We start from the raw sequence: 230686 nt of genomic DNA on the forward strand, positions 1-230686 counted from the left end.
TGCGGTTAATTTTGGACAAACCGATGACGGTATCTTTCGGGATATACGCCACGGTGGCTTTCCCGTCGATGGTCACGAAGTGATGCTCGCAGGTGCTGGTCAGGGTGATATCGCGCACGGTGACCATTTCATCCACCTTCATTTTGTTTTCAATGACGGTGATTTTCGGGAAATTGGCGTAGTCCAGGCCGGAGAAAATCTCATCGACATACATTTTGGCGATGCGATGCGGGGTTTCCATCAGGCTGTCGTCACTCAAATCGAGATTAAGCAGCTGCATGATTTCCGTCATATGGGCGGCAATCTGGCTTTTACGGGTTTCATTATCCAGTTCACGTAACGGCGGACGCAGCGGCGTTTCCAGACCGCGCGCAACAAGCGCCTCATGAACCAGGGCGGCTTCTTTTGAGAGTGATGACATGCTGTTTTCTCCTGCAGGTGTGGCTGACCTCTGCCCTTCATGGGGCAAAGTGTCCGCTTATTGTGCGGCAGCACGTGCTTAGAATCCAGTAGTGCCGGGCATAATTATTGAAATCGAAAATACCGTTCATTGCCTGAGCGGGCGGAACAATACCGTTGCGGCCATAATGCGGGATGGCTAGACTCAGGTGAAGTGAAAGTTGTTCATAAGTCTTGAAAATAGATAAGGATCCTCTGGATGGAATTACTGGAAGAACACCGATGTTTCGAAGGCTGGCAGCAGCGCTGGCGCCACCCGTCCACCGTGCTTAACTGCCCAATGACGTTCAGTATTTTTCTCCCACCTCCGGCAAGCGCCTCCCCGCCGCCGGTAGTTTACTGGCTTTCCGGGCTAACCTGTAACGACGAAAACTTCACGACCAAAGCAGGCGCGCAGCGCGTGGCGGCCGAGCTTGGCATTGTGCTGGTGATGCCGGACACCAGCCCGCGCGGTGAAGAAGTCCCTAACGACCCGGGCTACGACCTGGGCCAGGGGGCGGGCTTTTACCTCAATGCGACGCAGCAGCCGTGGGCCACGCACTTCCGCATGTACGATTACCTGCGTGACGAACTGCCGCAGCTGATTGCAGAGAATTTTAGCGTCAGCGAAAAAGCGTCGATATTTGGTCATTCCATGGGCGGACACGGCGCACTGATCATGGCGCTGAAAAATCCTGGCCGCTTCCGCTCGGTATCGGCTTTTGCACCGATTGTTAATCCAACCCGCGTGCCGTGGGGGCAAAAAGCCTTTAAAGCCTATCTCGGTGAAGATGAATCTTTGTGGCAAGAGTGGGACAGCTGCTGCCTGCTGGGTAAAGCGCTGCCGTCGGCACAGCTGCCCATGCTTATCGATCAGGGGGATGACGATCAGTTCCTGGCCGACCAGCTAAGGCCGGAAGAGTTTGAAAAAGTCGCGCAGGAAAAAGGCTGGCCGCTGACGCTGCGCATTCAGCCGGGCTGCGACCACAGCTACTATTTCATCGCGACGTTTGTTGAGGATCATTTGCGTTTTCACGCGGAGCATTTGCAAGACTAGGCAATGCCCCTCACCCCGGCCCTCTCCCCAGAGGGGCGAGGGGGTAAACAACAGGGCAGAACAGTACGCAATCTATTCCCTCCCCCTGAAAGGGAGAGGGAATTAACAAGACTCCACTTCGGCTGTTTTCCCCCTCTCCTTTCCCCCTCTCCTTTCCCCCTCTCCCTCTGGGAGAGGGTCGGGGTGAGGGTTTAAAGTGAACGTTATCTAAAACTTAGAAACTATAATCCAGTGCCATAAAGTAGCGGCGACCGTCTTCGTTATAGCTGTAGATATCACGATTCAGATCTTTGTCGCCCAGGTTCAGAACCCCTGCCCGCACCTTTACGTTCTTCGTCGCTTTCCAGGCCCCGCCGGTGTTCCACACGATGTAGCCGCCCGGTGTTTTATCCGTAGCGGATACCGCACGCTGCTTGCCGGTGTAGTTCGCCGACACATAGAACGACCAGTCCTCCAGCGGCGCCCAGTCAACGGTGCCGTTCGCGGTGTGGAACGACTGCTGCTGCAGCGGTTTATTGCCGCCGTTGCTCAGGTCTCGTCCGTCGTTATAGGTGTAGTTCAGCGACAGTTTCCACTGGTCGTTAAACGGTATTTTCAGCTCTGTTTCTACGCCGCGAATACGCGCTTTGTTCACGTTGTAATAGCGGAAGATCGGGTTACCGCTCTTATCAAAGCCCACAAAGTTTGAGTAAGACGGCGCCACGCTGCGGTTCGCAGTGCGCTGGATATCAATCATATCCTCAACGTTGTTCTGGAAAGCGGTCACGCTGCCGCTCACGCCGTCCAGAATGCCTTCGTCCCCGGCGTAATACAGCCCCAGCTCAAAGCTTTCGCTGGTTTCCGGCTTCAGGTCAGGGCTGCCGACAATCTGGCAGGCGCCACGGCAGGATTTGCTGGTCCAGTCCGGGCTAAGTTGCAGCAGAGATGGCGCTTTGAAGGCCGTGGCCCAGCCGCCTTTGACGGTGACAGTATCGGTCGCGTTATAGACGAGATAAGCACGCGGGCTCCAGTGGTCGCCGTAAGTTTCATGGTCATCCATACGGATGCCGGTGGTCAGCGCCAGCGGCTCGAAGATACGCCATTCGTCTTCAATAAACAGCGCGTACTGGCTGGCCGAGGTTTTTGAGCTATTACCGCCGGTAATATTTACCGGGTCGCTCAGCTTGTCGTGCCGCCACTCCCCGCCGAAGGTCAGGAACTGGTTGATGTCGCTGAGCGGCAGCACCAGCTTGCCGTCGAGGCTGTTGTTGCGGGAGGTAATAGCCGCACTGTTGCCCGGATTCAGGTTATCAATTTTGTCGCCGTAAAAACGCAGTTCGGTATTGCCGAAGCCCCAGCGCCCGTTGTGGCCGAGGGAGTAATCCTGACGTTCGATGCGGTTCTTATCCAGCGAGTCAGATTCCCTGTCCTGGCGGTCAAAGCCGTAGCCCACGGTGACATCCTGGTTATCAGCCGGTGTCCAGGCAAACTCGGTGCTGGCGTTGCGGGAAGTGAAGCCTTCAATCTGCGGCGTCAGGCCGCTGGCGTTAGTCGTTGACGCCTGCTGGCCGTCCTTCTGGCGCTTACCCAGGCTGCCGTAAACTTTTACACCCAGCACGTCGTCAATCAGCGGGCCGCTGGTGAAGAAGTTGCCGTTATAGGTATCGCCGCGATCGCGGTGTTCCTGCACGGTGGAATCTACGGTGAAGGTACCGTGCCAGGCTTTGCCGACTTTGCGGGTGATGATGTTCACCACGCCGCCAAGGGCGTCGGAACCATACAGGGAGGACATCGGGCCGCGCACCACTTCGATGCGCTCAATGGCATCCGCTGGGATCCAGTTCAGATCAAAGTCGTTATGGCGGAAGACCGCATTGCGGGAGTTAACGCGTTTGCCGTCTACCAGAATCAGGGTGTAGCTGCTGTCCAGGCCGCGCAGGCTGACGCCCCGGCGGTTATCCCCTTCGTTGGTCAGCTGGACGCCAGGCACGTTCTGCAGCACATCCTTCAGATTGTTAACCGGTTTTTTTTGCAGTTCGTCCCGGGTGATCACGCTGATACTGGCGGGCGCATCTTTGAGATTTTGTTCGGTGGCAGACGCGGTGACAACGAGGGTTTCTTCGCGATCGTCGGCGATGACGGGAAAAGCCAGACCGAGTACAGACGCACAAAGTCCTCCCCGGACAATGGGATTCAACCTTAACATTTCTTTCTCTCCATGAGGTGAATTACAAACGAAACAACCGTTTAGCGCTCACATTGCACTATGCGCCAGCGGCTACATTGGCCACCGGCTGCATACTGTGTTCCTTAGTATTCCTGAAATGCGTTGTTATACGGTGGGCGTTTCCACCAGGCCGTCGATAAGCACCTGGGCAACACCCTGTGAGCAGCGTTCGATGCGCCCCTTCACGCCGTAAACCTGGGCCAGGCTGCGCGGAGTAATCACTTCCTCCGGTTCGCCGCTGGCAACCAGTTTGCCATCGCGCAGCATGAGAACATGCTCGCTATGGCGTAAAGCAATATTGATATCGTGCACCACCACAACGGTGACGATATTACGCTCGCGGGTTTCGCGGGCGACCAGATCCATAACGTGGAACTGGTAATTCAAATCCAGCGCGCTCAGCGGTTCATCAAGCAGCAGCAGGGACGGACGACGAATCAAAGACTGCGCCAGGCCCACCAGCTGTTTTTGCCCGCCGGAAAGCTGGTCGAGATAGCTCAGCGCCAGGTGCGAGATCCCCAACTGTTTCAGCAGTTCCATGACCTGCGCTTCGCTTTCGGCGCTGTGGCGGCCACCGGACGCGCGCTGCGCCACGATAATGGACTCCAGCACGTGGAGATGGACGCCCTGCGGCAGAGACTGCGGCAGATAAACCACTTTTTCGGCGCGTTTGGCAAACGGCAAAGCCATCAGGTCTTCACCGTCAAGATACAGCTGCCCTTCCGCGCGATTCAGCCCCGCCAGCGAACGCAGCAAAGTGGATTTCCCGCAGCCGTTCGGCCCCAGCAGCACGGTGATTTTGCCGCGCGGCAGCGTTGGCACGCTGAGGTCTTCTATGATTTTACGCTTCGGGTAGCCGGCGTTGAATGCATCAATCTTTAAGCCCTGCATCACACGTTCCCCTTATGGCGCAGAATAATACTCAGGAAGAACGGCACGCCCACCAACGAGGTGACAATCCCTACCGGAATAATGACGCCAGGGATGATGTTTTTAGAGGCAACCGATGCCAGCGACAGCACCAGAGCGCCGACCAGCACGCTGCCCGGCAGGTAGAAGCGGTGATCCTCGCCAAACAGCATACGGGCGATGTGCGGTGCCACCAGGCCGATAAAACCGATGGGGCCGACAAACGCCACGGACAGCGCGGATAAAATACTGATGCGCAGTAAAGTACCTAAACGCAGGCGCTTTACGTCGATGCCAAAACTGACGGCGCGATCTTCGCCTAAGCGCAGCGCGGTCAGCTTCCAGGAACTCAGCATGGAAATCGGCATGATGATGGCGAAGGCCAGCAGCAGCACGCCGAGCTTGTCCCAGGAGGCACGAGCCAGGCTGCCCATCGTCCAGAACACCAGCCCCTGAAGCGTGTCTTCGCTGGCGATGAACTGCAGCATCGACACCAGGGCGTTAAAGGTGAACACCAGCGCGATACCAAACAGCACCACGCCGGAACTCGCCACGCGGGTCCAGCGGGTAATGGCGTCCAGCATCAGCGCGGCAAACAGCGCAAAGACGAAAGCGTTAGCGGAAATAAACCACTGATCGGGCACCCCAGGAATACCGATGCCGAGGATAATCGCCAGCGCGGCACCAAAGGCCGCGGCGGAGGAAACGCCGAGGGTAAACGGGCTGGCCAGCGGGTTATTGAGGATGGTTTGCATCTCCGCCCCCGCCAGGCCCAGCGCCATGCCGACCAACAGCGCCATCAGCGCATAAGGCAGACGAATGTCCCACACGATCACCCGCGTACCGGCGTTAGCGCTGGCCGGGTCAATCAGGGTCTGCCACAGCGTATCCAGCGGCAGCCCGGAAGGGCCAAGGGTAAAGTCCAGCAGCAGCGAGGCGAAGATCGCAATTACCAACGCCCCCATCAGCAAATAGCGGTGACGTAGCACCTGCTGGTATCGCCCCATAATGGTGGCAGGCTGCGCCTCGTTTGGCATTGGATCGGTGGTGGCACTCATTAAGTCTTACCTTTGTTACTTCTTAAGATCGGTCCAGTACGTTCCCGTTGGCTCGACCGCCAGGAACTGTTTATAAAGTTGCTGCATTGTCTGTTCCGGGTTCACCTCAGCAAACTGCTGCGGATGGAACCAGGTCGCCATCGCCTGAATCGCGAGGATGTTGTACGGCGAATTGTAGAAATTATGCCATACGCCATAGGCGCGCCCTTCTTTGACCGCCGTTAACTGGTCAATGCCTTTACGCTCCAGCACGCTCTTCAGGCTGGCCTGTGCTTCGGCTTGAGTAGCCTGAGCGCCAAGCACTACACCCGGAGAGGTTGAGCCAGGGGCTTTACCGCCGCTGGCAATATAAACCTGCGGGTCAGCGGCAAGCACTTTTTCCAGGTTTACGGTACCCAGCGCGCCCGGCAGCAAGTTTTTGGCAATGTTCATGCCGCCCGCCAGGTCGATGAAGTCGCCCATGTTACCTTTGCCCGCAGAGCCGCAGCATTCTTCCATGGCCGCCGCACGCAGTTCGATAAACACGGATGGCTTGTCTTTCTCCGCCATCTTGCCGGTGACGTCAGTAATTTTTTTCAGGTTTGCTTCATAAAAGGCGATGTAATCATCGGCCTGTTTCTCGCGATGCAACACTTTGCCCAGCACGCGCATGCTCGGCAAGGTATTTTTCAGCGGCGAGGTACGAAAATCGACGAAGACCACCGGGACGCCCGCTTTTTCAAGCTGAGAGACCAGCTCGCTGTGGCGGCCAGGGCCGTGACCAGACAGGCCAAAAATCGCCACGTCCGGGTGTAAAGTCAGCACTTTTTCCGGGCTGACGCTGTCGGCGGTGGTACTGCCAATCAGCGGAATGTCATCAATTTTCGGGAATTTCGCTTTATATTCCGCGTAAGTCTGCGTATCTAACTTACGGAAATCGCCCTGCCAGCCGACGATACGGTCAATCGGCTTTTGCCCTTCCAGCAGCGCCAGGGCATAAAACAGACGCCCTTCCCCCAGCAAAATACGGTCAACTTTCTGCGGGATGGTCACTTCACGCCCAACAATATCTGTCACCGTCGCGGCCAGTGCAGCAGGTAAACCGGCGGCGGTTAATGCCAGAGCCAGACAAATATTCTTGAATTTAATCATACGCTTCACGTTAACACTCCTTCGTTCCTTAAAGAATGTCGTTAACGATAAAGCAAATGATAATGGTTATCAATTTAATTGTTCTCTACTATAACCTGGAGGAATTATTGCTGGCGAGAGCGAAATAAAAAAGGGCGTGATGATCACGCCCTCTAAAGAGTAACTTATTGTTGCTAAGGCTTATTTCTCGCGAAATTTCGGGAATTCCATTTCGCTGTAACGCACAAAGCGGCTGCCCTTCGTTATCTTGTAGCCAAACCAGATAGCCAGGAACAGCGGGATACCGATATAGGTCGCCGCTACGCCGCCCCAGTCGATGGTGTCCGACAGGAACGCTTCGTAGTTCTGGCCCAGCGTGATAATCAGGCAAAGCACGAACGCGAAAATCGGCCCAATCGGGAAGAAGCCCGAGCGGTACGGCAGGTCGTTAATGTCGTTGCCCTGCAGCACGTAGCCGCGACGGAAGCGGTAGTGGCTGATGGCAATCCCGAGCCAGGCGATAAAGCCGGTCATCCCCGAAGTGTTCAGCAGCCAGAGGTAAACGGTCTGGTTGCCAAACATAGAGGTCAGGAAGCACAGCGCGGCAATAACGGTGGTCGCATACAGCGCGTTACGCGGCACGCCGCCTTTGGACAGCTTCGAGAAAATACGCGGCGCTTTGCCGTCGCAGGCCAGGGTGTAAAGCATGCGCGTGGAAGCGTACATCCCTGAGTTACCCGCCGACAGCACCGCCGTCAGAATAACGGCGTTCATCACCGCCGCCGCAGACAGCAGGCCCGCGTGCTGGAACACCAGGGTGAACGGGCTGACACTGATGTCTTTCACATCATTGCGCAGCAGGCTTGGATCGGTATAAGGAATGATCAGGCTGACAATCAGAATTGCAAACACATAGAACAGCAGGATACGCCAGAACACCTGACGCACCGCGCGAGGAATGTTTTTCTCCGGGTCAGCGGATTCTCCGGCGGCAATCCCGATAAGCTCGGTGCCCTGGAAAGAGAAGCCGACGATCATCGCCACGCCGATCATTGCGGCAAAGCCCCCGGCAAACGGCGCATCGCCGGTTGTCCAGTTGCTCCAGCCTACCGGCTGCGCCCCTTTGAAAATACCCACGATCATCATCACACCCACAATGATGAAGATGATGACGGTGGTCACTTTTATCAGCGAGAACCAGTATTCCGCTTCGCCAAAGCCTTTAACGGAGATCCAGTTCAGCAGGAACATAATGCCTAGGAACAGCGCGCTCCAGATCCAGCCAGGGGTGTCCGGGAACCAGTAATTCATCACCAGCTGTGCGGCAACGAGGTCAACGGCGATGGTCACCGCCCAGTTGTACCAGTAGTTCCAGCCGAGCGCGAAGCCGAAGCCGTCTTCAACGTATTTCTGGCCATAGGTCGCGAAAGAACCGGACACCGGCATAAATGCCGCCAGCTCGCCGAGGCTGGTCATCAGGAAGTACACCATCAGGCCAATCAGCATATAAGAGAGCAGCGCCCCGCCCGGTCCTGCCTGTGAAATTGTTGCCCCAGAGGCAACGAAAAGCCCCGTGCCGATGGATCCGCCGATGGCGATCATCGTCAGGTGGCGCGCCTTTAATTCGCGGCGTAAGCCAGGCGCTTCTGTCGTTTTATCTTGTGAAACCATAGGAAATTGTTGCCTATCCAAAAAATGAGGCAAGATTGTAACAAAACGTCTTTGTTCAGATAGCAGAAATCCCGGGTTATAAGAGAGCTTCATGATCGCCCGGCGATTATTAGCAAGTCACTTATCAGGCCGATAAGTTGAGGGGAATTAAAAAACCGCCGGGGCGCTTAGCTAACCGGCGGTCAAAGATCAACCGAGTCCGCGCACGGACGAAATAAATTGCTGCAGTTCCTGAGTCCGGGGGTTGGCGAAGAACGACTTGCTTTCCCCCTGCTCCCACACTTTCCCCTGGTGCATAAACACCACGCGGTCGCCGACTTCCCGGGCAAAGTTCATTTCGTGGGTGACCAGAATCAGCGTCATGCCCTCTGCCGCCAGCTGCTCCAGCACTTTCAGCACTTCCCCCACCAGCTCGGGGTCAAGCGCCGAGGTGATTTCATCGCACAGCAGGACTTTTGGGTTCATCGCCAACGCACGAGCAATGGCCACTCGCTGCTGCTGCCCACCGGACAGGTTAGCCGGGTAATAATCCACCCGCTCGCCCAGGCCGACTTTGTTGAGCATCTCCAGCCCCAGCTCGCGGCATTCAGCGGCGCTTTTATTCAGCACCCGGCGCGGCGCCAGCATCACGTTTTCCAGCGCGGTCATGTGCGGGAACAGATTAAAGTTCTGAAACACCATCCCGACGGAACGGCTGATTTCACGCGCCTGAGATTCCCTGTCTGTAATGGTCATCCCGCCCAGCTTGATGCTGCCGTCCTGGTAGCCTTCCAGCCCGTTCATGCAGCGCAGAAGCGTACTTTTGCCGGAACCGCTGCGGCCGATAATCGACACCACTTCCCCCATGTCGATATCAAGGCTAACGCCCTTCAACACGTGATTGTCGCCGTAATATTTCTGTACATCATTAATGGTGATGAGCGGCATTAAATTTTTTCTCCAGGTAGCGGCTGTAGCGCGACAGCGGATAGCAAAGTAAGAAATAGCCGAGCGCCACCAGGGCAAAGACTTTAAACGGCTCAAACGTGACGTTGTTCAGCATGGTGCCGGCTTTGGTTAGCTCGACAAAACCAATGATCGAGGCCAGGGCCGTGCCTTTAATGACCTGCACCGAAAACCCAACCGTGGGTGCCACGGCGATACGCATAGCCTGCGGGGCAATGACACGGCACAGCGTCTGCCCGAAGCTCAAACCGAGGCAGCGGCAGGCTTCCCACTGGCCTTTAGGCAACGCACGAATGCTGCCGTACCAGATATCCAGCAGAAACGCGCTGGTAAACAGCGTCAGGGCAAGCGTGGCCGCCGTCCAGGGGCTGACGTCAATGCCAAACAGCGCAATCCCGAAGAAAGCGAGGAACAATTGCATCAGCAGCGGCGTGCCCTGAAACAGCGCGACGTAGGCGCTGATGAAGCGTTTGGGCCACGTCCAGCGGCTCATACGCAGCAGTAATAATGGCAGCGTCACCAGAGTGCCGCAGAAAAAAGCAATCAGCGACAGCAGCACCGTCCAGCGGGCCGCCAGCAGCAGGTTGCGCACGATATCCCAGTCGGTAAACGTCATCATCCGACATCACTCCCCAACCATTTCCGCCCTGCCGCCAGCAGCAGTTGACGCATAATTAACGACAGCACCAGGTACATTAAGGTCGTCACCAGATAGACCTCAAAGCTGAGGAAGGTACGCGACTGAATGAGGCTGGCCGCAAAGGTCAGATCTTCACAGGACACCTGGGACACCACGGAAGAGCCCAGCATCACGATGATGCACTGGCTGACCAGCGACGGATAAATACGCTTCAACGACGGCGGCAGCACCACGCGCAAAAAAGTCTGGCTGCGGCTTAACCCCAGCACGCGAGCCGCTTCCCACTGCCCTTTCGGCGTCACCTGAATGCCTGCGCGAATAATCTCGGTGCTGTAAGCCCCCAAATTAATCAGCATCGCGATAAGCGCCGCTTCCCCGGCGTTGAGCTTTAACCCCAGCGCCGGAAGCCCAAAGACAATAAAGAACAGCTGCACAACGAACGGCGTGTTGCGGATCAGCTCCACGTAGCCGCCCCACGCCAGGCTTAACAGCCCCGGCTTTCCGCTGCGAATGGCCGCCCCGGTAATGCCGATGGCTACGCCACCGACCGTCGCCATAAAAGTGAGCCCCAGCGTCACCCACAGGCCGGACAATAACTCCGGCCAGTAAGGCAGCAGACCGGCAAAATCAAGTTGCGTGGTCATGCCCGGCCCCTCAAGCGCCGAGGTTGGCAGGCAGCGGTGCCTGCATCCATTTCTGCGACAGGGTGTTCAGGGTATTGTCCTTCAGCGCGTCACCAATCAGCTCGTCCACTTTTGCTTTCAGCGCAGGTTCGTTCTTTTTCAGCCCGATGTAGCAAGGGGAGTCCTTGAGCATAAATTTGCTGACCGGCGCTTTGGTTGGGCTCTGGCGGGCAATCGCCGCCACAACCAGGTTGCCGGTGGCGATGTACTGCACCTGGCCTGAAAGATAAGCGGAAATGGTGGTGTTATTGTCTTCGTAGCGCTTCACGTCGGCGTCTTTCGGCGCGAGGTCGGTTAATACCATGTCTTCTACTGCGCCACGGGTCACGCCAATGGTTTTCCCGCTGAGCGCTTTAGCATCGGTCACCGCGCCATCTTTCGGCCCGAACACGCCGAGGAAGAACGGGGCGTAAGCGCGGCTAAAATCGATGACTTTCTCGCGTTCAGCGTTCTTGCCGAGGCTGGAAATGACCAGGTCAACTTTGTCCGTCTGCAGATACGGTACGCGGTTCGCGCTGGTGACCGGCACCAGCTGCAGCTTGACCTTCAGGCCTTTCGCCAGGTAGGCCGCCATATCAATGTCGTAGCCTTGAGGTTTTAGATCGGCATTCACCGAACCAAACGGCGGGAAATCCTGCGGTACAGCCACGCGCAGCACGCCGCGTTTTTCAATATCCTGCAGTTGATCGGCCATTACCGCCCCGGCCTGAGCCAGCAGTACCGTTGCGCCAACTAAAGAGAACAACCATTTTTTCATCGTCATGTGCAGCCTCGTCGCCTGATTGAAACAAAAGATTCTTTGAATTCAATTCTGCAACTAATGTGCCAATGCAGCTGAATCGCGAATATCGCTGCAACATTGCGGTGAAAAAGAGGTTAGCGGGCAGGAGGTTGCCTCGCGGCCACACCCCAATCAGGTGCAGCTGCAAGATTTTGGTGCATTATGCTTCGCAGTAGCGCAGAAAACGCAGCAGCGCGTTAGAGATATGCTTTTGTCGATGGTGGATCCGGTACAGCGTCCGCACCAGACGAGGGAGAGGAATGGCCACTTCAACCAATGAACCACTTTCCAGCTGCTCGGCAATCACCCGGCGAGACAGGCAGCTGATACCCAGCCCGTGACGCACCGCATGTTTGATCGCCTCGGAATTGCCCAGTTCCATGCCCAACTGAAACTCTGGCAGATGTGAAAGCAGTAAATAGTCGACGATTTCGCGGGTGCCTGAGCCGCGCTCGCGCAGGATCCACGGCTGTTTTGCCAGACTTTCCAGCGTTACCGGCTGGTGCACCAGCGGGTTGCCCGGCGAAGCAAAGACCACCAGCTCGTCGTCGAGCCACGGCTCGGTCACCAGCTCTGCCATATGACAAGGCCCTTCAATCAGGCCAATATCCACGCGGAAATCCGCCACCGCGTTGATCACGTCCTGACTGTTGCCGACGCTAAGCTCCAGCGGCAACTTCGGAAAGTCGCGGCGATAGCGGGCAATCATCTCCGGCAGAATATAGTTGCCAATGGTGCTGCTGGCATACACGCGGATCGCGCCGTTATCTTCCCGGAACAGCTGTTCTATTTCACCGGCCTGCTCCAGCAGCCCAACAACTCGCGGGTAGAGCAGCCTGCCGTGTTCATTTACCACGAGGCGCTTCCCCACGCGGTCAAAGAGCTGAACCCCAAGCTGCCCTTCGAGGTCGGCAAGCGCGGCGCTGACCGCCGACTGAGAGAGGGACAGCATCTGGGAAGCTTGCGTGGTCGAACCGCTTTTAAGCACTTCAGCAAAGACTTCCAGCTGCCGCAGCGTGATATGCATAAGAGTGATTTCCTGTGGTGGCAGCCCGTCGCTTACCACTTATAAAGATTAATTATAAATATATAATCAATTTTATTTTTATGCCAGCCAGGCGTAGCCTTTTCGCTAAGACAGAGGAGAAGGTTATGACAGCACTCACCGTACAAGCTCACCGCCACACGCTGTGGCACTTTTTACCGGGACTGGCGCTTTCCGCCGCCATTACCGGCCTGGCGTTATGGCTTGGCAATATACCGGCTGTAGCCGGTGTCGGCCTTAGCGCCCTGACGCTCGCCATCCTTTGCGGCATGATAATCGGCAACACCGTGTATCCCAAAATCTGGCAGCAATGCGACGGCGGCGTGCTGTTCGCCAAGCAGCACCTTCTGCGCCTCGGCATTATTCTGTATGGCTTCCGCCTGACGTTTTCGCAGATTGCCGACGTTGGCGTGAGCGGTCTGGTGATTGACGTGCTGACGCTGTGCAGCACCTTCGCCCTCGCCTGCTGGCTCGGCCAAAAAGTGTTTGGCCTGGATAAGCAAACGAGTTGGCTGATTGGCGCGGGCAGCAGTATTTGCGGCGCAGCGGCGGTGCTTGCCACCGAACCAGTGGTGAAAGCCGAAGCCAGTAAAGTCACCGTGGCCGTCGCCACTGTGGTTATCTTCGGGACGTTGGCTATCTTTATCTACCCGATGATTTACCCGTTCGTCAGCCACTGGTTTACGCCTGAAACTTTCGGGATCTACACCGGGTCAACAATGCATGAAGTTGCCCAGGTCGTTGCCGCAGGCCACGCCATTAGCCCGGAAACGGAAAATGCGGCGGTTATTGCCAAAATGCTGCGCGTGATGATGCTGGCCCCGTTCCTGATTTTCCTGGCTGCCCGCGTTAAATCTCTGGCACCGGCTGGCTCGGCGCAGACAGGTAAAATCACCATCCCGTGGTTTGCAATACTGTTTATCGTGGTGGCGATCTTCAACTCCTTCCACTTCCTGCCGCAGGCGCTGGTGAATGTGCTGGTCACGCTGGATACCTTCCTGCTGGCCGTAGCGATGGCCGCTCTGGGCCTGACAACCCACGTCAGTGCCCTGAAAAAAGCCGGAGTTCGGCCGCTGCTGATGGCACTGGTGCTGTTCATCTGGCTGATTGTCGGTGGCGCGGCCATTAACCTGGCGGTGCACCACCTGTTAGCATAATTCAATACGGAAAAAAGCCTCCTGACCCGCTATCATGACGGATTACCGATAGCGGGTTTTGCCCGTCAAGAAACAGGAGAAGACAGATGAAGTTTATTGGAGCGCACGTTAGCGCCTCGGGCGGCCTGGAAAACGCCGCCATCCGCGCCCACGAACTGGAAGCCACCGCTTTTGCCCTGTTCACCAAGAATCAACGCCAGTGGCGCGCCGCGCCGCTAACCAGCGAAGTCATCGACAACTTTAAGAACGCCTGCGAAAAATATCATTACGGCCCGGGCCAAATACTTCCGCATGACAGCTACCTGATAAACCTCGGCCACCCGGTTGAAGATGCGCTGGAAAAATCCCGCGAGGCGTTTATCGACGAAATGGTGCGCTGCCAGCAGCTGGGGCTGACGCTGCTGAATTTCCATCCGGGCAGCCACCTGAAACAGATTCCGGAAGAGGAATGCCTGAAGCGCATTGCGGAGTCGATTAACATCGCGCTGGAGAAGTCTGAAGGCGTGACCGCCGTAATTGAAAACACCGCAGGCCAGGGCAGCAACCTTGGTTTCCGCTTCGAGCATCTCGCGGCGATTATTGACGGCGTGGAAGATAAATCCCGCGTTGGCGTCTGCATCGATACCTGCCACGCCTTTGCCGCCGGGTACGATCTGCGCACCGAAGCTGACTGCGAAAAAACCTTTAGCGAGTTCGAAAGTATCGTCGGGTTCAAATACCTGCGCGGGATGCACCTCAACGATGCAAAAAGTGAGTTTGGCAGCCGCGTTGACCGCCACAACAGCCTCGGCCTTGGGAATATTGGCCACACACCGTTCAGTTGGATCATGCGTGACGCCCGTTTCGACGGCATTCCGTTAATTCTGGAAACCACCAACCCGGATATCTGGGCCGAAGAAATTGCCTGGCTTAAGGCACAGCAGCACGAGGAAGCTACAGCTTAGAAAGAAAAACGCCCCGCATAAGCGAGGCGTTTTTTAGCTGGGCTGAAGATTAAGCGACTTTCGCCGCCAGCTCCGTTTCAGGACGCTTGAGGAAGGCGTAGGACAGGCCCGCCACCAGCGTACCTGCGACAATCGCCAGCAGGTAACCCAGTACCGGGGTAATCGCGCCAGGGATCAGCAGCACAAACAGGCCGCCGTGCGGGGCCATCAGCTTCGCGCCAACCGCCATGGACAGCGCCCCCGTTAACGCCCCGCCGATGATGCAGCAAGGCAGGACGCGCATCGGGTCACGAGCAGCAAACGGAATCGCCCCTTCGGTAATGAAACACAGCCCGAGCACCAGCGCCGCTTTGCCCCCTTCCTGCTGCGCCTTATCAAACTTACGGCGAGCCACCAGCGTAGCCAGACCCAGCGCCAACGGTGGCACCATGCCCGCGGCCATGATAGCCGCCATGGGTGCATAAGTCTGGGTACTGAGCAAGCCGACGCCAAAAGCGTAAGCCGCTTTGTTCACCGGGCCGCCCATATCGGTACACATCATGCCGCCCAGAATAGCGCCCAGCAGAACCGCGTTCGCGGTGCCCATGGTTTGCAGCCAGTGGGTCAGGCCCGCCAGGATTTTAGCCACCGGGGTGCCGATCAGGTAGATCATTGCCAGGCCAACAACCAGGCTTGAGAACAGCGGAATGATCAGGATCGGCTTTAGCGCTTCCATGCTTGGCGGCAGCTTCAGCTTCGAGCTGATCAGTTTCGCGATGTAGCCCGCCAGGAAACCGGCGATGATACCGCCAATGAACCCGGAGCCAGTACTCACGGCCAGCATGCCGCCGATAAGACCCGGCGTCAGGCCCGGGCGGTCAGCAATCGAGAAGGCAATGTACCCCGCCAGAACCGGCACCATCAGCGCAAACGCTGAGCCACCGCCAATTTGCATCAGCGCCGCGGCAAGCGTGCCAGGTTCCTTAAATGCAGTGATACCAAAGGCAAAGGAGAGCGCAATACACAGGCCGCCCGCCACCACCATCGGCAGCATGTAAGAGACGCCCGTCAGCAGGTGGCGATACGCCCCGGCGCTTTCTTTTTTACCGGATTCCTGAGCCGCGCTGGCTTTACCTGCGGCTTCGTAAGGTTTGGCCTCGACCAGCGCTTTATCCAGCTCCTGAGCCGTTTTCTTCAGCGCCAGGCCTGTAGAGGTGCGATACATCGGCTTCCCGGCAAATTTAGCCAGATCCACTTCAATATCCGCCGCCACAATCACCAGATCTGCCTCGGCCACTTCTTCAGGGGTAATCGCGTTCCCTGCGCCAACGGAACCACGGGTTTCAACCTTCACCCACCAGCCGCGTTTTTTCGCTTCGGTTTCGATGGCTTCCGCCGCCATAAAGGTGTGCGCCACGCCGGTCGGGCAGGCAGTGACGGCAACGATACACTTCGGCCCTTTTGCTGCAGCGGGAGCTGTTGCTAATGGGGCTGTGTAAGTATGTGCCTTACCTTTCGCTTCGCTCAGGAACAGTTCCGGGTGCTGCACCGCGCGATCGATATCGCCCAGGAACACCTTTTTGCCGTTCAGCGAGGTATCAGCAGGAATAGCGTTGCCAACGACAATCGCCAGTTCGGCATCGTTTGGGTTATCAATAATGTCGAGGTGCGCTTTTGGCGCTGCGGCACCGAGAAGCGTCTTCGCGAGATACGCGCGCGCCTGCCCAAGTCCCGGCTCAATAATTAACAGCGTTTTCATTGCCTGTCTCCTGCTGTCAGTGGAAAGGTTTCAGGTCGACACGAGCCATCATCGCGGCCAGCTGTGTACGATCGGTAATGCCAACGTTGCTCTGGCTGACGGCCAGGGCGGCAACGGCGGTAGCAAGGCGCAGCGTGTGTTCGCTGGACTCGCGCATCAGCAGGCCATAAATCAGGCCGCCGACCATGGAATCCCCTGCGCCAACGGTACTAACAACTTCACACGTTGGTGGTTTGGCAATCCATTCTCCGGAAGCGTTAACCCACAGCGCGCCTTCCGCGCCGAGAGAAATCACCACATGCGCAATCCCCTGCTCGCGGAGCGCATGCGCCGCCTCAATCACATCCTTCAGTTCAGGCAGCTTGCGACCGGCCCAAATTTCCAGCTCGCGACGGTTCGGTTTGACCAGCCACGGTGCTGCTTTCAAACCGGCAACCAGCGCTTCGCGGCTGCTGTCGAAAATGATGCACGGACACTGGCTGCGCAGGCGGGTCATCCAGTCGGTGAACGCTTCCGGGGAAACGCCCGCCGGCAGGCTACCGCTGACGCAAACCATGTCGAACTGGCCCAGCCAGCTCAGGGAGTCCGCCACAAAGCGTTCCCAGTCCGCGCCTGTCACTTCAAACCCGGAAAAGTTCAGGTCGGTGACTTCGCCGTCTTTTTCGGTCAGCTTAACGTTGATGCGGGTGCGGCCCTGTACGACCTGGAAGCGGTTGGCGATTCCCAACTCGCTGAACAGCTGCTGGAAGCCGTCCTGGTTGTCTTTACCGAGGAATCCGCCCACGGTCACGTCGATGCCGAGATCTTTCAGCACCTTAGCTACGTTGATGCCCTTACCGGCCGCATGCAGACCGGTGGTGCGCACCAGGTTCACTTCTCCACGTTCTATTTCCGGGCAAAAGCCCACCAGGTCATAGGCCGGGTTCAGGGTGATCGTTGCTACACGTCTGGTCATTACGCGCCCTCCCCCAGTCCTTCAGAGATGGCTTCGCCAATCGCTTTCAGCGCCTGTTCAGCATCTTCACCCTGCGCGGTAAAGCGCAGGCGGTGGCCTTTTTTCACTCCCAGAGCAACAACTTTCATCAGGCTACGTCCATTTGCCGGTTTCCCGGTTCCATCAAGGTTTGTCACGGTAATTTCGCTATTGAATTGTTTTATGGTGTTGACCAGCGCCGTACCCGGACGGGCGTGCAGGCCGTGTTCATTACGCACGGTAAATTCGGCGCTCAGCGCTTCTTCTGCCGGGGCATCATCGCTGGTCAGCAGCGTCAGCAATGTCGGCGCATCTGCGGTTAAAAGCTTGTCGGCACGGTTGCCAATCAGCATGTCGCTCAGGCGGTTCAGCACCTGCAAGGGCTGCTCGTCGGCCACGGCCACGGTCATCAGGAGAGAAACCGGATTTCCGTTCGCCTCAAAACTTGCCGCTGGACGGCTAACAGCAACGGCGCTCGCCAGGTTACCTGCCGCGCTGTCGTTCAGCCAGATACCCTGACCGAGATACAGCGGATTACCGGCAATCACGTTACTGACGAAAGCAGCATCAACCGCACCCGCCTGCTTCAGGCGGCCCGCGTTCAGCGCCTGCAGCGTCATCAGATCGCTGGCCTCGACGTTCAACGCCAGCAGGCTGTTGTCCAGCAGCAGCGCGGTGCTTTGCTTCTCGCCCATCAGCAACGCACGGAGCTCTTCCGCACTGGTTGCGGATTTCAGCTGTGCCGCAACTTCGTCGTCACTCAGCACATGCGTCAACTGACGCAACAGGCCGAGGTGCTCGTCGGAACTAGCGGCAATACCAATCGCCACGTAAGCGATCTGGCCCTCGCCCCACTCCACGCCCTGCGGGAACTGGAAAACCTGAACGCCGGTTTTCAGCACCAGCTCACGCGTGTCGGTGGTGCCGTGCGGGATAGCAATCCCGTTACCTAAATAAGTGGTGGTTTGCTGCTCACGCGCCAGCATACCGTTGACGTAGCCTTCGCCGACGTTGCCTGCCTGCACAAGGGCGGCGGCAACCTGGCGGATAGCGTCTTCTTTGCTCCCGGCAGCTTCGCCCGGGTGAATATCCTGCACAGATAACTGGAACATAGTTCGCCTCTCTCGCTGAATTGAAACGATTCAGCTTGCTTGAGAAAAAATGCGCCATCTCGAGCTGCGGGATGCAAAAAGATGACGCTGAAACGTTTCAAGGAGTGTTGCGCTAATGCTGCATTTCACGCAACATTTCTCGCATTTCTGTTTGCGAAATTTAGAGCTTCAGCACATTTTCAGTTTAGCAGGCGGGAAGTTCAGCGCACTGACAACCATTTGCAGACAGGTATCAGCAAACTTCAGCTTTGGCAGCGCAGCAGCTAACGGGGTTTTACTGAACGGCGGAAATTGATGGCTGGAACATAAAAAGAAAACACGTCGATAAATGTTGTATCGACGTGGAGGGGATCAGGCGAGCTGGCGGGTTGGCCGGAAGACGATTTCGTTTACGTCCATGTCATCGGGCTGTTCAAGGGCGAAGGTGATAGCACGGGCAAAGGAATCGGCCGGAATAGCCGTCGCCTGATAAAACCCCTGCATACCGCGAGCAACATCTTCTTCGGTGATGCTGTTCGGTAATTCCGAATCCACAGCCCCTGGAGAAAGAATTGTCGTGCGGATATTCCAGGGTTTTACCTCCTGTCTGAGACCTTCCGTCAACGCACGCACGGCGAATTTCGTCGCGGAGTAGACCGTGCCATTCGGCATGATTTTATGTCCGGCCACCGACGCAACATTAACAAAGTGCCCGGACATTTGGCGCTGCATATGCGGCAAGGCGGCGGCAATACCATAGAGCACCCCCTTGATATTCACGTCGATAGTGCGATCCCAATCCTCAACCTTCAGCCTTTCAAGCGCCGATATTGGCATTAACCCCGCGTTATTGACCATTACGTCAATACGCCCGAAGGCCTGAACAGCGCTATCGACAAGCTGCTTCACGTCGCTGAGGACGGTCACGTCGGTCTCAACGGCGAGAGCCTGCCGCCCTCCACGGGTTAACTCATCAGACAGCTGCTGTAAGCGCTCAAGTCGACGAGCCCCCAGCACGACATGTGCCCCTCGCTCACTCAGCAGGCGGGCAGCAGCCAGACCAAGGCCGCTGCTGGCCCCGGTTATCACAATGACTTTATCTTTAATATTGTTCATCACACGCTCCAGACAAGGGTTTCAACGCAGATGTTAAGCAAAGTAATATCAACCCACTAGCAGGCTATAAATTGAAGTAATAGAAAGTACAGATTGATAATTGGAATAAATTCACGAGAGGAAAAATGATGCCAGCCAGCGATCTTCGAGCCATCGAAATCTTCATCAATGCGATAGAACTGGGCAGCATTCGTCGGGCGGCTGCCATGCAGGGCATCAGTCCACAGGCGGCGAGTCAGGCTCTTTCCGCTCTGGAGCAGCGTTTAGGCGTGCGTCTGCTTCATCGCACTACGCGACGACTGGCATTGACGACGGAAGGGCAGCAATTTCTGGAAGAGGCTAAACCCGCGCTGGCGTCCCTGGCGCGAGCAGGAGATCGTATCCGTAATGTCAAAGATGCTATTGCAGGCCCCTTGCGCATCATTGCCCCAAAATACGCCTTTTTGCCGCTACTCTGGCCTCTGATTGATGAGTTTTGTACTCGCTATCCGGAGATCGAACCTGACGTCAAACTTGATGACCGTATCGGAAGCTGGGTGGAGGAACGAACCGACGTTGGTTTTCGTATCGGTCACCCACCGGAGGAAGGACTTTTTGTACGTCGGCTCTTTGCTATGCAGCTAATTATTTGTGCCTCGCCGGATTACCTTACGGCCCGGGGTGCCCCGGCATCCATAGCCCAACTGTCTGAACACAGATGCAGCACATTTCGTCATCCTGGCTCAGGCCGCGTGCTCCCCTGGCTACTCAAGGTCGACGGTGAAGTCACGTCCGTTAATGTGCGCCCGGCGTTATCAACCAATGATGCCCACCTGGAAACGCAGGCGGTGTTGTCAGGCCACGTCATTGGCTTGCTTTCCGGCTTATCCGCTGCGCCCCTGATTCGCGCTGGCAAGCTGATCCCGTTGCTAACCCGACATATGACGGACCACATGAGCGTGCACATCTACTACGGCAGCCGTCCGGCACAGCCCGCTCGAGTCCGATCTTTTATCGATTTGACCGTCGAGCGTTTGCTCGATTCACCCGACTACGTGCTGGATTCTCATGAGCTGGCAGCGGCTGAAGCTAAGGGGCGAAACGCCTGAACCGTAAACGGGATAATTTGTGCGAGTTCCCGCGCAGGACTTAAGGGTAAATCTGTCTATTTAGGGGCAACGAGAGTACACTCCGCGCATTCTTTTTCCTGCCGTCCAAAAGTATGCAAAACGCTCCCGTTACCGCCGCCCGTAAGCCTCTGGACTTCACCTCAACCGCGTTTTTGATTGTGGCTTTTTTGACCGGCATCGCCGGCGCGCTACAAACCCCAACGCTAAGCCTGTTTTTAACCGATGAAGTCCACGTTCGCCCTGCATTGGTCGGTTTTTTCTTCACAGGAAGCGCGGTGATTGGCATTCTGGTGAGCCAGTTTTTAGCCGGACGTTCCGACCGCAAAGGCGACCGGAAAACGCTGATTTTTGCCTGCTGCCTGCTCGGCGCACTGGGCTGCATCCTGTTCGCCTGGAACCGTAACTACTTTATTTTGCTATTCGTCGGGGTGTTTCTAAGCAGTTTCGGCTCCACCGCCAACCCGCAGATGTTTGCGCTTGCCCGCGAGCATGCCGACAGTACCGGGCGAGAAGCGGTGATGTTCAGCTCTATTCTGCGCGCGCAGGTGTCTCTTGCCTGGGTGATTGGGCCGCCAATTGCCTACGCGCTGGCGATGGGATTCGGCTTCAAAGTGATGTACCTGAGCGCGGCGTTTGCCTTTGTGATTTGCGCCGCGATGGTGTGGCTCTTTTTGCCGTCTATGCGCAAAGAACCGGTGGCAAAAGCAGAAGCCCGGCTCGAGTCTCCGCGCCGCAACCGCCGCGACGCCCTGCTCCTGTTCGCCGCTTGTACCATGATGTGGGGCTGTAACAGCCTCTATATCATCAATATGCCGCTTTACATCATCAATGAGTTACACCTTCCGGAGAAGCTCGCTGGGGTAATGATGGGCACTGCGGCCGGGCTGGAAATCCCGACCATGCTGATTGCGGGCTACTACGCCAAACGCTTCGGTAAACGCTTCCTGATGCGCTTTGCCGTCGCTGCCGGGTTGCTGTTCTATGTCGGGATGGTGACGCTGACCAATGAATATATGCTGCTGGGGCTGCAGCTTTTAAACGCCATCTTTATCGGGATTCTGGCCGGGATAGGCATGATCTATTTTCAGGATCTTATGCCTGGCCAGGCGGGTGCCGCCACCACGCTGTATACCAACACCACGCGCGTGGGTTGGATCATTGCCGGTTCACTCGCCGGCGTAGTGGCCGAGATCTGGAACTATCACAGCGTCTTTTTCATCGCACTGGGGATGATAGCCGTCAGTATTTACTGCATGGCCCGCATCAAAGATATTTAAGGCGCCGTCGCGGCTTCAAGGTGGATCAGATAAGCCATTGCCTGATGGCGGGAGGTGCCGCACATCTCTCTTTCGGGCTGGAGGCCGCCGCAAACTTTAGGCCGCAAAGGCGAGCCAAACAGCTTGCAGCGCAGGTGTTCGTCCAGTTGAACGCAGGGCGTGTTAGCGGGCTTGCCCTTCGGCATACCGGGGATAGGCGTTGATATAGAAGGCGCGGTACAGCAAGCGCCGCAGTCAGGACGACAATCCATTTACGTTTCCACCAGCATCAAAAGGTGCGTGACAATACCAGACCCAATGTCTGCGTCAATCTAACAATTCATTTAACATCATTCCTTCTTTCAGGATACACTTGCGCCACAACGACTACGGATCGGTAACGTTTTGTCACGGCGCAATCAATTCCACCTAACAGCCTGCTGGCTGGCGCTGCTTGCCGTTGCCATGCTGTTTATTGCACCGGTTATTTCCAAATCGCTGATGCACCATTCAGCCTGCGAACACAGCAGCATGATGATGACAATGGACATGTCTGACATGGACCATCACATGCCCATGCCTGAACCCTGCCCTCAGGCGTCAATGCCGCACAACATGCTGATGTCTGGCCCGGGTATGTCGCCGGGCGAAGAAATCGCCTGCGGCTATTGCCAGCTGCTGATCCACCTGCCTTTTATTGAATTCTGCCTCACCGTTTTACTGCTGTTATTGTTGCTTTGCGTGCGCCGGACGCCGGTGATCGCGCTCTGCTGCGCCGTGGTTTCTCGCCCGTGGTCACCTCACCCGGCCCGCGCCCCACCCTCTGCTGCCTGCTACTTCGCTTAAAACACCAATAATTAACCGCGTAATGCTGAAGGCAGCGCTGAAGCGTTGTCTCGGGCTGTTCTTTTTATAAAGAACGGCAACGTTACGCCTGAAGGACAGTAAGGCAATGATGAAAACGCATTTAAAGCCGCTGGTATCTTTGATACTGCTGGCTATCACTTCTCCCGCAGTCGTCGCGGCGGGTTCACATGACACGATGAATATGCCGGACGATGCCGTGATGATCGTCACCTCTCCGGTGTCATCACCGCTGGAAGTTGTGACGTCCCCTAAAACGCCGCGTCAGCCTGTGCCAGCCAGCGACGGATCTGATTATCTGAAAACCATCCCCGGTTTCTCGCAAATCCGCAACGGCGGCACCAATGGCGACCCGGTATTTCGCGGCATGTTCGGTTCTCGCCTGCGTATCCTGACCAATAATGGTGAAATGCCTGGGGCCTGCCCGGCCAGAATGGATGCGCCAAGTTCGTACATTTCACCGGAGAGCTTTGATCTGCTGACGCTGATTAAAGGCCCGGAAAGCGTGCTTTGGGGGCCGGGTAACTCTGCAGGAACGGTGCGCTTCGACAGGGAACCGCCGCGCTTTGATAAAGCAGGCATCCAGGGCACCGCCAGCTTGCTTACTGCCTCTAATCAGCGCTGGGACAGCAACGCAGACGTCAGTCTGGGGAGCGAAGACGGCTATTTACGCCTGATCGGCAATAAGTCCCATTCCGGCGATTACGAAGACGGCAACGGCAACCGGGTGGCCTCGAAGTGGGATAAATGGAACGCCGACGTTGCGCTGGGCTGGACGCCCAACAAAGATACATTGCTGGAGCTAACGGCGGGTAAAGGCAACGGCGAAGCCCGATATGCGGGCCGCAGTATGGACGGCTCCCAGTTCCGGCGCGACAGCCTGGGGGCGCGCTTCGAAATGTCGAACATCGGCGAGGTGTTCAACAAGTTCGAAAGCAGCGTCTACTACAACTACGCCAACCACATTATGGATAACTATTCCCTGCGGTCGCCAGGGACGATGTCCAGCGGCATGTCCGGCGGGCATATGGCCTCCTCTATGGGCATGGATATGGATAGCTCGATGGACATGGGCTCAGCCATGAACATGAATATGCCGATGGCGATGCAACTCGATCGTCGTACGGTTGGCGGGCGCATGATGGGCACGTGGCTGTGGTCTGACTACGAACTGCGCAGCGGCATCGACGGGCAGCAAAGCACCCATCGCAGCAAACAGGACGCAGGCTGGAAGCAGGATGCCCGTTTCCAGGACGCAGGTCTCTTTAGCGAACTGACCTGGAACGCCACCGATAGCAACAAAGTTATCGGCGGCGCGCGCCTCGATCGGACTCGCGTCAATAATGATACGGACGTTGGCGCCAGCGTGCGCAGCAAAACGCTACCGGCAGGTTTTGTGCGCTACGAACAAACGCTGAGTGGCGTTCCCGTCATGCTGTACGCTGGCGTGGGCTACACTGAGCGCTTCCCGGATTATTGGGAACTGTTTTCCCCCACCTACGGGCCGGACGGCACTAAAAATGTCTTCGATAAGCTGAAAACAGAAAAAACGACGCAGTTGGATATTGGTGCCCAGTACAGCGGTGAACGCCTGAATAGTTGGGTTTCCGCGTACCTTGGCCGGGTGAATGATTTTATTCTCTTCCGCTATGACCCCAATAACGCCCGCGTCAGTCAGGCAGATAACGTTGAGGCCACCATTATGGGGGGCGAAATGGGCATGAGCTATGCGCTGACCGAAGCATGGAAGGCGGACGCAAGCCTGGCGTATGCCTGGGGGCAAAACACCAGCGACCATCAGCCGCTGCCGCAAATAGCCCCGCTGGAAACCCGCTTCGGCCTGACGTGGGAGCGAGGGGACTGGAGCAGCACCGGCCTGCTGCGGCTGGTCAGCGGCCAGAATCGCGTGGCGCTGAATGAAGGTAACGTGGTCGGGAAAGATTTCGACAAAAGCAGCGGCTTTGCGATTTTTTCCGCCAACGCCGCTTACCGTCTAAGCAAAGCCATCAAGCTCAGCGCAGGCGTCGATAACCTGTTGAACAAAACCTACAGCGAACACCTGAACCTGGCGGGCAACAGCAGCTTTGGCTATTCGTCCAATACCCCGGTCAATGAACCAGGCCGGACGGTCTGGGGCAAAGTGAACGTCACGTTTTAATTACCTGGCCCCGGTTGTCGGGGCCATTACGCTTAATCATTCCCCAGCCAGGAGGCTGATATGCTTGCAAAACTTCGTACCCCAGAAGGTAAAAAGTTCCTTATCGCGGTTACCATCGTCTTTACTATTGTCGTGTCGCTTATTTCAAAGGTGACCTTTGAAGGCGTGGAAGAGCAGTACAACTGGCCAATGGAACAGTGGACGCTGGATATGTTTATCATGCAGGGCGCGTGGGTCACTATCTACACGATCATGTTCACTATTCTGTGTTCGCTGCCGTTTGCTTTCTATTTCTTAGCACCTAAGGATGGCCGCGGCTAGGGCGTTTTCCGCGTCTGGCGTGTCGGCAAAGCAGGATGTTGCCGACACGCTTGCCTTAAACCCCTTACTTTTGTGCTTCTTTATCAAATCCGCTTGCCTGAAACGCGCCTCACGAGTACTTTGACGCAATATTTTCGCATCTCAATTTTTGACAGGAAACACCGATGGCAAGAGCTAACGAAATCAAAAAAGGCATGGTTCTCAATTACAACGGCAAACTGCTGATTGTTAAAGATATTGATATCCAGGCTCCCAGCGCACGCGGCGCAGCAACCCTGTATAAGATGCGTTTCTCCGATGTTCGCACCGGGCAAAAAGTGGAAGAGCGCTTCAAAGGCGATGATATCGTTGACACCATCACCCTGACACGTCGCTTCGTTGACTTCTCCTACATCGACGGCAACGAATACGTATTCATGGATAAAGAAGATTACACGCCGTACATCTTCACCAAAGACCAGATCGAAGAAGAGCTGCAGTTCATTCCAGAAGGCGGTATGCCGGATATGCAGGTGCTGACCTGGGACGGCCAACTGCTGGCGCTGGAGCTGCCGCAAACCGTGGATCTGGAAATCATCGAAACGGCTCCGGGCATCAAAGGCGCTTCCGCCAGCTCCCGTACCAAGCCAGCAACGCTGTCCACCGGCCTGGTGATTCAGGTGCCGGAATACATGGTTGCCGGGGAAAAAATCCGCATTCATATTGCAGAAAAACGCTCTATGGGCCGCGCCGACTGATGATAAATGACGCTCCTTCGGGAGCGTTTTTTTTAATCTCACGATCGAAGTTATTATACCAATTTCATCCACCCGCTCTATTATCAGACCTGCATCACACAAAAGTGATTAACTAAACAGACCAATTTTATTTCCTGTCATACAGCTTTACACTGCATAGATTCCCACCTCCCTACACAGGATGCGACTCTATGGATACCCTTGCCACTGCTTCACTTCCGGATACCGTTCAACGGCCAAACTACGACCGCCGCGCGCTTAAAACGCGTATCGTGCATTTTGGGTTTGGTGCTTTCCACCGTGCACATCAGGCCTTGCTCACCGACCGAGTACTCAACAAGCTGGGCGGCGACTGGGGGATCTGTGAGATCAGCCTGTTTAACGGCGATAAGCTGATGCAAGATCTTCGGCAACAGGATCATCTTTTCACGGTGCTGGAGAAAGGGGCGGCGGGAAACCAGGCGCGGGTTATCGGCGCCGTGAAAGAATGCCTGAATGCGAAGCTGGATGGCATGGAAGCCATCATAGAGAAGTTTTGTGAGCCACAGGTCGCCATTGTTTCCCTGACCGTGACCGAAAAAGGCTACTGCATCGATCCCGCCAGCGGAAAGCTGGATACCACCAATGAGCGGATTATTCACGATCTGGCGTCGCCCCAGGCTCCGCATTCCGTACCAGGAATACTTGTAGAGGCACTAAGCCGCCGCCGCGAGCGTGGATTAACCCCGTTTACGGTCTTATCCTGCGATAACATTCCTGATAACGGGCACCTGGTTCGCCAGGCCGTGCTGGGTATGGCCGCGAGTCGAAGCGCCGGGCTGGCAGAATGGATTGCCAAAGAAGTCACCTTCCCCAGCACCATGGTTGACCGCATTGTTCCGGCAGCCACTGAGGAATCGCTGCAGGAAATTGCGGAAATACTGGGCGTACAAGACCCCTGTGCCATTGCCGCCGAGCCGTTTATTCAGTGGGTCGTCGAAGATAATTTTGTAGCCGGTCGCCCGGAGTGGGAAGCCGTCGGGGTGGAAATGGTTGCCGATGTGGTGCCCTACGAGCAGATGAAGCTGCGGATGCTCAACGGCAGCCACTCATTTCTGGCTTATCTAGGCTATCTCGCCGGTTACCCGCATATTAATGATTGCATGGCCGACGAGCACTTTACCCGTGCGGCAAAGCACCTGATGCTGCAGGAGCAGGCGGTGACGCTGAATATTCGGGGCGTCGACTTGAATCAGTACGCCGCCAGCCTGCTCGAGCGGTTTGCAAATCCGGCCCTGAAGCATCGCACCTGGCAAATTGCCATGGATGGCAGTCAGAAGCTTCCCCAGCGCTGGCTGGAAAGCGTTCGCTGGCATCTGGCAAACGGCAGCCACTGGCCATGCCTGGCGCTCGGGATCGCCGGCTGGATGCGCTACGTCAGCGGCCTCGACGAACAGGGCCATGCGATTGACGTTCGCGATCCGCTTCAGGGCAAAATTCAGATGTTGGTGAGCGACAGCGGCGAAAACGAACGCGTCAGCGCCCTCCTCAGCCTGAACGAAATTTTTGGTGATGACCTGCCCAAAAACGAAAAATTTGTCGAAAACGTTCAGCAAGCCTGGCAGCAACTCATTCGCCTGGGCGCGCGCGGCGCGGTCGAAAACTTGCGCTTAAGTTAACAATCAATGCGCTTAACGTGGTCTTACGGTGCGGTAAGCCGCGTTAAGGCTTCTCTTTTCTCCGGGTTGTCGTCAGGATAGTCAGCGTAAATGATGAATAATCACTGATAGATTGACGTGGTTTACAGGCAGTAAACCCCCGGAGTCACCGTGACAAAAACGAATTTAATTACCGGCTTTCTGGGCAGCGGTAAAACCACCACCATTTTGCATTTACTGGCCAACAAGCCCGCCGATGAAAAATGGGCGGTGCTGGTCAATGAATTTGGTGAAGTGGGCATTGATGGTGCCCTGCTGGCAGACAGCGGCGCGCTGTTGAAAGAGATCCCTGGCGGCTGTATGTGCTGCGTTAACGGCCTGCCGATGCAGGTCGGCCTTAATACCCTGCTGCGCCAGGGCAAGCCAGACCGCCTGCTAATTGAACCCACCGGCCTTGGCCACCCGAAACAAATCCTGGATATGCTCACCGCTGACGTATATCAGCCGTGGATTGACCTGCGGGCCACGCTTTGCCTGCTCGACCCACGCCAGCTTCTGGATGAAAAAGCCCTGAATAATGACAACTTCCGCGACCAGCTAGCCGCGGCGGACGTCGTTGTGGCGAATAAACAAGATCGCGCCACGTCGGAAAGCCAGGCCGCTTTAGATAGCTGGTATCAAAATAATGGCGACGGCCGCGAGCTGGTTCACGCGGAAAAAGGGGGCGTCAGTATTGCGCTGCTCGATAAACCAAGACTGAACCAACGTGAACTGCCGTCCAGCCCTGAGCACCAGCATGCCCAATCGGTCCCTCATGGCCTTGCCGCGCTGAGCCTGCCGGGGCATCAGCGCTGGCGTCGGAGCGTGAACAGCGGGCAGGGTTATTACGCCTGTGGTTGGATTTTCGATGAAGAAACCGTTTTCGACACCATTGGCCTGCTGGAGTGGGCACGTCTTGCCCCGGTTGAGCGGGTCAAAGGCGTGCTGCGTATTCCCGAAGGCCTGGTGCGTATCAACCGCCAGGGCAACGACCTGCATATTGAAACGCAATCCGCACCACCGCTGGATAGCCGCATCGAATTGATTCACCTGGCTCAGCCTGACTGGAATGCCCTGCAATCCAGCCTGTTGAGCTTACGTTTAAGTTAGCGCGTCTACCTTTGCGCCCCCGTAATGAGATTTAGAAGCTGTATCATGATTAATCGCCTTCCGCTTATCCTGCTCCTGAACGTCCTGGGCATCGCCCTGTTCTTCAGCTGGTACCTGCCAGAGAACCATGGATTTTGGTTCAACATCGACGCCTCGCTGTTCCATTTCTTTAATAATGAACTGGTCAAGAGCCATACCTTTTTAACGCTGATTGCCATCACCAATAACCGGGCCTTCGACGGCATTTCGCTGCTAGCAATGGGCGCGCTGTTTTCCTGGTTCTGGCTGCATGAAGATGGCGCGGGCCGCCGCCGCCTGGTCCTGATGGGCGTGGTGATGCTGCTCTGCGCCGTGGTCATCAACCAGCTCGGCCACCTTATCCCGGTGGTGCACGCCAGCCCAACTCTGTACTTTAAAGACATTTATCGCGTCAGCGAGCTGCTGCACTTCCCGACGAAAGACGCCTCAAGCGACAGCTTCCCCGGCGATCACGGCCTGATGCTGCTCATCTTCACCGGTTTTATGCTGCGTTATTTCGGCCCACGAGCGTTTCTTATTGCCGTCGCGATCTTCTTTGTCTTCTCTTCACCAAGAATAATGATAGGCGCGCACTGGTTTACCGATGTCTACGTCGGGTCACTCTCTATTGCTCTGGTTGGCCTGCCCTGGGTGCTATTAACCCCAATCAGCGACCGGTTAATTTCTATACTGAACCGTACTGTTCCGGGAAAATATAAAGCGTCCCGCTGACGGTTAATAAGTGATGAAGATAGTCAACGAGCAGAGGCTATCAGGGCCTTTGCTTATTTTTTCAGCATCATGACAGTAAGATGAATATTTACTCATACAAAATCCGCTTCAATTTGAATGACCTGACGATAAAACCAGCAGAATCGCCGATCATTTGTTCGAAATAACCTTTCGCGACGAATCATCACAATTTCTTATAAAAATAAGAATAAAAACGCTCGCATAGCCTGGTTTTATCGGGTAGTCTCGGGAAAGTTTGCTCTGCGGCTGATCTATTTGTGCTGTGAATAAAAGTGTGCGATGTTCCACATTTTTGTGCATGAATAATTGTCTCGTGGCTTTTAGGTAATTAGTCTCGTCACGTTGGTATTTTTGTATAACGAATTATTCGTTAAGGACATCAAGGGAAAACAAACAAAATGGTCAAATCTCAGCCTATTTTGAGATACATCTTGCGGGCGATACCCGCGATTGCGGTGGCAGTTATGCTCTCCGCCTGTAGTTCGACTAACACAGCAAATATGCATTCTGAGACGCATGCAGTCGGTGAAAAAGATGGTTTTTTACTGCAAGCCTCTCAGGATGAATTCGAAGAGATGGTTCGTAATGTTGACGTGAAGTCACGCATTATGGAGCAATACGCGAGCTGGAAAGGTGTACGCTACCGTCTTGGCGGCAGCAGCAGAGCTGGCATTGATTGTTCTGCCTTCGTGCAGCGCACGTTCCAGGAACAGTTTGGTTTAACCCTGCCTCGTTCAACGTCTGAGCAGCAGGAGTCCGGTAAATCTGTTTCGCGTAACAAGTTACGCACCGGCGATTTAGTGCTGTTCCGTGCAGGTTCAACTGGCCGTCATGTAGGCATCTACATTGGGAATAACCAATTTGTACATGCTTCCACCAGCAGCGGCGTTGTGATTTCCAGCATGGACGAGCCTTACTGGAAGAAGCGTTACAACGAAGCGCGTCGGGTGCTAAGCCGCAGCTAACGCCGCAGTAAGATATGTTTTGTTGAGAGTTATTCCCTTGGCTACTCAGCAAAAGCACCAACGTTAAGAACGCTGCCAATGCAGCGTTTTTTTATGCCTGTAATTCAGACGTTTACTCTTTTCGCTAAAAATTGAAAAATGAAATAGTTACCTTGTGAAACAAGTTAAACAATTTCCTGGTTATGGGTTATAGTCAGAAAAAAGCACAAAACAAACGATGATTCGCTTGCCCCTGCGGGACTCATAATTCCATGTCTTATAGAAATATTTTTTCGCGCTACTTTAGCACCCCAAAGCAGATAGTCGCGTTTAGCCTGCTGATGGGATTATGTGCCGCATTATTTATCGGCGGGCTAACCAGCCTGGCACTCCATTCCAAGCGGGAGTCCGCTTATAATCTCCTCTCTCGCGACATCAGCAACTATCTCGATACCTTCTTTAAAGATCTTCACGCCACCGCCGAGGGTATCCAGCCTTTAACCATGAACGAGTGTGAAAGGGTCAGCGGTGAACTGACTTCTCGTGCGGCTTTTAATCCCAATGTACGAGCCTTTTTGCTGGTGCGTAACGGCATCGCCTACTGCTCTTCCGCCACCGGCAACATGGAAATGTCGATGGATGCGCTGGAGCCCGAACTGAACATCAATAAAACCGTCGACCTGGCGATCATGAACGGCACACCAATGATGCCGGGCAAGCCGGTGATTGCCGCCTGGTTTCTTAACCCACTGGCCTCGGGGCGCGGCGTTTTTACTACGCTAAACGTCAATCTTACGCCCTACCTGGTGTTCACCTCCCGCCAGCAGGACATCAGCTCCATGGCGCTGGTGGTAGGCAACAAGGCGCTCACGTCCTATTCACCCGACGTGATAAATACCGATGAGCTTCCCCCCTCGCCCACCAGAATTTCTGTGCTTAACGGCTACCCGATTAAACTCTACATTTATGGTACGCCGTGGCCGCTGGAGGACATTCAACTGGCCATTCTGGCCGGGTTATTATCCGGCCTGTTGAGCGCCGCGCTGTGTGGTTACTTTCTGTCGGTCAAAGTACGGGCGGGGAAAGAAATTCTTACCGGCATCAAGCGGGGGCAATTTTTTGTTGTTTATCAGCCCGTGGTCGACTCACAGGCTCTGCAGATGCGTGGCATAGAGGTGCTGATGCGCTGGGAGCACCCAACGGCGGGTATGATCCCCCCGGACGCGTTTATCGGCTTTGCCGAAGCTCAGCAGTTGATTGTGCCACTCACGCGCCATTTGTTTGAATTGATTGCCCGGGACGCACCTGCGCTGCAAAAAGTTCTGCCCGCCGGAGCCAAGCTGGGCGTGAATCTCGCCCCAAGCCATCTTCACTCCCCGACGTTTAAGCAGGATATTCAGGCCTTCGCCGCTTCACTGCCGCCGCACCATTTCCAGTTAGTGTTTGAGATAACCGAGCGCGACATGCTGAAAGAAAAAGAAGCCATGGGCATTTTCGCCTGGCTGCACGAGCAGGGGTTTGAAATTGCGGTGGATGACTTCGGCACCGGCCACAGCGCGCTGATTTACCTCGAGCGTTTTACGCTGGATTATCTGAAGATTGACCGCGGCTTCGTCAACTCTATCGGGATGGAAACGGTGACTGCGCCGGTGCTGGACGCCGTGCTGACGCTGGCTCAGCGCCTGAACATGAACACGGTAGCGGAAGGGGTAGAAACGCCGGAGCAGGCGAAATGGCTTATTGAGCGCGGCTGTAACTTCCTGCAAGGCTATTACTTCAGCCGCCCCCTGACCCTAAGCCAGCTTGTCAGTTGGAACCCTTCCCACACGCTTTATGACGAATTGAAAGACTGACAGGCATTGCGCAATCTTCATCGGCTAACTTATGATTAACCATCATGGGCTTACCGGGCGCGGCCGCGTGACGCCTGCGCTTTCCCACCCACCGGGCAAGGAATGAAGATGACAAAAGCTGTACGTGCACTGATGCTGCTTTGCCTGAGCACCTTTTCCCTTACGCCACGCGCCGCAGAGATAAACGAAAGCTACTCTTTTGCCGTCCTGGGCGAACCTAAATACGCTGTCAACTTCACGCAGTTTGATTACGTCAATCCCGCAGCCCCCAAGGGCGGTAATATCACGCTCTCGGCGATTGGCACTTTTGATAACTTCAACCGTTTTGCCATGAGGGGTAACCCGGGCGTTCGCACCGACACGCTGTACGACCCGCTGTTCACCACTTCTGATGACGAACCCGGCAGCTATTATCCTTTGATTGCCGAGATGGCCCGCTACCCGTCCAACTTTGCGTGGGCTGAAGTGTCCATTAACCCGCGAGCCCGCTTTCAGGATGGCAGCCCAATTACCGCCCAAGACGTCGCATTTACCTTCAATAAATTCATGACGGAAGGCGTGCCGCAGTTCCGCCTGATTTACAAAGGGGCGACGGTACGCGCCATTGCGCCGCTCACCGTGCGTATTGAGCTTGCCACGCCGAGCAAAGACCGGATGCTGGGCCTGTTTTCGCTCCCGGTGTTCCCGGAGAAATTCTGGAAGGATCACAAGCTGAGCGACCCGCTCTCCTCCCCACCGCTTTCCAGCGGGCCGTATAAAATCACCGACTGGAAAATGGGGCAATACATCACCTATTCGCGAGTGCGGGATTACTGGGCGGCAAATCTACCCGTTAACCGTGGGCGCTGGAACTTTAATACCATCCGCTACGACTATTATCTTGATGACGACGTGGCTTTTGAGGCGTTCAAGGCCGGGGCGTTTGATTATCGTACTGAAGTCTCAGCCAAAAACTGGGCCACGCGCTACATCGGGAAAAACTTCAGCAACCATTACATCGTCAAGGATGAGCAGAAAAACGAATCCGCCCAGGATACCCGCTGGCTGGCGTTTAACATCCAGCGCCCCATTTTCAGCGACCGCCGGGTAAGGGAAGCCATCGGCCTGGCCTTTGATTTTGAGTGGATGAACAAGGCGCTGTTTTATGGCGCTTACAGCCGGGCCAACAGCTATTTTCAGAATACGGAATACGCCGCTCGCGGTTACCCGGATGCCGACGAACTGATGCTGCTGGCGCCGATGAAAAAGGATCTCCCACCGGAGGTCTTTACCTCAATCTATAATCCGCCTAAATCTGACGGACGCGGGTTTGACCGGGAAAACCTGCTCAAGGCGCTCAGCCTGCTGAAAGAAGCGGGCTGGGAGTTAAAAGACCAGAAGCTGGTAAACGTAGCCACTGGCCAGCCGTTTGTGTTCGAACTGCTGACCGGCACGACCGGCAACACGCAATGGATCCTCCCCTTCCAGCGCAATTTGCAGCGCCTGGGCATTACCATGAATATTCGTCAGGTCGATAACTCGCAGCTTTCAAGTCGCCTGCGCAGCCGTGATTACGACATGATGCCCCGACTTTACAGCGCGATGCCTTACCCAAGCCCGGATTTACAAATCATCTGGGCATCGGAGTACATCAATTCGAGCTATAACGCACCCGGCGTGCAAAGCCCGGTTATCGACAAGCTTATTGAGATGATTATCGCCAGCCAGGGTGATAAGAAAAAACTGCTGCCGCTGGGCCGCGCCCTCGACCGCGTGCTGACCTGGAACAACTACATGCTGCCGATGTGGTATACGTCAGCCGACCGCCAGGCTTGGTGGAATAAGTTCTCCCGCCCGGCCATCCGTCCAATCTATAACAACGGCTTTGATAACTGGTGGTATGACGTAAACAAAGCGGCGAAGCTGCCTGCCGACCGACGCCAGGGGGACTAACGTGGGCGCTTATATTCTGCGGCGTTTGCTGCTAGTCATTCCCACCCTGTGGGCGATAATCACCATCAACTTTTTCATCGTGCAAATCGCACCAGGCGGCCCGGTTGATCAGGCTATTGCGGCCATACAGATGGGCCACAGCAGCGGTATGCCGGGCATGAGTAACGACGCCATGGGCGGCGGCCATGCGCGCACCGGCGTGGGGGATGTCACCAGCAGCCAGTACCGGGGCGGCCGCGGCCTGGATCCGGAAGTGATAGCAGAGATTGTGCATCGCTACGGGTTCGATAAACCGCTGCACGAGCGCTATTTCACTATGCTCGGCGACTATTTACGCTTCGACTTCGGCAACAGTCTGTTCCGTAGCTCCTCGGTGATTAAGCTGATAAAAGACAGCCTGCCCGTTTCCATTTCCATCGGGCTGTGGAGCACGCTGATTATCTATCTGGTGTCGATTCCGTTGGGGATCCGTAAAGCAGTCAGCAATGGCAGCAGTTTTGATATCTGGAGCAGCATTTTCATTATTATCGGCTACGCCATTCCGGCGTTTTTGTTTGCCATCCTGCTGATTGTGCTGTTTGCCGGGGGCACTTATCTCGACTGGTTCCCACTGCGAGGGCTAACGTCGGCCAATTTTGAGACCCTGCCCTGGTACAGCAAAATCACCGATTACCTGTGGCACATCACGCTGCCCGTGCTGGCGACGGTCATCGGCGGCTTTGCCACATTAACCATGCTGACGAAGAATTCCTTTCTCGATGAAATTCGCAAGCAATACGTGGTGACGGCGCGAGCCAAAGGGCTGGATGAGAAAAAAATTCTGTATCGCCACGTCTTTCGTAACGCGATGCTGCTGGTGATTGCCGGGTTCCCGGCGACGTTTATCAGCATGTTCTTCACAGGCTCGCTGCTGATTGAGGTGATGTTCTCGCTTAACGGGCTGGGTCTGTTGGGCTACGAAGCCACGATTTCCCGCGACTACCCGGTGATTTTCGGCACCCTTTATATTTTTAGTCTGATTGGCCTGCTGACCAACATCATCAGCGATGTTACCTACACGCTGGTCGACCCCCGTATCGATTTTGAGGGACGCGGATGAGCCGATTAAGTCCGGTAAACCAGGCGCGCTGGGCACGCTTTCGTCAGAACCGTCGCGGCTACTGGTCGCTGTGGATCTTTGCGCTGATTTTTGTCCTGAGTATGGGGTCTGAGCTGGTCGCCAACGAGCGCCCGCTGGTGGTGAGCTACGAAGGCAAGCTCTGGTTCCCGGCGCTGAAAAACTACAGCGAAAGTGATTTTGGCGGCCCGCTCTCAACCCCTGCGGACTACCAGGATCCCTGGTTAACAGAACGCCTGAATGAAAAAGGCTGGATCCTCTGGGCGCCGATCCGCTTTAGCAGCAACACCATCAACTACGCCAGCAATGTCCCTTTTCCTTCACCACCCAGCGCACAAAACTGGCTTGGTACCGACGCCAACGGCAGCGATGTGCTGGCGAGGATCCTCTACGGCACGCGCATTTCCGTGCTCTTCGGCCTGTTGCTGACCTTTTTCTCCAGCATCATTGGCGTGCTGGCCGGGGCGGTACAGGGCTATTACGGCGGGCGCATTGACCTGTGGGGACAGCGGTTGATTGAAGTCTGGTCCGGCATGCCGACGCTGTTTTTGATCATCATGCTCTCCAGCGTGGTACAGCCCAATTTTTGGTGGCTGCTGGGTATTACCGTTTTGTTTGGCTGGATGGGGCTGGTGGGCGTTGTGCGGGCAGAATTTTTGCGCACCCGCAACTTCGACTATATTCGGGCGGCGCAAGCCATGGGCGTCAGCGACTGGTCAATCATGACCCGGCATATGCTGCCCAACGCCATGGTGGCTACCCTGACCTTCCTGCCGTTCATTCTGTGTGCGTCGATAACAACCTTAACCTCACTGGATTTCCTCGGCTTTGGTCTGCCGCTGGGATCGCCGTCGCTGGGTGAACTCGTGTTACAGGGCAAAAACAACCTTCAGGCACCGTGGTTGGGCATCTCTGCGTTCTTGTCTCTGGCCATTTTGCTCTCCCTGTTAATTTTTATTGGCGAAGCGGTTCGTGACGCCTTCGACCCGGCTAAGGCGCGCTGACCATGACCACTCCGCTACTCGCTATCAACAATCTTTCTATCGCTTTTCAGCAGGGTAGAACCCTGCGGCAGGTGGTGGACTCGGTTTCGCTCCAGGTGGAAGCGGGTGAAACGCTCGCGCTGGTCGGCGAGTCCGGCTCAGGCAAGAGCGTGACGGCGCTTTCCGTGCTGCGCCTGCTGCCGTCCCCGCCGGTGGTTTATCCCTCCGGGGAAATTTTGTTTCACGGTAATGACCTGCTAAACGCGCCGGAAAAGACACTGCGTGGCGTGCGCGGCAACAAAATTGCGATGATATTTCAGGAACCAATGGTGTCGCTCAACCCCTTGCACACCCTCGAAAAACAGCTGTACGAAGTGCTCTCTCTGCATCGGGGAATGCGGCCCGAACCTGCCCGCGCGGAGATACTCACCTGCCTCGATCGCGTGGGCATTCGCAACCCTGCAACCCGGCTCCAGGACTACCCTCACCTGCTGTCCGGCGGCGAACGCCAGCGCGTAATGATTGCTATGGCGCTACTGACCCGCCCTGAATTGCTGATTGCCGATGAGCCGACAACGGCGCTGGATGTTTCGGTTCAGGCGCAGATCCTGCAATTACTGCAAGAGCTGAAGCAGGAACTGAATATGGGCCTGCTGTTTATCACCCACAATCTGAGTATCGTGAAAAAGCTGGCGGACAACGTGGCGGTGATGCGTCACGGCAAATGCGTGGAGCAACAATCCACCACCGATCTGTTCAGTCATCCACAGCATCCCTATACCCAGCAGCTGTTGAATGCTGAGCCATCAGGCGACCCCGTGCCGCTGGCAGCAGACGTTACCCCCCTGCTCAAAGTTGAGGATCTGCAGGTGGCGTTTCCGATTCGCCGGGGGCTGCTGAAAAGAACGGTGGGTCACCACTACGGGCTGAAAAATCTCAGTTTTGAACTGCGCCCTGGAGAGAGCCTGGGGCTGGTTGGAGAATCGGGATCGGGAAAAAGCACCACCGGGCTGGCGCTGCTGCGGTTAATTCATTCCACGGGCGCTATCTGGTTTGACGATCAGCCTCTCCACCAGCTCAACCGCAAGCAGCTGCTGCCGCTGCGCCATCGGGTGCAGGTCGTATTCCAGGACCCCAATTCCGCCCTGAATCCACGTCTGGATGTGCTGCAGATTGTAGAGGAAGGCCTGCGGGTGCATCATCCGGCGCTAAACGCCGCAGAACGTAAGGCCAAAGTGATTCAGGCGCTGGAAGAGGTCGGGCTGCAGGCGGATATGCTCCACCGCTACCCGGCTGAGTTTTCCGGTGGCCAGCGCCAGCGCATCGCTATCGCCAGAGCGTTGATTTTGCAGCCGCAGCTTATCGTGCTGGATGAACCCACCTCTTCGCTCGATCGCTCAGTGCAGGCTCAGATTCTGGCGCTGTTAAAATCACTGCAGGAAAAACACCGCCTGGCTTATATCTTCATCAGCCATGATTTACAGGTAGTGAAAGCACTTTGCCATCAGATGGTGGTACTGCGTCAGGGAGAAGTGGTCGAACAGGGAGACTGCAGGCAGATTTTTAGCGCCCCACAAAGCGACTACACGCGTCAGCTGCTGGCGCTCGCCTGAAATTCAGAAAGGGTTATGGCTGGAAAATGACTCGGCGATAGCGACACCCACGTTTTTCAGGCGACAGGTTGCCGCCAGCTCGTCCTGCAGGTTAACAAACAGGCACGGCTCGCCTTCACACTCCACGACGGAGCTGTCCACTTCAATGTCGCTCAATGCCTGGCTAAGCGTATCCATGATTGGCCACGCTTTTTCCCCGTCCGGGCTAAGCAGTTTCAGGCCAATCAGGCAATCATCATCCTGTTGCGCATTTTGCGGAATCGGTTCAACTCTGGAGCCTGCAAAACCCGTCAACCAGCGATAGCTCTGCGGCAAACGATGCACGATGGACAGTTGTATGGTGTTCAATTTCATTTCCCCGGAAGTTCCAATCGGCAATTTATCTCAAACTCTTTACACAAAGGTTAACACAATGTTGATAAATTGCGTTTAAACGAGCATTAAAACGGCTCACATCTCATGTAGAGATTTCAAAACTAACGCTTTATTTTTGTGCTATGGCACGCGTTTCGGCGCTATATGTATCGCTTTCTGAGATCTAACTCAACCTTTTTAACTACAAAGTTGTGACTTTTTACAGTTGAGCCTTTTACATATACGAAACATATATCCTATATCAACAGAGATTATACGGGAATTTTCGGGGAGAGCACGGGCGTTTCTGATCAGAAACGCCCGTGGATTTTCAGGCTTTTGTGTGGCGGGCTTTGCTGGCGTAGAAGTAGAACAGCACGGAGGCTGTCGCACAAATGGCAATAGACCAGATCATCGGCCACGCGGTATTAAAGGTGGCCACCGAGAGCAGCGCCCCGGTTAACGCGCCAATGCCAAAGCGGAATGTCCCGGCCAATGAGGATGCAGTACCCGCCATATGCGGGAATTCATCCAGAATGACCGCCATTGCATTAGATGACACCAGCGACACACAGCTGATAAACACCGCCACGCCAAGCACCATCGCCCAGAAGCCAAAGTCCAGCTGGCTGCTGAGCACCAGCCATACCGCCATCGCAAACTGAATGTACAGCCCGGCACGGAACATGTTAATGGCCCCAACCCGGCGCACAAAGCGGCTGTTGATCATGGTCATGAAGAACAGGAACACAACGTTCAGTGCAAAGTAGTAACCGAAGTGCTGCGGCGAAACATGGTTTAATTCGATGTAAACGAACGGCCCGGCGCTGAGGAACGAGAACATTCCGGCAAAGCTAAAGCCGCTGGCCAGCATATAGCTCAGCACCCGCTTATGGCGGAACAGCGTAGCAAAGTTGCCCGCCGTGGTGCGCAGGTTAAACTTCTGCCGCATTTCAGGGGCGAGCGTTTCGTGAATAAAGAAGAAAATCATCGCCGATGCGAGCAGCGCGGCGGCGGCCAGAATCCAGAAGATCGTGTGCCAGCTATACCACACCAGTACTGCACCCCCGATCATTGGCGCCACCAGCGGCGCAATGGTCGTTATCAACATCACGAAAGACATCATTCGGGAGAACTCTTCTTTCGGGTAGATATCGCGCATCAGGGCGTTGATCACCACGCTCGCCGCCGCGGCCGCGAGACCGTGCAAAAAGCGCATCCAAATTAGCTGATCGATGGTCTGGGAAAGCGCACAGGCAATTGCCGCCAGCGCAAACACCAGAGTGCCACCAAGCACCACCGGCTTACGTCCCAGGCTATCGGCCATCGGCCCATAGAAGATCTGCCCGATGGCAAAACCCAAAATATAGGTACTGAGGGTCATTTGTGCGCTGCCTGCCGGGACATTAAAGCCCTGGGCTATCATCGGCAACGCCGGTAGGTACATATCGATGGACAGCGGCATCAGCATCGCCAGCAGGCCAAGGATAACGATAATACCGACAGAAGAGTTCTGTTTACGGCTCAAAAGTGACTCCGGTGATTAGGGCATGCCGACGCTGGCAATTTCCTGTTCGGTTAACGGGCGATACTCCCCTGGCGCCAGTTCAGGATCCAGGGCGATGTCGCCAATACGCTCACGGTGCAGTTCAACCACATGATTGCCTACGGCAGCAAACATGCGCTTTACCTGGTGGTAACGGCCTTCGCTGATGGTCAGACGCACTTCCGTCGGCGTGATGACTTCCAGCACGGCAGGTTTGGTGAGATCTTTCTCATTATGCAGCTGAACGCCTTTGGCGAAGTGTTCCGCCGTGCCTTCTTCAACCGGTGATTCCAGCGTCACCAGATAGGTTTTCTCGCAATGATGGCGCGGAGAGGTAATGCGGTGTGACCACTGGCCGTCGTCCGTCATCAATACCAGCCCGGTGGTGTCGATATCCAGACGGCCCGCGGCGTGCAGCTTGTGTGCTACTGGCTCATCGAGGAAGTAAAGCACCGTTGGGTGATCGGGATCGTCGGTGGAACAGACGTACCCCTGCGGCTTGTTCAGCATGAAGTAACGCGGGCCGTGCTGCTGAGTCAGTGGGTTATCATCAAACGCTACCTGATGTTCCGGCAGCAGTTTAAAAGAGGCGTCACGCACAACTTCCCCGTCAATGGTGACGCGGTTAGCACGGATTTCACGGCCAGAAATAGCGCGGCTGATGCCGAGCTGCTGAGAGATAAATTTATCGAGTCGCATTAGTGTATTGCCTGTTTCATGAAGGTGCCGACAAGCGAGCGTGCGGCAGGGGCTGAAGCCCACATTCAGGTGGAAATTGGTTTGCCTGATAATTAGTTTGCCAGTATAGCGACATCAAAAACTCTCTCAAGGTAAAACCGTGCTTTATGGCATAATCGTTGCAGTCACTTGATAACAAGGTTGAAAAACCGCCCGGCCATGTCCTTTACTCTTCGTCCTTACCAGCAAGAAGCGGTGGATGCCACCCTCAGCTACTTCCGCAAGCACCCTGAACCTGCCGTCATCGTGTTGCCCACCGGCGCGGGCAAAAGCCTGGTGATTGCCGAGCTGGCAAGAGTGGCTCGCGGGCGCGTGCTGGTGCTGGCCCATGTGAAAGAGCTTGTGGCGCAAAACCACGCGAAGTATGTCTCTCTCGGGCTGGAGGCGGATATTTTCGCCGCTGGCCTGCAGCGTAAGGAAAGTCAGGGCAAAGTAGTGTTCGGCAGCGTTCAATCCGTTGCCCGCAACCTCGAGCATTTCCACGGTGAGTTTTCCCTGCTGATTGTCGATGAGTGCCACCGAATCGGCGACAGCGACGAAAGTCAGTATCAGCAAATTCTGGCGCACCTGCGCGGCAACAATCCTAACCTGCGGCTATTGGGGCTGACCGCCACCCCCTTCCGCCTCGGCAAAGGCTGGATTTATCAGTTTCATTACCACGGCATGGTTCGCGGTGATGAAAAAGCGCTGTTTCGCGACTGCATTTACGAGCTGCCGCTGCGCTATATGATTAAGCATGGTTACCTGACGCCGCCTGAACGGCTGGATATGCCGGTGGTGCAGTACGATTTTAGCCGCCTGCAGGCGCAGTCCAATGGGCTGTTCAGCGAGGCGGATCTAAACCGCGAGCTGAAACAACAAAAACGCATCACACCGCATATCATCAGCCAGATCGTTGAATTTGCCGCAGACCGGCGCGGCGTGATGATCTTTGCCGCTACGGTAGAGCACGCGAAAGAGATAACCGCCCTCCTGCCCGCCAGCGACGCGGCACTGATTACCGCCGACACGCCAGGCCCGGCGCGCGACACGCTCATCGACGCATTTAAAAATCAGCAGTTCCGCTTTTTGGTGAACGTGGCGGTATTGACCACCGGCTTTGACGCACCGCACGTTGATCTGATAGCCATTCTGCGTCCTACCGAGTCCGTAAGCCTTTACCAACAAATTGTTGGTCGCGGCCTGCGCCTCTCTCCGGGGAAAAAAGACTGTTTGATTCTCGACTATGCCGGAAACCCACATGACTTATTCACACCGGAAGTGGGCCACGCTAAAGGGAAGAGCGACAACGTGCCGGTGCAGGTCTTTTGCCCTTCCTGCGGGTTTGCCAATACCTTTTGGGGGAAAACCACCGCAGACGGCAAGGTGATTGAACACTTTGGCCGCCGCTGCCAGGGCTGGTTTGAAGACGATGACGGCCTGCGCGAGCAGTGCGATTACCGCTTCCGTTTTAAAAACTGCCCAAACTGCAATGCTGAAAATGATATCGCCGCCCGGCGCTGCCATCAGTGTGACCACATCCTGGTCGACCCGGACGATATGCTTAAAGCGGCGCTGAAGCTGAAAGATGCCCTGGTACTGCGCTGTAGCGGCATGACGCTTCAGGCCGGCGGAGATGCTAAGGGCGATTGGCTTAAAATCACCTATTACGACGAAGATGGCGCAGACGTTAGCGAGCGCTTCCGCCTCCAGACGCCAGCCCAGCGCATGGCGTTCGAACAGCTGTTTATCCGCCCGCACTCACGCGCGCCCGGCGTGCCATTACGCTGGATCACTGTCGCAGATGTTGTGGCTCAGCAGCCGCTGCTACGCCATCCAGATTTTGTGGTAGCCCGTAAAAATGGCCAGTTCTGGAACGTACGTGAAAAGGTTTTTGACTACCAGGGGCGCTTCCGGCGGGCCAACGAATTACGCGGCTAACCGGTACTTTTCATTGCCGGCAGAGCCGGATACGGCTATAATGCCGCCCGCTTTTGCATCCGCAAAGCAGAAAACTTTACCTGCTGCTGGGTCGCCTGTAGCAGGCTTATTTAAAGAGAAACAGTCAATGTTTACTATCAATGCAGTAGAACGTAAAGAGCATGGCAAGGGTGCGAGCCGCCGCCTGCGTGCAGCAAACAAATTCCCAGCTATCGTTTATGGTGGCGCGGAAGCTCCTGTATCCATCGAACTGGATCACGACTCCGTAATGAACCAGCAGGCTAAACCTGGTTTCTACGAAGAAGTTCTGACCCTGTCTATCGACGGTAAAGAAGTAAAAGTGAAAGTTCAGGCTGTGCAGCGTCACCCGTTCAAGCCAAAACTGACTCACATCGACTTCGTTCGCGCTTAATCGCGAGTTAAGTTCGAAAAAAACCCCGCTTCGGCGGGGTTTTTTGTTATATAAGCATTCGACGCCACGCCTGGCCAAAAGAGACAAATTCCATGGTTGAAAAAATCCCTGCGGGTACATCGCTAATGCCCGCCGTAGAGAAGGATATCCAGGCTATCAGGACGATACAAAGCTACCACGCCCACATCTATTTCGAGACGCCGGAGCAAAGGCTGATTGCGGAAGGGATCCGGGCAGAAATTGCGCTGCGTTTTTCAGTGCTGCTGGGGCGCTGGCACGATGTGCCCGTTGGCCCTCACGCGCTGCCGATGTACCAGGTCGCTTTTATGCCGGAAGAGTTTGCGCGATTTGCGCCGTGGCTGATGCTGAACCGCTGCGGGTTAACCGTGCTGCTGCATCCCAACACCGGGCAGCCCAGGGCCGATCATACCGATCATGCCGTCTGGATGGGGCAAAAGCTGGAGATTCGGCATTTACAGCGACTGCCTGAAAGCGAGGGCCCGGAGCCGGAGTACATCCCGAATACTGCCCCTACGATTGCGCCGTAAAGTTAGCGTTTTGATACGGCCCGGCTGAAAACGCGGGCCGTGTTGGCAGATTATTTACCTGAGGTACGGCGCTGAAGCTGATCGCGCAGATTCGGCGGCGTCCCTTTAATGGTTAAAGTATCGGTTGTCGGGTCCCAGAAAATACGCTCCCCCAGCAGCATGGCATCGAAGTTAATCGTCAGCCCGCCGCCGCTACCGGCGTATTTGGTCAACTGCCGCAGCGTCCCGCGATCCGCCGGGAAGCTCTCTTCCAGCTCATAGCCCTTCTCAGCGGTAAACTGCTGGAAGTTCTTGTCGTCAACCGCCCACGGCAGTTCATCGGCCAGCGAAGAGAGTTCGATCTCTTCTCCCGCCTGAAGTTGCTCGTTGCAGTAAGCGTAAACCTGCTGGCGCGCGGCCTGGCGTTCGTTTTTGTCCAGCTGAGCTTCGTTCGTGAAGTCGTCCAGCGCCTGCAGCAGACCTTTGTTCTGCGCTTTGGCGTTCAGCCCTTCGCTGGCGCCCAGGAAGTCCATAAAGAAATCAGCCACTTTGCGCCCCACTCTGCCCTTCAGGAAGGTCAGGTAGCGGGTAGATTCCGGATTGGTTTCCCATTCGGTCAAATCAATACGCGCCACGATATCCGCATGGTTGATGTCGAGATAGTGGGTCGCGCTGATATCCAGCTCTTCGTTAACGCGCATGCTGCTCAGATTGTTCAACACCGCCACCAGCAGATATTCTACCGCCAGGTAACGATAATGGCAGAACAGCACGATACCGCCGTCGGCAAACGGGTATTTTGCCAGTTCATCGCGAAGACGACCGGTTGCCGCGCGGGTGAAGGCAAGAAAATCTTCATCGCCATTACGCTGCAGGCGCAGCGCTTCAGCCAGTTCGCTCTCTTCGCTGAAAAGGCCGTAAGCTTTATTTTTAGCGCTATATACGCGATGCAGCTCCGCCATCATCTCTTCGACGGCACCGTCAGTTGCCAGCAGCGAGTCGCGCAGCACGACGTCCAGCGTCTGCTCATCGCGCTTAATCAATTGATGCAGGGCAATCTGGTTGATATCCAGACTCATGTTAAACTCTCCTTTAAGACCGGGCGGTATTCAACCACTGCCGCTACCGGGACGCAAGTCGTGATAAAAAAGCGGAAAAATCGTCCCTGCTACGGTAAGATAATGCCCTTTCCCGAATACGAATGATTTTTAATTTATGCCACAAACATCCCGCTACAGTGACGAACAAGTTGAAGCGATGCTGACCGAACTGGCAGCCGTGCTGGAAAAACACCACGCGCCTACCGATCTTTCCCTGATGGTATTGGGAAATATGGTCACCAATCTGATAAACACCGACGTGGCGTCCGCTCAGCGTCGTCCTTTGGCTCGCTCCTTTGCTGAGGCGCTTCAAGCTTCGGTGAGCGAAGATAAAGCCCACTAAGGAACTATCGTAACAAGTTATGGTGACTAACCGTCAGCGCTACCGCGAAAAAGTTTCCCAGATGGTCAGTTGGGGACACTGGTTCGCCCTGTTTAATATCCTGCTGGCCATGCTGCTGGGTAGCCGCTATCTGTTTATCGCCGACTGGCCAACGACGCTAACGGGGCGAATTTATTCCTACGTGAGCGTCGTCGGGCACTTCAGTTTTTTGGTTTTTGCCGCCTATTTACTGCTTATCTTTCCGCTGACGTTTATTGTCATGTCGCAGCGCCTGCTGCGCTTTATCAGTGCGGCCTTAGCGACAGCGGGCATGACGTTACTGCTGATAGACAGCGAAGTTTTCACGCGCTTCCACCTCCACCTGAATCCCACCGTCTGGGAGCTGGTGATTAACCCCGATCAGGGGGAAATGGCCCGCGACTGGCAGCTAATGTTTATTAGCGTGCCGGTGATTCTGCTTATTGAGATGCTGTTTGCGACGTGGAGCTGGCAAAAACTGCGCAGCCTCGGGCGTCGTCGGCAATATGCGCGCCCTTTAGTGATACTGTTCTTTATCTCTTTCTTTAGTAGCCACCTGATGTATATCTGGGCGGATGCTAACTTCTATCGCCCTATTACTATGCAGCGGGCGAATTTGCCGCTCTCATACCCAATGACTGCGCGTCGCTTCCTTGAAAAACACGGCCTGCTGGATGCACAGGAATACCAGCGCAGGCTTGTTGAGCAAGGTAGCCCGGAGGCACTCTCGGTCCAGTATCCGCTGAGTAATTTGCAATTCCGCGATATGGGGATCGGCAACAATGTGCTGTTGATTACCGTTGACGGGCTGAATGCTGGCACCGTGAGCAAAGATATGCCGGCGCTGAAGGCATTTGCCCACGATAATATCCGCTTTACACAGCACATGAGCTCCGGGAATAACACCGACAGCGGCATCTTCGGTCTGTTCTACGGTATTTCCCCGGCTTATATGGACGGCGTGCTGTCAAACCGCACCCCTGCCGCACTGATTACGGGTTTAAATCAGCAGGGCTACCAGCTTGGCCTGTTTGCATCCGACGGCTTTAACTCGGCGATGTACCGCCAGGCCCTGCTGTCTGATTTCTCGCTGCGCCCGGCCAAAAACCAGACCGACAGCCAGACGGCGTCACAGTGGATTAGCTGGCTTAACCAGTATGCTTCCGAGGACAATCGCTGGTTCTCCTGGGTCGCCTTTAACGGCACCAGTATTGACGACAACGGTAACCAACAGGGCTTCGAGCAACGCTATTCCCGCGCAGCCGGTAACGTTGATGAACAAATCAAACGCGTCCTTGATGCGCTGGAAGCGGCAGGTAAACTGCAAAACACCGTGGTGATTATCACCGCAGGGCACGGTATTCCGCTCGGCAATCAGCGAGACTCTTTTGCCTGGTCGCGCGCGCGGATTCAGGTTCCGCTCGTGATTCACTGGCCAGGTACACCGGCGCAGACCATCACCAAACTCACCGATCATCAGGATGTGATGACCACCCTGATGCAGCGCCTGCTGCACGTTAAAACGGCGGCCAATGAGTATTCCCAGGGTGAAGATTTATTCGCCGCAACGCGTCGTAATAATTGGGTGATTGGTGCAGACAATCAAACCCTGGCCGTGACAACGCCTGAGATGACGCTGGTGCTCAATAACAACGGCAACTATCGGATGTACGATCTGCAGGGTAAACGGATCAATGAGACCAAGCCGCAGCTTGATTTGCTGCTGCAGGTGCTGACCGACGAGAAGCGCTTTATCGCCAACTAATTGTTTATTTATAAGACAGTTAGCCGCGTATTCCCTTGCAATCAACGTGGAAGAATGTACTATTATTCTCCTGCGTCGGCACGTAGCGCAGCCTGGTAGCGCACCGTCATGGGGTGTCGGGGGTCGGAGGTTCAAATCCTCTCGTGCCGACCAAATAAACATTGAAAACCAGCCTCTTACGGCTGGTTTTTTTACATCTGAAAACCCTGTATCCAACAGGCAAAGAAAAGTACCTGCCCTTCCGCATAGCGCGGATTTTTGACATATTAGCAAGCCAGGGAACAGTCCTGCAGAACACAATAGGCTAATCTGAAATGGAACATATTGTTAAATATATTGTTAGTAATGAGTATTGCGAATCAGGACAGGATGAAGAGGTTCACGATGTCGTTTATAGCATCGACAAGAACTTTTTATTAGGCGCTGCAGTCTCCGCCACATCATTACTCATCAATAGTCGAAAAAAATTTAACTTCCATTTCTTTACAGATTTTTTGAGCAGCGAACATCTCGAAAAATTTAACGCGCTGGCACAAAAATTCCAGACTAACGTTTACCTCTACCTGATCGACAAAACCTCTTTTGAAGATTTTCCAGTGCGAGCTAAATGGACTATTGCAACCTACTACCGCTTTATCGCATTCAACTATTTATCCGCCACAAGGAAAACGGTTCTCTATCTGGATGCAGATGTGATGTGCAAGGCCAGCCCTGATGAGCTGCTTGATATCAAGTTAGGAGAGAAATATGCCGCCGTGGTGCCCGATCTGGATTCAGTACAGCAAACATGTGAGAGGCGCCTTGGGCTGCCGGGCATGGAAGGTAACTACTTTAATGCCGGGATGATTTACCTGAATCTCGAACAGTGGCGGCGAAATCACTTTACCGAAAAAGCGCTGGCGATGATTGGCGATAAAACTACAGAATACAGCTTCCTGGACCAGGATGTACTGAATATTCTTTTCCATAAAAACAGCCTGTTGTTACCAGGAAAATATAATCAGATTTATGACGCGGCACACCATTTTGGGCTCAAAACGTCACACCAGCCTGACAAGGCCATCACCGATGAAACGGTCTTTATTCACTACACCAGCGGCTCAAAACCCTGGCTACAGTGGATGCGCTACCCGGCATCCCTCTATTTTGATATTGCCTTCGAGCAATCGCCATGGAAAGGGCTGCCGCTGCAGGATGCACACACGGTAACTCTTCTTAAACTGCGTTCTAAACACGAATATCGTCAGAAGAAGTATCTCGCCAGCCTTATCACGCAGATAAGGTATGTTGTGAAAAAACTAGGTCTGAAGAAATAAAACCTGTGATGCCCTGAGCATCTATCAGGGCATTATTTCGGCTTACAGCAGGAAAAGCGTAGCCAGTCCAAGGAAGATGAAGAATCCGCCGGTATCGGTTATCGCCGTGATCATCACGCTTGAGCCGACGGCAGGATCTTTGCCCAGTTTGGTCATCGTCATCGGAATCACTACGCCCATCAACGCCGCGACCAAAAGATTCAGGATCATCGCCAGCGTCATCACGCCGCCCATCGCCGCATCGTTATACAGCAGCCATGTGACTGCCCCCATCACACCGCCCCAGACCAGCCCGTTGATCAACGCCACGCCCAGCTCACGCAGCATCAGGAAGGAGATGTTACCCGCCTGAATATGCTGGAGCGCCAGCGCACGCACAATCATGGTGATCGTCTGGTTACCAGTGTTACCGCCGATGCCCGCCACGATCGGCATCAGCGATGCCAGCGCCACCAATTGCGAAATAGTATGTTCAAATAATCCAATCACGCGTGAGGCCACAAACGCCGTGCAAAGGTTAATGGCAAGCCATGCCCAGCGGGTGCGCACAGCTTTGCTGACGGGTGCGAATACGTCCTCTTCGGTGCTCAGGCCGCCCATGCGGCGCAGATCGTTGTCGGTTTCCTCGTACACCACGTCAACGATCTCATCCACCGTTAAGCGCCCCATCAGCTTGCCGGTGCTGTCAATCACTGCGGCACTGATCAAGTCATCACGTTCAAAGGTACGCGCGGCCTGTTCGTCATGATCTTCCGGTGCGAAACAGGTGGGATTGTCGTCCATCACCTTCAGCACCGGCGTTTGCGGCGAATGCAGTAGTATCGCGGTAAGATCCAGCTCGCCTAAAAGCGTTTTATCCCGGCTGGTGACAAACAGCTTATCGGTATTCTGCGGCACCTTGCCGCGAATACGAAGGTAGCGCTGCACAACGGCAAGGGTGACATCAGGGCGCACAGTGATCACTTCAAAATCCATGATCGCACCAACGCTGTGCTTGTCATAATGCAGGATCTGGCGAACTTGCGTGCGCTCATTCTGCGGCAGCGTGGCCAGCAAACGCCCGACCAGATCGCGAGGGAGGTATTGTGCCAGATAGATCTGATCGTCAATATCCAGCGGGCGCAGCGCATTAAGCAGCGCTTTATCGCTCATATCTTCAATCAGGTCATCCCAGACCGTTTCTGAAGCTTCAACCAGCACGCTACCGCGCCGGTCTTCGGTCACGAGGCTCCATAGCGCTAAACGTTCTTCCGTTGGCAAGGCTTCCAGGACATCGGCGAGATCCGGCGCGGGCAGTCGCCCAACCAGCGTCACTATCTCGGCGATGTCCTGCTCGGCGCTTTGTGTTTCAGCGAAAGGCTCTTTGGCCAGAATACCGCTGGCAACGGCTTTGTTGGTCAACAGAATTTGCAGGATGCGGGCCCGGTCCTGGTCACGCTCTTTGGTACTGTACTTCTGAATGGCGGTCATAAATAACTCCCCGGAAACGACGAGTTAGTTTATAGCCTGACGAGATGAAGAAAACAAAAAACCAGCCTTAATTAGCTGGTTTTTTTACTTTGTTTAGGTGGCGCTGACTTAATGACTCGTTCTTGCCACGGCATCACGCGAAGCTTGTGCCCTCTCGTCGCCGATCAACTCTCTGAGCTGGCCCTGACGCATTTCCAGAAGCCGGTCTGCATGGATGAAGTAGTGATCGTCATGGCTGATGGCAAAGACCGTTTTCCCCATTTGCTGCATTAACGGCAGCAAGACCTGGTAGAACTCACGGCGGAAATGGGGATCCTGATCGGCGGCCCATTCGTCCAGCAGGATAATATCGCGCTCTTCCGCTATCGCCAGCAGCAACGCAACACGCTTACGCTGGCCCTTTGATAGCTTCAGGTTGAGAATGGTGCCGTTGTCCAGCTCCAGCTTACTGCTCATTTTCAGGCGCTCAAGCCAGCTATTGATAAGATCTGGATTAGCCGGTTTACCCTGTGGCCCTAACAGACGATCGAACAGCCAGATATCGGTGAATACTGCTGAAAACAGTTTACGATAGTCATCCTGCGCCTGCGTCTCAACACGTTGGCCATCAAGATAAATCGCCCCACTGACAGGCTGATAGAGCCCCGTCAGCAGCATGGCCAGCGTGGATTTCCCGCTGCCGTTACCGCCAATCAGAAACAGCAGCTCCCCTCGCTTGATAGTGAGATTCAGCGGGCCAACGCTGAAGCTATTATCCCCGTACTGAAACACCACATCACGCATTTCAAGCTGCTGCCAGTTTCCAGCCGTTGTCGAACGGGGGAAATGAGCATCGTACGGCGCAAGCTGGAACTTATTTAGCTTATTGAACGCAACCTGGGCGCTCAGCAGCGTGGGCAACGCCCCGACAGCAGAAAGGAGCGGCGTGCGCAGGAATAGCAACGTTAAAGAAAAAGTGGCCGCCACGTTGGTATCGGACCAGCCCAGGCTGTTAGCCATGTAGAACACCAGGCCAATCGCGCCCAACATCATGATGTTTGACCAGTTAACGGCACTAAGGTGGTAAGTATCTGCCCGGATAATATTGTTTCGATAATCGGCGGCGTGGGGCGTATAGGTGTCTTCATAAATTCGCTCAGCACGCTCGCGGTTCAGGGCCAGCTCCTTACGCCCCTCGATGACGGTTTGATAATCATGATAGAGCTTGTCTTCGATTTCACGAAGCTGGGCCATATGCTTGTATACCCGCGCCACCAGCAAGTATCCCCCCACAATGGTGATAACCAGCCACACGGTAGTTACACCCAGCATTTTAGGGGACAGCCAGGCGAGGTAAGCCGCAGAGCCAATAGCCAGAATAATCCCCTGCACCAGCTCAGGCAGTCGAACAAAGGCAATCGTAATATTACGCACGTCGCTGGTTAACCCCGCCAGCAGTGCCGCGCTGCCCAGTTGCTCTACGCGTTCAACATCGGTATCCATCAGGCGCTTGATAAACTCGCTGCGCAGGCGAAAAACAAAATGGTGACCAAGGGTGGTTAACGCCAGCTGCGAGCCGAGCGTCACTGCCATCAACAACAAAAGCAAGCCCAGAAACTCCGGCAAGACAGCCAGGGTAAGATCGGGGGTTTCAATCAGACGCTGGTTAATGAACGCGATCAGGCCAATGCCCAGCGCCGCACTTGCCAGGCTTAACGCCATGACCATTAAAAAAGGCCAGCGATACTGGCGATAAACCACACGAAGTAGCTCCATTGTTTCCTACCTGCAAAATAAAACAGCGAGCAGTTTAAACGGCTCGCCGCCCACATCAAGAATAATTCTTATTTTTATTCGTCTTACGAAGCGCGGCGGAAGGTCAGGTTGTAGCGGAATTGATCGGTGAGAGGATGAAAACCGGGTTTGAGGGGCAGAATACCGTGATAAAAAAGCCTTGAGAAGCCTCCCCATACCACAACGTCACCATGCTCCAGCATGACACGCTGCAAAGGATCTCCGCGCTGCAGGCCGCCAAATTGAAAAATGGCAGGTAAGCCCAGCGAGACAGAAACAATGGGCTGGCGCAGATTAGGCTCGTCTTTATCCTGGTGGAGAGAGAGTTTTGTGCCTGCGGCATAGCGGTTGATCAGGCAGGCATCGGGTTCAAAATCAGGGTACCCGGCGGCCATTGAGGCTCGATGGCAAATGGACTGAAATACCTCAGGAATTGGCGGCCACGGCTGCCCGGTCAGCGAGTCCTGAGGCGAATACAAATAGCCATGCTGATTGGTGCTCCAGCCTAACGCGCCGCAGTTTGTCATTGCCACCGACATCGTGTACCCGCCGGGCGTCACCATATGGCGGAAAGGCGCCTGCTGAGAGACCTGCAGAACGCCGGCCATCAGCGCGGCGGCCTCTTCCCGCGCAAAGCGCCGCAGGATAGTCGCCCCCTCGGCAAGTGGCTCTTCCCACGGTGCATCATCAGCAAACAAATCCAGCATTATTCTTTCTGCCTTCTCGTTTCGTTTTCCAGTAGCTGACGCTTGCGCTCTACGCCCCAGCGATAGCCGGACAGCCCTCCGTCGCTGCGGATAACGCGGTGGCATGGAATGGCAACCGCAAGCGTGTTGGCCGCACAGGCACCTGCCACGGCACGTACAGCTGCGGGTTTACCTATACGTTCAGCCAGCTCGCTATAGCTAACGGTAGATCCAGGCGGAACGGCTCGTAGCGCCTGCCATACCTGCTGCTGAAATGCCGTCCCTCGAATATCCAGCGGCAACGAAAATTCAGCTGTGGGCGATTCGATAAAGCTAATGACCTGCGCCACGCGTGAAGCGAATCCCTCATCACCGGGCGTAAGTTGTGAAGAAGGAAATTCAGTTTCCAGCTCCACAATAAGCGTTTCAGCGTTCTCACCCAGTAAAATTGCGCAAATACCGCGCTCGCTTTCCGCCACCAGAAATTCGCCTAATTGGCAGGTACCGACCACAAATTGCACGTTAGCACGAGCCCCGCCCTTACGGTACTGGCTTGCCGTCATGCCCAACGCAGCATCCGCCTGGTGGTAATACGCGCTGCCAGACTGGAAACCCGCATCAAAAATAGCGTTGGTGACCCCCTTCCCTTGAGCAAGCCCTTGACGCAAACGGCGAGCGCGATGGGCTTTTTGCCATGCGTTTGGCGTCAGGCCCGTCACACTTTTAAAAAGCCGATGGAAGTGAAAGCTGCTCATGGCGACCCGCCCGGCAAGCTCATCAAGGGTCAACGGAATCTCACTGGATTCAATAATCCGGCAAGCCTCTTCAATGCGCGCCACACGCTGGAGCTCAGGAGCAAGCTTGTCAGGCTGGCAGCGTTTACAGGAACGAAAGCCCGCCTCAAGCGCCGCTTCAGGTGTGGCATAGAACGCTGTATTTTCACGCAGCGGACGGCGAGCGCTGCAGGAGGGCCGGCAGAAAATGCCGGTTGTTTTGACGGCAAACACAAATTGCCCGTCAGCCTGTGCATCGCGCTGTTCCACGGCCTGCCAGCGCTGTTGTTCTGTGATATACCCGTTTGTCTGTTTCATCATCGCGACCTCGTGCTTAACTTAACGATACCATCATGGCAGCACAGGCCGGATGAAAAACTCGTGTTCTTGCTTTTTAATTTTTTTCGTCAAGCAGGAAGGTTTTGAACTGCGGCGACATCCAGCTCCGGAACCCGTCCCCTTCTTTGCTGATAAGGTAAACGGCCAGGCCTTCTTTCTCCGCAACCTGTTTGGCTTTTTCTTCCCCCAGGACCATCAGCCCTGTGTCCCAACCATCCGCTTCCATCGCCGTTGGCGCAATGACGGTGGCGGAGACTAATTTGTGCTCTATTGGCCGCCCGGTTTGAGGGTTAATAATGTGGGAAATACGCTTGCCGTCCAGCTCGTAATAGTTGCGGTAACTGCCCGAAGTACTGATCCCGTGGCCGTTGATATCAACCATCGCCTGCACGGCATTTTCCCGATCGGTGGGTTTCTGAATAGCCACCCGCCAGGCTTTCCCTGCCGGATTAGTACCGCGAGTGGTCACTGCTCCACCCACAGAAACCAGGTAACGACTAATCCCATTTTGCTCCATCAGGCGGGCAAGATGATCGGCGGCGTAACCTTCCCCGATAGTCGACAGATCAACATACAATCCGGGCAGATCCTTTTGTAGCCACTGCTTACCGGCAGCATTCACCACCTTCAGGTGCTGTAATCCGGTTAAGGCTTTGGCCGCATCAATTTGTGTCTGGTTCGGCGTGTGCAGAGGCTGTTTATCTGGCCCGAAGCCCCACAGATTGACCAAAGGCCCAACCGTAATGTCCATCGCCCCGTCGGTTTTCGCGCCAATGCGCAGCGACATCGTGACGATATCGCTCATCGCCTCGCTCACCGGATACGGCTCAGTGCTGGTGGATTGATTAAAAAGGGAAAGCGCAGAGTCTTTTTTCCAGGTCGACATCAGCCGATCGTCGGCATCAAGCTGATCCTGAATTTTTTTCTGCAGCGCAGCTTTCTGCGCATCATCGACATCCGCCAGGCTCACGCGCCAGTAAGTCCCCATGGTTTTACCTTCGAGCACCAGGGCCTTTGTAGCATCAGGCTGAGCGTTATCACAACCTGACAGAGCGAAAAGAGCTAGGGCAAGCCAGCCGCGGCGAATAATGCGTAAATCCATGGTGTCATTCTCCAGTTTCGGGCTTGTAAGGGTACAGCAAAAGCTATCTGGAGCGGGAGTAAGCGGCGAGTCATTGAGGTTTGAGACATAAAAAAGGCGCCTTGCGGCGCCTTTATCGGTGCTGACAAAGTGGGAAAAAGCGTGGTTTTTCCCACTTTGTGGTTATCAGCCGAAAATCAATGAATTGATTTTCCCGTTTTCTTAGCGAGCACTCTGGTATTTCTTCTATCAAAAAAGAGCGTGAGGCATAAAAAAGGCGCCTTGCGGCGCCTTTATCAGCTTGAGCGGAATTAGAACTGGTAAACCAGGCCTACACCCACAACGTCATCGGTACCGATGCCAGCAGCCTGAGTGAAGTCATTTTTGTCCAGCAGGTTGATTTTGTAGTCAACATAGGTGGACATGTTTTTGTTGAAGTAGTAAGTCGCGCCAACATCAACATATTTCAGCAGGTCCTGGTTGCCGTAACCATTGCCCAGGTCTTTGCCTTTAGACTGCAGGTAAGCCACGGACGGACGCAGACCGAAGTCAAACTGGTACTGAGCAACAATTTCGAAGTTCTGTGCTTTGTTAGCAAAGCCCAGGTCGCCAGCGCGAGTTGCATTGTAGGTCTGGGTGTACTGCGTTGCCAGATAGATGTTGTTCGCGTCGTATTTCAGGCCGCCGGTGTAGGTGGTTGCATCGTCACCGTGACCCAGCTGACTCGCTGCGTTCTGGTCTGTAGTACGTTTAGAGCTGGAAATTGCAGAACCAACGCTGAAGCCTTCACCCAGTGCATAGGTCAGGGAGCCGCCGAAGCCGTCACCGTTCTGTTTCAGCACGTCACGACCATTGTTGGTAGAACCTTCGCCGCTCTGGCTACCGTTTTTACCCTGGTATTGCAGAGCAAAGTTCAGGCCATCAACCAGACCGAAGAAGTCAGTGTTACGGTAGGTGGCAACGCCGTTAGCACGCTGCTGCAGGAAGTTGTCAGAACCGTAAGTATCGCCACCGAATTCTGGCAGAACGTCGGTCCAGGAAGTGACATCGTAAACTACGCCGTAGTTACGACCGTAGTCGAAAGAGCCTGCCTGGCCAAATTTCAGACCAGCGAATGCCAGACGAGTCCATGCCTGCTTGTCAGCAGACTCAGTGTTGTTCGCCTGAACGTTGTATTCCCACTGGCCGTAACCGGTCAGTTGGTCGTTGATCTGAGTTTCGCCTTTGAAGCCGAAGCGAACGTAAGTTTGGTCGCCGTCAGCGCTTTTGTCGTTGGAGAAATAGTGCAGACCATCAACTTTACCGTACAGGTCTAATTTATTGCCGTCTTTGTTGTAAATTTCGGCTGCGTTTGCAGCGCCTGCTACCAGCAGAGCTGGTACCAGAAGGGACAGTGCTTTAACTTTCATCTTATTAACCCTCTGTTATATGCCTTATTTTATTTACCACTGCTTACTGATTAACCCTCTAATCAGTCGGCAAATTCATTGTCCAAAACAAATACAGAATAATCCAATAAGAATATGATACGAAAACTATATAGATGTTTCATTTATCAATATAGATGTATCAAAATGTAAATAAGAGGGAACTTTTTTTAGCACGAATAGCTAAAAATATAAGCATCAATAATCAAAAAATAATAGTAATCCAATAAAATCAATTAGTTAAACAACAAATAAAAAAGTAGCACTGAATGATAATTTTTTTCTTAACTTAGGCGATAGAATCATTATCGCTATCATCATTAACTTTATTTATTACCGTCATTCGAATCTGAATGTCCGTTTACCCCTATTAGTACCGGATGCTTGCATCCGGTTTTTTTTTTACCCTTCTTTACACAACTTTAATATCCTTGTGCTACCCACGCAATTTGTAACGCTTGTTAATTAATCAACCTGCTTTTTTTCTCCATATTTCATAGGAAACACGGATTTTTCTTAAAAAAATATATCCCTCCTGACTGACACATCACTCATCAATATTTGTACAAACATCCTTCAACTGTACAAATTGCCTGCAAGACTTAACGCAAATTATTATTTAAGGATTTTTCCTAAGAATCAGTCACCTGAAAAAAAACCGAGAACCCCTTATACTGCGTCAGACTGCTGACGACACCGTCATATAAAGGTATTCTTATCCGCTGCAAGCGCTAAAATGCTAAGGCGAAACGGCTCACTAAAACAGTTGGGCTCTCTATCATCCAGGATTGGCGAGGCTTCGCCGGGTTGCATACATACAATGAGCCAGTCTGAAAATATGTCTCTAAATAAGTTCTCACTGTTCCCCGGCAACATCACTCGCTTCTTTCTGCTGCTGATCATTGTCCTGCTTGTCTCGATGGGCGTGCTGGTGCAAAGCGCCGTCAATGCCTGGCTAAAAGATAAGAGCTACCAGATTGTCGACATCACCCACGCTCTGCATAAGCGGGTAGAAACCTATCGCTATGCCACGTGGCAAATCTACGACAATATTGCTACTGCGCCTGCTTCCTCTGGGGAAAACCTACAGGAAACCCGCCTGCGTCAGGACGTCTACTACCTCGACAAACCACGCAGCAAAACCGAAGCGCTGATCTTTGGCTCCCATGACAGCTCTACGCTGGAAATGACGCAGCGAATATCCAGCTATCTGGACACGCTATGGGGGGCTGAAAGCAGCCCGTGGTCGATGTACTACCTCAACGGCCAGGACAACAGCATGATTCTGGTCTCGACGCTGCCGCTCAAAGATCTTTCCTCCGGGTTTAAAGACTCCGGCGTCGGCACCATCGTGGATTCACGCCGAGCGGAGATGCTGCAGCAGGCCAATGCTCTCGACGAACGGGAAAGCTTCTCGCCTCTGCGCAAACTTAACTGGCAAAACGGCCATTATTTCACGCTGAGAACCACGTTTAACCAGCCAGGACATCTGGCTACCGTGGTCGCATTTGATCTGCCGATTAACGACCTCATCCCGCCCACCATGTCGCTGGACAGCTTCCAGTTGGATCCTGACGAGCGCCAGCGGGCAACAGCGGCGACGACAGCAGATAAGGACGATCCTGACAGCGTCAGCATTAACTTTAATAGCGCACGCATTGAAATCACGGCGCCGGTAGCGACAACGCAGCTACAGCTGGTGTGGCAAGTCCCATTTGGCACGCTGATGATGGACACGCTGCAAAACATTCTGCTGCCGCTACTGCTGAATATTGCGCTGCTCGGGCTGGCCGTTTTTGGTTTTGCGACCTTCCGTCAGCAGCCACAGCGGCAGGCCGAAAGCAATCCAGGGAATGGCGAGCTGCAAATACTGCGTGCGCTAAATGAAGAGATTGTCGCGATCCTTCCGCTTGGACTGCTGGTGCATGACCTCGACGCGAACCGTACTGTGATCAGCAATAAAATTGCCGATCACCTGCTTCCTCACCTGAATTTGCAAAATATCATTTCAATGGCGGATCAACACCAGGGCGTAATTCAGGCCACGGTCAATAACGAGCTGTATGAGATTCGCCAGTTCCGCAGCCAGATAGCACCGCGCACACAGATTTTTGTTATCCGGGACCAGGATCGTGAAATTCTGGTGAACAAGAAGCTCAAACAGGCCCAGCGCCTGTATGAGAAAAATCAGCAGGGCCGGGCCGCCTTTATGCAGCATATTGGAGAAGCCCTTCAGCTTCCAGTTAAGCAACTGGCGGAACATGCCGCAGAAATCAACGACAGCAAGCATCTGCAGCTGGCCAACGATGCCCAGACCATTGTCCGCCTGGTCGATGAGATCCAACTGCTTAATATGCTGGAAGCCGACAGCTGGAAAACCAGCGCCAGCGAGTTTTCTATTCAGTCGCTGGTTGATGAAGTCGCGCTGTCGATGCTGCCGATTATCAAGCGTAAAGGGCTACAGCTGCTCATCAACAACAATCTGCCGGCAGATGAAAAACGCCATGGCGACAAAGATGTGCTGCGTAAAATCCTCGAGCTGCTGCTGCACTATTCCGTAACCACAACGCAGATTGGCAAAATTACGCTTGAGATTAGCGAAGAAGAAGCCGGGCCGGATCGCCTGCTGTTCCGCGTGCTGGATACCGGCAACGGGATCGGCAACGGAGAAGTGGATAATCTGCACTTCCCGTTCCTCAACGAAACCAGCGAAGACCGCTACGGCAAGGCCAATGGTCTCGCGTTTTATCTCTGCGATCGTCTTGCGCGCAAGCTGGGTGGTCATCTGAACATCAAAACCCGCCCGGACATCGGCACGCGCTATAATTTACACATCAGAATGAACGCCGAGCCGCAGGCAGATTCGCAGGACGAGAAGCTGCTGGATGACGTTGTGGCGATGCTGGATATCACCTCCAATGAGGTGCGGACAATTGTCACCCGCATGCTGGAAAACTGGGGCGCTAACTGCATTTCCCCGGACGAAAGGCTCGCGAGTCAAGACTTTGATATCTTCCTCACTGATAATCCGTCTAATCTTACTGCTTCGGGCTTGCTTTTAAGCGATGATGAAAACGGGATGCGGAAGATTGCACCTGGCCAGTTCCGGGTAAACTTTAATATCAGCAATGCAATGCAGGACGCCGTTCTGCAGCTGATTGAAAACCAACTGGCGGAAGAAGACACACCGGATTCGCCTCTGGGCGGCGACGAAAACGCTCAGCTGCACGCCAGCGGTTATTACGCGCTGTTTGTCGACACGGTACCGGAAGATGTCACCAGACTGTATACTGAATCTGCAGCGGGCGACTTTGCCGCTCTGGCTCAGACTGCGCACCGCCTGAAGGGCGTGTTTGCGATGCTGAATCTGGTGCCCGGCAAACAGTTATGTGAAACGTTGGAGCATCACATTCGTGAAAGCGATGCTCCAAACATACAAAAATATATCAGCGACATTGATGCTTACGTCAAAAGTCTGCTGTAGCAAGGTAGCCTATTACATGAACAACATGAACGTAATTATTGCTGACGACCATCCGATTGTTCTGTTCGGCATTCGCAAATCTCTTGAGCAGATCGAATGGGTGAATGTTGTCGGTGAATTCGAAGACTCCACGGCACTTATCAATAATTTACCAAAACTTGAAGCCAACGTTCTGATTACCGATCTGTCCATGCCTGGCGACAAATACGGTGATGGCATCACGCTGATTAAATACATCAAGCGTCACTTCCCGGACCTGTCGATCATCGTGCTGACCATGAACAACAACCCGGCTATCCTGAGTGCCGTGTTGGATCTGGACATTGAAGGAATTGTACTGAAACAGGGTGCGCCGACCGATCTGCCAAAAGCCCTCGCCGCGCTGCAGAAAGGCAAAAAATTCACCCCTGAGAGCGTGTCCCGCCTGCTGGAAAAAATCAGCGCTGGCGGTTATGGCGACAAACGCCTCTCACCGAAAGAGAGCGAAGTGCTTCGCCTGTTCGCAGAAGGCTTCCTGGTGACCGAGATCGCCCGCAAGCTGAACCGCAGCATCAAAACCATCAGCAGCCAGAAAAAGTCTGCAATGATGAAGCTGGGTGTGGAAAACGATATTGCTCTGCTGAACTATCTCTCGTCCGTGAGCCTGACGCCGGCGGACAAAGAATAATTTCTGCCTCAACCAAATAAAAAGCCCCGCATTTTCATGCGGGGCTTTTTTATGCGCTTATTTTACGAGACATCGCGAGTGCTTCGCACCCGGGCAGCATAAACCGCCAGCGTCTGTTTAATCACATCCAGCGTTACCGGTTTGGATAAACAACTGTCCATACCGGACTCCAGGCAGCGCTGCTTCTCTTCCGCCAGCGCGTTTGCCGTCACGCCAATCACCGGCAGCGTCAGCCCTAACTGGCGAATACGCTGTGTCAGGCGATAGCCGTCCATGTTCGGCATGTTGACGTCACTGAGTACGATATCAATATGATTTTTGCTGAGCACATTCAGCGCATCGATCCCGTCATTGGCCGTTTTGCATTGATACCCGAGCGAGCCGAGCTGATCGGCCAGCAAGCGACGGTTGATCGGATGGTCATCCACCACCAGAATCATCATGTCATCATTTTGCTCGCTTATCTCACTCGCTGCCGTCAGGGCCGGTGAACTGCCCGGCACATCCACGGTGATGCTGTAAATCCGCCCCAGCAGCGGCAGCAGTTCGTGCGGCGCCGCGACGCTGTGTACCCAACAGCCAGGTTCAAACTCAACGGGAATCCCAATATGGCGGCGGCAGAAGACAATCGCCGCCCTGCCGCCCCACGGCGCCGCCAGATTATCATCGGTAATCAGAATATCGTCGCTGCCCGGCGTTTCACCCGACCAGGATTGCGCCTGTAGCCCGTTTTTGACCAGCAAGGATTCCAGATAACTGCTGAGATAATCATTGCGAATAGCCAGCCAGCAGCGCTTGTCCGCCAGCCCTTCAACATTATTCTTCGGCGCAAACTGCGCTTTATACAATGGGATGCGAACCGTAAACTGGCTGCCCATTCCCGACTCGGTATCCACCGAGATATCACCGTCCATCATGCTGATAAGCTTTTCGCAAATCGCCAACCCCAGCCCGGTTCCCTGGAAATTGCGCTGCACGCCGGTTCCGACCTGGAAGAACGGGTCAAAAAGGCGGGTCACTTCTTTGGTCGGGATCCCTACCCCGGTATCACGCACCCGGAAGCTCAGGTAATCTCCGTTGATCGAAACATGCAGGATAATACAGCCAATATCGGTGAACTTAATCGCATTACTGAGCAGGTTGGAGATGACCTGCTGCAAGCGCATGGGGTCGCCCTGCAACGTTAAAGGTACATCGTCGTCGATAAAGCAGTACAGCCCCAGCTGCTTGCGAACCACCAGCGGCAAATAGTTGGCGGTAATGTGACTCATCACCTCGCGCGGAGAAAACTCACGCGGCTCAATCTTCAACTGCTCTGACTCGATTTTCGAGAAGTCGAGAATGTCGCTGATGATTTTCAGCAGCAGGCTCGACGAGTTGTTCATCGCCGTGACCAGTCTGTCCACGCCCTTCGGCAGCTCTTTGGTCTGCAGGAGATCGAGGTTACCGATAATGCCGTACAGCGGCGTACGCAGCTCGTGGCTGACGGTGGCGAGGAACATGGATTTCGACTGGCTCGCCTGCTCAGAGGCCTGGGCCATCTCCTGCAGGGACTCCTCCATCTTCACGCGGGCGCTGACGTCAACCAGCACGCAAATTGCCACATTCTCATTGCGGTAGCGCGAATGCACAAAGCTGATCTGCAGATTGGTGTGGTTGCTGGTCATCACATCGACAAAATTGACCTGCTGGCCGCAGATTATCTGCGTCAGCCGCTGCCTGTCCTCGTGCGTCAACATATTGAGGTAATTGTGCGCCAGTTCGTTACTCAGAATATTCGTGCCGTCCTGGGTGCGCAAAATACAGATACCAACAGGTGCAGACGCGACGATTTTCCGGTTGAACTGCTCGTGCTCTTCCAGTCGCTGGGCGTCGCTTTCGGCCGGAATAAAGATCCTGCGTTCATACATTCGCGCCAGGGTAAACAACACAATACCCACCAGTACGTTGAGTAAAACCGCATTAAGGATCAGCATTCTGATGCTTTCCAGCACCAGATCGACAGGCACAGAGTAAATTACGCTCAGCGAAGACGGCGGCAGATTTTTCTTCAATACCAGCGCCTTAAAACCTGACGTATAGCCAAACCAGGCGCGATCCTGAATCCAGCGACTTTCCGGCTCAATACGTGATTCCGGGCCGGTCAGCGAAATCAGCGGATGACCGTTTTCATCCAGAATCGTGACGCCAATAGGCAGCGTGCCCGGCGTCAGGAAGTTCTCCATCCGCACAGTTTGCTCAATCCCCAACAGCGCCTGGAGACGGTTCGCCAGATAGACCGGCGTCAGCGTATAGAAGTAACCAATACCAGGGCGCGGCCCCTGCCCAATCCAGTAAATGCTGTTAGCCCGTTCATCCTGCGGCGCGGTACGGTACTTCATGATGCGCTCATGCAGCGTTTTCAGCGCATTTTCCCGCTCCAGCGGCATATCACGCAGCCCAAAATCTGCCATGCAAAGATTATCGCCGCCAATCAGGAACACCCGGTTGAGATCGTACGCAGCGGAGAAGTTATCGCGCCAGTAGCGCAGGAACCAGGACAGCGACTGCAGCGAACTGCGCCAGGTCGCGCTCACCGCCGAACAGTCAGAGTCCGGGAACAGGGGCATAAACGTGGGGGCATCGGTTTTATCCGCGCTTTGATCGAGCGGAGGGAGCACGCCGTTGGGCGCCGTGAGGCGGTTTTCAGCAATGTACTTCAGCTCTTTCACCACGTCCGACGTGCGCTGTATGTAGCGCTGGGCCTGGTCAAAGCTGATGTTAAATTCCTGACGAATCTCCGACTCTTTATCGTGCAGCGCGTTGACGATGTAAAATACGGAAAACAGCGCGATAAGCAGCCAGAGCAGAAGCGCCAACGCCCTGAACAGGTAGCGCGAAATTTTAAGGGTGCTGCGAAAAGAGACGAAGTATTTCAAATTGGGCCTGAAAGTACGCGAGCGAGTGAACAGAGATGCGCTTAAGGTAGCCGCAAAACCTTTGTCCCGCAACGGCAAACAAAAAAGGCCGCTTGCGCGGCCTTTTTTACAGACTATTCCGGATTATTCGTCCGCTTCGTCGGCAACATCATCATCGGTATCCGCTTCCGGCGCGATATCATCGTCCCCTTCTGCAACGCTACCGTCGATGCTGTCCAGCTCTTCGTCATCCACAGGCTCGGCGACGCGCTGCAGGCCCACAACGCTTTCGTCTTCCGCAGTACGGATGAGAATAACGCCCTGGGTGTTACGCCCAACCACGCTGACTTCAGACACACGAGTACGCACCAGCGTACCGGCATCGGTGATCATCATGATCTGGTCGGTGTCTTCCACCTGCACCGCCCCAACGACGCTGCCGTTACGTTCGGTGACTTTGATGGAGATAACGCCCTGCGTTGCACGAGACTTAGTTGGATACTCGGCCGCCGCGGTACGTTTACCATAACCATTCTGCGTAACGGTCAGAATCGCGCCGTCACCGCGAGGAATGATCAGCGACACCACTTTGTCGTCACCGGCAAGTTTGATCCCGCGAACGCCCGTTGCGGTACGGCCCATGGTACGAACGGCGTCTTCTTTGAAGCGCACCACTTTACCTGCAGCCGAGAACAGCATCGCTTCGTCGCTGCCGTTGGTTAAATCAACGCCAATCAGCTCGTCACCTTCGTTAAGGTTAACGGCGATGATGCCCGCAGAACGCGGACGACTGAAGTCGGTCAGCGCTGTTTTCTTCACGGTGCCGCTTGCGGTCGCCATGAACACGTTGATGCCTTCTGCGTACTCGCGCACCGGCAGAATTGCGGTGATGCGCTCGTCCTGCTCCAGCGGCAGCAGGTTCACAATTGGGCGGCCACGCGCGCCACGGCTCGCTTCCGGCAGCTGATACACCTTCATCCAGTACAGGCGACCACGGCTGGAGAACAGCAGGATCGTGTCGTGGGTGTTGGCCACCAGCAGGCGGTCAATAAAGTCTTCTTCTTTAATACGGGCGGCCGACTTGCCTTTGCCACCGCGACGCTGCGCTTCATAATCGGTCAGCGGCTGATACTTCACATAGCCCTGGTGAGACAGGGTGACCACCACATCTTCCTGGTTGATCAGATCTTCAATGTTGATATCTGCGGTGTTAGCGGTGATCTCGGTGCGGCGGTTATCGCCGAACTGATCGCGCATCGCTTCCAGCTCTTCGCGAATCACTTCCATCAGGCGCTCTGCGCTGCCCAGGATGTGCAGCAGTTCGGCGATCTGCTCCAGCAGCTCTTTATACTCGTCGAGCAGTTTTTCGTGCTCAAGGCCGGTCAGTTTCTGCAGACGCAGATCCAAAATCGCCTGAGCCTGCTGCTCGGTGAGGAAGTATTTGCCGTCACGGATGCCAAACTCTGGCTCCAGCCACTCAGGACGAGCAGCATCGTCGCCCGCGCGCTCAAGCATTGCAGAAACGTTGCCCAGGTCCCAGGAACGGGCCACCAGGCTCGCTTTTGCTTCGGCAGCATTTGGCGAGTTACGAATAAGCTCGATGATCGGGTCGATATTCGCCAGAGCGATCGCCAGACCTTCGAGGATGTGTGCGCGGTCGCGCGCTTTGCGCAGCTCAAAGATGGTACGACGAGTCACCACTTCGCGGCGGTGGCGCACGAATGCAGACAGGATCTCTTTCAGGGTCATGATCTTCGGCTGACCATGGTGCAATGCCACCATGTTAATACCGAAGGAAACCTGCAGCTGAGTCTGGGAATACAGGTTATTGAGCACCACTTCGCCCACGGCGTCGCGTTTAATCTCAATAACAATACGCATACCGTCTTTATCAGACTCATCGCGCAGGGCGCTGATGCCTTCCACGCGTTTGTCTTTGACCAGCTCGGCGATTTTCTCGATCAGGCGAGCTTTGTTCACCTGATACGGAATTTCGTGAACGATAATGGTCTCGCGGCCGGTTTTCGCGTCCGCTTCGACTTCAGCACGGGCGCGAATATAAATTTTACCGCGGCCGGTACGATACGCTTCTTCAATACCGCGGCGGCCGTTAATGATAGCGGCAGTCGGGAAATCCGGGCCAGGGATGTGTTCCATCAGCCCTTCAACGCTGATGTTCTCGTCTTCAATATAGGCGAGGCAGCCGTTGATCACTTCGGTAATGTTGTGCGGCGGAATGTTCGTCGCCATCCCGACTGCGATACCGGATGCACCGTTTACCAGCAGGTTAGGAATTTTGGTTGGCATGACGTCTGGAATTTTTTCGGTGCCGTCGTAGTTATCGACGAAATCAACCGTCTCTTTTTCCAGGTCTGCCATCAGCTCGTGGGCGATTTTCGACATACGGATTTCCGTATAACGCATCGCCGCGGCGGAGTCGCCGTCTACGGAACCGAAGTTACCCTGGCCGTCGACCAGCATGTAACGCAGGGAAAATGGCTGTGCCATACGGACGATGGTGTCATAAACCGCGGTATCACCATGAGGGTGATATTTACCGATAACGTCACCAACAACACGGGCGGATTTTTTGTATGCTTTGTTCCAGTCATTGCCCAATACGTTCATCGCGTAAAGCACGCGACGGTGTACCGGCTTAAGTCCATCGCGGACATCTGGCAGTGCGCGGCCGACAATAACCGACATCGCATAATCCAGATACGAGCTCTTTAGCTCTTCCTCAATGTTGACCGGCGTAATTTCTCTGGCAAGGTCGCTCATGTAACCGCTATCCCTCTACTGTTTTCCCGGATTCAAAGGTCGCAAATTATAACACATCCGGCCCTGTGTGGGGAAACCTCAACGCAATTGTCGGCGCTTTATTCACGCCGTTAGCCTGATATACTGCCTGCCTTAACATCTGCAAGGAGTCACCGCTGTAATGAATGCTGAAAACCAACCGGTTACGCAGAACGTCGACCACGAGGAAATCGCCAAATTTGAAGCTGTCGCTTCCCGCTGGTGGGATCTGGAAGGCGAGTTTAAGCCGCTGCACCGTATCAATCCTCTGCGTTTGGGTTATATCAATCAGCGCGCCGGTGGTCTGTTCGGCAAAACCGTGCTCGACGTTGGCTGCGGCGGCGGCATTCTGGCGGAGAGCATGGCGCGTGAAGGCGCCAACGTCACCGGCCTGGATATGGGCTTTGAACCGCTGCAGGTGGCTCGCCTTCACGCGCTGGAAAGCGGCGTTAAGGTGGACTATGTCCAGGAGACCGTAGAAGAACACGCGAGCAAACATGCCGGGAAGTACGACGTCGTAACCTGTATGGAAATGCTGGAGCACGTGCCTGACCCACAGTCTGTGGTTCACGCCTGCGCGCGCTTAGTTAAACCCGGCGGCCACGTCTTCTTCTCCACCATCAACCGCAACGGCAAAGCCTGGCTGATGGCCGTCGTCGGCGCAGAGTATGTGATGCGCATGGTGCCGAAAGGCACGCACGATGTTAAAAAGTTTATCAAGCCCGCCGAACTCTTACGCTGGGTGGATGAAACCCCGCTGCGCGAGCGCCATATGACCGGATTACATTTCAACCCCATCACCAACGTATTCAAGCTTGGCCCTGGGGTAGATGTTAATTATATGCTGCATACTGAAGCATAAATCGGCATATCGTATAAGGATTGATTATCGATAATTGCGCCAGAGTCGTTGCGCAATTATCGATGAAGTTTAAGAAATCAGCACCCGATCAAAATTTTCATTTTTTTTGCATCCCATTGACAATTCCCTCAAGCCTTACGTGACGTGGACTTACGAAAAAAGCGCCCTGGGGAACCTCATTTTATTGATGAAATCAATACTTGTACTGAACGGATTCCTTACTAGAATACTCACCATCTAGTGACCAATTTGTCACCCACCCCCTATATATAGTATTTATCCACAGAGTTAGTCACAGGCTAGCGGATGTGTATAAATCAGGGGAAAACTCATCTCACGGACAGGTAAAACTCACATGAATCAGAGTCTGCTGGTTACAAAACGCGATGGCAGCCAAGAGCGCATCAATCTGGATAAAATTCATCGGGTACTCGACTGGGCCGCTGAGGGTCTGAACAACGTCTCCGTTTCCCAGGTTGAGCTGCGTTCCCATATCCAGTTTTACGACGGCATCAAGACTTCTGACATTCATGAAACCATCATCAAGGCTGCAGCCGATCTGATCTCCCGTGACGCACCGGATTATCAGTACCTCGCCGCTCGCCTGGCAATTTTCCACCTGCGTAAAAAAGCTTACGGCCAGTTTGAGCCACCGAAGCTTTACGATCAGGTTGTGAAAATGGTTGAGATGGGTAAATACGATCGTCACCTGCTGGAAGACTACACGGAAGAAGAGTTCGAGCAGATGAACGATTTCATCGATCACTGGCGTGACATGAACTTCTCTTACGCGGCGGTGAAGCAGCTCGAAGGTAAATACCTCGTGCAGAACCGCGTCTCCGGTGAAATCTACGAAAGCGCGCAGTTCCTCTATATTCTGGTCGCCGCCTGCCTGTTCTCCGGCTACCCGCGTGAAACCCGTCTCAGCTACGTGAAACGTTTCTACGACGCGGTGTCCACCTTCAAGATTTCCCTGCCTACGCCAATCATGTCCGGCGTGCGCACCCCGACCCGTCAGTTTAGCTCCTGCGTACTGATCGAGTGCGGCGACAGCCTGGATTCTATCAACGCCACCTCCAGCGCGATCGTGAAATACGTTTCCCAGCGCGCTGGCATCGGTATCAACGCCGGCCGCATTCGTGCACTGGGCAGCCCGATTCGCGGTGGTGAAGCGTTCCACACCGGCTGTATCCCGTTCTACAAACACTTCCAGACCGCGGTGAAGTCCTGCTCCCAGGGCGGCGTGCGCGGCGGGGCGGCAACGCTGTTCTACCCGATGTGGCATCTGGAAGTAGAAAGCCTGCTGGTGCTGAAAAACAACCGTGGTGTGGAAGGCAACCGCGTGCGCCACATGGACTACGGCGTACAGATCAACAAGCTGATGTACACCCGCCTGCTGAAGGGCGAAGAGATCACCCTGTTCAGCCCGTCTGACGTGCCGGGACTGTACGACGCTTTCTTCGCCGACCAGGACGAGTTCGAACGCCTGTACACCAAATACGAAAAAGACGACAGCATCCGTAAACAGCGCGTGAAAGCGGTGGAACTGTTCTCCCTGATGATGCAGGAACGCGCCTCCACCGGCCGTATCTACATCCAGAACGTTGACCACTGCAACACCCACAGCCCGTTCGACCCGGCGATTGCCCCGGTGCGCCAGTCCAACCTGTGTCTGGAAATCGCCCTGCCGACCAAACCGTTGGACGACGTCAACGATGAAAACGGCGAAATCGCCCTGTGTACGCTGTCCGCGTTCAACCTTGGCGTGATTAACGGCCTGGACGATCTGGAAGAGATGGCCGTGCTGGCTGTTCGCGCGCTCGACGCCCTGCTCGACTACCAGGATTACCCAATTCTGGCGGCAAAACGCGGCGCCATGGGTCGTCGTACCCTGGGTATCGGCGTGATTAACTTTGCCTATTATCTGGCGAAGCACGGCGTACGTTACTCCGACGGCAGCGCAAACAACCTGACGCACAAGACTTTCGAAGCCATTCAGTACTACCTGCTGAAAGCGTCAAACGAGCTGGCGAAAGAGCAAGGTGCCTGCCCGTGGTTCAATGAAACCACCTATGCAAAAGGCATCCTGCCAATCGACACCTATAAGAAAGATCTGGATGCCATCAGCAACGAGCCGCTGCATCTGGACTGGGAAGGCCTGCGTGAGTCCATCAAAACTCACGGCCTGCGCAACTCCACGCTTTCTGCCCTGATGCCGTCCGAGACCTCTTCGCAGATCTCCAACGCCACCAACGGCATCGAGCCGCCGCGCGGCCACATCAGCATTAAAGCGTCGAAAGACGGGATCCTGCGCCAGGTTGTGCCGGATTATGAAGCGCTGAAAAACAACTACGAACTGCTGTGGGAAATGCCGAGCAACGACGGCTATCTGCAGCTGGTTGGCCTGATGCAGAAGTTTATCGACCAGTCGATCTCTGCCAACACCAACTACGACCCAACGCGCTTCCCGTCAGGCAAAGTGCCAATGCAGCAGCTGCTGAAGGATCTGCTCACCGCCTATAAATTCGGCGTGAAGACCCTGTACTATCAAAACACCCGTGACGGCGCGGAAGACACTCAGGATGACCTGGCGCCTTCCATCCAGGACGATGGCTGCGAAAGCGGCGCATGTAAAATCTGATTGTCGTTTTTCCCTCACCTCTGCTTATCCCGGCCCCGTGCCAGTCCCCTCTCCCTTAGGGAGAGGGTCAGGGTGAGGGAAAACAAAATAACGGAATACAAATAATGGCTTACACTACTTTTTCACAGACGAAAAACGATCAGCTCGCCGAGCCTATGTTCTTTGGCCAGTCGGTCAACGTCGCGCGCTACGACCAGCAGAAATACGACATCTTCGAAAAGCTGATTGAAAAGCAGCTCTCCTTCTTCTGGCGCCCGGAAGAAGTAGACGTCTCCCGCGACCGTATCGACTTCCAGGCGCTGCCGGAGCATGAGAAGCACATCTTCATCAGCAACCTGAAGTACCAGACGCTGCTGGATTCCATCCAGGGCCGCAGCCCGAACGTCGCTTTACTGCCGCTGATCTCCATTCCTGAGCTGGAGACCTGGGTTGAAACCTGGGCGTTTAGCGAGACCATTCACTCTCGTTCTTACACCCATATCATCCGCAACATCGTGAACGATCCGGCGATCGTCTTCGACGATATCGTCACCAATCAGGAAATCCTCAAGCGCGCCAAAGACATCTCTGGCTACTACGACGACCTGATTGAGATGACCAGCTACTGGCACCTGCTGGGCGAAGGCACGCACAACGTGAACGGCAAAACCGTCACCGTGAACCTGCGTGCGCTGAAGCGTCAGTTGTACCTCTGCCTGATGAGCGTTAACGCCCTGGAAGCGATTCGCTTCTACGTGAGCTTCGCCTGTTCCTTCGCTTTTGCCGAGCGTGAGCTGATGGAAGGTAACGCCAAAATCATCAAGCTGATCGCCCGCGACGAAGCCCTGCACCTGACCGGCACCCAGCATATGCTGAACCTGATGCGCAGCGGCGAAGACGATCCGGAAATGGCCGAAATCGCCGTTGAATGCCGCCAGGAATGCTACGACCTGTTCGTGCTGGCCGCTCAGCAGGAAAAAGAGTGGGCAGATTACCTGTTCCGCGACGGCTCGATGATCGGCCTGAACAAAGACATCCTCTGCCAGTATGTGGAGTACATCACCAACATCCGCATGCAGGCTGTGGGCCTTGACCTGCCGTTCCAGACTCGCTCTAACCCGATTCCGTGGATCAACGCGTGGCTGGTGTCCGACAACGTTCAGGTTGCGCCGCAGGAAGTGGAAGTCAGCTCCTACCTGGTGGGCCAGATTGACTCGGAAGTCGATACCGACGATCTGAGCAACTTCCAGCTGTAAACAATGGGCCGCATTACGCTCAGCATTACCGGTGCGCAGTTGATGAGCGAAGAGGAACACCCTTCGCTGCTGGCGGCGCTGGAGTCACACAAAGTCTGCGTAGAGTATCAGTGCCGGGAAGGCTATTGCGGTTCGTGCCGCACTAAGCTGCTGGCGGGTGAAGTTCAGTGGCTGACCGAGCCGCTGGCGTTTATCCAGCCCGGTGAAATTCTCCCCTGCTGCTGCAAAGCGCGGGGAGATATCGAACTCGAGATGTAGTGATGTAAAAAAGGCCGCAAATGCGGCCTTTTTCATTAGCGATTACGGCTTATTCAGAAACCGCACGGCCTTATCCGGGAAGTCAGTAAACAGCCCATCCACGCCTGCCTGGTTATACAGCACGTCGTACAGCTGATTCACATCGCTCACGTAGTCCGGCAGCGCGTCCGCCCTCACCGTGTAAGGATGCACGGTCAATTTGCTGGCGTGCGCTTCGGTCACCATGTCGGTGAGCTTCACGTTCCCTTTGGTTGACGCCTTCTCCACCAGCATATGGTAGTCCGGGCCAATGCCGTCGGCATACTGGGCAATCTGCTTCATCGCACCAGGCTTAAACATCCAGTCGTAGCTGTAGTTCACCCATTTGCCGTCCGGCTGTTTTTCCTGAGTCTCATTCCAGTCGGTATAGGCGATAAGCTGCACCAGGTTAAGGTTCATGCCCATCTTCGGCTCAAGCTCGTTTTTAATGCGCTTCAGTTCGGCGGCATCAAAACACTGAAGATAAACCTTATCCTGCTTGCTGGTGTAGCCATACTGCTTCAGCACCTCAAGGGTTTTCGCCGCAATATCCTTACCTTCCTGGTGGTGGAACCACGGCGCTTTTATCTCAGGGTAGATGCCAATATTTTTCCCGGTGGAATGGTTCAGCCCCTGAACAAACTCGATCTCTTCTTCAAAGGTGTACACGCGGAAGTCGGATTTACCCATCGGGAAACGCCCCGGATAAGTCTGCACCTGCTTGCCGTTAACAATGTCGAAGCCCTCGGTGAACTTCAGGGACTTGATTTCCGCCAGCGTAAAGTCGATGGCGTAGTAACGCCCGTCTTTACGTGCCCTGTCCGGGAAGCGCTTCGCGACGTCGGTCACCCTGTCCAGATAGTGGTCATGCAACACCACCAGTCTGTCGTCTTTGGTCATCACCAGGTCTTGCTCAAGATAATCCGCGCCCTGAGCATAGGCCATCGCCTTCGCCGGCAGCGTGTGCTCGGGCAGGTAGCCGCTGGCGCCCCGGTGGGCAATCACGATTTTATCCGTCGTCTGGGCGAAGACGCTGCTGGTTGCCACCAGCACCACGCCCGCCAGTAAAGATTTTGCCATCAGTTTCATGGTGTTTTCCTTAGCCGTTTTTCAGCATTTTTTCATCGTGGTGTTTACGCTCACCAATCATCACCACAATCAGCAACAGCACGGCCAAAATACTGCCGCCAATCATCACGATAAAGCCGCCGTCCCAGCCGAAGAAGTCCACGGTGTAGCCGACAATCGCGCTGGCCGCGACCGAGCCGCCCAGGTAGCCAAACAGGCCGGTAAAGCCCGCTGCCGTCCCTGCCGCTTTCTTAGGTGCAAGCTCAAGCGCATGCAGGCCAATCAGCATCACCGGGCCGTAAATCAGGAAGCCGATAACGATCATACAGGCCATATCCACGCCCGGATTGCCCGGCGGGTTGAGCCAGTAAACCACGGTGGCAATTGTCACCAGCACCATGAAGAACACGCCTGTCGCGCCGCGGTTACCTTTGAACACCTTGTCCGACATCCAGCCACACAGCAGCGTGCCGGGAATACCCGCGTATTCATAAAGGAAGTAGGCCCACGAGGATTTATCCAACGCGAAGTGCTTCACTTCTTTCAGGTAAGTTGGCGACCAGTCCAGGATGCCGTAACGCAGCAAATAGACAAACACGTTGGCAATGGCGATGTACCACAGCAGACGGTTAGGGAAGACGTACTTCATGAAGATCTGCTTAGCCGTCAGCTCTTCTTCCGCTTTCTCGCTGTAATCGTCCGGGTAGTCGTTTTTGTACTCTTCAATCGGCGGCAGGCCGCAGGATTGAGGCGTGTCGCGCATTAAACCGAAAGCGATAATCGCCACAATGATGGCGGCGAAAGCGGGCATGTACAGCGCCGCATGCCAGTCGTTAAACCACGCCATCCCCAGCAGGAACAGCAGCGGAGGAATACCGCCCCCGACGTTATGGGCGCAGTTCCAGACGGAAACAATGCCCCCACGCTCTTTCTGCGACCACCAGTGCACCATGGTGCGCCCGCACGGCGGCCATCCCATGCCCTGGAACCAGCCACAGGCAAACAGCAGCACAAACATGATTGCGATGCTGGACGTTGCCCACGGCACAAAGCCCATAAACAGCATCACGGCGGCGGCAAGAATCAGCCCGGCGGGTAGAAATACGCGCGGATTCGAGCGATCAGAGACCGAACCCATGATGAATTTCGAAAATCCGTAAGCGATCGAAATCCCGGAAAGTGCAAAACCGAGATCGCCTCGGGAGAAGCCCTGCTCCACCAGATACGGCATCGCAAGGGTAAAGTTTTTCCTCACCAGATAGTAAGCGGCATAACCAAAAAAGATGCCCATGAAGATTTGCCAGCGCAGGCGGCGATAGGTCGGGTCTATCTGCTCCTTTGGCAAACGCGCCTGGTGCGCGGCAGGTCTAAAGATACTAAGCATACGAGCCTCCGTGGCCTGGATTTGCGGCGGGAGCAAACGGCTCCTGCCAAATGTTCTTTTGCGAGCGCATGGTAGTTATCTGTGCGCGTATTTACTGTGAAACATCGCACACAATGTTACATTTTTATTACAAAAAGGCGAAATAGTGCATATTTCTATTAATAATTTTCGTTTATTGCTCGAATTTGCTCGCAATCAAACATTCCACACTTTCTTTATGGCTGAATAACGGTAATGAAAAAGGGGATAAAGGAGCGCCATGTGAGCAGAGAAACGGACGTGATAATCATCGGCGGAGGAGCGACCGGGGCTGGCATAGCACGAGACTGCGCCCGCCGCGGGCTAAAAGTTCTGCTGCTTGAACGCCACGACATCGCGACGGGTGCCACCGGCCGCAATCACGGCCTGCTTCACAGCGGCTCACGCTATGCGGTCACCGACGGGGAATCCGCCAAAGAGTGCATCGAAGAAAACCGCATTCTGCGGCGGATTGCCCGCCACTGTATCGAGCCCACGGATGGCCTGTTTATCACCCTGCCGGAAGATGATCTGGCATTCCAAAGCGGGTTTATCGCCGCCTGTCGCCAGGCCGGTATTCCAGCAGAAGCGTTGGATCCCAAAGAGGCATTACGGCTGGAGCCGTCAGCAAATCCATCTCTTCTCGGCGCGGTGCGCGTCCCGGATGGCACGGTCGATCCATTCCGCCTCACCGCCGCTAACATGCTTGATGCCAAAGAACACGGGGCAGAAGTGCTGACGGGTTGCGAAATCACCGGCCTGATTCGTGAAGGCTCCCGCGTTTGTGGCGTGCGCGTCTTCAACCATCTTACCCGCCAGGCAGGTGAATTCCGGGCGCCAATGGTGGTAAATGCCGCAGGGATCTGGGGGCAGCGCATCGCAGAATACGCCGATCTCAGCGTAAAAATGTTCCCGGCCAAAGGAGCATTACTGATCCTCGGCCACCGCATCAACAACATGGTCATCAACCGCTGCCGCAAACCGGCAGACGCCGATATTCTGGTACCCGGCGATACCATCTCGCTCATCGGAACCACCTCGACACATATCGGCTACGACCAAATCGACAACATGTGCGTCACGCCGGATGAAGTGGACACGCTGATTCGTGAAGGGGAAAAACTGGCTCCGGTGCTTGGCCGAACGCGCATTCTTCGGGCCTACGCTGGCGTCCGGCCTCTGGTTGCCAGCGACAACGATCCTACCGGGCGCAGCGTCAGCCGAGGAATTGTGCTGCTGGACCACGCGAAACGCGACGGCATGGATGGCTTCATCACCATTACCGGCGGGAAACTGATGACCTACCGCTTGATGGCGGAGTGGGCAACGGACCTGGTTTGCGAGCGTTTAGGGAACACCACGCCCTGCTCCACGGCTTCGGCGTCGCTGCCGGGCTCCGAGCAGACCGCGGAGCAAACGCTGGGGAAAGTTATCTCCTTACCGCCAACAATTCGCGGCTCCGCAGTCTGGCGGCACGGTGACCGCGCAACGCGGCTGCTCAATAACAGCCGACTCAGCAACAGCCTGGTGTGCGAATGCGAAGCCGTCACCACCGGCGAAGTGCGCTATGCCATTGATGCCCTTGGTGTAAAAAACCTGGGAGATTTGCGCCGCAGAACGCGCGTCGGCATGGGCACCTGCCAGGGCGAGCTGTGCGCCTGCCGGGCAGCCGGTCTCCTGCAACGCTTCCAGCTCACTACGCCTGCCCAATCGCTGGAGCAACTCTCTCACTTCCTCAACGAACGCTGGAAGGGCGTTCGGCCTGTCGCCTGGGGGAATACATTGCGAGAAAGCGAATTTACCGCCTGGGTTTACCAGGGATTGTGCGGCCTGGACAACGGAGAACAGGGATGAAATTTGACACGATTATCATTGGCAGCGGCCTGGCCGGACTGACAGCCGGCATAAAGCTGGCGGAGAGCGGCCAGCGCTGCGCCATCGTCAGCCGAGGGCAAAGCGCGCTGCATTTTTCTTCTGGTTCACTGGATTTGCTTTCGACGTTACCGGACGGCACTCCCGTTCACCAACCAGAGGCCGCACTGGAAAACCTGGCCGGGCAAGCGCCTCAGCATCCCTACAGCCTGATGGGCAAAGAAAACGTGCTGGCGCTTGCCGCAGAGAGTGAACAACTGCTGGCCAGGGCTGGCATTCCGCTGGTGGGGCATCACCGCCAGAATCACCTCAGAATCACGCCGCTGGGCAAGCAAAGAGCCAGCTGGCTCAGCCCGCCGGAAGTGCCGCAGGCGCCGTTGCCCTGGAAAAAAGTGACGGTGATTAATATTGCTGGCTTCCTGGACTTTCAGGCGGAACTGGTGGCGGGCTCACTGTCTGCCACCGGTTGTAACGTGCACGTCGCCGAGCTTACCCTGCCCGTGCTTGATGTCTTGCGAAATAACCCAAGCGAGTTTCGGGCCGTAAACATCGCCCGGGTACTGGATCTGCCGGAAAACCTCTCAACGCTGGTGGATGAACTCAGGCTGCTGCTGGGCAGCGGCGAGGCCATGATTCTGCCCGCCTGCCTGGACCTGGAAGCCCAAACGGTGATAGCCGTTGAGCAGGCTCTCGGTGTGCCGGTAAAACTCCTGCCAACCCTGCCGCCTTCGGTACTTGGGATGAGGCTACACAATGCGCTCCGCCGCCGTTTTCAGTCCCTGGGCGGGCTTATCATGCCCGGAGATACCGTGACCGGCGCTCAGCTTGAACAAGGCTGCATCCATGCCCTGTTCACCAAAAATCATCGTGAAGTGCCGCTGCGGACCCAGCATGTCATCCTGGCCAGCGGCAGCTTTTTCAGCGGCGGGCTGGAGGCTACCCGGCAACACGTCATCGAACCTATCTTCGGGCTGGACGTGAACATCCAGGCCGAGCGAGCCACCTGGAGTAAGACAGATTTCTTCACGCCGCAGCCCTGGCTGCAGTTTGGTCTCACCGTGAATAACCACTTCCAGCCGTCTCACCACGGGGAACACACTAAAAATCTCTACGCTATTGGCTCGGTGCTGGGAGGCTTTGATCCTATTCAGCAGGGATGCGGAGCCGGCGTGTCGATGCTCACGGCGCTCTGTGTGGCCAATCAAATCCTTGTTACAGCGGAGGCTTGCCATGAACCTGCTTGATGAAACCAGCTTTGAAAGCTGCATTAAATGCACGGTCTGCACCACGGCTTGCCCGGTCAGCCGCGTACGCCCGGAATATCCAGGGCCAAAACAGGCCGGGCCCGACGGGGAAAGGCTGCGCCTGAAAGATCCCTCGCTTTATGACGACGCGCTAAAATACTGCACCAACTGCAAGCGCTGTGAAGTCTCCTGCCCGTCCGAAGTCAAAATTGGCGATATCATCCAGCGGGCGCGGGCCAAATATGGCGAACATAAACCTTCGCTGCGGGATGCGATTCTCAGCCATACGGATTTACTCGGTACGCTCTCCACGCCTTTCGCTCCGCTGATCAACGCTACTACCGGTATGAAGCCGGTACGCAAGCTGCTGGATAAAACCCTGAAAATTGATTCCCACCGCGAGTTGCCTAAATATTCCTTCGGTACCTTCCGCCAGTGGTATCGACGCCAGGCGGCGCACCAGGCCAGCTTCCCGCAACAGGTTGCTTTCTTCCACGGCTGTTTCGTGAACTACAACCATCCGCAGCTCGGCAAAGACATGGTCAAAGTGCTTAACGCGATGGGCATCGGCGTCCAGTTGTTGCAAAGAGAAAAATGCTGTGGCGTGCCGCTTATCGCCAACGGCTTTATCGAAAAGGCAAAGAAACAGGCAAGGGTAAATGCCAGCTCGCTGGAAGAGGCCGTGATACAGCGCGGGCTGCCGGTCATTACGACTTCGTCAACCTGTACCTTCACGCTGCGCGATGAATATCCGCATATTCTTGGCATCGACACAGCTCCGGTTCGCGAACAGATTGAGCTCGCCACGCGTTATATCTGGAAACTGCTGGAAGAGGATGGCAGAACGCTACCGTTAAAAAACACGCCGCTGCGTATCGCTTACCATACGCCTTGCCATATGGAGAAAATGGGCTGGACGCTTTATTCCATTGAGCTGCTGCGCCGCATTCCCGGCGTGGAACTGGTGATGCTGGACTCCCAGTGCTGCGGCATTGCCGGCACCTATGGTTTTAAAAAGGAGAATTACCCAACGTCCCAGCGCATCGGCGCCCCGCTGTTTCAGCAAATTGAAGAGAGTGGCGTAGACCTGGTGGTAACGGACTGCGAAACCTGTAAATGGCAGATAGAAATGTCCACCAGTAAACGCTGCGAGCACCCGATCACGCTGCTGGCCCGGGCGCTCGCCTGAAGTTTAGAGGCTGCCCGACTCTAAGACATTAATCCAGCCGTGCTCACTTTCCAGCGGCTGGCCGTTGAACCAGCGGCGCAGCACATTAAGCGCCATCATGGCGCAGACTTCCTGGCGTATTGCCAGCGCGTGGCGGCTGGTTCCAAACTTCACGCCCAGTCCAAAAGTGCCGTCTGGCGTGGAGAGCGCAAAATTAATCTGCTGCCCTTCTTCGCCAGAAATCACCAGAGCCAGACTGCTCTGTTGGTTCAGTCGCAATGCTGCGCTGGACGCTAACGCCTCAGCCAATGTTTCAGTTGCCTGCGGTAAAACACGGCTCGCCCGAAGTGCGGCCTGCGCCCGGTTTAACTGTAGCGCCAGCAGGCCCCCGGTAAACTGTTCGCTAATCGCGATGGTGAGAGAACGCTCAGCAAGGCGACGTGCTATTTGTGCAGGAAGCCCTTCGGTACCCTCAAAAATCAGACTTTCCCCTGCTACACGGCGAACTTCCGGCCAGACGGCCTCCATCGCTTCACGCTGGCTGGCCGGGCCGGTCAGTTTAAGCTCAATGATGGGCATCGATGAGCGATAGCCCATCACCACCCCCTCAGGCAGCGCCAGCGGATCAAGAGATTGCGCCAGCTCGCTCTCGGAGCGCCCAAAGGTGGTTAAACGCAGGCATATTGGCGGCTCGGGAAGCGTAAAACGTTCACGCAGCCGGGGCATGATTTGTTTGTCCACCATCGCCTTAAATTCTGACGGTACGCCGGGGGTGAAAAACATCAGGCAGCGGTTTAAGGTCAATGCAAAGCCGCAGGCGGTACCCACGGGATTGTCGATCATTTCACTGTTGGCCGGGATTTGCGCCTGCTTACGGTTGCTCGGTGCCATCACCCGCCCACGCTCGGCAAAAAACTGCTCCATATAGGTTAACCATTCCGCGTGCTCAACCAGCTCAACGCCCGCCGCCGTAGCCGCCGCCAGTGCACTTAAATCATCGCTGGTTGGCCCCAGGCCACCGTTAACAATCAGCACATCGGCTTCATGGCTTCGCTCTTTCAGCACGGCAACCAGGTCAGGCAGACTGTCGCCGACCGTATTGCGGCGTGACATGGGTAACCCCTGATTAAAGAAATAGTCGGCAAGCCAGGCAGCATTGGTATCGGTAATTTGCCCGTACAGCACTTCATCGCCAGTGGACAGCATTTCTACTTTTAACATCTTTTACTCCGCAGCAGGGGAACGCCCCACTATAGCGCAGGCACCAAAGAACGGCAGGCATAAAAAACGCGGCTAAAAGCCGCGTTGAGGGATTAGAAGCTGGCGCTCACGCCCACATACGGGCCGTCGGCAACGGTGTCAGTACGATCGCCGTCTTTGCCGCCGAGGCTAATGTAGCGGTAGCCCACTTGCGCCGAGAACGGACGCATAAAGTTCCAACTTGCACCGGCGCTGGCCTCTTTATAGTCCTTCACGCCGCTGGACAGAGAGTCCGGGGAGTAGTAGTAATCGCCAAATACGGCAATATCAGGCGTGATTGGCCATCTCAGACCGCCACCTGCCGCAACCGCATAGCCTTCTTTACGATCTTTCGGATGCAGGTAAACGCCACGACCGCCTACGGTTGCCATCATCGGCCCCAGAGGAATATTAAAACCGAGGCCAAGGCCTACGGCATCACCGTTGTCGTCGTTATGCGCATAGTTACCGGTTACCGCGATGCCGCTGCTTTCGGTGCCAAAACCCACGCCGAGATTAGTGTATTCCTTACCGACTTCAGCACTCACGCCAATTGCGCTGGCACCTGCAGAAACCAGCAGCAAACCCGCGCCGCCGGCTAAAAGTAATTTATTCATTCCTTGGTTCCTGAAAAAGAAAAAGGGCTACCCTTAAAAATGCCATTGGATGGCGTGGCGCATTATCTTATTAACACGCTGGAAAATGCCAATATTTCCTTGATTGTAAGAAAATGAAAAGACACCTTTTTGTGTGACAAGATCAATGCAACCGGGTAGCGCCAAATGACACATTGAGCAGGTGAATAATAAGCACAGTAAAATAACGGATTTAAATAAACGCTTTTTTACTGTGAAACCTGGCTACCAAGGAGGCATTAATGAGCAAGAAAGGATTAACAACCGGCGCAGGCGCACCCGTTGCGAACAACAACAATGTTGCTACCGCAGGCCCACGTGGCCCGATGCTGCTTCAGGACGTCTGGTTCCTTGAAAAACTCGCCCACTTTGACCGCGAAGTGATCCCTGAGCGCCGTATGCACGCGAAAGGCTCTGGCGCATTTGGCCATTTCACCGTCACCCATGATATTACCCGCTACACCCGGGCAAAATTATTTTCAGAAATCGGCAAAAAAACTGAGCTTTTCCTGCGCTTCTCCACCGTGGCAGGTGAGCGCGGCGCGGCGGATGCTGAACGAGATATTCGCGGCTTTTCCATGAAGTTTTATACCGAGGAAGGCAACTGGGATCTGGTGGGCAATAACACGCCGGTGTTCTATCTCCGTGATCCGCTGAAGTTTCCGGACCTGAACCACGTCGTCAAACGCGATCCGCGCACCAACCTGCGTAACCCTACGTATAAATGGGATTTCTTCTCACATCTGCCGGAAGCCCTTCATCAGTTGACCATTGATTTCAGCGACCGTGGCTTACCGCGCTCTTATCGTCACATCCACGGTTTCGGCAGCCATACCTTCAGCTTTATCAATAGCGACAATCAGCGTTTCTGGGTGAAGTTCCACCTCAAATCCCAGCAGGGCATTGAGAACCTGATGGATGACGAAGCCAGCCGCCTGATCGCAGAAGACCGCGAAAGCTCCCAGCGCGATTTGTACGAATCCATTGAGGCCGGTGACTTCCCTCGCTGGACGCTGTTCGTGCAAATTATGCCGGAAGCCGAAGCATCAAAAACGCCGTACAACCCGTTTGATCTGACCAAAGTCTGGCCTCACGGCGACTATCCATTAATGGAAGTGGGCGTGCTGGAACTGAACCGCAACCCGGAAAACTACTTCTCTGACGTTGAACAGGTGGCGATGTCTCCGGCCAACGTTGTGCCAGGTATTAGCTTCTCGCCGGACCGTATGCTACAGGGCCGCCTGTTCTCCTACGGCGACGCGCATCGCTATCGCCTGGGCGTGAACCACCATCAAATCCCGGTGAACGCGCCAAAATGCCCGTTCCACAACTATCACCGCGACGGTGCTATGCGGGTGGACGGCAACAGCGGCAATGGCGCAACCTACGAGCCAAACAGCTTTAACGTTTTCCAGGAACAGCCAGATTTCAGCGAACCGCCGTTGAGCCTGGAAGGCGCGGCCGACCACTGGAACCATCGGGAAGATAGCGACTACTTCAGCCAGCCGCGCGCGCTGTATAACCTGCTGAGCGATGAAGAGCATCAGCGTATGTTTGCGCGCATTGCGGGTGATATGAAAGACGTCCCGGAAAGCATTCAGAACCGTCAGATTTGCCTGTTCAGCCAGGTACATCCTGAATACGGTGCCGGGGTGGCGAATGCACTTCAGGCACTGAAGAACAATAAGTAATACCTTGCAGGGGTTATGCCCCTGCAACCCACTCAATCAGCCTGCGGCGGGATATTTTAATCCCGCCCTGTTTTAACTCCTGCGGCAGCGTTAACCAGCGCACGGGCCGCTGAAAACGGGGCAGTTTTCCATCAAGCCAGGCGGCAATGTCGTTAAACTCACATCCTGCACTAATCTCAACCACGGCAACGGGTCGCTGTCCAAATTCAACATCGTCAACCGGCACCACAAACACCTGCTGAACCGCTGGATGCGCGGCAATTACCCGCTCAACCTCTTCCGGCTGGATACCCTCCCCGCCGCTGAAAAATTGGTTATCAAGACGCCCGACGATCGTCAGGCGGCCCGAATGCAAAACGCCCCGATCTCGGGTAGCAAACCAGCCCTGCTCGTTCACCAGAGGAATAAGCTGCCCGGCCCGCCAGTAGCCGCTGGCCAGGCTATCCGCCTGTATCCACACTTCTTCATCGACGATTTTTACCTTACGGCCCGGTAACGGAGCCCCCACATCTGGCTGACCGTCGGCGCGTTTGGCGCAAACCGTAGAGGCCAGTTCGGTAAGGCCATAACCACACCAGCAACGCACCCCGCGCGCTTCGGCCTGCTGCGTCAGTTCAACGGGAATGGCTGCCCCGCCAAGGAGCACGTCGCGCAACGCCAGAGGTTCCTGTTTCTCCAGCAACCGCCACAGCTGAGTTGGCACTAAGGAAGCGTGACTGCATCCACGTAGCGCCTCATTTATCGACTGAGCGGTCGATATCACCAACTGGCCGCCAGCATACAGCCAGCGCCAGAGAATTCCCTGCCCGGAGACATGGAACAGCGGCAAAGACAAAAGCCAGCTATCGTCCGGGCCGTAATCCATCATCGCCAGTACCCCCGCCGCGCTGGCTAGGTGCGCCGAGCATGTATGCACGGCCGCTTTGGGTAACCCGGTTGAACCAGAGGTCAGCGTCATTGAGGCAAAACGCGATGGCAACCAGGTTTCGCGCCAGGGCTCGGCCTTCACCAGCCGCAGTGGCGTTAATCCCAGCAGCGAAGAACTATCGGGAAAAGTTAACCCGTAGCTCAGCGTCAGCGACGGTAAAAGCTGCGCCAGCAGACTGTCCGGAAGCTGAGGATTTACTGGCAGAATACGCGCCCCGCACTGCCATAACGCCAGCCAGGCGAGCAGCGTTTGCGGGCCATTTTTCGCTTTAAGCGCAACACCGTCACCTTCTTTTACGCCCTGCTGGCGAAAGCCTCCCGCCAGCGCATCTACGCGCTGGCACAGAGTTGACCAGGTTAAGCACTCATCGTCGAGGCGGAGCGCAACGTTTGTGCCCCGAACGTCGGCCCAGTGACGCCACGGCCAGTCGGGAAAGATCATCGAATACGCTCGAGCTGGTCTGCGGTGACACAAGGTAGCGGACTACCGGGCCAGTTGCGCTCAAGCTGAGACTGCATCAGGGACAAAGTATCCAGCCCAGGCAAGGTTCCCGGCGTAAGCCAGGCGGCGATGCGGGCCAGTTGAGTCAACCCGAGGCTGGACTCAATGGAGGAACTGATCACCGCTTTCAGCCCCAGACGGTTTGCCGTCGCAACCTGTTCGCGCACTTTGTCCAGGCTACCGGTCAGCGTCGGTTTGATCACCACTGCCGAAACGCCCGGCTCAGCGGTGAAAGTAAAATCCGCCTCCCGCAGGCTTTCGTCCCAGGCAATAGCAATCCCCGTTTCCCGGCTGAACTCTCGGGACTGCTCGCGGGTTTTGCACGGTTCTTCGATAAAATCAATGCGCGAGCGGTGATCCGGGTTGACGTATTTGGCGAACTGCTGCGCCTTGAGCGGCGTCCAGCTGCGGTTAGCATCCAGACGCAGGCGAAGTTCAGGCACGGCTTCAAGCAATAAATTAACCACCATGCCGTCGCGAACGGCTTCGTACAGACCCACTTTCACCTTCGCGATTTTTTCACCCGGCATTTCTGCCAGTGCCAGGATCAGCTCGTCCGGATCGCCTGTACACAGAGGGGCAGCGCGATAGTCAGCGGCCTGTGGCAGCGTACCTTCAGCCTCAGCCAGCGCACAGCTCAGGCCAAAGGCGGCCGACGGCAATTCGGGCAACGGAGTCGATTCATCGGCCAGCCACTGTTCAAGCCATCGTTCGACCTGCGCCTGAGCCTCCGCGAGTGTTTCCTGGCTAAATCCCGGCAGAGGGGAAATTTCCCCCCATCCGCTACGCTCACCTGATGTCAGGCGCACCAGCAGCCCATCTCTAAATTTGAGACGCTGGTCGCGAAGCACTACGCCAGCCTCCATCGGGATTTGAAAACGCCACAGCGCCGCGCTACGCATTACGGGTTCCGTTTAAATTTGCTGAAGTCCGGCTGGCGCTTCTGGTTAAACGCGTTGCGCCCTTCCTGGCCTTCTTCGGTCATGTAGAACAGCATCGTGGCGTTCCCGGCCAGTTCCTGCAGCCCGGCCTGACCATCGCAGTCGGCATTCAGCGCCGCTTTCAGGCAACGCAGCGCCATCGGGCTGTTTTGCAGCATTTCGCGGCACCAGCGCACGGTCTCTTTTTCCAGATCGGCAATCGGTACAACGGTATTCACCAGGCCCATATCCAGGGCTTCTTTCGCGTCGTACTGGCGGCACAGGAACCAAATCTCGCGCGCTTTTTTCTGGCCGACAATACGCGCCATGTAGGAAGCGCCCCAGCCACCATCAAATGAACCGACTTTGGGGCCCGTCTGGCCAAACACGGCGTTTTCGGCCGCGATGGTCAGGTCACACATCATGTGCAGCACATGGCCGCCACCGATGGAGAAACCCGCCACCATCGCCACAACTGGTTTAGGGCAGGTGCGAATTTGGCGCTGGAAGTCGAGCACGTTCAGGTGATGCACGCCGCTTGCGTCCTGATAGCCGCCGTAGTCACCACGCACTTTTTGGTCGCCGCCCGCACAGAAGGCTTTTTCCCCTTCACCAGTGAGAATAATGGTGCCGATGTTGTCGTCATAGCGAGCATCGGCCAGGGCATTGATCATCTCTTTGACGGTCAGTGGACGAAACGCATTACGCACTTCCGGGCGGTTGATGGTGATTTTGGCGATGCCATCGCTGGATTTGTGGTAGCGAATATCGGTGTAACCTTCGGAGCAATCCAGCCATTCAATCGGGGCATAAAGCATTTGTTCATCAGGATAAATCATGAAAGATCCTTACAGGTCATATTGACGAAAGAGGGTTAACAGAGCGGAACTGAACGCGGCGGGAGCTTCACGATGAGCGTTATGTCCGGCCCCTGAAATCAAGGTCAGAGAACAGCTCAGCTCGGTGGCAATGGCGTGAAACTTTTCGTCTCGTTCACCGCAAATAAAATGAAACGGCACGGCAAGCTGGCAGAGCTGTTCGCGTAAATCGGGTTGCCGGGCAAGCGAAGTCGCTTCCAGCATTCGGGCTAACGCCTGAGGATTGTTTTGCGCACGCAGGGCAACTAAGTCAGTCCGTTGCGCACGGCTGAGGGAACGGAAAACAGGCTGCTGATACCAGTCGTTCAACACGGTCTGGATATCTTCGTGCATCAAACGCTGCGCCCAGCGGGCATCGTTCAGCGCTCTCGCCTCGCACTCAGTCCCACTTCTCAGGCCAGGGTGGCTACCTTCTACCACCAGGCCACGCAGCCCTTTCGACCCAGGCTGACAGGCGTGATACATCGCGATGCGCCCGCCCAGGGAGTAACCGACAAGCCAATAGTGATGTATGTCGTGATGTTTGAGGGTATTTCGTAACGCGCTATCAACCTCGGCAAAACTCTGCACGTGAACATCGGTGGAACCACCGTGGCCGGGCAGGTCCACGCATAGCTGAGGCCAGTCGGAAAAGTGCGGCTCAAGCGCCTGCCACTCATGATGGCTACCAAGAAAACCGTGCAGCCAGACTATCCACGGCTGAGTTGAAAGGTGGCCCGAATGCGGCACGGCATGCAGGATCATGCCTGGCTAACCAGGGCCAGCAAATGCTGCAGCGTCTGAGCACCGGCGGTTTCCGGCACGCTAATTTCAATCACCGTCGCCCCAGGGCGCAACCAGGCCCGACGAACGGCCTCTTCAAGCGCCTGCCAGGTTTCAGGGTTTTGATAACCCAACTCAAACATGGCGGCAGCGTGGGAGAAATTCACATTTTGCGGCATACAGTAAAAACGCTCACGTTCTTCGGCAGGCGTCGGCAAAAGTGAGAAGATCTGGCCACCGTTATTGTTGACCACCAACAGCACAAACGGCGCCGAGGCGTGGCGCAGCAGCGCCAGAGCATTAAGGTCATAAAGCGCTGATATATCGCCGACTATCGCGAGCGTGGAGCGTGCCGTTGCCCTTTGAACGCCTGCGGCGGTAGACAACAGACCATCAATGCCGCTCGCACCTCGATTGCTATAAACCGGATACCCAACGGGAAGCTGGGCGAAAGCATCGATCAAACGAACAATTAAACTGTTGCCCACAAATAGCTGGCCGCCTTCCGGCAGCAACTGCGGCAGGCGCTGGGCAACCTGCGCCTCGCCAAATTCACGGGTTCCTTGTTCAACCTTTTCCAGCGTCTGCCAGGCCAGAGACGTTAACGCTTCGGCCCAGGGCAGGCGTTTTTCTGCCGGATGTTTTTCCAGCCAGGCTTCGACGCTGGCGACCAGACGGCGACCACGGTGACTGGCAGGATCAAGACGCCCGGGCTGCTTGTCCACCAGCCAGTACTCTTCCGGCCTGCAGGCGGCCTGCCACTGAAGCACCCGTTTTCCAGTCAGGCTGCCGCCAAACTGGATGACAATTTGCGCCTGTTCAAGACAAGTCACGGCCTGGCTATTGCTCAGCCACAGGTCTGCACACGGCAACGGCTGACCGGTCTGCGAAAGTACATCGCCAATGAGCGGCCAGCCTAGCATTTGCGCCCAGGCCGCAACCTGCTCACCTTCGCTGGCAGAAAGCCTGCCTGCCACCACCACGCCACGCTTTTGCCGCCAGAAGAACCAGTCTCTTTGCTTCGGCACCGCGTTTTCGTGCACTTCACGCAGCCAGGGCGTGTTACCCTCCCACCAGCCTTCGAGCTGGTTTTGCCAGTCGACGCCGGTATCATCCGGCGCACCATAAAGCGGTTCGGCAAAGGGGCAATTGATATGTAGTGCGCCCCCGTTGAGCTGACCGACGGTGCTGTCAATCGCAGAGACCAGCCAGCTGGCGGGAATATCATGCGTTGGACGAGGCAGGTTAAGTACAGCGGAAGGATGGGAGCTAAACAGCCCCGGCTGGCGAATCGCCTGGTTTGCACCGCAATCAATCAGTTCGGGCGGGCGATCGGCCGTCAGTAGAATCAGCTTTTCGCCGGTCAGCCCGGCTTCTATCACGGCAGGATAAAGATTGGCCACGGCGGTACCGGAGGTCACGATGATTGCCACCGGCTCGCCGTTGGCCTTCGCCAGCCCAAGCGCCAGATGGCCCAGACCGCGTTCATCAAAGTGAGTATGGCAAATGAAACTGCGGTTTTCCGCCGCGCTGAGCGTCAGCGGCGTGGAGCGGGAGCCGGGCGCGATACACACATGCCGCACCCCATGTCGGGTTAATGCTTCGAGTATGACGCCCGCCCAGCGGCGGTTAAATGAGCTTATCGACATAATATTGTCCGCAGTCAATTTCGACTATCGATTATAAATACTATGGCAAGGGTTAAATTGATTTGCGTCGTGAATAGCTTATTCAGTTATCACTGCCGATCAGCAACGTCTTCAAACCGGCCGCTTTATTTTCAATTTCCTGCCACTCTTCTGCGGCAACCGAGCCGGCGACAATGCCCGCCCCGGCATAAAGGCGAACGCCGGTATGGCTCACTTTTGCCGAGCGCAGGGCCACACAAAACTCCGTTTGATGGCGGGACAGATAACCCGCCGAACCGGCGTACCATTCACGCTCAAAAGGCTCGTTCTCGGCAATAAATTCCCGAGCCAGCTCACGCGGTAACCCCGCCACGGCGGCGGTGGGCTGCAGCTGTTTAAGGCAAAGCGCATCGTCCTGACGCTTGAGCTGCGTCCAGATGCAGCGACGCAAATGCTGAACTTTGCGCAGCCGCATAACCTGCGGCGGCAGCACATCCAGTGCACCAACCGCAGCCTGCAAGCGCTGGCAGATATCTTCGACCACCAGCATATTTTCGCGCTGGTTTTTGTCATCTTTTAGCAGCCATTGGCCTAGTTTAGCGGCCTGAGCATCATCAGGATGGTTTGCCACCGTTCCGGCCAGAGCTTCCGTTCGCAGCGCATCGTCGATTCTTCGCCACAGGCGCTCCGGGCTGGAGCCAAGAAAGGCATTTTTCGCATCAAACGCCATCAGGAAATGGTAGCAGTTCAGGTTAATCCGGCGGCTGGCGGCCATAAACCCTGCGGCAGAAACCGGGGAGGAGAACGCCAGATCGGTGGCTCGGGCGAGCACGACTTTATCCAGCGCTTTCTGGCTGATGGCGCTGACCACCTGATCCACCAGACGGTGCCATTCAGGCTGCTCCGGCAGATGGGTTTCACCGAGGCATTTGAGATTGAGCTGCGGGAGCAATTTCGCCGGCAGGAGTTGCTCAATAAACGCGGCAGCCGCTATCGCATCCTGCTTCAGTGAAGTTTCGCTGTACAGATGCAGCCAAAGAAACGCCTCCCCGCCTACACGCCGCCATTCCAGGCGGGAGAGAAACAGAAAACCGTGGGACGGATCGAAGGCATTTAATCCCCAGACGCGCAGAAAAGGTTGTTCCGGGTGGGACTGCAGAAAAGTCTGGGCATCTTCCAGCGCAGAAAAACGCAATAATGCGCCCAACGCAGCAACTTCTTCGTTACCGTTGCGCTGCTGCCAGTAAAATTGGGGATACCGTGACTGGGCCGTGAGCCAGGCGAGAGGATCGGAGGCGTCACTCAGCGTGACCGGCACACACAGGCGCTGAAGGCCCGGCTTATCCGCAAATTCCCCTGCTAATTCCTGCTGCATTTGCTGCAGTGCGACGGCTACTGAATTCACGTTTACCTCACGCTCCGTAAAAACCCCTGATTATACGTGGTCGTTACCACAAAAAAAAATCCTACCCAGGGGGTAAGATTCTTTATTTGCCATTTGCAGGCGCGGTCAAGATTATCGGCGGAGCAAAAGCCCAATCACCAGTCCGACGGCAGCGCCAATGCCAATACCCTGCCAGGGCTTTTCATGCACATAATCATCGGCACGGTAGACCGCTTTTTTGGTGCGGTAATAGTAAGTGTCGGAAGCATTGCTGATACGCGCTTTGACCTCATTCAGCGCCTGTTCGGCCTTTTCCTTTAGCTCAATGTACTTCTGGTCCGCCGGGTCGCCGGAGGCGCAAAGCACTTCTTCAAGCGTGTCGCTCAAGAGCGCAAGGTCATCATCGAGACGAGATTCATACGGTTGCATCACTGTTCTCCGTGTTAAAAAATTTCTCGTCCGCTAACTATAGACAACATCAACAGGTTTCGCCCGCCTTGCTGTTGGCCATCCCAATATGGGGGATGCCATCTTCGTCATACACTTCGGTGACCGGTTGGAAACCAAACTGGGCATAAAAAGCCTGCAAATGCGCCTGAGCGCCCAGGTAAATTGCACGGTCAGGCCACTGGCGCTGGCAGGCCGCAAGCGCCTGGGTCATGAGCTGTTGCCCAAGCTTTTCGCCGCGTACCGACGCATCGACAATAACCCGGCCAATCACCACCGGCTCCAGCTCGTTATCACTTTTAAGGATGCGGGCATAGGCAATCAGTTTGCCGTCCCGCCAGCCCAGGATATGGCGGTTCTCCCCCACCAAATCCTCGCCATCAACATCCAGATACGCACAGCGCTGCTCGACAATAAAGACTTCGCAGCGCAGGGCCAAAAGAGCATAGAGATCGGTGGCGCTCAGTTCAGAATGGTGTAAATCCTGCCAGTTAAGCATTGAAAAACTCCTTTTGATTCAGGCGCCACCTGCGGGTTACTGGTGCCGCTCAAGCAACTGTTTTAGCACAGTTTCCAGAGGCGTGGCACCTTTCACCGTGTCGCCGGTGAAATCAATCCAGCCTTCGTTAAAGCCGTCCAACATCCTCATGCGTGGGAGCGGGTTTTTCATGCCCTGAGCAAGGAAATCTGCCTCCCAGTTTTCACGCGGAACGGCTTTTACCGTTACCGGCCGCCCCAGAACTTGAGAGAACGCTTCGGCTGCCAGCTGCGGGCTGTAGCGCTGCGGGCCTTCCAGCTCCACAATGCGGGTTCCTGGTTCTGGCTGAGTCAATAATTCGGCGGCAAGCTGGCCAATATCGACGGTAGCAATCATCGGGATAACACGCTCCAGCGGCTGCAGATGGCTGTAGATAGTCCCGGTCTCTTTGGCACTTTCCACGTCCCAGAGGAAGTTCTCCATAAACCAGCCCGCGCGGAGGAACACGACGGAATCACAAACATCCGTGAGCTCTTTTTCCATCAACCCCAGAGCATTCAGCAGGTTTGGCTGCGTGGCCTGCGCCCCAATGGTGGAAAGACAGACCACGTGCTGCGGGCGCACAGTAAGCAATGCATGTCTGATGGCCGCGATATGGGCTCTTGGTTCAGCCATATTCCCTGAAGGATCGAATACCGGCGGCAGCAGGATAAAGACCGCTTCGGCCCCAGTGAAAGCTTTTGCCAGCGCTTCGCCATCGTGCATTTCAGCCAGCGCAACACCTGCGCCCTGCTGTGCCCAGGGTTGTCCCTTAGCTTCAGAGCGGACGATGGCCCGAATCTCATGTCCTTGAGCAAGCAATGCTTCTGCCAGTGCGCCGCCAACTTGTCCGGTAATACCTGTAATTGCGAACATAATGTTTCTCCAGTTTGAGATCCCACCACAGGGTGTGGACGGCATTATGCGGATGCAGCTATGTTGTATCGATAGCACCATAGACAATTCACTGATGACTGCGGAGCACTAATATGATTTTCAACGATCGGACCTTTGATGGTCTGTCCGTTTTTACCGCCGTAGTGGAAAGCGGCACGTTTGCCGCCGCCGCGGAAGTGATCAATATGTCCCCACCCGGGGTCAGCCGGGCAATTGCCAGACTGGAGAAACGCCTCGGTATCCGCCTTTTCGACCGCACCACCCGCGCGGTGGCATTAACCGTAGAAGGCAAAGAGTTTTACCGCCAGATCCTGCCGCTGCTGGCTGCGCTGGAGGACGTGACCAGTTCCGCATCGCTCTCAACGAAGGCTATTACCGGCAGACTTCGGGTCAACATCGATCCGTTCTTCTCCAGCCTGATCCTGGGGCCGCAACTGGAAACGTTTATGTCCCGCTATCCCGATCTTGAACTGGATCTGGTAACCAGCGATCGGCTGGGGGATATGATTGGCGATGGTTTCGATCTCGCCATTCGCTTTGGCGTGCCTCGGAATAGCACGCTGGTGGCTCGCAAGCTGCTGGAAACGCGCATCATGACGGTTGCCACCCCCGCCTATCTGGCACGACACGGAAGGCCTGAAACACCGCAAGCGTTATTGGGGCATACCTGCATTCATTTCCGCGATCCGGAAACCGGCAGGCCGTTTGAATGGGAGTTTCATCGCAAAGGAGAAGTGATCAAAGTCCCGGTCAGCGGACGCCTGACGCTGAATGATGCCCGTACTTTGCACGAAGCCTGCCTGAGCGGGCACGCGATTGCCCAGATGATGACGTTTGGCTCCGGCGATTTGGTAAAGAAAGGACAGCTGGTAGATTTGTTTCCCGACTGGCCGGACGAGCGCTTCCCGCTTTATGCTTACTACCCTTCACGCATCAATCCCGCCGCACGCACCCGCTGTTTTCTGGATTTTATCCTTGAACTGGCCAAAAGCTAGGCCCATAAAAAAACCGCCAGCAAGTGGCGGTTTTTGAACGGTTTTGTTAACCCGATTACATCAGCGGCTGCGCTAACTGCACCAGGCTGATAAGCGGCTGCGGATAAACACCCAGCAGCAGCACCAACAGGGCGGAGATCAGCACCACCACGCCGCCCGCAGTCAGCGCCCAGTTAGATGGGGTGTCGCGGTTAAGCTGCTGAGGCGCACTCAGATACAGGCTCACGGTCACACGCAGGTAGTAGTACAGGCCGATGGCGCTGCCCAGAACCACTGCGCCGGTCAGCCACCACAGGTGAGCCTGAACGCCCACGGCAATGATGTAGAACTTACCAATGAAGCCCAGGGTCATTGGGATACCCGCCAGGGAAAGCATCATCACGGTCATCACCGCAGAAAGCACCGGCTTGTGCCAGAACAGACCACGGTAGGAGAACAGCGAGTCGGCATCCGGGCCACGATACGGGCTGGACATCAGGCTAACTACGCCGAACGCGCCCAGGCTGCTGAACAGGTAAGCGGCCAGATAAACCCCTACCGCTTCCATCGACATGTTACCGGTTTGCAGCGCAATCAGCGCCACCAGCAGGTAGCCAAGGTGAGCGATTGACGAATAACCCAGCAGACGCTTGATGTTGGACTGGTTCAGCGCCATCAGGTTACCGAACAGGATTGACGCGAAGGCGATAATTCCCAGCACGACGCGTACTGCTTCGCTGTTACCCACTGGTGCGTAGAGGAACAGACGCATCACCACGCCAAAGATAGCGATTTTGCTGGCGGTTGCCAGGAAGGTGGAAACCGGAGCAGGTGCGCCCTGGTATACGTCTGGCGTCCACAGGTGGAACGGCACCAGAGAGAGCTTGAAGCCAAGACCAACAATCATCAGGCCCAGACCCGCCAACAGCAGAGGTTCGTGCAGCATGTTATCCGCCAGGCTCTTGCCGAGGCTAACAAACGACAGGCTACCGGAATCAGCGTATACCAGCGCCATACCGAACAGCAGGAAGGACGAAGCCGCCGCTGACAGAATGGTGTACTTGATGCTTGCTTCCAAAGAACGCTTCTGGCGGAAGGCGTAGCCAACCAGGCCGAACAGCGGCAGAGAGATCAGCTCAATGCCGAGGAACAGCGCCGCGAGGTGGTTCGCATTAGCCAGCAGAATACCGCCCAGGGCAGCAATCAGAACCAGCAGATAGAACTCTTCGCGGTTGTCGGTATAGCCCTGCAGCCACGGATAAGCAAAGGTACAGGTTGCCAGGCTCGCCAGCAGCACCAGCCCGGTGTAAAGCATGGCGTAGCCGTCAACGCGCATCAGTGGGGTGACATCCATCGCCCCTGCCTGACCGACAAACCACAGTGAAATCAGCGCGGCGTTAAGGCCGATAACCGACAGCGTAGCATTCAGAAAATGGTCGCGTCGCCACGCAATGGAGAGCATCACAACCACCACCGTCAATCCGACGATCAACAGCGGTAGCAGCGCGATCAAATGTTGAGGAGTTATTGTCATGGCGAATTACGGCCTTGTAGTAGAAAGTGAACTGGTAAACCACTGCTGAATATTGCTCATCGCAGAATGCGAGGTATCCAGAATCGGCTGCGGGAAGAAGCCCAGCAGAACTAACAGCACCACCAGCAACAGAATGATAAAGAACTCGCGCATGGACATGCCAGGCAGTTGTTTATCGCTGATTTCGCTCTTAGCTTTCCCGAAGTAAGCACGGTGCAGCATCGCCAGGGAGTAAACAGAGGCAAAGACCAGACCGAAGGTTGAAATCACGGTAATGACCGGCACAACGTGGAAGCTGCCGAACAGGATCATGAATTCACCGACGAAGTTACCGGTCCCTGGCATACCCAGCGTGGCAACAGCGAAGAACATCGACAGACCCGGCAGCCATTTAATTTTGTTCCACAGGCCGCCCATCATGCGCATGTCACGCGTGTGCAGACGCTCATAAAGCTGACCGCAGATGATGAACATACCCGCTGCGGACAGACCGTGAGCGATCATCTGAATCACCGCGCCCTGGTAAGCCAGCTGGTTGCCGGTGTAGATAGCAATCAGCACGAAGCCCATGTGGGAAACGGAGGTATAAGCAATCAGGCGTTTAATGTCGGTCTGTGCAAAGGCCATCCACGCGCCGTAGAAGATGCCGATGACACCCAGCCACATGGCGATTGGTGCAAACTCAGCGGACGCTTCAGGGAACAGCGGCAAAGAGAAACGCAGCAGGCCGTAGGCCGCGGTTTTCAGCAAGATACCCGCGAGGTCAACGGAACCCGCCGTTGGTGCCTGGGAGTGCGCATCCGGCAGCCAACCGTGAAGAGGAACCACCGGCATTTTTACCGCGAAAGCGATAAAGAAGCCCAGCATCAGCAGCCACTGTACGCCGTGGGACATAGGCGTTTTCAGCAGCAGCTCATAGTTGAAGGTCCATACGCCGGTCGCATTGTAGTGCACAAACACCAGACCCAGGATAGCAATCAACATCACCAGGCCGCTTGCCTGGGTATAGATGAAGAACTTGGTTGCAGCGGTAATACGCGTCTTCCCGTCGGAGGCTTTGTGGCCCCACAGCGCAATCAGGAAGTACATCGGCACCAGCATCATTTCCCAGAAGAAGAAGAACAGGAACATGTCGATGGCAAGGAACACACCGATAACGCCACCGAGGATCCACATCAGGTTGAGGTGGAAGAAGCCCTGATATTTTTCGATTTCATTCCAGGAACAGAGTACCGCCAGCACGCCGAGCAGGCCGGTCAGTACCACCATCAGCAGCGACAGACCGTCGAGCGCCAGGTGAATATTAATGCCAAAACGTGGGATCCATTTCAGAATGAATTCTGACTGCCACTGCGGCAAACCCGCCGACTGCGTCAGAGAATAGCCACCCTGCAACCACAATTGCAGAGACAGTGCCAGTGTCAGCCCCATGGTGATCAGCGCAATCCAGCGTGGCACTTTCACGCCGAAGCGTTCGGTCTGCCAGCAGAAGAAGCCGCCGATAAAGGGGATTAGTATTAGCCAGGGTAATAGCATGGCGTTTGAGTCCCTAAGTCAAAATAATTCTTAAACATCGCTCACTTCCCAGCGCCAGAGGAGGTTTTATACCTCGCTCCGACCCTCTCTCTCGCGAGAGAGGGGGATGGAAGAAATCCTGTTAACGCAGAACCAGAAGCAGGCCGAGAACCACAACGGCACCGATGCTCATGGACGCAACATACCAGCGCAGGTAACCGTTCTCGCTCACCAGCAGACCGCGGCCTGCGAAGCGGGAGAGAATTGCCGGAATGTTCATCAAAGCATTCAGCGGGTCACGGCGCAGCAGCCACGCAATACCGAGGAACGGCTTGACGAAAATCATGTCGTACAGCCAGTCGAAGCCCCAGGCATTGAACCACCAGGTACCGAAGAAACGCCCCAGTGCGCTGTTCGCAAGCGATGTCACCAGAGTACGTTTGCCCAGCCACAGGAAGGCGGCAATCAGGATACCGGCAATGGCGACGACGCCGGAGATGATCTCCAGGGTCAGCACGCTGCCGTGCGCAAGTTCAGTGGTTTCCGGCAGGACGCCGCGCAGCGGTGGCACAATCATTGCGCCAACGAAGGTGGACAGCACCAGCAGAACAACCAGCGGCAGGTGGTGGGTAATCCCCTTCCCTGCGTGAGCGTGAATTTTTTCTTCACCGTGGAACGTAATGAAAATCATGCGGAAGGTGTAGAGCGAGGTCATAAACGCCCCGACCAGGCCCGCAACCATCAGGTTGATGTGGCCGTTCGCCATCGCACCGGCAAGAATTTCATCTTTACTGAAGAAGCCTGCGGTAATCAGCGGCAGAGCGGACAGCGCCGCGCCCCCAACCAGGAAGCAGACATATACCAGCGGAATGGACTTACGAAGACCACCCATTTTGAAGATATTTTGTTCGTGATGGCACGCCAGAATCACCGAACCGGATGACAGGAACAGCAGCGCTTTAAAGAACGCGTGGGTCATCAGGTGGAAGATTGCCGCATCCCACGCCTGCACGCCCAGCGCCAGGAACATGTAGCCAATCTGGCTCATGGTGGAGTAAGCGAGTACGCGTTTGATGTCAGTCTGTACCAGCGCGGCAAAGCCTGCCAGCACCAGCGTAACGGCACCAACGATACCGACCAGATGCAGAATTTCCGGGGTCATCAGGAACAGACCATGGGTACGGGCAATCAGATAGACGCCCGCGGTAACCATGGTGGCCGCGTGAATCAGCGCAGAAACCGGGGTTGGACCCGCCATCGCATCCGCAAGCCATGTTTGCAGCGGAAGCTGTGCAGATTTACCGACCGCACCGCCTAACAGCATCAGGGTTGCCCAGGTCAGCATCTGGTTACCGGCAGCGAAGTGCTGCGGTGCCAGCTCGACCATTTCGCGGAAGTTCAGCGTGCCCAGTTCGTTGTAGAGGATGAACAGGCCGAAGGCCAGGAACACGTCCCCAACACGAGTCACCACGAACGCTTTCATTGCCGCCGCGTTGTTCTTCGGATCGGTGTAATAGAAGCCGATCAGCAGGTAAGAACAGAGGCCCACACCTTCCCAACCGAGGTACATCAACAGCAGGTTGTCGGCAAGGACCAGAACCACCATGCTGGCGATGAACAGGTTGGTGTAGGCGAAGAAGCGGGAGTAACCCTCTTCACCGCGCATGTACCAGGAAGCGAACATGTGGATCAGGAAGCCGACGCCAGTAACCACAGAAAGCATGGTCAGGGACAGGCCGTCCAGCACCAGGTTGAAGCCGATGTTAAAATCACCGACCGCCATCCAGGTCCACAGCGGCTGAGTGAACGCCTGCTGCCCGTTGTTAAAGAAATCAACCCCGGCAATGGCGGTGACAACCGCCGCCAGACCTACAGAGCCCATCCCGATGGTGGCAGATAGGTTTTCTGACCAGCGGCCGCGGGAAAATGCCAACAGTAAAAAGCCAATCAATGGCAGAACAATGGTTAACCAGAGAAGGTTCATCCACGCATCTCACTTACTGAATCGATATTCAGATTCTGGCGACGACGATGGAGCTGCAGTAACAGCGCGAGGCCAATACTGGCTTCGGCAGCAGCTAAGCTAATCGCGAGTATATACATCACCTGACCGTCAGCCTGGCCCCAGTAGCTGCCGGCAACCACGAAGGCCAGCGCGGCGGCATTAATCATCACTTCCAGGCTGATCAGCATGAACAGCAGGTTGCGACGGATGACCAGACCGGTCAGTCCCAGCACGAACAGAATGGCGGCGAGGATCAGTCCATGTTGCAGCGGGATCATACGTTCTCCTCCGTTTTTCTTCTCACGGCCATGTCAGCAGGGCGATTGCTCAACACCTCACCGGCACGGTCTTCACGACCCAGGTGGAACGCAACGACCAGGCCCGCCAGCAGCAGCATGGAGGCCAGCTCCACCGCCAGAACGTAAGGCCCGAACAGCGCGATACCGACCTGCTTAGCATCGATGGAAGTGCCATCAATACCCTGGTCGTTAACGGTGCGGATGGCGTAAATCAGAACCACCAACAGAACTGCAGACAGGACGCCAGGCCCGATCCACAGTTGCGGCTTCAGCCACTCGCGCTCCTGCTGCTGAACCGCGTTACCGAGGTTAAGCATCATCACCACGAAGACGAACAGCACCATGATAGCCCCGGCGTACACGATGATCTCCAGCGCACCGGCGAAGTATGCCCCGAGGGAGAAAAACACCCCGGAGATCGCCAGCAGCGAGATGATCAGGTACAGCAGCGCATGCACCGGATTGGTGTGAGTAATCGTCCGAAGGGTCGTCAGGACGGCCACAATGGCGCAGATATAAAAAGCGAATTCCATTCCTGACTCCTTAAGGTAACAGGCCTTTGACGTCGATAGGCTTGGCTTCGTTTTCCGCTTCGCCCTTATCTTTGCCGTCGATTGCCATACCTGCCATCCGGTAGAAGTTATATTCCGGGTATTTGCCCGGACCGGAGATCAGCAGATCCTCTTTCTCGTACACCAGATCCTGGCGCTTGTACTCACCCAGTTCGAAGTCCGGGGTAAGCTGAATCGCGGTGGTTGGGCACGCTTCTTCACACAGGCCACAGAAGATGCAGCGTGAGAAGTTGATGCGGAAGAACTCCGGATACCAACGACCGTCTTTCATCTCGGCTTTCTGCAGAGAAATACAGCCTACCGGGCAGGCTACCGCACACAGGTTACAGGCAACGCAGCGCTCTTCACCGTCCGGGTCGCGCGTCAGTACGATACGGCCACGGTAGCGCGGCGGCAGATACACTGGTTCTTCCGGATACATGCGGGTTTCGCGTTTGGCGAAAGCGTGCATGCCGATCATCCAGATACTGCGTACCTGGGTGCCGAAACCAACCACTAACTCTTTCAATGTCATGGTTTTTTCACCCCTTATGGTGCCTGGTAAAGAATGACCGCGGCGGTCACCAGCAAGTTGATAAGCGTCAGCGGCAGGCAAACTTTCCAGCCGAAGGACATCACCTGGTCATAACGCGGACGAGGCAGTGCGGCGCGAATCAAAATGAACATCATCATGAAGAACGCGGTTTTCAGCGCGAACCAGATGAACGGTGGTAACCACGGGCCATGCCAGCCACCAAAGAACAGCGTCACGATCAGTGCAGAAACGGTGACGATGCCGATGTATTCCCCGACGAAGAACAGACCGAACTTCATACCGGAATATTCGATGTGATAACCATCGGCCAGTTCCTGCTCGGCTTCCGGTTGGTCAAACGGGTGACGGTGGCAAACCGCAACGCCGGCAATCGCGAAGGTCACGAAGCCGAAGAACTGCGGAATGATGTTCCACAGATGTGCCTGGTTGTTGACGATGTCGGCCATATTAAAGGAACCGGCCTGCGCCACCACGCCCATCAGGGAAAGCCCCAGGAACACTTCATAACTCAGGGTCTGCGCAGAAGCACGCATCGCACCAAGCAGGGAGTATTTGTTATTACTGGACCAGCCAGCGAACAGCACGGCGTACACCGCCAGGCCAGCCAGCATCAGGAAGAACAGGATCCCAATGTTAAGGTCTGCAACCACCCAGCTTGGACTGACCGGCACAATAGCAAAGGCCAGCAGCAGCGAGGTGAACGCGATCATTGGTGCAAGCGTAAAGATTACGCGGTCAGAAAACTTAGGGATCCAGTCCTCTTTAAAGAACATCTTGATCATGTCCGCAACCAGCTGGAGCGAACCACCCCAGCCTACGCGGTTCGGTCCGTAGCGGTTCTGGAACAGACCGAGCAGGCGACGTTCGCCGAAGCTCATGAATGCCCCACAGGTCACCACGACCAGCAGAATGACAACCGCTTTGAGGATGCTCAGCAGAATGTCGATAACTTCCGGTGTCAGCCAGCTCATTGCGCAGCCTCCTGCAGATTTTCAAGACGAGCACCGGCAAGCACTGGCGCAATTCCCGGCATCCCCATCGGCAGACCAACCTGCCCTGCAACCAGACCTTCGGACAGCTGGAGTGGCAGACTCAGCGTCTGGCCTTCGTAGCTGAAGGAGATCAGGCTTCCGGCGTTAACGCCAAGCTTCGCGGCATCGGCCGGGTTCAACTTGATGTAAGGCTCAACCATACGCTTCTGGAACACTGGAGAACGCTGGGACATCTCGTCGCTACCAAACAGGTGGTAGTACGGCGCGATACGCCATTTGCCCTCTTCCGCATGGAAGGTATCCGGCACGGAAGTGAAGTAGTCCAGACCCGTTTCAGAAGCTTCGATCAGACGTACGCCAGGATCGCCATGGCGCAGATGACCGCCCACTTCAGCCTGGAATTTGTTCCATGCCTGCGGGGAGTTCCAGCCTGGTGCCCAGGCAAACGGAATCTGCTGACGGTCGGCTAGCGGACTGTTGTTCCCTTCCATAGAGAAGGCAAACATCGTGTCTTTATCCTGCGGCTGACGCGGTTCGTGCACGCTGATATTGGCGCGCATGGCGGTGCGTCCGCTCGAACGGATAGGAGAACGGGACAGTTTCTGGCCTTTAATACGGAAGGAAGCATCCGGCGCGGCATCTTTGATACCGGCCAGTTGAGGCAATACCTTCACGCAGGCGTCAATCACATGGTCAAGCTGCGTCCAGTCAACGTCACGGCTTTGCACGGTACTGTGCAGGGAGTGCAGCCAGCGCCAGCTTTCGAACATCGTCACGCTGGTGTCGTAGTAAGCCGGGTCATAAACCTGGAAGAAACGCTGGGCGCGACCTTCGTTGTTAATCACCGTGCCGTCGCTTTCTGCAAAGCTTGCCGCGGAAAGCACCAGGTGCGCTTTGTCCATGATGGCCGTACGCTGATGGTCAATAACCATTACCAGAGGGGCTTTGCTCAGAGCCGCATCTACGCGGGCAGCGGAAGCATGGCGATGGAGGTCGTTTTCCAGCACCACTACCGCATCGGCAGCGCCGCTTTCCAGCTCGCTCAGGGCCTCTTCCAGAGAACCGCCGCCAATCATGCCGAGGCCAACGCTGTTAACCGCGCGAGCAATCATGGTCACGCCGACGTCTGCGCCACGGCCTTTCAGCGCTTTAGCCACGTTGGCTGCAGCCTGAATCACCGCTTCACTACCGGCATTCGTCCCGGAAACAATCAGCGGTTTCTTCGCACCGGCCAGCGCCTGCACGATAACGTCCACTTTGTTTTTCAGGTCACGATCCAGTTCAACCGCCGGAGAATTGCTGTCCAGTGCATTGGCAATCGCAAAACCAAGACGAGCCTGATCTTCAACCGGCGCACGGTAAGTCCATGCGGCGATATCGTCCAGGCGGGTACTGTCCACGTTGGTCACAAACAGCGGATGTTTAGCATTCTGACCGATGTTCAGGATTGCGGCGATCTGCCAGTCAGCCACTTTCTGAGCCGCTGCCATTTCACGCGCTTTCCCTTTCACTGCCTGGCGAATGGCCAGAGCAGCACGAGCGCCGGTCTGGGTAACATCTTCACCCAGGATCAACACCGCATCGTAAGATTCGATTTCACGCAGCGCAGGGGTGTGAATGCCGCTGTCACGCAGTACTTTCAGCATCAGTTGCAGGCGAGCCTGCTCACCTGCTGCAATGCCGGTGTAGAAGTTTTCGGCGCCAACCAGCTCGCGCAGAGCAAAGTTGCTTTCCACGCTCGCGCGCGGAGAACCGATGCCGATCACTTTCTTCGACTGGCGCAGGATATCCGCCGCACCCTGCATTGCCTGTTCGGCGTTCAGGGTAATGAGGTCATCGCCACGGCGCTGAATTGGCTGACGCGGACGGTCTTTCAGGTTCACATAGCCATAACCGAAACGACCGCGGTCGCACAGGAAGTAGTGGTTCACGGTGCCGTTGTAGCGGTTTTCGATACGACGCAGTTCGCCGTAACGTTCACCCGGGCTGGTGTTACAGCCCAGCGAGCACTGCTGGCAGATGCTCGGTGCGAACTGCATATCCCACTTACGGTTGTAGCGTTCGGAGTGCGTTTTGTCGGTGAATACGCCGGTCGGGCAAATCTCTACCAGGTTACCGGAGAACTCGCTTTCCAGCGTGCCGTCTTCCGGGCGACCGAAGTAGACGTTGTCGTGCGCGCCGTAAACGCCCAGATCTTTACCGTCTGCATAGTCTTTGTAGTAACGAACACAGCGGTAACAGGCGATACAGCGGTTCATTTCGTGAGAGATGAACGGACCGAGATCCTGATTGCGGTGAGTACGCTTGGTAAAGCGGTAGCGACGGAAGCTATGACCGGTCATCACGGTCATATCCTGCAGGTGGCAGTTACCGCCCTCTTCACAGACCGGACAGTCGTGCGGGTGGTTAGTCATCAACCATTCCACTACGCTTTCGCGGAACTGTTTCGCTTCGCCATCATCAATAGAGATGAAGGTCCCGTCGGAGGCCGGTGTCATACAGGACATCACCAGGCGACCGCGAGTGTCTTCCGCGTTCTGATATTGCTTCACCGCACACTGGCGGCAAGCACCGACGCTGCCCAGCGCCGGATGCCAGCAAAAATAAGGAATATCAAGACCGAGGGAGAGACAAGCTTCCAGCAAGTTGTCTGCTCCGTTGACCTCGTATTCTTTGCCGTCTACATGAATCGTAGCCATAGTCAGCATGCTTCCAGTTGGCCTGAATAACTTCAGGCGTTAATCAAAAATTCTTGTGCGAACCACCTTCGCCCTCACCCCGGCCCTCTCCCCCAGGAGAGGGGGAAAATCACCGGTCTATCCCCTCTCCCTCAGGGAGAGGGTTAGGGTGAGGGTGAAAAGCTGTCTATCACCAGCGCGTTTTTAACAGGTTCGGCTGAATACCATTAATGGCACGCAGATTTCCGTAATCCTGTTTGGCAATGCCTGCTTCGAATTCGTCGCGGAAATATTTAATCGCACTCTGCAATGGCTCAACGGCACCCGGCGCGTGGGCACAGAAGGTTTTACCTGGACCCAGATGGCGGCAAAGCTGCTCCAGGGTTTCGATATCCCCCGGCTGTCCTTCGCCACGCTCAAGCGCGCGCAGGATTTTTACGCTCCACGGCAGACCATCGCGGCACGGTGTACACCAGCCGCATGATTCACGGGCAAAGAACTCTTCCAGGTTACGCACCAGCGGCACCATACCGATCTCATGGTCTACCGCCATTGCCAGCGCCGTACCGAGACGGCTGCCTGCTTTACCAATACTTTCAAATTCCATCGGCAGGTCGAGGTGTGCTTCCGTCAGGAAGTCGGTCCCCGCCCCGCCCGGCTGCCAGGCTTTAAACTTCAGTCCATCACGCATGCCGCCGGCGTATTCTTCCAGGATCTCACGGGCGGTTGTGCCGAAAGGCAGTTCCCAGACGCCAGGATTTTTCACACGACCAGAGAAGCCCATCAGCTTGGTGCCGGCATCTTTACTCATGCCGCCGCCAATGCCCTGATACCACTCCACGCCGTTCGCCAGAATCGCCGGGACGTTACACAGGGTTTCGACGTTGTTTACACAGGTCGGTTTACCCCAAACGCCGCTTGATGCCGGGAACGGTGGCTTAGAACGTGGGTTCGCGCGGCGGCCTTCCAGGGAGTTAATCAGTGCAGTTTCTTCCCCGCAGATATAACGCCCGGCGCCGGTGTGTACGATAAGCTCGAAGTCAAAACCGGAACCCAGAATGTTTTTACCCAGCAGGCCCGCTTCGGTGGCTTCAGCGATTGCGCGGCGCAAATGCGCGGCCGCTTCAATGTACTCGCCGCGCAGGAAGATGTAGCCGCGGTAAGCTTTGAGTGCAAAAGCGGAAATCAGCATGCCTTCCACCAGCAGGTGCGGCAGCTGTTCCATCAGCAGGCGGTCTTTGTAGGTGCCCGGTTCCATTTCATCGGCGTTACACAGCAGGTAACGGATGTTCATGGATTCGTCTTTCGGCATCAGGCTCCACTTCAAACCGGTGGAAAAGCCTGCACCGCCGCGCCCTTTCAGGCCAGCGTCTTTAACCGCAGTCACGATTTCATCCGGTGCCATGCCGGTCAGCGCTTTACGCGCGCCTTCATAGCCGTTTTTGCTACGGTATTCGTCAAGCCAGACCGGCTGTTTGTCATCGCGCAGACGCCAGGTCAGCGGATGGGTTTCGGCAGTACGAATAATCGTCTTCATTTATACTGCTCCAGCAAGTCAGGGATGGCTTCCGGCGTCAGATGACTGTGAGTGTCCTCATCAATCATCATGGTCGGCCCCTTGTCGCAGTTCCCGAGGCAGCAGGTTGGCAGCAGGGTAAAGCGACCGTCAAACGTAGTCTGGCCCGGCTTAATGTTCAGTTTGGCTTCGATAGCAGACTGAATGCCCTGGTAGCCGGTGATATGGCAAACCACGCTGTCGCAGTAGCGAATCACGTGGCGGCCAACCGGCTGGCGGAAGATTTGGCTATAGAAAGTGGCCACACCTTCTACGTCACTTGCCGGGATACCCAGCACGTCAGCAATCGCGTAGATGGCACCATCTGGCACCCAGCCGCGCTGTTTCTGGACGATTTTCAGCGCTTCGATAGAGGCTGCACGGGCATCTTCGTAGTGGTGTTTCTCGTGCTCAATCGCCTCACGCTCTGCCGCACTCAGCTCAAAAGCTTCAGCCTGGTTTTGTTGGTTATCGTGCATAGTTAGCGATCCACATCAGACATTACAAAATCGATACTACCCAGATAGACAATCAGGTCAGAAACCAGGCTGCCGCGGATCGCCGCCGGAATTTGCTGCAGGTGCGCAAAGCTCGGAGTGCGAATACGGGTACGGTAGCTCATGGTGCTAGCGTCACTGGTCAGGTAGTAACTGTTAATCCCTTTCGTTGCCTCAATCATCTGGAAGGATTCATTGGCCGGCATGACCGGGCCCCAGGAAACCTGCAGGAAGTGAGTGATCAGGGTTTCGATATGCTGCAGCGTGCGCTCTTTCGGCGGCGGCGTGGTCAGCGGGTGATCCGCTTTGAACGGGCCAGCTGGCATATTTTTCAGGCACTGCTCAAGGATGCGCAGGCTCTGGCGAAGTTCTTCAACTTTCAACATAACGCGGGTGTAGCAGTCGCTGATGCCGCCGCCAACCGGGACTTCGAAGTCAAAGTTCTGGTAGCCGGAGTAAGGGCGAGCTTTACGCACGTCGAAGTCAATACCGGTGGCGCGCAGGCCAGCACCTGTGGTGCCCCACTCCAGCGCTTCTTTCGCGGTATAGGCTGCAACGCCCTGAGAACGGCCTTTCAGAATGGTGTTGCGCAGCGCGGCTTTCTCATAAGAATCCAGGCGCTTCGGCATCCACTCGAGGAATTCTTTCAGCAGGCGTTCCCAGCCCTTCGGCAGGTCGTGTGCAACGCCGCCGATACGGAACCAGGCCGGGTGCATACGGAAACCGGTAATCGCTTCCACCAGATCGTAGATTTTCTGACGATCGGTAAAGGCGAAGAAGACCGGCGTCATGGCGCCCACGTCCTGAATAAAGGTGGAAATGTACAGCAGGTGGCTGTTGATACGGAATAGCTCAGAGAGCATCACGCGGATAACTTCAACGCGCTCCGGCACGACGATGCCAGCCAGCTTTTCAACCGCCAGCACGTAAGGCATTTCGTTCACGCAGCCGCCGAGGTACTCGATACGGTCGGTATACGGAATGTAGCTGTGCCAGGACTGACGCTCACCCATTTTCTCAGCCCCACGGTGGTGGTAGCCGATATCCGGCACGCAGTCGACGATCTCTTCGCCGTCCAGCTGCAGGATGATACGGAAAGCACCGTGTGCGGAGGGGTGGTTCGGCCCCAGGTTCAGGAACATGAAGTCTTCATGCTCGCTGCTGCGCTTCATGCCCCACTCTTCAGGCTTGAAGGTCAGCGCCTCCATTTCCAGATCTTCTTTCTGTTTAGTCAGGATAAACGGATCGAATTCGGTGGCGCGTGCCGGGTAGTCTTTACGCAGCGGGTGGCCTTCCCAGGTCGGCGGCATCATGATGCGCGTCAGGTGCGGGTGACCATTAAAGGTGATGCCAAACATCTCCCAGGTTTCACGCTCGTACCAGTTGGCGTTCGGGAAGAGTTTTGTCAGCGTCGGCAGGTTAAGATCGTTTTCAGACAACGCCACCTTGAGCATGATATCGCGATTGCGTTCAATGGAAATCAGGTGGTAGAAAACGGAAAAATCCGCAGCCGGTAAACCGTTGCGGTGTGTGCGGAGACGCTCATCCATGCCATGCAGGTCGAACAGCATAACGTAGGGTTTTGGTGATTTCTTGAGGAAATCGACCACTTCCAGTAACTGTTCGCGCTTAACCCAAACGACGGGCACCCCGGTGCGGGTTGGCTGAACGGTAAAGGCATCCGGCCCAAAACGGTTACGCAATTCGCCAATGACCGGATCATCCAGGTGATCCCTTGTCTGCCAGGCTGGCATAGCGGCGTCTTGCGCGGTTAAATCGGTCATAGTTCTCACCATTGCAAATGGTTCTGTGGTGACTGCGCTCAGTGCCTTTGCTTTTATAGTATTGATATACAAAGACGCTTACTGACCGCAGGCGCTAATTAAATCTCGTCCGGCGTCCGCAGATTGGTTACCGCGATACGCTCGCCGCGCTTACGCTCGCGCTCGGACTGCATGTTGGCGCGATAAACGCCCTGATCGCCAACAACCCACGACAGCGGGCGACGCTCTTTTCCGATAGACTCTTGCAGCAGCATCAGCGCCTGCATGTAGGCTTCCGGACGAGGTGGGCAACCAGGGATGTAAACATCAACCGGGATAAATTTATCGACACCCTGCACAACGGAATAGATGTCGTACATGCCGCCAGAGTTAGCGCAGGCACCCATGGAAATCACCCATTTAGGTTCCAGCATCTGATCGTAGAGGCGCTGAATTACCGGAGCCATTTTGGTGAAGCAGGTACCGGCTACTACCATCAGGTCAGCCTGACGAGGAGAAGCACGTAAAACTTCTGCACCGAAACGCGCCACGTCATGTACAGCGGTAAACGAGGTCACCATCTCTACATAGCAGCAAGAAAGGCCAAAGTTGTATGGCCAGATTGAGTTTTTACGACCCCAGTTCACCACGTCGTGCATGGCATGCTCGAGCTTGCCCATGTAAACGCTGCGGTTGATCTCTTGTTCGAGGGGATCGGTTACGATCTCCTGCTTTTGCAGGGGATAACGGTCATTCTCACCGTTGGGGTCTATGCGGGTGAGCGTATAGTCCATCTTATTGCCTCGCTTTTACTGCGTATGACGGTTAGTGAGACTGTCTGTTTCCGGGTTGATTTTCTCGCGACGCGAACGCGCAGGAGTCCAATCCAGAGCGCCAATACGCACCAGATAAACCAGACCAGCCAGTAGCACTAAAATGAAAATTGCGGCCTCGACGAAGCCAATCCAGCCGCTTTCACGGATAGAAGTTGACCACGCGTAGAGATACAAGGCTTCCACGTCAAAGATAACGAAGAACATGGCGACCAGGTAAAACTTGGCGGAGAGACGTAGACGCGCCGTACCAACGGAGTCGATGCCCGACTCGAAGGGGGTGTTTTTGTGCCGTGCCTTAGCTCTTCCGCCAAGGAACCAGCCCCCGACAAGCATCAAACAGCACAGGCCAATGGCGACAATAAGAAAGACAGCGAACGCCCAGTGATGAGCGATAACTTCAGTGGATGTTGACATACTCATTGCTTACTCATCAAAAGTGGCGCCAAAGTCTCTGCTCTTGTTGGCAGATGAACGCCACATCGATTCATGGGGAGGAACAATCAACCGTACAATAACTACCGGAAATAATGCGTAGGCAGCCAATTGATGGGGTTTTTTACTCCTTTCTATAACCTTTTGTCAACTTTAACAAAAGTATCCACACATTAATTTACACCGACAGCAATTCATTAACATTTAATGCGTTAAAACTCATCAACACTCGCGTAAAGACCAGATTTAGATGAGGGTGAATCGTGTCCGTTCCGTGTGAAAAGATAAACAGCCCCTATATTTTGGCAGGAAATCTCAACTATTCCTCCCCCCAAGAGGGAGTATTTTCTTGATCTGAGACACGCTTTTGTTAATCCACTTCAAAAAGAAGCAACATTGTTATGTGTTTTTTAACATTAGTCCGTCTTTAATCGAAATTATTGCTTATAAAACGAACAAAAACAGACACACAGCCAACACATTGAATTTGTTATAAAAGATGAGCAACCTCGCGATTCCATGAAAATCAGGTATAAAAAATGGGCCGTTGGCGTAAAAAAAACCACCAATGGCCCATTTTTCATCTTTAATATTTTGTTACGAACTAGTCGACCTGCTGCTACTCAAAATCCCCTTCGACCAGCAGCGTGTCGTCCCCTTCACTTCCCGCCGTGTTATAGCGGTAAGGGTTCTCTGGCGTCGCCAGCGCACTGAAAATAGCCTGCGCCAGCTCATTACCGCTTTCAGGGTTTTTACACAGCAGATAGCGAGTTTCAGGTAGAACTGGCAGCCCTTCTGACGCCCCCAGAACACGAAGTTCCGGACTCATCATCTCAACCGGCCTGGCCGTGACGCCTAACCCAGCTTTTACGGCTGCACGTACTGCAGCAAGCGTGGAGGCAACATAAGAAATACGCCATGGCGTCTGGCTGGCATCAAGATGTTCGAGCATCATATCGCGGTACGGGCTTGGATCGTCCAGCATAACCAGCGGCAGTGCTTCCCCACTTTGAAAGACATAATCTGCAGCACAGTACCAAAGCGTAGGTGAAGTCCGCAGAACAATGGCATCAAAGTTAGAAGGGTTTGAGGTGGTTACTACCAGATCGACCTCATGCTGATTAAGCATTTCGATCATGAATGGATTGCGTTTGACCCGAACATCCAGCGCCAGCTTGGGATATACCGAACTGATACGGTTTAACAGGAACGGCAAGATGGTATCTGCCGTTTCATCAGAGGCACCAAGGGTAAGCGAGCCTTGCAGGTTGTTAAACATCAGTGAAGAGCACGCTTCATCATTGAAGCGAAGGATTTTACGCGCATAGCCCAGCAGTTGAATGCCGTGCTCGGTGAGCAGTTTATTACGGCCGTGTCGGGCAAAAAGCTCTTTCCCGACTAATTGCTCAAGGCGCTGCATCTGTTGGCTTACAGCGGATTGAGTACGGCACACTGCCGCTGCCGCGGCCGCAAAGGTATTGAGATCGGCTACCGCAACGAATGTCCTCAGCAGATCGAGGTCGAGGTTCAGTATCGGACGATTTGCGTTAATCATAATTTATTCACTAATAGGTTGCTCTTTCGAGTCTGCCCTGGTTGTATTGCTATGATTTATCAAAGAGATAAAGCAATTCCTTTTACCGAATGTCTCCGGTAGTCTTGGCCGCATACGTTAGCGACGCTTCTGTTTGTTATTTTTGTATTCCCCGGCATGTCACAATTATCAGAAACACGCCCTAACGGGATATTATGCAGGTCAGGATAAGAAAAAACTCACTCACTCATCCTACCAGTCAGCTATTTTAAACCTGAGTTATAAAGGTAAATCAGCTCCGAAAAACGACTTTTAATAAGCTTTTATATGATTATTTAACGGGCTGGAGTACAGCGGCAGGCTTAAACCGACCAACACACACAACCAGTTGAATAATAATAAAAATATTTTAATTGGCCGACTTGACCACGCCGTTAGCGCAGCCATTGGCACCCAAAACCTACCATTTTTCGTAGCCCATCTTACAGTAAAACATGATGTTTTATAACACTTATTACGAATTATCTGATCTTATTCTCTTTTTGTGGTTTCCACCTTGTTGATTATTTACAGCGTTTTTTGAAGTCAGCCACAGACTATAATAAAAGACACTTAATTATTGCCGAGGTATTTATCTATTACATTAACCAATCTTTTGATATACATCTCTTTAACTACCTTTTCATTAATTTCTTAATGTTCCCGGCATGAATATTAATTTTTCCTTATGTTTGGCGACAACACATTTACATCCACAGAACCTCTCGCTTAGTACAGCGTGTCAAGCAGAGAGTAATATTACATCAAAACAATAATGTAGATTTTTAATCTAACATAAAATAAAAAATAAGATTATTTAACCATAAAAACTTTAAAGATCGCATTGCAGCTTATACATTCTGCTACAGAGATAAATTACGTTTCTTAAAGTCTCATCCTTCAAATCTTGCTGCAGCAGGAGTACATTGTGGCGGTGCGCTTCCACGGCAGGACGCGAAATTAACAACAAAGGTCGAAGCTTCATGTCCCCCATCGAAAAATCCAGCAAACTTGATAATGTCTGTTATGACATCCGTGGCCCGGTACTCAAAGAGGCAAAACGCCTTGAAGAAGAAGGCAACAAAGTGCTTAAACTCAACATCGGTAACCCCGCGCCGTTCGGTTTCGAAGCGCCGGATGAGATCCTTGTTGATGTGATCCGTAATCTTCCGACAGCCCAGGGATATTGCGACTCCAAAGGGCTATTCTCTGCCCGTAAAGCCATCATGCAGCACTATCAGGCGCGCGGGATGCGGGATGTCACTACGGAAGATATCTATATTGGGAACGGTGTTTCCGAGCTGATCGTTCAGTCTATGCAGGCGCTGCTAAACAGCGGGGATGAAATGCTGGTTCCCGCGCCGGATTACCCGCTTTGGACAGCGGCCGTTTCTTTGTCCAGTGGCAAAGCCGTGCATTACCTGTGTGACGAAAGTTCAGACTGGTTCCCGGATCTCGACGATATCCGCGCTAAAATCACTCCGCGCACGCGTGGCATTGTGATTATTAACCCAAACAACCCTACCGGCGCCGTTTACTCGAAAGAACTGCTGCTAGAGATTGTAGAAATTGCGCGCCAGCATAACCTGATCATCTTTGCCGATGAGATCTACGACAAGATTCTCTATGACGATGCCGAGCATCACTCGATCGCAGCCCTGGCACCGGATCTGCTGACCATTACCTTCAACGGTCTGTCAAAAACCTACCGTGTTGCCGGTTTCCGTCAGGGCTGGATGGTGCTTAACGGGCCGAAGAAACACGCGAAAGGCTATATAGAAGGCCTGGAAATGTTGGCCTCAATGCGCCTGTGCGCCAACGTCCCTGCCCAACATGCTATTCAGACAGCGCTGGGGGGATACCAAAGCATTAGCGAGTTTATCGTGCCGGGTGGCCGTCTATACGAACAGCGTAACCGTGCCTGGGAACTGATCAACGAAATCCCTGGCGTCTCCTGCGTTAAGCCGCGTGGGGCGTTGTATATGTTCCCGAAAATTGACGCAAAGCGTTTTAATATCCATGACGACCAGAAAATGGTGCTGGACTTCCTGCTGCAGGAAAAGGTGCTGCTGGTTCAGGGCACAGCATTTAACTGGCCGTGGCCGGATCACGTGCGTATTGTGACTCTGCCGCGCATTGATGACCTTGAAATGTCGATAGCCAAGCTGGGCCGCTTCCTCGGTCATTATCATCAGTAAGCCGTTCGGGGGGCATTTGCAATGTCCCCCTTCTCCCCTCACAATGACGTCACCGAGTTGTAACCGCGAGAACGTCATGAGTCAGAGCCATTTCTTTGCCCACCTATCCCGCCTGAAACTGATTAACCGCTGGCCACTGATGCGCAACGTCCGCACCGAGAATGTGTCCGAACACAGCTTACAGGTCGCCATGGTTGCCCATGCCCTCGCCGCTATCAAAAATCGTAAGTTTAACGGCAACGTTAACGCTGAAAGAATCGCGCTGCTGGCGCTGTACCACGACGCCAGTGAAGTGCTGACCGGGGATTTACCCACGCCGGTAAAATACTTCAATTCGCAAATCGCACACGAATACAAAGCCATTGAAAAGATTGCGCAGCAGAAGCTGATCGAAATGGTGCCGGAAGAGCTTCGCGATATCTGGGCGCCGCTGATCGATGAGCATAACTACACTGAAGAAGAGAAAGCGCTGGTGAAGCAGGCCGATGCGTTATGCGCTTATCTGAAATGCCTGGAGGAGCTGTCGGCAGGAAACAACGAGTTTCTGCTGGCTAAGAGCCGCCTGGAAAAAACGCTGGCCGACCGCCACAGCGCGGAAATGGATTATTTTATGCAGGTCTTTGTACCGAGTTTCCAGCTCTCGCTGGATGAAATCAGCCAGGATTCGCCGCTTTAAACACTTTCCTCTGCCGAAGCGAAATCGGGATAATGTTTTCTCCTTCTCCCTTACAGGGAGAAGGCCGGGATGAGGGTAAATATCAGAACGGGAACAGCATCGGTACCATCACCACGCTCACGATCATCACAATCACGGTAAACGGTACGCCGAGCTTCACGAAGTCGCTGAACTTATAGTTTCCAGGCCCCAGCACCAGCGTGTTCACCGGTGAAGAGACTGGCGTCATAAACGCCGCAGAAGCCGCCATCGCCACGATCATCGCAAACGGATAAGGTGAGACGCCCATTGATTTCGCCGCCGCCAGCGCAATAGGCGCCATCAATACGGCCGTGGCCGTATTGGAGATAAATAACCCGATAGCCGCACACATCACAAACAGGCACACCAGCATGATATATGGGCCGTAGCCGCCGCCAAACTCCATCAGCCCATGAACGATCAAATCCACCCCGCCGGTTTTCTGCAGCGCCAAAGCAAAAGGCATCATCCCGACAATCAAAATAATGCTCGGCCAGTGAATTGCCTTATAGGCACTTTCCATATCAATACAGCGGAACTTGCCCATCAGCAGGCAGGCGATAATCGCGGCGATGGGATTCGGTATTTCGTCGGTCAGCATCAGCGCCACCATCAGCGCCAGGCAGAAAATCGCATGAGGTGCCTGGCTGTGTGCCGGGGAAGCATCCCGCTCTTCCACCGGCAGATTGAGCACCAGGAAATCACGGTTTTGCTGTGAGAGCTGGTTGATAAGCTTCCAGTCGCCGACCACCAGCATAATGTCACCCAGTTGAACAGGTTCATCCACAAGTAGTCCTTCCATTGCTTTACCGTCTCGACGCAGGCCAACAACATTGAGACCGTAGCGGGTTCGGAAGGCAATTTCTCGCAAAGTCTGCCCGGTGAGCCCGGACTCTGGCAGCAGAGAAACTTCTGCCATCCCCACATCCAGCGCCTGATCGGAGAAATACTCGCCGCGCAGAATCATCGGCTCCAGCATTTGCTCCCCGCAAAACTCTCGCAAATCAACGTCTGAGGCGGACATATCGATCAGCAGAACGTCACGTGCGCGGAACTCAGTCACGCCGGTCACATTAACGATAACACGGCGGAACTTGCGCCATCGTTCAAGACCGATAACGTTAGCCCCGTAGCGCTCGCGTAGTTTCAAATCATCGAGTCGGTGGCCGACCATCGGCGAACCAGGGCGAATAGCCAGCCGTCGCGCCCGCCCGGTCAGGCGATACTCTTTAATCAAGTCACGAAATGAACGGCGCTTCCAGCTCTCTTTTCCTGCTTCATCGCCCTGACCTTTGAGAGCAAAGCGCACCACCAGCATATAAAGGATGCCGAGCACCAACACCGCAAGGCCAATCGGCGTCACGCTAAAGAACTGGAACCCCTCCAGCCCTTCACGCAGCAGCTCGCTGTTGATAACCAGATTAGGTGGTGTCGCGACCAGCGTCATCATGCCGCTTATCAGCCCGGCAAAGCTGAGCGGCATCATTAGTCTGGAAGGAGAGATTTTCATGCGCATAGAAACGCTGAGCACCACCGGAATAAAAATGGCCACCACGCCGGTAGAACTCATGAAGGCACCTAATCCGGCCACCGTCACCATCAGCAGGACCAGCATTTTGGTTTCGCTACTGCCCGCCACGTCCACCAGCCAGCTTCCCATTTTGGTGGCTACGCCGGTACGCACCAACCCGTCGCCAATAATGAACAACGCGGCAATCAGGATAACGTTGGGATCGCTAAAGCCGGAAAACGCTTCGCTGAGGCTTAATGTTCCGCTAAGCACAAAAGCAACAATCACCAACAGCGCTACCGCATCCATACGCATCTTTCCGGTCGCGAACAGCAGGACGGCAATCCCCAGCAACGACAACACCCAAATGAGTTCCGAATTCAAAACGAGTCCCTGAATGGCTGAATATTGGTGAATTGAATGTAGACGAGAATGCCATAAAAAAACCCCGCAAATGCGGGGTTAAATCATGGGATTAGTGTTTTCTTAACACTTCGACTATTCCGTCCGGCGATTTCTGAACAAGCAATTCGGTGAGGGAAGTCAGAACGTAATCTACGTGCTCAAGTCGGGGGGTATCCGCCGGGGCATTAACGGCTATCACATGGCAGCCAGCGGCAAGTCCGGAAAGCACGCCAGCGGGCGCATCTTCAACAACCACGCACTCTTCCGGCTCCAGGCCAAGCAGCTGCGCTCCCAGCAAATAGGCATCCGGTTCTGGTTTACCACGTGCGACCCGTTCCGCGGTCACAAACACTTCCGGTTCTGGCAGCCCACCGGCCAGGCGACGGGCGGATGCTACCGGCACGGAACCTGAAGTCACTATGGCCCACGGAATCCCCGCTTCGTTAAGATGAGCCAACAGCTCTGCAGCACCCGGCAGCGCGACAATGCCGTCGGTATCTTCAGACTCAAGTTTCTCCAGACGCAGGAATTCCTGCTGAATCTCTTCCTCAGAAGCACCGGCCATAAAGTGGCGCAGTGAGGTAATCGCCTGCTTGCCGTGGATGAAGCCCAATACTTCTTCCGGGGAAATATTAAAACGCTTTGCCCAGTTTACCCACGCGCGCTCAACGGCAGGAAGGGAGTCAACCAGCGTACCATCCAAATCAAACAAGAAACCTTTACACTTCACTACGCGTCTCTCCTCAGGCGTTAATGATCTGCGCAATCTCGTTGGCGCTTAAGTGATACTGACGTGGGCAAGCGTGCCACACTTTCAGCATTCGTTGGTATTTGTCCCACATCGGGGTTTGGGCGTTGAAACCGTGAGTACCGGCATCAAAATGGGTATATCGGCCTTCAATATTCACCATAAAGCGAACATAGCCGAGGAAGCGGGCTTCAGTGGCTGCATCAAACCCCATAAACGTGACGCGGCGCTCATCGATTTCTTTGCTGTCTTTCAGGTTGGTCCAGGAGACATGCATCGCGTGATACATTTCCATGATGTCGATAACGATGCGGCATGTTTCCTCTTTTAGCTCGCCAAACTCGCGATCCAGCTCGCGCATTTGCAGGCCATAGCCGCGTTCGATGATGGTCTGCAGACGACGATAGCGTTCGGCGTTGTCCGGGTCCATCATCGTCATCATCTTATACTGGTTAGATAAAATCAGACGTTGCGCGTGGGTCATTTCCATTTCCTGGCTCCTTTGGTACATGGAAAAATTCAGGTTACGGTTAGGATAACCTGTAAGAAAGTGTGCCTTCCTTTATATGCGCAACCGCAGGGTAATTACAAATCATCCAGGAAAGTTTTATCCAGCTGTTTGAACGCACGCTTCAGCACGTCCGCCAGCGCCTGGTAATCAGGCTTGCCTTCCACCGGTGCCAGGGCCTGCCCGGCTTCCTGAAGCTTCATGCGGACGTCATAAAACCACTGTAACGTCGACGGTGGTAAAGGCGTGACCGAGCGTTTGCCCAACCACCACAACCCTTGCATCGGCAGGCTACAGGCAAAGAGTGCCGTCGCCACCGCCGGGCCAAGCTGGCCACCCAACGCGATTTGCCACGTCAGGGTAAATACCGCCAGCGGCGGCATAAAGCGGATGGCATAGCGGGTGGCACGTATCACGCGGTTTTCGATAAACACCGGCGCCAGACGCTTATCCAGCGGCCAGGTCTTTGAGTAGTGTTGCCCACGTCCGAACAGGCTAAACCAGCTTACATGGCTATTCTGGGGTGTCGACATGGCTCATACCTCAACTCTACGTATAAAAAATAAAATAATACTGTAACTCAACAACTCTAAATGACATCGTTCAAAAAATTTTGTCTTTCCGAGCCGCTATCTGCTACCCTGTGCCGGCCTTTGATGGCCGTAGTTGGGAAACCACAAGCTGTCAAACATTCTTTTACATCGCCGTGACCTGCAGCCTCAGGAATATGGCGTAAACTCTGAGTAATTTTATTCGCCATGCCGAAAAACGCTTCCGGCATGACGTTAATCATAAATGTCGGCGTCATCATGCGCTACGCTGATAGACTCACTGACGTTTTTTTAGCCACGTATCAAAAATAGGTACTTCCATGTCGAGTAAGCTAGTACTGGTTCTGAACTGCGGTAGCTCATCACTGAAATTCGCAATTATCGATGCTGTAAACGGTGAAGAGTACCTTTCTGGTTTAGCAGAGTGTTTCCACCTTCCTGAAGCCCGTATCAAGTGGAAGCTGGACGGCGCTAAACAAGAAGCGGCTCTGGGTGCAGGTGCCGCTCACAGCGAAGCTCTTAACTTCATCGTTAATAAAATTCTGGCAGAAAAACCAGAATTGTCCGCTCAGCTGACCGCAATTGGTCACCGTATCGTACACGGCGGTGAAAAATACACCAGCTCCGTTGTTATCGATGATTCTGTGATTCAGGGTATCAAAGATTCAGCCTCTTTTGCACCGCTGCATAACCCGGCTCACCTGATCGGTATCGCTGAAGCCCTGAAATCCTTCCCTAACCTGGCTGATAAAAACGTTGCCGTGTTCGACACCGCGTTCCATCAGACCATGCCGGAAGAATCTTTCCTCTACGCTCTGCCGTACAAACTGTACAAAGAGCACGGCGTTCGTCGCTACGGCGCACACGGCACCAGCCACTTCTACGTGACTCAAGAAGCCGCAAAAATGCTGAACAAGCCGGTTGATGAACTGAATATCATCACCTGCCACCTGGGCAACGGCGGTTCCGTTTCTGCTATCCGTAACGGCAAATGCGTTGATACCTCCATGGGTCTGACCCCGCTGGAAGGTCTGGTGATGGGTACCCGTTCCGGTGACATCGACCCGGCTATCATCTTCCACCTGCACGATGCCCTGGGCATGAGCGTAGAAGACATCAACAAAATGCTGACCAAAGAGTCCGGCCTGCTGGGTCTGACCGAAGTGACCAGCGACTGCCGTTACGTTGAAGACAACTACGCAACTAAAGAAGACGCTAAACGTGCAATGGACGTTTACTGCCACCGTCTGGCGAAATACATCGGTTCTTACACCGCGCTGATGGATGGTCGTCTGGACGCCGTTGTCTTCACCGGCGGTATCGGTGAAAACGCCGCGATGGTGCGCGAGCTGTCTCTGGGCAAACTGGGCGTACTGGGCTTCGATGTTGATCACGAGCGCAACCTGGCTGCACGTTTCGGCAAGTCTGGCTTCATCAACAAGGAAGGCACCCGCCCTGCGGTGGTTATCACCACCAACGAAGAGCTGGTCATCGCTCAGGATGCATCCCGCCTGACCGCCTGATTCCCTCACCGCCAGCCTTAGCTGGCGGTGTTGTTTTCTGAGTCGAGTGAGCATATCTGCTCGCGAAAACGAAAGAGGTTATACCGTGTCCCGTACTATTATGCTGATCCCTACCGGAACCAGCGTCGGCCTTACCAGCGTAAGCCTTGGCGTTATCCGTGCTATGGAACAAAAAGGCGTTCGTCTGAGCGTGTTCAAACCTATCGCCCAGCCGCGTACCGGTGGCGATACGCCGGACCAAACCACCAGCATCATCCGTGCTAACTCCACCATCCCGGCCGCTGAGCCGCTGCACATGAGCCACGTTGAGTCTCTGCTGTCCAGCAACCAGCAGGACGTGCTGATGGAAGAGATCATCGCCAACTACCACAACAGCAGCAAAGATGCTGAAGTAGTGCTGGTTGAAGGTCTGGTGCCAACCCGCAAGCACCAGTTTGCGCAGGCGCTGAACTATGAAATCGCCAAAACCCTGAACGCAGAAATCGTCTTCGTGATGTCTCTGGGCAATGACTCTCCAGAGCAGCTGAAAGAGCGTATCGAACTGACTCGCAGCAGCTTCGGCGGCAGCAAAAATACCAACATCACCGGCGTGATCATCAACAAGCTAAATGCCCCGGTTGATGAGCAGGGCCGCACCCGCCCGGATCTGTCCGAAATCTTCGACGATTCCAGCAAAGCAAGCATCGCGAACATCGATCCTAAGCAGCTGTTTGCCGACAGCCCGCTGCCGGTTCTGGGCTGCGTGCCATGGAGCTTCGAGCTGATTGCCACCCGTGCAATCGATATGGCTCGTCACCTGAACGCGACCATCGTCAACGAAGGCGATATAAACACCCGCCGCGTGAAGTCTGTGACCTTCTGTGCGCGCAGCATTCCGCACATGCTGGAACACTTCCGCCCAGGCTCTCTGCTGGTTACCTCCGCAGACCGCCCGGACGTGCTGGTTGCAGCCTGCCTGGCCGCCATGAACGGCGTGGAAATCGGCGCTATCCTGCTGACCGGTGGTTACGAAATGGACCCACGCATCAGCAAGCTGTGCGAACGTGCTTTCGCTACCGGCCTGCCGCTGTTCATGGTCGAAACCAACACCTGGCAGACCTCCCTGAGCCTGCAGAGCTTCAACCTGGAAGTCCCAACCGACGACCATCAGCGTATCGAAAAAGTGCAGGAATATGTGGCCAGCCACATCGATGCTAACTGGATCGAATCCCTGACCGCGACCTCCGAGCGCAGCCGTCGTCTGTCTCCTCCAGCGTTCCGTTACCAGCTGACAGAACTGGCTCGCAAAGCCGGTAAACGCGTCGTGCTGCCGGAAGGCGACGAACCGCGTACCGTTAAAGCGGCAGCTATCTGTGCTGAGCGCGGTATCGCTACCTGTGTGCTGCTGGGTAACCCGGATGAAATCACCCGTGTTGCTGCGGCGCAGGGCGTTGAGCTGGGCGCAGGCATCGAAATCGTTGATCCAGAAGTGGTTCGCGAGAGCTACGTGGCCCGCCTGGTTGAGCTACGCAAGAGCAAAGGCATGACCGAAGCCGTTGCCCGTGAGCAACTGGAAGACAACGTTGTGCTGGGCACCCTGATGCTTGAGCAGGACGAAGTTGACGGCCTGGTTTCCGGCGCGGTTCACACCACCGCCAACACCATCCGTCCACCGCTGCAGTTGATCAAAACCGCACCGGGTAGTTCTCTGGTCTCTTCCGTGTTCTTCATGCTGCTGCCTGAACAGGTTTACGTTTACGGCGACTGTGCGATCAACCCGGATCCAACCGCAGAACAGCTGGCAGAAATCGCGATTCAGTCTGCTGACTCCGCTGCCGCTTTCGGTATCGACCCACGCGTTGCCATGCTCTCCTACTCCACCGGTAACTCCGGCGCGGGTAGCGACGTTGAGAAAGTGCGTGAAGCAACCCGTATCGCTCAGGAAAAACGCCCTGATCTGGTCATCGATGGTCCACTGCAGTATGACGCTGCGGTTATGGCTGACGTGGCTAAGTCTAAGGCACCAAACTCTCCTGTTGCGGGCCGTGCGACCGTGTTCATCTTCCCTGACCTGAACACCGGTAACACCACTTACAAAGCGGTACAGCGTTCTGCAGACCTGATCTCCATCGGGCCAATGCTGCAGGGTATGCGCAAGCCGGTTAACGACCTGTCTCGTGGCGCACTGGTGGACGATATCGTCTACACCATCGCTCTGACCGCGATTCAGTCCGCTCAGCAAGCGTAAGCTGACTGAGATACAAAAAAGGCAGCCATCTGGCTGCCTTTTCTTTTTTCTGTCACCCTTAACCACTACAGCAGTTCTTTCGCCGCTTTCACGATATCTGCCGCCGTCAGGCCATATTCCTGCTGCAGGAAATCCTGAGTCCCGACCTGGCCGTAACGCTCCTTCACGCCGACTCTGCGCATCGGCACCGGGCAGGTTTCCACCAGCACTTCCGCCACCGCCGACCCCAGCCCGTTGTGAATACTGTGGTTTTCACAGGTCACAATTCGGCCGGTTTTTTCGGCGTAATTCTTCACCAGCATACGGTCGATAGGCTTGAGGGTGAACATGTCAATGACCGCCGCGCTAACCCCTTCCTGCTCCAGCTGCTGAGCCGCTTTTACCGCTTCGGCAACCATAATCCCGTTGGCGATCAGCGTGATATCCGTTCCGTCCCGCAGCACATTACCTTTGCCGATGGTGAAGGTTGAGCCTTCCTCATAGACCGTGGCCGCCTGCTTGCGAATAGTCCGCACCCAGTAGAAGCCTTCCAGCTCGATCAGCTGACGCAGAATATCTTTAAACATCACCGCATCAGTCACTTCCAGTACAACAGAATGCGCCAGCCCGCGAACAATACCCATATCTTCAAACGACATATGGGTCCCACCGTTATGGCAGGCCGTCACCCCGGCGTCGGAAGCAATCACCTTGACGTTATTGCGCTGGTAATCCAGCGACATAAACAGCTGGTCAAAGCAGCGGCGGCTGGCGAAGGCGGTAAAGGTGTGGACGAACGGCTTGCGCCCGGTCAGTGACAGACCCGCCGCCACGCCAATCACGTTGGCTTCCATGATGCCGCAGTTAATCACATGCTGCGGGTTATCTCGCTGCACGCCATCCATCGCCATCGAACTCATCAGGTCAGCTTCCAGCGCGATGATCCCGCTGCCTTCGCCAATCTGCTGCTGAACAAACCCGGCGTAGACTTTACGCATCTCTACGGCGTCCTGGCCGCCGCTCTGACTTACCTTAATCATGTGCCGCCTCCAGTTGCGCGATGGCCTGCTCCAGCGCCTGTTTTGACTGCTCCGTCAGGCGGAGATGGTGTGAGTTCCCCAGTTGCTCAAGATACGGCACCCCTTGCCCTTTAATGCTGTCGAGGATCACCAGCAAAGGACGCTGTTCGCTGCTGCGAACGGGTTTTACCGCCGCCAGCAAACCGGCAATGTCATCGCCTTTCACCTGCACCACGTCAAACCCGAAGGCGCTAAACTTCTCTGCCAGATCGAAAGCACAGATGATTTCGTCCAGCTCGCCGTCCAGTTGCTGTTTGTTCCAGTCCACGAACACCGTCAGATTGTTAAGACGATGATGAGCAATAAACTGGAAAGCCTCCCAGCACTGCCCCTCGTTCAGCTCGCCGTCGCCAACGATGCTGAATACCCGGTTGCGACGCTGTGCCAGCTTGTGGGACAGCGCCATACCGGCAGCAATAGAAATCCCCTGCCCCAGTGAACCGGTGGTCGCATCCACGCCGCGCGTTTTCAGGCGGTCGGGGTGGCTAGGCAGGCTGGTGCCGTTCTGGTTCAGCGTGGCCAATTGCTCCACCGGAAAATAGCCTTTCAGCGCCAGCGTGCTGTACAGCGCCGGGCCAGCATGCCCCTTCGACAGCACAAAGTAGTCGCGTTCAGCCCAGTCAGGGTCGCCCGGATCGATATTCATCACGTCGCCGTACAGCACTGCCAGCGTCTCGACCACCGACATGCTGCCGCCGTAATGGCCAAATCCCAGTTGGGTGAGCGCTTTCAGCGTCTCTACCCGGATGTCTCGCGCAAACCGCGTAACGTCTGCCAGTTCATTCATTATTTAGCCCCCGTATTGTCTTCAGTGTGTACGGCAGGAGTGCCTTTTCCTTTGCCCAGATAGTTGAACCCGACCAGCACCGCAAATACGGCCACCACCACAGCAGTAATCGCCGCAGGTGACAGGAAGCGTGCAAGATTGCCGAGGATAATCCCCACCACGCCGAAATCAGCGTCGGAGAAAGTTGTGTTGGCGAAGCCCAGCGCACCCAGGACAGGCAGCAGCAACACTGGCAGGAAGGTGATCAGCAGCCCGTTGGCAAAAGCCCCCACCATCGCGCCGCGACGGCCGCCGGTAGCGTTACCAAACACGCCCGCTGTCGCCCCGGTAAAGAAGTGAGGCACCACGCCCGGCAAAATCAGCACCAGCTTCATCTGCCCAAGCAGGAACAGGCCCACCAGTCCGCCGAGGAAGCTAAACAGGAAGCCCACCAGCACGGCATTCGGCGCATAAGGGTAAACCACCGGGCAGTCCAGCGCCGGACGAGCATTAGGCACCAGCTTCTCGGAGAAACCGGTAAATGCCGGGACGATTTCTGCCAGAATCAAGCGCACACCCTGCAGGATGATGAACACCCCCGCCGCAAAGGTAATCGCCTGAATAATGGAGTAAACCAGGAAGTTCTGGCCTCCGCTAAGCTTCTCTTCTACATAAGCCTGGCCTGCACAAATCGCGAGGATCATGTAGATAACAATCATGGTCAGGGAAATGGAGATTGAGCTGTCACGCAGGAAGCTGAGGTTCTTCGGCAGGTTCATCTCTTCCGTGGAGCGCGAACCTTTGCCGCACTTGCTGCCGATCCAGCCGGACAGCACGTAGCCCAGCGTACCGAAGTGGCCAAAGCCGATATCGTCGGTGCCGGTGATGCGGCGCATATAGCGCTGCGCAATGGCCGGGAAGAATGCCATGATCAGGCCGAGGATCAGCGACCCGGTAAACACCAGCGCCACGCCTTCAAAGCCCGCCACGGTCAGGATGACGCTTATCATGCACGCCATGTAGAACGTGTGGTGCCCGGTCAGGAAGATGTACTTCAGGCGGGTAAAGCGAGCCACAATGATGTTCGCCACCATCCCGAAGGCCATGATCAGCGCCGTGGATGCCCCGTATTTCTCCAGCGCGATAGAAACAATCGCCTCATTATTAGGAATAATGCCCTGAATATTAAAGGCGTGTTCAAACATACCGCCCAGTGGATTCAAAGACCCCACTAATACGGTGGCACCGCCGCCCAAAACAATAAAACCTAATACGGTTTTAATTGATCCTTTTACCACATCAGAAAATGACTTCTTTTGCGCAACAAGGCCAATTAATGCTATCAGCCCGACAAGAATGGCCGGGACTTTCAGAATATCAACAATAAAATTCAGCGTGCCAAGGATAAACATATCCGCCTCCGCTCATATCCGTCATACTTCGAACCCCAGGTGCGTTGACTGCACTCACTCCTCCCAGTCATTTACTTGATGTAAACTCCTGAGATGCCTGAGCTTGTCGCCTGCCTACAATTCGAATTATTTTGGCTATATATTATTATGATTAACGACCCGCAAAATAAGCGCTCAGCTTATTTTCCAGCTCATTGATGTCGATGATGTTGTTGATCACCACCAGCTGGCTGTCCGGCAGGCGCGCGCTGGCTGCAATATCTTTCGCCATCACAAACACATCTGCCGCGTCCGGGGTGGCGGAGGATAAATCCGAGTGTTCGACCTCTGCCTCAATATTGAGTTTTTTAAGCACTTTTTTAATATTCATTTCGACCATAAAACTACTGCCGAGACCTGAACCGCAGATTGCCATTATCTTCATTTTGTGTACCTTATATTTTTAGTAGAGTAAGAGCGCATCGCATTTTTCAATGCAACGTAAAAACCTATGGTGTTAAATTAAAAAACTAGAATCGATTAATTATTTTTTGTATTTCCTCCAGGTTATTGGCCTGATGCAATAACGCCATGTCTTCGTCGCTGGAAAATAGCTCAGCGAGCGCGGAAATCATTTCAATGTGACTATGGCTGTCCGGGGCCGCCAGCATAATAATGACATCCACCGGGTCGTTCCCCTCAGAATGAAAGCTAACGCCCTGCCTCAGCTTCAACAGTGAGAGACCAAGCCCGGTCGCGCCCTCTTCCGGACGCGCATGCGGCATTGCCAGGCCCGGCGCCAGCACATAGTACGGCCCCAATTTTTGATGCTGCTGCATAATGGCCGTCAGGTAATGGGGGGCAATAATCCCCGCGTCCAGCAGTGGCCGGGCGCTAATCTCCAGCGCCTGCTGCCAGTTTGCGACCTCGTCATGAAGCTGAATAGTCTGCGGATGCAGCCATTGGTTGAGCACGATAACCTCTCGAAATCGACTTTGATGATGGGCAAACTTTATTCAACGGCCCTGGGTTTAACTGTGATTGATATCACAAAGATAGCGCTACCAATAACTATCACTCGATTTTGTGATAGCGCTATCAAATTGCAATCATTGTGTTAAATCGCATTAAGGCGCACGATTTCAGGCGTATACTTGAGCGATATTTCCCCTTCTTTTTCAGGGGCCAACGTCAGCCTGGCGTTTTTCAGGTCGAGAATCAGGAATCACAATGTCCATAACCCGAAAGCGGCGAAGTACCGGTAAGGTGACGCTTGCAGATGTGGCTCAGCTCGCCGGCGTCGGTACCATGACCGTTTCGCGAGCGCTAAGAACCCCGGAGCAGGTTTCCGACAAATTACGCGAAAAAATCGAAGCGGCGGTTTCCGAGTTGGGTTACATGCCCAACCTTGCGGCAAGCGCACTGGCCTCAGCCTCCTCGTATACCATTGCGATGGTGGTCCCAAGTCTGGCGGAATCCGGCTGCAGTGAAATGTTTGCCGGCCTGCAGCAGGTGCTGCAGCCTGCGGGGTATCAGATAGTCCTTGCTGAGTCCCAGCACCGGCTGGAACAGGAAGAGAAGCTGCTGGAAACGCTGCTGGCCTCCAACATTGCCGCGGCGATCCTACTGAGCGTGGAACACAGCGACACGGTGCGAGGCTGGCTGAAGCACGCCAGCATTCCTGTGCTCGAAATAGGTGCCACCCGCGTCGATCCGCTGGACATGAACATCGGCATTGATAACGTCGCCGCCATGTTTGAACTGACGGAAATGCTCATCCACCGCGGCTATCAGAACATCGGGCTGCTGTGCGCGAACCAGGAACAGTGGATTTTCCAGCAGCACCTTCAGGGCTGGTACAAGGCGATGCTGCGCCACCATATGTCGCCCAACAGGGTAATCAACGCTGCCGCGCCGCCGACTTTCTCCACCGGGGCCGCACAGCTACCTGAGTTTCTGTTGGCCTGGCCGGAGCTGGATGCGCTGGTCTGCGTGTCGGATGAACTGGCCTGCGGCGCGCTGTACGAATGCCAGCGCAGGCGCATCAAAGTCCCTGACGACTTAGCCATCGTTGGTTTTGGCGACAGCGACGTGAGCCGCGTCTGCCAGCCTGCGCTGACCACCATTGCGGTACCGCATCGTAAGATTGGGATTGAAGCCGGACGGGCGCTGCTGGCAAGAATTAACGAAGAAGAGTGGGACAGAAGCCCGACTATCGCGTCATCGCTGTGTATGCGGGATAGTTGCTGATTTTCCCTCACCCAGGTCCCTTCCTGACGGGAAGAGGATCGGGGTGAGAGCCAACGATTACTCGCTTTCTTCGCTTTGTTTTTGTGACTCATTTTTAGCGTTGCGGGTCATCCACAGCGCCAGCGCCTTCAGCGAATCTGGGGTAAATTCGTCACAGCGCGCGGTGATCTCTTCCGGGGACATCCAGCTCACTTCACTGACTTCTTCTTCCTGCAGCGCAAAAGGCCCGTGAGACACGCAGCTAAAGAGTCCACCCCAAACGCGGCAGCTATCGTCTTCGAAGTAGAACTGCCCGTGCTCCGCGAACGGTACGCCGGCAATGCCCAACTCCTCTTCCGCCTCGCGGCGAGCTGACTCGAGCATTTGTTCATCCGCCTGCACGACACCACCTGCGGTAGCATCCAGCATGCCCGGCATGAAGTCTTTAATTTCGGTACGACGCTGCACCAGAATTTTGCCCATACCATCGTGAACAACAATATAGGTCGCGCGATGACGCAGCCGCTGCGCACGCATTTGCTCGCGGCTTGCCTGTGCGATGACCTCATTGTCCTCATTCACAATATCTACCCATTCCGTGCCGACAAAATGACTCTGTTCCACCATCAGGGAAACCTTATTCAGGGGCGCTCTTACGGCGCGTTATTGGATTAACCTGTCAACGTTACGGGGTAATACGCACCTGTGCAATAACCCCATCACTCTCCAGCGTGCGAACGGTCAGAACGCCATCATCCAGCATCCCGTAACTGGCCTCAAAACCGCCCTTCGGTATGCTGACAGAGCCTGGATTAAACAAATAGATCTGTTCGTGCTTTTCTGCAACCGGAAGATGCGTATGGCCGAAAATCAGAACATCGCCAGCGGACAGCGGTGGCAAATGCCCAGGATGATAGAGATGCCCGTGGGTCAGGAAAAGCCGCTGCTGCACCAGCAAAACCTGCTGCCAGGGAGCGGTAATCGGAAACTGGAGCAGCATCTGGTCCACTTCGCTGTCGCAGTTTCCGCGCACCGCGATAATCTTATCGGCAACGCTATTCAGGCACTGCGCCACCGCCGGGGGATTGTAGCCTTCGGGTAGCGCGTTCCGAGGGCCGTGATTCAGTAAGTCGCCCAGAATAACCAGCCATTTCGCACCGCTGTGCGCGAAACGTTCCAGAACTTTTTCCGTGGCGGGTAGCGAACCGTGAAGGTCCGAAGCAAACATCAGTTTCATTTATCCCTGGCTCCAGTAGTGACAATCCGCCAATGATAACGAATTCCCCGGACGCTATCAGCCCGCGTTTTTGGCCGACTGCGCCAGCCAAAGCTGCACCGACGCGCGCTGCCACTGGAAGCTGGCATACTCTTTCAGCCGCTCAGGGACTTCATCTCCGTTCAGAATCAGACGGTTGAGCATCAGCGCCAGGTCGGTGTCGGCGATAGACCATTCACCAAACAAATTTTGCTGCCCTTGCGGGAGCAAATGCTCTGCGGTAGCGATCAACTTCTCTGCAGCCTGAAGACCCGCCGGGCTTAGCGCCGGTTTCTTCTCGCCGGCAAAGACCACGGCGGTAGAGCGCTCTTCCCGAATAGGCATTAAGTCACTGCGCAGCCACGCCTGCACCTGCCGCGCCCGGGCGCGTTTTTCAATATCGTGAGGATAGATACGTTCCCACGTCGGAGGCGCAAAACGCTCTTCCAGATACTCATCAATAGCGGAGGATTCGCTGAGCACAAAATCCCCAACGGCCAGCACCGGCACCCGGCGAGTCAGATCAAACCCTTTCCAGCCCGGCTTTAAATTCTGGCCGCTGGCGAGGTCGACGGTTTGCAGAGAAAAGGCGAGCCCTTTTTCTTTCAGCGCAACAAAAACGGAAAGCACATAGGGGCTGAAACACTGGCTATCGGTCCACAACGTAATGGCAGGCTGGCTCATCATATCCTCACTTATTCGCGCGACAGGTTATTGAACATAGAGCGAAAAAATCGTTTTGTCATCCGCTTAAAACGCACCATTCCGGTGCAGAAATAGCAATAACTTCTATACTCGAAACATTTGCCAAAATGGACTAAACCCTGGAGTGACCATGATCGAACTTTATTATGCGCCTACCCCAAACGGCCATAAAATTACCCTGTTTCTGGAAGAAGCTGGCCTGGAGTACAAAATCCACCGGGTCGATATCGGCAAAGGCGAACAGTTTCGCCCGGATTTTTTGGCTATCTCGCCGAATAACAAAATTCCTGCCATCGTGGATAACAAACCAGCCGACGGCGGCGAGCCTTTAAGCCTCTTTGAGTCCGGCGAAATTTTGCTTTATCTGGCCGATAAAACCGGGTTACTCCTCAGCAAAGAACTGCGCGCCCGCCACGCCACGCTGCAGTGGCTTTTCTGGCAGGTCGGTGGGTTCGGCCCGATGCTGGGCCAGAACCACCATTTCAACCACTTTGCTCCGCAGCCCGTCCCTTATGCTATCGAACGCTACCAGGTCGAAACCCAGCGCCTTTACGGCGTACTCAATAAGCAACTCGAGAAAGCCCCGTGGCTTGGTGGCCACGATTACAGCATTGCGGATATCGCGACTTATCCCTGGGTGGTGTCCCACGAGCGCCAGCGCGTTGATCTCGCCAATTTCCCGGCAGTAAGGAACTGGTTTGAGCGGATCCGCACCCGGCCTGCCACCGTGAAGGCTTACCAGCGAGCAGAGAAGGCGTAATCCCCGGTTCAGGTTTTTTCCCGCGCTGGTGTATCCTGTGGCGGGAAAAGACTAATAAGGAACCTGCAATGTCATCCATGCAACCAGACGCCATTATTCGCATTAAAAACCTGCGCCTGCGGACTTTTATTGGTATCAAAGAAGAAGAGATCGCCAACCGGCAGGATGTCGTGATTAACGTCGCCCTCCACTACCCTGCGGGCAAAGCCAGGGAGAGCGAGGACATCAACGACGCGCTGAACTACCGCACCGTGACCAAAGACATCATCCAGCTGGTTGAGAATAACCGCTTCTCCCTGCTGGAAAAATTAACTCAGGATGTGCTGAACATCGCATGCGCTCACCCGTGGGTGACATATGCTGAAGTAGAGATCGATAAACTTCACGCGCTCCGCTACGCCGACTCGGTATCCATGACCCTGAGCTGGCGACGATAAGCGCGTCCAGGTGGGAGGAAAGTATGGAGATCCTGATTACCGGCGGCAGCGGGCTGATTGGCCGCCACCTGACAGCTCGCCTGCTCGAGCTCGGCCATACTGTTTCGGTCGTCACGCGCGCGCCGGAAAAGGCCCGCAAGCGGCTGGATAATCGCGTTGCGCTGCTCAAAGGGCTCGACGGCTTACAGAATCTCGACGCCTTTGACGCGGTCATCAACCTGGCCGGAGAGCCGATCGCCGATAAACGCTGGAGCGAGGAGCAAAAGCAGCGCCTGTGCCAGAGCCGCTGGCAAATCACCGAGCGGCTGGTCGAGCTGTTTAAGGCCAGCCAGCACCCCCCCAAAGTCTTCATTTCCGGTTCAGCCACCGGCTATTACGGCGACCTTGGCGAAGTGGTCGTCACCGAAGACGAACCTCCCCACAACGAATTCACCCACAAGCTTTGCGCCCGCTGGGAGCAAATTGCCTGCGGCGCGCAAAGTGAAACTACACGAGTTTGCCTGCTACGCACCGGCGTTGTATTAGCCCCCAATGGCGGGATTCTGGCCAAAATGCTGCCGCTGTTCCGGCTGGGGCTGGGCGGCCCCATTGGCAATGGTAGGCAGTACCTGGCATGGATCCACATCGACGATATGGTGAACGGTATTCTCTGGCTGCTGGATAACGACCTGCGCGGGCCGTTTAATATGGTTTCCCCTTACCCGGTTCGCAACGAACAGTTTTCCCATGCTCTTGGCCATGCCCTCAAGCGCCCGGCGATACTTCGCGCCCCGGCTACGGCGATTCGTCTGCTAATGGGGGAATCTTCCGTGTTAGTGCTCGGCGGACAACGTGCGCTGCCTAAACGGCTGGAAGAGTCAGGCTTTGGCTTCCGCTGGTTTGACTTGGATGAAGCGCTGGCGGATGTGATTCGCTGACAGCAAAAAGCCGGGTAATTACCCGACTTTTTCATTTTACTGCTCCACCGGGCTCATTTTCCCCGCGTCAGCTTTATCCTTCACCCGTTTCGGCTGCGGGACTTTGATGATAAACGTCAGCACACCCGCGAACAGATACAGCCCTGTGTACGCCCAAACTACGCCCACAATGTCGAAAAATGGCAGAATCAGTGACGCAATAGCCGGTGCCACAAAGTTGCTCATCCCCGCAGACAGGTTATAAATGGAAATGGCCGCTCCGCGATGATGGGGTTCCAGCGTTGGAAACACCGCTGTCATTGGCACAAACGCCGCCACAAAGGTGCCGAGCATGACAGCCGGGATCAGCGCTACCCAGAAGTTATGCCCCACCCACACCGGCAGGTAGTAAAACGTCAGGCTGGAAATCGCCATACCTAAACAGCCAAACCAGCGCACCTGGCGGATCCAGCCGATGTACTCCCCCATAATTCCCCAAAAGATATTGGTGAAAATGGTGACAAAGAAGAACACCGCCCAGATTTGCAGCCATTCTGAAATCGTGAAACCGAGACGGTCAACAAACAACAGCGGCATCACTATCGCAAAGCCAAACAGCGACAGCGTATTAATTATGCGGATAAGACAGGCGTAAAACACGTCACGGTTGCTGAACAGGATGGTCACTGCCCGCGACATCTCCGTCATTTTTTCGCGCAGCGGCAGATTGACCCGCGAGCGGTCAACCGGCACATTACGCAGGCTGAAGAAAGCAATCAACCCCCCTCCCGTTACCCAGGCAATGGCCATCCACAGCGTCCCCGTTTCGCCAAATGCCGGGATAGTCAGGCTGGGCAGATAACTCCCCACCACGCCGATACCGATAGAGTACATCGCCCAGAACCAGCCGGTCGCCGCCGCCAGCCTCTCACGCGGTACCACCTGCACCAGCATCAACATGAAGGAGTAGATAAACAGCGGATAGGCCAGGCCACGAATGCCGTAGAACAGCAGCATCAGTGGGTAGTTACGCATCCCGAGGCCGAGCGTCATAAACAATGCGTGCATCACTACCCAGGTCACAAAACCAATCAGCATCGCTTTTTGCGGGGTGATAAGCTCAGCGACTACGCCGGAAGCCCAGGCCGCCAGGCCTGCCGCAAGACCATACAGGGTAAACACCATCGCCGATTCCGCGGGCGTAAAGCCCATGTCGGTAATGTGCTTAGACAAAAACGCCATTTCGAAACCATCGCCACTCATAAAAATAGCGATGGCGATAAATCCCCACAGCAGATGTTTAGGTAAACCAAACCAGTAGTGTTTAGATTGCATAACACTCTTCCTCGTTCTCAGGTACAGGGTTCCCGGCAGCGGAAAGGCCGCCGGGAGGGCGGTCAGGGCAGCAGCTTACGAGCGGCTTTTTGTTGTTGGTAAAGCAGGTGGAACACGGACAAACGCTGTTGCAGCACCTTCTGTACGGCTTTGCGCGGTGAGAAACGCTGCTGGACGGGAGGCTTGCGGCAAACCACTTCTTCCACACCGCCGTCGGCCAGCCAGCCAAGACGAGCTGCGCCGAGCGCGCCGGAGGAACTCGCCGGATGCGTCACAATCGGCACATCCAGCACGTCGGCAATCAGCTGCGCCCAGATGACGCTGCGCGCCCCTCCGCCGGTCAGGCTGCATTGGGTAATCTGGCTACGGGACGTCTCCAGCACCGCCATGCCGTCCGCCAGGCCAAAGGTCACGCCCTCAATCACCGAATACCCCAGCAAGGCACGGCTGGTTTCATGGTTTAGCGCAAAGAAACTCCCCATGGCGTGAGTATCGTTGTGCGGCGTGCGCTCCCCTGACAGATAAGGCAGGAAAACAGGCGCATGCTTTTTCTGCTCGTCGCTCAGCCCGGCCATCTCCTCCATGAGCTGGCTTTCAGTGACCGACAGCAGATTACACACCCAGCGCAGACAACTGGCGGCGCTGAGCATCACGCTCATCTGGTGCCAGCGCTGAGGTAAAGCGTGGCAAAAGGCATGCACGCCGGATTCAGAGCGGGTTTGCAGCTCGTCGTTAACCACAAAGATAACGCCGGACGTGCCGAGCGAAATAAACGCGTCGCCGTTATTCACCGCGCCAACGCCTACTGCCGAGGTAGCGTTATCACCCCCGCCGCCGGCGATTTTGACACCGGAACTAAGCCCCCACTCGGTCGCCAGAGCTGAACGTAAAACAGCGCTGACTTCGCTGCCCTCCACCAGCCGCGGCATCTGGCTGCGGGTTAGCCCGGTCGCCGCCAGCAATTTGTCTGACCAGTCGCGCTTTGCCATGTCCAGCCACAGCGTTCCGGCGGCGTCTGACGGGTCAGAGACAAACTCACCGCTCAGCCGCCAGCGCAGGTAATCTTTCGGCAGCAGCACCTTATCCACGCGGGAAAAGATTTCCGGTTCATGCTCCGCCACCCACCGTAGCTTCGGGGCGGTAAAACCGGGCATCACCAGATTGCCGCTGATGGTCAGAAATTCAGGGTGTTCTGCAGTGAGCAGAGCGCATTGCCCGGCGCTGCGCGTGTCGTTCCACAGAATGCAGGGGCGCAGCACTTTTCCCTGTTTGTCCAGCAGCACCGCACCGTGCATCTGCCCGGACAAGCCAATAGCGCGAATTTGCGCCCAGGCCTCGGGCATTTGCTGGCGCAGCGTAGAGACGACCTGCTGCGTCGCCTGCCACCAGGCCTCAGGATCCTGCTCAGCCCAGTGCAAATGCGGGCGCTGAACGGTTAATGCCGCATGAGCAGAGCCTAAAATTTCGCCCTGCCCGTCAATCAGCAAAGCCTTTAGTTCAGAGGTGCCGATATCGATGCCAAGATACATAGCGCCTCCTTAAGCAGCAGCCAGAGGTGATTGCGGAGACTTGATCCACGCCTCAAGGCGAGTGACCGTACGAGCCATCAGTTCATGGAAAGCTGAGGAATGTGCGAGTTCGGCAAACAAAGTTTCGTCGCTGACAAAGGCCTTGAGCGGCTCAGGCGCGGCGAACAAAGCCCGAATCGCGTCGTCTTGCATGACGCCGTCCTGGTACTCATAAGGCAGTTGGCCGTTCGCCCAGCGCTGCAGGAACAGGAAAAACAGCGCGGGCAGAACCGCCGTTGCCGCTGGCTCCTCACCTCGCTGATAGCACTCGATCAGCGTCGGGGTAATAAAGCCAGGGATCTTGGACAAGCCGTCGGCCGCCACGCGCTGGTTGGTATCTTTGATATACGGATTGCTAAAGCGGGCCAGGACCACATCACGATACTCAGCCAGGTCCAACGGGCTCGGCGACAGCGAAGGAATGACATCCTCCGTGACGTAATCCCACGCCATCTGCCTAATCGGCTGCTGCACGGTGCTTTCATCGATGTAACTCAAGCCGGTCAGCGTCCCCGCCCAGGCAATACAGCTATGGCTGGCGTTCAGAATGCGGATTTTTGCCTCTTCATAGGGCAGCACGGATTTCACCATTTCGACGCCAACGTTCTCAAGCGACGGGCGACCGTTGATAAAGTTGTCCTCAATAACCCACTGAATAAACGATTCCCCCATCACCGGCACCTTGTCGTCGAACCCGGTAGCCGCTTTCACCCGTGGGGCAATATCCGCAGTAGGGCGAGGAGTAATACGGTCAACCATGGTATTAGGCGACACGGTGTGGGTGGTCACCCAGTCAAACAGAGCGTGGTCGCCCTTCTCCTTCAGGAACGACAGAAAACCGTGGCGGAAGCGTTCGCCGTTGTGGCGCAGGTTATCGCAGTTGAGCAGCGTTACCGGCTCACCGCCGTTGCTCATACGCTGGTGCAGAATGCGGCTGAGCGCGCCGTAAAGCGTCGTCATTCCTCCGGCAAGATCGGCTTTGACATCAGGCTGATGAACGTCCAGCTGGTGCTGCGGTGTCAGGTAATACCCGGCTTCGGTGACGGTAAAGGCAATCACGCGGGTCGAGGCTTTGGCGCCCTCTTCAACCAGAGCACTGATCTCTTTATCCCACGGTAGTACTTTGCGTATAGAAGCGATCTTTTCGTAGGCACGCTCGCCTTCCGGCGTGACGGTTTCCAGCACATATTCGCCACGCTGTGCCGCCAGTTGATTCAGCAGCTCACCGGCATCATTACGGATATTTCCCAGCGAAATACTCCAGCCGTCATCGCCCTGCTTGTGCAGCTGATTGAGATACCACGCCTGATGGGCACGGTGGAAAGAGCCTGCGCCAATATGCATCCATACCGATTTCGTCGTCATGATTCACCTCAGATTTAAGCATTTGTCATTTTTAAGGGCATTTGCCCGTTTGTTATAGTCTAGTTGCGGCAGGCGCCGTCTTTCTGAGATCAAACTCACACAGACAACATTTGCCCATAAAAATGACTTTTGCCCAATTACCAACAAAGCACGCACGGAGTAGAATGCACTTCAAAGAGTCATAAGGTGTCGCCATGAGCAGAGAAGAGAAAAAACAAGAACAAGCCGCGCGCGTTGCCTGGATGTATTACGTAGCGGGCATGACACAACAGGATATCGCCCGTGAACTGGGGATTTCCCGTCAGGTCGCCCAGCGGCTGGTTTCTTCCGCACGCGAGCAGGGTATGGTGACGGTCAAAATTGCCCATCCGGTTGCCCGCTGCCTGAAGCTGGCGCAGCAGGTTCGGGAACGTTTCGGCCTGGAGATCTGCCGCGTAGTGCCCTCGGAAGGGCTGGATGACGAAGCCATTCAGCAGATGCTGGCGGTGGAAGGTGCCGAAGTCATGTCGCAGTTTATCGCCGACGAGCAGCCGCAGGTTTTCGGCATTGGCTCCGGCAAAACGCTGCGCTCAATCATCGACGTCCTGCCGTGGGTTGAACGTCCGCAGCACCACTGCGTATCCATGATTGGGGCGATTGCGCGTGATGACTCTGGTACCCGCTATGACATGCCGCTAAAAATGGCTGAAAAAATGCAGGGAAAATACTTTTTTATCCCGGCCCCGCTGTATGCCGATAGCGAAGAAGACCGCGACATGTGGTGTCGCCACAAAGTATACCAGCGCGTGACCGACCGGGGGCTGGCGGCCAATGTTGCGTTCCTCGGTGTTGGTGAGGTGGACATCGGCTGCCCGCTGAATGCCGAAGGATTCATTACCGACGAACAGGTCAGCATGCTGCATGCCCAGGGGGTTGCGGGTGAAATGTTGGGACATTTCTTCGACCACAGTGGTCAGCGCGTCTACAGCGAGCTGGATGCTCTGCTGACCAGCGTGCCGCTGCAAAGTGATAACCCGCGTAAGATCATCGCTTTTTCCGGTGGAATGCGAAAGTTTGCCGCCATCAAAGCGGCATTGACCGGCCGCTGGATGTCAGGCCTGGTAACGGATGAGAGTACAGCGGTGAGATTGTTGGGTGAGGAATGAGGCGTTATTTACCCTCACCCCGGCCCTCTCCCGGAGGGAGAGGGGGAAACAGCTGACGTGGAATCATGTTTATTCCCTCTCCCTTTGGGAGAGGGTTAGGGTGAGGGATTACTTCAGCGATCCAGACAGGAACTGCTGAAGGCGAGCGCTCTTCGGGCTGCCAAACAGCTCGGCTGGAGGCCCTTCTTCCTCAATGCGCCCCTGATGCAGGAAGATAACGTGGCTGGAAACATGCCGGGCAAAATCCATCTCGTGGGTGACCACGACCATGGTTTTCCCCTCTTCCGCCAGCTTCTGCATAATGCGCAGGACTTCGCCCACCAGCTCCGGGTCGAGCGCCGAGGTTGGTTCATCAAACAGCAGCACTTCCGGCTCCATCGCCAGCGCACGGGCAATGGAAACACGCTGCTGCTGGCCGCCGGACAGATGCACCGGGTATTTCACGTACTGACGTTCGTCGATGCCGACTTTAGCCAGGTACTTAATCGCCCGCTCTTTTGATTCCTGCTTGCTCAGCCCGAGCACCTGAATAGGCGCTTCCATCACGTTTTCCAGCACCGTCATGTGGCTCCACAGATTGAAGTGCTGGAATACCATCGTCAGACGAGTGCGCAGCAGGCGCAGCTGATTTTTGTCGGCCACTTTGAGCTGGCCGTCTTTGTCCCGCACCAGATTGATGTTCTGGTTGCTGACCACAATCGTGCCTTCGCTGGGTTTTTCAAGGAAGTTAATGCAGCGCAAAAAGGTACTTTTGCCCGAGCCAGACGAACCGATAATACTGATCACGTCTCCGGCGTTAGCCTTCAGAGACACCCCTTTGAGCACTTCATGTTCGCCGTAGCGTTTGTGCAGATCCGTTACGTTTAATTTAATTTCAGCCATCAGAAGTCACTCAGTGCGAAGCGGGTTTAACGTGCTGCAGCCAGCGTTTTTCCGCTTTGCGGAACAGGCTTATCAGCACATAAGAGATAATCAAATACAGCACGGCCGCGATGCCAAACGCGGTAAACGGCTGGTAGGTTGCGGAGTTGATATCACGAGCAATCTTGAGCAGGTCCGGCACCGTGGCGGTAAACGCCAGCGCCGTAGAGTGCAGCATCAGGATCACTTCGTTGCTGTAGGCCGGCAGCGCAATACGCAGCGCGGACGGCAGAATAATACAGCGGTACATTTTCACTTTTGAGAAGCCGTAAGCGCGCGCCGCCTCAATGTCACCGTGAGGAACCGAGCGAATGGCACCGGCGAAAATCTCCGTGGTGTAGGCGCAGGTGTTCAACGTCAGCGCCAGCACGGTACAGTTCAGGCCGCTGCGGAAGAACGCGTTGAGCAACTCAGTCCCTTTCACAATCTCCAGCGTGTACATCCCGGAATAAAACACCAGCAACTGCACGTAAAGCGGCGTGCCGCGGAATATGTAGGTAAAGAGCCAGATGGGGAAAGAAATAAACTTGTTGCTGGACACCCGCCCGATGGCGAGGAACAGCGCCAGAATCCCGCCCATCACTACGGACGTAATCAGCAGCCAAAGCGTAATGGCGACGCCTGTAAAGCGGTAACCGTCCGTCCACAGCAGCGACTGCCAGTAGTCGTGAATAATATCGATCATAGCTCGGCCCTCTTCACGCCAACGGAATAGCGGCGTTCAAGCCAGAGCAACACTCCGTTTGAAACCGTGGTAAAGACCAGGTAGATAATCCCGGCGACAATCGCGAAGTAGAATGGCTGCCAGGTGCTTTTCCCGGCGAGCTGCGTGGCTTTCACCACGTCTTCCAGACCAAGCAGAGAAACCAGCGCGGTGGCTTTCAGGATAACCTGCCAGTTGTTGCCTATGCCCGGCAGCGCATAGCGCATCATGGCCGGGAACAGAATACGGCGGAAAGTTTGTGAACCGGTGAAGCCAAAGGCGGTGGCCGCCTCAATATGACCCTTCGGCACGGCAAGATAGGCGCCACGGAAGGTTTCGGTGAAATAAGCCCCGTAGATAAAGCCAAGCGTAATGATCCCGGCGATCATTGGGTCGATATCAAACTGCGCCATCCCCAACGCGTCGGTAATGCTGTTGAGCAGCATCTGCAGCCCGTAGAAAATTAACAGCATCAGCACCAGGTCAGGCACGCCGCGAATCAGCGTGGTGTAGCCTTCAAACAGCAAAGCGAGCGGGCGATTTTTGGACAGTTTTGCGCCGGCACCGGCAAGCCCAATCAGCACGGAAAGGACAACCGAGGCGAGCGCCAGCTCAAGCGTAACCAGAGCCCCTTTAAAAATTACTTCGGAAAAGCCATACAACATGGTGCGTATCCTGTCGTCAGTGTTTGCTGCTACTTATTGGGCCCCGTCTGACGCGGGGCCTTTGTCACCGGTAAGGCTTATTCACCATACACATTAAAATCAAAGTACGGCTTCGCTAACTTGTCGTAGGTGCCGTCTTTACGCATCTCCGCGAACGCCTTATTCAGCGCCTCACGCAGTTCGTTATCTTCTTTACGCAGGCCCATGCCGGTACCCACGCCAAACAGCTTGTCGTCTTTGATAGACGGGCCGCCGAACTGATAGTTTTTGCCCACCGGCTGTTTCAGGAAACCTTCGCTGGCGGCGACTTCATCCTGGAATGCAGCGTCAATACGTCCGGCAGCCAGGTCGGCGTAAATGGAATCCTGCCCCTGATAGGAGACAATTTCGATACCTTTTGGCGCCCAGTGCTCGTTGCCGTAGGTTTCCTGAGTCGTCCCCTGCAGCACGCCGACGCGTTTGCCTTTCAGCGACTCAATGGTCGGCTGAATCGGGGAACCTTTGGCTACAACCAGGCGAGAGTCAGCCGCGTACAGCTTGTCGGTAAACGCGATTTCCTGCTGGCGCTTCTCGGTGATGGACAACGAAGACATGATGGCGTCGATCTTCTTCGCTTTTAGCGACGGGATCAGCGCATCCAATGGGTTTTCAACGAAGGTACATTGGGTGTTAATGCGTTTGCAGAGTTCTTTCGCCAAATCGATGTCAAAACCGATCAGCTGGCCCTGAGCATTTTTGGATTCGAATGGCGCATAGGTTGGGTCCGTGCCAATCCGCAGGTTTTTCGGAATGGCAGCGAATGCTGTGGTCACGCTGGAAAACGCCAGCACCAGAGAAAGAGACAAAACCAGCTTTTTCATAATTATCCTCAATAGACTGTCCGTTACTTAAGGCTCACACCCACTACAAACAGGGAAAACTTACGCAACACGTTGCGAACAAAGAGTTTTCGCACCATAAAGGTGCAGCCGGAACGGGGCCGCACCACTGCATAGTTATCCTGCCCGGTTAAGAATATATTCAAAACCGGGCTACAGACTAAGGGATAAACTTATTCGCCGTAAACATTAAAGTCGAAGTACTTTTTCGCCAGTTTGTCGTAAGTGCCGTCTTTACGCATTTCGGCCAGCGCTTTGTCGAATGCGGCCTTCAGCTCAGTATCATCTTTACGCAGGCCGATCCCGGTTCCGTCACCAAAGTATTTTTTGTCCTTCACTGATGGGCCAGCAAAGGCATAATCTTTCCCTGCAGGCTGTTTCAGGAAGCCTTCGCTCCCGGCAACTTCATCCTGGAAAGCCGCATCCAGGCGCCCTGCTGCGAGGTCAGAGTAGATCAAATCCTGGTTGGCGTAGGCCACCACATCAACGCCTTTCGGGCGCCATTCAGCGTTACCGTAGGTCTCCTGAATAGAGCCCTGCAGCACCCCGACGTGCTTGCCTTTCAGTGATTCAAGCGTCGGTTGAATCGGAGAGCCTTTGGCCGCGATCAGGCGGGAATCCGCTGCGTACAACTTGTTGGAGAAAAGGATCTCCTGCTGGCGTTTTTCGGTGATCGACAGAGAAGAGATGATGGCGTCAATTTTCTTCGCTTTTAGCGACGGGATCAGGGAGTCAAAGTCGCTGCCAACCCAGGTACATTTGGTCTGAATGCGCTTGCAAAGTTCGTTACCCAGATCGATATCAAACCCAACGAAATCCCCTTTCGCGTCTTTCGAAGAGAATGGCGCGTAGGTCGCGTCGGTACCAATGCGGACGTTTTGCGGAATCGCTGCAAACACGCTGGCTGCGCTGGACAGGCCGAGCAGTAAAGACAGTGCAAGAACCGACTTCTTCATACGATACCCTCAAGTTTGGCTTTCTTATTTGTGATGTCTTGTTGTGTGGTAATGCCTTTGCATACGGAGAGTTGCAGTTCTCATGCCACTTTTCCCTGCGTGGAAAAAAGCCGCTGATTTATGTTAATAAAACGTTGCAACTTCGCGCTAGTTTGAAAGATAGCAGGTCTGGGAAGCGGGACTAGAGGGGAAGGCGGTTTTCGAGGATTAAATCTTCTAAAAGCGATCGGCGTTGCAGAATTGCCCCATAATGAGGCAATCATTTTGTGATGCACCGCAGCAGTGCATCACTTATGTTCGCCCCAGCGGATGAAAAGGTCTTCAGGCAGCTCGAGGTCAAACTGATCCAGCACCCGGTTGACCGTCTGGTCGACAATATCCTGCAGCGTTTGTGGGCGATGATAAAACGCCGGCACCGGCGGCATGATCACCGCGCCCAGTTCAGACGCCTGGGTCATCAGGCGCAGGTGCCCGAGGTGCAGCGGCGTTTCGCGAATGCAAAGCACCAGCGGGCGACGCTCTTTAAGCACCACGTCCGCCGCACGGGTCAGCAGCCCGTCCGTATAGCTGTGTACGATGCCGGACAGCGTTTTAATCGAGCACGGCAGCACCGCCATCCCCATGGTCTTAAACGAGCCAGAGGAGATGCTGGCGGCAATATCACGAGAGTCATGCACGACATCTGCCAGCGCCTGAACATCGCGCAACGAGTAATCGGTTTCCAGCGCCAGCGTCTGACGCGCCGCATTGCTCATCACCAGGTGGCTTTCTACCTCGGGCAACTGCTGCAGGATTTGCAGTAAACGCACCCCGTAAATGGCGCCGCTGGCTCCGGAAATACCGACGATCAGTCGTTTCATTGAATTTGCCCCTAAGAATATCTGGGCTGACTTTGCCGCAAGATGAGATGGGATGCAAGGCTGGCCGGGCGGGGACGTGAAGGAAGAACGTGCCTCTCCCCTTGGCAGGAGAGAGGCTAAGGCCGGTTAGCCTTCGTTGTGCATCTCTAAGTTTTCCACTTCGTTCTGACGCGCCAGCGCTTTGGAGTCGTCGTTACGCAGGGATTCGAGATACTGCAGATATTTGTGGTCAACGTCTTTCGTCACGTAGATGCCGTTAAAGACGGAGCATTCGAACTGAGTGATGTCCGGGTTTTCCACGCGTACCGCTTCGATCAGATCGTCCAGATCCTGGAAAATCAGGCCGTCGGCGCCGATGATCTGGCGAATTTCATCCACTTCGCGGCCGTGAGCAATCAGCTCGTTGGCGCTCGGCATATCAATGCCGTACACGTTAGGGAAGCGAATTTCCGGTGCAGCGGATGCCAGGTAAACCTTTTTGGCACCGGCTTCACGCGCCATCTCGATAATCTGCTCAGAGGTGGTGCCACGCACGATGGAGTCATCCACCAGCAGCACGTTCTTGTCGCGGAATTCAGCGCGGTTGGCGTTCAGCTTACGGCGCACGGATTTACGGCGCAGCTGCTGGCCCGGCATGATAAACGTGCGGCCCACGTAGCGGTTTTTCACAAACCCCTGGCGGTACGGTTTCTCAAGAATGCGGGCGATTTCCAGCGCGATATCGCAGGAAGTTTCTGGAATCGGAATGACCACGTCGATATCCAGGTCTTCCCATTCGCGGGCAATTTTCTCGCCAAGTTTTTTACCCATCTCAACGCGCGCGCTGTAAACGGAGATCTTGTCGATGAAGGAGTCCGGGCGAGCAAAGTACACGTACTCGAACAGGCAAGGATTGCTGACCGGGTTGTCGGCGCACTGGCGGGTGAACAGCTGGCCTTTCTCGGTAATGTAGACCGCTTCGCCCGGCGCGATATCACGCAGGAATTCAAAGCCCAGGGTGTCCAGCGCCACGCTCTCGGAGGCTACCATGTATTCGGTGCGGCCATCGCCCAGGTCACGCTTGCCGATCACCAGCGGGCGGATACCGTTCGGGTCGCGGAAGGCGACCATGCCGTGGCCAATAATCATCGCCACGCAGGCGTAAGCGCCGCGAATCTGGCGGTTAGTGGCTGCGATAGCGGCAAAAATGTTGTCGGCTTCCAGCGGGTAATGACGGAAGTTATCCAGCTCGCTGGCGAAGATATTGAGCAGGATTTCAGAATCAGAGGTGGTGTTAATGTGGCGGCGCTTTTCTTCGAACAGCTTTTTACGCAGCTCGTGGGCATTGGTCAGATTACCGTTATGCGCCAGCGTAATCCCATAAGGCGAGTTGACGTAGAAAGGCTGAGCTTCAGAAGCGCTGGAACTTCCGGCGGTAGGGTAACGCACGTGGCCGATACCCATATTCCCCTGCAGACGCTGCATGTGACGGGCTTCAAACACATCGCTCACCAGGCCATTCGCTTTACGCAGACGGAAGCAATTTAACGCGTCGATGGTGACGATGCCTGCGGCATCCTGGCCACGGTGCTGAAGCACCGTTAACGCATCATAAATCGACTGGTTTACCGGCATGAAACCGGCGATACCGACAATACCGCACATGTTGTCTTTTCCTCATTAAGCCACACCCCCCGCTACGATTAGCGGGGCAAGAAACTTGACGAGCTTTGCAGATAGTCAAAGAACCATCTGATGATGAAACTGAATTGCGGGATAAGCTGCGACTTTTGCCAGTCATCGCTTTTTGAAAAACCGGTAAAGGTATCCAGGAAGAACAGAATGGCGGAGACGATCAGTACGCCACGCAAGGCGCCAAAGCAGATCCCCAACACCCTGTCTGTACCCGACAGGCCGGTTTTTTGCACCAGTGCGCTAATCACATAATTGACTATCGCACCGACAATCAGCGTCGCGATAAACAGCACCGCGATAGCTATCCCATTACGTACCAGTTCGTCTTCAAAGCCAGTGAACCAGACTGACAGATAAGTGTAGTAATGACTGGCGACAAAGAAAGCACATCCCCAGGTCACAAGCGATAACGCTTCCTTCACAAACCCACGTATTACGCTTACCAGACAAGAAAAACCGATAACCGCAATGATGGCGTAATCTATCCAGACCATGAAAAAATCTCGTGATAAATTGCCCTGACGTCCAGTTCGGGGCGAATTCTAACAGAAAAAGAAAACGTTTGCGTAGGGATTTCCTTCCCCCGCGTAAATAAATAATGGCGTTGAAAAAAGCATCAACGCCATTAAAAAAGTGCCTGTTTTACCTTCACTCCAGTGGAGAGAAGCGACGATGTGCCGTCGTTTTTCCCCTCACCCTAACCCTCTCCCCTGAGGGGCGAGGGAACAGTATGGTGCGATATTTTTCCCTTCACCCGAACCCTCTCCCAAAAGGGGTGAGGGAACAGTATGGTGCGATATTTTTCCCTTCACCCGAACCCTCTCCCAAAAGGGGTGAGGGAATAGCTCAGTGCAATCTCTTTCCCCCTCTCCCTTCCAGGGAGAGGGCCGGGGTGAGGGTCAGGCCACTAGCGCGGCGAGTAGTTCATCACCACGCCGTTCAGGCCAGAAAGCGAATTCAGCTCGCCCAGCGAAGACTTCAGCTTATCCTTCGAGGCATCCGGCCCGACCAGAATACGGGTAATTTTCCCCTGCACAGGCGTGGTCGGCGAGGTGTAAACCTTGAACCCGGCCCCGCGCAGTTTACCAACAATTTCATTCACTTTGTCCGCATTTTTCAATGCGCCAAGCTGCACCACATAGGCTTGCCCGGTCGGTGCTTTGTCGGCTGGTTTTTCCGTCTTCGTCGGCTGTTCTGAGGCCATGGCAAGCTGCTGCCCGGTATTATCATTGGCGGCAGGTTTAGGCTGCGGTTTTTCCACCGGCTTAGGCTTTGGTTTTTCCTGCACGGGCTGCGGCTTAGGCTGTTCGCGCGCGACAGGCACTTCGTCAACGCCCGCCGAGCCTTCATTCGGGATAGCCCCGCTGTTCAGCCCTGGCGGCACCGAAGCGCCCGCCCTTACCTCTTCCGCCGCGCCTTCCGGCGGCTGCGCTGGCAGAGCCTGAGTAGCCGCCGGCAGCATATCTGGCTCGTCACTGTCCCCTGGTTTTGGCACCAAAGGAATGGCGGCGAACTCGTCCTGATAATGTTTTTTCTGCCCGTCCAGCAGACCCGGCAGCACAATAACGCCCAGTGCGACCAGAATAATGGTTCCGACTAATCGGTTTTGAAACTTACTCGCCACCTGCTCTCCCCGCGTCCAGTACTTCCATTACATGGGCCACCGTGTGGAACGACCCACACACCAGCACGGTATCTTCGGCCGTCGCTTCCGTCATGGCTGCATGCCATGCATCCGCCACGGTTGCAAATGTTCTGCCGTGACCAAGATGAGCCATAAGCTGCTCTGCGCTTGCGCCTCGCGGCCCTTCCAGCGGAGCACAATACCAGCTATCGACCTGAGGCGACAAACAGGCAAGCGTTCCGGCTATGTCTTTATCGTGTAGCATGCCAATCACCGCCAGCACGCGTCCCTGCTTAGGTAACGCTGCCAGGCGACCCGCAAGATAAGCCGCCGCATGAGGATTATGGGCAACATCAAGAATCACGCGTGGTGCCTGAGACACAATCTGGAAGCGCCCCGGCAGCGTGGCATGCTCAATACCATAGCGTATCGCGTTTTCACTCACGTTCAGTTTGCTGGCACGTAAAGCAGCCAGCGCCGTGGCGGCATTGGGCTGAGGAACCAACGGCAGCGGCAGGTTTTTCAGCTCGCCATGTCCGTCCCGGAGTGTCCAGCCAGTGGCACTCACCTCATAATCCCAGTCAACGCCGAGACGCATTAGCTGTGCGCCCTTCTCCCGCGCCACATCGGCAATTGTCTGCGGCATATCCGGCTCACCCACAATCGCCGGATTATCTCGACGGAAAACACCGGCTTTTTCGCGGCCAATGCTCTCACGATCCGGGCCAAGCCAGTCGGTGTGATCGAGCGCGATGCTGGTCACCACGGCCACATCGGAATCCACAATATTGGTGGCATCCAGACGCCCGCCAAGGCCGACCTCAAGAATTACCACGTCTACCGCCTGCTGTTTAAACAATAGCAAGGCCGAGAGCGTTCCGTATTCAAAATAAGTTAAGGAAATATCTCCGCGAGCGGCCTCTATTTCGGCAAACGAAGCGGTATGCAGGCCTTCAGGCAACTCTTCGCCCTGAATGCGAACGCGCTCCGTGTAACGCACCAGATGCGGGGAGCTATAAACCCCTACGCGATAGCCATCGGCCATCAGCACGGTTTCAAGCGTACGGCAGGTTGTGCCTTTCCCGTTCGTACCCGCCACGGTGAAAACAGTAGGCGCAGGTTTCAGGACATCGAGCTTGCGCGCAACGTTGCTGATGCGCTCAAGGCCCATATCGATAGTGGTGGAATGAAGGTTTTCAAGATAGCAAAGCCACGTGGCCAGGGGCGACGTGGCTTGAGGAATAAGGTCTTTGTCCATGATGCCCACTTAACATGCACATAAAGAAAAGGGCAGAACCTGCTGGCCTGCCCTTAATTGCGAATCAGGCCTCTTGACCCTGTTCCGGTGCTGGCGGAACCACAATCGGTTCACGCGGGGCTTCCGGATTTGGCGCCGGCAGATTCATAAACTTCGCCAGAATGCTCGCCAGTTTCAGGCGCATTTCCGGACGACGAACGATCATGTCGATAGCGCCTTTTTCGATCAGGAACTCACTGCGCTGGAAGCCCGGCGGTAGTTTCTCACGAACGGTCTGCTCAATAACGCGTGGACCGGCAAAGCCAATCAGCGCTTTCGGCTCGGCGATGTTCAGGTCACCCAGCATCGCGAAGCTTGCGGAAACGCCGCCCATGGTTGGGTCAGTCAGCACGGAGATGTATGGCAGACCGCGTTCCTGCATTTTTGCCAGCGCAGCGCTGGTTTTCGCCATCTGCATCAGCGACATCAGCGCTTCCTGCATACGCGCCCCGCCGGAAGCGGAGAAGCAGACCATCGGGCAGTTGTCTTCCAGCGCCTGCTCAACGGCACGAACAAAACGCGCGCCAACTACGGAGCCCATTGAACCGCCCATAAAGGCGAACTCGAAGGCCGCAGCCACAACTGGCATACCGTGCAGGGTGCCTTTCATGACAACCAGCGCGTCTTTCTCGCCGGTCTCTTTCTGTGCGCTAACCAGACGATCTTTGTACTTCTTGGAGTCACGGAACTTCAGCAAATCTTTTGGCTCAAGCTCGCTCCCCAATTCCACCATTGTGCCTTCATCTAACAGGCTATGCAGGCGATCGCGGGCCGACATACGCATGTGGTGATCGCACTTAGGGCAGACGCCAAGATTGCGTTCCAGCTCGGCGCGGTACAGGACCTGGCCGCAGCTGTCGCACTTGGTCCACACCCCTTCAGGGATGCTCGCCTTGCGGGTGGGAGTAATATTGCTCTTATTGAGAATTCGTTCAATCCAGCTCATTGATGACCTTTCTGCTTGAACCTGGTCGATACCAGCTTTTCTGCGGCAGTTTTCCCTGCCCCAGACCATAAATGGTGCTCATTAAAACACAACGGCCCGCGACTTTGGATAAAAAAGTGGTCGAACCGCTGCCACGTATTATTTTGACTGCCGCGACGCCGCGCGTTTGTGGCGGATAACTTCCACCACGCCAGGCAGTATCGACACCACGATAATTGCCACAATCAGCAGCTTCAGGTTTTCCTGTACCACCGGCAGGTTACCGAACAGGTAGCCCGCGTAGGTGAACAGCAAGACCCACAGCAGTGCGCCGACGACGTTATAGATCGCAAAATGGCGATAGGACATATGCCCCATCCCGGCGACAAACGGTGCGAAGGTTCGCACAATCGGCACGAAGCGCGCGAGGATAATCGTTTTTCCGCCGTGACGCTCGTAAAATGCGTGAGTTTTATCGAGATAACTGCGGCGGAAGATTTTGGAATTCGGATTACTGAACAACTTCTCGCCAAACAGCCGTCCGATAGTGTAGTTCACCGCATCGCCGATGATGGCGGCAATCACCATCAAAATGACCATGTAATGCACGTTAAGGTCGTTGGTTTCCAGCGACGCCAGCGCACCCGCCACAAACAGCAGTGAATCACCCGGTAAGAACGGCGTCACCACCAGCCCGGTTTCGCAGAACAAAATCAGGAACAGAATAGCGTAAACCCAGACGCCGTATTGTGCCACCAGCTCGGCCAGATGCACGTCGATATGCAAAATGAAGTCGATGATAAAACGGATGAAATCCATCAAAGTTTCCTTTCTTAAGCAGCAATCAATCGGCTAAAAAAAGCGGCCCCATCGGCAGACACGGCAGCGCAAAGTGGTCGGGGTAATCCACCGACACCAGGTACAGCCCTTCCGCCTTCGCGGTGGCAGCGGCCTTAGTGCGGTCCTTCATTGCCAGTAAATCGGCCATCCAGGTTTCTGCCTGGTTGCCACAGCCGACTTCCATCAGGCTGCCGACGATATTACGCACCATATGGTGCACAAAAGCGTTGGCCTTAATGTCCACCACGATGTAAGAACCATAGCGGTTCACCGTAATGTGCATCATATTGCGCCATGGGGTGCGGGACTGGCACTGCACCGCACGGAACGAGGTAAAGTCATTTTCCCCCAGCAGGCTCTGCGCGGCGCGGTGCATTTTATCCGCATCCAGAGGCAGGTGAAAATGGGTTACGCCCTGCTGCAAAACGGCCGGACGCAGGCGATGATTATAAATCACGTAGCGATAGCGGCGGGCCGTGGCGCTAAAGCGGGCATGGAACTCAGACGGCACATCTTTTACCCAGCGCACGGCGATGTCACCAGGCAAATTCGTATTTACACCCATCGTCCAGGCCGCATCTTTACGCACGGCGCTGGTTTCAAAATGCACTACCTGGCCCGTGGCGTGAACGCCCGCATCTGTGCGCCCTGCGCAGAACACGTTAATCGGCTCATTGGCTACCTGAGACAGCGCTTTTTCCAGCTTTTCCTGCACGCTGCGCACTTCGTTCTGGCGCTGCCAGCCGTAATATTTACTGCCGTCGTACTCAATGCCGAGCGCGATTTTATGAAGCGGAATTTCGCTTAGCACTTCGGACATCAGTACATATACTCCTGCACCAGTTTCTCAGCGGTTTTGATCGCCATCAGCGCGCCGCCAAAGCGAACGTTATCGGCGACCGACCAGAACTGGATTTGCTCCGGCATGCCATAATCGTTGTGCACGCAACCAATAGAAAGATGGCCACTGCCGGATGCATCCGCCACCTGAGTCGGGAATTCGCCCTCTTCAGACAGCTCAATATCTTCTGCCTGAGCAAACGCATCGCGGGCTTCTTCTGCCGCCAGCGGGCGCAGCGCTTCAAAGTTGACGATTTGCGCATGGCCGTAGAACACCGGTGACTGCACAAGGCTGGCGGAGATCATCAAGCCGTCGTCCTGCAGCACTTTACGCACTTCATTCACCAGGCGACGCTCTTCCCGCACGCTGCCTTCGGCGTCCGGCACCAGCGGCAACATGTTGAACGCCAGCTGGCGGCCAAACAGATCTTCTTCATCAATAGGAATGCCGTTCAGCAAACGGGCGCTTTGCCCGGCCAGCGCATCGACGGCCACTTTACCGCGCGCAGAAGCAGACAGCAGGCTGGTTACCTGAATACGCGACAGGCCGCCCTGCTCAATCAGCGGTTTCAACGCGCTCAGCAGCTGGCTGGTCAGGCTGTCCGCCACGGCAACCAGATTACGGTTGCGGTAATCGCTCAGCACGAACGGGTTCACATCCGGCACAACCAGCGGCACGTCCGGCTCGAGCGAGAAAAGACCGCTGGAGTCAATAACCAGGCAGCCCGCATTGGTCGCTTCTTCAACATAGCGAGCGGAGGCTTCAACGCCCGCGACGAAGAACGCCAGTTGAGCCTGAGTCCAGTCAAACTCTGCCGCGTCCTGCACCATGACGGTTTTGCCTTCATAACGCAGATTTTCACCGGCGCTCTCGCCGCGCGCCAGGGCATACAATTCACCAACCGGGAACTGACGTTCAGCAAGCAGTTCAAGCAAAGCTGAGCCTACGGCACCGGTGGCGCCTAAAACGGCAATATTCCAGCCTTCGGACATGTTGGTTTACTCCAGAAAATAGAACAGATGCTCCCCAGGACATCGCCCAGGGAGCCAGAAGATATTGCTTAGCGAAGCGGGTGATGTGCCGCGCTAAAGCCAAGTTTTTGCAGCATGCTTGCCGCGTCAGCATCATCACACTGCACGTACAGCGATGACCACTCGCGGCGCTCCAGATAGTTTTTACGCAGCTTGTCGAATTCGCCAGGCTGACCGGCTACCTTCCGCAGCGGCGCGTCATCGCGGCGCACATCATACACCAGATGCACCAGTCTTTTGAGCGTGGGCTGATCGAGCGGGCCTGCCAGCGTAATGCGGCCAAACTCCGACGCGGGCAGCAGTGAATCCAGCGCCACTTTCTGAGACTGGCCGATAAAATCACTAAAGGCTTCAAAGACCTGCGTGGTACCACGAGCCTTACCTTCAAGCGTGTAGCCCGCAATGTGCGCCGTGCCAATATCTACCTTGTCGAGCAACTCGACGTTGAGATCCGGCTCCGGCTCCCAGACGTCCAGCACAACGCTGAGATTCTGCCCTGCTTTTAAGCATTTCAGCAACGCGTTGTTGTCCACCACCGGGCCACGACAGGCATTAATCAGAATAGCGCCAGGCTTCAGGCGGCTAATCAGCGTCTCGTCCGCCAGATGCAGCGTTTTGTACTCGCCGGATTTAAACAGCGGCGTATGGAAAGTGATGACGTCTGCTTCCTGCACCAGCGTTTCCAGCGAAACGAAATCACCTTCATCACCGCGATCGGCGCGCGGCGGATCGCACAGTAAGGTGCGCACGCCCCAGGCTTCCAGTCGCGCCTGAAGACGGGAACCCACGTTACCGACGCCGACGATGCCGACTGTCCTGTCTTTCAGCTCAAAACCATCTCGTTCGGCCAGCATCAATAAGGAGGAGAACACATACTCAACCACGGCAATCGCGTTGCATCCTGGAGCGGCAGAGAAAGCGACTCCTGCGCTTTGCAAATACGCTTCATCAACGTGATCGGTTCCGGCCGTAGCCGTCCCGACAAATTTGATCCCTTTACCGTCCAGCAGTTCGGCATTCACTTTAGTGACCGAACGAACCATCAACGCGTCAGCATCCGTTAACGCATCCACCGGAATCGGACGCCCCGGCACGGCAGTCACCTCGCCCAGGCGGCTGAAAAGTTCGCGGGCGTAGGGCATATTTTCATCAACGAGGATTTTCACCTGAGTACCTGTCTGTTAATCGTCGAGATAAGGCCGGATAGTGTGCCATAATCTGACGTCCGGGCATAACGAACTACTTGCGAATGTTTTGTCGCACTTAAGGATCATTTAATAATGCAACCCATTCAGGGCGCCACGCCGCGTCCTCCGGGGGAACCTCCCTCCGCCCCTTCCGCTGCCGGCGAACAGCCGCTTTCCACCCAGCAACGTACCGTGCTGGAGCGTTTGATCACCCGGATCATTGCACTTAGTCAGCAGCAGAGCGCTGAAGTGTGGGCGGGCCTTAAGCACGATCTGGGCCTCAAAAGCGAGACACCGCTGCTGTCCCGGCATTTTCCTGCCGCTGAGCAAAACCTGAATCAGCGCCTGACCAACGCGCAAACCACGCTGGCAACGCGTCAGATCATTCAGCAACTGAGCGATTTGCTGCCTCAGGGCAATAACCGCCAGGCGGTGAGCGACTTTATCCGCCAGCAGTTTGGCCAGACGGCGCTGAGCCAGCTCACGCCGGACCAGCTCAAAACAGTGCTGACGCTGCTGCAAAACAACCAGCTAGCTATTCCTCAGCCGCAGCAGCGCCCGGCCACCGACCGCCCGCTCCTGCCCGCCGAGCACAACAGCCTGAACCAGCTTGTCACCAAACTAGCCGCAGCAACGGGCGAGTCCGGCAAGCAAATCTGGCAGTCAATGCTGGAACTTTCCGGCGTGAAAACCGGCGAACTCATTCCGGCTAAGCATTTTGCTTTGCTGACAACCTGGCTCCAGGCCAGGCAAACGCTTAGCCAGCAGTCCACCCCTACTTTGCACAGCGTACAGGCTGCACTGAAGCAGCCGCTTGAGCCGCAGGAGTGGAAAGAGATAGTGGATTACAGCCAGCAGCGCTTCCAGGCCACACCGCAAACGGTACTGACGACCGCGCAGGTGCAGGACATTCTCAATCAGGTGTTTTTAAAACGTGCCGAGCGTCAGCCAGCCACGATTGAAGTGCGTGATATTCAGCCAATCTACAACCCGATGTTTAGCGCAATTATCGAGCCGATTAAGGCGCTAAGCGCGAGACCGGGCCTGGCGTTAATTGCGCTGGTCGTGGTGATGATTTTGCTCTGGCTGGTGATCTAAAGGCGAGGGAGAAAACAAAAGCCATGGGAAACATTGTTTATTCCCTCTCCCTTCCTGGGAGAGGGTTAGGGTGAGGGTACTGAAAGCTACTTCCTGAACGCCACCAGCGTCACGGCAATCCCCAGAACCGCAGAAATTGCTCCGGCCATAAATACCGACGAATAGCCCATAGACGTTGCCAGAATTCCGGCCAGCGGCCCGGTGACACCGTATGAAATATCCTGGAAAGCGGCATAGCCGCCCAGCGCCGTGCCGCGTACCTGAGGCGGAACACGCTTAACCACTTCAACGCCAAGCGCGGGGAATATAAGCGAACAGCCACAGCCGGTCAGCGCCGCACCCAGCAGCGCGGTCCAGGCTCCAGGCGCGTGCCAGAGCAGCAGCAAGCCCACGGTTTCAACCGCAAGGGAAAACAGCGCCACGCGCACGCCGCCGTAGCGATCGGGCATCCAGCCAAACAACACACGCACCAGCACAAAAGCGCCGCCGAAAGCCGTCAATGTGAAGCCTGCATGGGCCCAGCCGTTTGCGGCAAAATAGAGTGAAACAAAGGTACCAATCACCGCAAAACCGACGCCCTGCAGCGCGAGACCCAGCCCAGGCTGCCAGATAAGCCCGATCACGGTCAGTAACGAAGGCCGCTCGCCTTTATGGGCAGGAACAGGTTTCACGGTGCCGTTAAACAGCAGCCCAATCAGCGGCAAAGCAATGGTTGTCACGCCCAGAGCCACAAATCCCCACTGGCTGTTAAGCATCAGACCCAGCGGTGCACCGGCAGCCAGCGCGCCGTAAATCGCCATCCCGTTCCAGGACATCACCTTGCCCGAACGCCCCGGGCCAACCAGCCCTAACCCCCAGGTCAGGTTACCTGTCAGCAGCTGGCTTTCACCAAAGCCAAGAATCAGCCGCCCAACGATCAGTAAGCCAAATTTCACCGCCGGGTCCACCGGCAATAGCGCGGCGAGCAGGTAGGCAGCGCCCGCAAGTCCGCAGGCAAACATCCCTTGCAGGACGGAGCGTTTAGCCCCCATCTGGTCAGCGAGTCGCCCCGCGTAACCTCGGGTTAATACGGTGGCGAGAAACTGAATGCCCACCGCCACGCCAACCATCATGTTGCCGTAGCCCAGCTGCTGGTGAACAAAAAGCGGAATAACGGGCAACGGCAGGCCAACCGTCATATAGGTCAGAAAGACCGCAAAGGTAATTCTGAAAAGCGATGTATTTGCCGATTTCGACGTTTTAAGAGTGGAATCAGGTACTGCAGACATACTGCTTACTCCATAAATTCAGAGCAAGGCGCAAGTTAACCCGCGCCCTTGCCTCTGAGTGTTCAGATGACAGGGTGCGTTGGTTAACGTTAAACGCTTACGCATTATCAATAATGATAATGGAGGGGAATGCATAGTGCCTTCCGGTTAATCGGCTGTCAATGCTGAACAATGGGCAAAAAAATGGGGCACCCGCAGGCACCCCATTCTGAATCATTGTGGTAATTAAGCGTTAAGCTTACGCATCACCAGCGTGGCGTTAGTGCCGCCGAAGCCGAAGCTGTTGGACATCACGGTGGTCAGCGTTGCATCGGTCGCTTTAGTGACGATGTTCAGGCCTGCGGCCTGCTCGTCCAGCTCTTCCACGTTGATGCTTGGCGCGATGAAACCGTGCTCCAGCATCAGCAGAGAATAGATGGCTTCCTGTACGCCCGCGGCACCCAGAGAGTGGCCGGTCATAGCTTTGGTCGCGGAAATCGCCGGGCTGTGGTCAGCGAACACTTCACGAATCGCACCCAGCTCTTTCACGTCGCCTACCGGAGTAGAAGTACCGTGGGAGTTCAGGTAGTCGATTGGGGTATCAACGCCGTGCATCGCCATCTTCATGCAGCGCACCGCGCCTTCGCCGGATGGGGCAACCATGTCTGCGCCGTCTGACGTTGCGCCGTAGCCAACGATTTCAGCGTAGATGTGTGCGCCACGAGCCAGAGCGTGCTCCAGTTCTTCAACGACAACCATACCGCCGCCGCCTGCGATGACGAAGCCGTCGCGGTGCGCGTCATAGGTACGGGAAGCTTTTTCTGGGGTTTCGTTGTACTTGGTGGACAGCGCGCCCATCGCATCGAACTCACACGCCATTTCCCAGCCCAGCTCTTCGCCGCCGCCGGCAAAGACGATGTCTTGTTTACCGAGCTGAATCTGCTCTACCGCGTTACCGATACAGTGGGCGGAAGTCGCACAGGCGGAGCTGATGGAGTAGTTCACACCGTGAATTTTGAATGGTGTTGCCAGGCAAGCAGAAACTGCGGAACCCATGGCTTTGGTCACCACGTAAGGACCCACGGCTTTCAGACCGCGTGGGCTACGCATAGCGTCAGCACCAAAGACCTGTGCTTTAGAAGAGCCGCCGGAACCGGCAATCAGACCAACGCGCGGGTTGTTCTGATAAACCTCTTCGCTCAGGCCAGCATCCGCAATCGCTTCACGCATAGAAAGATAGGCATAGATAGAGGCATCGTTCATGAAACGAACCACTTTACGGTCAATCAAACCGGTGGTATCCAGCTTGACGTTACCCCAGATGTGGCTACGCATTCCCGCGTCTTTAAACTCTTCCGAGAAAGTGATCCCTGAGCGTCCTTCTCGCAGAGATGCCAGGACTTCCTGCTGGTTATTACCAATGCTGGAAACAATGCCCAGGCCAGTAATCACTGCACGTTTCATTCAAATACCTCGTTCACTGCACTATGTAGGATTTCGTGTCGCACAATAGCGTACAGTTGTAAGCCGAACAAGTCCGATCAGCCAAATTGTGCGGAAATTTGCGCCGCTCCGCTCGCACCGTTATGATCGAGCCACTGCCTGTCAGACGAGCAACTTACGTGAAACATTCCCCTATACAATCCGCCAACCTCGGTTTTAACGAAGAAGGTACACCTGTATCCCGAGATTTTGACGACGTTTACTTCTCTAACGATAACGGACTGGAAGAGACGCGTTACGTGTTCCTCGGCGGAAACCATCTCCCTGAACGCTTTGCAACCCACGAAAGACCGCTTTTTGTGGTGGCGGAAAGTGGGTTTGGCACCGGCCTTAACTTTTTGACTTTATGGCAGGCGTTCGATGAATTTTGTGTGAAACATGAAGATGCCTGCTTAAAACGGCTGCATTTTATCAGTTTTGAAAAATTTCCCCTGACCGCCGCCGATCTGACGCTGGCCCATCAGCACTGGCCAGAGCTAAGTCGCTTCGCCACCGAGCTTCAGCAACAATGGCCGCTGCCGATTCCCGGCTGCCACCGCCTTCTGCTGGACAACGGCCGCATCACGCTTGACCTGTGGTTTGGCGATATTAACGAGCTGATATCTCAGTTAGATGACACCCTTAATCAGCAGGTCGATGCCTGGTTCCTGGACGGCTTCGCGCCGTCTAAAAATCCGGATATGTGGACGCAGCAGCTCTTCCAGGCCATGGTTCGCATGGCTCGCCCCGGCGGCACGCTGGCGACCTTTACCTCCGCAGGCTTTGTGCGCCGTGGGTTGATTGAAGCGGGCTTCACCGTGACACGCAGCAAAGGGTTTGGCCGCAAACGCGAAATGCTCGTAGGTTTTTTACAACAGCCCGTGGATATCCCTGCCCGCACGCCCTGGTACGCCCGCCCTGGCACAAGTGAACGTGAAACCGCGATTGTTGGCGGCGGCATTGCCAGTGCCCTGCTCGCCCTGGCGCTGCTGCGTCGAGGCTGGAAAATCACCCTGTATTGCGAGGATGAAGCCCCAGCCCAGGGCGCTTCCGGCAACCGCCAGGGGGCACTTTACCCACTGCTAACCGCGCATGATGCGGCGCTAACCACCTTTTTCCCGGCGGCCTTCACCTTCGCGCGCCGCCTGTACGATGCCCTTCCGGTAACCTTTGATCATGCCTGGTGCGGCGTAACCCAGCTCGCGTGGGATGAAAAGAGCGCCCATAAAATCGAACAGATGCTCGGCCTGGGTTTGCCAGACTTGTTGGCGAAAGCCGTCGATGCTGAAACGGTGGCGGAAACCTGTGGCGTGGACACCCAATGCGGTGGCATTAGCTATCCGCTGGGCGGCTGGCTCTACCCGGCACAGCTTACCGCTGGGGCACTGGCGCTGGCTGAACAGCAAGGGTTGAAGATTCAATATGGGCACCGGGTGGCCGATTTAACACCCGAGAATGGCGGCTGGAAGATTGGTTTTGCTCAACAGCAAACAGCTCGCCACGCCGCTGTCGTCCTCGCCAACGGTCATCAAATCAGCCGGTTTCCACAGACGCAAAACCTACCGGTATATTCAGTGGGCGGCCAGGTCAGCCATATTCCTACCACACCGGGCTTAAGCCAGCTCCGTCAGATACTGTGCTACGACGGCTACCTGACGCCGGTCAACCCGCAAAACCAGCAACATTGCATTGGTGCCAGTTATCATCGTGGCCAGGATGAAATGGCCTGGAACGAAGAAGATCAACAGCATAATCGCCAGCGCCTGCTCGACTGCCTGCCACAGGCCGAATGGGCAAAAGAAGTGGACGTTTCAGCGAACGAAGCCCGCTGCGGCGTACGCTGTGCTTCCCGCGACCATTTGCCAATGGTAGGCAGCGTACCTGATTACGAAGCCACACTGGAGCAATATGCCGGGCTTGCGGAGGAACGTGAAAACGCAGAGCCAGCACCGATTTACCGCAACCTTTATATGCTGGGCGCACTGGGTTCACGCGGGCTGTGCAGCGCGCCGCTGGCTTCAGAGATTCTGGCGGCGCAGATGAGTGAAGAACCAATTCCGCTGGATGCCGCCACGCTCGCGGCGCTGAACCCAAACCGGCTTTGGGTGAGAAAATTATTGAAAGGCAAAGCGGTAAAATGATGTTCCCCTCACCCCGACCCTCTCCCCGGGGGAGAGGGAGAAAAACAGGAACTATTCCCTGAAAGATCCGTGAGAGAAAAACAAGGCTCTTTCTTTATAAGAAGTCGAGAGTTAAAACGATTTGTCCCCTCTCCCTTTTAGGGAGAGGGTTAGGGTGAGGGTCAGTCTTAAAACTTCGCCTTCTCGAAAAGCGTATCCCACATACCCAGCACCAGCGCCTGATCGCGCGGCGAAAGCTCACCGGCCTGAATTGCCTTTTGCAGGCTATCGCTCACCACCACATGCAGCGCGTCTGGCGTATGGTCATTGCCGTTTTCCAGTTCGGCTACCGCCAGCGTCAGGTGCCCACGCAGATAACCGCTGGCAAACAGGTCGTCGTCACTGGCGTGCTCCACCATCTCATCAATCAACGCCAAAATACGTGACTCAAATTCCGCGATCATCATACATCCTCTTCATACAGGTGATTTTTAGTTTAGGTCTTCTGGCCAGGCAAACTGCCCGGCTTCAAGCGCAGGGGTGCCATAATACGCCCTTAGCGCGTCAATCAAACGGGCTGGGCGCTCTGGGATCCCTTCTTTCAGATAAGTCATAACCTGGTCATGAACCCGGCGCTGAAACGCAATGCGGTCAGGCTCAAAGTCGCCGCTCAGGTTGTCGCAGCTGACGTTAAACGGGAAGCCCGCGGCGGTGCTGAGCATCCACTCCAGCGCCTGCGGCTTCACTTCCACGTCTTCGAACTTGCCCTGAGTTTCGGCGTCGCGGCCATCCGGGCAGTACCAGTAGCCGAAGTCCACCAGTTTCCGACGCTCTGCACCCGCCACGCACCAGTGGGAGATTTCATGCATTCCGCTGGCGTAATAGCCGTGCGCGAAGACGATGCGGTTATACGGCAGTTCGTCATCCGCAGGCAGATAGATCGGCTCGTCATCGCCCTTGATCAGGCGGGTATTAAACTCTGCCAGGAAGCAGCTATCGAACACGTCAATCAGTTCCTGGTAATGGTGCTGTTTGCTCATTGTTGCATCATTCATTTCAGGCTATCCCTAACCAATGGAGAATTTCCGCTCCGTGGCTGTCATACAGCAACTTGGTGCTCATCACCGCCGAAACGACGACGATCATCGGGCGAATCAGCTGCTGCCCTTTACTTAAGACGAGGCGCGAACCCGCCCTCGCCCCTAAAAATTGCCCGGCCATCATCACAAAGCCAGTGCCCCAAATTACCTTGCCACCGATGATAAACAGCAGCAGCCCGCCAAGGTTTGACGTAGCGTTCAGGACTTTCGCGTGGGCGGTAGATTTGGCGAGATTGAAGCCACAAAGCGTCACAAAAGCGAGGGCGTAAAACGACCCGGCGCCGGGGCCAAAGAAGCCATCATAAAAACCGACGCAGCCCCCGGCAATTAACGCGAACGGCAAACCGTGCAGGCGGCGCTGCCGGTCTTCTTCCCCGAGCTTTGGCATCAGCAGAAAATAAAGCCCAATACCGATAATCAGCAGCGGCAGAATCTGGCGCAAAATATCGGACTTCACGTGCTGTACCAACAATGCGCCACAGGTGGAGCCGATAAACGTCATCAGAATATTGAGTTTCTGGTCGGCAAGGCTGACCACCTTGCGGCGAATAAAATAGAGAGAGGCTGAAACCGACCCGCCGCAGGCCTGAAGCTTGTTGGTTGCCAGAGCCTGAGCCGGAGACATACCCGCCGCCAGCAAAGCCGGGACCGTCAGTAACCCACCGCCGCCCGCAAGGGCATCAATAAACCCGGCAAGCATGGCGACGAAAAACAGCGCCACCAGCAGCAGCGGGGAAACCATAAACCATTCCATTTAGAGAACGTGCTCATCCAGTAATGCCTGACAGGAGGCGGGTAAAGGCGGTGGGGTTGTCTTTTTCGGTGGCGTGCTGCCTGGCGCAGGCGGCGCGAACCAGCTTTGCAGCTCGGCACCACAGCCGTCTCCCGGAGGAGGCAGAGGCTGATCCTCACATTCCAGGCTGTTGGCCGGGCAACGCAGGCGAACGTGCATGTGGGCGCGGTGGGCAAACCACGGACGCACCTTACGCAGCCAGTCGCGGTCAGCCCCAGCATCTTCACAAAGCCGCTGCTTAATAGCCGGGTTCACGAAGATACGCGTCACTTCATTATCTTTTGCCGCGAGCTTAATCAGGCTATCGATTTCTGGTTTCCACAACGACGGCACCACGCGTTTGCCATCGGCAGCGACTAAGTCCAGCGCCTGAGGGCGCAGCAATTGCGCCGACGTCCAGCGAGTTTTTGGCAACTGCAGGAAGATATCGACATCAAGCCCGGTCTGGTGGCTGGCGTGACCGGAGCTAAAACGCCCGCCTGCCGCCATGCCCATATCACCAATCAATACCGTGCCCAGGCCGAGCTGCTTGACCTGATTACTCAGGCGCTGAATAAACATCACCAGATCGGGATGACCAAAGTAGCGACGCTGATCCGGGTGCATCACCTGATAGCGGGCATCTTCAAGCGGCAACGCGTGAGCCCCCACGATACAGCCGTTGGAAAATGCGCCGATAGACTGCGCGCTTCCGGCTATCGGGTGGTCGATTTTTTGCCACGGCGTGGCCGCTAAAGCCTGGGCGCTGGCGGCCAGCGCCAGCATCCCGATCAGGAGTTTTTTCATCGTCTTACCAGCGAGGCAGCGGGGAAGAAACGTCAGCGTTCTGAGCGCGCTGGCGCAGCAGGTGATCCATCAGCACGATAGCCAGCATGGCTTCTGCGATCGGCACTGCGCGGATCCCCACGCAAGGATCGTGACGCCCGCGGGTGATCATCTCCACTTCTTCGCCTTCGCGATTAATGGTTTTACCCGGCACGGTAATGCTGGAAGTTGGTTTCAGGGCCATGTTGGCCACGATCTGCTGGCCGCTGCTGATGCCGCCCAGAATGCCGCCCGCGTGGTTGCTCTGAAAACCTTGCTGGGTGATTTCGTCCCGGTTTTGGCTGCCACGCAGGTTAACCACGCCGAAGCCCTCGCCGATTTCCACGCCTTTCACCGCGTTGATGCTCATCAGCGCGTGGGCAATGTCTGCGTCCAGGCGGTCAAAGACCGGTTCACCGAGGCCCGGCGGCACGTTGTCAGCCACAACGGTCACTTTCGCGCCGATGGAGTCGCCCTCTTTTTTCAGGCCCCGCATCAGCTCATCCAGCGCTTCGATTTTATCCGGGTCCGGGCAGAAGAACGGGTTCTGCTCAACCTGATCCCAGTCTTTAATTTCCAGCGGAATATCGCCCATCTGTGTCAGGCAGCCGCGAATTTTAATGCCGAATTTCTGCTCAAGGTATTTCTTGGCAATCGCGCCTGCTGCAACCCGCATAGCGGTTTCGCGCGCGGAAGAACGGCCACCGCCGCGATAGTCACGCAGGCCGTATTTTTGTTCGTAGGTGTAATCCGCGTGCCCCGGACGGAACACGTCTTTGATAGCGCTGTAATCCTGGGAACGCTGATCGGTGTTTTCAATCAGCAGGCCAATGCTCGTACCGGTCGTCACACCTTCAAACACGCCGGAGAGAATTTTGACCTGGTCAGGTTCACGGCGTTGAGTGGTGTAACGCGAGGTACCCGGGCGGCGGCGATCGAGATCGTGCTGCAGGTCGGCTTCGGTCAGCGGGATGCCCGGCGGTACGCCGTCAACAATGCAACCCAGCGCGATGCCGTGAGATTCACCAAATGTCGTTACTCGAAAAACCTGTCCAATACTGTTACCAGCCATCACGGCTCCTTAATCACCGTTCTAGTTATTGTGTTGTGCGCGGGAAGTAAAACGAGCCCGAAGGCTCGTCTACGTTCGGCAATTAATCTTTGTAGATACTGAAGTACTCGCGAGCGTCAATCAGCTGCGCTTTCGTCAGCATAAATACGCCGTCTCCGCCGTTGTCGAACTCAAGCCAGGTAAACGGCACCTCCGGGTACTGCTCCATCAGGTGTACCATGCTGTTCCCGACTTCACAAATCAGGATCCCGCCGTCGGCCAGATAATCCGGCGCACAGCCAAGAATACGACGAGCCAGCTTCAGGCCATCGCTGCCGGCCGCCAGGCCCAGCTCTGGTTCGAAGTGGTATTCACCCGGCAGATCCGCCATATCTTCTTCATCAACATACGGCGGATTCGTGACAATCACGTCGTACTGCACTTTAGGCAGGTCGCGGAACAGGTCAGAGCGAATCGGCGTGACGTTGTGGTCCAGACCGTGCTCGGCAATGTTCTGCTCGGCCACGGCGATAGCGTCAGGGGAAATATCAACGATATCCACTTCCGCATTCGGGAATTCATAGGCGCAGGCAATCCCGATGCAGCCGCTGCCGGTGCACATATCCAGAATGTGCTGAGGCTCGTGGTCAATCATCCCGGCAAAGCGGTTATTGATCAGTTCCCCAATCGGCGAACGCGGAACCAGCACACGTTCGTCCACGTAAAACTCGTGGCCGCAGAACCAGGCTTTATTGGTCAGGTAGGCAACCGGAATACGTTCGTTGACGCGGCGAATCACGCGTTCAACGATGCGGTGGCGCTCGCTTGGGGTCAGACGCGCGGTGCGCATGTCTTCAGGAATATCCAGCGGCAGGTACAGGCTTGGCAGAACCAGCTGAACGGCTTCATCCCATGGATTGTCGGTGCCGTGCCCATACCAGATATTGGCGGCGCTAAAGCGGCTGACCGACCAGCGCAGCATGTCCTGAATGGTATGCAGCTCGTTTACTGCCTCATCGACGAAAATTTTATCCACGTGCCCTCCGCAGGCGACTCACGCTAGTTCAATAATAATCGGCTAGTTTGCCATGAAGGAGGCGACAAATCAGCATTCATCAACGTCAGGAGGCCGTGAAATTTGCGTTTTCTTTATTGCTGCCGGGGAAAGCAGGTAAACTGCCCGCAAAGCGAATGCGAGATGAGAGAAACATGAAAAAGAAATCACCGCTCAGTTCCGAAGATGAGGCGCTGTTTCGCGGCCTGATGGGCGGCACCAAAAAACTGGCTCAGGACACGATCGTCCACCGCCCGGTGCGCAAAAAAATAACGGAAGTGCCCGTGAAACGTCTGCTGCAGGAGCAGGCCGATGCCAGCCACTATTTTTCCGATGAATTCCAGCCGCGCCTGGCGACCGAAGGGCCAATGCGCTATGTACGTGAAGGTGTGAGCCATTTTGAGCTAAAAAAACTGCGTCGCGGTGATTACTCCCCGGAGCTGTTTCTTGATTTACACGGCCTGACCCAGCTTCAGGCTAAACAGGAATTAGGTGCCCTGATAGCCGCCTGCCGTCGCGAGCATGTTTTCTGTGCCTGTGTGATGCACGGCCACGGTAAACACGTCCTTAAACAGCAAACGCCGCTGTGGCTGGCGCAGCATCCGCATATTGTGGCGTTTCATCAGGCACCGAAAGAGTACGGCGGCGATGCCGCGCTGCTGGTGCTGATTGAGATTGAGGAGTGGCAGCCGCCCGAGTTGCCGTAAATTCAGCGCAAGAGATTGCCCTCACCCCGGTCCCATTGGAAAAAAACAACGCCGGGCAGTCCCCTCGCCCCCCTGGGGAGAGGGTTAGGGTGAGGGGAAAAATTCTCAGCACCTTAAACGCAAAAAGAGCCGCTCTCGCGACTCTTTTTTCATGCTCACAGCAATCAGATAGCCTTAGCCACCTTGAAGTTACAGGGGCTCATCTGCCAGTTAAACACACCTTTACCGGTATCCGGGTCCAGCGTGACGTTGGCAATGGCCGACGTGGTAAACATCGGCGGAGCCTCTTCCGGGCAAAGCTCGGAAACAAGGTAACCGACCAGCGGCAGGTGGGAAACCACCAGCGCAGATTCAACACCTTCACTCGCCAGCGCCAGCAGGTAATCCCCCACCAGGCCCACATCACCACAAGGCCGCAGCTCTGGCAGGATGTCTTCTTTTTCCGGGAGGTTCAGCGCTTCCCGCACCACGTCCAGGGTCTGTTCAGCTCGCAGGTAAGGGCTCACCAGAACACGTTCGATACTTGCCACTTGACCCGTTAACCAGGTCGCCATCAGACGGGACTCATCACAACCACATTGGGTTAAGGGACGAACCGAGTCGCTGGCAGCATCGAGTGCTGCGTCGCCGTGACGCATGATAAAAACTTGCATATTGCACCGCTTTTGTTAACCAGGAACGCCTGAACCCACACGCTGAAAAAGTGGGGTTCACGGCAGCCGGGCATTGTGCCTTATCCGTACATCGAATGAAACGCTGTCTTTTACCTCAATGCTGCAAGTATAGTCAATATCTGTTTACAAAATGACCTTGCAGCGTACATTTACCGGTTTTAGCTCAGCGCTTCGTCAAGCTCGGTCACTGATTGCACCCTGGGCGCAGGCCAGAAACTAAGCTGTTGTTCAGCCATAATAATCAGCCTGTCACAGGGCTTGAAACGCTCCCCGTACTGGCCCGCTAAACGCTGCAGTTTTGCCACCACATCGGCAGCTCCCAGGCTGTCCATATACCTGAACGGCCCACCTAAAAACGGCGGAAAACCGATGCCGAAAACGCCGCCAATATCACCGTCACGCGCGCTTCTGACTACGCCTTCATCAAGGCAACGAGCGGCCTCGTTGAGCATCATCATGACGCAGCGCTCGGCTATCTGCTCCGGGGTCTGACGCCCGTTCGGCGTAACGCCTAACAGCGTGTAAATCGCTGTATCAGGCTGTTTCTTGCTTTTACGCCCTTTTGCCGGATAAAGATAGAAACCACGACCATTTTTTCTTCCTTTGCGATCGTCCTTCAAGATTGCATCCACGCTATCAGGCGCGGCAAAGCGATCGCCGAAGGCCTGCTGTAGAATCGGGATAATCTTCGTGCCGACGTCTATCCCAACCTCATCCAACAATTGTACCGGCCCCACCGGGAAACCAAACTTCACCAACGCGTCGTCAATACGCTCAATCGGCTCACCTTCCGTGAGGCAGCGCAGCGCTTCATTGACATAAGGTGCAAGAATGCGATTGACGTAAAACCCGGCGCTGTCGCCCACCACAATCGGCGTTTTTCTCTGTTTTTTCGCCAGCTGTACGGTGGTGGAAATGGTTTCCGCACTGGTGCCCGCGTGAGGAATCACTTCTACCAGCGGCATTTTGTCCACCGGGCTGAAGAAATGCAGGCCGATAACCTGCTGCGGACGGGCTGCCTGAGCGGCAATGTCGGCAATCGGCAACGATGAAGTATTCGAGGCAAAAACAGTGTGTGGCGCGGCATATTGCTCCACTTCAGCCACCATTTTTTGCTTCAGCACCAAATCTTCAAACACGGCTTCCACCACAATATCTCGCTGGCTAAAGCCGTGGTAATCGGTTCCACCGGAGATACGTGCCAGCTCGCGCTGGCGTTCGGCAGGCTTCATATGGCGGCGGCGGACTTTCTTGTCCAGCAGATCCCAGCTGTATTTCAGCGCGTGGTTAATACCTTCGTTGTTAATGTCCTTAATGCGCACCGGAAGCTTACCTTTGGTGGCCGTCACATAGGCAATCCCGCCGCCCATCAACCCGCCCCCCAGCACGCCAACAGAATTTAGTTTGCCGGGCTTCGCTTCGCCCCCGTACTCTTTTTTCAGCTCCGTACTGGCGAAGAACAGGCCGCGCAAGGCGGCAGATTCAGAGGACATAGCCAGCTCACCGAACGCTTTCGCCTCGGCCTCATAGCCGCTTTTGCTCCCCTGCTCCAGCCCGGTGCGGATAACGTCAATAATGCGTCCCGTTGCCGGATAATTACCCTGCGTCTTTTCTTCGGTCTTCTTGCTGACCAACCGGAACAACAAAGAGCGCCCGAGCGGCCCGGCAAGCACGCGTTCTTTTACCGGCAGTTCACGGGAAGGCTTTCTTCCTTTAAGCGCCAGCTCAACGGCGGCCTCAAGCAAAATAGATTCGGGTACCACGTCATCCACCAGCCCCAGCTTCAGGGCCTGGCGCGGGCGCAGCTGCTTACCGGTCAAAATCATGTCCAGCGCATTGCTGACGCCTATCAGACGAGGTAAACGCTGAGTGCCGCCCGAGCCCGGCAGCAGGCCCAGCTGCACTTCCGGCAGGCCAAGCAGCGTTTTAGGTGAATCGGTACAGATTCGGGTATGGCAGGCAAGCGCCATTTCCAGGCCACCGCCCAGACAGGCACCGTGAATCGCGGCCACTACCGGGATCGGCAGCGCGGCGATTTCCGCCATGATCTGCTGCCCCTGCCGCGCCAGCTCTTGTGCTTCTTCAGCCGTTTTGCAGCCGGCGATCATATTGATGTCGGCCCCGGCGATAAAGTTGTCCGGCTTGCCGGAGATAAACACCAGCCCCTGCACGCTCGGGTTGTCACGCAGTTTTTTAATAATGCTGTGTACCTGTGCGCCAAACTCGGCCTTCAGGGTATTCATTTTTTCGCCCGGAACGTCGATGGTCACTACGGCAACGTTATCCAGCCGGATGTGTAAATCGAATGCGCCTTGCTGTGCCATCACTCCACCTCCAGAACCATTGCCGCACCAAGCCCACCCGCCGCACACGCGGTAACGAGACCAAAACCGCCCCCGCGACGACGCAGTTCATGCAGCGTTTGGGTAATCATCCTGGCGCCAGTCGCCGCAAACGGATGCCCGTAGGCGATCGACCCACCCAGCACGTTAAATTTCGCGTCATCGACTTCGCCTGTGGCGTGCGCCCGGCCCAGCACATTGCGAGCAAAGTTTTCACTGGAAAGCATTTTCAGGTTGGCTAACGTCTGCGCGGCAAACGCTTCGTGCATATCAAACAAGGTTAAATCGTTCAGCGTGATCCCGGCGCGCTCAAGCGCCAGCGGCGTCGCCCAGGCAGGGCCAAGCAGCATGTCCTGCCAGACATCAATGGCGGTAAACGCGTAGCTGCGCAGGAAGCCGAGCGGCTTGAGGCCAAGCTCTTTTGCCCTGGATTCGGTCATCAGGATCACGGCCGCAGCGCCGTCCGTCAGCGGTGTACTGTTCGCCGCAGTCACGGTGCCGTGCTTGCGGTCAAACGCCGGACGCAATTTTGCATAATCGGCGAGGCTTGAGCCTTTACGCACGTTGTTATCTTCGGCAAACGGCTGGCGATAGGGAGGAATAAACGCCGTCATCACTTCATCGGCCAGCTTCCCTTCCTGCCAGGCCTGGGCGGCACGCTCGTGAGAACGGTGCGCCAGCGCGTCCTGCTGTTCGCGAGTGATGCCGTGAGTTTTCGCCATTTGCTCAGCGGTGTCGCCCATACGCAAACCGGTAGAGTATTCAGCCACGGCGGGAGGCACAGGTAACAGATCGCGGGGACGTAATTTGGAAAACAGTTTCAGGCGCTGCCCGAGCGTGCGCGCTTTGTTCACATCCACCAGCGTGCGGCCCAGCTTTTTGCTGACGCCAATAGGCAGCACTGAAGAGGAATCTGCCCCACCTGCAATCCCGGCACGAATGGTACCGGCCATCAAGCTTTCGGCCACGTTTGCAACGGCCTGGAAACTTGTGGCGCAGGCACGGCTGACGCTGTAGGCATCGGTATGGACGCTCATGCCGGTCGCCAGCACGATTTCACGGGCAATGTTTGGCGCTTCCGGCATTTGTACCACCTGGCCAAACACCAGTTGTTCAATTGCTTCGGGCGGCACTTCACTGCGGGCCATCAGCTCGCTCACCACCATATTGCCGAGATCGACGGCGGGAATACCATGGAAAGCCGTGGCCTGACGGGCAAACGGTGTACGTAAACCACTGACAATGGCAATACGATCGCCCTGGCGGGTAATCAACGGCAGTGCCTGACTCATAACGCTCCCCTGCTAAAAAAGTGAATACAGACAAAAAGTGGTCTGACCTGATCACAGTCTTAACTAAAAATTCACATCCAGCCAACTGGCGGGCGAGAAAAATGGGAGAAGCGACACGAATTATTACATAACAAAATGAACTCCCCCGCTTTATGCGGGGGAATTGGAGGGGGGAACTTAACGCAGACCGAGCTGGAAGATCATCGTTTCAGCCTGGCAGCTAAACTGGAAATCGATATCCAGCTGCACGCCGTCGGCGACTTCGGTGTAGCGCGGCGTAATCTGGCAAGGTTCGGATTCAACTTCACGAGCCTTAGCGGTTAACGCAGCCAGAACATCATCAGCCTCTGTTTTGCTAGCAAATACACGGCTGTAGGAGGCAATGCAATCTGTGTTGTCGATAATAGAACCGACATCAATGCAGCAGCAAACCGGGGTTTCATCGGCGGTATTTTTACTCATCACGCTTTCCTCTGTAATGCGGCTTAAAAAAGGAGAATGGTTAAAATAATTGTGGCTATTTTACGCCCGCCGTTGCATCTGCTCCAGTTGATAATCCTCACAAAACCGACAAGTGACGGAAATCACACTTAAAAATGATCTAAAACAAATAACATCCCCCATCCGGAAGGAAGTTCCCCCAGAATTTGCCAACCAGATCCCGTTTTCAAGATCAAATATGAAAAACTTTAGAAACAAACTTGCAACATCCTCGCTGGTCAGACCTATACTCACGCCACTGGTCTGATTTCTCTGTACCCGATCAGTCCCTACTATTCGCGCTCCTGTTACGGTATGTAACATTGTTTGCATAAAAATAAATCAATGAGGTTTTGGTCATGAGCCAGAAAAACCTGTTTACAAAGTCAGCCCTCGCGGTTGCAGTGGCAATAGTCTCCTCCCAGGCGTACGCCGCCGGCTTTCAATTAAACGAGTTCTCTTCCTCTGGCCTTGGCCGAGCGTATTCGGGGGAAGGTGCAGTTGCGGATAATGCGGGTTCAGCAAGCCGCAACCCCGCTACCATCATGATGTTTGATCGCCCTTCTTTCTCTGCAGGTGCGATCTTCGTTGACCCGGACGTTGATATCTCCGGTACATCACGCTCGGGTAAAAGCACCGATGCGAAAAACATCGCGCCAACCGCATGGGTTCCTAACCTGCACTTTGTTGCGCCGATTAACGATCAGTTTGGCTGGGGTGCTTCCGTCACCTCGAACTACGGCCTGGCCACCGAATATAACGACAGCTACACCGCTGGCTCTGTGGGAGGGACAACCGACCTGACCACTCTGAACCTGAACCTGAGCGGTGCCTACCGCCTGAACAGCAACTGGAGCTTCGGTCTGGGCTTCGATGCTGTTTATGCGAAAGCAAAAATTGACCGCTATGCCGGTGACCTGCCGCAGCTGATTGCAGGTAGCCCAACATCAGGGCTATCGCCACAGCAGCGTCAGGCTATCGGCAGTATTCCTGCTAATACCCAAATCGCCCACCTGAAGGGTGATAAATGGGGCTTCGGCTGGAACGCCGGTATCCTTTATGAACTTGATAAAAACAACCGCTACGGCTTTACCTACCGCTCTGAAGTGAAAGTCGACTTTGACGGCGACTATAAGAGCAGCCTGCCGGCAGCCTATAACCCGCTGCTGTCCAGCCTTGAACTGCCTTTAGGCACCAATGGTCAAACCGTTCCAGGCTCTCTGAGCCTGCACCTGCCAGAAATGTGGGAACTGTCCGGTTATAACAAAGTGGCACCGCAATGGGCCATCCACTATAGCCTGACCTACACCAGTTGGAGCCAGTTCCAGCAGCTGAAAGCAACCGGCAGCAACGGCCAGACGCTGTTCTATAAAGATGAAGGCTTCAAAGATGCTTACCGCATCGCGCTGGGTACCACCTACTACATGGACGACAACTGGACGTTCCGTACCGGTATCGCGTTCGATGACAGCCCGGTGCCGGCTAACAAGCGTTCTATCTCCATTCCGGACCAGGATCGCCTGTGGCTGAGCGCCGGTACCACCTATGCGTTTAATAAAGACGCGTCTGTGGACGTAGGTGTTTCCTACATGCACGGCCAGAAAGTCACCATCGAAGAAGGCCCATACACCTTCAAATCTGAAGGTAAAGCCTGGCTGTACGGCGCTAACTTTAACTACGCGTTCTAAGTTACTGCCCCAAAAAGTAAAGCGCCTTCTGATGAAGGCGCTTTTTTTATGCCTGCTCGTTTAGCTTCTCTTCAAACCGCAGTAACCTTCCCGCATTGCCGAGCACCAGCAACGTACTTAAATTATGCAATAGGGCGGCAACTACCGCACCAGAAGCACCAAGCCAGCCAAAAGCCGCCATCGCGACAATGGCCAGCGTCCAGCCCAGGCCGATAAACACGTTGACCTGCAAAGTCCGACGGCAGCGGCGGCTCAGGCGCACGCAGGTGCCCAAGCGACGAAGATCGCTGCCAATCAGCACAATATCCGCCGAAGACATCGCAATATCGGACCCACCGGCCCCCATTGCCACACCCACCACGCCAGCCTTTAGTGCCAGCGAATCGTTGATGCCATCGCCGATAACCATAGGCCGGTAGCCGCTGTCGATTTGCCGTTTCACCTGCGCCAGTTTATCCGCGGGCAGCGCCCCGGCCACTACGTCGGTGATCCCGACCTGGTGCGCAATCCGGTCGGCAACCGACTGGCGATCCCCGGTCAGTAAAAGCTGGCGGTTAAGTCCAAGATCGCGCAGATCGGCCATCGCAGTTGCCGCCTCACTTCGCAGGCTATCGGCCAGCAGCAGCCAGCCAAGAAAACGGCCATCCAGCGCCAGCCCGACGATCGGGCCGTCGTGCTCTGGGGCTTCAGGTAAGTCAGTCAAGGTGGCGGCTAGCAGTTCGCGTCGGCCAAGCACCGCTTCCCCCTGCGGCGTAGAGGCGGAAATGCCTAACCCCTGATGCTCACGCACGTTGTCGAGGGGCAACCAGGCTTCCCGCGAAACGATCTCGCTTACCGCACGGCTTACCGGATGATTGCTGGTCGCACCCAGGCTGGCCGCCAGGATTTGCAGCGAAGCGGGATCGGTATCGCCATAAGGTGCCACGGCCTGTAGATGCAACCTGCCGTGGGTCAGCGTGCCGGTCTTGTCGACCACCACGGCATTGATCTCCGCCAGCTCCTCAAGAAACGCCGCCCCGCGAATTAAAATGCCGTGACGGGCAGCCACCGTCAGCCCGGCAATAGATGACGCGGGCGCAGAGAGCACCAGCGCACAAGGACAAGCCGCCACCAAAACGGCCAGCATCGCCTGGGCATCCTGCGTCAGGAACCAGGTGCTGGCGGCAATCATCAGCACCAACAGCAGATAACGCGCCGCGTGCCGCTCGAGCAGGCGAGTGATCGGCGGGCTTGCCTGTTCCGCGCTTTGCATCAGGGCGATCACCCGACCCAACGTCGAGGTTTCTCCGGTACGCGTGACCCGGATGCGCAACAGACCATCAAGGTTTATCGCTCCGCCAAAAACTTCCACGCCCGGCCCCACTTCCTGCGGCACTGACTCTCCGGTAATGGGCGCAGTATCCAGGCTGGCTTTGCCTTCCAGCACCAGGCCGTCGGCAGGAATATGGTCCCCGGCACGCACCTCAACCACATCGCCAGGTTCAAGGTCGTGGTTGTCGATATCCTGCAGTTCACCGTCCGTACCTAAGCGTCTCGCCCGGCTGCGCGTGAGCTTGCTCAGCGCTTCGATAGCTTCCTGCGAGCCAATCACGCTGCGCTCTTCAAGAATATGTCCGACAATCATGATCAACGGCAGCAGCGCGGCGGTAAGAAGATCGCCCGTTGCCCAGGCACCCAGCAATGCCAGCGCGATAAGCTGGTCGGTCAATCCGTGCAGGCTGGGGTAGCGCAGGCTATGCAGCGCGTGACGCAGCACCGGGACAGCGACGACCACCGAAGCAGCGCCCAAAAGTAAATCGCCGACGGCAACCTGCTGAGGTGCCAGCCACCGCCAAAGCACCCCCAGAATCAGCGCCCCGCTAGCCACCAGCGCCAACATCAGTTGGCGGGTAATATACCGCTGTTCCTGACGGGTCAGCGCCCCACCGGCTTGTACTGAAGAAGTCATTGTTTCGTCGCCTCTTGTTGCGCTACACCCTGCAGGATCAAATGCGCATCATCCTGCGGCGACACGGTAATCACCGATCCGGCCTGGGACAGGATCCCGGCTATTCGCTGGCGATAAATACGCCCCAGTAAATCAGGATCGTCATGGTTGCTGGCCAGACGGGCAATTGTCGCCGTGTCCGACTGCGCCTTCGCCACGCTCTCCTGCGCTTTCGCCTGGGCGGTTTGCAGCATCTGGTCGGCCTGTTGAACCGCCTTTTGCCGTGTTAATGAGGCATCGCTTTGCGCCGTCGCGATCGCTTTGGAGGCCTGCTGGCTGGCGGTTAAGACCGCGTTGAATGCCGCCACGGTCGTCAACGGTAAAGCAGATTGCACGGTCACCCGTTCGAGAGTGATCCCCGCGTCGCTGCCCGATGCCTGAAGCCGCAGCAGATTTTGTTCGATATTCCGCTGCACATCGCTCCGTAGCTGTTCGCGCTGCTGAGCCACGTTCATATCGTTGCCGGGCATTTCTGGCCTGGCAACCAGAATGGTATCCAGATCGCGGGAAGCGCAAACCGCGACCGCCGCACGCTCCACCAGCCTGTCCAGCAGCGGCAGAACATGTTGGCCCTGTAAGACATAAGCGGTTGGCGTTCGGACCCGATAAAACACGCTGATATCCAGCTGCACAACGCCCGCATCACCGGTGAGCAAGAAACCAGAACCAGAAACAGCATCGTTGCCGGGGCCACCGTTGATATCCAGGCTTTGCGCTTCGGACGAGCGCAGCAGCGCGGTCACGCGGTGTTCAACCACCCGATCCGGCCCCGGTACCATAACCACTTCATTGACCGGCGCGGGCCAGGCGAGCAGCAAACCCGGTTCAGCCACGCGCTGCTCCGCGCCAAAGCGCAGCACCACGGCCCGGCTGCCCGGTGGAATTTGCCGCACATTCGACAGCAACCACGCTCCGGCGGCGAACAGCGTCAGCGCAAAGATCGCGATAAACGCCAGCCGAATCGACTGCGTCCACGGCCCGCCGGGCTCAAGTTTTTGTCGTTCGGTCATGGTTTTTTATCCGCCGCTTTATCCATTTGCGGCCCGTCAACCAGCAGGCTGAACGGTTTTGCATCGGTACGCAGCACCAGCCGGGTTTGCGCATTCACCATGCTACTGAGGGCATCAATCTGGCGCAGCAGGCTATAAAGCTGCGGTGCGCTGGCGTAGGCCTTGCCGTAAATCGACGCCGTTTGCACCTGCGCCTGGGCTTCAATATCTGCCGCTTTTACCGAGGCCTGAGCTTCGGTAATTCGGGCATCGCGGTCAGCAGCCGAGCGAATCTCAGCCGCCGCGCGCTTGCCTTCTGCCGTGCGCTCAATCGCAATGGTTTCACGCTCTGCACGCATACGGTCAACCGTGGCGTTCAGCGTCACGGCTGGTAACGTCAGACGTTCGGTTCCCATCTGCACCAGCCTGATCCCGTAACTTTGTAGCAGCGGCTGGCTGATTTGCTGCTGAAGATGGGACTCAAACTGCGCCAGTTGAACCTGCTTGCCGTCGGTGTTCACCAGTTGAGAAAGCGTGAAGCCGCTGGCGGTAGTTTCCAGCGCAGAGCCTAAGTAAGTGCGAATTTGCCGGGCCGCTTCATCCGGCTGGTTTTGCACCGCCCGCATGAAACGCTGCACGTGTTCAGGCGTGCTGTCCACTTCCCACACCGCGTAGGACTGAACAATGATCCGCAGGCCATCGCGCGTGCCCACATCCTGTAGCCCGCTGGACGTCGTCCGCAGGCGCAAATCTACCACCGTTGCCGTCTCAAAAGGCGCAGGCAAACGCCAGGCAAGCCCCGGTTCCAGCAGTACGCGGACGGGTTTGCCGAAACGAGTGATCACCAGTGATTCGCCCGATCTCACCTGCACCAGGCTCGCGGCCGAAAGCAGAATAATGACCAACCCTGCGGCAGCGGCAATACGCTTCCAGGCCCCTTTTTTACCGCCTTCTGGGATGGAAGAGTGACTATGGCTGCAGCCATGACCGTGGTGATGATCATGATGTCCATGAGAGTGCGAATGGCTCACCGGGAAAGCTCCTGTGCGGGTTTAGCGGGCGCGTCACGCCGCGCCGCATCGGTAGAAGTAGGGAAATCACGAAGATCGAGCGTGGGCGGCGAACCGGCGCCAATCCGCTGGTCAATGACCAGCAGAGGACGGCCGCTGAGCGCCAGCTGAAGCTGCTTAAACCAAAGCTCGTCAATAAACACCTGCCCGGCCTGCTGGTACGCATTTTTTTGCGCGGCAAAACGGGTGGCCGTTGCCTGAGCTTCGCTTAACGCGTCGGTGGCATTGACCTGAGCCGTGTTCTCGCGCACTGCCGCATTGGTCGCGGCAAGCGCGGCTTTTTCTGCCGCGCTTCCCTGCTCCCGCAGGATCAGCGACTGGGCGGCAATCTGCGCGGCCTGCACGCCATGAAAGGCATCGGCGGCACCGGCTGGCGGATGAATAGCCTCCACGACGGTAGAAAGAATTTCCACGCCGCTGTGCAGGTTATCCAGCTGTTGCTGAACGGCCTGGTTAATCTGCCCGGCGAGATCGTCACGCCGCTCGCTCAGCACATCGTCCAGCGTTAAAGACGAGAACTGATGTACCAGAACCTGATTTGCGGTACTGCGCACCAGCTCCGGCAGGTTTACCGCCCGGTAGGTCGCCGCCAGTGCAGCTTTGTCGCTCAGGCCAATCCGCCACATAAAGCGCACGTCGCTGTTAACGATTTGCAAGCTTTGCTGGTCCCCACTTTGGCTGGCGATGATTTGTGCTTTGTCGAAGTTGTGGGTCGCGTCCCAAAGCCTGTCGGCGCTGGCGGGCGCGGGGCCTTCGGCGTCTGCGCGTATGACGGGCGGCTGACTGGCCGGATCTTCTCCGGCAGCCAGTTCATGCACCTGCCCATTTTCAGTCAACTGCACACGCCCCAACGGCCAGGGCAGCCCCAAATGCAAGCCCGGCTCAAGCACCGCCACAGATCGACCAAAACGCTCATACACGCCGCGTTCCGTGGCCGAGATTTGCTGCAACCCGGTCAGCAACCAGCCGCAAATCAACATCAGAGTCACCATCGGGATAAACGCCCGCTTCAGGACGGTGAACGCCCAGACCTGACGCAGATCGATGCCAAAACGCTGGTGCAGCTCCTGCTGTAAAAAACCGAGAGGGCGCGGCGGCCAGGTTAACTGGGCGGCCAGCTGGCTTTTGGGAATCAGTCCGGGTTCTGTCGTGCCGTCTCCGGGGGGCGCGAACAGAGAAAACAGCCCGCGCAGCATAAACTCGGCGGCAACCAACAGGACCAGCACAGCAGGCAAGTTTATCGCCAGTGAACTGTTGAGCTGAGGCCAGACAAGTCCCGGTAAACTCAGAAGCTGTACCGCCATCACCAGGCGCAGCAGCGACGCTATTGACCCGGCTTCCGGGGAGGCTTCTTTCGACACCGCGCTGAGATGTCGTTCGGCCACCAGCAGCACGAAAACAGATCCCGCCAGGCAGGCGATGGCAATCCAGCGGTTATTGTTATCCAAAAGCGGAACGTAGCGGCTACTCCAGCCAGAAAGCGTAATGTAGAACGTCAGCGCGGCAAGCGCCCCGGACCAGATGCCGTCCGCCTTAAACAAAGCTTCCGCTCGGGCAAAATTTAACGGCACCAGGCTCGTCAACCAGCCTAAAAGAGAGTTTCTGGGCACTTCTTCATGCTGAACCGAAGACTCAGCCGGTGGGGAAAATTTAAGGCATCGCCACTGGCAAATCCGCTGCGCCGCGTGCAGTGAAATGACCAATAACAAAAGCGCGGCGGCATTGCTGCACAGCAAAGCAACCCAGCGAGAAGCCGGCTCCAGAATACTGACCGTCAGCGCCAGAAGGAGCATCATAAACAGCAAGAAGGTTAAGACAAACACCGCTCGGGCGGCGAGTCGGGCCTGCACGGCGGCCAGCGAATAGCGAGCGGGCAGCGCCTGAGGCAGCAGTTCAGCTTCGGGTAACCGGGTAGGTGGCATGATGTTTTAAACGTGAGATGCGCAAGAGTTGCGCAGTATTTTTAGATTGTTATCTTATAACATAGCAACACAAAATGCTGGTGAGTAAAGATGTGTCATTTTATGTCAGTATGATGACAATAAAAAAGCGAACATAAATGTTCGCTTTTTCACATCCAGGTCGCGCTTACTGGGAGTCGATATCTTTCAGGTCATCCTGAATCGCCGCCGCGTTCGGGTTCGCTTCTGGTTTAAGCTGGCCGCCGTTAGCCAGGAAGTCATGACGCTGGAAGTAGGCTTCACGCACGGTGACGTAAGGATCGGCAGACTGGCGCAGCAGGCCGTCGGAATCCAGCAATTGGGCACGCGTTTCGACGCCTTCGACCGCCCATTTACCGATGGACATCGGCCAGGTCAGCCAGGAGAGCACCGGATACAGCGTATCGGCAAAGTCGCCGCCGTCTTCACGCAGCGTGAAGCTGCCGTAACCCGGTAACATCACATAAGGGCCGTAACCCACGTCGTAATGGCCCAGCGTGCTGCCGAAGCGGTGAGGCTCGACGCGCTGCAGTTTAGGGTTAGCCATACCTGCTACGTCGATGAAGCCGCCCATCCCAAGTAGGGTGTTCAGGAAGAAACGCGTAAAGTGCACCATCCCCTGGTACGGGTCGCCCTGCACGAAGTAGTTCACCATCGTGGCGGGCTCTTCGAGGTTACTGGTGAAGTTGCTCAGGCCGTTGCGCGCTGGCACCGGCACATAGTCACGCCAGGCTACGGCCACCGGACGCAGAACATACGGGTCCAGCACGTTGTAGTTGAAGTTGAACATTGAACGGTTGAACCCTTCGAGCGGGTCCGAACGCCCCTGAGGCTGCTGGCTACCAGAACTGGCACATCCCACTAATACCGTTGTTGCCAGAGCAAGTCCGGTCAGGCGGAAATTCATTAGCGTCTCCCTATTATTGTTTGTCTGCGCTTTCAGTGGTGCCCGGTTCAAGCTGGGCTCTCGCCTGATCGATGCTGCGCTCAATGACGGCGCGGCGCTGGTCGTTTGCCGGTAAAATTTTCAGCATCATGTCCCACGCCCCAATCGCCTCACGGTAGTTCTGGCGCTCAAACGCATTGAACGCCAGCAGGCTGAGCACGCGAATATTCGTGTGGTCATCTTTTAACATTTCGCGGAGCAGAAGCCCACCAAGCTGGTTATCCTGCGCGTCGGCAGAGCGGGTCAATACTTCAGCATAGCCCAGCTTTGCTTCGCTGTTTGTGGGCGCAAGTTTATAGGCGTGAGCAAAAGCCTGTGTTGCCGTTGTGGCGTTATTCAGCACCATGCCAATGCGCCCAAGCATCATCCAGCCTTCAAGATTATCAGGCTGTTGCTGCAATCGCGTGCGTAATCCTAACCCAAGACGCGCCATCTCTTCCATAGTCAGCGGCGCGGCCTGCGGGTCAAGAACACGTTTTAACAACGCTGGCGTCTCGGCTGTCGCCTGCCGCCAGGCCTGCACCTGCGCCAGCCCCGACGTTTTCAGATAACTGCCAGCGCTGACGACCACCAGCAGTACAGCGCCAGGCAAAAACACCCAAAGCGAGATTTTCCCTGCAGTTATTTCGCTGCTCAGTGCCGGATTTTCTTCCGCGAGCGAAATCTTTTGCCTCCTGCGGCTGCGCAGCACAATCACCGCTGCGCCACCAACAATAAACAGCGCTGGCAGTACCCAGAGGATCACCGTGGCAGGCGTCAACGGCGGCTCATAGGTCACAAAGTGGCCGTAGCGCTCGACCATATAATCCACGATCTGCTGCTTGCTTTTGCCCTGCTGCATCAGCTCATAGACTTTAAGCTTCATGTCTGAGGCAATCATCGCGTTGGAATCCGCAATGCTGTTGTTCTGGCATTTCGGGCAGCGTAGCGCCTCGGTTAGCTGGCGGAACTGCTGCTCCTGCGCTTCATCTTTAAAGGTAAAAGTATCAATGGCCGCCGCCGCGTGGACGCTAAACAGCATGCCGATAAGCAAGAAAACTGCGCGCATCATGAGCCTGCCTCCTGGCTGTATTTTTCCCAAAGCGGTTTCAGCTCCTGCTGCCAGACGCGATCGTTCAGATCGCCCGCGTGGCGGTAACGGATGATCCCCTTGCCGTCGATCAGGAAGGTTTCCGGTGCGCCGTACACGCCGAGATCCAGCCCCAGCATGCCGTTGCCGTCAAACAGACTTAGCATGTACGGGTTCCCGAGATCGCGCAGCCAGTTAATCGCTTTGTGGCGGTCGTCTTTATAGTTCATCCCCACCACTCGTACGCCCTGCGCGGCCAGCCCGTTCAGAAACTTATGCTCGGCGCGGCAGGTTGGGCACCAGGTCGCCCAGACGTTCAGCAGCAGTGGCTTGCCGTCCGCCAGCACTGTCCGGCTCCACTCTTTGCCTGGCTCGTCGAGGGATTCCAGGCGGAACTCCGGCACCGGTTTACCAATCAGCGCCGACTCAAGATCCGTGGGCGCTTCGCCCTGGGCATTCCGCGCCAGCTGCCAGAGCAGCAGTGAGGCCAGCCCCAGAAACAGCGCCAGCGGAATAAACAGATAGCGGCGCTTCATGCTGCGGCCTCCGGCTTAACTTTACGGCTGCGATAACGCGGGTCGCACAGGCAGCAAAGCCCGCCGAGGGCCATCAGCAGCCCGCCCGCCCAAATCCAGCGCACGAAAGGTTTGTAATACAGGCGCACCGCCCAGCTGCCGTCGTCCAGCTCTTCGCCCAGCGCGGCATAAAGGTCACGGGTGAAACCGCCGTCGATGGCCGCCTCGGTCATCATCGCCCGGTTGCTGTTATAGAAACGCTTTTCGGCGTGCAGAGTGGCTTCCGGCTTGCCGTGGCGGGTGACGTCGATAACGCCCACGCCGCCGCGATAGTTAGGGCCGGTGATATCCCGCACCTCGCGGAACACAAAGTGATACTGGTGAATATCAATGCTGTCGCCGGACTTCATTCGCACGTCGCGCTCCACGCTGTAGCTTTGGCTAAAAGCGATGCCAACCACTGTCACCGCCAGGCCAAGATGCGCGGAAACCATCCCCCAGTGACTGGCAGGAATTTTGCGTAATCCACCCCAGAAGCCGTGGCGATGCGTGGCGCGCTGATAAACTTCCATCAGCGCCAGCACAAAGACCCAGACAGCCATCAGCAGGCCGACCACCGTCATGGCTTCCACGCGATCCTGCATCAGCCACGGTAAGAGCAGCGACAGAACCAGCGTGATGACCACCGCCACCATCAGATGCTTGCGCAGCTTGCCCGGCTCGTCGCGCCGCCAGCGAACCAGCGGCCCAATGCCAAGCATCAGCGCAAACGGGGCCATCAGCGCAGTAAACATCGTATTGAAGAACGGCTCCCCGATGGAAATACTGCCCAGCCCAAGCTGCTTATGCACCAGCGGCAGCAGCGTGCCCAGCAGAACCACCAGCATGGCGGCAATCAGCAGGACGTTGTTGCCGAGCAGGAAAGACTCGCGCGACCAGAGATCGTTACTCACGCGGGAGCGCACTTTGCTGCCTTTGACCGCATACAGCAGCAGCGAACCGCCAATAACCACCACCAGGAAAGCCAGAATAAACATGCCGCGCGCCGGATCGGAGGCAAAGGAATGCACCGACACCAGCACGCCGGAGCGCACAAGGAACGTGCCCAGCAGGCAAAGGGAAAAAGCGCTTATTGCCAGCAGCACCGTCCAGGCTTTAAAGCTGCCGCGTTTTTCGGTCACAGAAAGCGAATGGATAAGCGCAGTGCCCGCCAGCCACGGCATAAACGAGGCGTTTTCTACCGGATCCCAGAACCACCAGCCGCCCCAGCCCAGTTCGTAATAAGCCCACGCCGAACCCAGCACGATCCCCACGGTCAGGAATGCCCAGGCCGCCAGCGTCCACGGGCGAGTCCAGCGCGCCCAGGCGCTGTCCAGCCTGCCGCCCAACAGTGCCGCAATCGAGAAAGCAAAGGCTACAGAGAAACCCACGTAGCCCATATACAGCAGCGGCGGGTGCAGAATCAGGCCGATGTCCTGCAGCAGCGGGTTTAAATCACGTCCTTCCAGCGGGTAGTCCGGCAGCGTGCGGATAAACGGATTGGAGGTGAAAATAATAAACAGCAGGAAGCCGAAGTTAATCATCCCCATGACAGCCAGCACGCGGGCGTGGTCTTCTTTAGGCATGCTGCGCCCGGTGAGAGCAACGGCAAACGTCCAGCCGCTCATCATCAGCACCCACAGCATCAACGACCCTTCATGCGCGCCCCAGGTGGCCGCCACTCGATACCAGACAGGCAGCTCGGTATTGGAGTTGTTGGCGACGTAAAGCACGCTGAAGTCGTTCACTACGAAAGCGTTAACCAGTATCAGGAATGATGCGCATAAGGTGATAAACAGCGCCCAGCTAAACGGCCTCGCGGAGGCCATCAGCCACTGGTCACCTCGCGCCACGCCCCAAAGTGGATAAACGCTTAATAGCAAAGACCAACCGAGCGCAAGGCAAAGCAGGAACCCACCAATTTCCGGCATCATGAGGCGTTATCCTTATACACTTCCGGGGCCTGCTGGTGATTCTGCTCCATCGCCGCTTTCACCTCCGGCGGCGTGTAGTTTTCATCGTGTTTCGCCAGTACTTCTTTGGCGTGAATAAGCGTGGCACCTTCCATCACGCCCTGGGCCACCACGCCCTGCCCCTCGCGGAACAGATCCGGCAGAATGCCCTCGTAGGTCACGTCTACCACGCCACGCGCGTCATACAGCTTGAAGCTGACCTTCAGGCTTTGACTGTCGCGCTTCACGCTGCCCGGCATCACCATGCCGCCGATCCTCAGGCGCTGCCCGGTTTCCGGCATTAAATGGCTTTCGCCTTTGCCGTAGATAATTTCGCCGGGGGTATAAAACAGATCGATATTGCTGCGCAGGGCATACAGCACGAGCGTAATGGTCAGCCCGAGGCCTGCCAGCACCGCCACGGCCAGATAAAGCCGGTTTTTACGACGCGGATTCACTTAAACTTCCTCCTGGCGCTGGCGAGCGGCACGAATACGCTGCTCTCTGGCCTGCTGGCGAGCCACCGTCCGCAGAATGGCGCGATGCTGGTAGCGGGTATGAAATATCAGCCCTAGCAGAGGCAGAAGCGTAAAAGCCACTGCCAGCCAGACGTAAAAGGCGTAGCCGCCCATGGCGAAAAACTCGCCCCAGTGAGTGAACGCCCACATCATGATTTTGCTCCTTTGCCGTTAGCAAGCGCTAACACCCACGGACGGCGGCTTTCCTGCAACAACAGCAGGTTACGCAGGCGCATCAGGGTGAGCGTGATAAACAGCGCGAGGAAGCCGAAGATAGTCCAGCGCAGCGGCGTGCGCATGGAAGGGTCGATAGACTGCTGCATATTGGTTGAGCCCTGGTGCAGCGTGTTCCACCACTCCACCGAGAAGTGAATAATCGGCAGGTTCACCACGCCGACCAGCACCAGAATCCCGGCGGCCCGGCCCGCAAGGCGGCGATCGTCAAACGCGCTGTAAAGCGCAATGGCCCCCACGTAGAGGAACAACAGCACCAGCTCGGAGGTCAGCCTTGCATCCCAAATCCACCAGGTGCCCCACATTGGCTTCCCCCAGGCGGAGCCGGTGACCAGGGCGATAAAGGTAAATGCCGCCCCGACGGGAGCCATCGCCATCACCGCCAGATCGGCCGTTTTTATCTGCCACACCAGGCCAATAAAAGCGGCAATCGCCATGCTGGCGTAAATGCCCATCGACCACATGGCCGCCGGGACGTGAAGGTACATGATCCGGTAGCTCTGCCCCTGCTGGTAGTCCGCCGGAGCAATACCAAATCCCCAGACGCAGCCGACCACCAGCAGCACCGCGCTGAGGATAGCCAGCCAGGGCAGCAAGCGGCCACAAAAGTGGTAAAGCCGCTCCGGTTTAGCCAGCTGATGTAATGTTTTCCACATAGGTTTTGCTCACAAAACAAAAAAATAAAGTTATGCAACGCTTACCCGCAGCGCCGCCGCCGTAGCGAACGGGCTTAGCGTGGCGCTGCCGGCCAGCAGCGCGCCAAGAATTGCCATATACCCCTCCACCGGCAGATGCATCGAGGCGGCATCCATCGCGGCGGTGGCAAAAATTAAAAGCGGGATGGTTAACGGCAACACCAGCAGGCTAAGCAGCACCCCGCCGCGCTTCAGGCCAACCGTTAACCCCACACCGGGCGCACCGAGGAAGCTCAGCGTCGGCGTCCCCAGCAGCAACGTGGCGGCCATCACCTGCCAGCCATAAAAATCCAGCCCAAGCAGCAGGGCCGCCAGCGGCGAAAGCAGTAACAACGGCAGCCCGGTGACCACCCAGTGAGCGGTCACTTTCGCCAGCACCACCAGCGGCAATGGCACCGGCAGCAGCATCAGCTGTTCCAGCGAGCCGTCCTGAAAGTCATCCCGGAACAGCCTGTCCATCGCCATTAAAGAGGCCAGTAAAGCCGCCACCCAGATAATTCCCGGCGCAATGCGCGCCAGCAGCTGCGGCTCCGGGCCAATGCCGAGTGGAAACAGGGTAATCACGATCAGGAAGAACCACAGCGGGTTGGCGATTTCAGCCCCGCGGCGAAACACCACCTGCAGTTCGCGCCAGAAAATGCGCCTAATCATAAACAGCTTCCTGCAAATGAATCTGCCGTATAGCGCAACTTAGCGGCTGATGGCTGGTGAGAATAACTATTCCGCCTGCTTCGGCGTGATGCTGCAGACGCCGGGTCAAACGTTCAATCCCAGCGGTATCCAGCGCGGTAAACGGTTCATCCAGAAGCCAAAGCTTTGCCCTGGAAAGCCACAGGCGAGCGAGCGCAGCGCGGCGCTGCTGCCCGGCGGAAAGCTGGTTGACGGGTAAATCTTCAAAGCCGAGCAGCCCGGTTTGCTCCAACGCAGCCCACAGCTGCTCTTCGGCTACATCGGCATGAAAAAAGGTGAGATTTTCAAAAGGGGTGAGAACAGATTTGATGCCCGGCTGATGGCCAATCCACAACAGATCGCCGTGGAAATTATCGCGCTGGCGGCGAAGTGGCTGATGTTGCCAGCAGACTTCGCCCTCATCGGCCTGCGCCAGCCCGGCCAGAATACGCAACAGCGTGGTTTTCCCAGCGCCGTTTTTGCCCGCCACCTGCACCATTTCCCCAGACTCAACGCTAAACGACAGTGCGTTGAACAGCGTACGATCGTCACGCTGGCAGGTCAGTTGTCGGGCTTCTAGCATCAGGAGGCGCTCCTTGTCTCGGGTGACGCTAAGCATATCATATCGCCCTGTTTTCTTCAGGTTGCCCCCGACGCCTGCGGCTACTCCATTAGGGTTAATCCGCTTACTCAGATCAAAGCCGGGGCGATTATTCCCATTCGTCAAAAACCAGGGATAAAAACCGCTACGCTTAAGTGAACATTTTCTGATCGGAAACCGCCCTGATGGACAAGATCGAGCCCGACAAAATAGTCAAAACCGATGAACTGGAAGTCGACAGCGATGAGAAGTCGAGTGGCCAGAAAATCGAGCTGGATGAGGATCGTCTGCCCTCCGGCGCGATGGCGATTCACGAGCACATCCGCCAGGACGGGCAAAAAGAGCTGGAGCGCGACGGCATGGCGCTGTTCTGGTCTGCCGTGGCGGCGGGTTTATCGATGGGGGCTTCGCTGCTGGCGAAAGGCATTTTTCACGTCAACCTGGTCGGCGTGCCCGGCAGTTTTCTGCTGGAAAATCTTGGCTACACCTTTGGTTTTATCATCGTCATTATGGCTCGCCAGCAACTGTTTACTGAAAATACCGTCACCGCCGTACTGCCGGTGATGCAGCACCCGACTACCACTAATTTCGGGCTGCTGATGCGGCTGTGGGGCATCGTGCTGTTCGGGAATATCGTCGGTACCGCGCTGGCGGCGCTGGCTTTTGAATTTATGCCGATATTCGACGAAGCCACTCGCAAAGCCTTCGACGACATCGGCATGAAGGTGATGGCAAACCCGCCCGGCGAGATGTTTGCTAACGCCATTATCTCCGGCTGGATCATCGCCACCATGGTGTGGATGTTCCCTGCCGCGGGCTCGGCAAAAATCTTCGTTATCGTGCTGATGACCTGGCTGGTTGCGCTGGGTGATTTAACCCATATCGTGGTCGGCTCGGTCGAAATTCTTTATCTGGTGTTCAACGGCACGCTGCCCTGGAGCGAGTTCTTCTGGCCGTTTGCCCTGCCTACCCTGGCCGGGAATATCTGCGGCGGAACGTTCATTTTCGCGCTGATCAGTCACGCACAGATCCGCAACGATATGAGCAACAAGAAGAAGGCCGAGGCTAAGCGAAAGCAGGAAGAACAGAGCCGAAATTCAGCGAAGAGCGGAAAATGTGACGGGTAAATTGTTCATCTTCCAGGCAAACGGACCGCCAACCCCTTAACCTGCCTCGAAAAGCGGGTATACTACGCCCGCCGCGTTCCCTTAGTTAAATGGATATAACGAGCCCCTCCTAAGGGCTAGTTGCAGGTTCGATTCCTGCAGGGAACGCCATTAGATTTCACCTTTCTGCTCTCCCTCTCTTTCAAACCCACCATTAAAATACCCGATGCTATCAATGCATTGAGCTTTGCCTGTCCACATAATGGAATCAGCAGAAGCATTAAGGATATAATCCCGTCAATGATTCCTCAGCCGTCGAAAAGAACATGACAAAACTTACGTTACAAGAGCAGATGCTCAAAGCAGGCCTGGTTAGCAGCAAAAAAGTGGCCAAAGTGCAGCGCACCGCAAAAAAATCACGCGTGCAGGCTCGTGAAGCGCGGGAAGCCGTAGAAGCCAACAAACAGGCTCAGGTTGAGCGCGATAAAGAACTCAGCGAACAGCAAAAGCAGGCTACTTTAGCCAAAGAATATAAAGCGCAGATCAAGCAACTGATCGAAATGAACCGCATTGTTATTTCGAAGGGTGATATCGGCTATAACTTCACGGACAATAACTTAATTAAAAAAGTGTATGTCGATAAAGTCACCCAGACTCAGCTGATCAAAGGCCGCCTGGCGATTGCCCGCCTGATTTCAGATAAAAATCCAGAGGGTGAATACGCCATTATTCCCGCAGGCGTTGCCGATAAAATTAAACAGCGCGATGCCAGCTTTATTGTGCTGAGCAGCGAACTGGCGCCAGAAGCCAAAGATGAAGACGATCCGTATGCGGACTTCGTGGTACCTGATGATTTGATGTGGTAACGATTAATTGCGTTAAGGCGGCCTGGTTTTGCCGGGCTGCCTGGTTAACTTTTTTCAATAATATTGATGATCAAATCGAGCGGGAAGATCATTTCATTGGTTTGCCTGAGTTCTTCAACCGCCCACCAGCGATGCTCCCGAATGACTTTCTTTTCGTTGTCTGTCCACCTCGCACGGTCAATATCTGATTTATCCGCATGAATGATAAAGAAACGCTCTTCCGCCAGAACCGTTTCACCGCTGGGCAGCATCATTTTGAAGTTTCTGGCTGCCACCTGCTGCCCTGCTGTTGTCCTTATTAAACCGGTCTCTTCAAAGAGTTCTCGTAAGGCAGCCTGTTCGTACGATTCACCGTGTTCAACCCCTCCACCTGGCGTTGCCCAGTATGCTTTTCCACTCAAAGCATCCTCTGTATGGCAGAAATTAAAGAGCAAGACATGATTATCTGGTGAAATAATTATTAAGCGAGAAGATGGTCGAGTACGCACTATTCCCTCTTACATACATGGTTTATATTAATATGCACGCTTTCGAATACGGCACTCCTGAATAAAAAGCACAACAGCTACAAGCATAATGATTGTATAAAAAATAATATTCGATAAGTCATAATTAAAAACAGTCGTAAACTTATCATTTTGGTATAAACGATTATGCTGGTAAGAATATGTGGTGTAAATACTGTTAAATACTTCGCAAAAGGATATGACAGCCAACATCGCCCACATAAAAACACTGTTGATTTTGACCTTATTACTTCTGTGTCTTCTGATGAAAATGAAGAAACCAATCAGGATTGCGATCGTAAAAGAAACTAAGTCACTAACAGTGAGTGCTGATAAATGCTCCATCAATCAAATTCTCCTCGTGCCCAGGCAGAGCTGACTGCTGTTATGCCAGAGAAACAGCGTGTCTGGTAGTAAGTCCGTTATTCATCATTTTCCGAAAGTAGACCCAGAATAGCGCAAAGTTTCTCAACAAGATAATGCCAGAAATGAGGGGGTTAGCCGAAAATTGCCCCGTACATCCTGAGCCACACGCATTTTAATCCATTGATTCTACTGCTACGGTTGTGCATTGACTGAGTTTTTCTTTCTGCACAATACAGGTGAAAACAATGCCGGACTTCATCAAAGAGACCGATATCCACATCGTCGCTCAGAAACTTAATGCTATCGCCCAGAACGGGCTGACATACGCCAAAGATGTGTTTGACAAGGAGCGCTACGAAACCCTCCGTGACATCGCCGAAGACCTGCTCCACTCCCGTTTTAACATTGATTCAGAAACCTTAAATCCTGCCTCTGAGTCCGGGTACGCCACGCCAAAAACCGACGTTCGTGCCTTTGTTATTCGCGACGGCAAGGTGCTGATGGTCAAAGAAGCGGAGGATGGGAAGTGGAGCTTACCCGGCGGCTGGGCCGATGTGGGCGATACCCCGTCCGCTGCCGTCTGCCGGGAAGTAAGGGAAGAAACCGGGCTGGAAGTGAAGGTGACCAAACTGTTAGGCGTGTGGGACCGCAATCTGCACGGTCATCCTCCACTGCCCTGGCACGTCTACAAGCTCATTTTTCTGTGTGAAGAAACCGGCGGCAACCTTGCGCTCAGCCACGAATCCACCGATATCGGCTTCTTCGCCATTAACGATCTGCCGGAGCTGTCGTTGACGCGTATCGTCCCGGAGGAACTGATTGTCAGCATGGAAATTGCCACCAGCGATCGGCAACCGTGGTACGACTAGCGGATTGACGCGAGCAAAAAGGCAGGTTCAGGCCCGCTATCGGGATGATAAACGGGGCCTGAAACACTAAGATCGGATTATAGATTCGCGCTGCGTAAAGCGGTGCAAAATGCGCAGTTGCAGCCCGCGATCGGGATGATTTTGGTGATGTCGTAGTTGGCTTCGGAGGGAATCGCATGCCCATTGACGGCGTTATTACCGACATTCGCCGTCTGCTCAGGGTGAACAGAAGAATTGGAAACAAATGCCGCGGCATGGAAGGATGTTGCCAACAGCGTTGCACCGACGATACTTAATACTTTCATTTTGTCACCCACGCTAAAAACCAGACAATCACTCTAACGTGGGCAGATTTTGAACACCAGATGCCACAGCTGAAATAAAGTGTGCATATTTATGTCTAAACGTTCAGCCCTACACCACGCCATTTAATGCCGGTGATATTAATAAGTTAACCTAAAATAACTCACCACATTTTTGCAAATAAGCGCTGTCAGCTGCGTAAATCCCGCCGCAGCGGGAGTTTTAATATCGCCCTGTTTTTATTCGGCAAATTTCAATAATGCCTCGCCATCCAGACGGTAACGAACCCATTCCGATTGCGGTAACGCCCCGATGCTCAGATAAAAATCAATCGCGGGCTGGTTCCAGTCCAGAACAGACCATTCCAGACGGCCACACTGCCGCTGCACCGCACACTGCGCGATATATTTCAGTAACGACCTTCCCGCTCCCCTGCCGCGATACTCAGGAGAGATATATAAATCCTCCATGTAAATACCGTTCCGCCCAAGCCAGGTCGAGTAGCTGGTGAAGAAAACGGCGTAACCGATAATTTTGCCTTCTGTCTCGCAGATCAACGCTTCGGTTTTACTGCCTGCGTCAAACAGCGTCGCCCGGATCTCCTCCGGCGTGGTGACCACTTCCTGCGGGGCTTTCTCATACACGGCCAGCTCATAGATCATGTCGTAAATAGCCTGAGCGTCTTCCGGGCGGGCCTGACGAATCGTCATACTCATTGGTTTTCCTGTTATTTCTGGATGGCGTTAACGTTGCTGGCTCTAAGCATAAAGGTTATTGTCAGGCGAATTAAGTGCAATGAAATCACCAGATGATGAATATTATGCATCCAACATTAAGGCGACTTGATTTAAACCTTCTGCCTGTTTTTGACGCAATTTATCGCCATCGTTCAGTGCGTATGGCGGCGGATGAACTGGCGATGAGCACATCGGCGCTTAGCCACGCGCTGTCGAGACTGAGAGCCTCGCTCAATGACCCGCTGTTTTACCGGGAAGGGCACCGGATGTGCCCCAGCGTGTACGCCACACAGCTCGCCCCTTCTATTGCTTCGGCGTTGAAATATCTGGATCAAGAACTGACTCAGCAGCCGGAGTTTGACGCTTCCCGGACGACAGAGCGCCTGCAAATTGCGATTACGGATTTTACCGCTTTTTGCATTTTCCCTGCCCTGATGCACAAACTGCAGCACGAAGCGCCCGGCCTGAGCTTTGAGTTACTTTACTTGCCTCATACCCCGGCACTGACGGAGCTTCTGGCGGGCGAAGTGGATTTGGCGCTGGGGTTCAGTACGACTGAAGACATCCGGCATCCGGAGCTGGAAGAAATCGGCTGGTTTACAGATGAGTACGTGGTCATAAGTCACCCTGGCCGGGCACGGCTGACATTTGAGGATTATCTCGCCGCAAGCCACATCGTTGTCACGCCGTGGAATGAGAAGCAAGGCGTGCTGGACAGGCAGCTCGAGCAAATGGGTTACACGCGGCAAATAGCCATCAAGACGCCGTCCATGCTTAGCGCGCCGTTTATTGTGGCAGAGAGCAATCTGTTAATGGCGCTGCCGCGCTTCGCCGCTGAAAAGCTGATGCCGGCCACGAATATAAAGATTTTTTCATTACCGTTCGAAATACGCCCGTTTGAAATAAAAATTTATTCACACAAACGAAGCGGGAAGCGGAGCGCGACCAACTGGCTGAAATCGAGGCTGCAAACGCTGGCGAAAGAGATAAACCCCGGGCAGTGAAAGCTGTTCGGCGTTTAACTCATCCCGCTTTACGCAGCCGGGTAACCAGAGCCTGCACCGCCGGGGACGTTTTCCCCGCGGAAGAACAGACCAGGCCAAACTCGCGATGGAGCCCCGGCGTCAGCGGCACCACGCACAGGCCGCGCGTATCTTCAGGCAGCGTGGACGCTGGCACTATCGCCACGCCCATTTCTTCGCGCACCAGCATACAGGCGCTGACCCAGTCCCTCACCGTGACACGAACGTCAGACAGGTGCAAACCAGCCTCTGCCATTAAACTACCGCCGTTTACTACACAACCCCCGGTCGCCAGAACAAATGGCAGTCCCGCCAGCTCCTGAAGGGTAATTCCCCGGGATCTGACCCCACGCGCCATAGCGTGGCTGGCAGGCAACACCGCCATCCATGCATCCTGCCCAAGAATAACGTCAGCCCTTCCGGGAGCGGGATTCATCACCACGCCCAGCTCGACGGTATCCTCGGCAATCCACTGCTCAACCTCTTCATCAATACCTTCGAGCACGACGACTTCAATGCCGGGATGCAAACGCCTAAAGTCCCGTAGCAGGCCGGGCAATAGCGTCGATGTCACCGACGGGAAGCTGCCGAGACGAATACGGCTCCCGCTTAAGTCCCGACACGACTCGGTCAGCGATCGGATCGCCTCGAGATGTTGCTGCATACACCTGGCATGAGAGATAACCTGCTCCCCCAACGCAGTAACACCAATGTTCCTGCGCTCACGGGTAAAAACGGGGAACCCCAGAGAAGCCTCCAGCTGCGCGATAGCCTGGCTGGCACCTGACTGAGTCATGCCCACCTCTTCGGCTGCACGAGAAATGTTGCGGGCATCGGCCACCGCGACCAGCAATCGCCAGTGCAAAAGGTTCATCATCGTTATCAGTAGCTCAGCTAATAGTTATTTAATGGATGATTAATTTTACAGAGATTACGGGCTAAATCATAGTGCATCCAGGCGCCGGGTCAGGCGCTGTATACCTGTTTCCCCATTTTTCGGAGATGCCATGAAACTGTATTACGCCCCAAAAGCTTGCTCGCTCTCGCCTCACATTGTCCTGCGTGAATTAGAGCTGGAATTCGAACTCATCAAAGTGGATAACAAAACCAAGCTCACTGCCGACGGACGAGACTTTTTCACCGTCACCGCCAAAGGCTATGTTGCGGCTCTGGAGCTGGACAACGGGGAGATCCTGACGGAAGGCACGGCTATCGTGCAGTATCTGGCGGATCTCCGGCCGGAAAAAGGGCTAGCGCCTCTGCCAGGAAGCTGGGCGCGGGTGAGATTGCAGGAATGGTTGAACTTCATCACCAGCGAGCTTCATACCGCGTCTGCCCCGCTGTTCAACGCTTCGCTGCCGGAAGAGGTCAAAACCATCTTCCGCGAAAAATTCTTCAAGCGGCTCGATTTCATTCAGGACGCGCTCTCGAAGACGGTTTACCTGACCGGCTCCACTTTTAGCGTGGCTGATGCCTATCTTTATACCGTCCTGAGCTGGGGCAAAATGTTATCAATCGACCTTAACCAGTGGCCCGCTATTGCCAGCTATATGGCCGCAATAAATGCGCGGCCAGCGGTGCAGGAAGCCCTGCGTGTGGAAGAAACTCACTGATTCTTTTCGGCGGGTTAACAGCCCGCCTCAACCTTAAAGTCCCTCTGATTTTCGTTCTGCAAAATACTGGGCTGGCGTGCTGTCCATGGTCTTCTTAAACATGGTGATAAACGCATTCACGGATTCATATCCCAACTGCGCCGCCACGTTTTGCACCGCTACGCCGCTGGCCAGCTCCTTAAGCGCAATAATCAAATGGAGCTGTTGCCGCCAGCGGCCAAAAGTCAGTCCTGTCTCATGCACCATCAGCCGGGCCAGGGAGCGTTCACTGAGCGCCAGCCGTTTTGCCCATGCTTTTAAGGTGCTTCGGTCCTCAGGCTGGCTGACCAGCGCGTCGGCCATTGCGCGTATTTTGGGATTAGCCGAAACGGGCAGGCTGAAATTCTGCTGCGGCATGGTCGCTAATTCATCGAGTGTTACTCTGGCAAGGCGGGCAGCGTGACTGTCGGGGGCATATTCCTCGCTCTCGCTGGTTAAGCGCCCAACCAGGGCTTTGATCAGCGGGGAAATCGCTAACGTGCAGCATTTCGCCGGCAGCGCAACGGCACCCGGCTCCACGAACAAATAATCCAGATGTGCGTTCCAGGTCGCTTTGGCGCTGTGGGGAACACCATCGGGGATCCAGACCCCGCAATCGGGCGGTACTATCCATATCTCATTTTCAGCCCGGCAAACCACCGCCCCATAAAGCGCAATAATGAGCTGCCCCTTCCGGTGGACGTGAACTGGCACCTCCTCTCCGTAATCAACAAAATCGAGGCGGCGCGCTATCGCCGGGCTTTGCGCGGCATCAGGATCGTACAGGCTCGTGGCGGGCAGTGGCTTCATGCTAATTGGCAACATTTAGGGATTTTTTGACAGAATAGGATATTTAGCGATAGCTGTAACGCGGCAATAATGGCCGCCATGAATAAAATAAACGCCTGCCACCTTCCCCCTTTGTCGGGAAAGCATGTGGCACCCAGTCTGCTGAATGACGCTAACGCCCTGCTTTATGCAGCCAAAAGCTTCGCGGCTGCCATGCTGGCGTATTACCTCGCTTTGTCTATCGGACTGGGGACGCCTTCCTGGGCCATCGTCACCGTCTACATCGTTTCACAAACAACGGTGGGTGCCTCGCTGAGCAAAGGGGTTTATCGTCTGGCGGGCACGGTTGTTGGTGCTGCAGCGACCGTTTTAATCGTGCCGACGTTTGTGAATATGCCGATTCTGTGCAGCGTGGTACTGACCGGCTGGATTGCCCTGTGTCTTTATTTCTCGCTGCTTGAGCGCACGCCCCGCGCCTACGCCTTTGTGTTAGCAGGCTACACGGCAAGCCTGATCGGCTTCCCTGCCCTACACGATCCCGGTTCAATTTTCGATACGTCCATCACCCGCGTGCAGGAGATTTCGCTGGGCATACTCTGTGCGAGCCTCGTTCACCGCTATGTTTTGCCGAAGCGAATCGCTGGGCTGTTTAACGCCAAAGTCCTGGAAACGCTGAGCTCGGCGCGGCTGGCCGTGGCGGCTTCGCTGAGCGACGAGCCACCTTCAGGCTTTAAAAACCTGCATTTGGCCCTGCCGTTACAGCTTTTACAGAACCTCAACCACCATGTTCCCTTTGACTTTGCTCTTTCCGCCCCCATCGGCCTGGCCAGAAAAAAACTGCACGATAAGTTTGCTCGCCTGTTGGTGGTGAACAGCGAACTGAGCGAACGCCGGCAGACGATAAACGCGCTGCATCCTGAGCTGCTGCGGCTGGAGGATGATGTCCGACGCTGGCTAAACGGTGAGCCTGAAATCGCGGGCGAAGCGCTGAAAAAACAAAGCTCGGCGTTAGCGAAAATGTTATCTGCAGCAGCGCTCCAGCCAGAAGATATGCTGCAGGCAAGTTTTGCCGCCTATCTTTGTGAAGCCATCACTCTTCTGCTGCAGTGCGAGAAATTGTACCTGGCGATCTCACAGTCACCCCAGGTGCTGGCAGACGAACCGCCAGCCAAAGGCTACGTGCTTCATCGAGACAGTCTGACCGCGGCTAAGACCGCGCTGGGCGCTTTCACTCTGGTGCTAGTCGGATGCCTGGTATGGATTTATTCTGCCTGGCCGGACGGGGCCACGGCGGTGTCGGTGATTGGGGTTTGCTGTACGCTGTTCGGCAGTTTCGACACGCCCACGCCGCATCTCATTAAATATGTGATTGGTTCGCTCTACGGCGTGGCGATAAGTCTGCTCTATAGCTTTGCGATTTTGCCGCAAATCACCACTTTTAGCGTGCTGGCCGCCGCGCTGGCACCCGTCTATTTGCTGGCAGGATCGCTGCAGGCCAGGCCCCCGACGACGTTTATGGCTATGGGCATCACGCTGACGCTCCCCATTTTATCCGGGCTTGGCTCCCACTACGGCGGTGACTTCGCGGTGGCGCTCAACACCGCCACAGCTTTATTCATTGCGATCGGCTTTGCCGTGTTCGGCATGGGGCTGCTGCAAACCGTGCGGGCCGACGCGGCAATAAATCGCCTGCTTCAGCTATGCCGCCGCGACGTTAAACGCAGCGCAAAAGGCGCTTTCCCCCCGGATGAAGTCGCCTGGACAAACCTGATGATAGACAGAACGGCGTTACTGCTGCCACGCCTGCAGCGAAGCGAACAGCCCGCAGAGCAGATTCTTAACCAGATGCTGCACTACCTGCGTGCCGGGCTGGCCACAATGCACCTGCGGCAGTTGCTGGTTCACCTCCAGCGGAAAAGCGCCGAACAGGTAGATGAAGTGCTTGGCATGTTGTCCAGCGAATCAGACGTTCAAAAAATTCAGGCAAAGGTTTTATCGCTGTTAAACGCGCATCCTCCGGCGTCGGATGCACTGACCCGGCGGCTTAATCACGGGCTAATAGACTTGTATTGTGCGTTGAATATTTCAGGTAAGGAGCGAACCGATGGTCGGTGACGTGAATATTGGCGGCGTTTATCTCCCCGCCCTGTTGGTCATCGCACTCGTTGCGCTGCTCTGCACTCTTTTTCTGCTTTCGTTACTGATGCGTAGCGGGATTTACCGCCGCCTGCCCTGTCGGCCACTGATTGATTTCGCCGCTTATATTTTCACCGCATTCCTGATACTGCATGGGCTGAACGCTCAGGGGTTTATCGTATGAAATCGTTTTTGGCTCTGACAAGCCGCTACGCGCTGACGCTCATTGCGACTGCCGCAGCCCTGATTATCGCTTTTATGATGTGGAAGCATGAATCACAAATCCCCTGGACGAGGGATGGCCGGGTTCGCGCCGACGTGGTGCAGATTGCGCCTGACGTCTCTGGCCCCGTGAGCAGCGTTGCCGTGAAGGACAACCAGTGGGTGAACCGCGGCGATATTCTCTACTCTATCGATCCGCGCTGGCTAAAACTTGCCGTCAGCAGCGCCCAGTCAGAAGTTGAAGTAAAGCGCCACGAAATGCAGATGCGCCAGGATTCTGCCGCGCGGCGCACGCAGCTGCAGAGCGTGATATCTAAAGAAGATTTACAGCAAACCCGCAGTGCGGCAAACGTGGCCATCGCCAACTACCAGGGCGCACTGGCGGCACTGGAACTGGCGCAGCTCAATTTGGCCCATGCCACCGTTAAAGCCCCGGTGGCGGGCTACGTGACGCATCTCAGGCTCAGCCCCGGCGACTACGCCACCGCAGGCGTGACAAAAGTCGCCATCATTGATGCCAAAAGCTTCTGGATTGTCGGTTATTTTGAGGAGACAAAGATGCGACACATTCGCGTGGGGAACAGCGCGAAGATAGCGCTGATGGGCTTTGACGCAGTGATACCCGGCCATGTGGAAAGCATTGGCCACGGCATCGGCGACAGCAACGATGAAACAGGCGATCTCGGCCTGCCGGACGTCAATCCTACCTTTAGCTGGGTGCGTCTTGCGCAGCGGGTGCCGGTACGCATCCATATCGACAGGCTACCGGCAGGCGTTGAATTAGTGGCAGGCTTATCCGCGAGTATTTCTGTCACGCCTTAACGCGCTGAATCTGGCTGAACAATGCTATCATCCCGGCCAGGCTAACAAACCCAGAGATGACCATGAACAACGAAATCGACCTGAAATATTACGACATCGCGGACGAGTACTCGACGGAAGCGGCAAAGCCCGTTGCCGAGGATGAGCGTGATGCCGTGGCGCACTATTTCCAGCTGCTGATTACCCGCTTAATGAACAACGAGGAAATCAGCGAGGAAGCGCAGGGCGAGATGGCCGTTGAGGCTGGCCTTGCCGAACAGCGCATTGACGAAATCGCTGAGTTTCTGAATCAGTGGGGCAACGAGTAATTTCTGCCGCGACAGGTTTCCCGTCAGAACGGGCTGTCGCACCTGGCAACTAGCGGTTCGCCGCTAACGGGGTGAACAAAATGCAGTTCGCTGGCATGCAGCATCAGCCGCGGCACTCGTTCGGTGCCCGGCAACGCCAGCCCGCCATACAGATCGCAGCCCAGGATTGGATGACCCAGATATTGCGCATGGATGCGCAATTGGTGGGTTCGCCCGGTTTCAGGCTCAAGCTTCACCCTCGTTAACGGCAGCCGAACGCCATTTTCAAATTCCCGATAAAACCGCTCAATCACCGTGTAACGCGAGCGAGCAGGTTTCCCGCTGACAGAGCAAATCGACATCAGCGGAAACAGTGCCGGATCTTTAGCAATCGCCGCATCGATTATTCCCTCTTCTTTTTCAAGATGCCCGCAAAGCAGCGCGGTATACACCTTGGCAACCGAACGCTGGCTGAACTGCTGGCAGAGCAACGCATTGATCGCCTTATTCAACGCAATCACCATCAGCCCGGACGTGCCGAAATCCAGACGATGCACCAGCGTGCAGCCGGGGAATATCTGCACCAGCCGATGATGCACCGAATCAAGATTCTGCGGGTTTTTCCCTGAAAGGCTGAGCAAGCCGGAAGGTTTATTGATCAACGCCAGATGCTCGTCCTGATAAAGAATCTCTATCTCATCAAAACAAGGCGGGGCAATAAAAGTATCAATAATCGTAGACATCAGGCTGCCCGGCTGGAGAGTGGAGCCGGATGATAGCGAATTTCACGAGGCATTGCTCAATTATGACAGCCCATTCAGCCGGATTATTGCTCCATGGAAATGAGGAAGAGATAATGTTTCAGTTCCAGACAACTTACTGAACTGGAAGGTTAAGTTAAACATCACCGGAAATTATTTACAGAGGCATGGTATGGCTATTTCAGCTAAACACCTGAGCTTTGATGAGCAAAAAATGTGGGTTGAACTGAGCGATGGGCGCACGTTAGGCGTACCGTTGGAATGGTTTCCAAAGTTGCTCCATGCCGATCAGGTACAGCGTGCCAATTATGAATTAAGCGCACGCGGCATTCATTGGGATACTCTAAATGAAGATATCTCAGTTGAAGGGCTGCTCGCCGGTCGCGGCGATACAACCTTTCGCCCTCATGACGCGGCCTGAAAAGAAATAGAATTCAACTTCTCGCGCCAAAAAAGGGGCCATTAAGGCCCCTCTTTAAACTTACCTGGCTGAACTATTTGTCCTCACCAGTTATCTTTTTCACTTCCTCTGCCGTTGCCGCAGGCGCACCGTTCCCCCAGGAACCGCGAACGTAGTTCGCCACATCGGTCATCTCTTTGTCTGACAGCACGCCTTTATAGCCTGGCATCATGAACGGAATGGTGCCCTGGGTTTGCGGTGTATGCGCCCCGTCAGCAATCACGCGGATAAGCGAGGACGGATCTTTCGCCATCACCGCCGAGTTGCCCACCAGCGAAGGCACGTTGAAGTCCGTGCCCTTCCCGTCCGGGCTGTGACAGGTTGAGCAGTAGCGCATGTAGAGGGTTTTACCGTCGGACGGCTGAGAAACCACGGCAGCATTCACCGGCGTGGCCGCTGGTTTTTGCGGCTTGAAGTTGGCGATATACAGCGCGATAGCTTCCAGGTCGGCATCCGTCAGGTACTGGGTACTTTGGGTGACCACTTCGCCCATCGGGCCGGCAATGGCGTGATGCTGGCTGCGGCCTTTGCTCAGCAGATCTTTCACTTCCTGAGTGGACATATTCATGCCGCGCAGGGAAGGCGCATACCAGCCGTCGATCATCGCCCCGCTCAGGAATTCTGGGCTGGAATCATCGTAGCCTTTCTCCTGCATCGCCATGCCGCGCGGCGTATGACAGGCGCCGCAGTGGCCCGGCCCTTGCACCAGATAAGCCCCACGTTTAATTTTCTCCGCGTTATCTCCGCGGGCTTCAACCACCACGCCGCCGGATTTCACATCATCCACGAACAGGCCGTTCCACACGCGCAGCGGCCAGCGGGCCGACAACAGCAATGGAATATCGTTCTCTTTGTTGGCGGTCGCCGCCGGGGCAACGTCCTTCATAAAGTAGTCGTACAGCGCCCTCACGTCTTCATCGGTCATTTTGGCGTAGGAAGGATAAGGCATCGCCGGGTAAAGGGCGTGGCCATCTTTGGCTATCCCCTGGCGAACCGCCTTCTCGAAATCTTCGTAGCTGTAATCGCCAATGCCGTGGGTTTTGTCCGGCGTGATGTTGGTGGAATAGATATCGCCCACCGGCGTGGAAAATTTTTTGCCGCCGGCCATCGGCTGGCCGCCGTCTACGGTGTGGCAAGCGACACAGTCTGACGCGCGTGCCACATACTCACCTTGCGATACGGCAGCGTGGCCGCTGGCAGAAAAGAGGATTGAGATAGCCGCTAAAATACGTTTCATTTTTTGGTTACCCCATCGCCACAAGTTCGTTGACTGCACGCCATGCCTGGTCGATAGCCGCGTGGGCGTAGGCGCTCCAGTCTGAGTCAGAGTTAGCAATCGTGATGCGGCCTATCGGCTGGCGGGCACGGTTGATAATTTCCGGCATTTTCTCCATGTCATCGCTCAGGGCGTTAGCATAGTAGGCGTAACCGTGCGCCCAGCGGTTGACCGTGATGGCCGCAATATCGCGTTCGTGGTCAAAGCCGGTGTGGCCCAGCATCTCCTGCAACTGAGAGCGGATCATCTGTTCGTGGGCTTCGAAGGTAGAACCCAGCAGGAACGCACGGCCCCGGCGGAACTGCTCGCGCGGAGACATGTTGCTGCCCGGATAAGTCGGTACATACACCATGTGGATACACATCGGGTCGTCCGGCGTCTGCGGGTGATGGTAATCACCCATGCTGACAGGGTAATCGAGCTTCACGCGGCTGTAAGGTGCAGCGGGCGAATAGAATTCATGCACGCCGGTGTTTTTGAAAGCACGCCAGTTATTGACCACCACGTTGGTGTAAACGAGCGGCGCTTTGACGTTGAGGCGCAGATCTTCTTTCTGCTGCTCCGGCGCTTCCGGCACGATGTACGGGATCATCATGTTGTAGCCCGCCATGATAGCGTTGCGGCTCTTCACGCGGTGCAGCTTACCGCTCTGATTGTTGATGTAGCTCACCACCACGCCGTTATCGGCATTGGCGGCGTTAATCACGCTACTGTTGAGGCGAATGCGGGTGCCGTTTTCCGGCCTGTCCAGCAGCTCGTAGTGCAGCCTTGCGGTGACGGAATCTTCCATCGTGCTGCCCGGCAGCGCTTCAGGAATCAGTTTGCGCACCATCAGGCGCGTCAGCCCGGCGTTGCCGTCCGGGAAGTGGTAAGTGTACGGCTCCTCGAGGTCGGCCAGCGCTTCGCCATCCAGCGGCGGCAAACCCATCGCCTCCATGCCCGGCAGCGCACAGGCGCGTGCATCGCTGCAGCTCACGCCTTCAATGCCGATGGCAAAAAAGTCGTTGGTACGCTGCTGGAAGTACATCAGCGCCATTTTGCTTAAGCCGACTTTCTTCTCAAGGAGTTCATGATAGCTGTGGGTATCCAGCCATTCGCTTTTCTGCTCGACCGTCATGCCCGGCAGGTAATCGGCAGGGTTGACGTGCAGATCCAGCAGCGCCTTGCGGTCTGCCTCGCTGAGCGGGAAGTCGTTGATAAAGGCTTCGATACTGCGGCCATTCAGTCTGTCCGGCGGAATATCATCAGACACCGCGCGGCCAGGGTCGCCACTGACGATTTTGGTTTCGCCGAAGTTTTTTTTGTCGAAGAACACACCGCGACTCAGGTTCTGGTCCGGGTAGAAAGTGGCGTCAAAGCTGCTTTTCATTCGCGTGATGCTGACGCCCAGGGAATCCATCAGGCCGTGAACTACCGGGCTGAAGTTGCTGTTCGGGGACTGGAATGACTCGCTGCCGCCGTAGCCCAGCAGCGTTTTGCCGCCGACGTTGAACTGGTTGCGCTTGGCATGGCCGCCGAAGTCGTCATGGTTATCGAGGATCAGGATTTTGGCCTCCTTCCCCATTTTTTCGCGCCAGAAGCAGGCCGCCGCCAGGCCGCTGATCCCGCCGCCGACCACCACCAGGTCGTACTCTTCTTCTACTGGCAGCTTACCGAAGTCGAATTTTTCGTGCTCGCGCCCAAGGGCGTGCGCCATTTCGAACGAGCCAGGGTGGTTGCCACGCAGGCCAGTCAAGCCCGGCGGGTAGTAATCTGCATTGATCACGGCACTGCCGGGTGCTTTGCCGTTTGCCCTCACCAGTTCCAGAGGCGTTAAACCAGAGACAATTGCAATTGCCATCCCGTTAAGAAAGTCACGTCGGGTAATAGACATAGATAACCTTTTTTATCAGTCTGTTAGACATATTATTCACCAAATGATAACAAACTCCCTGCCGCTTCGCTACGCGATAAGCCTGTTAACTATAGTGTCTTTTCTGGTAACGGGTTGCCGGCACGCCGCCCGCTGGTAACCACCAGAGATCGGCGTGCCGCAGGCTATTGCCGAGGTTTGAGCTCTTCGTCGAGTTTCTTCGAGTCGTAGTAATCGCCCTGCCAGGTAATTTTGCCGTGGCTGACTTTGATAAAGCTTACGCCTTCAAACTTGATCGGGTTGTTGGTCGCCGGGCTGCCGCTCCACTCGCCGCTGTTAGTGCCGGTGAACGTCCAGCGAAAAGCGATGGTGTCGTGGTTGTAAACCGGCTCGCTGGTCATCTGCCAGTGCAGGTCCGGCACCGCTTTAATAAACGCGCCAATCACCTCTTTCTCGGCTTTTTCTTTCCCTTCAACCGGCGTGCCGACGGCAGCGTCGTAATAAACCATGTCGCTGGCAAGATACTGGCCCGCCTGTCCGGCGTTATGGGCGTTCCACGCGGCCATATAATTTTTCACGACGGAAAGCGGAGCGCTTTCGGCCAGCGCCAGGGTGGAAAAGAAAAACAGCGACAGCGCAGCAGCATTAACTCTTTTCATCGCAGGGATCCTTATTCAGTGATATCGCACATGATGTGTTTGATGCGGGTGTATTCGTCGAGGGAGTAAGACGAGAGATCTTTGCCGTAGCCGGACTTTTTAAAACCGCCGTGGGGCATTTCCGCGCACAGCGGGATATGGTTGTTGATCCACACGGTGCCGAAATCGAGACGAGTGCTAAAACGCTGCGCCCGGCTGTGGCTGCTGGTCCAGACGCTTGCCGCCAGGCCATATTCCACGTCGTTGGCTCTGCTAAGCGCCTCTTCTTCGCTGCTGAAGGATTGAATGGTCATCACCGGGCCAAAAACTTCATGCTGGATGGCCTCATCGTGCTGCTTCAGCCCGGAAATAATCGTCGGCTCAAAGTAGTAGCCGGGGCCCGCGCCCTTTTTGCCACCGGTTTCAATTTTTGCATGGGCCGGAAGCCGTTCAATAAAACCCGTCACCTGCTCCAGCTGGTTGCGGCTGTTGAGCGCGCCGTACAAAGCCTCGCGATCGTCCGGCTCGCCGAAGGTGATTGATTTGGTTTTCTGAATCAGCTTTTCAAGGAAAGCGTCGTAGGCGGAGGCTTCAACGATGATGCGCGTGGCGGCGGTGCAATCCTGCCCGGCATTAGAGAAACCAGCGGCAGTAATCACCTCGACCGCTTTGTTCATGTCCGCATCGGCAAACACCACCACCGGCGCCTTGCCGCCTAATTCGAGGTGCGCTTTGGTCAGGTTGGCGGCAGCAGAGGCGGCAACCTGCAAACCGGCGCGAACGGAGCCGGTAATCGACACCAGCGAGGCTTCCGGGTTGGATACCACCAGCGAGCCCGTCCCCGCTTTGCCCAGCACCACGTTGAATGCGCCCTGAGGGAATAACGGTGCCGCAATTTCGGCCAGAATCAGCGTGCTGATCGGCGTGGTATCGCTTGGTTTCAGCACCACGGTGTTGCCCGCCGCAAGCGCCGGCGCGATTTTCCACACCGCCATCATGAAAGGGTAGTTCCACGGCGTGACCTGCCCGACAATCCCCAGCGGCTCACGGCGAATGGTTGAGGTAAACCCGGCGGCATATTCCCCGGAAGCTTTGCCCTCAAGGCAACGCGCCGCCCCGGCAAAGAAGCGGATAGCGTCGCAGGAAGCGGCGATTTCATCGCGTTCGATAAAGTGTTTGAGTTGGCCCGTCTCCTGGCTTTGCACTTCCACAATCCGGGCGGCATTACGCTCAATTTCGTCGGCAAGTTTCAGCAAGGCACGCTGCCGCTCGGACGGCAGGGAATGCTTCCATACCGCGAACGCCGCTTTTGCCGCCGCGTAAGCCTGGTTAACCTCTTCCGCGCCGCCGTCAGGCGATTGCGCATACACCTCGCCGTTGACCGGGCTAACCAGGTCAAACAGCGTGGCTGGCTGGCCCGCCACATAATGCCCGTTGATAAAATGCTTCAGGGTTTGCATCGCCTTCTCCTCAAATTAAACATAAACAATATTATGTAATATCTTTTGAGTGGCGACTTTTCAATCTGCGCTTGATAGCAACATGATCAACCCCACAATTTAACAATATTTTTACATCATAACGCCGGGCAAGCGCTGAAAACCGCCGTTTCTGGTAGCCCGTCGATGCCTTTCTTAAAGGCCCGGGCTGTGCTATCAATAACCGTTGATTCAGGGAATTTTAATCAGAGAGCACTATGATTACTCACGCAGTAATATTCGCACCTATAGGACAGGCAAGTCGATCCGATCAAATTGTGCAGCGGCTTTCAAATGCAATTATTACTGGTTTGCTCGAGGCAAATGAGCAGCTTCCTAATGAAGCCGACCTTGCCAAAATGATGGGCGTTTCCCACATTACAATACGCGAAGCCTTAAATACGCTGCGGGCGAATAATTTAATCCACACTATTCGTGGGCGAAATGGCGGTAGCTTTGTTTGCGAAAATAGCGGCGAATTTCAGACGCCGCTTCACCCTTTTAAGACGATCAGTTCAGACTATATTTCAGACCTCGGCGAAATGCATTGCGCCATAATTAGCCACAGCGCCAAACTGGCCTCCAGGCGTATGACCAGCGCGGATATCACCCGTCTGCGGGAGTTTGTTGAAGCGCTGAAATCGGCCAGCACGCCGGAGCTAAAAACCCAGGCCGATATGCGCTGCCTGCTTGCCCTCTCTGCCAGTTCTCAGTCAGCAAGGCTTGCCAACCAGGAGCTGCTGCTGCAGGCCGAATGGGCTTCACTGGTGGCTATTCTTTACCGTGATGAAGCCATTCATCGGGAAGTGATTGATGTTTATACCGAATTGATCGCCGCACTGGAAACTCATCACGAGCAGGAGGCGGTGCGGTTAGCCACGCAACTCATCGACACCTTCACCTTCTATCTCATTGAAAACAAATTAAAATATAAATAAAACTGACACAACAACACGGGCATCGCCATGAATGTACCTGCAAGCCTCATCCCTTTTACCCGTAAAATCGACGACATCATTACCACCACCATCCAGGCAACCATTGCGCTTGCTGCACAGGTTGAGTCCACGCTGGCCTCATTTCACGGCGACGATCATAAATTGCTGCTGGATCCCGCGGTAAAACGCGCCATTCAGGAACATATCAAAGAGACGCTGAACGAAACGCCTTACTGCTCAGGCTCTGGCTTTGCCAGCCATATTGCAGGCAGCTCGGAGGAGAAAGAGTACTGGCTGCTGGAGTGGTGGTACAAAAAGGCCGACGGCGTGAAAAAGGTGAATCTCGACCTGGATCAGGCCACCCAGCAGCGGCTGGATTTCAGAACCTTTGAGTGGTTTAAAGACGCTCAGGAAAATGGCCAGGCGTATATTCACGGCCCTTATGTCGATTACGTCTGTAATACGTCTTATACCTTAACGTCAGCGATGCCGGTTTATTTGCACCAGCGTTTCATCGGCGTGGCGGCAATTGATGTACTGGTCAGTGAAGTTGAGGAAGAATTACTTCCGCTGTTCAATAACCACAAAGTTATGCTGACTAACTTAGATAAGCGCATTATTTTCTCTACTTATCCTAAATACCGCGTCGGTGAATTACTGAATACCGCTGAGGCGGTTGAAGTCTATAACACGGAATACTGCACGTTATATGAGCTGATCCAAAAAGGGCCATGAGGCCCTTTAATGTTGTGGATAAGCACATACAGAAAAAAGGGCCATAAGGCCCTTTTTTATTAATACTCGCGAGAAAGATTTAGCCGTTTGGCGTATTCAATAGCGTCATTTTCAGGCGCATCAGAGTGACCGAACGGTCTGGCAATTGTCATATAAACCAGCCCCGAGCCGATGACCAACGCCAGGCCAATCAGCACCGTCCAGCGGTCGATAAAGGTTGCGCTGTCCGCAGGCTGAGCCAGCAGCCAGATCCCGCCGATACCATAGGCCAGCGCCAGCACGTTAACCAGCATACCCCATGACCCCAGCGTCCATTCTCCCGCAGGCTTCCAGCCCTTTAGGCGCTGGCGAAGCGCGGCCAGAATCACCATCTGGAAGGAGACATAAATCCCTATCACGGCAAACGCGGTGATGCGGGCAAGGTTATCCGGCTGGAAGTACACCCAGACGCAAATCACCATCGGCAGCAGGCAGCTTACCAACATCGCGTTGTCCGGCACGCTGTGCTTCGAGATTTTCGCCATCCACTCGCTGCCCGGCAGCATTTTGTCGCGGGAGAACGAGAAGATCAGGCGGCTCAGCGCGGCCTGAAGCGACAGGATGCAGGAGAGCATCGCCACGATAGCAATCACAATAAACAGCGTGGCGCCCTTCTCGCCCAGCGCATCGTTCAGAATCGCCGGGATCGGATCGGCTATTTTGCCGCTCACAATGTTCATCAGATCCGGGGATGACAGCAGGTAACCCAGGATAGAGATCACCGCAGAGATCGCACCGAAAACGATGCTGAGGATCATCGCCACCGGGATCTTACGCCCCGGGTTTTTCACCTCTTCCGCCACGTTGCCGCAGGCTTCGAAGCCGAAGAACATAAACAAGCCCATCAGCGACGCAGACATAAACGCCGTGCCGTAGCTGCCGTCTTTCGCCAGCGCGCCCATGGCGTCAAACACCACGGAGAAAGGCTGATTGCGGTGGAAAATCAGCAGGTAAATGCCGAGCGCAATCACGCTAATGATTTCACACCAGAAGCCGAAGCGGGCGACCCTCGCCAGGTTTTTCGTCCCGGACATGTTGACGCCCATCATGATGGTGAGCAGCACCACGGAAGTGAGCAGCATCGCAAACGGCGTATCACCGTAATGGAAAAGTGAGGCGACGAAGGTGGAAGTGTATTCCACGATAGACGTAATAGTGACCACCAGCGCCCAGAGGTAAATCCACGCGGCAATCCAGGCATATTTCTTCCCCCACAACCTTCTGGCCCACGGATATAGCCCGCCGGTGATGGGATATTGCGAAGCCACCTCGCCAAATACCAAGGCAACCAGCAGCTGCCCGCAGGCGGCAATCAGGATCCACCAGATAGCTGGCGGCCCGGCAAGGGTTATCGCCAGCGCAAACAGGGAATACACGGCGGTCAACGGCGAGAGGTAGGTAAAACCGAGTGCGAAGTTGGATACCAGGCCGATGGAGCGGTTGAACTGCTGGCCCTTCTCCGGCTGGGGATCGGTACTTTTTGTAGCAGATGTCTGTTCCATATGTCTTTCTCTTTAGGGGGCATAGTTGCAGGCAATGGCTACATTTTATAAAACATATTAAGTTATATGTATATTGTGCTTTGTCACAATTTTGTTAGATATAATGTTATATTATTGTTAATTGAGAAATGAAAAAGAAATCGCTATGGCATAGGAAGTTAGTCCCAGGCATGAGAAGAATTTTGCTGTGAAGAAGCCTGGACACTGCCAAAGAAAAGGCGGGCCTGGCCCGCCTTTTCTCTTATGTTCTTGCAGACTTTAGCCGATCTCACCGAGAGGCTGGCCAGCCTCAAGGGAAGCCCCTTTTTCTGCACCTGGTTTGAGCTTGCCGCTGCGGTGCGCCACCACCTGAACCTCCATTTTCATCGCTTCCATCACGCCAATCACTTCCCCCTGAACAACCGTCGCGCCCTCTGCTTTCAGCCAGCTCTGCAGCACGCCGGATATAGGTGCTTCGATTACGGCTTCGTTGGTGAGTTCAGGTGTACTTTTTGGGGAGTCGCTCGTATTCGCCCGGGCAATACCGCCGAACAGATGTGCCGGCAGCCCCAGCTTCACGCGGCGGCCATCCAGCTCTATCCAACTGCGCGTCAGGCTCTCATCCGCAGCCGGAACCTGACGCGGGGCAAACGCAATACGCCCGGCAAAATCCGTTTCAATCCAGCGGGTGTGTACGGCAAAGGTTTCAGTAAAATCAGGCTCGTTTATCACCGCGCGATGAAACGGCAATACGGAAGCCACGCCCTCAATTTCAAACTCGCCCAGGGCACGACGGGCGCGGGCAATGGCCTGCTCACGGGTGCTGCCGGTAACGATAAGTTTTGCCATCAAAGAATCGTAGCTGCCCGGCACGGAAGACCCGGCCTCAACGCCGCTGTCAAGACGAACCCCCGCGCCAGACGGCGCACGAAAGACGCTTATGTTACCCGGCGTAGGCAAATAGCCTTTGCCCGCATCCTCGGCATTTATGCGAAACTCAAACGAGTGGCCACGCGGAACCGGCGTAGTCTGAATACTCAGCGGTAAACCTTCGGCTATGCGTAGCTGCTCAACGACGATATCAATCCCGGTCGTCTCCTCGGTTACCGGATGCTCTACCTGCAGACGAGTGTTAACCTCAAGGAATGACAATTTTCCGTCGCGGCTAAGCAAAAATTCAACGGTACCGGCACCAACGTAACCTGCATGAGCGCAGATATCGCGCGCGGCGCTGTGGATTGCCTGTCGCTGCGCCTCGCTGATAAACGGCGCAGGCGCTTCCTCCACCAGCTTCTGATTGCGGCGCTGCAGTGAACAGTCGCGTGTGCCGAGCACCACCACGTTGCCATGTTTGTCGGCGATCACCTGTGCTTCAATGTGTCGCGGGCAGTCGAGGTACTGCTCGACATAGCACTCGCCACGGCCAAAGGCGCTTAATGCTTCGCGCGTCGCTGAATGGTATAGCTCTTCGACCTCATCAAGTTTCCAGGCTATCTTCAGCCCCCGCCCTCCGCCGCCAAATGCGGCTTTAATCGCTACCGGCAGACCATACGTAGAGGCAAAATCGGCCACTTCACTCGCGCTACTGACAGGATCGGGCGTGCCTTGTACCAGTGGCGCGCCAACCTGCAGAGCTATTTTACGGGCCTGAACTTTGTCGCCCAGCTTTTCAATTGTCTCCGGCTCGGGGCCAACCCAGATAAGTCCGGCAGCCTGTACCGCACGGGCAAACTCGGCCCTCTCTGAGAGGAAACCATAGCCAGGGTGAACCATGGTTGCGCCACTGCGGCGAGCGATGTCCACCAGCAGCGGAATATTCAAATAGGTATCGCCGGACTGGATACCCGGCAACCCCCAGGCTTCATCGGCCATGCGAACATGAAGCGCATCGGCGTCGACGTCAGAGTAAACCGCTACAGCCTCCACGCCGTAATCACGGCAGGCGCGAATAATACGAACGGCAATTTCACCCCGGTTGGCGATCAGAACTTTATGCGTCGCGGTAGTCACTGGCTTTACTCCCTGCTATTTCCAAAAAAGGTCGGATTACGTTGAAGCGGATCGAGGCACCCGGCGGGATTTGCCCTGCCAGATCAAGATGATATTCCGCCACGGCGGCAATCACCGGATAACCACCGGTGAGCGGATGATCGTGCAGAAACAGAACTGGCTGACCGCTGGCGGGCACCTGGATAGCACCGCTGCAGGTGCCTTCGCTCGGCAGCTCCTGATGCTGGCTACGTGCCAAAGGCTGCTCTCCATCCAGGCGTAAGCCAATACGGTTCGATTGCGGTGTGACCCGCCAGCATTGGGCCGTGAGCATCTTGATCGCATCGGCAGTAAACCAGTCAGTACGCGGCCCGAGCACGATATCCAGCGTAACGGTGTCTTCCGCCGAGGGTAACGGACCCGCCGGGAGCTCATTTAGCTGCACGGCACCCGGATGTGGGTGCGCCCCGATAGCTAAAATGTCCCCCACGCCCAGCGGCTCAGGGCCAACCTGCGCCAGACTATCGCGCGCTGCGCTGCCCAGACTCTCGGGCACAATAAATCCTCCGCGTATAGCGAGATAACTGCGTAACCCGCGAACCGGGGCACCAACATGGATTTCATCGCCGGTTGCCAGGTTTAACGGCCGATAGCCGTCTACCGTATAACGCCCACCTTCTGCGGTAAGCAACGTCAGCGGGCATTTCGCTCCGGTAACGCTGATGATCACCTCGCCCGCCGCTCTGGCGCGGAAACCACCCTGCGTGATCTCCAGGCACGGCGAGCCGGTGGGATTACCTACAATACGGTTTGCGGCATGAAGCGCAGATTTATCCATCGCCCCGGATTCAGAAAGGCCCATACTGGCCCTTCCCGTCCGGCCATCATCCTGCCATAGCGTTTGCAGCCCGGTTGCCAATACCGTCAGCGTTGACCCCGTATTTTCAGGAAGGTCTGGCGGGATGACGCGTGCAGGAAGTGAGATGGTTTTTGCGCTTTTTGCCGCGTCGATAAAGTTAACCTGCGCGCCCGGCATCAGCAGCGCGGGCTGTTCGCGGGAAAGATCCCACATTTTCAGTTCGGTCTGACCAATCAGTTGCCAGCCGCCGGGGCTGGCCTGCGGATAGATACCGCTAAACTCACCGGCAAGCGCCACGGAGCCCGCGGGAATACGGGTACGTGGCGTGCTGCGTCGCGGTGTCTGCCAGCCCCCATTGTCAGAAACCATATAGGCAAAACCTGGCGCAAAACCGGTAAACGCAACGTTCCACACGGATTCCTGATGGCGGCGAATCAAAGCCTGTACCTCAGTGCCCAGCAGATCGGCCACGGAAGGTAAGTCTTCGCCATTGTAATAAACTGGAATAGTGACCCGCTGGCTGCTGCGCACCGTACGCCCGGTCAGAGAATGGCGCGATATTTTTTCAACCAACGCTGCCTGGCTGGTTTCTCGGGGACAAAAACGGATCAGCAAAGTGCGGGCTGCAGGGATCATCTCTTCGATGCCGTTTTCAGGCTCGGCGCTCAGGGAATCAAAAAGCGCCAGCGTTTCGTCGAGCGAACTGAGTTCCACCAAAAAACTACTAAGATTAACGGCTAAAAATCTCACGTCATTTCCCCTGCCATGCCGCATCCGGCACGTCGGTGATAAACATGTGTCCCGGCGCGTGGCTAATGGCAAAAGGAACACCAGATTTCATCACCGCCGCCTGAGGCGTTACGCCACAGGCCCAGAAAACAGGTATCTCTCCTGGCTCAATGCGCACCGGATCGCCAAAATCTGGTTGAGTAATATCGTTGATACCCAGCAGGTGCGGCTCCCCCACATGAACGGGCGCGCCATGGAACGCCGGGAAACGACCGCTAATCATCACAGCATCAGCCACCCTATCTGCCGGAATCGGCCGCATCGATACCACCAGCTCGCCCTGCAGGCGACCCGCCGGGCGGCATAAACGGTTGGTTTTATACATCGGTACATTCCCGCCGTCGGTAATATGGCGAACGTCAATCCCGGCTTCGCGTAGTGGGGTTTCAAACGTGAAGCTGCAGCCGATTAAAAACGTGACCAGGTCAGGATGCTGCTGCCACACCGAGCGGGCATCCGTTATCTCATCAACAAGCTGACCGTGTTCCCAGATACGATAGCGCGGAATATCGGTTCGCAGATCCGCCTCTCCCGCCAGCACGGTTTGATGCCCACCAGATTCAATAACGTCCAGGACCGGGCAGCTCTGTGGGTTACGCTGGGCATAGAGCAAGAAATCAAACGCCCATTCTCTCGGCAGGCAAATCATATTCGCCTGAGTCATTCCCGGAGCCATACCCGCCGTGGGTTTATCAAACCCCTCGCGGATAGCCAACCGGGCTTCACGCGCGGCCGCTAACGCTTCCTTGCTGGCTTTCATTAACGTCGACATAAACGCTCCTCAGGCCTGCGGGACAAATGCGCGAATGGCAATTCCCTGGGATTCAAGCAGCTTGCGGATCTCCGCCGCCATCGTAATCGCACCGGGACTGTCACCGTGGACGCAAATAGAATCCGCGTTTATCGGGGTAAATTTCCCTTCTATAGATTCCACGCCGCCTTCGGTGATTAACTGCAGCATACGCTTAGCGACCAGCCCGGCGTCGTGCAGTACTGACCCCGCCTCACGACGTGAAACCAGAGAACCATCCGCATGATAGGCACGGTCAGCAAAAGCTTCAGAGATGGTTTTCAACCCTTTTTGCTGCGCCAATGCCAGCACCGGAGAACCAGCCAGCCCCACGAGGGGAAGACTCGGGTCCACCGCCAGTATCGCGTCGATCACCGCCAGCGCCTGACGTTCATGGTGAGCAATGGTGTTATACAGTGCGCCATGCGGCTTTACATACCGCACTTCTGTACCGGCCGCACGGGCCAGCCCCTGAAGTGCGCCAATCTGATAGATGACATCGGCCGTTAGCTCATCGCTTGCCACGTCCATATTACGGCGGCCAAAGCCGACAAGATCCGGGTACGCAACGTGCGCCCCCACCACCACATTCTGTGCCTTCGCCGCGTTCAGCGTTTCTAAAATCCCGGCAGGAGACCCGGCGTGGAAGCCACAGGCCACGTTAGCGCTGCTTACCAGCCTGAGGATTGCCGCATCGTCCCCCATGCTCCACTGCCCAAAGCTCTCACCCAAATCACTGTTTAAATCTATAGTTTTCAACATCTTTTATTCCTTAGACAATCTTCAGGAAATCAAAAATCGCACCGACGGATAGCGCCCCCATATACCAGGTGAGCGCGCAGGTTAATAGCCCCGTCCACAACAACCAGCGAGGATAACGATAGCCCGCCATTAAATCGGCGCGCTTCCAGCCTACGTAGATAAAGAGCGTCATACCGATCGGTAAAATCAGGCCGTTAAAGCCGCCGGCAAAGACCAGCAGCGCCGCAGGAGCCGTGCCCAACATCAGGTAAATAACCAGCGAGACGGCGATAAAAATGACCGTCGCAATACTGCGCTGGCGCTCGCCCATTTGTTTATTAAATACCGTCATAAAGGTCACAGAAGTGTAGGCTGCACCAATCACGCTGGTAATCGCCGCCGCCCAGAAAATGAAGCCGAAAAGCTGCACGCCGAAGGAGCCCACCGCATGTTGAAATGCCTGTAGCGCCGGGTTTGCAACCTGGCTGGAGATATCTAACGTGACGCCACTGGCAACGACGCCCAATACGGCGAGGAACAGGATATAACGCATTAACCCAACGACAAGTATGCCTTTTGTCGCGCCAGAAGAGACGGCCTGAATATTCTCCACGCCGCCCATGCCCTTATCCAGCAGGCGGTGCGCGCCGGCGTAGGAGATATAGCCGCCGACGGTACCGCCGACGATAGTGGTAATGGTGGCAAAATTAATGTGATCGGGCAGGACGCTCTGGTACAGGGCTTCGCCCACCGGCGGGCCTGAAACGAAAGCCACGTACAGCGTGAGCGCAATCATTACCAGGCCAAGGACGATCATCAGACGGTCAATGGCCGTGCTGGCGCGGCGGGAAGAGAAAATATAAATGGCCAGCAGCGCGCTGAGTAATCCCCCCCATTTTGGCGCCAGGCCAAACATGGCATTCAGCCCCAGACCGGCCCCGGCAATATTGCCGATGTTGAATACCAGCCCACCAAAAATAACCAGTATGGATAGAAGGTAACCGCTGCCCGGCAGCGTTTCGTTGGCAAGATCGGACGCGCGCATTTTCGTGACCGTGACCACACGCCAAATGTTCTGCTGCACCACAAAATCAATGACAATCGAAGCCATAATGCCGAAGGCAAAGGCCGAGCCCATCGTTGCGGTAAAGGTGGCCGTCTGGGTGATAAATCCAGGCCCAATGGCCGAGGTCGCCATCAGAAATATTGCCGCGATCAGCGATGAGCGTCGCTTCTGAACAAAGGATTGGTTTTCAGTTTCATGCGCTGCCATCTTACTCACTCCATTATTAGAATTATGACGTTGTCTGTTAAGCAATAAGCAGGCCATCGTTGATGTAAATAGCCATATTGTTAATCAAATATGAATTTATTGTTGAACAATAAGCTAATGACTGTTGATTAAACAGACAAACAGAATCGAAAAATGGATGATAAAAAACCAACGCCGATCACTTTTTGGCATCTTCTCAGAACTAAGCGCACCAAATAAGTGCATAAAAACGCACATAATCACCAAAATGGCGCATAAATTACCGCTTATTTTGAAATAATCTCGCTATGTCAATGTCTTGCTGCCCCCAGGCGAATATGCAAAGATTGCGACTTACCCGATCACGCGCGGAAAACCATGAAAAAAGAGCTGCCCGCTCAGATGCTGAGCGAGAAAATCGCCGAAACCGTTCGCCATAAAATCATTATCGGAGAACTTGTACCGGGTACGCGTCTGTCGGAGGCCGCGCTCAGCGAACAGTTAGATATTTCGCGCAACACGCTGCGGGAGGTGTTTCGTATGCTGACGCAGGAAGGATTATTGCGCTATGAGCCCAACAGGGGCGTGTATGTTGCGATACCCGATATGGCAGACATCCTCGACATCTACCGCATTCGCCGATTGATTGAATGCGATGCGTTAGCGCACGCTTATCCGTTGCATCCCGCGGTCACAAAAATGGAAGCCGCCGTGCAAGAAGCGAGAGAATACAGCCAAATCAGCGACTGGCGCAGCGTGGGAACGGCCAACATGAAGTTTCATACGGCGATTGTCGAACTTGCCGACAGCGAACGCCTGATTCGCCTCTACCGCAATATCTCCGCAGAGCTGAGGCTCGCGTTCGGGCACCTGAACGACCCTGAAATGCTCTATGCCCCGTACATTGAGAAAAATGCGCATATACTTGCCCTGCTCAATACCGGCAACAATGCCCAGGCCGCCGCAACGCTCGCCGAGTATCTGGAACTTTCGGAGCGTACGGTGCTGGCGGCGTGGTCACGGCATCAGCAAACCCACTGATAACGCTATTTTCTTAGCGGCTCATTTTTCATCAACAGCGCCAGGACAAAACCCAGCACCACAACGCCCGCCGAAATGATAAACACGGAATGAATTGCTGAGCCAAAGGCTTGCAAATAATCGTTACGGATCGCCACGGGCAGTTCGTGTACCGCCTGCGCGCCGAGCTGGCGCGGCAGTTGAGTCCCTTCCGGAATCAGCCTCTCAAGATTACTGCGCAGCACGGAGGTAAATACCGCGCCGAACGCAGCCACGCCGATTGAGCCGCCGATGGAGCGAAACAGCGTCGCACTTGAGGTCGCGACCCCGATAAGTTTTATTTCCACGCTGTTCTGCACGGCCAGCACCAGTACCTGCATCACCATGCCAAGCCCCAGCCCTAAAAGGCCAACATACAGATAAAGCGTGGTCAGCGGTGTATCCAGCTTTAGCGTACCAAGCAGCGCCATCGCGATAAAACTTAACAACGTGCCGATAATGGGAAAAATGCGGTAGCGGCCTATTTTACTGATGATACGCCCGCTGATGATTGAGGTCAGGATAAGTCCACCCATCAGCGGTAACATTTGCATCCCCGCCTGGGACGGCGTAGAAAACTTTACCACCTGCAGATAAAGGGGCAAAAAGGTCATCGAGCCAAACAACGACATACCGATGATAAACCCAATCAGGCAGCTCAATAAAAAGGTGCGGTTGCGGAACAGGTTTAGCGGGATCATCGGCTCAATCGCCAGCCGCTCTTCATAGATAAACCCCATCAGCGCCACGACAAAGAACGCGAAGATGCACCACAGCTGCGGATCAGTCCACGCCATCACCGTGCCGCCTTCGCTGGTGAATAAAATCAGACAGGTCAATGAAATCGTCAGGTAGCCCGCGCCGAGAAAATCAATCTGGTGGCGAATTCGAGCCGTCTGGGATTTCAGCACCGCGCCGATAACCAGCAGGGCAAAAATCCCCAGCGGCAGGTTGATATAGAAAATCCAGCGCCAGGAAAAATGCTCAACCAGAAAACCGCCAATCAGCGGACCAATAACCGTCGCCAGGCCGAAAACACCGCCAAAAAGTCCCTGGTATTTACCGCGTTCGGCGGGCGGGATCACGTCGCCTACCGCCGCCATGGTGACCACCAATAGCCCGCCGCCGCCCAGCCCCTGCAGCGCCCGCATTAAAATAAGCTGCGTCATGTTTTGCGCGAGCCCGCACAGCGCCGAGCCAAGAAGAAAGACCACAATCGCCGTTTGCAACACAGCTTTGCGCCCAAGCAGGTCACCAAACTTGCCGTAGAGCGGCACGACTATCGTGGAAGCCAGTAGATACGCCGTAACAACCCAGGAAAGCCTGTCCAGTCCGCCCAGTTCACCCACAATAGTCGGCAAAGCCGTAGAAACGATGGTCTGGTCCAGCGCGGCCAGCAGCATGACCAGCATAAGTGCCGCGAACAGCAGGCGGACTGAGGTTGTTTGCGGCGAGCCAGATGAAGCAGTTTCTGTTGTTGTCATGGTCGTTTTCATTAAGGGGAATACGTTCGCCCTGGCGATTTGCTGAGAGTGTAAAGATACCTGCTTAACCGCCGCCTGAACTGCATCAAAACTCTGAAAAGCGCGTTTAATCCGTTACTGGCAAATTAACCCTGTCGCCTCGGGTCGTCGGCTGCGAGATAACAAGAAATTCAACCTCGTTAGCGGAATCATTGCGAGCCTGATGCTTTGCCTGCGGCGGAATCGGGATCCCCTTCCCCGCTGGCACAACGTAGCGCTCTCCTTCCAGCTCCATCGTCAATGCCCCGGTTAACACAAAAAAGAATTGCTGCGCCACGGAATGGTAGTGCCTTTGTTCCGTCCGGCCCGGCGGCATACGTTCATGAATCACGCTCAAAGTAGGATCTTTTAACAGATGCCATCCATCACAGTCTGTTCCCCACAGATAGTGTTCCGCATTTTCTTTTGAAACGATCATCTTTCCTCCTGTTCAGCGAAAAAATTAATAAAATTTAGCGTAAGCAAAAATACTTATTTTTAGACGAAAAACATCACCGAAAAAGCGATATATCCTAATGTTTTTAATGAAGTAAATAAGGCATCACCCCCACCCAATTAAAGTTCAAAAAATAGACAACTGTCACAATTTTGAGACACTTGTTTTCATTTTTAATTTGGGAGTACATTAGCGCCGTCCGGGTAAGGTTTTACCTCCGAATATCAGATGAAGCGGCATCTTAAAAGCAGGTTGCGGCTTCAGCTTATTATGTACCTGTTGAGATGCGCGTCAGCGCGGAGCGATGTGAAGTGAAATATTTTCTGATGGGTATTTCTGTGATTGTTGTGTTGTGGGCCGGTACCTTCTTCCTGATGGTTGAATAAGCCTTCACAAACAGCAGCGCAAAAAGAACAGGAGCCAAAAGGCTCCTGTTTTCGTTTCATTACTCTGCGTTTTCCGCCGCGTTTTTCGGCAGCGGTGGCAGCAGCCCGTCAGCCCTGAACATCGCCTTAATACCGCGCACGGCCTGGCGGATACGATCCCGGTTTTCAATCAACGCGAAGCGAACGTGAGTGTCGCCGTAGTCACCGAAGCCAATCCCCGGTGAAACGCAAACTTTCGCTTCCTGTAATAGCTTCTTGGCGAACTCCAGCGAGCCCATCGCCGCGTAGTGTTCGGGAATTTTTGCCCAAACGTACATGGACGCTTTCGGGCATTCCACCATCCAGCCCGCTTCGTGTAACCCTTTAACCAGCACGTCCCGACGGCGTTTGTACTGCTCGGCGATATCACGCACACACTGCTGATCGCCTTCCAGGGCAGCAATCGCCGCCACCTGCAGCGGCGTAAAGGTGCCGTAATCGTGGTAGCTCTTGATACGCGCCAGCGCACTGACCAGCTCCTGGTTGCCGACCATAAAGCCGATGCGCCAGCCCGCCATATTGTAACTTTTTGACAGCGTGAAGAACTCCACTGCCACGTCGCGCGCCCCGGGCACTTCCATAATGGAAGGGGCTTTCCAGCCGTCATAGACAATATCGGCGTAGGCCAGGTCATGAATCACCAGCACGTCGTATTGCTTCGCCAGGGCAACAACCTTCTCGAAAAACTCCAGCTCCACGCACTGCGCGGTTGGGTTAGACGGGAAGCCGAGGATCATCATCTTCGGTTTCGGGTAACTTTCGCGAATGGCTCGCTCCAGCTCGGCAAAGAAGTCCACGCCTTCCACCAGCGGCACGGAACGAACCTGCGCCCCGGCGATCACCGCCCCGTAAATATGAATCGGGTAGCTTGGGTTTGGCACCAGCACGGTATCCCCGTGATCCAGCGTCGCCAGCATCAGGTGCGCCAGCCCTTCCTTCGAGCCAATAGTCACAATGGCTTCGCTTTCAGGGTCGATATCCACGTCGTAGCGATCTTTGTACCAGCGAGAAATGGCGCGGCGCAGACGAGGAATACCTCGCGAAGTGGAATACCCGTGCGTGTCTTCACGCTGGGCCACGGTGCAAAGTTTCTCAACGATGTGCGGCGGCGTCGCCCCGTCCGGGTTGCCCATGCTGAAATCAATAATGTCTTCGCCGCGACGTCGCGCAGCCATTTTCAGCTCGGCAGTGATGTTAAAAACGTAAGGGGGTAAGCGATCGATACGCGAAAAACGACGTTTTGGACTGGAGTCAGCCATAAATTCCTCAGAGTAACGTGAGCGCCCGGACCGTCCGAGCGACGCTGCCACGCGATGTGGCCTGTTTTGAAAATAGCCTGAATAAAAATCGCCTGTCGAGGGGGAAATGAAAATATTTTTCCGTGGTATAAAATGGGAAGTTTCGAATGAAATACATCTCTATTTCATTTCATGATTCAGGCATACATTAACCAGGTAGCAACAACTCAGTAACCTACTCTCTGAAAGAGGAAGTCCCCTATGCACCTGGACATTAACGATCTGCCAAAAGCTATCCGTGAGATAAAACAAAAGCTGCGCCGCGATCTGCCCAACTATCAATCGGTCTTTGCCGAGCTTGAAGCCAATATTCGCCAGCAGATCGAAACGATCCGCGAAGAAATGGCGCGCGGCGAGAATCCTGTCCCGCAGCTCGACGCCGACGACATTCTTCAGGGCCGCGTGAGCGAGCAACAAAAAGCGCTGATTCGCCAGCGCGGCTGCTGCACGATCCGGGGCGTTTTCCCACAGGAGCAAGCTCGCGGCTGGAATGAAGAAATCGGCAATTATCTGGCACGAAATCATTTTGTTGAACGCCTGAAAAATGCGGCGGAAGATAACTACTTCGGCACTCTTGCAGACAGTAAGCCGCAAATTTACGGCATTTACTGGTCTAAACCGCAAACCGAGGCCCGCCAGCATGAGCGTATCAAAGCGGTGCAGGTGTTCCTCAATAATTTGTGGCAAACGGAGAGCCACGGCAGGCAACACTTCGATCCAAACCGCGTCGTATCCTACGCGGACCGTACTCGCCGCCGCCCGCCCCGCTCAAGCTCTCTGGGGCTTTCCCCACACGTTGACGGCGGCTCGGTTGAACGCTGGCTGGACGAGAACTTCCGCCACGTATATCGCCACGTTTTTTCCGGCAACTGGAAGGATTACGACCCGTTTGCCGCCGAGGGCAGAACGGAAGTAAGAGAATTCCCGTCCCCTGCGGTCTGCTCGATGTTCCGGACCTTCCAGGGCTGGACGGCACTAACGCCCCAGCGAAAACACGGCGGCACGCTGAATTTACTGCCGGTGGCTAACGCCATGGCCTGGATCCTGCTGCGGGCGCTGCAGGACGATGTACCAGAGGAATCGTTGTGCGAAGCTAAGCCAGGCAGAGCATTATCCATTAACAAAGAGTGGCATCCCCTTTTACTGACTGGGATTTCCTCAATTCCCGATATGGAGCCGGGCGATACCGTTTTCTGGCATTGCGATGTGATTCATGCCGTCGAGAACGAACACCTCGGCGAGTTCGACAGCAACGTGATGTACATCGCCGCCGCGCCTTGGTGCGAGAAGAACGCCGGGTATCTGCCGCGCCAGTGGGACGCGTTTGTTGAGGGCAAAACGCCGCCGGATTTCGCCGCCGATGATTTTGAGGTGGATTTTGTTGGCCGCGCGACAGAGCAGGATTTGACGCCCGCCGGAAAAGAGCAGCTTGGCGGGAATTAATGCCCCTCACCCTGGCCCTCTCCCTGGAAGGGAGAGGGAATAAACAATCTCTTCCACCACTGATTTCTCCCTCGCCCCTTTGGGGAGAGGGTCGGGGTGAGGGGCTCCCTCAACTGGAAACCCCCGCCAAATTTCCTTATCATTGACGCTTCCCTTCTGAGCCACGCGAGTGACCCGTGCACGAAATTTTTACTATGCTGCTGGCGGTGTTCGATCGTGCGGCGCTGATGCTTATTTGCCTTTTCTTCCTGATTCGCATTCGTCTGTTCCGCGAATTGCTGCACAAAAGCGCCCATACGCCTAAAGAACTGCTGGCAGTCACCGCTATCTTCTCGATGTTTGCCTTGTTCAGTACCTGGTCAGGCGTGCCGGTTGAAGGCTCGCTGGTTAACGTGCGTATTATCGCGGTGATGTCCGGTGGGATCCTGTTTGGCCCCTGGGTGGGGATTATTACCGGGCTTATCGCCGGGACGCACCGCTACCTGATTGATATCGGTGGCATTACCGCTATCCCCTGCTTTATCACCAGCATCCTTGCCGGGATAATGTCCGGTTGGATCAACCGCAAGGTGCCGAAAGAGAAGCACTGGCGGGTCGGTATCATCGGCGGCATGCTCTGCGAAACGATGACCATGATTCTGGTGGTGCTCTGGGCACCAAGCACCGCGCTCGGCCTCGATATCGTCTCCAAAATCGGCGTGCCGATGATCCTCGGTTCGGTCTCTATCGGCTTTATTATCCTGCTGGTGCAAAGCGTTGAGGGTGAGAAAGAGGCCAGCGCCGCCCGCCAGGCCAAACTGGCGCTGGATATCGCCAACAAAACGCTGCCGCTGTTCCGCAAGGTGAACAGTGAGTCGCTGCGCCAGGTTTGCCAGATTATTCGCCACGATATCGATGCGGATGCGGTGGCCATTACCGATACCGAAAAAGTGCTGGCCTACGTCGGGCTGGGGGAAAATAACTACCACGAGAACGACCAGGCTTTCAGCCCGCGCACCCGTCAGGCACTGAACGAGGGGCGCATCATCATTCGCAACGATGACGAAGCCTGGCGAACGCCGGAAATTCACTCCTTAATCATCATCCCGCTGTGGGAAAAAGGCGTGGTGACCGGCACCCTGAAGATCTATTACCGCCATGCCCACCAGATCACCTCCACGCTGCAGGAAATGGCGGTTGGCCTGTCGCAAATTATTTCTACCCAGCTTGAGGTTTCCCGCGCAGAGCAGCTCCGCGAAATGGCTAACAAAGCCGAACTAAGGGCGCTGCAAAGCAAGATAAACCCGCACTTCTTGTTCAATGCGCTGAATGCGATATCGTCCTCAATCCGCATGAATCCAGACACCGCGCGCCAGCTTATCGTCAACCTGTCACGCTACCTGCGCTATAACATCGAGCTGAACGACGACGAACAGATTGATATCCGCAAGGAGCTGTATCAAATCAAGGATTACATTGCCATTGAGCAGGCGCGCTTTGGCGACAAGCTGACGGTGATTTATAACATTGATGAAGAGGTCAACTGCCGGATTCCCAGCCTGCTTATCCAGCCTCTGGTGGAAAATGCGATTGTGCACGGCATTCAGCCCTGTAAAGGTAAGGGCGTGGTGACGATAAGTATTGAAGAGAGCGGCAACCGGGTGCGTATTGCCGTGCGTGATACCGGCCATGGGATCGATCCTAAAGTAGTCGAGCGCGTGGAGAATAACGAAATGCCGGGGAATAAAATTGGCCTGCTGAACGTGCATCACCGCGTGCAGTTGCTCTACGGCGAAGGGCTGATCATCCGCCGCCTGGAGCCGGGGACAGAAATCGCCTTTTACGTGCCGCGCTACGTACCCACCGCCGCCCACCGCCCACTGGAAGGGAGAGAAGCATGAAAGTCATTATCGTAGAGGATGAGTTTCTGGCGCAGCAGGAGCTGAGCTGGCTTATCAAAAACCACAGCGAAATGGAGATTGTCGCTTCCTTCGACGATGGTATGGACGTGCTGAAGTATTTGCAGCATCACGAAGTCGACGCCATTTTCCTCGACATCAATATTCCGTCGCTGGACGGCGTGCTGCTGGCGCAGAACATCAGCAAATTTGCCCACAGGCCGTTCATCGTGTTTATTACCGCCTGGAAAGAGCATGCGGTGGAAGCCTTTGAGCTGGAGGCGTTTGACTACATTCTGAAGCCATATCAGGAGTCACGCATTATTGGCATGCTGCAAAAACTCGAGGCGGCTTATCAGCAGCAGACCTCGCAGCCTGCCGTCAGCCATGAAAACCGTGATGCCACGACGATTAACCTGATCAAAGACGAGCGAATTATCGTTACCGACATCAACGATATTTACTACGCGGAAGCCCACGAGAAGATGACATTTGTCTATACGCGCCGCGAGTCTTACGTCATGCCGATGAATATCACCGAATTCTGCAGCCGTCTGCCGGAGAGCCACTTCTTCCGCTGCCACCGCTCTTATGTGGTGAACCTGAGCAAAATTCGTGAAATAGAACCGTGGTTTAACAATACCTATATTCTGCGCCTGCGCGACCTGGATTTTCAGGTGCCGGTGAGCCGCAGCAAGGTGAAAGAGTTCAGGCATCTAATGCGCCTGTAGAGAAGGGAAACTGGCGGGCGCAGTGCGCCCGCACGGTATTACAGGACGTGACCCAGCGTCTGACGCAGGTGCGCCCCGGCACCCAGCAGCCCCGGCTGATCGTGCACAATGAGATACACAGGAATACCCTTCACAAATTCTTTGAAGCGACCTTTGTCTTCAAACCCACCGCGGAAGCCCGAAGCCTTAAAGAACTCCAGGAAGCGCGGCACGATACCGCCGGCGATATACACGCCGCCAAACGTGCTCATGTTCAGCGCCAGGTTGCCGCCGAAACGCCCCAGGATCACGCAGAACAGCGACAGCGCGCGGCGGCAGTCGGTACAGGTGTCATCCACGGCTTTTTCGGTAATGTCCTTCGGCTGGTAGTTTTCCGGCTCACGACCGTCGGCCTTAACGATGGCGCGGTAGAGATTCAGCAAGCCAGGCCCGGAGAGAATACGCTCGTTGGAGACGTGCCCAAGTTCGTTGCGCAGCTGCTCCAGGATAATGCCCTCTTCTTCGCTGTTCGCCGCGAAATCTGAGTGGCCGCCCTCGCCCGGCAGGCTGATCCAGCGCTTGTCGACGTGCACCAGATGAGAAACACCCAGTCCGGTGCCCGCGCCATACACCACCACCGGTTTGCCTGCCACAGGCTCGCCGCCGCCGAACTGAATCAGATGCTCTTTTTTCAGCGCCGGAATGGCCATGGAAACGCCGGTAAAGTCGTTGATAATTTCCAGATGATCGAAGCCCAGGTTTTGCTTCATTTCAGCGGTGGAAAACGCCCAGGTGTGGTTGGTCATTTCCACCCAGTCCCCGTTTATCGGGCAGGCGATGGCCACGCAGCCCGACTGCACGCTGATGTTATGTTCTTTGAGGTAGTGCTGAATCACCGCTTCCAGGCTTGGAAAATCAAGGCCGGAGTAAGTCTTTGCCTGTGAAATATCACCCGTGTTCAAATCGCATAGCGCCAGACGTGCATTGGTGCCGCCGACATCTCCCACCAAAGCATATTTTGTCATTCTCAAACAGCTCCGCTAAAGTCAGAATAAGTTCTGGCAACACTGTAAAATTAGCCAGCCGAAACAACAACGACCATCATTCAGGTGCGGTGCGATTGTTGAACCAGGTCACATTCTGGCTTTACCGTTTCAGCTCTATTTGCAATGCGGCTTAAGACTTTCCGTTTTTGCGCCGTGCGACTCCCTATTGTAAGGATTGACTATGCTCCATCCGCGAGCCAGAACAATGCTGGTACTTTCCATTCCGGCTCTGATTATCGGCGTCTTATCCAGCCTGGTGTTAATTGTCGTGATGAAGGTTGCCGCTGCGCTGCAGGAATACCTGTGGGCAACGCTGCCCGCGGCGCGTGGTTACGATCCCCAGTCTCCGTTTTGGATACTTCTTATTTTAACCCTGACCGGCGTCGCGGTTGGGCTGGTTATCCGTTATTTACCGGGCCACGGCGGGCCGGATCCCGCGACCGAACCGCTTATTGGGGCCCCCGTGCCAACGATGGCTATTCCAGGCCTGGTGATGGCGCTGGTGATTGGCCTGGCGGGTGGCGTGAGCCTGGGGCCAGAACACCCGATTATGGCGGTAAACATTGCGCTCGCAGTGGCGCTTGGTGCACGGGTTTTGCCGAAGGTCAGCCCGCTCGACTGGACTATTCTCGCCGCTGCAGGCACCGTCGGCGCGTTATTTGGCACGCCGGTGGCCGCTGCGCTGATCTTTTCGCAAACCCTGGGCGGAAATAATGAAGTGCCGCTGTGGGACAGGCTGTTCGCACCGCTGATGGCCGCCTCCGCCGGGGCGTTAACCACCAGCATTTTCTTTCAGCCGCACTTTGCTCTGCCCGTTGCCAGCTACCCCGAAATGCACATTGAAGATCTGTTCAGCGGGGCGGTTGTCGCGGCTATCGCCATTGCGATGGGCATGGTGGGCGTCTGGTGTTTGCCAAGATTGCACCGCCTGATGCACCAGCTAAAACATCCGGTGCTTATACTCGGCATTGGCGGATTTTTGCTTGGCCTGCTGGGGGTAATCGGCGGTGAGGTGACGATGTTTAAAGGCCTGGATGAGATGCAGCAGTTGGCTATTTCCGACTTCTCCGTTTCATCATTGCTGCTGTTTGCCGTGGTGAAGCTGGCCGCGTTGATTATCGCGGCAGCCAGCGGTTTCCGGGGCGGACGTATTTTTCCGGCAGTGTTTGTGGGCGTGGCGTTGGGCATGATGCTGCACCAGCATGTAGAGGCGGTTCCTGCCGCGATTACGCTCTCCTGCGCCGTCCTTGGCATGGTGCTGGTAGTGACGCGCGACGGCTGGCTGAGCCTGTTTATGGCGATGGCCGTGGTGCCGGACGTCAAACTCCTGCCCTTGCTGTGCATCGTGATGTTACCCGCCTGGCTCCTGCTGGCGGGTAAACCGTTGATGATGGCCGGGCGGCCAAACCGCTAATTAGTGTTCCATTTCCGAGTTGCGTTTACCTAGCGAGGTGGTGACCGCCCTTAGCAGCTCGGGAATGTCCTGCTTAGGCAGCACCACTTCCACAAGCGCCAGCCTCTCCGGGCTGGCCAGTTTTTCCAGCACGGCAGCAAGCTGTGATGTTTCGGTGACACGCCAACATTCGGCCAGGCTATCCACGTTCATCGCCTGCGGCAGGCGGGTCCAGTCCCACGCGGCAATGTCGTTATAGCGCTGTTCAGGGCCATGGATCGCGCGCTCAACCGTGTAGCCATCGTTATTCAGCACCATCACCACCGGTTTCTGACCGTCGCGCTGCATGCTGCCCAGTTCCTGAATAGTCAGTTGGGCGGAGCCGTCGCCTATCAGCAGAAGTACACGCCTGTTCGGCCATGCGGTTTGCGCCCCAAACGCCGCAGGCAGCGTAAAACCAATCGATCCCCACAGCGGCTGGACGATAAAGGTCACGCCTGCGGGCAGCGTTAAGGCTGCGGCACCAAAGGCCGCCGTCCCCTGGTCGGCCAGAATGATATCGCCCGGCTGTAAGGCATCCTGCAAGGTTTGCCAGAAAGCATGCTGGTCCAGCCGGTCACTGTCACAGGCTGGAAGCTGAGGTGGCCTTTGCGTGGCCTCGGGCCACGAGGCAGCCTGTTGAGCACACAGCGGCTGTAAAATAGATATGGCCTGCGCCATAGAGATCCCACTAAACCAGCGATCGCCAACCCGCACAGCCTCCGGCTGAACCTCAATCGTCTGCTGCTGGTTTAACTTCTGGCTGAAACCGGCGGTGATGGTATCGGTAAACTTCACGCCCACGCAGATAACCAGCTCCGCGCTTTCAATCCCCTGCTTCACCTGCGGCGGGCTGGCCGCTCCGCTGTAGGTGCCCAGAAAACCAGGCTGACTTTCATCGAACAACCCTTTCCCCATCAGCAGCGAAGCGTGAGGGATGGGCGTGCTCGCCATCCACTGCTGGAGCGTTTTTTGCTGCCCATAACGCAGAGCCAGAAAATCAGCCAGCAGCGCCACGCTTCGGCTTTCGGCTATTTTTGCCTGCGCACAATGACGAAACGCTTCCAGCGTTGCCGGTTCAGCCGCCGTTACAGGAGCTATTAACCGTTTTGAGGGCCGCGTTGCCGGTGCTTCCGCAACGTCGCTCGGCAGTAACAGGTAACCGGGGCGCTGCTGCTTGAGCGCTTCCAGAATTACGCGGTCAATTTCGCTACAGGCATTGGCGGGCGTGAGCGAAGCCTGCGCCACGGAGACTTCTTCGGCAATACGCAGGAAATGGCGGAAATCCCCATCCCCAAGCGTGTGATGCAGCAGTTCTCCGCGCTGCTGGGCGCGGCTATTGGGTGCGCCAACAATATGAATGATGGGAAGATGTTCAGCATAGCTGCCCGCCACGCCGTTCAGCGCGCTCAGTTCACCCACGCCAAACGTGGTCAGCAGCGCCGCTGCACCTTTACAGCGGGCATAGCCGTCGGCGGCGTAGGCCGCGTTCAGCTCATTAGCACAGCCCACCCAGGCAAGCCTCGGATGCGCAATAACGTGATCCAGGAAAACAAGATTGTAGTCACCGGGGACACCGAAGAGGTGGTCGATCCCACCTTCGTTAAGCCGGTCAACAAGATAGTCTGCCACACAGTAGCGCATAGGATTTTCCTTCTATGAGGGCTTGCTGTGAGTATTAAGTAACCGGGATCGGTGTCGAGAATATATCCGATTTAAGGGGTGGCACGTGGAATTTACAGTGGAATACGGCGTATTCTGGGTTGTGAAAGCGTATACACTGATTTCTCTGTTACCTATAAGGATGACAATAATGACCTGGCAGCCCAACCCTGAACGCTATTCGTCTATGGAGTACCGTCGCTGCGGCCGCAGCGGCCTGAAACTGCCCGCCATCTCCCTTGGCCTTTGGCATAATTTTGGCGATGAAACGCTGCTGGAAACCAGCCGCCAGCTGCTGAGAAAGGCTTTTGATCTGGGCATTACCCACTTTGACCTTGCCAATAATTACGGGCCACCGCCTGGTTCAGCGGAAGCAAACTTTGGGCGCATTTTGCAGGAAGATTTTCAGGCCTGGCGCGACGAGCTGATTATCTCCACCAAAGCGGGCTACACCATGTGGGATGGGCCTTACGGCGACTGGGGTTCACGCAAGTATCTGATTTCGAGCCTCGACCAAAGTCTGAAGCGCACGGGGCTTGAGTATGTCGATATTTTCTATCATCACCGCCCGGATCCTGACACGCCGCTGGAAGAGACCATGCGTGCCCTCGACCATGTGGTGCGCCAGGGCAAAGCCCTGTATGTCGGGATCTCTAACTACCCGGCAGATCTGGCTGAAAAAGCCATTGATATCCTGAACGATCTCGGTACGCCTTGCCTGATCCACCAGCCGCGTTATTCCCTGTTTGAACGCTGGGTTGAAGGTGGCCTGCTGGATTTGCTGCAGGAAAAAGGCGTCGGCAGCATCGCTTTTTCCCCGCTTGCCGGGGGCCAGCTAACCGACCGCTATCTGAGCGGTATCCCTGCGGATTCACGTGCTGCCAGCGGCAGCCGTTTCCTGAACCCTGACCAGATTACGGCAGAGAAGCTGGCCAAAGTACGTCAGCTCAACGCAATGGCGGAGAAACGTGGTCAGAAACTGTCGCAGATGGCGCTGGCCTGGGTACTCCGCGATGAGAAGGTCACTTCGGTGCTTATTGGCGCGAGTAAAACCAGCCAGATAGAGGACGCCGTGGGCATGCTAAACCAGCGCCATTTCAGCGAACAGGAACGAGCGGAAATCGAGGCGATCTTAGTGTAAACGTTTAACTTTCTCTCCTGGTTCACACCAGCATTTGTGCAAAAAGTGCTGCGACCGATGATTTAGGAATTGTGTAGTTCATCGGCCCGTTTGTCGGTTTGTAATATTGTGTTAACAAGCCGCAACACGGCTATGAGAACCAGGGAGAGAAAGTATGTTCAGGTCACTAATGCTTGCCCTTGCCTTACTGGCCGCGGCGCCGATGGTTGCTAACGCGGGTGAAATCACCCTGCTGCCGTCGGTGAAATTACAGATTGGCGATCAAGATTATCGCGGTAATTACTGGGACGGCGGCAGATGGCGCGACCGTGATTACTGGCACCGCAACTATGAATGGCGCGATCGCGGCTGGCATCGCCACCGTGGTTGGGATAGAGGTTGGGACCGCGGTCGCAATAGCTATGAACGAGGCTATCGCGAAGGCTGGAACGATCGCGATGACCATCGCGGCAGAGGCCACGGACACCGTCATTAATAAAAAAGGGCTGGATTATCCAGCCCTTTTACTTTCTATGGCAAGGTTAGTTGCCAAACAGCGTACTGAAAATTAACCAAAGGTTGAGCGCCACCACCACCGCGACAATCGCCCAGCCAACCAGCTTAACCCAGCGCACGTTAACCAAATCACCCATCAGCTTTTTGTCGCTGGTAAACACCAGCAGCGGCACCAGCGCGAGCGCAATACCGAAGCTCAGCAGGACCTGGCTCATGACCAAAATCCGCGTTGGATCGAGACCCATCATGATGACCACGAAGGACGGCGCCATAGTAATAGCGCGGCGTACCCAAAGCGGAATATAAAAACGCACAAAGCCCTGCATCACCACCTGCCCGGCAAGCGTACCCACCACCGTGGATGACAAACCGGCCGCCACCAGGCTAAGCCCGAAAATCGTCGCTGCGGCATGGCTCAACAACGGCTCCAGCGTTTTATAGGCATCTTCCAGTTCGGCGACGCCGGTATGCCCGGTGAAATGAAACGCCGCTGCGGCGGTGGCCATCATCGCCAGATTGACGAAGCCGGCAATGGTCATCGCTATCGCCACGTCCCATTTAGTAGCGGAATAGCGCTCTGCCCGGTTGCCCGCGTGCAGGTGCTGAGTCAGAGAAGAGTGCAGGTAAATCACATGCGGCATGATAGTCGCGCCCAGAACGCCAGCGGCAAGATAGACCGCTTCGGACGTCGGCAGGCTTGGGATCAGCATCCCTTTGCCTAGCTCAGCCACCTTCGGCTGGGAAAAAATAAGCTCAACGATGTAGGCCGCGGCCACAAACAGCAGCAGCCCGCCAATGACTTTTTCCAGCGGCTTTTGCCCACGGCTTTGCAGCATCAAAATCAGGAAAGTGGCTATCCCGGTCAGCACCGCCCCTTGTAGCAAAGAGACACCCAGAATCAGCTTAAAGCCAATGGCCGCCCCGATAAACTCCGCGAGATCCGTCGCCATGGCGATAATTTCCGCCTGAACCCAGTAAATCCACACCAGCGGACGCGGGTAATGATCGCGGATTTGCTCGGCGAGGTTCTTGCCGGTGGCGATCCCAAGCTTAGCGGAGAGCACCTGAATCAGCGCCGCCATCAGGTTAGCCCACACCACCACCCACAGCAGTTGATAGCCATAGCTCGCCCCGGCCTGGATATTGGTCGCGAAGTTACCGGGGTCGATGTAGCCGATAGCGGCGATAAACGCTGGCCCCATCAACGCCAGCCGCAGCTTGCGCGCGGTGCGTCCGGTATTGCTGTCAATGCGACTGCTTGTCATCTTCTGCCTCTGAGATATAGCCTTTGCTATGTTTTATGCTATCAAAATGAGAATGGTTATCAAGTTCATTTAGTGCGGGGAAATTGATTTCTCTGATAGCTGAAAACGATGTGCAGGAGGCGTGAGATGGTGAATCTGGATGTCGGTTAACGGATTAACATTTGACCAACGTGTAAACTGTCGACAAGCCATCTTAACGTAACTTTTAGCTTCTTTACTTAACATAGCAGAAATGTATGGTGGATCACTATTTTTGCGTTCCGTCACAGGTCATCACTATAGTGTGGAATTGATCTCGTTTTCTTATTGCTTGTTACATAGAATGTGCAACGAAATTAAACCTGCCTCATATTTGGAGCAAATATGTCCCGCGTTTTGCACTTTGTTTTAGCGCTTGCTGTGGTCGCGCTGCTGGCTTTGCTGGTTAGCCCTAACCGCAAGCAAATTCGTATTCGCTTTGTCATTCAACTGTTAGTGATCGAAGTGTTACTGGCCTGGTTCTTCCTGACCTCTGACGTCGGCCTGGGCTTCGTGAAAGGTTTCTCCGAGATGTTCGAGAAACTGCTCGGTTTCGCTAACGAAGGGACAAACTTTGTCTTCGGCAAAATGAACGACGAAGGCCTGGCTTTCTTCTTCCTGAAGGTGCTGTGCCCTATCGTGTTCATTTCTGCGCTGATCGGTATTCTGCAGCACATTCGCATTCTGCCGATTGTTATCCGCGCCATCGGTACCGTGCTTTCTAAAGTCAACGGTATGGGTAAGCTGGAATCCTTTAACGCCGTAAGCTCGCTGATTCTGGGACAATCAGAAAACTTCATCGCCTATAAGGATATTCTCGGCAAGATGTCGCGCAACCGCATGTACACCATGGCGGCGACCGCTATGTCTACCGTGTCCATGTCAATCGTGGGTGCGTACATGACCATGCTGCAGCCAAAATACGTGGTTGCCGCGCTGGTGCTGAACATGTTCAGTACCTTCATCGTGCTGTCGCTGATCAACCCGTACCGCGTGGATGAGAAAGAAGAAAATCTGCAGATGACTAACCTGCACGAAGGTCAAAGCTTCTTCGAAATGCTCGGCGAGTACATTCTGGCAGGTTTCAAAGTGGCGATTATCGTTGCCGCCATGCTCATTGGCTTCATCGCCCTGATTTCTGGCCTGAACGCGCTGTTCGCTGCCGTGCTGGGTATCTCCTTCCAGGGTATTCTGGGCTACATCTTCTACCCGGTTGCCTGGGTGATGGGCGTGCCGTCCGGTGAAGCCCTGCAGGTCGGCAGTATCATGGCGACCAAACTCGTTTCCAACGAATTCGTTGCCATGATGGATCTGCAGAAGATTGCCGGCTCCCTGTCTCCACGCGCGGAAGGCATCCTGTCAGTATTCCTGGTGTCCTTCGCTAACTTCTCTTCTATCGGTATTATCGCCGGGGCCATTAAGGGCCTGAACGAAGAGCAAGGTAACGTGGTTTCTCGCTTTGGTCTGAAGCTGGTTTACGGCTCTACACTGGTGAGTATCCTGTCCGCGTCTATCGCCGCACTGGTTATCTAATTTCTGCGTATTAAAAAGCCGGTGCTGGTCACCGGCTTTTTTTATGCCTGCGATTCAGCTTCTCCGCCCCAACACACTCTGTTTCGCCCCTGCTCTTTTGCCCTGTACAGGCGAATATCCGCCTGACTCTGGATGTGTTCCAGGCTACCCTCAGGCGCTTCCTCATGGGAAGCTACACCCAGCGAGGCCGTCACCAGGAGTGAAGATTCGTCCTCCAGCCTGAGCGGCGTGTTCACCAGCATCTTGCGCACCCGCTGCGCTACGGCAATCGCCGCATGCAGATCGGTATTGGGCAGGTAGATACAAAACTCTTCGCCACCGATACGCCCGACGATATCCTGGGTGCGGATCGCCTGTTGGATGCAGCGCGTGGCATGGATAAGCACCCGGTCCCCAACCTGGTGTCCGAAGCGATCGTTCACTTTTTTGAAATGGTCTAGATCGAGCTGAATCAGAGAGTAATCCACGTACTGCGGGCTGATACGCCCGGTTGTTTCAAAGAATCCACGGCGATTTAAGACGCCGGTCAGGTCATCGTACAGCGCATGCCGGTGCATTTCCTGCTGCAACTGGCCCATGTTGCGAATCAGCCGGCAAATCATGCGGTGTGAACCAAACAGAATAAGAATCACGGTCAGCCACATCACGACCAGCAGCACGCTAAAACGCCCAAAGTCCTCATGCAGCCCCTGCCGGATTGTCTGGACGCTGACAAGGATTGCCCCCGTCCCGGTGACGTGCCCGAAAGTGGCATAAGCATAGCCAAAGCGAAGCGTGCCCCGGGATTCATCGGCCAGCTTTTCAAGAATCGCCTGCCGCTGCTTCTCGCTGAGCTGATAGCCATTCTGTGAGCCAACGGGGCGAGTGAGCGGGTTCATCTGCTCATCAAAAAGCAGATAAGCGCTTTGCGTGTCGTCCGGCAAGGCGCTGGAGAGAAACAGTCGAAGCGTTTCGGTGGTAACCGCGATGCCAAACAGCCCAATCCATCTATCGTCAAAGTCCACCGGAAGGGAGCCATTAATCAGCGTCTTACCGGTATCCGCGATATTTTGCCGCGTCCAGAACGGTTCGCGGCGCGGATTTAACAGCGGCGAGCCAAGCACAAACGATCCCTGCATTGCCAGCGGGTTAGCGCTTTCGATAAGCAGTTTGTTCACATCAGGAGAGAGCGACGCAATAAATGCGCCAGAGCGCGACATGTAGTAAATGCTGGACGAGAGGCGGTTGCTCCCGCCCGCCAGAGGAAAGAGATCCTGAATGTCCCGCAGCGCCTGGTATTCCCGCTGCGTAAGTTTTTCCCTTTCTTCTTTTGGCTTGTTTTTAAATGGCTGAACGCTGTCGGGGATCGGCAGACTTTGAATATGCAGCGGCGACAGTGTCTCTTTATTGCTGGCCCGGGAAGCCAGCTGCGAAATCGGCGTGAACTGCGGCTCATTTAGCGTTTCAATGAACATCCGCCGCAGATAACGCAGGTTATCCATCTGATATTCAGATTTGCTTTCAAGCCGGGCGATAACGCTTTCCAGGTGGCTAAGCTGGCTGGTGCGATAGCCATGGTTGAACAGTTCTCCCTGCTGCCAGAAAAGGAAGGTGATCAGCAGAAAGAGTGACAGAAAACACACATGGGTAATGCGCAGTGTTTTTACCATCGGCAGGCGAATATGGCTTATCAACGACGTGCTCACGGTGATTCCTTTTTAGGGTGCAAAGGAGAGCGTCAGTGCTTCAGTTTCTGCAGAGGCTCGGGTTTACCCACCAGATACCCCTGCAGGTACTGGACGCCAAGCTGCAGCAGAATATCGCGCTGCTCTTGTGTTTCAACATACTCTGCGACAACACTGAGCGACCTGGCCGCCGCCAGTTTGCAAATGGACTTCACAATAAGCTTGTCCATCACATCGCTGGTGATGTCGCGGACGAAGCAACCATCTATCTTAATGATATCCGCCTGCAGCTTCTTCAGACGCTCATAGTTAGCGTAGCCTGTCCCGAAATCATCGATGGCAATCTTAAAACCTTTCTCGCGCAGCAGAGCAATATTTTGATTAGAGGTTTCCGAGTTGGAAAACGCCTGTTCTTCCGTGACTTCTATGACCACAGCGCGGGTCGGCACCTTGTAAACCTCAAACAGGTCAACAATCTGTTGAGCAATCTCTTTTTGCATCAGCGTGAGCGGCATTAAATTGACAGAAAAACGCACCTGCTGCTCGTCTCCTGGATGCTTTGCAAGCCAGGCCAGCAGCATCTTCATCACCATCATGTCAAAACGGGTGCTGAGGTTAAATTCGGCGACAATCGGAATAAATTTATCCGGGGTAATGTTCTGCCCGCCAATCACCAGCCGACTGAGGATTTCGTGATAGCCCTTCCCTTCACCGTCGACAATGGGCTGCGCGTAGAGCTGAAAGGCTTCTTCGTCTATGGCCTGCTTAATCTTTTGCAGCAGCAATACCCGCTCGGTTGTTTGCCCGGAAACAGCCTGCAGCCGGGAATCAAGCCCAAGCACACGCTGCGTGTCGCTGGCTTTTTCAGCCAGATAGCTGAGTTGCCCGAGCATACGCTGCAGTTCTTTCGGAGAATCCACAATGCCCCAGGAAGCCCCGTATTCAATCTCGAGGACAGCGTTGTGCCAGGGGATTTTTTTATTATTCAAGTGCTCAACAAAATAGGTCAGCCGGGCTTCTGTTTCACCCTCGCGTAAAAACAAGAGCAGCTCACTGCCCGGAAGCTGAAATATTTTTTCCCCCTCCAGCAGCCAGGGCTGTAATTCTCTGGCAATGGTTTTCTTGCAATAAATTCGCATCATCATGCCGTAATGTCGGCTAAGAAACTCAAAGTTAGCCATCCTCAGGCAGCAAAGCGCACCGGTTGGATAGGTCAGAATATGTTCTTCAAGCGCGCGTAAATTCGGTAATTTTGTTAAAGGGTCCGTCTGCGCCTGCAGGTGATACACGCGCTTCATCCATTCGTTCTTATGGTAGGAAATGGCCATATACAACAGGCAAACGGTAAAGGAAATAAAGACGGATAAAATAAAGGACAGGGCGTATTGCGTATTAACACCCTGCAAAAAACCGGTGTTATAAGTTAATAACACCCATGCCGAAATCCCCCAAAGTAGAGATACCAGCCTTGCGTCAAGCCGACGTATTCCCAGCGTAAACAACACAAAGACCAACGGAACCAGATAGCCGGAAATCAGTTCGCTATGCCACGGCGAACACATCAGCACCAGATACAACACCCAGGCAACCAGCCAGCATGGGGTATAGAGCCGGTGCTTATCCTGCTTGTAGTGGCGCATGCAGCGCCGCCAAAAACCGACGGCAAAATGCGGGTTCAATGCCATACGCAGCGGGTAATAGAAAAGGGGTGTAAAGATGAGCGAGGCCACGACAAGATTCAGCACATCGACAATCATATAGATAACCGAACCACCACCGAAGAACGGCGCCAGCTCAGGCGGATACGCAATAGCATTGCCTGTAAGATACATCAGCAGCTTAATGGTCAGCGGTGCCGCGAAACCAAGCCAAAAAATGCGCTGCCCCATGCCTTTATTGGGGAGTCCAAAACGCCAGCGCCGCCCCACATAGCTGCGGGTAATAAAACTGGCAATCAGTAAAGGAAATAGCAGGCAGAAAATGAAAGCAACAAGGGGTACAGCGGCTAAATCAAGCAACCAGCTGTAAATAATCAGCGACCCTATCGTGAGTGGAATAATCGCAGACCGGCCATAAATAATAATCATTGCCATGATAAAACTTAATGGCAGATAGGCGAGATAGGTTTTATGTCCATCAACAAGGGTTGTCGGTGAAATATAACGAGAAAACGGAATAAAAAGTAAACACAATGCCAGGGCAATCGCTATTTTCTTTATCGTCTTGTAAATGATCATAGGCCCTGATGTAAACTTTATGTGATTGTTGAATCAGTATTTTTCGGCAATTAGGGTACGTTTATTTATTGAGCGAATCAAGTTTCGAACCTGCACAAAAGCAGATCTTACCGTACAGCAGAAATATTAGAACAAGCAGACGTAAGTAGAGACTTTTTTACTGAGAAGTAGCCAAAAGCAGAAAGGTTGGGTTCTGAAAAGCAAAAACCCCCGCCGAAGCGAGGGTTTCAAATTTTGGTGGAGCTAAGCGGGATCGAACCGCTGACCTCTTGCATGCCATGCAAGCGCTCTCCCAGCTGAGCTATAGCCCCACAGACAGGTGCTGATTTTACGGTACCAAATCTGCTGGTGAAGATTTGGTGGAGCTAAGCGGGATCGAACCGCTGACCTCTTGCATGCCATGCAAGCGCTCTCCCAGCTGAGCTATAGCCCCAAACCGTAAAGACCTTGTCGTGTTGACGGGCGGCATAATATGAAACCCCACATAGCGTGTCAACGGCAATTTGTTCTTCCGCGATCAATCGCCTAAAAAGCCATCGCCTCCGGCAATTCTCGGTTGCATATCATCCCGTTGTAGTTAATTCTGTCACAGTTTCGCGTTAGTCAGTTCAATAAAATGAACCGCTAATAAAGCCGTTTCGGCCGCAATGAAAAGGAATCACTGTGCTCAAGGAAAGAATGACACCCGAAGAATTAGCCGTTATCACCGGCTACAGCCGCCAGACCATCAATAAGTGGGTACGTAAAGAAAATTGGGAAACCTCACCTAAACCCGGCGTTCAGGGAGGCAAAGCGCGGCTTATCCATATAGACGAGCAGGTCAGGGAATTTATCAACAACACCAGGCGGGTGACGGAGAGTACAGCCCGCTACAGCGCAACCGACGCCTCACTGGAAAACCTGCTGATTAACTCAGTCCAGCAAATGTCCGACAGCGAGCAGAAAAAGATGTCAGCCATGCTGCTGCGGGACGGAATTGCCGGCTTACTGACACGGCTGGGTATCCGCGACAACGAGTAGCTGTCCGGCTATTTCCTGTCGGTGCCAGGAAGAATAAAGGATTGCAGATGTTCAAGGAAAAAATGACCGCCGATGAACTCGCAGCAATGACGGGTTACACCCCCCAGACGATTAATCAATGGGTACGAAAACATGACTGGGAAACCACTGAAAAACGAGGCGTCCCCGGCGGTAAAGCAAGATTTATTTATATCTCTGAGCAGGTAAAAACGTTTATCTACAACACTCGCTATATGCGCGAAAAAGTGGCCTCTTATAGCGTCCTTCGGACGCCATTAGAACAGCTGATGTTGAACGCCCTGCGTACCCTATCCGAAGAAGAACAGCATAAAGTGACCGCGATCCTCGAGCGTGAAGGCAGCGAAGGTTTGCTTAAACGCCTTGGAATCCAAAAGAAGAAATAAAAAAAGCCGGTGACTCAGCACCGGCTTTTTACATTTACGACGTTTACTGCTGAGCTTCACGCTCGCTGATGAATTCGAGCGCTTTGTTGATGCGCGCCACGGAACGCTGTTTGCCAATAGCATGTACGGTTACGTCAAGGCCTGGAGACTGGCCTGCGCCGGTCACGGCGACACGCAGCGGCATCCCCACCTTACCCATCCCAACTTCCAGCTCATCGGCCGTGGCCTGAATAGCGTGGTGAACGTTTTCTGCAGTCCAGTCGCTCAGCGCGGCAAGTTTGTCGCGCACCACTTCCAGCGGCTGACGTGCAACCGGGCGTAAATGCTTCTTCGCGGCATCAGCGTCAAACTCGCTGAAATCTTCGTAGAAGTAGCGGCACGTCTGCGCCATCTCTTTCAGGGTTTTACAACGCTCGCCCAGCAGTTTCACCAGCTCAGACAGCTGCGGGCCATTACGCGTATCAATATTTTCCTGCTCGATATGCCATTGCAGGTGCGTTGCCACGTACTCCGGCTCCAGCGTATTGATGTAATGGTGGTTCAGCCACTGCAGCTTTTCAGTATTGAATGCGCTGGCTGACTTGCTTACCGCGTTCAGGCTGAACATCTCAATCATCTCTTCGCGAGAGAAGATCTCCTGATCGCCGTGGGACCAGCCCAGGCGCACCAGGTAGTTGAGCAGCGCTTCCGGCAGGTAGCCGTCATCGCGATACTGCATTACGCTCACCGCCCCGTGACGCTTAGACAGCTTTTTACCGTCGTCACCGTTGATCATGGAAACATGGGCATAAAGCGGAACCGGCGCGTTCAGCGCCTTCAGGATGTTAATCTGACGCGGCGTGTTGTTGATATGGTCTTCACCGCGGATCACGTGGGTGATCTCCATATCCCAGTCGTCCACAACTACGCAGAAGTTATAGGTTGGAGAACCGTCGGTACGGCGAATGATCAGATCGTCCAGTTCCTGGTTGCTGAATTCGATCGGGCCACGGATTTGGTCATCAAAGATGACGGAGCCTTCCTGTGGGTTGGCAAAACGCACAACGCACGGTTCGTCATCGGCGTGGTGCTCATGACTGTGGCGGCAGCGACCGTCATAACGAGGTTTCTCGTTATTGGCCATTTGCTCTTCACGCAGGGCCTCAAGGCGCTCTTTAGAGCAATAGCACTTATACGCTGTGCCCGCGGCCAGCATTTCGTCGATGGCCTGGTTGTAACGATCAAAACGCTTGGTCTGATAGTACGGGCCCTCATCCCACTGCAGGCTCAGCCAGTTCATCCCGTCCATAATTGCTTCGATGGCTTCCGGGGTTGAACGCTCGAGGTCGGTGTCTTCTATACGCAGCACGAACTCGCCTTTGTTATGACGAGCAAACAGCCAGGAGTAGAGAGCAGTACGGGCACCGCCAACGTGCAGATAGCCTGTTGGGCTTGGCGCAAAGCGAGTTTTGATTTTCATTAAACGGCCTTAGTTACACATATTTGCCGGCAAAGCGGCAATTGCCAGGGAAAATTAACAGGCAACATTCTATCACTGTGCGCTAATTCCTCAATGTTGATGCCTGTAGATAGCCGGAAAGCAGAGAATTTGATGATAAATCAAACGCCAATGTCTGTTTCTTGATCGCATCGTTTAATTTTAAGACGAACGAATAAAAACTTTAGAAAATGCGTTGACTCATTTTCAACTGTCCCTATAATGCGACTCCACAAACCGGGGGTGATTAGCTCAGTTGGTAGAGCATCTCCTTTACACGGAGGGGGTCGGCGGTTCGAGCCCGTCATCACCCACCACTCTTCAGAGTGACCCGGAATGTGAAGTAAGAGATTTAGAGATGGGTGATTAGCTCAGTTGGTAGAGCATCTCCTTTACACGGAGGGGGTCGGCGGTTCGAGCCCGTCATCACCCACCATCTCCTCTTACAAAATTAGCAGTACCGAAGTTTGGGTGATTAGCTCAGTTGGTAGAGCACCTCCTTTACACGGAGGGGGTCGGCGGTTCGAGCCCGTCATCACCCACCATCGGG

206 protein-coding genes, 8 tRNA genes and 1 pseudogene (2 of these 215 only partly in view) are annotated in these 230686 nt (G+C 55.3%); 77 read left to right on the plus strand and 138 right to left on the minus strand.

All coding sequences use genetic code 11. The features are described 5' to 3' along the window. Positions 1 to 421, minus strand: the 5' portion of a protein-coding gene (gene folE / locus LH23_RS20755) for a GTP cyclohydrolase I FolE (RefSeq protein ID WP_008455254.1). 245 nt of this gene lie to the left of the window's left edge; 421 of the gene's 666 nt are visible here — the first part of the coding sequence; its start codon is at positions 419 to 421; the stop codon falls past the left edge of the window. A gap of 237 nt (positions 422 to 658) precedes the next feature. Here folE and fghA point away from each other — a divergent pair, with 237 nt between their 5' ends. Further along, positions 659 to 1495, plus strand: coding sequence for an S-formylglutathione hydrolase (gene fghA / locus LH23_RS20760; RefSeq protein ID WP_039295406.1), 837 nt, complete (start codon positions 659 to 661; stop codon positions 1493 to 1495). 214 nt (positions 1496 to 1709) lie between these two features. On the opposite strand, the gene cirA is transcribed toward fghA, so the two are convergent. The 10 genes from cirA to yieE form a co-directional block, all read right to left on the minus strand. After that, a complete protein-coding gene (gene cirA / locus LH23_RS20765; protein WP_039295408.1) occupies positions 1710 to 3680 on the minus strand; it encodes a catecholate siderophore receptor CirA in 1971 nt (656 codons plus the stop codon). A gap of 126 nt (positions 3681 to 3806) precedes the next feature. Further along, the gene (locus LH23_RS20770; RefSeq protein ID WP_156108073.1) at positions 3807 to 4595 is read right to left on the minus strand and encodes an ABC transporter ATP-binding protein; all 789 of its coding nucleotides are present in this window, start codon (positions 4593 to 4595) and stop codon (positions 3807 to 3809) included. Beyond that, on the minus strand, positions 4592 to 5668 hold the full coding sequence (locus LH23_RS20775; RefSeq protein ID WP_008459946.1) for a FecCD family ABC transporter permease: 1077 nt from the start codon (positions 5666 to 5668) through the stop codon (positions 4592 to 4594). Before LH23_RS20775 ends, LH23_RS20770 begins: the two co-directional genes overlap by 4 nt. 15 nt (positions 5669 to 5683) lie before the next feature. Beyond that, complete coding sequence (locus tag LH23_RS20780; RefSeq protein WP_039297049.1) at positions 5684 to 6799, minus strand: ABC transporter substrate-binding protein; 1116 nt, start codon at positions 6797 to 6799, stop codon at positions 5684 to 5686. A gap of 180 nt (positions 6800 to 6979) precedes the next feature. Beyond that, the gene (locus tag LH23_RS20785) at positions 6980 to 8449 is read right to left on the minus strand and encodes an amino acid permease (RefSeq protein WP_008459942.1); all 1470 of its coding nucleotides are present in this window, start codon (positions 8447 to 8449) and stop codon (positions 6980 to 6982) included. A gap of 189 nt (positions 8450 to 8638) precedes the next feature. Then, entirely contained in the window at positions 8639 to 9376 is a 738-nt protein-coding gene (locus tag LH23_RS20790) for an amino acid ABC transporter ATP-binding protein (protein ID WP_039295413.1), read from the minus strand. Beyond that, on the minus strand, positions 9357 to 10013 hold the full coding sequence (locus LH23_RS20795) for an amino acid ABC transporter permease (protein ID WP_039295415.1): 657 nt from the start codon (positions 10011 to 10013) through the stop codon (positions 9357 to 9359). Before LH23_RS20795 ends, LH23_RS20790 begins: the two co-directional genes overlap by 20 nt. Next, entirely contained in the window at positions 10010 to 10678 is a 669-nt protein-coding gene (locus LH23_RS20800) for an amino acid ABC transporter permease (RefSeq protein ID WP_008459934.1), read from the minus strand. The genes LH23_RS20795 and LH23_RS20800 overlap by 4 nt, the downstream gene beginning before the upstream one ends. Before the next feature lie 10 nt (positions 10679 to 10688). Continuing rightward, a complete protein-coding gene (locus tag LH23_RS20805) occupies positions 10689 to 11474 on the minus strand; it encodes a transporter substrate-binding domain-containing protein (protein WP_039297051.1) in 786 nt (261 codons plus the stop codon). Positions 11475 to 11658: 184 nt separating this feature from the next. Then, on the minus strand, positions 11659 to 12525 hold the full coding sequence (yieE, locus tag LH23_RS20810) for a DNA-binding transcriptional regulator YeiE (RefSeq protein WP_039295423.1): 867 nt from the start codon (positions 12523 to 12525) through the stop codon (positions 11659 to 11661). A 125-nt stretch (positions 12526 to 12650) separates the two neighbouring features. Between yieE and LH23_RS20815 the strand changes: the two genes are divergently transcribed. Together LH23_RS20815 and nfo are read left to right on the plus strand one after the other, a co-directional pair. Continuing rightward, positions 12651 to 13700, plus strand: coding sequence for a YeiH family protein (locus LH23_RS20815; protein WP_039295425.1), 1050 nt, complete (start codon positions 12651 to 12653; stop codon positions 13698 to 13700). An 86-nt stretch (positions 13701 to 13786) separates the two neighbouring features. Further along, positions 13787 to 14644, plus strand: coding sequence for a deoxyribonuclease IV (nfo, locus tag LH23_RS20820; RefSeq protein ID WP_039295428.1), 858 nt, complete (start codon positions 13787 to 13789; stop codon positions 14642 to 14644). Positions 14645 to 14693: 49 nt separating this feature from the next. On the opposite strand, the gene fruA is transcribed toward nfo, so the two are convergent. The 4 genes from fruA to LH23_RS20845 all read right to left on the minus strand — a co-directional run bounded on the left by fruA (position 14694) and on the right by LH23_RS20845 (position 19565). Next, positions 14694 to 16382, minus strand: a complete 1689-nt coding sequence (fruA, locus tag LH23_RS20825; protein ID WP_039295430.1) for a PTS fructose transporter subunit IIBC — start codon at positions 16380 to 16382, stop codon at positions 14694 to 14696. Positions 16383 to 16398: 16 nt separating this feature from the next. Continuing rightward, complete coding sequence (fruK, locus tag LH23_RS20830) at positions 16399 to 17337, minus strand: 1-phosphofructokinase (RefSeq protein ID WP_008459923.1); 939 nt, start codon at positions 17335 to 17337, stop codon at positions 16399 to 16401. Next, the gene (fruB, locus tag LH23_RS20835; RefSeq protein WP_039295432.1) at positions 17337 to 18467 is read right to left on the minus strand and encodes a fused PTS fructose transporter subunit IIA/HPr protein; all 1131 of its coding nucleotides are present in this window, start codon (positions 18465 to 18467) and stop codon (positions 17337 to 17339) included. Before fruB ends, fruK begins: the two co-directional genes overlap by 1 nt. Positions 18468 to 18818: 351 nt before the next feature. Continuing rightward, on the minus strand, positions 18819 to 19565 hold the full coding sequence (locus tag LH23_RS20845; RefSeq protein ID WP_156108074.1) for an SDR family oxidoreductase: 747 nt from the start codon (positions 19563 to 19565) through the stop codon (positions 18819 to 18821). Positions 19566 to 19687: 122 nt separating this feature from the next. Between LH23_RS20845 and LH23_RS20850 the strand changes: the two genes are divergently transcribed. After that, positions 19688 to 20650, plus strand: a complete 963-nt coding sequence (locus LH23_RS20850) for a LysR family transcriptional regulator (RefSeq protein ID WP_231560156.1) — start codon at positions 19688 to 19690, stop codon at positions 20648 to 20650. A 113-nt stretch (positions 20651 to 20763) separates the two neighbouring features. Beyond that, a complete protein-coding gene (gene setB / locus LH23_RS20855; protein ID WP_039295440.1) occupies positions 20764 to 21948 on the plus strand; it encodes a sugar efflux transporter SetB in 1185 nt (394 codons plus the stop codon). Here setB and LH23_RS23710 read toward each other — a convergent pair. Then, positions 21945 to 22199 (minus strand): YkgJ family cysteine cluster protein, encoded by a 255-nt coding sequence (locus tag LH23_RS23710; protein WP_071842758.1) that lies wholly within the window; start codon positions 22197 to 22199, stop codon positions 21945 to 21947. The two genes, setB and LH23_RS23710, sit on opposite strands and share 4 nt — an antisense overlap. 133 nt (positions 22200 to 22332) lie before the next feature. Here LH23_RS23710 and LH23_RS20860 point away from each other — a divergent pair, with 133 nt between their 5' ends. The 13 genes from LH23_RS20860 (at position 22333) to yejF (ending at position 38006) form a co-directional block, all read left to right on the plus strand. After that, complete coding sequence (locus LH23_RS20860) at positions 22333 to 22773, plus strand: DUF2946 domain-containing protein (RefSeq protein ID WP_039295443.1); 441 nt, start codon at positions 22333 to 22335, stop codon at positions 22771 to 22773. A gap of 106 nt (positions 22774 to 22879) precedes the next feature. After that, a complete protein-coding gene (locus LH23_RS20865; RefSeq protein WP_039295445.1) occupies positions 22880 to 24949 on the plus strand; it encodes a TonB-dependent receptor domain-containing protein in 2070 nt (689 codons plus the stop codon). Between the two features lie 60 nt (positions 24950 to 25009). Then, positions 25010 to 25270 carry a DUF2534 family protein gene (locus LH23_RS20870; protein ID WP_039295447.1) on the plus strand — a complete coding sequence of 87 codons (261 nt, stop codon included), beginning with the start codon at positions 25010 to 25012 and terminating at the stop codon, positions 25268 to 25270. Positions 25271 to 25434: 164 nt separating this feature from the next. Next, positions 25435 to 26007: an elongation factor P-like protein YeiP gene (yeiP, locus tag LH23_RS20875; RefSeq protein ID WP_008459912.1), complete on the plus strand. Its 573-nt coding sequence runs from the start codon at positions 25435 to 25437 to the stop codon at positions 26005 to 26007. A 191-nt stretch (positions 26008 to 26198) separates the two neighbouring features. Beyond that, entirely contained in the window at positions 26199 to 27665 is a 1467-nt protein-coding gene (locus LH23_RS20880; protein WP_039295449.1) for a mannitol dehydrogenase family protein, read from the plus strand. A gap of 150 nt (positions 27666 to 27815) precedes the next feature. Continuing rightward, positions 27816 to 28793, plus strand: coding sequence for a CobW family GTP-binding protein (locus tag LH23_RS20885; protein ID WP_039295451.1), 978 nt, complete (start codon positions 27816 to 27818; stop codon positions 28791 to 28793). 45 nt (positions 28794 to 28838) lie between these two features. Then, the gene (locus LH23_RS20890) at positions 28839 to 29543 is read left to right on the plus strand and encodes a phosphatase PAP2 family protein (RefSeq protein WP_039295453.1); all 705 of its coding nucleotides are present in this window, start codon (positions 28839 to 28841) and stop codon (positions 29541 to 29543) included. A 419-nt stretch (positions 29544 to 29962) separates the two neighbouring features. Beyond that, positions 29963 to 30529, plus strand: coding sequence for a bifunctional murein DD-endopeptidase/murein LD-carboxypeptidase (gene mepS / locus LH23_RS20895; protein WP_039295455.1), 567 nt, complete (start codon positions 29963 to 29965; stop codon positions 30527 to 30529). 251 nt (positions 30530 to 30780) lie between these two features. Continuing rightward, a complete protein-coding gene (locus LH23_RS20900; protein ID WP_039295457.1) occupies positions 30781 to 32361 on the plus strand; it encodes a cyclic di-GMP phosphodiesterase in 1581 nt (526 codons plus the stop codon). Positions 32362 to 32469: 108 nt separating this feature from the next. Next, positions 32470 to 34293: an extracellular solute-binding protein gene (locus LH23_RS20905; protein ID WP_039295458.1), complete on the plus strand. Its 1824-nt coding sequence runs from the start codon at positions 32470 to 32472 to the stop codon at positions 34291 to 34293. A 1-nt stretch (position 34294) separates the two neighbouring features. Further along, positions 34295 to 35392 carry a microcin C ABC transporter permease YejB gene (locus LH23_RS20910; protein WP_039295460.1) on the plus strand — a complete coding sequence of 366 codons (1098 nt, stop codon included), beginning with the start codon at positions 34295 to 34297 and terminating at the stop codon, positions 35390 to 35392. Next, a complete protein-coding gene (locus LH23_RS20915) occupies positions 35389 to 36414 on the plus strand; it encodes a microcin C ABC transporter permease (protein WP_039295461.1) in 1026 nt (341 codons plus the stop codon). Before LH23_RS20910 ends, LH23_RS20915 begins: the two co-directional genes overlap by 4 nt. A gap of 2 nt (positions 36415 to 36416) precedes the next feature. Continuing rightward, positions 36417 to 38006, plus strand: coding sequence for a microcin C ABC transporter ATP-binding protein YejF (yejF, locus tag LH23_RS20920; RefSeq protein ID WP_039295465.1), 1590 nt, complete (start codon positions 36417 to 36419; stop codon positions 38004 to 38006). Between the two features lie 3 nt (positions 38007 to 38009). Here the strand turns inward: yejF and LH23_RS20925 are convergent, their stop codons facing one another. The 3 genes from LH23_RS20925 to rsuA form a co-directional block, all read right to left on the minus strand. Next, positions 38010 to 38354, minus strand: coding sequence for a YejG family protein (locus LH23_RS20925; RefSeq protein WP_008459886.1), 345 nt, complete (start codon positions 38352 to 38354; stop codon positions 38010 to 38012). A 337-nt stretch (positions 38355 to 38691) separates the two neighbouring features. Continuing rightward, a complete protein-coding gene (locus tag LH23_RS20930; RefSeq protein WP_039295467.1) occupies positions 38692 to 39888 on the minus strand; it encodes a Bcr/CflA family multidrug efflux MFS transporter in 1197 nt (398 codons plus the stop codon). A 15-nt stretch (positions 39889 to 39903) separates the two neighbouring features. After that, positions 39904 to 40605, minus strand: a complete 702-nt coding sequence (gene rsuA / locus LH23_RS20935) for a 16S rRNA pseudouridine(516) synthase RsuA (RefSeq protein WP_039295469.1) — start codon at positions 40603 to 40605, stop codon at positions 39904 to 39906. A gap of 198 nt (positions 40606 to 40803) precedes the next feature. Here rsuA and LH23_RS20940 point away from each other — a divergent pair, with 198 nt between their 5' ends. From LH23_RS20940 to LH23_RS20950, 3 genes are all read left to right on the plus strand, one after another. Continuing rightward, positions 40804 to 42564, plus strand: a complete 1761-nt coding sequence (locus tag LH23_RS20940) for a DEAD/DEAH box helicase (RefSeq protein WP_039295470.1) — start codon at positions 40804 to 40806, stop codon at positions 42562 to 42564. Positions 42565 to 42691: 127 nt separating this feature from the next. After that, positions 42692 to 42976, plus strand: a complete 285-nt coding sequence (gene rplY, locus LH23_RS20945; RefSeq protein WP_039295472.1) for a 50S ribosomal protein L25 — start codon at positions 42692 to 42694, stop codon at positions 42974 to 42976. Positions 42977 to 43068: 92 nt separating this feature from the next. After that, positions 43069 to 43524 (plus strand): DOPA 4,5-dioxygenase family protein, encoded by a 456-nt coding sequence (locus tag LH23_RS20950; RefSeq protein WP_156108075.1) that lies wholly within the window; start codon positions 43069 to 43071, stop codon positions 43522 to 43524. A 50-nt stretch (positions 43525 to 43574) separates the two neighbouring features. On the opposite strand, the gene yejK is transcribed toward LH23_RS20950, so the two are convergent. Then, a complete protein-coding gene (yejK, locus tag LH23_RS20955) occupies positions 43575 to 44582 on the minus strand; it encodes a nucleoid-associated protein YejK (RefSeq protein ID WP_039295474.1) in 1008 nt (335 codons plus the stop codon). A 136-nt stretch (positions 44583 to 44718) separates the two neighbouring features. On the opposite strand from yejK, the gene LH23_RS20960 reads away from it, so the two are divergent. The 4 genes from LH23_RS20960 to LH23_RS20975 all read left to right on the plus strand — a co-directional run bounded on the left by LH23_RS20960 (position 44719) and on the right by LH23_RS20975 (position 48045). Then, positions 44719 to 44946: a YejL family protein gene (locus tag LH23_RS20960; protein ID WP_008459871.1), complete on the plus strand. Its 228-nt coding sequence runs from the start codon at positions 44719 to 44721 to the stop codon at positions 44944 to 44946. 19 nt (positions 44947 to 44965) lie between these two features. Continuing rightward, positions 44966 to 46729, plus strand: a complete 1764-nt coding sequence (gene yejM / locus LH23_RS20965) for an LPS biosynthesis-modulating metalloenzyme YejM (protein ID WP_039295476.1) — start codon at positions 44966 to 44968, stop codon at positions 46727 to 46729. A 76-nt stretch (positions 46730 to 46805) separates the two neighbouring features. Beyond that, positions 46806 to 46882 (plus strand) — tRNA-Pro (locus LH23_RS20970). 161 nt (positions 46883 to 47043) lie between these two features. Further along, positions 47044 to 48045, plus strand: a complete 1002-nt coding sequence (locus LH23_RS20975) for a glycosyltransferase family 8 protein (RefSeq protein WP_052050399.1) — start codon at positions 47044 to 47046, stop codon at positions 48043 to 48045. 42 nt (positions 48046 to 48087) lie between these two features. Here LH23_RS20975 and mgtE read toward each other — a convergent pair whose 3' ends face one another. The 6 genes from mgtE to LH23_RS21005 all read right to left on the minus strand — a co-directional run bounded on the left by mgtE (position 48088) and on the right by LH23_RS21005 (position 55576). Beyond that, positions 48088 to 49515, minus strand: a complete 1428-nt coding sequence (mgtE, locus tag LH23_RS20980; RefSeq protein ID WP_039295478.1) for a magnesium transporter — start codon at positions 49513 to 49515, stop codon at positions 48088 to 48090. A gap of 108 nt (positions 49516 to 49623) precedes the next feature. Continuing rightward, positions 49624 to 51270 (minus strand): multidrug ABC transporter permease/ATP-binding protein, encoded by a 1647-nt coding sequence (locus LH23_RS20985; RefSeq protein WP_039295481.1) that lies wholly within the window; start codon positions 51268 to 51270, stop codon positions 49624 to 49626. 83 nt (positions 51271 to 51353) lie between these two features. Further along, positions 51354 to 51995, minus strand: coding sequence for a DNA oxidative demethylase AlkB (alkB, locus tag LH23_RS20990; RefSeq protein ID WP_039295483.1), 642 nt, complete (start codon positions 51993 to 51995; stop codon positions 51354 to 51356). Further along, on the minus strand, positions 51995 to 53068 hold the full coding sequence (ada, locus tag LH23_RS20995; RefSeq protein WP_156108076.1) for a bifunctional DNA-binding transcriptional regulator/O6-methylguanine-DNA methyltransferase Ada: 1074 nt from the start codon (positions 53066 to 53068) through the stop codon (positions 51995 to 51997). Before ada ends, alkB begins: the two co-directional genes overlap by 1 nt. Before the next feature lie 73 nt (positions 53069 to 53141). Continuing rightward, positions 53142 to 54188: an FAD:protein FMN transferase ApbE gene (gene apbE / locus LH23_RS21000; RefSeq protein WP_039295485.1), complete on the minus strand. Its 1047-nt coding sequence runs from the start codon at positions 54186 to 54188 to the stop codon at positions 53142 to 53144. Positions 54189 to 54478: 290 nt separating this feature from the next. Continuing rightward, positions 54479 to 55576 carry a porin OmpC gene (locus tag LH23_RS21005; RefSeq protein ID WP_039295487.1) on the minus strand — a complete coding sequence of 366 codons (1098 nt, stop codon included), beginning with the start codon at positions 55574 to 55576 and terminating at the stop codon, positions 54479 to 54481. Positions 55577 to 56414: 838 nt separating this feature from the next. Here LH23_RS21005 and rcsD point away from each other — a divergent pair. Then, positions 56415 to 59078, plus strand: a complete 2664-nt coding sequence (rcsD, locus tag LH23_RS21010; protein WP_231560157.1) for a phosphotransferase RcsD — start codon at positions 56415 to 56417, stop codon at positions 59076 to 59078. Between the two features lie 16 nt (positions 59079 to 59094). Continuing rightward, entirely contained in the window at positions 59095 to 59745 is a 651-nt protein-coding gene (gene rcsB / locus LH23_RS21015) for a response regulator transcription factor RcsB (RefSeq protein WP_038480967.1), read from the plus strand. Positions 59746 to 59807: 62 nt separating this feature from the next. On the opposite strand, the gene rcsC is transcribed toward rcsB, so the two are convergent. Then, positions 59808 to 62663, minus strand: a complete 2856-nt coding sequence (gene rcsC, locus LH23_RS21020; protein WP_039295488.1) for a two-component system sensor histidine kinase RcsC — start codon at positions 62661 to 62663, stop codon at positions 59808 to 59810. Positions 62664 to 62786: 123 nt separating this feature from the next. Next, entirely contained in the window at positions 62787 to 65423 is a 2637-nt protein-coding gene (gene gyrA, locus LH23_RS21025) for a DNA topoisomerase (ATP-hydrolyzing) subunit A (RefSeq protein ID WP_039295489.1), read from the minus strand. Between the two features lie 160 nt (positions 65424 to 65583). Here gyrA and ubiG point away from each other — a divergent pair, with 160 nt between their 5' ends. From ubiG to yfaE, 4 genes are all read left to right on the plus strand, one after another. Further along, on the plus strand, positions 65584 to 66303 hold the full coding sequence (gene ubiG, locus LH23_RS21030; protein ID WP_039295490.1) for a bifunctional 2-polyprenyl-6-hydroxyphenol methylase/3-demethylubiquinol 3-O-methyltransferase UbiG: 720 nt from the start codon (positions 65584 to 65586) through the stop codon (positions 66301 to 66303). Positions 66304 to 66658: 355 nt separating this feature from the next. Continuing rightward, a complete protein-coding gene (gene nrdA / locus LH23_RS21035; RefSeq protein WP_039295492.1) occupies positions 66659 to 68944 on the plus strand; it encodes a class 1a ribonucleoside-diphosphate reductase subunit alpha in 2286 nt (761 codons plus the stop codon). Between the two features lie 104 nt (positions 68945 to 69048). Then, positions 69049 to 70179 (plus strand): class Ia ribonucleoside-diphosphate reductase subunit beta, encoded by a 1131-nt coding sequence (gene nrdB / locus LH23_RS21040; protein ID WP_008459840.1) that lies wholly within the window; start codon positions 69049 to 69051, stop codon positions 70177 to 70179. A 3-nt stretch (positions 70180 to 70182) separates the two neighbouring features. Then, positions 70183 to 70437, plus strand: coding sequence for a class I ribonucleotide reductase maintenance protein YfaE (gene yfaE, locus LH23_RS21045; RefSeq protein WP_008459838.1), 255 nt, complete (start codon positions 70183 to 70185; stop codon positions 70435 to 70437). A gap of 42 nt (positions 70438 to 70479) precedes the next feature. Here the strand turns inward: yfaE and glpQ are convergent, their stop codons facing one another. Continuing rightward, on the minus strand, positions 70480 to 71535 hold the full coding sequence (gene glpQ, locus LH23_RS21050) for a glycerophosphodiester phosphodiesterase (RefSeq protein ID WP_419672754.1): 1056 nt from the start codon (positions 71533 to 71535) through the stop codon (positions 70480 to 70482). A gap of 19 nt (positions 71536 to 71554) precedes the next feature. Further along, positions 71555 to 72907, minus strand: a complete 1353-nt coding sequence (gene glpT / locus LH23_RS21055; RefSeq protein ID WP_039297062.1) for a glycerol-3-phosphate transporter — start codon at positions 72905 to 72907, stop codon at positions 71555 to 71557. Between the two features lie 234 nt (positions 72908 to 73141). Between glpT and glpA the strand changes: the two are divergent. The 3 genes and pseudogenes from glpA to glpC all read left to right on the plus strand — a co-directional run bounded on the left by glpA (position 73142) and on the right by glpC (position 77230). Next, positions 73142 to 74786, plus strand: a pseudogene (gene glpA, locus LH23_RS21060) (anaerobic glycerol-3-phosphate dehydrogenase subunit A). Continuing rightward, positions 74776 to 76041 (plus strand): glycerol-3-phosphate dehydrogenase subunit GlpB, encoded by a 1266-nt coding sequence (glpB, locus tag LH23_RS21065; protein ID WP_039295497.1) that lies wholly within the window; start codon positions 74776 to 74778, stop codon positions 76039 to 76041. Before glpA ends, glpB begins: the two are co-directional and overlap by 11 nt. After that, the gene (glpC, locus tag LH23_RS21070) at positions 76028 to 77230 is read left to right on the plus strand and encodes an anaerobic glycerol-3-phosphate dehydrogenase subunit GlpC (protein ID WP_039295499.1); all 1203 of its coding nucleotides are present in this window, start codon (positions 76028 to 76030) and stop codon (positions 77228 to 77230) included. The genes glpB and glpC overlap by 14 nt, the downstream gene beginning before the upstream one ends. Positions 77231 to 77233: 3 nt before the next feature. Here the strand turns inward: glpC and LH23_RS21075 are convergent, their stop codons facing one another. Next, positions 77234 to 78430, minus strand: coding sequence for a nicotinamide mononucleotide deamidase-related protein YfaY (locus LH23_RS21075; RefSeq protein ID WP_039295501.1), 1197 nt, complete (start codon positions 78428 to 78430; stop codon positions 77234 to 77236). 92 nt (positions 78431 to 78522) lie between these two features. Next, positions 78523 to 79065, minus strand: a complete 543-nt coding sequence (locus tag LH23_RS21080; RefSeq protein WP_039295503.1) for a YfaZ family outer membrane protein — start codon at positions 79063 to 79065, stop codon at positions 78523 to 78525. 260 nt (positions 79066 to 79325) lie between these two features. On the opposite strand from LH23_RS21080, the gene katA reads away from it, so the two are divergent. After that, on the plus strand, positions 79326 to 80774 hold the full coding sequence (gene katA / locus LH23_RS21085) for a catalase KatA (protein ID WP_039295504.1): 1449 nt from the start codon (positions 79326 to 79328) through the stop codon (positions 80772 to 80774). 13 nt (positions 80775 to 80787) lie between these two features. Here katA and menE read toward each other — a convergent pair whose 3' ends face one another. From menE to LH23_RS21130, 9 genes are all read right to left on the minus strand, one after another. Further along, on the minus strand, positions 80788 to 82143 hold the full coding sequence (menE, locus tag LH23_RS21090) for an o-succinylbenzoate--CoA ligase (RefSeq protein ID WP_039295506.1): 1356 nt from the start codon (positions 82141 to 82143) through the stop codon (positions 80788 to 80790). Beyond that, positions 82140 to 83105 carry an o-succinylbenzoate synthase gene (gene menC / locus LH23_RS21095; protein WP_039295508.1) on the minus strand — a complete coding sequence of 322 codons (966 nt, stop codon included), beginning with the start codon at positions 83103 to 83105 and terminating at the stop codon, positions 82140 to 82142. Before menC ends, menE begins: the two co-directional genes overlap by 4 nt. Beyond that, positions 83105 to 83962 (minus strand): 1,4-dihydroxy-2-naphthoyl-CoA synthase, encoded by an 858-nt coding sequence (menB, locus tag LH23_RS21100; RefSeq protein WP_008459804.1) that lies wholly within the window; start codon positions 83960 to 83962, stop codon positions 83105 to 83107. The genes menC and menB overlap by 1 nt, the downstream gene beginning before the upstream one ends. Positions 83963 to 83971: 9 nt before the next feature. Next, positions 83972 to 84745 (minus strand): 2-succinyl-6-hydroxy-2,4-cyclohexadiene-1-carboxylate synthase, encoded by a 774-nt coding sequence (gene menH, locus LH23_RS21105; protein ID WP_039295511.1) that lies wholly within the window; start codon positions 84743 to 84745, stop codon positions 83972 to 83974. Then, on the minus strand, positions 84742 to 86412 hold the full coding sequence (gene menD / locus LH23_RS21110) for a 2-succinyl-5-enolpyruvyl-6-hydroxy-3-cyclohexene-1-carboxylic-acid synthase (protein WP_039295512.1): 1671 nt from the start codon (positions 86410 to 86412) through the stop codon (positions 84742 to 84744). The genes menH and menD overlap by 4 nt, the downstream gene beginning before the upstream one ends. An 82-nt stretch (positions 86413 to 86494) precedes the next feature. Further along, complete coding sequence (gene menF, locus LH23_RS21115; protein ID WP_039295514.1) at positions 86495 to 87796, minus strand: isochorismate synthase MenF; 1302 nt, start codon at positions 87794 to 87796, stop codon at positions 86495 to 86497. Positions 87797 to 87907: 111 nt separating this feature from the next. Next, positions 87908 to 88204: a stress response protein ElaB gene (elaB, locus tag LH23_RS21120; protein WP_039295516.1), complete on the minus strand. Its 297-nt coding sequence runs from the start codon at positions 88202 to 88204 to the stop codon at positions 87908 to 87910. Positions 88205 to 88253: 49 nt separating this feature from the next. Further along, complete coding sequence (locus tag LH23_RS21125) at positions 88254 to 88721, minus strand: GNAT family N-acetyltransferase (RefSeq protein WP_039295518.1); 468 nt, start codon at positions 88719 to 88721, stop codon at positions 88254 to 88256. A gap of 36 nt (positions 88722 to 88757) precedes the next feature. Next, a complete protein-coding gene (locus LH23_RS21130; protein ID WP_039295519.1) occupies positions 88758 to 89615 on the minus strand; it encodes an NmrA family NAD(P)-binding protein in 858 nt (285 codons plus the stop codon). Positions 89616 to 89728: 113 nt separating this feature from the next. Here LH23_RS21130 and LH23_RS21135 point away from each other — a divergent pair, with 113 nt between their 5' ends. Continuing rightward, positions 89729 to 90631: a LysR family transcriptional regulator gene (locus LH23_RS21135; protein WP_039295521.1), complete on the plus strand. Its 903-nt coding sequence runs from the start codon at positions 89729 to 89731 to the stop codon at positions 90629 to 90631. A 55-nt stretch (positions 90632 to 90686) separates the two neighbouring features. Here the strand turns inward: LH23_RS21135 and nuoN are convergent, their stop codons facing one another. From nuoN to lrhA, 14 genes are all read right to left on the minus strand, one after another. Then, complete coding sequence (nuoN, locus tag LH23_RS21140; protein ID WP_039295523.1) at positions 90687 to 92144, minus strand: NADH-quinone oxidoreductase subunit NuoN; 1458 nt, start codon at positions 92142 to 92144, stop codon at positions 90687 to 90689. Positions 92145 to 92150: 6 nt separating this feature from the next. Further along, a complete protein-coding gene (gene nuoM / locus LH23_RS21145; RefSeq protein ID WP_039295525.1) occupies positions 92151 to 93680 on the minus strand; it encodes an NADH-quinone oxidoreductase subunit M in 1530 nt (509 codons plus the stop codon). 121 nt (positions 93681 to 93801) lie between these two features. Beyond that, positions 93802 to 95643, minus strand: coding sequence for an NADH-quinone oxidoreductase subunit L (gene nuoL / locus LH23_RS21150; RefSeq protein ID WP_039295527.1), 1842 nt, complete (start codon positions 95641 to 95643; stop codon positions 93802 to 93804). Then, positions 95640 to 95942, minus strand: coding sequence for an NADH-quinone oxidoreductase subunit NuoK (gene nuoK / locus LH23_RS21155; RefSeq protein WP_008459783.1), 303 nt, complete (start codon positions 95940 to 95942; stop codon positions 95640 to 95642). The genes nuoL and nuoK overlap by 4 nt, the downstream gene beginning before the upstream one ends. Beyond that, complete coding sequence (gene nuoJ / locus LH23_RS21160; protein ID WP_008459782.1) at positions 95939 to 96496, minus strand: NADH-quinone oxidoreductase subunit J; 558 nt, start codon at positions 96494 to 96496, stop codon at positions 95939 to 95941. Before nuoJ ends, nuoK begins: the two co-directional genes overlap by 4 nt. Positions 96497 to 96506: 10 nt before the next feature. Continuing rightward, entirely contained in the window at positions 96507 to 97049 is a 543-nt protein-coding gene (gene nuoI, locus LH23_RS21165) for an NADH-quinone oxidoreductase subunit NuoI (RefSeq protein WP_008459780.1), read from the minus strand. Between the two features lie 14 nt (positions 97050 to 97063). Further along, positions 97064 to 98041 (minus strand): NADH-quinone oxidoreductase subunit NuoH, encoded by a 978-nt coding sequence (nuoH, locus tag LH23_RS21170; RefSeq protein ID WP_008459779.1) that lies wholly within the window; start codon positions 98039 to 98041, stop codon positions 97064 to 97066. After that, positions 98038 to 100761: an NADH-quinone oxidoreductase subunit NuoG gene (nuoG, locus tag LH23_RS21175; RefSeq protein WP_039297064.1), complete on the minus strand. Its 2724-nt coding sequence runs from the start codon at positions 100759 to 100761 to the stop codon at positions 98038 to 98040. Before nuoG ends, nuoH begins: the two co-directional genes overlap by 4 nt. Positions 100762 to 100930: 169 nt before the next feature. After that, positions 100931 to 102277 (minus strand): NADH-quinone oxidoreductase subunit NuoF, encoded by a 1347-nt coding sequence (gene nuoF / locus LH23_RS21180; protein WP_039295529.1) that lies wholly within the window; start codon positions 102275 to 102277, stop codon positions 100931 to 100933. Next, positions 102274 to 102774 carry an NADH-quinone oxidoreductase subunit NuoE gene (gene nuoE / locus LH23_RS21185; RefSeq protein WP_008459776.1) on the minus strand — a complete coding sequence of 167 codons (501 nt, stop codon included), beginning with the start codon at positions 102772 to 102774 and terminating at the stop codon, positions 102274 to 102276. The genes nuoF and nuoE overlap by 4 nt, the downstream gene beginning before the upstream one ends. A 2-nt stretch (positions 102775 to 102776) precedes the next feature. Beyond that, positions 102777 to 104588, minus strand: coding sequence for an NADH-quinone oxidoreductase subunit C/D (nuoC, locus tag LH23_RS21190; protein ID WP_008459775.1), 1812 nt, complete (start codon positions 104586 to 104588; stop codon positions 102777 to 102779). 86 nt (positions 104589 to 104674) lie between these two features. Next, on the minus strand, positions 104675 to 105349 hold the full coding sequence (gene nuoB, locus LH23_RS21195) for an NADH-quinone oxidoreductase subunit NuoB (protein WP_008459774.1): 675 nt from the start codon (positions 105347 to 105349) through the stop codon (positions 104675 to 104677). Between the two features lie 15 nt (positions 105350 to 105364). Beyond that, the gene (gene nuoA / locus LH23_RS21200) at positions 105365 to 105811 is read right to left on the minus strand and encodes an NADH-quinone oxidoreductase subunit NuoA (protein WP_039295532.1); all 447 of its coding nucleotides are present in this window, start codon (positions 105809 to 105811) and stop codon (positions 105365 to 105367) included. Positions 105812 to 106442: 631 nt separating this feature from the next. After that, positions 106443 to 107378, minus strand: coding sequence for a transcriptional regulator LrhA (gene lrhA, locus LH23_RS21205; protein WP_039295534.1), 936 nt, complete (start codon positions 107376 to 107378; stop codon positions 106443 to 106445). Positions 107379 to 108379: 1001 nt separating this feature from the next. Between lrhA and alaA the strand changes: the two genes are divergently transcribed. Together alaA and yfbR are read left to right on the plus strand one after the other, a co-directional pair. Beyond that, positions 108380 to 109594 (plus strand): alanine transaminase AlaA, encoded by a 1215-nt coding sequence (gene alaA, locus LH23_RS21210; RefSeq protein ID WP_008459770.1) that lies wholly within the window; start codon positions 108380 to 108382, stop codon positions 109592 to 109594. 76 nt (positions 109595 to 109670) lie between these two features. Continuing rightward, entirely contained in the window at positions 109671 to 110270 is a 600-nt protein-coding gene (gene yfbR, locus LH23_RS21215; protein WP_039295536.1) for a 5'-deoxynucleotidase, read from the plus strand. Positions 110271 to 110352: 82 nt separating this feature from the next. On the opposite strand, the gene LH23_RS21220 is transcribed toward yfbR, so the two are convergent. From LH23_RS21220 to LH23_RS24125, 5 genes are all read right to left on the minus strand, one after another. Beyond that, positions 110353 to 112185: an SLC13 family permease gene (locus LH23_RS21220; RefSeq protein WP_039295538.1), complete on the minus strand. Its 1833-nt coding sequence runs from the start codon at positions 112183 to 112185 to the stop codon at positions 110353 to 110355. Positions 112186 to 112276: 91 nt separating this feature from the next. Beyond that, a complete protein-coding gene (locus LH23_RS21225) occupies positions 112277 to 112972 on the minus strand; it encodes a sugar phosphatase (protein ID WP_208330061.1) in 696 nt (231 codons plus the stop codon). Then, complete coding sequence (locus LH23_RS21230) at positions 112950 to 113444, minus strand: YfbU family protein (protein ID WP_008459766.1); 495 nt, start codon at positions 113442 to 113444, stop codon at positions 112950 to 112952. Before LH23_RS21230 ends, LH23_RS21225 begins: the two co-directional genes overlap by 23 nt. Positions 113445 to 113539: 95 nt before the next feature. Beyond that, entirely contained in the window at positions 113540 to 113995 is a 456-nt protein-coding gene (yfbV, locus tag LH23_RS21235; protein ID WP_008459760.1) for a terminus macrodomain insulation protein YfbV, read from the minus strand. A 56-nt stretch (positions 113996 to 114051) separates the two neighbouring features. Continuing rightward, entirely contained in the window at positions 114052 to 114273 is a 222-nt protein-coding gene (locus tag LH23_RS24125; RefSeq protein ID WP_139827320.1) for a hypothetical protein, read from the minus strand. A 60-nt stretch (positions 114274 to 114333) separates the two neighbouring features. On the opposite strand from LH23_RS24125, the gene ackA reads away from it, so the two are divergent. Then, complete coding sequence (gene ackA, locus LH23_RS21240; RefSeq protein WP_008459758.1) at positions 114334 to 115536, plus strand: acetate kinase; 1203 nt, start codon at positions 114334 to 114336, stop codon at positions 115534 to 115536. An 85-nt stretch (positions 115537 to 115621) separates the two neighbouring features. Beyond that, entirely contained in the window at positions 115622 to 117763 is a 2142-nt protein-coding gene (pta, locus tag LH23_RS21245) for a phosphate acetyltransferase (RefSeq protein WP_039295542.1), read from the plus strand. A 65-nt stretch (positions 117764 to 117828) separates the two neighbouring features. On the opposite strand, the gene LH23_RS21250 is transcribed toward pta, so the two are convergent. From LH23_RS21250 to LH23_RS21270, 5 genes are all read right to left on the minus strand, one after another. Beyond that, a complete protein-coding gene (locus LH23_RS21250) occupies positions 117829 to 118782 on the minus strand; it encodes a transketolase family protein (RefSeq protein ID WP_039295544.1) in 954 nt (317 codons plus the stop codon). Then, on the minus strand, positions 118775 to 119608 hold the full coding sequence (locus tag LH23_RS21255; protein WP_039295546.1) for a transketolase: 834 nt from the start codon (positions 119606 to 119608) through the stop codon (positions 118775 to 118777). Before LH23_RS21255 ends, LH23_RS21250 begins: the two co-directional genes overlap by 8 nt. Further along, positions 119608 to 120999, minus strand: coding sequence for a PTS ascorbate transporter subunit IIC (locus LH23_RS21260; RefSeq protein ID WP_039295548.1), 1392 nt, complete (start codon positions 120997 to 120999; stop codon positions 119608 to 119610). The genes LH23_RS21255 and LH23_RS21260 overlap by 1 nt, the downstream gene beginning before the upstream one ends. Positions 121000 to 121150: 151 nt before the next feature. Beyond that, positions 121151 to 121423, minus strand: coding sequence for a PTS sugar transporter subunit IIB (locus LH23_RS21265; RefSeq protein WP_008459751.1), 273 nt, complete (start codon positions 121421 to 121423; stop codon positions 121151 to 121153). An 85-nt stretch (positions 121424 to 121508) separates the two neighbouring features. Further along, a complete protein-coding gene (locus tag LH23_RS21270; protein ID WP_039295549.1) occupies positions 121509 to 121952 on the minus strand; it encodes a PTS sugar transporter subunit IIA in 444 nt (147 codons plus the stop codon). A 256-nt stretch (positions 121953 to 122208) separates the two neighbouring features. Between LH23_RS21270 and LH23_RS21275 the strand changes: the two genes are divergently transcribed. Further along, positions 122209 to 123228 carry a LacI family DNA-binding transcriptional regulator gene (locus tag LH23_RS21275; protein WP_039295550.1) on the plus strand — a complete coding sequence of 340 codons (1020 nt, stop codon included), beginning with the start codon at positions 122209 to 122211 and terminating at the stop codon, positions 123226 to 123228. A 57-nt stretch (positions 123229 to 123285) separates the two neighbouring features. Here LH23_RS21275 and yfcD read toward each other — a convergent pair whose 3' ends face one another. The 3 genes from yfcD to yfcF are packed head-to-tail and all read right to left on the minus strand — an operon-like array spanning position 123286 to position 125146. Further along, positions 123286 to 123834, minus strand: a complete 549-nt coding sequence (gene yfcD, locus LH23_RS21280) for an NUDIX hydrolase YfcD (protein ID WP_039295551.1) — start codon at positions 123832 to 123834, stop codon at positions 123286 to 123288. Positions 123835 to 123892: 58 nt separating this feature from the next. Continuing rightward, positions 123893 to 124444, minus strand: a complete 552-nt coding sequence (gene yfcE / locus LH23_RS21285) for a phosphodiesterase (protein WP_039295552.1) — start codon at positions 124442 to 124444, stop codon at positions 123893 to 123895. Between the two features lie 57 nt (positions 124445 to 124501). Further along, on the minus strand, positions 124502 to 125146 hold the full coding sequence (gene yfcF, locus LH23_RS21290; RefSeq protein ID WP_039295553.1) for a glutathione transferase: 645 nt from the start codon (positions 125144 to 125146) through the stop codon (positions 124502 to 124504). Between the two features lie 151 nt (positions 125147 to 125297). Between yfcF and yfcG the strand changes: the two genes are divergently transcribed. The 3 genes from yfcG (at position 125298) to LH23_RS21305 (ending at position 127281) form a co-directional block, all read left to right on the plus strand. Beyond that, complete coding sequence (gene yfcG, locus LH23_RS21295) at positions 125298 to 125927, plus strand: GSH-dependent disulfide bond oxidoreductase (RefSeq protein ID WP_039295554.1); 630 nt, start codon at positions 125298 to 125300, stop codon at positions 125925 to 125927. Between the two features lie 77 nt (positions 125928 to 126004). Further along, positions 126005 to 126364 (plus strand): dihydroneopterin triphosphate 2'-epimerase, encoded by a 360-nt coding sequence (folX, locus tag LH23_RS21300; RefSeq protein ID WP_192810979.1) that lies wholly within the window; start codon positions 126005 to 126007, stop codon positions 126362 to 126364. A gap of 23 nt (positions 126365 to 126387) precedes the next feature. Beyond that, positions 126388 to 127281, plus strand: a complete 894-nt coding sequence (locus LH23_RS21305) for a TIGR01777 family oxidoreductase (RefSeq protein ID WP_039295555.1) — start codon at positions 126388 to 126390, stop codon at positions 127279 to 127281. A gap of 36 nt (positions 127282 to 127317) precedes the next feature. On the opposite strand, the gene LH23_RS21310 is transcribed toward LH23_RS21305, so the two are convergent. The 3 genes from LH23_RS21310 to dalD all read right to left on the minus strand — a co-directional run bounded on the left by LH23_RS21310 (position 127318) and on the right by dalD (position 131528). Continuing rightward, positions 127318 to 128595: an MFS transporter gene (locus tag LH23_RS21310; RefSeq protein WP_039295557.1), complete on the minus strand. Its 1278-nt coding sequence runs from the start codon at positions 128593 to 128595 to the stop codon at positions 127318 to 127320. 62 nt (positions 128596 to 128657) lie between these two features. Next, a complete protein-coding gene (gene xylB, locus LH23_RS21315; protein ID WP_039295559.1) occupies positions 128658 to 130124 on the minus strand; it encodes a xylulokinase in 1467 nt (488 codons plus the stop codon). A 9-nt stretch (positions 130125 to 130133) separates the two neighbouring features. After that, on the minus strand, positions 130134 to 131528 hold the full coding sequence (gene dalD / locus LH23_RS21320; protein ID WP_039295560.1) for a D-arabinitol 4-dehydrogenase: 1395 nt from the start codon (positions 131526 to 131528) through the stop codon (positions 130134 to 130136). A 194-nt stretch (positions 131529 to 131722) separates the two neighbouring features. Between dalD and LH23_RS21325 the strand changes: the two genes are divergently transcribed. After that, entirely contained in the window at positions 131723 to 132673 is a 951-nt protein-coding gene (locus LH23_RS21325; protein WP_039295562.1) for a sugar-binding transcriptional regulator, read from the plus strand. A 108-nt stretch (positions 132674 to 132781) separates the two neighbouring features. Here LH23_RS21325 and hisP read toward each other — a convergent pair whose 3' ends face one another. The 15 genes from hisP to pdxB form a co-directional block, all read right to left on the minus strand. After that, the gene (gene hisP, locus LH23_RS21330) at positions 132782 to 133555 is read right to left on the minus strand and encodes a histidine ABC transporter ATP-binding protein HisP (protein WP_008459737.1); all 774 of its coding nucleotides are present in this window, start codon (positions 133553 to 133555) and stop codon (positions 132782 to 132784) included. Positions 133556 to 133565: 10 nt separating this feature from the next. After that, on the minus strand, positions 133566 to 134279 hold the full coding sequence (locus LH23_RS21335) for an ABC transporter permease (RefSeq protein ID WP_039295564.1): 714 nt from the start codon (positions 134277 to 134279) through the stop codon (positions 133566 to 133568). Beyond that, on the minus strand, positions 134276 to 134962 hold the full coding sequence (locus tag LH23_RS21340) for a histidine ABC transporter permease HisQ (RefSeq protein ID WP_008459735.1): 687 nt from the start codon (positions 134960 to 134962) through the stop codon (positions 134276 to 134278). The genes LH23_RS21335 and LH23_RS21340 overlap by 4 nt, the downstream gene beginning before the upstream one ends. 77 nt (positions 134963 to 135039) lie before the next feature. After that, a complete protein-coding gene (gene hisJ, locus LH23_RS21345) occupies positions 135040 to 135822 on the minus strand; it encodes a histidine ABC transporter substrate-binding protein HisJ (protein ID WP_039295567.1) in 783 nt (260 codons plus the stop codon). Between the two features lie 191 nt (positions 135823 to 136013). Beyond that, entirely contained in the window at positions 136014 to 136796 is a 783-nt protein-coding gene (argT, locus tag LH23_RS21350) for a lysine/arginine/ornithine ABC transporter substrate-binding protein ArgT (protein WP_039295568.1), read from the minus strand. Positions 136797 to 137083: 287 nt separating this feature from the next. Next, on the minus strand, positions 137084 to 137656 hold the full coding sequence (locus tag LH23_RS21355; RefSeq protein ID WP_039295572.1) for a UbiX family flavin prenyltransferase: 573 nt from the start codon (positions 137654 to 137656) through the stop codon (positions 137084 to 137086). Positions 137657 to 137782: 126 nt separating this feature from the next. After that, positions 137783 to 139300 carry an amidophosphoribosyltransferase gene (gene purF, locus LH23_RS21360; RefSeq protein WP_008459723.1) on the minus strand — a complete coding sequence of 506 codons (1518 nt, stop codon included), beginning with the start codon at positions 139298 to 139300 and terminating at the stop codon, positions 137783 to 137785. A gap of 38 nt (positions 139301 to 139338) precedes the next feature. Further along, a complete protein-coding gene (gene cvpA, locus LH23_RS21365) occupies positions 139339 to 139824 on the minus strand; it encodes a colicin V production protein (protein WP_039295575.1) in 486 nt (161 codons plus the stop codon). 413 nt (positions 139825 to 140237) lie between these two features. Further along, positions 140238 to 140954, minus strand: a complete 717-nt coding sequence (gene dedD / locus LH23_RS21370; protein ID WP_039295579.1) for a cell division protein DedD — start codon at positions 140952 to 140954, stop codon at positions 140238 to 140240. Further along, entirely contained in the window at positions 140944 to 142212 is a 1269-nt protein-coding gene (gene folC / locus LH23_RS21375; protein ID WP_039297067.1) for a bifunctional tetrahydrofolate synthase/dihydrofolate synthase, read from the minus strand. The genes dedD and folC overlap by 11 nt, the downstream gene beginning before the upstream one ends. A 64-nt stretch (positions 142213 to 142276) precedes the next feature. Next, a complete protein-coding gene (accD, locus tag LH23_RS21380) occupies positions 142277 to 143197 on the minus strand; it encodes an acetyl-CoA carboxylase, carboxyltransferase subunit beta (protein WP_008459714.1) in 921 nt (306 codons plus the stop codon). A 138-nt stretch (positions 143198 to 143335) separates the two neighbouring features. Then, positions 143336 to 143995: a DedA family protein gene (locus LH23_RS21385; RefSeq protein ID WP_039295583.1), complete on the minus strand. Its 660-nt coding sequence runs from the start codon at positions 143993 to 143995 to the stop codon at positions 143336 to 143338. A 25-nt stretch (positions 143996 to 144020) separates the two neighbouring features. Next, complete coding sequence (gene truA / locus LH23_RS21390; RefSeq protein WP_039295586.1) at positions 144021 to 144836, minus strand: tRNA pseudouridine(38-40) synthase TruA; 816 nt, start codon at positions 144834 to 144836, stop codon at positions 144021 to 144023. Then, positions 144836 to 145849, minus strand: coding sequence for an aspartate-semialdehyde dehydrogenase (locus tag LH23_RS21395; protein WP_039295590.1), 1014 nt, complete (start codon positions 145847 to 145849; stop codon positions 144836 to 144838). Before LH23_RS21395 ends, truA begins: the two co-directional genes overlap by 1 nt. A gap of 68 nt (positions 145850 to 145917) precedes the next feature. After that, entirely contained in the window at positions 145918 to 147054 is a 1137-nt protein-coding gene (gene pdxB, locus LH23_RS21400; protein ID WP_039295594.1) for a 4-phosphoerythronate dehydrogenase PdxB, read from the minus strand. A 114-nt stretch (positions 147055 to 147168) separates the two neighbouring features. Between pdxB and flk the strand changes: the two genes are divergently transcribed. Then, positions 147169 to 148173 carry a flagella biosynthesis regulator Flk gene (flk, locus tag LH23_RS21405; protein ID WP_039295596.1) on the plus strand — a complete coding sequence of 335 codons (1005 nt, stop codon included), beginning with the start codon at positions 147169 to 147171 and terminating at the stop codon, positions 148171 to 148173. An 86-nt stretch (positions 148174 to 148259) separates the two neighbouring features. Here the strand turns inward: flk and LH23_RS21410 are convergent, their stop codons facing one another. Further along, positions 148260 to 149441 (minus strand): MFS transporter, encoded by a 1182-nt coding sequence (locus tag LH23_RS21410; protein WP_039295600.1) that lies wholly within the window; start codon positions 149439 to 149441, stop codon positions 148260 to 148262. A gap of 225 nt (positions 149442 to 149666) precedes the next feature. Continuing rightward, complete coding sequence (fabB, locus tag LH23_RS21415) at positions 149667 to 150884, minus strand: beta-ketoacyl-ACP synthase I (RefSeq protein WP_039295603.1); 1218 nt, start codon at positions 150882 to 150884, stop codon at positions 149667 to 149669. A 158-nt stretch (positions 150885 to 151042) separates the two neighbouring features. On the opposite strand from fabB, the gene mnmC reads away from it, so the two are divergent. Continuing rightward, complete coding sequence (gene mnmC, locus LH23_RS21420) at positions 151043 to 153043, plus strand: bifunctional tRNA (5-methylaminomethyl-2-thiouridine)(34)-methyltransferase MnmD/FAD-dependent 5-carboxymethylaminomethyl-2-thiouridine(34) oxidoreductase MnmC (RefSeq protein ID WP_039295605.1); 2001 nt, start codon at positions 151043 to 151045, stop codon at positions 153041 to 153043. Positions 153044 to 153210: 167 nt separating this feature from the next. Here mnmC and LH23_RS21425 read toward each other — a convergent pair whose 3' ends face one another. The 6 genes from LH23_RS21425 to prmB all read right to left on the minus strand — a co-directional run bounded on the left by LH23_RS21425 (position 153211) and on the right by prmB (position 157806). Then, complete coding sequence (locus LH23_RS21425; RefSeq protein ID WP_039295608.1) at positions 153211 to 153486, minus strand: YfcL family protein; 276 nt, start codon at positions 153484 to 153486, stop codon at positions 153211 to 153213. A 27-nt stretch (positions 153487 to 153513) separates the two neighbouring features. Further along, on the minus strand, positions 153514 to 154062 hold the full coding sequence (locus tag LH23_RS21430) for an elongation factor P hydroxylase (RefSeq protein ID WP_039297069.1): 549 nt from the start codon (positions 154060 to 154062) through the stop codon (positions 153514 to 153516). Positions 154063 to 154078: 16 nt separating this feature from the next. Then, on the minus strand, positions 154079 to 154876 hold the full coding sequence (locus LH23_RS21435; RefSeq protein WP_039295611.1) for a sulfite exporter TauE/SafE family protein: 798 nt from the start codon (positions 154874 to 154876) through the stop codon (positions 154079 to 154081). After that, positions 154877 to 155701: a penicillin-insensitive murein endopeptidase gene (mepA, locus tag LH23_RS21440; RefSeq protein ID WP_039295614.1), complete on the minus strand. Its 825-nt coding sequence runs from the start codon at positions 155699 to 155701 to the stop codon at positions 154877 to 154879. Between the two features lie 4 nt (positions 155702 to 155705). Then, positions 155706 to 156791 (minus strand): chorismate synthase, encoded by a 1086-nt coding sequence (gene aroC / locus LH23_RS21445; RefSeq protein ID WP_039295616.1) that lies wholly within the window; start codon positions 156789 to 156791, stop codon positions 155706 to 155708. Positions 156792 to 156873: 82 nt separating this feature from the next. Next, positions 156874 to 157806: a 50S ribosomal protein L3 N(5)-glutamine methyltransferase gene (prmB, locus tag LH23_RS21450; RefSeq protein WP_008459683.1), complete on the minus strand. Its 933-nt coding sequence runs from the start codon at positions 157804 to 157806 to the stop codon at positions 156874 to 156876. A 173-nt stretch (positions 157807 to 157979) separates the two neighbouring features. On the opposite strand from prmB, the gene smrB reads away from it, so the two are divergent. After that, complete coding sequence (gene smrB, locus LH23_RS21455; RefSeq protein WP_008459682.1) at positions 157980 to 158531, plus strand: endonuclease SmrB; 552 nt, start codon at positions 157980 to 157982, stop codon at positions 158529 to 158531. A 164-nt stretch (positions 158532 to 158695) separates the two neighbouring features. Here the strand turns inward: smrB and sixA are convergent, their stop codons facing one another. The 4 genes from sixA to LH23_RS21475 form a co-directional block, all read right to left on the minus strand. Further along, positions 158696 to 159184 carry a phosphohistidine phosphatase SixA gene (sixA, locus tag LH23_RS21460; RefSeq protein ID WP_039295618.1) on the minus strand — a complete coding sequence of 163 codons (489 nt, stop codon included), beginning with the start codon at positions 159182 to 159184 and terminating at the stop codon, positions 158696 to 158698. Between the two features lie 179 nt (positions 159185 to 159363). Beyond that, positions 159364 to 161529, minus strand: a complete 2166-nt coding sequence (gene fadJ, locus LH23_RS21465; protein WP_039295620.1) for a fatty acid oxidation complex subunit alpha FadJ — start codon at positions 161527 to 161529, stop codon at positions 159364 to 159366. After that, positions 161529 to 162839, minus strand: coding sequence for an acetyl-CoA C-acyltransferase FadI (fadI, locus tag LH23_RS21470; protein ID WP_008459679.1), 1311 nt, complete (start codon positions 162837 to 162839; stop codon positions 161529 to 161531). The genes fadJ and fadI overlap by 1 nt, the downstream gene beginning before the upstream one ends. Positions 162840 to 163016: 177 nt before the next feature. Continuing rightward, positions 163017 to 163301, minus strand: coding sequence for a YfcZ/YiiS family protein (locus LH23_RS21475; RefSeq protein ID WP_039295622.1), 285 nt, complete (start codon positions 163299 to 163301; stop codon positions 163017 to 163019). Between the two features lie 377 nt (positions 163302 to 163678). Here LH23_RS21475 and fadL point away from each other — a divergent pair, with 377 nt between their 5' ends. Beyond that, on the plus strand, positions 163679 to 165007 hold the full coding sequence (gene fadL / locus LH23_RS21480; RefSeq protein ID WP_039295625.1) for a long-chain fatty acid transporter FadL: 1329 nt from the start codon (positions 163679 to 163681) through the stop codon (positions 165005 to 165007). A gap of 46 nt (positions 165008 to 165053) precedes the next feature. Here the strand turns inward: fadL and LH23_RS21485 are convergent, their stop codons facing one another. The 13 genes from LH23_RS21485 to ccmA all read right to left on the minus strand — a co-directional run bounded on the left by LH23_RS21485 (position 165054) and on the right by ccmA (position 178213). Continuing rightward, a complete protein-coding gene (locus LH23_RS21485; protein WP_039295627.1) occupies positions 165054 to 166955 on the minus strand; it encodes a heavy metal translocating P-type ATPase in 1902 nt (633 codons plus the stop codon). Then, positions 166952 to 168004 carry a protease modulator HflK gene (gene hflK / locus LH23_RS21490; RefSeq protein WP_039295629.1) on the minus strand — a complete coding sequence of 351 codons (1053 nt, stop codon included), beginning with the start codon at positions 168002 to 168004 and terminating at the stop codon, positions 166952 to 166954. Before hflK (LH23_RS21490) ends, LH23_RS21485 begins: the two co-directional genes overlap by 4 nt. After that, positions 168001 to 169014: a protease modulator HflC gene (gene hflC / locus LH23_RS21495; protein ID WP_039295630.1), complete on the minus strand. Its 1014-nt coding sequence runs from the start codon at positions 169012 to 169014 to the stop codon at positions 168001 to 168003. Before hflC ends, hflK (LH23_RS21490) begins: the two co-directional genes overlap by 4 nt. Continuing rightward, complete coding sequence (hflK, locus tag LH23_RS21500; protein ID WP_039295632.1) at positions 169011 to 170975, minus strand: protease modulator HflK; 1965 nt, start codon at positions 170973 to 170975, stop codon at positions 169011 to 169013. Before hflK (LH23_RS21500) ends, hflC begins: the two co-directional genes overlap by 4 nt. A 166-nt stretch (positions 170976 to 171141) precedes the next feature. Further along, positions 171142 to 171900 carry a phospholipid-binding lipoprotein MlaA gene (mlaA, locus tag LH23_RS21505; RefSeq protein WP_039295635.1) on the minus strand — a complete coding sequence of 253 codons (759 nt, stop codon included), beginning with the start codon at positions 171898 to 171900 and terminating at the stop codon, positions 171142 to 171144. A gap of 13 nt (positions 171901 to 171913) precedes the next feature. Further along, the gene (locus tag LH23_RS21510; protein WP_039297070.1) at positions 171914 to 172987 is read right to left on the minus strand and encodes a cytochrome c-type biogenesis protein CcmH; all 1074 of its coding nucleotides are present in this window, start codon (positions 172985 to 172987) and stop codon (positions 171914 to 171916) included. Beyond that, a complete protein-coding gene (locus LH23_RS21515) occupies positions 172987 to 173544 on the minus strand; it encodes a DsbE family thiol:disulfide interchange protein (protein ID WP_039295638.1) in 558 nt (185 codons plus the stop codon). The genes LH23_RS21510 and LH23_RS21515 overlap by 1 nt, the downstream gene beginning before the upstream one ends. Next, the gene (locus LH23_RS21520; RefSeq protein ID WP_039295641.1) at positions 173541 to 175496 is read right to left on the minus strand and encodes a heme lyase CcmF/NrfE family subunit; all 1956 of its coding nucleotides are present in this window, start codon (positions 175494 to 175496) and stop codon (positions 173541 to 173543) included. The genes LH23_RS21515 and LH23_RS21520 overlap by 4 nt, the downstream gene beginning before the upstream one ends. Beyond that, positions 175493 to 175972, minus strand: coding sequence for a cytochrome c maturation protein CcmE (gene ccmE / locus LH23_RS21525; protein WP_008459665.1), 480 nt, complete (start codon positions 175970 to 175972; stop codon positions 175493 to 175495). Before ccmE ends, LH23_RS21520 begins: the two co-directional genes overlap by 4 nt. Then, positions 175973 to 176185, minus strand: a complete 213-nt coding sequence (gene ccmD / locus LH23_RS21530) for a heme exporter protein CcmD (RefSeq protein WP_039295644.1) — start codon at positions 176183 to 176185, stop codon at positions 175973 to 175975. Continuing rightward, a complete protein-coding gene (locus LH23_RS21535) occupies positions 176182 to 176922 on the minus strand; it encodes a heme ABC transporter permease (protein WP_039295647.1) in 741 nt (246 codons plus the stop codon). The genes ccmD and LH23_RS21535 overlap by 4 nt, the downstream gene beginning before the upstream one ends. Positions 176923 to 176952: 30 nt before the next feature. Next, positions 176953 to 177612, minus strand: a complete 660-nt coding sequence (ccmB, locus tag LH23_RS21540) for a heme exporter protein CcmB (protein WP_038480670.1) — start codon at positions 177610 to 177612, stop codon at positions 176953 to 176955. Beyond that, positions 177605 to 178213, minus strand: a complete 609-nt coding sequence (gene ccmA / locus LH23_RS21545) for a cytochrome c biogenesis heme-transporting ATPase CcmA (protein ID WP_039295652.1) — start codon at positions 178211 to 178213, stop codon at positions 177605 to 177607. The genes ccmB and ccmA overlap by 8 nt, the downstream gene beginning before the upstream one ends. 203 nt (positions 178214 to 178416) lie before the next feature. On the opposite strand from ccmA, the gene LH23_RS21550 reads away from it, so the two are divergent. The 3 genes from LH23_RS21550 (at position 178417) to LH23_RS21560 (ending at position 180203) form a co-directional block, all read left to right on the plus strand. Further along, positions 178417 to 179358, plus strand: a complete 942-nt coding sequence (locus tag LH23_RS21550) for a formate/nitrite transporter family protein (RefSeq protein WP_039295655.1) — start codon at positions 178417 to 178419, stop codon at positions 179356 to 179358. 75 nt (positions 179359 to 179433) lie between these two features. Beyond that, positions 179434 to 179508: transfer RNA gene (locus LH23_RS21555), tRNA-Arg, on the plus strand. A gap of 155 nt (positions 179509 to 179663) precedes the next feature. Next, positions 179664 to 180203 (plus strand): DUF2058 domain-containing protein, encoded by a 540-nt coding sequence (locus LH23_RS21560; RefSeq protein WP_039295658.1) that lies wholly within the window; start codon positions 179664 to 179666, stop codon positions 180201 to 180203. A 44-nt stretch (positions 180204 to 180247) separates the two neighbouring features. Here LH23_RS21560 and LH23_RS21565 read toward each other — a convergent pair whose 3' ends face one another. After that, positions 180248 to 180691 (minus strand): NUDIX hydrolase, encoded by a 444-nt coding sequence (locus LH23_RS21565; protein ID WP_039295661.1) that lies wholly within the window; start codon positions 180689 to 180691, stop codon positions 180248 to 180250. 629 nt (positions 180692 to 181320) lie between these two features. Between LH23_RS21565 and LH23_RS21575 the strand changes: the two genes are divergently transcribed. Further along, positions 181321 to 181944, plus strand: a complete 624-nt coding sequence (locus tag LH23_RS21575; RefSeq protein ID WP_039295666.1) for an NUDIX hydrolase — start codon at positions 181321 to 181323, stop codon at positions 181942 to 181944. Positions 181945 to 182021: 77 nt separating this feature from the next. On the opposite strand, the gene LH23_RS21580 is transcribed toward LH23_RS21575, so the two are convergent. Together LH23_RS21580 and LH23_RS21585 are read right to left on the minus strand one after the other, a co-directional pair. Continuing rightward, positions 182022 to 182249 carry a hypothetical protein gene (locus LH23_RS21580; protein WP_039295669.1) on the minus strand — a complete coding sequence of 76 codons (228 nt, stop codon included), beginning with the start codon at positions 182247 to 182249 and terminating at the stop codon, positions 182022 to 182024. A 237-nt stretch (positions 182250 to 182486) separates the two neighbouring features. Next, the gene (locus LH23_RS21585; RefSeq protein ID WP_039295672.1) at positions 182487 to 182963 is read right to left on the minus strand and encodes a GNAT family N-acetyltransferase; all 477 of its coding nucleotides are present in this window, start codon (positions 182961 to 182963) and stop codon (positions 182487 to 182489) included. A 92-nt stretch (positions 182964 to 183055) separates the two neighbouring features. On the opposite strand from LH23_RS21585, the gene LH23_RS21590 reads away from it, so the two are divergent. Next, complete coding sequence (locus tag LH23_RS21590; RefSeq protein ID WP_039295675.1) at positions 183056 to 183988, plus strand: LysR family transcriptional regulator; 933 nt, start codon at positions 183056 to 183058, stop codon at positions 183986 to 183988. A gap of 19 nt (positions 183989 to 184007) precedes the next feature. Here LH23_RS21590 and LH23_RS21595 read toward each other — a convergent pair whose 3' ends face one another. Next, positions 184008 to 184883 (minus strand): LysR family transcriptional regulator, encoded by an 876-nt coding sequence (locus LH23_RS21595; RefSeq protein WP_052050410.1) that lies wholly within the window; start codon positions 184881 to 184883, stop codon positions 184008 to 184010. Positions 184884 to 185013: 130 nt separating this feature from the next. On the opposite strand from LH23_RS21595, the gene gstA reads away from it, so the two are divergent. After that, a complete protein-coding gene (gene gstA, locus LH23_RS21600; protein WP_039295682.1) occupies positions 185014 to 185619 on the plus strand; it encodes a glutathione transferase GstA in 606 nt (201 codons plus the stop codon). Between the two features lie 33 nt (positions 185620 to 185652). On the opposite strand, the gene LH23_RS21605 is transcribed toward gstA, so the two are convergent. Beyond that, positions 185653 to 186447, minus strand: a complete 795-nt coding sequence (locus LH23_RS21605; protein ID WP_039295685.1) for an AraC family transcriptional regulator — start codon at positions 186445 to 186447, stop codon at positions 185653 to 185655. Positions 186448 to 186525: 78 nt separating this feature from the next. On the opposite strand from LH23_RS21605, the gene LH23_RS21610 reads away from it, so the two are divergent. From LH23_RS21610 to LH23_RS21625, 4 genes are all read left to right on the plus strand, one after another. Further along, positions 186526 to 188541, plus strand: coding sequence for an FUSC family protein (locus tag LH23_RS21610; RefSeq protein ID WP_039297071.1), 2016 nt, complete (start codon positions 186526 to 186528; stop codon positions 188539 to 188541). Continuing rightward, positions 188531 to 188746, plus strand: a complete 216-nt coding sequence (locus LH23_RS21615; RefSeq protein WP_039295688.1) for a DUF1656 domain-containing protein — start codon at positions 188531 to 188533, stop codon at positions 188744 to 188746. The genes LH23_RS21610 and LH23_RS21615 overlap by 11 nt, the downstream gene beginning before the upstream one ends. Continuing rightward, a complete protein-coding gene (locus LH23_RS21620; protein WP_039295691.1) occupies positions 188743 to 189606 on the plus strand; it encodes an HlyD family secretion protein in 864 nt (287 codons plus the stop codon). The genes LH23_RS21615 and LH23_RS21620 overlap by 4 nt, the downstream gene beginning before the upstream one ends. Positions 189607 to 189668: 62 nt before the next feature. Continuing rightward, positions 189669 to 189914: a DUF2543 family protein gene (locus LH23_RS21625; protein ID WP_008459646.1), complete on the plus strand. Its 246-nt coding sequence runs from the start codon at positions 189669 to 189671 to the stop codon at positions 189912 to 189914. Between the two features lie 23 nt (positions 189915 to 189937). On the opposite strand, the gene LH23_RS21630 is transcribed toward LH23_RS21625, so the two are convergent. Then, the gene (locus LH23_RS21630) at positions 189938 to 190636 is read right to left on the minus strand and encodes an RluA family pseudouridine synthase (protein ID WP_039295695.1); all 699 of its coding nucleotides are present in this window, start codon (positions 190634 to 190636) and stop codon (positions 189938 to 189940) included. Between the two features lie 190 nt (positions 190637 to 190826). Here LH23_RS21630 and LH23_RS21635 point away from each other — a divergent pair, with 190 nt between their 5' ends. Further along, complete coding sequence (locus LH23_RS21635; RefSeq protein WP_039295698.1) at positions 190827 to 191075, plus strand: DUF2442 domain-containing protein; 249 nt, start codon at positions 190827 to 190829, stop codon at positions 191073 to 191075. A 73-nt stretch (positions 191076 to 191148) separates the two neighbouring features. On the opposite strand, the gene LH23_RS21640 is transcribed toward LH23_RS21635, so the two are convergent. The 4 genes from LH23_RS21640 to LH23_RS21655 form a co-directional block, all read right to left on the minus strand. Then, positions 191149 to 192351, minus strand: a complete 1203-nt coding sequence (locus LH23_RS21640; protein WP_039295701.1) for a cytochrome c — start codon at positions 192349 to 192351, stop codon at positions 191149 to 191151. Positions 192352 to 192358: 7 nt separating this feature from the next. Next, positions 192359 to 194263 (minus strand): NAD(P)-binding protein, encoded by a 1905-nt coding sequence (locus LH23_RS21645; RefSeq protein WP_039295704.1) that lies wholly within the window; start codon positions 194261 to 194263, stop codon positions 192359 to 192361. A gap of 164 nt (positions 194264 to 194427) precedes the next feature. After that, positions 194428 to 194901, minus strand: a complete 474-nt coding sequence (locus tag LH23_RS21650) for an ester cyclase (RefSeq protein WP_052050413.1) — start codon at positions 194899 to 194901, stop codon at positions 194428 to 194430. Positions 194902 to 194912: 11 nt separating this feature from the next. Beyond that, positions 194913 to 196340 carry a gamma-aminobutyraldehyde dehydrogenase gene (locus LH23_RS21655; protein ID WP_039295706.1) on the minus strand — a complete coding sequence of 476 codons (1428 nt, stop codon included), beginning with the start codon at positions 196338 to 196340 and terminating at the stop codon, positions 194913 to 194915. A gap of 236 nt (positions 196341 to 196576) precedes the next feature. On the opposite strand from LH23_RS21655, the gene LH23_RS21660 reads away from it, so the two are divergent. Together LH23_RS21660 and LH23_RS21665 are read left to right on the plus strand one after the other, a co-directional pair. Further along, positions 196577 to 197296: a FadR/GntR family transcriptional regulator gene (locus LH23_RS21660; protein ID WP_039295709.1), complete on the plus strand. Its 720-nt coding sequence runs from the start codon at positions 196577 to 196579 to the stop codon at positions 197294 to 197296. A 27-nt stretch (positions 197297 to 197323) separates the two neighbouring features. Further along, positions 197324 to 198031 (plus strand): cache domain-containing protein, encoded by a 708-nt coding sequence (locus tag LH23_RS21665; RefSeq protein WP_039295711.1) that lies wholly within the window; start codon positions 197324 to 197326, stop codon positions 198029 to 198031. A 59-nt stretch (positions 198032 to 198090) separates the two neighbouring features. Here the strand turns inward: LH23_RS21665 and LH23_RS21670 are convergent, their stop codons facing one another. From LH23_RS21670 to LH23_RS21695, 6 genes are all read right to left on the minus strand, one after another. Next, the gene (locus tag LH23_RS21670) at positions 198091 to 199572 is read right to left on the minus strand and encodes an APC family permease (RefSeq protein WP_039295713.1); all 1482 of its coding nucleotides are present in this window, start codon (positions 199570 to 199572) and stop codon (positions 198091 to 198093) included. Between the two features lie 258 nt (positions 199573 to 199830). Then, entirely contained in the window at positions 199831 to 201561 is a 1731-nt protein-coding gene (locus tag LH23_RS21675; protein WP_039295715.1) for an acetyl/propionyl/methylcrotonyl-CoA carboxylase subunit alpha, read from the minus strand. After that, positions 201542 to 203149, minus strand: coding sequence for an urea amidolyase family protein (locus LH23_RS21680; RefSeq protein WP_039295717.1), 1608 nt, complete (start codon positions 203147 to 203149; stop codon positions 201542 to 201544). Before LH23_RS21680 ends, LH23_RS21675 begins: the two co-directional genes overlap by 20 nt. A gap of 1 nt (position 203150) precedes the next feature. Then, positions 203151 to 203960 carry a putative hydro-lyase gene (locus LH23_RS21685; RefSeq protein WP_039295719.1) on the minus strand — a complete coding sequence of 270 codons (810 nt, stop codon included), beginning with the start codon at positions 203958 to 203960 and terminating at the stop codon, positions 203151 to 203153. 9 nt (positions 203961 to 203969) lie between these two features. After that, the gene (locus LH23_RS21690) at positions 203970 to 204740 is read right to left on the minus strand and encodes a LamB/YcsF family protein (RefSeq protein ID WP_039295722.1); all 771 of its coding nucleotides are present in this window, start codon (positions 204738 to 204740) and stop codon (positions 203970 to 203972) included. Positions 204741 to 204750: 10 nt separating this feature from the next. Continuing rightward, positions 204751 to 205992, minus strand: a complete 1242-nt coding sequence (locus LH23_RS21695; RefSeq protein ID WP_039295726.1) for an NRAMP family divalent metal transporter — start codon at positions 205990 to 205992, stop codon at positions 204751 to 204753. A gap of 357 nt (positions 205993 to 206349) precedes the next feature. Here LH23_RS21695 and LH23_RS21700 point away from each other — a divergent pair, with 357 nt between their 5' ends. Next, entirely contained in the window at positions 206350 to 207012 is a 663-nt protein-coding gene (locus tag LH23_RS21700; protein ID WP_039295730.1) for a GntR family transcriptional regulator, read from the plus strand. 5 nt (positions 207013 to 207017) lie between these two features. Here LH23_RS21700 and LH23_RS21705 read toward each other — a convergent pair whose 3' ends face one another. Together LH23_RS21705 and LH23_RS21710 are read right to left on the minus strand one after the other, a co-directional pair. Next, on the minus strand, positions 207018 to 208514 hold the full coding sequence (locus LH23_RS21705; RefSeq protein WP_039297075.1) for an MDR family MFS transporter: 1497 nt from the start codon (positions 208512 to 208514) through the stop codon (positions 207018 to 207020). A 106-nt stretch (positions 208515 to 208620) separates the two neighbouring features. Beyond that, a complete protein-coding gene (locus LH23_RS21710; RefSeq protein WP_039295732.1) occupies positions 208621 to 208971 on the minus strand; it encodes a cupin domain-containing protein in 351 nt (116 codons plus the stop codon). 344 nt (positions 208972 to 209315) lie between these two features. On the opposite strand from LH23_RS21710, the gene ypdK reads away from it, so the two are divergent. Continuing rightward, positions 209316 to 209375: a membrane protein YpdK gene (gene ypdK / locus LH23_RS24480; protein ID WP_154188806.1), complete on the plus strand. Its 60-nt coding sequence runs from the start codon at positions 209316 to 209318 to the stop codon at positions 209373 to 209375. 59 nt (positions 209376 to 209434) lie between these two features. On the opposite strand, the gene alaC is transcribed toward ypdK, so the two are convergent. Further along, complete coding sequence (alaC, locus tag LH23_RS21720) at positions 209435 to 210673, minus strand: alanine transaminase (RefSeq protein WP_039295735.1); 1239 nt, start codon at positions 210671 to 210673, stop codon at positions 209435 to 209437. Positions 210674 to 210913: 240 nt separating this feature from the next. Between alaC and LH23_RS21725 the strand changes: the two genes are divergently transcribed. From LH23_RS21725 to LH23_RS21735, 3 genes are all read left to right on the plus strand, one after another. Next, on the plus strand, positions 210914 to 212155 hold the full coding sequence (locus tag LH23_RS21725; protein ID WP_039295737.1) for a DUF1479 domain-containing protein: 1242 nt from the start codon (positions 210914 to 210916) through the stop codon (positions 212153 to 212155). A gap of 176 nt (positions 212156 to 212331) precedes the next feature. After that, positions 212332 to 214035, plus strand: coding sequence for a sensor histidine kinase (locus tag LH23_RS21730; RefSeq protein WP_039295740.1), 1704 nt, complete (start codon positions 212332 to 212334; stop codon positions 214033 to 214035). Next, positions 214032 to 214763 carry a LytR/AlgR family response regulator transcription factor gene (locus LH23_RS21735; protein ID WP_039295743.1) on the plus strand — a complete coding sequence of 244 codons (732 nt, stop codon included), beginning with the start codon at positions 214032 to 214034 and terminating at the stop codon, positions 214761 to 214763. Before LH23_RS21730 ends, LH23_RS21735 begins: the two co-directional genes overlap by 4 nt. Before the next feature lie 38 nt (positions 214764 to 214801). Here the strand turns inward: LH23_RS21735 and glk are convergent, their stop codons facing one another. Beyond that, complete coding sequence (gene glk, locus LH23_RS21740; protein ID WP_039295746.1) at positions 214802 to 215767, minus strand: glucokinase; 966 nt, start codon at positions 215765 to 215767, stop codon at positions 214802 to 214804. Positions 215768 to 215969: 202 nt separating this feature from the next. Between glk and LH23_RS21745 the strand changes: the two genes are divergently transcribed. Next, positions 215970 to 217202 (plus strand): ion channel protein, encoded by a 1233-nt coding sequence (locus LH23_RS21745; RefSeq protein WP_039295749.1) that lies wholly within the window; start codon positions 215970 to 215972, stop codon positions 217200 to 217202. On the opposite strand, the gene LH23_RS21750 is transcribed toward LH23_RS21745, so the two are convergent. After that, positions 217203 to 218864 (minus strand): alpha-keto acid decarboxylase family protein, encoded by a 1662-nt coding sequence (locus LH23_RS21750; protein ID WP_039295753.1) that lies wholly within the window; start codon positions 218862 to 218864, stop codon positions 217203 to 217205. It abuts the gene before it with no gap. Between the two features lie 169 nt (positions 218865 to 219033). On the opposite strand from LH23_RS21750, the gene mgrA reads away from it, so the two are divergent. Together mgrA and LH23_RS21760 are read left to right on the plus strand one after the other, a co-directional pair. Then, entirely contained in the window at positions 219034 to 220023 is a 990-nt protein-coding gene (gene mgrA, locus LH23_RS21755) for an L-glyceraldehyde 3-phosphate reductase (RefSeq protein ID WP_039295755.1), read from the plus strand. Between the two features lie 154 nt (positions 220024 to 220177). Continuing rightward, complete coding sequence (locus tag LH23_RS21760; RefSeq protein WP_008459618.1) at positions 220178 to 220498, plus strand: DUF2502 domain-containing protein; 321 nt, start codon at positions 220178 to 220180, stop codon at positions 220496 to 220498. Positions 220499 to 220544: 46 nt separating this feature from the next. Here LH23_RS21760 and LH23_RS21765 read toward each other — a convergent pair whose 3' ends face one another. Then, a complete protein-coding gene (locus LH23_RS21765) occupies positions 220545 to 221783 on the minus strand; it encodes an Nramp family divalent metal transporter (protein WP_008459616.1) in 1239 nt (412 codons plus the stop codon). 363 nt (positions 221784 to 222146) lie between these two features. Here LH23_RS21765 and LH23_RS21770 point away from each other — a divergent pair, with 363 nt between their 5' ends. Further along, positions 222147 to 223334 carry a NupC/NupG family nucleoside CNT transporter gene (locus LH23_RS21770; protein WP_039295757.1) on the plus strand — a complete coding sequence of 396 codons (1188 nt, stop codon included), beginning with the start codon at positions 222147 to 222149 and terminating at the stop codon, positions 223332 to 223334. Between the two features lie 41 nt (positions 223335 to 223375). On the opposite strand, the gene LH23_RS21775 is transcribed toward LH23_RS21770, so the two are convergent. The 4 genes from LH23_RS21775 to LH23_RS21790 form a co-directional block, all read right to left on the minus strand. After that, positions 223376 to 225019 (minus strand): diguanylate cyclase, encoded by a 1644-nt coding sequence (locus tag LH23_RS21775; RefSeq protein ID WP_052050415.1) that lies wholly within the window; start codon positions 225017 to 225019, stop codon positions 223376 to 223378. Positions 225020 to 225051: 32 nt separating this feature from the next. Continuing rightward, positions 225052 to 227235: an EAL domain-containing protein gene (locus LH23_RS21780; RefSeq protein ID WP_039295760.1), complete on the minus strand. Its 2184-nt coding sequence runs from the start codon at positions 227233 to 227235 to the stop codon at positions 225052 to 225054. Positions 227236 to 227470: 235 nt separating this feature from the next. Then, a tRNA-Ala gene (locus LH23_RS21785) sits at positions 227471 to 227546 on the minus strand. 46 nt (positions 227547 to 227592) lie between these two features. After that, positions 227593 to 227668 (minus strand) — tRNA-Ala (locus tag LH23_RS21790). Positions 227669 to 227898: 230 nt separating this feature from the next. Between LH23_RS21790 and LH23_RS21795 the strand changes: the two genes are divergently transcribed. Next, complete coding sequence (locus LH23_RS21795; RefSeq protein WP_039295762.1) at positions 227899 to 228255, plus strand: YfeC-like transcriptional regulator; 357 nt, start codon at positions 227899 to 227901, stop codon at positions 228253 to 228255. A gap of 47 nt (positions 228256 to 228302) precedes the next feature. Then, positions 228303 to 228659, plus strand: coding sequence for a YfeC-like transcriptional regulator (locus LH23_RS21800; protein ID WP_039295765.1), 357 nt, complete (start codon positions 228303 to 228305; stop codon positions 228657 to 228659). Positions 228660 to 228702: 43 nt separating this feature from the next. On the opposite strand, the gene gltX is transcribed toward LH23_RS21800, so the two are convergent. Beyond that, the gene (gltX, locus tag LH23_RS21805; protein WP_039295767.1) at positions 228703 to 230118 is read right to left on the minus strand and encodes a glutamate--tRNA ligase; all 1416 of its coding nucleotides are present in this window, start codon (positions 230116 to 230118) and stop codon (positions 228703 to 228705) included. A gap of 259 nt (positions 230119 to 230377) precedes the next feature. On the opposite strand from gltX, the gene LH23_RS21810 reads away from it, so the two are divergent. The 4 genes from LH23_RS21810 to LH23_RS21825 all read left to right on the plus strand — a co-directional run. After that, positions 230378 to 230453: transfer RNA gene (locus LH23_RS21810), tRNA-Val, on the plus strand. Positions 230454 to 230496: 43 nt separating this feature from the next. Further along, a tRNA-Val gene (locus tag LH23_RS21815) sits at positions 230497 to 230572 on the plus strand. A gap of 33 nt (positions 230573 to 230605) precedes the next feature. Continuing rightward, positions 230606 to 230681, plus strand: a tRNA-Val gene (locus tag LH23_RS21820). A gap of 2 nt (positions 230682 to 230683) precedes the next feature. Next, positions 230684 to 230686, plus strand: a tRNA-Lys gene (locus LH23_RS21825) (it continues 73 nt past the right edge of the window).

The sequence above is a fragment of the Cedecea neteri genome, assembly GCF_000758305.1.
Taxonomy (GTDB): domain Bacteria; phylum Pseudomonadota; class Gammaproteobacteria; order Enterobacterales; family Enterobacteriaceae; genus Cedecea; species Cedecea neteri_C.

Coding starts and splice junctions, on each gene's coding strand:
- LH23_RS21780 (WP_039295760.1), bottom strand. CDS start 227,235: ATGATCATTTACAAGACGATAAAGAAAATAGCGATTGCCCTGGCATTG.
- argT (WP_039295568.1), bottom strand. CDS start 136,796: ATGAAGAAGTCGGTTCTTGCACTGTCTTTACTGCTCGGCCTGTCCAGC.
- hflK (WP_039295632.1), bottom strand. CDS start 170,975: ATGCCACCTACCCGGTTACCCGAAGCTGAACTGCTGCCTCAGGCGCTG.
- gltX (WP_039295767.1), bottom strand. CDS start 230,118: ATGAAAATCAAAACTCGCTTTGCGCCAAGCCCAACAGGCTATCTGCAC.
- nfo (WP_039295428.1), top strand. CDS start 13,787: ATGAAGTTTATTGGAGCGCACGTTAGCGCCTCGGGCGGCCTGGAAAAC.
- LH23_RS21005 (WP_039295487.1), bottom strand. CDS start 55,576: ATGAAAGTTAAAGCACTGTCCCTTCTGGTACCAGCTCTGCTGGTAGCA.
- sixA (WP_039295618.1), bottom strand. CDS start 159,184: ATGCAAGTTTTTATCATGCGTCACGGCGACGCAGCACTCGATGCTGCC.
- LH23_RS20960 (WP_008459871.1), top strand. CDS start 44,719: ATGCCACAAACATCCCGCTACAGTGACGAACAAGTTGAAGCGATGCTG.
- LH23_RS21130 (WP_039295519.1), bottom strand. CDS start 89,615: ATGTTCGCAATTACAGGTATTACCGGACAAGTTGGCGGCGCACTGGCA.
- LH23_RS21595 (WP_052050410.1), bottom strand. CDS start 184,883: ATGATGAACCTTTTGCACTGGCGATTGCTGGTCGCGGTGGCCGATGCC.
- hflK (WP_039295629.1), bottom strand. CDS start 168,004: ATGACCGAACGACAAAAACTTGAGCCCGGCGGGCCGTGGACGCAGTCG.
- glpT (WP_039297062.1), bottom strand. CDS start 72,907: ATGCTTAGTATCTTTAGACCTGCCGCGCACCAGGCGCGTTTGCCAAAG.
- LH23_RS21575 (WP_039295666.1), top strand. CDS start 181,321: ATGCCGGACTTCATCAAAGAGACCGATATCCACATCGTCGCTCAGAAA.
- LH23_RS20790 (WP_039295413.1), bottom strand. CDS start 9,376: ATGCCGCTCATCACCATTAATGATGTACAGAAATATTACGGCGACAAT.
- LH23_RS21615 (WP_039295688.1), top strand. CDS start 188,531: ATGGTCGGTGACGTGAATATTGGCGGCGTTTATCTCCCCGCCCTGTTG.
- nuoJ (WP_008459782.1), bottom strand. CDS start 96,496: ATGGAATTCGCTTTTTATATCTGCGCCATTGTGGCCGTCCTGACGACC.
- fadI (WP_008459679.1), bottom strand. CDS start 162,839: ATGAGTCAGGCACTGCCGTTGATTACCCGCCAGGGCGATCGTATTGCC.
- LH23_RS20890 (WP_039295453.1), top strand. CDS start 28,839: ATGATTAATCGCCTTCCGCTTATCCTGCTCCTGAACGTCCTGGGCATC.
- yfbV (WP_008459760.1), bottom strand. CDS start 113,995: ATGTCGACACCCCAGAATAGCCATGTAAGCTGGTTTAGCCTGTTCGGA.
- dalD (WP_039295560.1), bottom strand. CDS start 131,528: ATGACGACGAAATCGGTATGGATGCATATTGGCGCAGGCTCTTTCCAC.
- alkB (WP_039295483.1), bottom strand. CDS start 51,995: ATGCTGGATTTGTTTGCTGATGATGCACCGTGGGAAGAGCCACTTGCC.
- LH23_RS21635 (WP_039295698.1), top strand. CDS start 190,827: ATGGCTATTTCAGCTAAACACCTGAGCTTTGATGAGCAAAAAATGTGG.
- LH23_RS21260 (WP_039295548.1), bottom strand. CDS start 120,999: ATGTTTATCCTTGGCACGCTGAATTTTATTGTTGATATTCTGAAAGTC.
- LH23_RS21425 (WP_039295608.1), bottom strand. CDS start 153,486: ATGATCGCGGAATTTGAGTCACGTATTTTGGCGTTGATTGATGAGATG.
- lrhA (WP_039295534.1), bottom strand. CDS start 107,378: ATGATTAACGCAAATCGTCCGATACTGAACCTCGACCTCGATCTGCTG.
- mepS (WP_039295455.1), top strand. CDS start 29,963: ATGGTCAAATCTCAGCCTATTTTGAGATACATCTTGCGGGCGATACCC.
- nuoK (WP_008459783.1), bottom strand. CDS start 95,942: ATGATCCCGCTGCAACATGGACTGATCCTCGCCGCCATTCTGTTCGTG.
- cirA (WP_039295408.1), bottom strand. CDS start 3,680: ATGTTAAGGTTGAATCCCATTGTCCGGGGAGGACTTTGTGCGTCTGTA.
- LH23_RS20785 (WP_008459942.1), bottom strand. CDS start 8,449: ATGGTTTCACAAGATAAAACGACAGAAGCGCCTGGCTTACGCCGCGAA.
- LH23_RS21080 (WP_039295503.1), bottom strand. CDS start 79,065: ATGAATAAATTACTTTTAGCCGGCGGCGCGGGTTTGCTGCTGGTTTCT.
- LH23_RS21690 (WP_039295722.1), bottom strand. CDS start 204,740: ATGTTGAAAACTATAGATTTAAACAGTGATTTGGGTGAGAGCTTTGGG.
- LH23_RS21630 (WP_039295695.1), bottom strand. CDS start 190,636: ATGTCTACGATTATTGATACTTTTATTGCCCCGCCTTGTTTTGATGAG.
- katA (WP_039295504.1), top strand. CDS start 79,326: ATGAGCAAGAAAGGATTAACAACCGGCGCAGGCGCACCCGTTGCGAAC.
- menB (WP_008459804.1), bottom strand. CDS start 83,962: ATGATTTATCCTGATGAACAAATGCTTTATGCCCCGATTGAATGGCTG.
- alaA (WP_008459770.1), top strand. CDS start 108,380: ATGTCCCCCATCGAAAAATCCAGCAAACTTGATAATGTCTGTTATGAC.
- LH23_RS20905 (WP_039295458.1), top strand. CDS start 32,470: ATGACAAAAGCTGTACGTGCACTGATGCTGCTTTGCCTGAGCACCTTT.
- LH23_RS21625 (WP_008459646.1), top strand. CDS start 189,669: ATGAACAACGAAATCGACCTGAAATATTACGACATCGCGGACGAGTAC.
- LH23_RS21605 (WP_039295685.1), bottom strand. CDS start 186,447: ATGAAGCCACTGCCCGCCACGAGCCTGTACGATCCTGATGCCGCGCAA.
- ackA (WP_008459758.1), top strand. CDS start 114,334: ATGTCGAGTAAGCTAGTACTGGTTCTGAACTGCGGTAGCTCATCACTG.
- mepA (WP_039295614.1), bottom strand. CDS start 155,701: ATGAAAAAACTCCTGATCGGGATGCTGGCGCTGGCCGCCAGCGCCCAG.
- menH (WP_039295511.1), bottom strand. CDS start 84,745: ATGATCCTGCATGCCGTGCCGCATTCGGGCCACCTTTCAACTCAGCCG.
- LH23_RS21650 (WP_052050413.1), bottom strand. CDS start 194,901: ATGAAAAGAGTTAATGCTGCTGCGCTGTCGCTGTTTTTCTTTTCCACC.
- ccmB (WP_038480670.1), bottom strand. CDS start 177,612: ATGATTAGGCGCATTTTCTGGCGCGAACTGCAGGTGGTGTTTCGCCGC.
- LH23_RS21310 (WP_039295557.1), bottom strand. CDS start 128,595: ATGCAATCTAAACACTACTGGTTTGGTTTACCTAAACATCTGCTGTGG.
- smrB (WP_008459682.1), top strand. CDS start 157,980: ATGAAAAAGAAATCACCGCTCAGTTCCGAAGATGAGGCGCTGTTTCGC.
- LH23_RS21685 (WP_039295719.1), bottom strand. CDS start 203,960: ATGTCGACGTTAATGAAAGCCAGCAAGGAAGCGTTAGCGGCCGCGCGT.
- nrdB (WP_008459840.1), top strand. CDS start 69,049: ATGGCTTACACTACTTTTTCACAGACGAAAAACGATCAGCTCGCCGAG.
- LH23_RS21075 (WP_039295501.1), bottom strand. CDS start 78,430: ATGTTAAAAGTAGAAATGCTGTCCACTGGCGATGAAGTGCTGTACGGG.
- LH23_RS21760 (WP_008459618.1), top strand. CDS start 220,178: ATGTTCAGGTCACTAATGCTTGCCCTTGCCTTACTGGCCGCGGCGCCG.
- folX (WP_192810979.1), top strand. CDS start 126,005: ATGCAACCAGACGCCATTATTCGCATTAAAAACCTGCGCCTGCGGACT.
- nuoI (WP_008459780.1), bottom strand. CDS start 97,049: ATGACATTGAAAGAGTTAGTGGTTGGTTTCGGCACCCAGGTACGCAGT.
- rcsB (WP_038480967.1), top strand. CDS start 59,095: ATGAACAACATGAACGTAATTATTGCTGACGACCATCCGATTGTTCTG.
- nuoF (WP_039295529.1), bottom strand. CDS start 102,277: ATGAAGACGATTATTCGTACTGCCGAAACCCATCCGCTGACCTGGCGT.
- LH23_RS21275 (WP_039295550.1), top strand. CDS start 122,209: ATGTCCATAACCCGAAAGCGGCGAAGTACCGGTAAGGTGACGCTTGCA.
- yeiP (WP_008459912.1), top strand. CDS start 25,435: ATGGCAAGAGCTAACGAAATCAAAAAAGGCATGGTTCTCAATTACAAC.
- fabB (WP_039295603.1), bottom strand. CDS start 150,884: ATGAAACGTGCAGTGATTACTGGCCTGGGCATTGTTTCCAGCATTGGT.
- mgrA (WP_039295755.1), top strand. CDS start 219,034: ATGACCTGGCAGCCCAACCCTGAACGCTATTCGTCTATGGAGTACCGT.
- LH23_RS21410 (WP_039295600.1), bottom strand. CDS start 149,441: ATGTCTGCAGTACCTGATTCCACTCTTAAAACGTCGAAATCGGCAAAT.
- LH23_RS21395 (WP_039295590.1), bottom strand. CDS start 145,849: ATGTCCGAAGGCTGGAATATTGCCGTTTTAGGCGCCACCGGTGCCGTA.
- nuoG (WP_039297064.1), bottom strand. CDS start 100,761: ATGGCTACGATTCATGTAGACGGCAAAGAATACGAGGTCAACGGAGCA.
- LH23_RS20815 (WP_039295425.1), top strand. CDS start 12,651: ATGACAGCACTCACCGTACAAGCTCACCGCCACACGCTGTGGCACTTT.
- LH23_RS21660 (WP_039295709.1), top strand. CDS start 196,577: ATGATTACTCACGCAGTAATATTCGCACCTATAGGACAGGCAAGTCGA.
- LH23_RS21725 (WP_039295737.1), top strand. CDS start 210,914: ATGCACCTGGACATTAACGATCTGCCAAAAGCTATCCGTGAGATAAAA.
- fghA (WP_039295406.1), top strand. CDS start 659: ATGGAATTACTGGAAGAACACCGATGTTTCGAAGGCTGGCAGCAGCGC.
- glk (WP_039295746.1), bottom strand. CDS start 215,767: ATGACAAAATATGCTTTGGTGGGAGATGTCGGCGGCACCAATGCACGT.
- gyrA (WP_039295489.1), bottom strand. CDS start 65,423: ATGAGCGACCTTGCCAGAGAAATTACGCCGGTCAACATTGAGGAAGAG.
- mlaA (WP_039295635.1), bottom strand. CDS start 171,900: ATGAATTTCCGCCTGACCGGACTTGCTCTGGCAACAACGGTATTAGTG.
- yejK (WP_039295474.1), bottom strand. CDS start 44,582: ATGAGTCTGGATATCAACCAGATTGCCCTGCATCAATTGATTAAGCGC.
- folC (WP_039297067.1), bottom strand. CDS start 142,212: ATGGACAAAGACCTTATTCCTCAAGCCACGTCGCCCCTGGCCACGTGG.
- LH23_RS20940 (WP_039295470.1), top strand. CDS start 40,804: ATGTCCTTTACTCTTCGTCCTTACCAGCAAGAAGCGGTGGATGCCACC.
- hisP (WP_008459737.1), bottom strand. CDS start 133,555: ATGGCTGAAATTAAATTAAACGTAACGGATCTGCACAAACGCTACGGC.
- LH23_RS21325 (WP_039295562.1), top strand. CDS start 131,723: ATGAGCAGAGAAGAGAAAAAACAAGAACAAGCCGCGCGCGTTGCCTGG.
- LH23_RS21485 (WP_039295627.1), bottom strand. CDS start 166,955: ATGACTTCTTCAGTACAAGCCGGTGGGGCGCTGACCCGTCAGGAACAG.
- gstA (WP_039295682.1), top strand. CDS start 185,014: ATGAAACTGTATTACGCCCCAAAAGCTTGCTCGCTCTCGCCTCACATT.
- yfbR (WP_039295536.1), top strand. CDS start 109,671: ATGAGTCAGAGCCATTTCTTTGCCCACCTATCCCGCCTGAAACTGATT.
- LH23_RS20780 (WP_039297049.1), bottom strand. CDS start 6,799: ATGATTAAATTCAAGAATATTTGTCTGGCTCTGGCATTAACCGCCGCC.
- LH23_RS21670 (WP_039295713.1), bottom strand. CDS start 199,572: ATGGAACAGACATCTGCTACAAAAAGTACCGATCCCCAGCCGGAGAAG.
- yejM (WP_039295476.1), top strand. CDS start 44,966: ATGGTGACTAACCGTCAGCGCTACCGCGAAAAAGTTTCCCAGATGGTC.
- LH23_RS21610 (WP_039297071.1), top strand. CDS start 186,526: ATGAATAAAATAAACGCCTGCCACCTTCCCCCTTTGTCGGGAAAGCAT.
- fruK (WP_008459923.1), bottom strand. CDS start 17,337: ATGACCAGACGTGTAGCAACGATCACCCTGAACCCGGCCTATGACCTG.
- LH23_RS20985 (WP_039295481.1), bottom strand. CDS start 51,270: ATGGAGCTACTTCGTGTGGTTTATCGCCAGTATCGCTGGCCTTTTTTA.
- LH23_RS20900 (WP_039295457.1), top strand. CDS start 30,781: ATGTCTTATAGAAATATTTTTTCGCGCTACTTTAGCACCCCAAAGCAG.
- ccmA (WP_039295652.1), bottom strand. CDS start 178,213: ATGCTAGAAGCCCGACAACTGACCTGCCAGCGTGACGATCGTACGCTG.
- apbE (WP_039295485.1), bottom strand. CDS start 54,188: ATGGATTTACGCATTATTCGCCGCGGCTGGCTTGCCCTAGCTCTTTTC.
- fadJ (WP_039295620.1), bottom strand. CDS start 161,529: ATGGCACAGCAAGGCGCATTCGATTTACACATCCGGCTGGATAACGTT.
- LH23_RS21550 (WP_039295655.1), top strand. CDS start 178,417: ATGGACAAGATCGAGCCCGACAAAATAGTCAAAACCGATGAACTGGAA.
- glpQ (WP_419672754.1), bottom strand. CDS start 71,535: ATGGCAAAATCTTTACTGGCGGGCGTGGTGCTGGTGGCAACCAGCAGC.
- setB (WP_039295440.1), top strand. CDS start 20,764: ATGCAAAACGCTCCCGTTACCGCCGCCCGTAAGCCTCTGGACTTCACC.
- LH23_RS21250 (WP_039295544.1), bottom strand. CDS start 118,782: ATGATTAAGGTAAGTCAGAGCGGCGGCCAGGACGCCGTAGAGATGCGT.
- LH23_RS21665 (WP_039295711.1), top strand. CDS start 197,324: ATGAATGTACCTGCAAGCCTCATCCCTTTTACCCGTAAAATCGACGAC.
- LH23_RS21305 (WP_039295555.1), top strand. CDS start 126,388: ATGGAGATCCTGATTACCGGCGGCAGCGGGCTGATTGGCCGCCACCTG.
- glpC (WP_039295499.1), top strand. CDS start 76,028: ATGAACCTGCTTGATGAAACCAGCTTTGAAAGCTGCATTAAATGCACG.
- LH23_RS21340 (WP_008459735.1), bottom strand. CDS start 134,962: ATGTTGTATGGCTTTTCCGAAGTAATTTTTAAAGGGGCTCTGGTTACG.
- LH23_RS20870 (WP_039295447.1), top strand. CDS start 25,010: ATGCTTGCAAAACTTCGTACCCCAGAAGGTAAAAAGTTCCTTATCGCG.
- LH23_RS21560 (WP_039295658.1), top strand. CDS start 179,664: ATGACAAAACTTACGTTACAAGAGCAGATGCTCAAAGCAGGCCTGGTT.
- purF (WP_008459723.1), bottom strand. CDS start 139,300: ATGTGCGGTATTGTCGGTATCGCCGGTTTCATGCCGGTAAACCAGTCG.
- nuoB (WP_008459774.1), bottom strand. CDS start 105,349: ATGGACTATACGCTCACCCGCATAGACCCCAACGGTGAGAATGACCGT.
- LH23_RS20775 (WP_008459946.1), bottom strand. CDS start 5,668: ATGAGTGCCACCACCGATCCAATGCCAAACGAGGCGCAGCCTGCCACC.
- nuoM (WP_039295525.1), bottom strand. CDS start 93,680: ATGCTATTACCCTGGCTAATACTAATCCCCTTTATCGGCGGCTTCTTC.
- LH23_RS21750 (WP_039295753.1), bottom strand. CDS start 218,864: ATGCGCTACTGTGTGGCAGACTATCTTGTTGACCGGCTTAACGAAGGT.
- nuoH (WP_008459779.1), bottom strand. CDS start 98,041: ATGAGCTGGCTGACACCGGAAGTTATCGACATTCTGCTGAGCATCCTC.
- nuoA (WP_039295532.1), bottom strand. CDS start 105,811: ATGAGTATGTCAACATCCACTGAAGTTATCGCTCATCACTGGGCGTTC.
- flk (WP_039295596.1), top strand. CDS start 147,169: ATGCAACCCATTCAGGGCGCCACGCCGCGTCCTCCGGGGGAACCTCCC.
- LH23_RS21770 (WP_039295757.1), top strand. CDS start 222,147: ATGTCCCGCGTTTTGCACTTTGTTTTAGCGCTTGCTGTGGTCGCGCTG.
- LH23_RS21230 (WP_008459766.1), bottom strand. CDS start 113,444: ATGGAAATGACCCACGCGCAACGTCTGATTTTATCTAACCAGTATAAG.
- LH23_RS20880 (WP_039295449.1), top strand. CDS start 26,199: ATGGATACCCTTGCCACTGCTTCACTTCCGGATACCGTTCAACGGCCA.
- rplY (WP_039295472.1), top strand. CDS start 42,692: ATGTTTACTATCAATGCAGTAGAACGTAAAGAGCATGGCAAGGGTGCG.
- rsuA (WP_039295469.1), bottom strand. CDS start 40,605: ATGCGACTCGATAAATTTATCTCTCAGCAGCTCGGCATCAGCCGCGCT.
- LH23_RS20795 (WP_039295415.1), bottom strand. CDS start 10,013: ATGATGACGTTTACCGACTGGGATATCGTGCGCAACCTGCTGCTGGCG.
- yfcF (WP_039295553.1), bottom strand. CDS start 125,146: ATGAGCCAGCCTGCCATTACGTTGTGGACCGATAGCCAGTGTTTCAGC.
- LH23_RS20975 (WP_052050399.1), top strand. CDS start 47,044: ATGGAACATATTGTTAAATATATTGTTAGTAATGAGTATTGCGAATCA.
- fruA (WP_039295430.1), bottom strand. CDS start 16,382: ATGAAAACGCTGTTAATTATTGAGCCGGGACTTGGGCAGGCGCGCGCG.
- LH23_RS21125 (WP_039295518.1), bottom strand. CDS start 88,721: ATGCTTAACTGGCAGGATTTACACCATTCTGAACTGAGCGCCACCGAT.
- LH23_RS20805 (WP_039297051.1), bottom strand. CDS start 11,474: ATGAAAAAATGGTTGTTCTCTTTAGTTGGCGCAACGGTACTGCTGGCT.
- LH23_RS21475 (WP_039295622.1), bottom strand. CDS start 163,301: ATGAGTAAAAATACCGCCGATGAAACCCCGGTTTGCTGCTGCATTGAT.
- mgtE (WP_039295478.1), bottom strand. CDS start 49,515: ATGACCGCCATTCAGAAGTACAGTACCAAAGAGCGTGACCAGGACCGG.
- LH23_RS23710 (WP_071842758.1), bottom strand. CDS start 22,199: ATGGATTGTCGTCCTGACTGCGGCGCTTGCTGTACCGCGCCTTCTATA.
- LH23_RS21710 (WP_039295732.1), bottom strand. CDS start 208,971: ATGATCGTTTCAAAAGAAAATGCGGAACACTATCTGTGGGGAACAGAC.
- LH23_RS21335 (WP_039295564.1), bottom strand. CDS start 134,279: ATGATCGATATTATTCACGACTACTGGCAGTCGCTGCTGTGGACGGAC.
- LH23_RS21585 (WP_039295672.1), bottom strand. CDS start 182,963: ATGAGTATGACGATTCGTCAGGCCCGCCCGGAAGACGCTCAGGCTATT.
- fruB (WP_039295432.1), bottom strand. CDS start 18,467: ATGTTCCAGTTATCTGTGCAGGATATTCACCCGGGCGAAGCTGCCGGG.
- ada (WP_156108076.1), bottom strand. CDS start 53,068: ATGATGAAACAGACAAACGGGTATATCACAGAACAACAGCGCTGGCAG.
- nuoL (WP_039295527.1), bottom strand. CDS start 95,643: ATGAACCTTCTCTGGTTAACCATTGTTCTGCCATTGATTGGCTTTTTA.
- nrdA (WP_039295492.1), top strand. CDS start 66,659: ATGAATCAGAGTCTGCTGGTTACAAAACGCGATGGCAGCCAAGAGCGC.
- truA (WP_039295586.1), bottom strand. CDS start 144,836: ATGTCCGAAGTGCTAAGCGAAATTCCGCTTCATAAAATCGCGCTCGGC.
- LH23_RS20950 (WP_156108075.1), top strand. CDS start 43,069: ATGGTTGAAAAAATCCCTGCGGGTACATCGCTAATGCCCGCCGTAGAG.
- glpB (WP_039295497.1), top strand. CDS start 74,776: ATGAAATTTGACACGATTATCATTGGCAGCGGCCTGGCCGGACTGACA.
- LH23_RS21255 (WP_039295546.1), bottom strand. CDS start 119,608: ATGAATGAACTGGCAGACGTTACGCGGTTTGCGCGAGACATCCGGGTA.
- menE (WP_039295506.1), bottom strand. CDS start 82,143: ATGATCTTTCCCGACTGGCCGTGGCGTCACTGGGCCGACGTTCGGGGC.
- LH23_RS21510 (WP_039297070.1), bottom strand. CDS start 172,987: ATGCGCGCAGTTTTCTTGCTTATCGGCATGCTGTTTAGCGTCCACGCG.
- LH23_RS24125 (WP_139827320.1), bottom strand. CDS start 114,273: ATGATGACGCCGACATTTATGATTAACGTCATGCCGGAAGCGTTTTTC.
- LH23_RS20850 (WP_231560156.1), top strand. CDS start 19,688: ATGATGCCAGCCAGCGATCTTCGAGCCATCGAAATCTTCATCAATGCG.
- yieE (WP_039295423.1), bottom strand. CDS start 12,525: ATGCATATCACGCTGCGGCAGCTGGAAGTCTTTGCTGAAGTGCTTAAA.
- LH23_RS21705 (WP_039297075.1), bottom strand. CDS start 208,514: ATGACAACAACAGAAACTGCTTCATCTGGCTCGCCGCAAACAACCTCA.
- LH23_RS20915 (WP_039295461.1), top strand. CDS start 35,389: ATGAGCCGATTAAGTCCGGTAAACCAGGCGCGCTGGGCACGCTTTCGT.
- alaC (WP_039295735.1), bottom strand. CDS start 210,673: ATGGCTGACTCCAGTCCAAAACGTCGTTTTTCGCGTATCGATCGCTTA.
- cvpA (WP_039295575.1), bottom strand. CDS start 139,824: ATGGTCTGGATAGATTACGCCATCATTGCGGTTATCGGTTTTTCTTGT.
- LH23_RS21135 (WP_039295521.1), top strand. CDS start 89,729: ATGATTTTCAACGATCGGACCTTTGATGGTCTGTCCGTTTTTACCGCC.
- LH23_RS21265 (WP_008459751.1), bottom strand. CDS start 121,423: ATGAAGATAATGGCAATCTGCGGTTCAGGTCTCGGCAGTAGTTTTATG.
- menD (WP_039295512.1), bottom strand. CDS start 86,412: ATGTCGATAAGCTCATTTAACCGCCGCTGGGCGGGCGTCATACTCGAA.
- yfcD (WP_039295551.1), bottom strand. CDS start 123,834: ATGGTGGAACAGAGTCATTTTGTCGGCACGGAATGGGTAGATATTGTG.
- LH23_RS21655 (WP_039295706.1), bottom strand. CDS start 196,340: ATGCAAACCCTGAAGCATTTTATCAACGGGCATTATGTGGCGGGCCAG.
- nuoN (WP_039295523.1), bottom strand. CDS start 92,144: ATGACAATAACTCCTCAACATTTGATCGCGCTGCTACCGCTGTTGATC.
- LH23_RS21520 (WP_039295641.1), bottom strand. CDS start 175,496: ATGATGCCGGAAATTGGTGGGTTCCTGCTTTGCCTTGCGCTCGGTTGG.
- LH23_RS21800 (WP_039295765.1), top strand. CDS start 228,303: ATGTTCAAGGAAAAAATGACCGCCGATGAACTCGCAGCAATGACGGGT.
- accD (WP_008459714.1), bottom strand. CDS start 143,197: ATGAGCTGGATTGAACGAATTCTCAATAAGAGCAATATTACTCCCACC.
- LH23_RS21590 (WP_039295675.1), top strand. CDS start 183,056: ATGATGAATATTATGCATCCAACATTAAGGCGACTTGATTTAAACCTT.
- LH23_RS21430 (WP_039297069.1), bottom strand. CDS start 154,062: ATGAGCAAACAGCACCATTACCAGGAACTGATTGACGTGTTCGATAGC.
- yfcG (WP_039295554.1), top strand. CDS start 125,298: ATGATCGAACTTTATTATGCGCCTACCCCAAACGGCCATAAAATTACC.
- LH23_RS21435 (WP_039295611.1), bottom strand. CDS start 154,876: ATGGAATGGTTTATGGTTTCCCCGCTGCTGCTGGTGGCGCTGTTTTTC.
- LH23_RS21535 (WP_039295647.1), bottom strand. CDS start 176,922: ATGTGGAAAACATTACATCAGCTGGCTAAACCGGAGCGGCTTTACCAC.
- ubiG (WP_039295490.1), top strand. CDS start 65,584: ATGAATGCTGAAAACCAACCGGTTACGCAGAACGTCGACCACGAGGAA.
- LH23_RS21745 (WP_039295749.1), top strand. CDS start 215,970: ATGCTCCATCCGCGAGCCAGAACAATGCTGGTACTTTCCATTCCGGCT.
- LH23_RS21620 (WP_039295691.1), top strand. CDS start 188,743: ATGAAATCGTTTTTGGCTCTGACAAGCCGCTACGCGCTGACGCTCATT.
- LH23_RS21735 (WP_039295743.1), top strand. CDS start 214,032: ATGAAAGTCATTATCGTAGAGGATGAGTTTCTGGCGCAGCAGGAGCTG.
- yfcE (WP_039295552.1), bottom strand. CDS start 124,444: ATGAAACTGATGTTTGCTTCGGACCTTCACGGTTCGCTACCCGCCACG.
- hisJ (WP_039295567.1), bottom strand. CDS start 135,822: ATGAAAAAGCTGGTTTTGTCTCTTTCTCTGGTGCTGGCGTTTTCCAGC.
- aroC (WP_039295616.1), bottom strand. CDS start 156,791: ATGGCTGGTAACAGTATTGGACAGGTTTTTCGAGTAACGACATTTGGT.
- LH23_RS21695 (WP_039295726.1), bottom strand. CDS start 205,992: ATGGCAGCGCATGAAACTGAAAACCAATCCTTTGTTCAGAAGCGACGC.
- fadL (WP_039295625.1), top strand. CDS start 163,679: ATGAGCCAGAAAAACCTGTTTACAAAGTCAGCCCTCGCGGTTGCAGTG.
- nuoC (WP_008459775.1), bottom strand. CDS start 104,588: ATGGTGAGAACTATGACCGATTTAACCGCGCAAGACGCCGCTATGCCA.
- xylB (WP_039295559.1), bottom strand. CDS start 130,124: ATGTATCTTGGCATCGATATCGGCACCTCTGAACTAAAGGCTTTGCTG.
- LH23_RS21580 (WP_039295669.1), bottom strand. CDS start 182,249: ATGAAAGTATTAAGTATCGTCGGTGCAACGCTGTTGGCAACATCCTTC.
- elaB (WP_039295516.1), bottom strand. CDS start 88,204: ATGCAACCGTATGAATCTCGTCTCGATGATGACCTTGCGCTCTTGAGC.
- ccmD (WP_039295644.1), bottom strand. CDS start 176,185: ATGATGTGGGCGTTCACTCACTGGGGCGAGTTTTTCGCCATGGGCGGC.
- LH23_RS21765 (WP_008459616.1), bottom strand. CDS start 221,783: ATGACAAGCAGTCGCATTGACAGCAATACCGGACGCACCGCGCGCAAG.
- menC (WP_039295508.1), bottom strand. CDS start 83,105: ATGCGTAGCGCGGCGCTGTGGCGTTTTCAAATCCCGATGGAGGCTGGC.
- LH23_RS21515 (WP_039295638.1), bottom strand. CDS start 173,544: ATGAAGCGCCGCTATCTGTTTATTCCGCTGGCGCTGTTTCTGGGGCTG.
- LH23_RS20800 (WP_008459934.1), bottom strand. CDS start 10,678: ATGACCACGCAACTTGATTTTGCCGGTCTGCTGCCTTACTGGCCGGAG.
- LH23_RS21640 (WP_039295701.1), bottom strand. CDS start 192,351: ATGAAACGTATTTTAGCGGCTATCTCAATCCTCTTTTCTGCCAGCGGC.
- rcsD (WP_231560157.1), top strand. CDS start 56,415: ATGAGCCAGTCTGAAAATATGTCTCTAAATAAGTTCTCACTGTTCCCC.
- LH23_RS21700 (WP_039295730.1), top strand. CDS start 206,350: ATGAAAAAAGAGCTGCCCGCTCAGATGCTGAGCGAGAAAATCGCCGAA.
- LH23_RS20865 (WP_039295445.1), top strand. CDS start 22,880: ATGATGAAAACGCATTTAAAGCCGCTGGTATCTTTGATACTGCTGGCT.
- nuoE (WP_008459776.1), bottom strand. CDS start 102,774: ATGCACGATAACCAACAAAACCAGGCTGAAGCTTTTGAGCTGAGTGCG.
- yejF (WP_039295465.1), top strand. CDS start 36,417: ATGACCACTCCGCTACTCGCTATCAACAATCTTTCTATCGCTTTTCAG.
- LH23_RS21645 (WP_039295704.1), bottom strand. CDS start 194,263: ATGTCTATTACCCGACGTGACTTTCTTAACGGGATGGCAATTGCAATT.
- LH23_RS21355 (WP_039295572.1), bottom strand. CDS start 137,656: ATGAAACGACTGATCGTCGGTATTTCCGGAGCCAGCGGCGCCATTTAC.
- yfaE (WP_008459838.1), top strand. CDS start 70,183: ATGGGCCGCATTACGCTCAGCATTACCGGTGCGCAGTTGATGAGCGAA.
- LH23_RS21385 (WP_039295583.1), bottom strand. CDS start 143,995: ATGGATTTCATCCGTTTTATCATCGACTTCATTTTGCATATCGACGTG.